Consider the following 230,686-nt stretch of genomic DNA (forward strand, 5'->3'; position numbering starts at 1 on the left):
TAGCTTTAGCCAAAGTGAGAGTAGTGACACCAGTCCAGATTGCGCCAGTATAGCCATTAATACTGCCTTCTTGTTGCATAAACCAATTAAAAAGGCCAATGCCATCCTTTTTCATATCTGGGCCAATAATAGAGTTTCGGAAAGTTAAATGTTTATTATCGTTTACTTCGCCTAATGCCTTTGTTCGATCATAAAAGGTCTCGCCATCAGGGAAACTATTTTCATGGTATGGAGCGGAATGCCCTGAGAAAACACAATCGGTACTCATATGGATTAGTTTAGTAGGAGTGTTGTTTAATCGATCTGCTATAGCGTGAGGTAAGTAGCTATTGAGATAAGCAGCCCTGGAAGGTTCCTTATCACAGGCTTGGTTTAACAGACCAATACAATTGATGACAACATCGTAATTTCTTTGGAGCAGAATCCAGTCTATTGTGTTATTTTCTGAGATTTCACCAGTTATATTGTAACCATAGGGAAATGGTGATCTTGTAAAAGTTGTAACGTCGTGGCCCTGCTCTTGTAAATAGATAGCTATCGTATGGCCAGCCATACCAGCAGCACCAAGAATTAAAAATTTCACTTTACGCCTCCATTCCACTTGAGAAGTTCTTCTTGTATATAGGTAAGCTTTAGAAGCCTCGCTTTGATTTCAGGGACAGAAAGAATTTTAGTATTATTGGAGTTGTATTCATCAGTTAAAGAAATCTTTGGAGAACCCTCTTCGAGGTATTTCCCATAGTTCAAGTCACGATTATCGGCGGGGATTTTATAAAAGTTGCCCATATCAACGGCCTTCGCCGCTTCTTCCTTCGTAAGAAGAACCTCATACACTTTTTCCCCATGGCGCGTACCGATCACATCAATTTCGTTGTTCGATTCAAATAATTCGATGAGTGCTTGTGCTAAATCAGATAAATAAGCGGAAGGTGATTTCTGTACGACGATGTCTCCATTGGTGGCGTTGTTGAATGCATATAATACGAGCTCTACCGCCTCTTCAAGGCTCATAATAAAACGTGTCATTTCTGGATCAGTGATGGTCAATCGTTTACCAGCTTTAATTTGTTCGACGAATAAAGGGATAACAGAGCCTCGGGATGCCATTACATTGCCGTACCTTGTTCCGCATATGACTGTTTTGTCTTGAGTGACAATTCTGGATTTGGCGATAAATATTTTTTCCATCATCGCTTTGGAGATGCCCATTGCATTGACGGGGTACGCGGCTTTATCTGTAGAGAGGCAAATGACCTTTTTTACTCCTGCATTTATTGCTGCTGTTAGCATGTTTTCCGTGCCTAGTACATTTGTTTTTACGGCTTCTAATGGATAAAATTCGCAAGAAGGAACTTGTTTGAGAGCAGCGGCATGGAATATAAGATCCACACCAACCATTGCATTGTTTAAGCTGTTAATATCCCGTACATCGCCAATAACAAATTTGATTTTATTGTTGTTGTACAGAAGGCGCATATCATCTTGTTTCTTTTCATCTCTTGAGAAGATACGAATCTCCTTAATATCTGTATTCAAAAAACGTTGTAAAACGACATTTCCGAACGATCCAGTGCCTCCTGTTATGAGTAACGTTTTATCTTTAAACACAGACGTCTATCACCATCCTCATCATGCCATAAGTTGTTATTTCAGGCCTCTTAGATGCAAATTAGACTCGGAATCTTCCCGATAGTAGTTATACCAATAGGCAAATAAACCAGTATATTTAGATGTAGGCCGCTTATCCATTAATGCTCGATTAAAGTCCCAGTCACCAGCAATGTCCTTTCTCGTTGTAAATCTCGCATCGCCTATAAAACTTCTTCTTACAATTTTGAATTGTCCGCACCACGAATAGATATTAGAAGGGTCTTTCGTAAATCGATGGCCGTCCTTCGTGACCATATTGTAATAGTAGACATCATACTCGCCATCAATTTGTGCCAAAACCTCATGAATAGCAGGCATATAGTGATCATCGCTGTCGATGATCGCGACATAATCGCCCGTTGCTGCTTCAATACAACGATTATAAGAGTAGCTGGCACCGCTATTCTTTTCGTTTATCAATATCTTTAATTGCGGGCAACTCTTCCTATACTCTTCTAAAATGGCTAATGTGTTATCCGTAGAGCCATCTTCGCATACCAATATTTCATAGGCATATTGTTTCGGAATGCTTTCTAACATCGTCATAATCCACCGGGCACTATTATAGGCCGGAGTTATAAAACTGATCTTCATCACACACCTCTTTCAAGAAGCTATATCTTTATTAACTATATGTTTATATTGGTTTAATCGTTACAATTGAGGGCTATTGTACGCTCCGCTAATGCCATCATTTTGCTAGATAATAGAAATGGATAACTCGGACATATTCAGTATTCAAGCGTAGATGCCAAAACAGCCGACCTCTGCGATTTGCAGATGTCGGCTGTTTTATTCAAATTAACTATTCCCAGTAAGGTATCCCGCTAAAGAGAAACGTCTCTTTATTTACATAAGACTTAAATTCCCTACTAGCTAACTTATGAACATGATAAGGCAGCCACTCATTAAAATCTGGAAATCCAAGCCAAAAGTAGATCGTATCAAGTTGACCTGCAACAAAAAATCCTTCTAGACGTTCAACGTAGTTATGAGGCAGATTGAAGTGTTTTATGTATGAATCAAGCAACTGACTTAACGCTCCATAGAATCACTTTTGGATAGGTGTAGTCGGAGACTATATAATTTTTTTGTTGTATAAAGGTAGTGTGTCCACTCTACTTCAATCCATAGGTTCCTTCGGATGTAAAACGGCCGACACCCTTTAGTGTATAGTCAAAAAACTCAACAATAATTTTGTTTTGGGTTTCAATTACGTAATATTCATCAGCAGTCGCTTTTCCACCTTGTAGTATGGTAGCAAGTATAGGGGAGTAAAGTGGTAAATCCGTCAGGCTTAAATGTTTTGAACCTTGAAAATAAACAGTATACACCTCTCTGAAGTTTTCACTAGCAGCTTTGTTTGGTGAATAAACGGAAATGGTTTCTAGCTGTTTCCAAACATCGTCAGAGTAGATATTAAGAAGAGTGGTCGTGTAGGGTTTATTTGTTGCTTCAAAGTCTAGGGTCTCTTTATTGTAAGTAAGCTCGCTAAACATAGGACCATCAATATTTATGACCGCACTAATATCGTTACGCTCTCTACCTAGCGAAACACTTGCCGCGCCCCCCATGGAGTGCCCAAACACACCTATTTTATTCCTATTAATAAGCTGATATATAACGTCACTATCACTTTTGGATTTATTAAGTATCGTATCAATAACAAAATTCATGTCATCAGTACGTACTTTCATCCACTTTTGCTTTAGTCCGTAGATTTCTTCTTTCGTGTAAATGTTATTTTTGTTGGTATTATTGAATTGCTGAAAATAGTCATTATTGACCATAGTTACCGTTCCATCATCTGAAGCAGTATAAAAGGAATGATAGGGATGGTCGATTGAAACGACTATATAACCATGGCTAGCAAGTTCAGTAAAGGTAGACGTATTACTTTCCTTAATGCCGTATGCTCCGTGTGAGAATACCAGTAGTGGATAGGTCTCATCGACATTATCGGGATACCAAAATTGTACGTTAACAAATCTGTTTTCAGCTTTTTTGGAATACTCCTCGATACGATTTTTATCTGTGTAGGTGTAAGTAGCTGTTGCAACCTCATGCTTGCCAGTCTCTTTTGGCAGTGTATATTGAGGGAAAATAAGTGCAGGAGCTAGGGCAAGTACAAACACAACGGTCATAATAAATGCTTTTCTGACGATACGAGAAGTTTTGTATTTTTCAACATTTACTTTGTTTCGAATAAGCGAAACCGCTCCGACTGCCGCTAGTATGAAAAGCAGTATAGCTATCAATACCCAGCGTAAACTCCACTCGATAGCAGACGAAAATGTAAACATTATAAAAACGATAAATACAATAATTCTAATCCAATTTCTCATTTTTTTCTGGACATTTTTAGTCATAATACAGTATGTTGCGATGGTGATCTCAACAATTAAAGCGATAAAGAAGATTAGTATTGCCATAGCGTTTACTCCCTTTCTTTTTTTACAGTTTTTTATGGTTACATCATAAAAAACTGCCGAAAGGAAGTATATAGAAATACAATAAGCTGTATCTACAGACAACTAAGTTGCGAATTTTTATTATTTTATGGGCAATTTTCAAAGATTTTTTTGAAAATCCTTCAGTTTTTCGTTGATGCTATTGGCTATTTGTTTATCGTTTTGCCATGACAGCAGACGAACAATGATATAGATAATCGCAATTTGAATCGCACAAGTGACCATACTGAGCACACTATTTAAAATTCCAATGATACTTCCTAGGGAAATGATTATCACTTCTAAGGCAATAAAGTGAATGACAATTCGTTTGCGCATATTGTTTTCACTTATATCATTAGGAGAATATAAAATAAATCCTGTTATTGCACTTATGAGTGAAAAGGTCATAAGGATATAAATCGAATGTAAATCAAAGGCTAATTCGGGATAGAAGATTTGCCGCAGAAGAGTAATGATAAGGATGAGAGATGCAAAGATGATAAAAAAATCATTAATAATCTTCCATACATATTGGGATAGTTTCATATTGTTCCTCCTTCTACAATCCAAGCATCGTTTTAAGCACAGGCACATATTGCCTTGATATAACAACACGTTCCCCGTTATTCAGCACCGCTTCAAATCTGCCGCTTATTGAAGGATGTATAGAAGAAATTTTAGCTATGTTCAAAATAGTTGATTTGGATGCACGAAAATAGTTGTTTCTTTTACATAGTTCCTCTAATTCATAAAGCTTATGTTTCACCTCAAAAACGTTGTCCTGACAGTACATAAAAACCTTTCCATCAACAGCCTCGAAATAGAAAATATCACTTAGTTTTATACGATGAACAATTTCATTGTGATACCCGATCATAATGAGGTTTTTTGTGTTCAACTTGTCTACTATTTCGTGTATTTCGTCATCCACCTCATGGCACTTGATGAGGATTTCCTCTTCCTGTTCTTTGGTTATTTCTTCTATTGAAACTTTCATGCCGCACCTGCCTAAGAGAGATGGTTACAATAATGGGTATTCAACCCATACATATTAAACTACACGAAGTTTTTCATCAATCTTTAAATGGGGGTCAATTACTGAGCAGATAACATGCAACTTCCCATTCTACCTTTTCGTATAGAAAAAGATTAGAAAAAATGGGGAGGATTGTAGCTTGGGAGAACATATGAATGAACTTCACATACAAGGTAATAAGATAGATTTACGTTATGCACAAGAGTCAGATTTAGAGGACTATTTTGCTTTCTTGCAAGATTCGGAGATGAACACGCTGACAGGTTCACAGTCAGAATTCACTCGTGACCAGATCGCAACATGGATTCGCAAGATTAGCGTTGTAAGTGAAGAACGAGCTGATTTTATTATTTTCGAAAAGGGAACGAATGTGTTATTAGGGGAAGTTGTATTAAATGAAATAGATCCTATCAACCGCAGTGCTAATATTCGTATCGGCATTCAAGGAAACGAACATCGAGGAAAAGGCTATGGAACAGAAGCGATGATACTTATGCTCCAATATGGATTTGAGACGCTTAAGCTGCATCGCATTCACCTAGGCGTATATGCTTTTAACCCCCGCGCTATCCATGTTTATGAGAAAATAGGGTTCAAGCGTGAAGGAATAGAGCGTGATGCTCTTTATTTGGATGATACATTCCATGATATGATCAAGATGGCCATGTTAGAGGATGAGTTCAGGAGAAGGTATGGGGCGCAGGGGGAAGATCACCATCACCAATAGTAAGATTAGAAAACCTCCCTGGCTCATAATGAGCTGGGAGGTTGTTTGTGCTCGCTTTAGCTAGACGTTTGTTTCATTTACAGCTTGATGTCATGATAAAATCCGCGGATATCTGTGGCCGTCACCTCAGGGTACTCCAATGCGGGGAAATGCCCACCCTTATCTAACTCGGTCCAACGGATAATATTTTGGATATGAAGGTCACCCCATGCTCGTGGAGCTGGCACATCAGCAGGGCCTGGCAGCAATACACCTTGTGGGACATGATGTTTTGGAACCGGAGATAACAATTCATTATCGGCAAAAGCTTCTTTGTAAAGCCTAACGGACGAGCCGATCGTTTCCGTCACCCAGTAAATCGTGAGGATGGAGCACAGTGTATCCAGTGGAAAAATGCTTTCTACATTTCCTTGTGTATCGCCCCAAAAGTGATATTTTTCAACAATCCATGCTGCCAAACCAGCCGGAGAATCGTTTAGACCGACAGCAAGAGAAGTTGGTTTTGTACCTTGCAACATGGCGTAAGCACCTTCTGTAAAGTTCAAATAGTCTACTTTCGCAAAGTAGGCTTTTTCTTCTTCTGTAGGTTCTTGCGGCCGTTCAAATCCAGAATAGACATTGATCCAATGTGCGCCGATTATACGATCAGCATAATTTCGAACTAAACCGAGTTCAACCCCGGCGCCCATATCCGATCCACTTATCATAAATGTTTCATAACCAAGTTTAGTCATCAAATGTGCCCATAGGTCAGCTGTTCTAGACATATTCATACCACGCTCACTTGGCTTGCCTGAAAATCCGAAGCCAGGTAATGAAGGGATGACGATATCAAATGAAATGCCATCTAGTTCACGTGTTAGCAAAGGAATAAGGGGCAATAGCTCTACAAAATTGCTTGGCCAGCCGTTAGCGAGTAGAAGAGGTATTGGATTCGATCCTTCGCCCCGAACATGTACGAAATGAATAAGTTCGCCTTCAATAGTCGTTGTATATTGAGGAAAGCTATTGAGCCTAGCCTCCTCTGCCCTCCAATCGAACTCATGAGCCCAATAGTTCACAAGTTTCCGCAAGAAGGTAAGATTAGTACCATAGTCCCAGCCAGCATCAACAATCTCATCTGTCCAACGCGTACGAATTAATCTTTCTTTTAAATAGTTAAGATCAACCTGCGGAATATCGATGTTGAATGGTTGAATATCAGTGTCCAATGTCGGTAGTTTGCTGTTTGGAGAAGTCATTTTCAAAACCTCCTTGAAATTTGTATTTCTCAAATCCTTTCTATATTTTTATTATGGGTTACGAACACTGACAGCTGTTTGTCAGTGTTTGAGTGCCATTGTATTTTTTATTTATTAACAATTCGGTTGTAAGAATTGATCGTTAACACATAATAACCGAGATAGATCACTCCATAAGCGGCAATAGCGTATAGGAACGAGACAATATTGTCGCTAAGATCAGCATCGTATTGAATAGTAACGGATAAGGTCAACATCGCCGCATTTAGTACGCCAATAAACAGTGGAAGTATGAATACGAATAGGTTCTGTTTCGATATCGTAGAGCGAACTTCCCGTCTGCTCACCCCTATCTTCCGCAAAATGTCATATCGACCTTTATCCGAATGTGCTTCAGTTAGTTGTTTGAAATAAATAACACTTCCTGACGCCGCAAGTAGTACTAAGGCTAACGAGCTTACGACAAACATTTTCATGCCTGTAAACTTTTGCAGATGTTTATATCGCTCGTAAAATGTGCGCATCTCTGTCTCTTTTGCGGCTAGTGTCATTAGTACGTCGGATGTTTCTTTTGTTGTTTTTTCATCCTCTACTTTATAGGCTTTATAAATGAGGGGGCTTAATTGCCCAGCGATACCGTTAAATGTGGTGTCATCTATAACTAGGTACAGCAGCTCTGCTCCAGATGTAAGCCGCACCTCTTTTTCTTCCAATTTGTTAATCGTTAGTGAATAAGTTCCTTGAGGCAATTGTACATCCACTTCTTTTCCAGCAAAATCCGAAGCAGGCTGATCGATGTATTTCTTAATCGCAATGGCTTCGTTGTCGGATAGATCGGGTATATCGCCTAAACGAAGCACCTGTTTCATGGAATGAAAAGTTTGTTCTGAAATTAGGTTAACCGGTAGTTCATCTCGATCTCGAAATGGAGCGGAAGTCTTACCTTTCACTTGAATAACCGGTATAGAAAGCTGATCTGTTATTGGATGATCTTTATCTTTTACGATTAAACTCCTGATTTGATCGTCCGACGCTTCACCTTTGGAAAGGTGCAGATAGGAAAATGGAGCGGCGTTATGAGCCTCTTTTTCCGTAGTTGCATATTCGGAAAATGCTGCGTGAAGGTACGGCACTGCTGCAGTAATAATTAACGCAATTACGGTAAGCATAAGAGCATTTCCTTTGACGCGGTACAACAAATGTGATGTTCCAATAATATTGATTCCTCTGTAGTACTTTGCCTTATTTTTCTGAGCACGAGTGAGTGAGTAAACGGTAAAAGAACGGAAAAGTAAATACGTGCCAACTAGAACAAGCGGCATAGCAAGCATAGCCATAGCGTTAAACATGAGCCAGTAGCAGCCCGCGAGTAAAAAGATTGAAACAGCCGCCGAAATGAATGAAGCTTTCGGTACTTTCTCTCCTTTGCTATCAGCTTGGAACAATTCAATTAACTTAAATCGATAAATTAAAAGATACGACTGAGCAGAGGTAAACAACGTAATGGCTGTAAATACAACTGCGGTAGTGATAATAGCTTCGATGGGAATACTAAAGCTCACAACGATAGGAGCACCAAGCAGCTTAAGGAGCAACATCATAAACAATCGGGATAGAAGGACGCCGAGTAAAAGCCCAGCCAATAAAGTAATCGTTCCAATAATGACATTTTCAAAAAATAGCATTCGTGCAATAACCTTCTTCTTTACACCAAGCAGGGAGTACAAAGCGACTTCTTTTTTTCTTTTTCTTGTAAAAAACGCGTTCGAATAACCAATAAATATGGTCAAAAAACCAATCAACATATAGGATGTTTGTGTCATGGTGCTAGCCATGTTACTAACTGCATCTTTAATTTCCGGAATATACATTAAGGAACTGAACGTATAGAAAATAACTACACTAATGACCATGGAGAAAAAGTAAAGCAGGTAGTTTTTTAAATTCCCCTTTATATTTTTTTTCGCCAAATTAAATAACGTCACTTGCACCACCTCCAAGAACGGCTAATACATCTAATATTTTTTTGAAAAACTCTTTACGGGTCGAAGTCCCTTTTACTAGTTCAGTGAACATACTGCCGTCTTTAATAAAGAGCACTCGTGTGCAATAGCTGGCTGCGAATGCATCGTGTGTAACCATTAAGATTGTTGCTTTATCTTCTTTACTCAAGTTTTGCAAGCTCTCCAATAGGTCGGTTGCCGATTTCGAATCCAATGCGCCAGTCGGCTCATCAGCCAATATTAGTTTGGGTTTCGACACGATTGCACGAGATGCTGCTGTACGCTGTTTTTGCCCGCCAGAAATTTGGTAGGGGTATTTGTCTAAAATCGAACGTATGCCAAAACGGTCTGCTATTTCATAAACCCGTTGTTCCATTTCTTGCACATTCACTTTAGCTAAAGCTAACGGCAGCAAGATATTATCTTTCACGGATAACGTATCTAATAAATTGTAATCTTGAAAAATAAATCCGAGTTTATCACGGCGGAACGCCGATAACTGCTCTTCTTTCATATTTAGAATGCTTGTCCCATCTATCAAAATCTCCCCTGTTGTAGGCTGATCTATCGTCGCCAAAATGTTCAGAAGTGTGGATTTACCAGCTCCAGATGGCCCCATTATGCCAACAAACTCTCCCTCTCGTACGGTCAAGTCGATACCAGTTAGCGCTGTAAATGTGTTTCCCCGTGCCCCATACACTTTATCAATTTGTTGTGCGTCTACTATTGTTTTCATCTATTTTTCCTCCACTCATGAAGTTCATTTCTTTTCTACAGGCTTAATTGTATAGGATGCAATCTTTCAGTGACCTTACAGTTTGCACAGTTAACCTTACAATGGTATCGTCGGCATAAGCATAGTTTGAGAAGGGTATACTTGTTGCTAAAAAAGGGGTGTATCTTTTAGTATTGTCATCTGTTTGTTTTCGTAACGATTGGGGGAAGATTGTGAAAATAATGATCGTAGAAGATGAAAAAACGATTAGAGATATGGTAGGAGAGATCATAGAAAGATGGGGTTTTGAAGTAGTAAAAGTAGAAGATTTCGACGGGGTCATGCACGTTTTTTTAACAGAAAATCCGCATCTAGTTTTATTGGATATTAATTTGCCTTCCTTTGACGGGTTTTATTGGTGCAACAAAATTAGAGAAGTATCCAAAGCACCTATCGTCTTTCTTTCGTCTCGTGATACGCCAATGGATACGATTATGGCGATGAATATGGGCGGGGACGATTTTATTAATAAACCTTTCCATACAGATGTTCTGATGGCCAAGATTAATGCACTTTTGCGGAGGACCTACGCTTATATAGAAGACATCGAGCTAAATGTTGTAGAGCATGACGGTGTTGTGCTCAATCTTAAGACATATGATATTTCTTATCATAACCAAACGACCCAATTATCCAAAAATGAATTTATTATAGTAAATCTCCTCATGCAAAATAAAGGATCAACGGTTACTCGAAGAAACATTATGCGCAGTTTGTGGGCAGATGAAAGATTTGTAGATGAAAATGCGCTGTCCGTTAACATGACTCGTATTCGCAAAAAAATTGCAGATCTAGGCAAAGACGACTTCATTACTACGAAGAAAGGGTACGGGTATAGCATCCTATGAGCTTTCAGCAATATGTAAAGGATAAGCGATATTTTTTCATTCTTTATGCGATATTGATGTTATTTGTCTCATTGATTATGACCATAAATACGAGCTGGGATCTTGCAGCACCAAATCTGCTTTATACACATTTTATAGGATTCTTTCTCGTTGGATTGTATATTACGATTGGCTATTATTATCGGAGGTCGTTTTATGTGGGTTTGCTTGAAGCGATAGAAAGCGTGAGCGAAAATGTTGTTGCCGCAATGCCTGAATCACAAAATGATGAACAGGCTTTATACGTTACAATGATTAAGAAGATGCAGGGCAGCCACACAAAACAGCTGCAAAAGTTAATTCGGGAAAAACGTGAACATCAAGATTTTATTATGTCATGGATTCATGAAGTAAAGCTTCCGATTGCTGCTAGCAGTCTGCTAATGGAGAACAGCGCTGGGAAGACGGTAGATTTTCTCGTGGATAAGTTAGAAGATGAGCTGAACAAAATTGATAACTACGTAGAACAGGCGCTGTATTATTCACGAATAGATTCCTTTTCTAAAGACTATTTCATTACGGATGTACCGCTCAATAGGGCGATAAGAAATAGTGTAAAAAAGTATGCCAAACTTTTTATTACGAAACGGATTCGGGTTCAGATAGCAGAAGTAGAGCAGTATGTATCAAGTGATAGTAAGTGGCTTGCTTTTATATTAGATCAGATTATATCGAACGCACTCAAGTATACATATGAAGCGGGTGAAATCTCGTTCATCGTTGAAGAAGATAACAAAGAAAAGCGACTGCGGATTCACGATTCAGGCATTGGCATTAAGGAAGAAGATATTCATCGCGTATTCGAGAGAGGATTCACGGGGGCTACAGGTAGAACCTATTCGAAATCTACAGGAATGGGGCTGTATCTTGCGAAACAAATGGCACTTAAATTAGGACATGACCTTACCATTACGTCACAAGAAGGGGAGTATACTGCGGTCACCATTCATTTTCCGAAAATGAGAGATTATTATGAGCTCTCGTAAGAAACTACACGATAATGGATATGAAATGCTGAACAGCAGGGGGGAAATCGTATGTGCTAGTATTTCCTCCATAAGAAGAACTTCCCTTATTAGAAAGCCTTAAGAATCCACGATACTGATATACCAGATGATATACTCCTAATACATCAGAGACAAACACCAGGAGGTATATCATGCAATACAATTGGATCAAAAAGACGGTAATCGCAACAACGTGCTGCGTGGCATTAATGTCCACTCATTCGCTAGTAGGTACTTCTCATATTGGACAAGCCCAAGCGGCTCCACAGGTGAAGGCACCTGCTAAAGCTCAAAGCATTATCGCAACTGCAAAATCTTTGCAAGGCAAAGTGAAATATAAGTTCGGCGTTAACAACCCAAGCAAACTAATCTTTGATTGCTCTTCATTTACGAAGTATGTATTCGGCAAACATGGCGTGAGCCTGAAATGGGGTACTGCTTCTCAGAAAAATCAAGGGAAGTATGTATCTAAGAGCAATCTTCAAGCTGGCGATTTGATTTTCTTTAATAACGGTAGAACGTCTAAAGTTAGTCATGTAGGTATTTACATGGGTAATGGCCAGTTTATTCATAACACGACTGGCAGCAAAGTAAACGGTGTCGTAATCAACAAATTGAGCGACTACACGAAACGTTATTCGACAGCTAGAAGAGTACTGTAATAATACGAAGTAATCGTTAAATAAAGATAGGCTATGGCTTGAGGATAATCAAGCCGTAGCCTATTTGTGTATTCAACTGCTAATATAAGCTTAGTATAGCAATGAGGGAAGGAAGGTCAGAGCGAGTGCAACCATTTACGAGAAAAGTGATCGATATTATAAAGAGCATTCCAGAAGGTTATGTCATGACATACGGTCAAATTGCCGCGCTAGCCGGAAGTGCAAGAGGAGCGAGGCAAGTCGTACGCATCCTCCATTCGATGAGTGCTGCATATGAACTTCCGTGGCACAGAGTCGTTAATGTTAAAGGAGAGATAGCGATTCAAGATGATGAAGCTCGTTTCAAGCAGAACCTCTACTTGAGTGGTGAAGGTGTAGTAGTAGATGAGACAGGTCGGATCAACTTGGAGCAATATCGCTATTGTCCAGGGAGTGCGGACTGAGTGAACAAGTGGATCCCAGTACAGGGATCTACTTGTGCTCAATCAAACGGTCTGAAGGTTGTTTGTGAGTTTGGATTATTTGAAAAACTTACTTAGTGAGATGATGAGTAATGCAGATGAACCGATGCAAGCTAGTGTACGAACATGATTCCATTTTGTCCACGTAGGAATGAAATGTGCCCATAGCTCTGCACCAACGCTACTGCTAGGCTGTACGGATGCTAGTTCATTATTAAGAGGTACATTAAATGCCCCTGTAATTAGGATAGCTACGACATATAACAAACTGCCAGCAAGAAGATAGATTGAGCCAGGATCACTGAAGCGGGTGAGGGAGACGATGATGAGGAAGACGCTAGTAAGTGCAGTTCCCAGAAACAGAATGCCGCTTAACGGATTAATGACGGTGATGTTAATAGACTGCATAGCAGCAATACCTTGCTCGGGTGTGAGACGGGCGAGAGCTCTCATAATAAAAGATGAGAAGGCGAACAGTACTCCTCCAACTACTCCAGAACCGACTGCTGTAAGTGCGGTTAAAAAATAGAGGGCATTATTCATTCGATTGCACCTGATCCCATATGCCAGTTTTAGCAACCTCTTGCGCGTAATCACTGAAATCTCGGGGCTCACGACCGAGTGCACGTTGTACACCGTCCGTTAGGTATGAATTACGGCCATCCAGTACGTGAGTGAATAGCTGAATTAATAAGTTTGTAAAATCAACCGGTAAGTTCTGCTCTTCTAATCCACCTACGAATTGCTCCTTAGTGATCGGCACATAAGCAATATCTCGCTTACTTGCTAGTGCAATTTCTTCAGTGACCTGAGCAAAAGTAAGCAAACGCGGGCCAGTCAACTCATAGAGCTGTTCAGTATGTCCCTCTTCCGTCAGTGCAGCAACAGCTACATCCGCAATATCCTCTGCATCTATAAACGGTTCTGTTACATCTCCAATTGGAAGAGCAATTGTGCCGCTAAGCACGGAATCCAGCAAGAAGCTTTCACTGAAGTTTTGACTGAACCAGCTAGCTCTAACAATCGTCCAGTCAGCGCCTGAGTTTTGCAGAGCTTGCTCGCTCGCAAGTGCACCTGCTTCACCGCGACCTGACAATAATACGAGGCGACGAATCCCTTTAGCAAGCGCTAGCTTCGCAAGTGTACGAATATCATCGGCTGCCCCTGGCATAGCTAGATCGGGATAGTAACTGATAAATACGGCCTCTACGTTTTCAAGTATAGGTGCCCATGTAGATCTATTTTGCCAATCGAAGGGCAGTTCACTAGAACGTGATCCGATTCGTGAGGGAATGCCTCGCTCCGCAAGACGCTCTACCACCCTGCGTCCTGTCTTACCCATACCTCCAATAACTAAAATAGGTTTTTTCATCGATTGTTTTTCGCTCATATTAATCCTCCTCATTATTGTTTTTGTTACTCATTTAACGACCAAACAGGGTTGCATCACCACCTTTCAGATTTTGTTTTCTAAACCTCAAATGCTGTATTCAGAACCGTTCAGACGCGGTGGCTTAAACATCAAGAGCTTCATAAACATCAAAACAAAAGCATTAACTATAAAGTTGTTTGCACAAGCAAATGTTTTTATAGAAATAATGGAGTATCAGCAAATCGGGTTACAAAGTAAGAAATCGAACAGCTAATTCTATCTAACGAACTGTAACGAGCTTATTATGCTAAAAAGTGCCCCTCATTAATTCTAACGAATCATAATAGCGCTATTGAACAATACAAGGCGACAAAGGAGCATTTTATCTCAATATAACGTGTCTAGGATTCGTAAAAATAAAAATCAGCGTCATTTTGGTCAAATAAGCGTTACTGAGTTCGTTAGATATATATACAAGAAAGCCAAACGGAGGGTGGAGTGAAAAAGAAAGTAATTAGTTGATCTGTTCCAGCTGATCGCTCACTTTAAACAAATCTAAGGACAGTTTGTCGCCTTCACCATCACCTAATATGTCATTTAATCGTATGCGAAGGTTGTTCCAACATTCATGAATAATACTTTCCAAAGCTTTACCTTTATCCGTTGTATAGATGAGTGACATCCGACCATCAACGCGATTATAGATAAGCCCCTTCACGACAAGCTTCTCAATAAGGCGTGTTACGGTTGAAGGTTGTAAGTAAAGAATTTCACCTAACTTCTTCTGGGATATTCCTTCTTCTTCAATAACGGCTAATATCAAATAAGCACTCGAAGCATTTAAGCCGGATTTGGCAAACTCGTCTTCAACGATTCGGGTCACAACTCTATTTAGTCGTGTTGCTGTGAAGTACAAACATTCTTTTAAATAAGTCTGGAGCACGATGATTACCTCATTTCGGCTGTGGTAAATATAAACATATTTGTTTGCACATACAAATGTTAATTCACTTTACAAATAAAGTAAACTATTAAATGTGTTGTGCGCAAAAAGAACCCTTATCCAGCTATTGCAATAGGATTAAAGGTTCTTTTAATATTTTTATGGAATCTGATTAATTTAGCGTTATTATTTAAACGAAGCATACCCGTCATCAACTTTGATGGTGCTGCCGTTAATACCGCTTGCCGCATCTGATGCGAGGAACAAAACGGTGTCGGCTATTTGATTAGGATTTAGAAATTCGCCATGCATATGTTTTTTGGCAATAGGATCCTCCATGCCTTTTTCTTTCAAGGTATTAACGATATTGGTGTGTACAAAGCCGGGTGCAACTCCAACAACACGAATGTTATGAGGTGCAAGCTCAAGTGCTGCAACTTGTGACATCATGACGACTGCTGCTTTTGCTACGTTGTAGCTAAATCCATTTGGCATTGCGAGAAATCCCATAACTGAGGCAGTGTTAATAATGACGCCGCCGTTACCAAGCTCCTGCATTTTACGAGCGGCAGCATAAATACCGTAATATACTCCGTCTTGATTGATTCTCGTTACTTTATGATAGATTTCTGGCGTGTGCTCAAGAAGCGGAGCAGGTGATGCAATACCCGCATTATTAAACATGATGTCAAGGCGGCCAAACGTATTAACCGCAAATTGGACCATTGCTTCAACCTGATCAAAGTCACCAACATCTACTTTTGTAAACGCTGCCTCTTTGCCTAGTGCTTTGATCAAATCTACTGTTTCTTGCCCTGTTATCTCGTTGTAATCGGCAACGACTACTTTTGCACCTTCTTGTGCGAACTTCAAGCATGATTCTCTGCCAATGCCACTACCGCCGCCAGTAATAACAGCTACTTTATTTGCAAATTTCATCTGTCATAACCTCCGTGTAATTTCATAGTACCGAGCTCATTTTGATGCTGTAAATTTGTGTTTATCCCGGATAGGATACCCGAAAAACATACTATTCAAGCGGATTACATTTAAAGTATACTTCACGAATAATGTATCAAAATAATTAATGTTAGTAATCATAGTATTAGTTGAACTAATGAAGGGGCGTTATAGCAATGAATCTTGAGCAGTTTCACTATATTATCGAAGTAGCAAAAACGCATTCACTCTCAAAGGCAGCGAGTAATCTATTTGTTACTCAGTCAGCAGTCAGTCAGTCGATTGCAAATTTGGAATCTGAATTAGGTGTTCGAATATTTACTAGGACGAGGCTCGGAGCAGTGCCGACAAAAGAAGGTATGGACATTATTCAGAAAGCAATAGAAGTAGTGAATAAACTGCAAGAAATAAAAGATGGAGCAATGCGGCTATCAGAAGTGATGCATGCCGAATTGCGAGTGGCTTCGATACCTGGCGCAATGAGCGCTCTTGTAAAAACGGTGGCTAGCTTCAAAAATGATTATCCCAACGTTTCTTTTCGCATTATTGAAGGGATGTCCGATGAAATTTTGGATGAAATTAAACATAACAAGGTAGATATCGGGCTTATTGGAATTAGAGACGATACTTCAATAGTCGGGACAGGGATGTTGTTTGAACCCATTTGGGAAAGTAATATCGTCATAGGCGTATGGAAGAACTCACCGCTCGCCATCCGAAACAAAGTAACACCAGAGGATATGAGACATCAATCCTTTGCATTGTACGACGAACCATTCATTCATGAATTTGAGCGTGGTTTTTCTGAAGCACACGGTCAACTCCCTATATTTTTTACGAGTAATAACCCAAACGCGATAGCTACTGCAATGAAGGAAAACCTAGCTGCCACTTTAGGCTATGATTTTTCTTTTTTTGATAGCCCACACACGTTGAATGGCGATATTGTTACGCGCGAAATAGATGGCGTGAGGCAGCTTCCCATTCATCTTGGATGGGTGCGTTCTGAAAGAAATAAAAGCGCTCAAATCAGTAACCTATTTATTCAACGATTTCTGAATCATTTTCAAATTAGGAGTATATAAGTCAGATTTCTGATCCTCGTTAGTGACAAAAACGTCACATTGATTCATGCTACTTCTATGGTTGCAATTCCGAATCCTGACTATAGTAAATAACAGGAGAGGGAGGAGGAATACGATGAACACGGTCATTCAAAGTATTAACTTATCTAAAAAATATGGTTCAACTGAAGTTTTAAGAGGTATTGATTTAACGATTATTTCGGGGGAACTTACGGCGATTATGGGGCCATCAGGCTCGGGGAAATCCACACTTATGAACGTGTTATCCACGATTGACCAATTTACCGGCGGTGATGTTTGGCTGGAGGGAAAGTCGCTACTTGAATTTAAAAAGAGTTCTTTGCGACAATTTCGGCAGGAGCGTATGGGATTTATTTTTCAAGATTACAACTTGCTGGATACGCTAACGGTAAAAGAAAACATATTGTTGCCGCTATCCCTTCGTAAGGTCAAGGCAACAGAAATGGAACAAAGATTGCTACCCATCTCGCAGGCACTAAATATCGAGGGCATTCTTCATAAATACCCGAATGAAATATCGGGCGGTCAGAAACAACGAGCGGCATCGGCAAGGGCGATGATAACTAACCCAGCAATTGTATTTGCTGATGAGCCGACAGGAGCGCTTGATTCACGATCGGCAACGCAGTTATTGGAGCAGTTGGTTGGCTTAAATGAATCATTCGGGACGACAATTATGATGGTTACTCATGATAGTTATGCAGCGAGTTATTGCAAAAGAGTCATTTTTCTACGTGATGGAGCGATTGTGAACGAAATTTACGCTGGCGATCAAACACAGAAAGCGTTCTATGATCGGATTATGGAAATCCAGAGCTTGATAGGAGGCAAGCTGCGATGAGCTTATTGGATTTAACGATTAGAAACGTTAAGCGTAATTTTCGTCTCTACTCGATTTATTTGTTTTCGATGATTATCGGTGTCATCATTCAATTTACGTTCTCTTCGCTTATGTTTAATGAGGACCTTAAAGGTGCGCTGCAAAATCGCGAAAACTTCCAAACTGGTGTAGCTCTTGCTTCAATCGCGATCTTTTTGTTTATCATCTTTTTTATCCTATATGCGAACTCATTTTTTATGAGACAACGGAAAAAAGAGTTTGGTATGTATTTGTTGTACGGATTAAGTGAAAAACAAATTACGCGAATGGTATTTTACGAGACGCTTTTTATAAGTGCAGTATCTCTTATTACGGGTGTACTGCTAGGAGGGCTACTGTCCAAGCTTTTTGGAATGCTGCTCATGAAATTGATGCAATATGATCAGCCTATTTCTCTCAACTTTCCTATTGAAGCGATATCTCTGACGACAGGTGTATTCTTTTTATTAGCTATCATTATTAGTATACAAAGCTATATTACGATTAACCGTGTACAGTTAACTGAGTTGTTTCATGCCAAACAAAAGATGGAGAAGCCGATTCGAACGTCAGCATTCATGGCTATTTTGGCTCTGTTATTGCTTGGTATGGCTTTTACTTTAATTAGCAGCGGAAAAGGTTCTGTCGTATGGCAAGACTATCCGAAAATAAGTTTAATAGCTGTCGCTATCGGTATTATAGGAGGCACCTATTTATTTTTTCGCCAATTCGTCGGATGGTTGCTTCAAAGGATAAGCCGTCGCAAAACCTATCATGAAGGAAATACGGTGCTGTGGACTTCTTCACTTCGATTCCAAATTCGGGGAAACACGCTGAATCTAACTTTTATCTCATTGTTCAGTGCTGCCATTATGATGTTGCTTTGTTTTGTAACGATAAACTATAAAGTGCAATTCGAAGCAGTAGAGCGAAATTTGCCTAATGATATGGCTTTCCAATCGTTAGACAGCGCAACAACTAATAAAATTGATGAATTGATTAAGCGTTCTAAACATGAGATTAACTATCATCTTAAGCACGAGGGAATAGTCTCAACTCCAATAACGGATATGAATGTAGCCTTTGATAATCCTGAATATTATTGGTCAGATGTTTTACTTGTATCTGAGAAAACCTATAACGAGATGATTGAACTACGGGGACATGATGAGCATGTGCAGCTACAAGGAGATGAAGCAGTTTCTTTATCCCAAGGTTCAGACTTCCCAACTGCTTTTGCAGCAGGTGAGCAACCGATATTTACAGTTAAGACGAATGTAGAGACAACGTTTAAGCTCACCCAGAAAAAGGACTATGCATACCTCGGATGGGCATCAGATCCGATAACGTCCATGGTCATTAAACCAGCGGTGATTGTTATTTCTGAAGAAAAGTACGATAGTTTGATGGGTCATGCAAATAAACAAAGCTTTGAAATCTATGGGCTTCAAGACGCCCAAAATGCGCAGGAGCTATCTGTACAAGTACACGCAATTGTCACTAAGACGCCAGATGCCTATTACTCCTCATTTTCCGATGTATACTCTAAGCAAATCGAAGGTTCGTCACTGATGTTGTTTTCTAGCGGGTTTCTCGCTTTGATTGCAATCTTTGCACTTGCGAGCATCATTTATTTCAAGCAATTGCGAGAGGCAACAGATGAAAGAATACAATATGCCATTTTACGCAAAATCGGTGTCGATAATCGAGAGATGAAAAGTGTAATACGTAAGCAGTTACTGTTTGTATTTTTGCCGCCGCTTGTGCTGGGAGTTCTGCATAGCTGGTTTATTATTAAGTATTACATTCTCGATTCCGTAAAAGATTTCCCTGAGCTTACAGGCATAGTATGGACGATTATGGGCGTGTATTTCCTGATCTACTTATTGTTCTACGCTTCTTCTACAACTTTTTATTACAAAATCGTTAATGACAATCATTAGATCTATAAAACGCAATGACCATTCTAGGTTATTGCGTTTTTTGATGACTTTGCAGCACGCTCAGATGCGGATCATAGTTTTTGGGGAAATGGATAGTGAACGCTGTAAAGCTGCCGAGCGTCGATTCGCATGTAATGTAATGCCCCAGTTTTTTGGAAAGCTCTTGAGCTAGATACAAGCCCATACCAGTTGATTTCGTATATGTACGTCCATTGGAACCTGTAAAACCTCGATAGAAAATTCGCGGTAAATCTTTAGGCTCAATACCGATGCCATTATCGCGTATAATGAGCAATTTTTCTTGCTGAGTAACTTGTGTTGCTATCGAAATTTCACCAAAGTCATTCGAATATTTTAAACTATTCGATACGATTTGGTTGACGATAAAAGATAGCCATTTGGAATCACTTTGTACAACGGTAGATGGAGTATCCAATCGGATTTTAATTTTTTTGGAAATGAACGTTTTGGAATGGGATTTGACGACCCCCTTGACCAGCAGATCTAAATTGCAATTGACGATTTCATAATCTTGGCTAAAACTATCGAGCTTAGCATAATAGAGAGCTTGATCCACATAGTGTTCAATGCGAGATATTTCTTCCTCTAAGCTTTTTGGATCGACTTCTGTTTGCTGCATTAATCGCAAGACTGCAATAGGCGTCTTAATCTCATGAAACCAAGATACGATGAAATCATAATGTTCTTTTTGCTTCGCTTGAACGTCATTTAATGCTCGGATATGTTGATAATGCTGCTGTTCCATAGTCTCGTGATAAGCTTCGGATTCTAGCGAAAGTGGTTCAGCATCTTCGTTATGCATACCGCGGATGGCTCGCACCGTCTTTAAATAACGATGAACGAAAAAGAAGATTAGCCATAATAGAACGAGAGTCAGCGCATAGAAAAAAGTTTGCCACCGCCAAGTTAGCTCGGGATCGATAGCAAACACCATAATCGTTAGAAAGAATGTAACAGCATAGAAGTAGAGGTAGGACCTTTCATACGTGAGAAATCGCCAAAATTTCATTCGATGATATACCCCATTCCTTTGCGAGTAACGATGAAATCTTCGAGTCCTAACATGGCTATTTTGCGGCGAAGTCGATTGACGTTAACGGTCAGTGTATTGTCATCAATGAACTGCTCATCATTCCACAGTACTTGCATTAAATCGTCTCGCGAGACGATTTTTCCGATATTCCGCATCATCGTTTGTAAAATAATAAATTCATTTCGTGTTAACTCCGATGTCTGTTCACCATATTGAATAGAGGAATTGGATAAGTGAAAGTTGAGGTGACGATGAGTTAGATGAAGACTCTCGTCTTGGTACGTATAGTTACGACGTAATAATGCACTTACTTTGGCTACGAGAACACCGAGGTCGAAGGGCTTTTGAACGAAATCGTCGCCACCCATATTAATAGCCATAATAACATCCATATTTTGATTGCGTGAAGATATGAAAATAATCGGTACTTTTGAGACCGATCGAATTTGCTGGCACCAATAGAAACCATCAAATAACGGTAAGTTTATGTCTAACAAGACTAAGTGCGGCTGGGCAACTGTGAATTCATCCATTATTTTTTCAAAAGATGATACTACCACGACGTCATACTGCCATTTACTCAGCGTGTCAGCTACGATTGTTCTAATCTTTTCGTCGTCTTCTACAATCATGATACGAAACAAGTAAGCTCCTCCAATTTAGGTGGACTGGGTATAGTTCGATTATATCATTTCTGTACCAATAAACTCCAAGCTGATTATGATATGATCGCTGTAGCCGATGGCTAAAAGTTAGATATGAGAAGTACGTATACGTACACTAATATACAAGGGAATTATGCCAATGATTGGGGTTGTTAATATCTCGAAAAGTCGCACAGAGGTGAACATCAAATAAGCAACAAGGAGATTTTTTATGACACTAACACCAAACAAAAAAAGTTTATTTCATGGAGAAAAGCTTAGATTTACAGTTAAAAGGAAAAAAGTATAGCCGAATTATCATGGGAATATTGAAGGAAGAGTGGGAAGCGGAGCGCTCTGAATAGACGATAAAGGAGAACAAGCAACATCCTTTAAGAGGGTGGTGCTTTTTTTCTTGAATGGAAGGAAACAAGCTAATATAAGACGAATAGTTACTCAATCTTACATTTCGGTACAGTTAATGAAGGAAGTGGGACTGAATATGCAGAGCGACCGTTATTATCTTGAATTAGCTTTTGAAGAAGCAGAGAAAGCGTCATGTGAAGGCAGTATACCAATTGGCGCCGTATTAGTGGCCCCGAATGGAGATGTAATCAGTCGTGGAAGAAATCAAGTATTTACTGCGTGGGACCCGACCTGTCATGCAGAGATTGACGCTATTAGAGGGGCTGGAAAGCTGTTGTTCCAACCCGAATATAAAAATAAGTGTACATTGTATTCAACAGTAGAGCCTTGCCCAATGTGTACAGGAGCACTAATTTTAGCAGATATAAACCGTGCTGTATGGGCGCTCAGTGACAATTATTTGGGAGCATTAAGAATCGCCAAAGAGGGAAATCATTTTAGACATAAATACGACAAGATCAATATTACAGTACAACCCTACGTAGATTTGGCTGAAAAATCGGAATCTTTACACAAGGAGTTTGACACTAAACGTGGTGTTACTTATGCGGTGAGCAATGTGAGCATCGATAAATCATTCAACTAGATTAACTTGCAACCGTTTGGTAAGGATTGAATAACAATGCCAAACAAGGTATGGCTGTTCATTACGGACCTGAAGCGATGGAGCAAGTCGAAGCGGAGGAAAAAACTTGCTGAATCCGATAGCGTAACGTAGGAATGGTTGGACAATGAAATTGATCGTATAGCAACGGCGTTTAACAACAGAAACGGCAATGAATATATGAATCAGTATATTGCAAATAAAGTAGCAGATCAGCGCCGATTAATTAAAGCTTATTGCAACGAAAGGCAATGAGGGAACGTTATATAGGATGATACGTTGGCATCTTCATTTAAGAGGATGCTTTTTTATTTCAATGTAGTATAATGTTTTTGTAATAAAAAATAATACAATATTTTCTTTTTAGTATTTTTATATTATGGTTATTGAAGGGTAAATAATTATGAGGTGAAATGATGTATATTAATTTCGCAATACTTGGGATATTAAGCAGTCAATCTTTAACGGGATATGATCTGAAAAAAATCATTCAAGAGTCACCTTTTATGTATTGGTCCGGCAACAATAATCAAATTTATAAAGCATTAGGCGAGTTGCTTGAAGCGGATTTCGTAACTAACGAAGAACAACATCCAGGGGGCTCACCGGCCAAAAAGATCTATACGATTACCGAAGCAGGGAAGGCGGAGCTTAAGCGGAGCTTGCAATTTGCTCCTGAACCTCCAGAGTTTAAGAAAACGTTTCTCATTCAACTTGCATGGTCAGATCAGCTTAATACAAACGAATTTAATGCACAGTTATTTGGATATGAAAGAGAGATAAAGCAACAAATCTTACTTCAACAGGAAAAAAGGATGAGGGAAACCAATTGCCCAAATCGAAGTCCACGAGAGATTTATATATGGGAAATGATTCATGAAAATATAATTTCTTTTTACAATAATGAACTAATGTGGGTGAAAAAGTTAAGACAAGGACTTTGTTTCTGTAATGAGAAAGTGAGGGCGGAGTGAGCAAAAGCCGTGGATAAAGTCGTAGTCCTAGAACATTACAATAGCGATTGGGCTCTGAAATATGATCAAGAAAAAGAATTGATGTTGATGTTATTAGGTAAGACAGTGATAGCAATTGAGCATATTGGCAGCACGGCTATTAATGGATTAAGTGCAAAACCGATCATTGATTTTATGATTGGAGTAAATGACTTAGCTGATGTGAAATTATTTATAGAGCCATTAGCGGCTGTAGGGTACGAGCATGTTTATCATCCCCAATTTCCGAATAGAAGATTTTTTAGAAAAGGCGAGCGGAATGCTGGAACCTATCATTTGCACGTGTATCAATACGGTAGGGAGAAATGGGAAGATCTTATCTTGTTTAGAGATTATTTAATAACCCACTCCGATGTGCGTGAACAATATTCGCAGCTTAAGAAAGAGTTAGCAGAGAAATATTATAATGATCGATCAGCGTACACCACTGCTAAAACGCCTTTCATTATTAGAGTCGTTGAGATAGCTAGGAAAGAACTAACGGAGAAGTGAGTTAGTCGGAGCATAGTTGAATTATGTTATTTAATAGCATAGGTATAATTTCTATTGACAGAAAATAATGGTAATTATATACTAGCTCCAATTCTATAAAACGAAACGCAATGATTGGGGCTAGTAAGGAAAAGCGATTGTTCAGAGAGCTGTCGGAGGGTGCGAGGCAGTCGGTCGATTCTTGAACTCACCCATGAGTGGTAAGGTCGAATTTCAGTAGATCTTAACGGGTAACTCCGTAATCGGTTTTCAAGACTCGTTGTTTGTTTAATAAGGCAACGTTTAAGAAGAGTGGTACCGCGAGGGTTAAACCTATCGCCTCTTTGTAGGCGATAGGTTTTTTCTGTTTTCCCAAAAAATTAGAGGCAGGTGTTATGGCAGATGAAAAATGTTATTGATTATTACTCCCAGTTTGATGAGTGGGGAAGGCTGGATCGAGAACCGCTTGAGTTTACGATTAATCTCCACTATATGAAGCAATATTTACCGAAGTGGGGCTCCGTACTCGATAATGGTGCAGGCCCAGGTAAATATGCGATGGAGCTAGCAAAGCTAGGGTATAACGTTACGTTATCTGACTTAACACCTAAACTAGTTGAAATAGCCGAGCAGAAAGCATCCGAGTTAGAACTAACAGAACGATTTGATGGATTTCATGTGTTAAATGCAACACAGTTAGATGGGATTGGTGATGAAAGTTATGATGCGTCTCTAATGCTCGGTCCTTTGTATCACCTGCAACAAGAAGCGGAACGAATTGCTGCAGTAAGAGAGCTGCATCGTGTAACGAAGCGGAATGGAATTGTATTTGTTGCTGTCCAAAGCAGAATAAGAATGACCATTACATCGCTTCAATATCCGCAGTATTGGCAACCTAATAATAATTTGGATGTAATAAACGAGTTTTACGAAGAAGGGAAGTTTAATCATACCGATAAAGGCCGATTTACGGGTGCTTATTATTTTCATACGGATGAAGTAAAGCCTTTTATGGAGCAGAATGGCTTTGAGACAATTGATCTGATCGGTTCCTCAAGTATCTCAGGTATATTATCCCAGGAGCAAAAGCAGCATTGGACTGAACAAGCTGGGTCAGAAAAGTTGACTAATTTCCTCATAGCTATTGCAAGAGATTCATCTGTTCTAGGTATTTCATCGCATCTGCTTTATATAGGGAGAAGGAAGTAAGCTTATCGTTTTTTTTGAAAAGGCGCTTTTTGACATTACCGTTATGGAAGGCAATAGGATCTCCTTATCAATTGTTCAGGGGAAAAGTTGCAATCGAGAGGATAATGGTTTGGTTTACTGGCTTGTTATCTAGAGGGTGATGCTAATTTTTATATAGATTAAACACATCTAACGCCCTTTGCCTGACGGCAGAAGCGATATGAAGAGGTTCAATAATCGTTACGTTTGAGTGAAAACTGAGCAGAAACCCAATTAATGAATCTTCATTCGTATAATGATAACAAGTCCGCACAAGCATTGAACCGTCTGCCTGCTTTTCTGTATCGACTGATTCAAAGTGGTCCATTGCAGTAACAACGGTACTACCCTTGAAGTGAAGAACTAGATCAACCGAATGCTGATGCCATAGGTTTCCCCATTGCTCATTTACTTCAGTAATTGTCAGGGAACGTCGTCTGAATGTCTTGGAGAGGATCATTAAATCTCGAATTCGTGAAAGTCTAAATAACCGGTAATCATCACGGTTCAAACAATAACCATGTAAATACCATGTGTAGCCTTTGAGGACAAGCATATGTGGTTCGATACAGCGTTCGGATTCCGCTCCTTTGCTGTCTGTATAAGTAAAGTCAACTAGCTTTTTCTCTTGAACGGCAGAGTGTAACGATTCGTATAGAGCACGAGCCGCTTCACCGCTTTTCCAAGGGGTTAAATCAATAGCGATCTGATCGGAATCTGTACGTTGTTCAAGCTCTGTACGCGAGACGAGTGCTCCTACTTTGTCCAAAAGCCGATCTATTGTTTGTTGCTTCATCGCTTTTGTCGTATTCAGTCCTTGCAAAGCAGTGTAGAGGGCATGAAGCTCATTGAGCGATAACATTTGGCGATCGAGCCGAAAGTTTTCCATGATTTCATAACCACCATCGTTCCCTGGATAGGAAACAATCGGAATGCCGGATTGACTTAATGTATCTAGATCTCGGTAAATAGTACGTAAGGATACTTCCAGATGATCGGCAAGCTCTTGTGCTTGCACCCGTTTTCGATTGAGTAACAACATTGTAATCGTCATTAAACGTTCCAGTTTCACGATTACCACCTCCGTTGTTAATAGGATAAAACATTCAGTGGAAAGAGTCACCTTAATGACTCTTTCCAAGAAGTTAGATTATTGAAGCTTCAAGGTTTGAACAAGACGATGCATATAAGCCTAACTCATCCCTGTAGCTTCCGGAAAAACTCGCGAACATCTTGGACAAGGAGTTTCGGTTGCTCCATAGCGAAGAAGTGTCCGCCTTGTTCGAACTCCGTCCAATGTACAATATTGTGTTCTCGTTCAGCGAAAGGGCGAATAGTGACATCTTTGGAGCGTGCGAGCAACACGCCAGTTGGAACTGTCCCACGTTCTTTCGGTGCCCAAGCTGCAACGTCATGTCTTGCTTCATAATAAATTTGGGCTGAAGAACCAGCTGTTCCTGTAAACCAGTACAAGCTAATATTCGTAAGAATGAGATCGCGATCAATAGAGTCCTCGGGCAAACCTTCATCTGGATCGGTTAATTCCTTAAACTTCTCGACAATCCAAGCGAGTTGTCCTACTGGTGAATCATGCAGACCGTAGGCAAGCGTTTGTGGACGCTGTGATTGAATTTGCAAGTAACCGTCATTAAAACTTTCCATTGCCGCATAACGATTCTGATCAGCTTCCGATAACCCCTCCATCTCGCCTTCAACACCTATAGGGAATGTTAACAAAGCGTTTACATGTATACCAATAATGTGATTAGCATCTAGTTGACCCATTTCTGGTGCAATGAATGATCCTGTATCGCCGCCTTGAACACCGTATCTGTCGTAGCCAAGTCGAGCCATTAACGTAGTAAATGCTCGGGCAACACGACCTGTTGTCCATCCTGGTTCACTTAGCGGCATAGAAAAGCCAAAGCCAGGTACCGATGGAATGACCAAGTGGAACGCTTCAGCGGGGTCACCACCATGCGCACGCGGATTAGTCAGCGGTTCAATGGTGTCCAAAAATTCCACAATTGATCCAGGCCATCCATGAATGAGCATAAGTGGGGTTGCGTCAGGCTCTGGTGATTTTACATGTAGGAAATGAATGTTTTGCCCCTCAATTGTTGTGGTGAACTGTGGATACTCGTTAAGCTTCGTCTCGAATTTACGCCAATCGTAGCTAGTCCTCCAGTACTCGGCAAGCTCCTTTAAATAGTTGGCGGGAACGCCGCGGTCCCAACCTACACCAGGTAAATCATCTGACCAGCGTGTGCGAGACAAACGGTAATGCAAATCATCAATGTCGGCTTGCGTAATGTTGATCTGGAAAGGTTTAATCTCTGCAGAAGTATGAATACTAGCTTGGGAATTAACATGTGAATGAGTTGTCGACATAATGGGATAGCCTCCTTAAGTTCTTAGATGAAGTATAAGGAGTAAACACTGACAACTGTGTGTCAACTTTGGAGAAGGTCATATTATTTGTTTAGGTAAAAAAACTGCCAGCACATAGCTGGCAGTTTGATTTTCTAAATACTCGATATGTTTAACCTGTTTCCATCTGGATCGTAGAAATGAAATACGACCAGCCCTTTATCCGTGAATCCGCCGATTTTAGAAACTTCAATGCCGCATGATTGGAGGTATTGGTGATAAGTGAAAAATTGTTGGCGTGATCGGATAAAGCAATAAGGTCTAATGGGAGCATCAACTTTCCCAATCGGCGTACCACTTGGCAATTGCTCTAGAATCCAAAGGGAAAGCTCACCAGGCTTATGATTGAGCCTCAAGCTCATTACAACATAATCCTTATTATTAATCTGATCAACGATGTGCATTCCCATAAATTTCTTATACCAGTCTATAGAAGATGCAAAATTGCTAACTCCAATTCTTATCCAAGAGGGTACAAGGGCAGATGAAGAAACCTTTTTATCCTCTTGAATGGTCAAGCGTATGCCCTCGGCAGTAGCCCAAAAGTCAAAATAGCGAATTCCGCCAGTTTCTTCATATAAGTCGGTTGTCCGTATGTTTAATTGCTGTAACTCAGTATGCTTTTGTTCCAAATCGTACGTTCTCCAGCACCATCGAACATTACCGTCAATGGTACCGCGATCGGCGTAATGATGCGACAATCTAGTTGACGTTAGAGCCGATACTAGCCAAGTCCCCCAGTCTAATTGGGTCATGCGGCCGTGAGTAGCAAGAGGATCAGGCTTCCAATGTTCCTTCCTCTTAACCGACCAACCTAGCTTGTCCACAAACCATTTGATCGCATCGTCGTGATAATCGTACAAAATATCAATTGCTGCTCCATCATAGAAGAGAGCAGGAACAACGGGTTGTTTTGGCGTTGTAAGGATACTGCTGCTTTGGTGTTGCTCTATGTTGCGGTCGGTCTCTTCGTGAAACATAATCTTGTTGCCGTCAGGATCACTTACGATAAAAGAAATGGAGTTAGATGCGTCATCTGCATCAGAAGAGGAAATCAGAACTTCCTTAGCCTTCAAGTTATTGAGCGTTACTTGGATATTTGGTGTTTTTAAATAAAATAAAGGGTTTGGGTTACTAATCGGTACAGCACCGTAATTGTCTAATAATAGATCAACACCATTAACCTGCATGTGATAAATAGTTTTTTCGTTTCGATGGACATCGAGCCGAGGGTCTATCGCGATGTCTAATACATTGCTATACCACTTTACAGCTTGTGGCATGTCGGTCACTGGAATAAATACGGCACCAAATTTGAACGTAGAGCTGTTTTTTGTAGGGATATGAGAGGCAAGTGATCTTATCGGAAAATAGACTTCCACAATCGACTCAGAATCGGACGGTCCTCTATAGTGTTCACCATATAGTTGAAAGGAGAAGGGTGCCGAGCTTTCATAACCTGACTCTGGTATCCATGACTTGTACATGTAATCAAATAGATGTGGAATTTGATCTGCTGTTCCTCGGAGTGTAACGACAGCATAGAGGAGCGTGGGATAACTTTTGCCGATCAATCCCTCAGGAATCTCACTTAACGTGCTTACTTCAACTGCCGCCATCCATGTGAAGGTACCGCTATGAGGCTCCTCATTAGTAAAATCCATAATCCCATAACGATGGGATGTATGTATTCGCTCGCGAATTTTATGAGCTTGTGTATTAAAAAACTCGTCCATTAGCTTTGAAATAACGCCATTAAGTTGTTTATCATGTTGGGATAACGTTTGAGTACGGCCGACAAGGTGAATAGGAGGTCTCATTTCCAAACGAACCGTATGAGGCTTGATAGATGCATCCACTGACTTCACTCCCCTTAAAGATTGAGTAACATGAATCTATTTTATATAGCTTTATCAAAAATTGTTTTGCATAGATTGCTAAATTAGTCGGTTCTTATTAGGACGAATGGGTACACAAAAATCCATCATAACTCGTTGATAAGGATCGTGAAGAGGGTTGTTGGTGTACTTTTCGAGAAATGGTCGCATATCTAGCTGGTAGCCGCTTGAAGGAAGCCAATCCTGTACGAGTAAATCACCAAGAAGCGTGCTCATATAAACGGTATCGGATATAGATAAAACGGCGTATTTACCACCAGGCAGCGTTTGCGTATCTATCCCTTTGACCGAATTATTAGTCGTATCTACGGTGATACACGCGTCGTAGCGACATTTGTCTAGTGGCGTTAAATAGGGATCATCATAAGAAACTCGCATTGCTTGGGCGCTTTTAGATAGAAGTCTATGATGACGAAGGGATTGAGTAAGGGTAGTGAAGGTTTGTGAGAACTCAGGATCAATACCTTGTTTAAGACCATAAAGTCGTTTATAGGCAACACTCTGAGTAGGAAGGTGTTGGATGGATACGTTTTGTAATTGGGTAAATGCATAAGAAATTGTACGTTCCAGACCACTAATATGCTCAAAAGGGGCTAATGCAGATATATTCTGACGAAAGCGCTGTTCGGCAAATGTAGTATCTCGATCAACAAATATAGCGTATCGTTTCCTAAAATCTGTTGGGGTAATTCCCCTCATAAGTTTGAATGCTCTCGAAAAGGTTGCGAGTGACTGAAAGCCGCATTCGAGCGCTATATCGCTTAACTTTATCTCCTTGTGGCAGATGAGCCGCTTTGCTGCTCTTTCGATACGGGCTCTACGAACATAATCATGTACGTTTTCCTGAACGATAGCTTTAAAAATGCGGTGAAAATGATAGGGGGAAAACGCTGCTTTGCTCGCTACTTGCTCTAAAGTGAGTGGATCATCCAAATGCTGATGAATGAAGTCAATGGCGATATTAATGGCATGATTATAGTCATTTGTTTTATTGACACCCATAATTTTCATTGTATAGGAACCCCGCATGGATTAGATTACATCATTTATTCCATACATTGTCTATCATTTCCTGCTCCTAGGGCGATTACCCTTCATGGGTTGTACATATTAAGCGGTTATGTTTAAATATGGAAGGTGAAATATCTTTTTACAAGAAAATTACCTATTCATTTGTGATGAACAACCTTTACTCTTAGACGAATGAGTAATATATAGAAGCTTATGTGGAAGGAGATTCATTCATTTTGGAAAATTATGATTATATAAATGCTGATTCAGGGATGAGCAGACAACATCTACGAGCAGATTGCGAGAACTGCTTTGGCTTATGTTGTGTGGCATTGCCCTTCGCGGCTTCGGTAGACTTTGCAGTAGATAAAGATGCTGGACAACCATGTTCGAACTTGAAATCCGACTCCCGGTGCAGCATTCACACTAGTCTTAGGGAGACCGGATATCGAGGATGTACGGTGTACGACTGCTTTGGTGCAGGACAGAAGGTTTCTCAGGTAACATTCCAAGGATACGACTGGAGGGAAGTGCCTGGTTCTGCTAAGCAAATGTATGAGGTATTTCCGATTATGTGGAAGCTTCATGAGCTGCTTTGGTATTTATCTGAAGCGCTAATGTTAAAAGCTGCTTATCCCATACAGAATGAGCTTCAATTGTGTATCGATGAAACAGAGCGGCTCACTAATCTCAGTGCGAATGAAATCATTAATGTGGACTTTGCGGCGCATCGAGAGGAAGTTAAAGTTTTGCTCCAAAGAACGAGCAAACTAGTACGAGGAGAAGGCCGCCCTGGGCAGAAGGTTTCACAAGGTCGGCAGAAACGTTTAGAGCCAGGGGCAATGCTATTTGGGGCGAAGCTTAAAGGCGCAGATCTTAAGTATGCCAACTTGAGAGGGGCATATCTTATTGCCGCAGATCTTCGGGGAGCAGATTTGAGAGGTGCTGACCTCATTGGGGCAGACTTCCGAGATACTGATATTAGAGGGGCTAACCTTAGCGAAAGTATGTTTCTGACTCAAGTTCAAATCAATGCGGCGAAGGGTGATGCTGCTACGAAGTTACCAGCGTCTCTTACACGCCCGGAGCATTGGTTAACATAGATATGAATGGCAAAGTACTTTCAGTGATATAAAAGATAAGGAAGCTCTGTTCACATTGCAAAGATTGTCTTTTACAATCGCAAGGCCAACTTCATAAGTTAATTTTATTCATTACGACATGATGAAATTCTAAAATTACTATGTGAGCATTAGGTGAGAGAAGCGGTCTTTAACCCGAAAAAATCGGGTTAAAAGCATCGGAACAAGCTAGCGGTGGGCTCTAACCCGAAAAAATCGGGTTGGCTACACTAATAAAAAGGCGTTGCCCCACAGTAGACTACTCTACTAGTAAGACTTCGCCATTATGCGAGTATACTTTAAAAACTACTTAGATGTTCGTGTATTAATTTCCAATCATTCTCGTTATCTTTTATAAATACATTTGTTGCTCGTCCGCTACCAGATATATAATCGCCATTATAATAACCTGTATAGTGGTAAGTATAAATACAAGTTGCCGTGTTCTTATCAACTGCTATCCAATTTACATCAGAGATAGAATAGACTTCATCTTTAATCGTGTCCCAAGCATTTTCGAAATACTGTTGAATGTCACTTAATGAAGTGCAGGTTTTATCTGAGAACCAGTAGACAGCGCTTGGGTGCAACAACTGTTTCACATGTTCAAATTGATGTGTATTTGTAGCTGTAATATATTGTTCCAAAGCATAGTGATGACTCATAATTAATTCCAACCTCCCTCTACACTGACTTCGGGTCCTGCCACACGTTAAACTTGTTACCGTCAGGGTCCTTGAATTTAAACTGTAACCCACAGCCGTCATGATCCACTAATGGCTGAGCCTCGGCTCCCGTATCTCGAAGCTTCTTGTGAAGATCTACAATGTTATCAACCTCAAATGTTAAAGAGAACATTTCATAGCCTTCGCCATCCCATTGATTCGTAATGAAGTTTGCGCTACTGTGACTCGTTGATTCCAGAAGGAAAATCCACTGTCCATCACCTAAGACAAGGATGGCACCTTCTGGTTCACGCTTTTTGACTGTTAATCCGAAAGTATCCGCGTACCATTTCGCAGCTTGATCTACATTTGAAACAGGCAAGTAGTTGCAGAGAACCCGCTTAAGCATCGGTGTTGTTGCAGTCTTTTGTTTCTCCAATTGATATATTTCCTTTTCTGTCATTGTTCGTGACACCTCCAATTTAATTGATTTCAGTATATGGACGCATGGTAACGCTCAAATCCGTCGCAAGGGGATCAATTATTTTCAATAGCAGTATATTGATTGTGGTCGGGATCGTAAAAAGTGAAATAGCGGATTTGTTTTTTTCATCGAGAGTATGTAAGGCTGTCCAAATCGACTCATGAACAACGTGCCCATCGAGCCATGTTTGAACGTTGTCTGAGTGCTGAATAATGTCATCGCTAAAAGGGAGGTTCGTCTTTTTTCTTCTAATAAAGTCATGACTTGTACGAGAAGTGATGGAATATAGCCAACTGCCGAGCTTGCTCGGTTCGTTTAATGTGTGCAATTGATTATAGCTTTTCATAAAAGCTTCTTGCGTTATATCTTGAGCGTTATGATAGTTTCGGGCTACATGAAATGCAACAGACAGCAATGCATTAGAATAGCGAAGGACAATACTGCGGAAAGCATCAAAGTTGCCGCTCAAAGCTTCTATTACAAGTTGCTCATCCGATTTGCCGCGATCAATATTCATGTTTAGCCACTCCTCATGGATAGGAAGTATTCACCTTACAAGTAGTATAGTACAATATCCAGTAAGTTTAATATTGTTTACCAGATTAAGGAGTGTGAACGATGATTACGTCCAAACCTAAAGAAGGCGAATGTAACCCTCAATGGGGAGTATACATGGAGCATGTTGAAGAAGGGAATTTACTGCAACTGCTTAAGGAGCAAGAGGCGGATATTCTCGCGGTTTATAAATCTCTTAGTGAAGAGCAAAGTTTATATCGGTATGCTGAGGGAAAATGGAGCCTCAAAGAAGTACTTGGACATATCATGGACGTAGAGCGGATAGCGAGTTATCGTCTCCTTATCGCGGGAAGAGATGATACTACTCCATTACCAAGACATCAAGATGTTCATGTTCATGCAACAAACTTCGATCGCCGTTCTCTTGAGGAACTGCTAGCCGAGTTTATTGCTGTTAGAACAGCAACCATTGCTCTAGTGCGGGGACTAACTTCAGATTCTCCTTCGTGTTGGAGTGGTCAACAATTTCACAACAATTGCAGCAGCTAATGCCTATTTTATAGTTGGACATGCCAAGCATCATATGAACACCGTCCGTGAAAGATACTTGCCTCATTTAAAATAATTACTTACTAATAAAAGAAGATAATTAGAGCGGCCACCTTAGGGTGGTCTATTTGTTGTGCCGCGAAAAGGGGTATTTGATAAGGGTCAGGCTCTACATGGTCTGAATATTCTAGAGAGATGATAGATATTCCATAGTTAGGGAAGGTGCCGTGTGTATGCCACAGTCGTGCAAATCCGTCGTGTATGCGTTAAGCATCCGAAACGAATGAGGAGGGAAATCCAAAATGTCGCAAGCGAATATACCGAATATTACACCTACCATTACAGTAACTCGTGATGAAGCTATAACTCTACTACTCGCTTCTATAGCTCTAGAAGAGATAGGACTAAGTCACGTTATCAATGCGGAAGCTGAGAAACTTCAATATGTCCTCGGCACGCTACCGGGACTCAGTACTCCTGCTACTATTAGTGACGTTCTTGCAGTTAATGAGAGTGTCAGAGATTTGCTCAAGGTTATCACTAAAAAAGAATGGTTGCTCGAAAATAAGCTTTGTACAGTTATTAATTCTGAAGTGACTGTCGGAGCGACTGGTGCGACAGGAGCAACTGGCGCGACTGGTCCGTCCCCAACTGGTCCGCAAGGTCCAACTGGAGGAACCGGAGCAACTGGTGCAACTGGTGCGACAGGCAGTACTGGAGCGACTGGTAGTATAGGGCCGACAGGGGATATTGGGCCAGCAGGAGCAACCGGGGTAGATGGAGATCCGGGAGCAACGGGGGCAACAGGAGCGACGGGAGCGACCGGAGACCCAGGTCAGACAGGACCGACAGGTTTAACAGGAGTGACGGGTAATCAAGGAGCAATTGGCGGCACTGGTGCCACAGGAGCAACTGGAGCGACTGGTGCAACGGGTGCAACTGGAATCACAGGTTCAACAGGAGTGACGGGTATTACTGGACCATGTCCAGATTGTCCGCCAGGACCAACTGGACCTACAGGTCCTGATGGAATAGGGGCGACAGGAGCAACAGGAGCGACGGGAATAACTGGGGCAACAGGGGCATTTGGAGCAACAGGAGCTACAGGAGCAGTTGGAGCGACTGGTCCAACAATAACGAATGATAACGCAAACTTTGTTACCGACGGCAGTCAAGTTGTAGCGGATGGAGTAGCACTTATCTTTCTAACAAACCAAACCGTCAATGGAACGTTAATTACGCATATTCCGGGAACGGATACGATTACGCTCGCAGCGAACCATTCGTATTATGTCGAATATGAGACACAGGCGCTAACCGGGGGTACAGCTGCAACTTCAACAGCATCGGTGGAGCTACTGTTTGATGGTATTCCAGTACCGGTAACGGAAGCATCTATGGTGACGGTTCCGGGTGTATTGGCGGAATTAACGAATCACACCATTATTCAAACGGGAGGCACGCCGGGTTCATTGCAGCTTTTTAATACCTCTGGTGTTACAACGACTTTCAGCAATTCATCATTATCTGTTATTGCACTTCAGTAGGTAAGAAAGGAGGGGTTTCAAGTGTCACAAGCAAATTTACCGAATATTACCCCAACAGTACTAATTACTCGAGACCAAGTTGTTTCATTATTACTCTCTTCTATTGCTTTAGAGGAGATTGGGATGAGTCATATTCTTAACAGCGAAGGCGAAAAAATTCAATATTTGGTTGGTACGCTACCGGGGTTAACTGTTACAGCTACATTAAGTGATTTATTGCTCGTTAACGACAGTGTTCAAGATACAATTCAAGCACTGGTCAAAAAAACATTTCTCCTAGAATCGAAGCTATCCAGCATATTGAGCAATGATGTTTCAACAGGAGCTACAGGTGCAACGGGAGCAACGGGTGCAGCGGGCCCGACTGGTCCAACAGGTCCAACTGGCGCTACAGGATTAACAGGTGTGACGGGTGCGACAGGTGCGACAGGAGCTACTGGCAATTCTGGACCAACAGGTGCAAGTGGTGTGACGGGACCAACTGGAGTGACAGGAGCAACAGGAGCAACGGGAGCGACTGGTGCAACGGGAGCAACAGGGCTAGCTGGAGCTGCCGGGGTATCAGGAGTGACGGGAGCAACAGGAGCAACGGGTGTGACAGGAGCAACAGGTGCGACTGGATTAACAGGAGTGACAGGTGCAACAGGAGCAACAGGTGATCCTGGGGGGACAGGACCCGATGGTCCAATCGGTCCAACGGGAGTATGTCCTGATCCCGCAGACTGTCCAACGGGACCTACTGGTGCAACGGGTACTCCGGGTGCAACCGGAGCGACGGGGGCAACGGGAGCAACTGGAGCAGTAGGAGTAACAGGGGCAACGGGGGCGACAGGGGCAACAGGAGAGACAGGTATTGCAGCTCTTGCAACAGCCAACTTCGCGAGTATTATCTCTCCAGGACCGCTGGTAACACCAGCGAACTTACCTTTTAATACGGTTAGGCTAATAAGCGGGTCATTAATTTCGGTTACACCGGGCGATATTACAATATTTTTGCAACCCGTTCACACGTATATGATCACAGTTAAACTAGACCTTTCAACGAATGCTACTTCACAAAATTTCGTCGTGCTCTTTGACGGTGCATCCATTGTGCTTCAGCCATTTATGAATACGTCAGTTGGCGGATTAATATCGATGATGGGAAGTGTTATCGTCAATGCCGTAGGACCAGCCCCTTCTACGATTAATGTCCAAGTGGTAGGTCCGAATGGTACAGCTAGCAACCTTAACGTCAGCATATTTGCACTCAGCTAGAAAAGTCGAAAAGGTAAGGAAGTGATAACTGTGTCACAGGCTAACATTCCGAATATTACACCAGATATAACTGTCACATTAGACGATGCACTCAATCTATTGTTAGTATCTGTAGCTCTAGAAGAACTAGGAATCAGTCATATTATTAATGCAGAAGCTGAGAAGATTCAATATATGCTCGGAACAATCCCTGGACTTGAAACACCAGCTACCGTTAGCGATTTGCTGGCGATCAATAGCAGTGTTAGAGATACGATTGCACAAGCCATTAAGTATGAAAGTTTATTAAATGAGAAGTTAGTTGCGGTCATTAATACACCGATTAGGGGAGCAACGGGTGCCACGGGTGTTACCGGTCCAGATGGGCTTACAGGTGCTACCGGCCCGACTGGCCCTACAGGAGATGCAGGAGTGGCTGGAGCAACGGGTGCCACGGGTCCAACTGGAGCAACAGGAGACCCAGGGGTTACAGGTCTTACTGGTTTAACAGGTGCTACGGGACTTACGGGCATAACTGGAGCAACAGGAGCAACGGGAGCAACAGGAGGCAATGGAACGACTGGTGCAACAGGAGCAACGGGTGCAACAGGAGCAACAGGAGCAACTGGTATTACAGGACCTGATGGAGTATTAGGAGCAATAGGAACAACAGGCGTAACGGGGAGCAACGGAGCGCTTGGGCCTACTGGAGTAACTGGTGCGACAGGAGATTGTGGATGCGAGACTGGTCCTACTGGTGCAACAGGCGGAAGTGCGACGGGAGCGACAGGAGCAACAGGAGCAACGGGTGCAACAGGAGATCCAGGAGGCATTGGTCCAACTGGTCCGACAGGAATAACAGGTGTTACAGGTGTACAGATAACAACAAATAATGCCTTTTTCCTAGATGATGGATTTACGCCAATTGTCGCACCTGGAGATCCTATTCCAATCGACCAAAACTTTACCTTAAATGGCGGTGCTATTACTCATACAGCAGGGTCTACAGACATCTTTCTTGCCCCTAGTCAGACGTATTATATTTCATATCGGACAAAAGCAGAGCTTGCTACTCCGGGCACGATTACGGGCAATGTTGGATTAGTTCTGAATGGTACAACAATTCCGGGAGCAAGCTCATCTATGCAGTCCTTCCCTGGTGCGGGTCAAGCGATAACTACGTTAATCTCAAATACGATTATTAATACACCAGCAGGTGCACCAAGCTTATTAACGTTAAACAATTTTGAGGCCGTTCCAAGAGCGTTTGATTTAACAACGATGACGATTATTAAATTGCAGTAGAAACCGAATGTGCAAATGAAGGTGAACAGGGAAGGAGGAGGTTTATGGCGAGCAGTGCCGATTTTGCCTGTTCGGGAGGATGCGGCTCAATTTCTGTAACAGGTTCTCCTGCATTATTGTCAACGATTGTACAGAACGGAACGAGTATTCAATTACAGGGGATGTCAAACATTTTACTTGCTCCGAGCAAAACTTATCTAGTCGAATATAATGCTCAGTTCAGTACACCAAATGTTAACTATGTAGCATCCTCGCAGCTTACGCTTAATGGTTTACTTGTACCGGGTTCGCAGACGTTATCCTTCCCATCCACGATTCCAGTTGGACTTAACACACCCGTTTCAAGTGTATCGGGAGGTGTTGTACTCAATACCCCAGCGCTCCCGAACCCAAGTATATTAAGGCTAATAGGCTTCTCACCAGCAGGCCAACTGGGGACAAATTTCAGCACAGTAAATATTAGGATTGTAGAGATTGAAAGTAATAGTGATGAATCGGTAACAAGTAACAATGCAGCCATCTATGGTTATGGATATGTAGATGTTGCAGGGGGAGCTGCTGTTCCATTTCTGGAAGCAGAGGTTGTGAACGGTGCAGGAATTGTGTTTTCTGATGCTACACCAACAATCGTATCTTTAGCACCGAATAAGACCTATTTTGTATCTTATAATTTTATTGAATGTCCGCTTATAGCAAACTTTCCTGTTTTGGTACAGCTTACGCTTAACGACCAACCGATCGATTCGAGTCTTTCCGTAGCTCCTCCAATCGAAGACCCTAATTCCAGATCAGGTGGAGCGGGCTCGGCTGTGTTCAATACTGGACCAGGACCTCTCAATGAGTTGAAGTTGATCAACCAAACGATACAAAGTATTAAATTTGTTGCCGGAAACATTAGTATTGTGCAGATAGGGTAAATAATCAATGGGTTCTTCATCGTTGGGGGAGTTGCTACAAATAAAAAAGAGTGTCATCTACGATGGATGGCACTCTTTATTTGTTAAGGAGGACGAACGAAAATGGGTCTTACGAAAGCTTAATCGATAATGACTTCTTTAGCTGGATCTTTCAGAAATTCAAACATCATTTTCACTTGCTCCACTGTATTTCTTTCAAGAGACAGTGGAGGTAAGTCATCGTATGCAAAAAACTCAACCGCGCTAGTTTCTACGCCAGTCTCCGCTCTGCCGCCAACAACTTCGCATTGAATAAAAAACTTGTACACATGATAAGGTTCAGGAGGATGATTATGAAACTTTTTGTCTAGCACAGCCAGCAGACGAAGTGGCTCAACGACATATCCTGCTTCTTCTTTAATCTCTTTCACGGCTATCTCTGAGGGTGAATAACCAATATCACCCCAGCCACCTGGCAATGCCCATGCTCCGTCTAACTTTTCACGAACGAGAAGTATTTTGCCGTCTTTAAAGACAACACCACGTATATCTACTTTAGGAGTGGCATAGCCGAGCTCACTAGCGAAAGAAAGTGTAATTTGTTCCGTACTGACAGTAGTATAGTTGGTTAATATATCTACACTGATCCGTCTTAACTCTTCATACCGTTCGACGTCATATACATCCTTCGTATACGTTAACCCTGTTTGTGCAATAGCTTGAATCTGTTTAGCCCAATCGAGCCACTTAGTTTCCATGCTGTACACCCTCTTTGTCAAGAAGTTCGCGAAGCTCTACCACACTAGTAAAGATGGCATCTGGATTAAGGTCATAGACTAAACTTTGGCTAGTAGATAACCATTGAACGCCGTATGTGCGTACACCAGCAGCTTTGCCTGCAACAATGTCAGCGTTGCTATCCCCAATGAAAATAGCATTCGATTTATTTATACCCAATGTGCTCAGTGCGTTGTTAATCCCTTCAGGATCTGGCTTAGGCTTTTCAACATCGTTACCTGTAATCGCAATATCAAAATAAGAATGTAACGATAATGCTTCAGTCGATAGCGTATAGGCTCGTCTGCTTTTTCCTGTAATGACTCCGAGTTTAATGCCGTTCTCCTTTAAATCATGAAGTAAATCTATAATGTTTTGATCATTTTGGAATGTATCGAGATGTCCCTTTTCATAGATTGAATAATAATCTTCAATCGCTTGTTGCACCGAAGTTTGGTCGCTGAAATTACCGCCAATAATATCCTCCTCTGTCGGACCAAGCATCGAAATAAGTTCATCAATCGTAACGTCTCTATTGTCGTATTGTTTGAAAACGGTTTGAAATGCATGAAATGAAAGGGGCAAGGTGTCTGCGAGCGTTCCGTCAAAATCGAATAAGATAGCTTTAATTGACATAATACGTTCACTTCCTCTAATAATTATGGGCTACAATTATTAGTATAGCAGACAGCACTACAATATTAACTTTTAAAACAAAATTATCATAATAAGTATATCTGTTTCCATATTAAAAGGGAGAAACATTCATTTACAAAATAGAGGGTCAAATAGTATTTTTCTTCGCTGCGGCATCTATTTAAATTAGTAGTGCCTTTTTGGTGGGATTTTCCTTATAATTGAACGTAGATAGTGTTTTAAATCGATTAAATTTATCTTGAAAGCAAGCTTAATTAGGTGCATAAGAGAAAAGGAATGGAAACATGATATTTACGAGGTTAAGTGAGCATAAAAGAATGGTGTTTTTTATTATTGTTTCATCTTCTGTACTGGGTATACTTACGATTTCGAGATTAGTTGTATCCTACTACTCTACTGACAAATCAGCACAAATCGCTCTTGCGAATCAATATATAGCCATTGCGGACGATATTGCCGTTGGAATCGATAAAGAGGTCTACCGAAACTATTTGATAACAAAAGAGCGGGATGAAAATTGGAGGATAATAAAGAACTACTTAGAGGAATACCGATCTAAAATCAATGCAGTTTATGTATACACGTTAATGCTAGATGAAAGCAATGTTTCCAAAAATACAGTAGTAGCAATGGCTCCGAGCTCAAAAGAATTTTTATTTGGTTCAGCTTGTACAGTCCCGCCTGACCAAGTAAAGCGGGCTAAGAGTGGTCATAGTTATTTCACTGGAATTATTGGTGACATGTATAGTGGTTATTATTTGTCCGTTGGGGTGCCCTTTTACGGAGATGATGGCAAGATATTAGGTGTTGTCGGGATAGATATTGATGCTGAAGCGTTAAAATTAGTAAGTGGTCAAGTTGTAAAAAGTAATATGTTTATCTTTGTCATCGATATATTATTTGCGATAGCGCTGTTAATCGTTGTGTTTGTCTTAAATAAATGGTACAAAAACCGTATGAAGGATGACTTGAAAGAAACAGAAAAAATGTATTTATCAGAGTTCGGGAAATTAATCGACACTATTAAATCAAGTCGACATGATCTAAAAAATCATCTTCAAGTATTATATGCTTTAATGAATATTAACTCATATGATCGGGTGAGAGATTATTTAAGAGGTATGGCATCAGAATCTAAAGTATTAGATCTATCGATGCAGATTAAAAATCCTGTTTTAATGGTATTGTTTCAAAGTAAATGGGAGCTTGCTCAGTCTAAAAATATAAATATACACTTTGACACAGATCTTAATGATTTCGAGCGGGTTGAATCTATGGACTTGGTTAGAATTTTTGCTAATCTTATCGATAACGCCATTGAAGCGATGGAAACAAATCCACAAGAGTACGCCGAACCTATTCAGATTGTTTGTAAATCGTTTGGCTCTAACTATGTATTTTCTGTAGAGAATAGTGCGGAGATTTCAAGCATGGATGAAAAAAGGTTATTCCAATCTGGTTTTACTACGCAAAATAATAAGAATGGCCTAAGAGGTAATGGATTAACAATTATTAAAAGAACAGTAGAGAAATATCAAGGTCATATATATGTACACTACGAACAAGGGAAGATCTTGATCAAAATTACGTTATAAACACGGCATAACGGTATAGAATGATTCTCAGAAGCTTGAGGATCTTTTTTTGTGTAGTAAATTGACTATTGACGTAAGTTAATAAATGGAATAATATGATGTCAGTAAGTACTGACATGCGACTTGGAAGGCGGAACGTGGATGAGCGATAACACAAACTTGAGTAGCGATGAGCGACTAATGATGGCAGCGATCAATCTCATTTCAGAAAAAGGTTATAATGGCGCGACCACGATAGAAATTGCAGCAGCTGCAGGTTTGAGTGAAAAGACATTGTTCCGACGTTTCGCAAGCAAACAAAACTTAATCGAATCAGCCTTTGATCGCTATCATTACGCGGAAGAGATGAGAAAGTTATTTAGCGAAAAGATCGTTTGGGATTTGTATACAGATCTACTTTTGATTAGCCGAACCTATCATGACATTATGAACCGTAATCGGAAGATGATTCAGATCAGCATGAAAGAAGAAATGAACTTACCCGGATTTAAAGAACGCACACAAAAACATCCACAACAGCTTCTAGCCTTTCTGACGAAGTATCTCGAAGAGATGGCGGATAAAGAGAAGGTGCTTAGCAAGAACCCAGAGTTGCAGGCATTTTCATTTATGATGGCGAATTTCGGGGCATTTGTAAACGATCTAGAAGGGCAAGTGAAGTATCCAACGATCAAGCTGGATGACTTTATTTCTGAAAATGTGGAACTATTCACTAGGGCATTAACCCCCTAGTTTTTTTAAAAGAATTATGACAGTAAGTACTGACTATCAACTATGGAGAGTGGTTATGATGGACACGCAAGCTCTAGAGCGAACAGGACAGAAGTTAATGACTGTAATGGTATTTACATTAATTTTGTCGATGATGAGTGCATTAATGTTTACTGTTGTGCTACCTGATATTAGTAAAGAATTTAATTTATCTATTGCACAGGTAAGTTGGTTTTCTTCGGCGTATTCTTTAATTTATGCTATTGGAACAGTTACTTATGGGAAGCTGGCTGATCGATTCAAGCTCAAAAATTTGCTAACATTCGGTCTATTAATGTTTGCACTAGGTTCGATCGTAGGCCTCGTTTCCCAAACGTTCGAGCTAGCGCTACTTGGAAGATGCTTGCAATCACTAGGAGCAGCTGCAATTCCAGCAACTGCGATGTTAATTCCGATTCGATTCTTTACACCAGAGCGCCGCGGTTCTGCACTCGGAATGTCGGCAGTTGGATTAGCACTAGGAAGTGCATTAGGACCGGTTATGTCTTTCTTCATTCTCAGCTTTGCCCATTGGCGTTGGCTATTCGCTGTTCCAGTGTTGATCGTACTTACTATACCTTTTTACCGTAAATATTTGGGTGACGATGGAGAAAAGACGACTGGTAAGTTCGATTGGATTGGCGGAGGTTTGTTAGGTGCGGCGATAGCATTGCTATTGATGTCTGTTACAAACTTATCGTGGTCGTTTATGATCGGCGGAATACTTTCACTTTTGTTGTTTATTGTGCGAATTCGGCTTGCGGCAGATCCTTTCGTGCAGCCTGCTCTCTTTCGAAATAGTAAATATACGCTTGCTCTCCCGATAACCTTCATACTCAATGGAATGGGCATAGCTTTATCTTTTGTAACACCGCTACTCCTCTCTAGCGTTCAGAAGCTGCCCGCCAGCTGGATAGGCTTTGTCTTAGTTCCAGCAGCAGTTGCTACTGCTTTTCTGGGTAGAAAAGGTGGGAAGATAGCTGATTCCAAAGGGAACTCCTTTTTATTTTACATGTCATCGGGACTGTTAGTCCTATCATTTATATTGCTTTCAACGTTTACAGGAAGCTCGCCTTTATTTATTGCCCTCTTCTTAATTTTCGGTAATGTGGGGCAATCTTTTATACACATTTCCTTATCAAACGCAGTCTCAAGGACATTGTCGAAGGAGCAGGCTGGAGTCGGGATGGGACTATTTTTCATGTTAAATTTCATTTCACACAGCATAGCAACTGGCATATTTAGCAAAGTTGTAGCTATGGGCTCAAATACGTCTTGGAACCCAGTAAATAGTCAATCAAGCGGCTTCGTATTCAGCAATATTTTCTTCATTATAGCAGGGCTTCAGATCGTGACTTTGGTGTTCTACTACTACCAGTTCGGTAGAGCGAAAAGTAAAGAGGTTCAATTACAGGAGCTTAAGACAGCTTAATAAGTAATCAAAAGATATAAGTGATACCGCAGTGTTGATAAATTTCATTCGTATTGAAGAATGTCTTTCGTTATACTAAAAGACAAATCAAGGAAATAAATATTCAACTTGAAGGGGGTGCGGTAATCATAAAAAAAGCGCGGGTTTTAGATTTTTACATGTTGTGTTTCATCATATTGGTAATGCTTTGTCTTATAGCAGGAGCTGTTTTTTTCTTAATGCTATCGAGTAATCCAACACATAAATTTTTATTGCCAAATGGGTTTACGGGAACGATTGAAGTTACGTTTGAACAATCTGAATTTCCCGCTTTAAAAAAAGAAGGACGTTCTATTATAATCTATGAGGTTCCGCCTTCTGGGAAAATATCGACTTCAAGCAAAAATATTTCGGGACAAGTGGTTCTTACATATGTTAAGCAAGATGGTAACTTAGTTGAATTTCCAACAAATATCCCAATGATCCATGGTCTTCATACATCATCGGGGGAGAAAGGCGGAGCTAATGGTGTAATTGAAAAGTTGCCTGAAAAACTAACCTTTTTTGTAGGAACAGAGAAACAATGGCTTGAGGCGGGGAAGAAACAATTATCCCCATAAATGAACTAGATGCGATAAAAGCCGTTAAGGGTGACATTATGAAAATTGATCGATTGTTAGCGATGACAGTTCTACTGCTCAATCGTGGACGAGTAAGTGCAAAAGAATTAGCCGAGCGATTTGAGGTTTCTACAAAAACAATTTATCGAGATATGGATACGTTAGGTCAATCCGGTATCCCGATTATAGCCCATCAAGGAACAGCGGGCGGGTTTGAAATTATGGAGCAATATACGATGTCCCGTCAATATTTAACACTTCATGAAATAGAGGCAGTTGTTGCAGCTGTTAAAGGTATCAATACAGTGATGGATGATGGGGTGTTCGCTTCACTTCTTGAAAAGGTGAAAGCACAACTGAATAAAGTTGATCAAACGACGATGGAGCAACAAGGGACGGGGATTGTGTTTGACTTTAACCCTTGGGGGCAAGGATCTACTGCAAGAGATAAAGTGAATAGGCTCAGAGGGGCTGTAGAAAACGCGAGCTTAGTGACGATTGAATACTTAAACATGAACGGTACAGAAAGCAAAAGAGTAGTTGAACCAGTCGTCTTAATTTTGAAAGCAAACGTATGGTATCTACATGCGTACTGTACGCTTCGAGAAGATTTCCGAGTTTTCCGATTATCACGTATTCAAAATTTGCACGTCATGGAGCAATCCTTTGTCCGTCGAGAGGTACCATCCTTAGACAGTTATGTGTGGGATCCGATGTGGGCGCAACATACGAAGCATGAGATTGTACTTACTTTTCATTCGAGCGTTCGGTATCGAATCGGGGATTCCTTTCATCCAGATTGGGTTACTGTTCTACGGGATGGTTCTATCCAAGTGAGTGGAACGTTTATTCTTGATGAATGGTTCTATGGAATGCTACTTAGTTATGGCGATCATGTAAAAGTGGAAAAACCAGCGTATGTGGCTGATGAAGTGGTTAGCAGGGCGAAAAAAATAATCAACCGATATTAGAAAGTGGACAGATAGCTGTCTACTTTCTTTCGTTATACTGGGCTCAACTATAACGAAATGAGGGATTTACATGAACACTTTTATTGTAGAAATGTCCAAATTAACGTTAGCTGGAGTCAGCATTCGTACCTCGAATGCTGATGAGGCAGGTCCGAGTCGGAAGCTTCCGCAGTTATGGGGAACCTATTTTAGCAGTGGAGTAGCAGCGAAACCTTACAACGTTAATCCCCATTTCATCTATGGGCTGTATACGGATTATGAGAGTGATGCGAGCGGAGCATATACGACGCTGATTGGGCATGAAGTAGGAGAAGGTACTGCTGAGCAAGAAATTGATGGGACGATTGCAATTGTGCCAGAGAGTAAGTATCTTGTATTTACGACGAAGAAGGGGCCAGTTCAAGAGGTAGTTGCTGAGATGTGGGGCGTCATTTGGGCATACTTTAAGGACGCAGTGGAAGTAAGAGCGTTCACAGGTGACTTTGAACGTTATGATGGGCGAAATTTTGACCCTGCCAATACAGAAGTAGAGATTTATATTGCGATTAAATAAAGGAAGTAAGAAAAAGGCTGATCGTAGTACGTCACAATGGAGCATCCTCATGAGGGTGTTTCATTGTGAGACGTAACTAGGTCGGTCTTTTCTGTATATGGTAGTAAATACTGAAAAAGGAGAAGATGATTGGAATATATTAACCGATAGTATAGTATGGGGTTGGTATTACGATAATGTTAGCCATTAAATGATTGTAATCTAGAGGGGAAAGGTTTGAATTGAATAGAAGATGGTTGTTTTTATTATATATTTGTCTAGTATTTGTCCTAAGTGCATGTGGTAAGTACACCAACAATCCACTTCCCAAATCGAGTGCATATGTGGGAGAAACAGATATTACAGTACCAGTAGAGATATTCAGCTCATATTGGGCTGGGCAATATGATTATGGAGATACCAATGCTTATGAGCATTTCAAAACACACACGATTGTCCCACCTAATTCAAAAATCAGAATCTCATTTGATCGTGAGCCAGAAAAAATAGTTAAGGTTAGCGAAGTCATAAATCTAGAAGAATCGAAAGAAGTAGAAAGTATCGGTAATGAAATCAACATACCTTATATTAGCGGAATTCATACCTATACGTATAGCGCTGAATGGCCTGAAGGCATTGTTACGTTTGTTTTCAGTGTTGAAGTGAAATAAAAAAGCTGACTCTAATGCTCTGCCAGTAACATTCCTATTCGAATGTTACTGGCAGATGCAAATAGGTCAGCTTTTTCTTCATATTTACTACATGCTTAGAATGGGCTCATACCAATCGTGTTCACTTTTTCACCTGTAATGCTTACACCCATTTTGGTAGTAATATCACGGTAATGTCCAACACGGCGACCAACACGGTAGTCAGTCTCGTCTTTATTTCCTTCAAAGTTGCCGTTAATGATCATAATCGTAACACCAAAGCCAGGAGGCGTTAATCCTTTAGTAATTTCTGTTGCATTAGGCGTCCAGTTGCCTACCATTACATCATGAGCAGATGGTTTAGGTGGTTGTGGTGTCATCCAGAATAGGATTGCTGTCATAAATCCGAGCTTGCCATCGTTAACGATAAGTTCCGGATTGTTAAGCAATGTGTTTTTTGTACCGTAGATGATTCCGCTAATTAGTCCGTAGTTGTAGTTCCAGCTAAGCTGGATCGGCCCGCGACCATGATATGATTTGCCTGCTACTGCCGGGAAGTCGGTATTTGATGCAACATATCCGATTTGAGTGGAGTTGATATAGGAAATTTCCTCATTCCAGAATAGTCCCCAGCTCAGCTCGCCACCTGGTGCAGTAGCCCAGCCGCCGCCTGTTTCATGAGAAATGTTCGCAAGGAACGCAGCTAGCTCGCGTTTACGATTAACAGCTGTACCCTCTTTAATAAAAGAACCAAAATCTACTGTTTTTGAGATGATAGGCACGGATAGGTTCCAAGAAGCATTGAAGTCAGCATTTTGATAGACTAGCGTTTCTGTTTTTGTTGTTTTGTTTAGTCTGAATACTCGGTGGTTCCAAGTTGCACCTTGGCGATATTCAAGTTTGTATTTAATGTTCGCAACTTCGGTTACTGCTGCGATTAGGTTGCTGTATGAATAGTAGTCTGTTTGCCCTGGCTTATAGTACGTTTTGCTAGCGGCAAATGTATGCCATGCTTGAGTACCGATACGCATAGGAAACAACTGTTCATATTGTGTTTGTGGCAATGCCGCTTGTACGGCAGCAGCTGCATTAGATGGAGAGAATTGCGGATCAATGCCGCCCCATGATGCCGTAATTTGAGCATCGGTTAGGACACGGCTTTCGCCAACAGCTAAATCAGTTGGATTAGTGCCGCCATTACCACCACCGCTAGCTGTACCTGGACCTAGCAACAACCATGGTGAGCTAGAAGGAGCGCCTACACCGGGAGTATCTCCTTGTGTCCACCATTTCGCGCGATATACATTACCACCGTAGAATGCTTCATGATTTGTTAAATATACCTGGGTTGAAACCCAGGCGGGTGCGGTTAATGGGGTATTTGCCTCTACTTTATTTCTAATTGTAACCGCTTCCAAAGATGTTAAAACTAAAATGGATGTTAGAACTATGATGCAAAAACGGATGATGCCCTTGCTGAATAGCGTAGCTTTCATACTTATCCTCCTCATAGTGTATAAATATAATTTCATCCATATTATAGTAAACTCGAATTCTGTTATCTATAGGCATAATTGACTATATTTATAGATTTATTGACAGATTTCGAGAAAGTAAGGTTGCTAGAGAGAGGATGCGAGTGAGGCGAAGTAGACCGAGAGAGCTGGGAGAGTAGAGTGCTCATTACTCCCCCACACCTGAAACTATAGTGAATTACTGAAGCTAAGTTGCGGAACAGATATTGCTTAAACGTAGTCCTCGGTGTCACAGCATGTGTCCGTAGAGGCTATTTTCCCATCTGGCTTGGTTCCTTGAACGAAGTGTTCTCCCCACACGCACATTTGATCGATAATTGGTTTGAGCGTGAGCCCTAATTCACTTATTTCATAGACGACTTTTGGCGGAACTTGATTGTAAATCGTTCGAATAATAACCCCGTCTACTTCTAGTTCTCGCAGTTGTTGCGTTAGCATCTTTTGCGTAATGCCAGGTATTTTCTTCTTAAGTTCACTCGTTCTTTTTGCTCCGTAAAATAGATGCCAAAGTATTAGCGTTTTCCACTTCCCGCCAATAACATCTAGTGTAGCTTCGATCGTCGTGTTGTACGTGGTCTTTTCTTTAGGATTCATCATATAACCTCCAATGTTTTGTAGGTTTTCAAAGGTACTTTAAAGTACCTACAGTACTTTTTGGTATCAATAGAACAAAAAGGTGCGTACTTCTCACAATCCATTATATGCCACATAATGGGATTAAACCAATACAGATTAGTGAATGGATGGAGGTAATATGGTGGGAACAACTGTTTATATTGCAGGTGGGTACGGAGTAGTGGGAAGTAACATAGCGAGGCATATTAGAGGGATCGATCAAGAGATCAGAATCATTGTAGCAGGACGTAATCCGGCTAAAGGTGAGGTGCTTGCTGGGCAACTTGGAAATGCAGAAACGGCTTACCTTGATCTAAGCCAGCCCGATGAGTCAATTGACTTAGATGGTGTTGATCTCATTGTTGCTGCTCTGCAAGATCCGATGGATAAGTTATTGCATTTAGCTGTAGAAAAAGGAATCGCTCATATTGGCATTACTAAGCTAGCAGATGAGATTACACCTCTTATGGTGGCGGTGTTGAAATCACCTCCGAAAAGGCCAATTGTTCCGCTCGGTCATTCACAAGCAGGGGTAATGATGGTAGTTGCACAGAAGGTTGCGGAGCAGTTCAGCCGAATTGACTCGATAGAGCTCGCAGGATTATTTGACGAAAATGACCCTATGGGGCCAATGACACTTAACGATGCAGAAGGGTTCATTAATCGTGCGCTTATTCGAGAAAGTGGAAGATGGTTATGGGTGGATGCTACAAAGAACACAAGAAGTATTCGTTTATCTGATGGAACAGTACTAGAAGGTGGGCCAATGTCTTTGCTAGATGTTCCGGGTCTCGCTTCTGCTACCGGTGCTCCCAATATTCGCTTTGACTTTATTGTAGGCCCATCGCTTGGCTTGAAAAGTAACCAACAACCTTCCCAAGACCTCTATATCGATATAGAAGGTATTTTGAAATCGGGCTCAAAAGAGAAGCTTCGGACAGTTGTATCCGACCCTAAAGGTCAAGCACATCTTACGGCACTAGGTGTACTCCTCTCCATTGAACGGATATTAGGAACCGACGGACTACCTGCCGCATCTGGAGGTATACACTTACCTGAAACACTATTAATCGTTGATAAAGCTATTGCAAGGCTGGAGCAATTCGGTGTTGGCATCTCGACTTATGCTTACCAGGAACAAACAATCCAATAAGAGAAAGAGGGAATAGATGATGAAAGTATTAACGATCGTTTCTCATCCAAGAACACAATCTTTAACGTTTGAGGCGGTACGCAGATTTACTCAAGGTCTTGAGGAAGCAGGACATGAAACAGATGTGCTCGACTTGCATCGCATCGGATTTGACCCTGTACTGTGGGAAGCGGATGAGCCTGATTATTCAGGCCCGCCTAAACAATATTCTCCTGAGGTGCAGGCCGAGATGGAGCGGTTGCTGAAGTACGACGCCCTTGCATTTGTATTCCCCGTGTATTGGTACAGCATTCCTGCTATGTTGAAAGGATATATCGACAGAGTATGGAATTATGGTTTTGCATATGGATCAAATCATTTGCCTCACAAAAAAACGCTGTGGCTTGGTCTCGCAGGAGCATCGCTTGAACATTTTCAAAAAAGAGATTATGACAAAATGATTGCACTTCAACTGAATATAGGTATGTCCGATTATGTGGGAATCAAGGATTCATCGGTCGAACTGTTATATGACACAGGCGGTGACCAGGCCCACATCGAACAACTATTGCAACGTGCTTACCAGCTGGGGCTAGACTATGCGACTACGGAACAAGCCACGCCTACTCTTTAACAATAAGTCCAAACAAAGTAGCGAATATATAAGCTTGCTCACGTGAGATAATGCAGCCTTTCAGTTGTTCCACACTAACACCAAGACCATTAAATTCACAGTCGCTTAAATCGATTCCTTTTAACTCTGTAGAAGACAGTTGGGCTTGGTTAATGTTGGTGCGATGTAGCTCAAGCTTGATCAATTTCGACTGACTAAGATCAGCATTGCCAAGTGAACTATCTTGAATGATGACCTGTTTACTATTTGAATAGCGGAAATTCGAATAGTCGGCCAAGCAATGATCGATTAAAACATTTCGCAGAGTAACGCCGCCTAAGTTAATACCAACCATCTTGCAGTCGACAAATTCCGTTCGATGTATGATAGCATCACTGATGTCGAGATTAGACAAATCACACTTTTCAAATCTGACGTCTGTAAGCTCAATTCCAGCTAACGTTGTTTCGGTAAAGTTCACATTTCGGAAAATGAATTTCTCAAAGGTAAGTTTAGAAGGTCTGCGCTTTTCAAACTGACAATCTTGCATCAGTCCCATTTCGAAAAAGTCATTTCTATGTATGTCATGTGGTTCAAATGCAAATAATTGGTCTGCCGATAGTTTAGGCTGCTCTATTTTCATAACTTTCCTTGCCTTGCTCATGGGGTCACTCTCCTTGGGCTTCCTTTTTTGTAAAGTGGTTCGTAAACATACAGTCTTTAAAGCTTAAAGTAGTGACTCGCATTTTTCAACTTTGAACAAATGGCCTATAATAAAGGATTAGTCCCAGTAGCAAGGAAAGCGGGTTGGAATAATGAGTTTACATCTAGAAGAAGTAACAGCAGCCAATTGGCGCGAAGTCGCGGCGTTACAGGTGGCAGAGGAACAAGGACAGTTTATCGAAAGCAATTCGTTTTCTATGGCGGAGTCACTCTTCGAAGGAAATGGCATTTCATTGGCGCTATACGATGGAGAGATGTTAGTTGGTTACGCCATGTACGGGTGGTATTCTGAAGAAAAGCAAAGCATATGGCTGGATCGCTTTATGATCGATCAACAATATCAAGGCAGAGGTTATGCGAAGCGGTTTATCGCGTTGCTCCTTGATTATATGAGTAAAAAGGTTGTTGTGAAAAAGGTGAATTTGAGTCTTCATCCAGATAACCAGCTCGCTATGAAGCTGTATGAATCATTTGGATTCCGCTTAACAGGAGCTATCGATGATGATGGACCAGTTGTAGGTGTAGTAATGGAACGGATAAATGAAAAATAAAGGGAAATCCGTCGTTGACATTACTACGATGTCGTAATAATATGAATGTATACAAAATACTACGAAAACGTACTAAAGGGAGCTTCCGGTATGCAGCAACTATATGATCTCTTCCTCAAGACCGGCTTGCGCCCGTTTGCATTTTTGACTGATACATTGCAACTCGAACAAAAAGTGACTCGTTCTGATTTATCGACTCTGCTTATTTTGCAATTTCGTGGTGATCTGACGATGTCGGATTTGGCTGCTGAGATGGGAGCGCCACTTAGCTCCATGACTAGCATTGCGAAGCGGCTAGAACGCAAGGGCTATATCGCAAGGGCAACATCCCCGCAGGATCAGCGTGTGAAGCTTGTTACTCTGACACAAGAGGGTAAGGAGCTTGCGAAAGAATGGGAGCGTGTTATGCTCTCGCTATTAGGCAAGCTGGAGACAGCATTTACAACTGATGAATTAGAACAATTTATTAGCCTTCTGCTTAAGGCATCTAAAGTATTCCAAGAAGAAGGACCGATTAAGGAAATTGCAGCTAGCAATGGGCCGATAAAAATTAGGATCGACGAGTAAGCGAGTCAAATCGCTTTCTTTTTTTAAATAATTACTACGAAATCGTACTAAAAAGGAGCTGAAACGTATGAGGATCATTATCTACACAGGTAAAGGTGGCGTCGGCAAAACGAGTATAGCAGCGGCTACTGCTGTAAAGCTGGCACGACAAGGGAAAAGGACACTTATTCTGAGCACGGATGCAGCACATAGTTTGGCTGATTCAATGGGTATATCCATTGGCGCAGACCCGATCCAAATTAGCGAGAACTTATGGGGCAAGAAGTGAACAGTCTTCGTGAAACGGAGAAGAATTGGGGATTTGTCCAAGGTTGGCTGACAGCTATGCTGGATAAAGCAAATCTAAAAGATATAACGACGGAAGAAATGATCGTATTCCCGGGGATGGAGGAGCTGTTCAGCTTGCTTCAAATTAAGGAACATGCCCAAAGCGGAAAGTTTGATGTCCTTATTGTTGATTGCGCCCCGACAGGAGAAACGTTAAGGCTTCTTAGTTATCCTAACGTATTAAACTGGTGGCTCGAAAAAATATTTCCGAATGAACGTCGGCTCATCAAACTCGTTCGCCCTGTCGCTAAGTTTATAAACAATGTGGAGCTTCCATCTGAAGATGTGCTGAATAGTGTTGAACGGTTCGCGCGTTCTTTGGAGGAAATGCAGAATATCGTACTGAATCCAGAAATCACTTCGGTGAGGATTGTGCTGAATCCTGAGAAAATGGTGCTTGCCGAAGCGAAACGTTCCTTTACCTATTTGAATCTGTTTGGCTTTAATACAGACGCGATAATTGTAAATCGGATATTACCAGAAGAAGCGGGTGAGGGGTTCTTCGCCCATTGGAAACAGCTTCAGAATAAGTACGAGGAAGAGATCGTCATGAACTTCCAGCCGCTTCCGATACTCAGAGCGCCTATGATGGGAAAGGAAGTGATCGGACTGCCCGTACTTGAGGAACTAGCAGATATCGTATATGGGGACCAAGATGTTGCGGAGATGTTATACCGCGGACGTACGGAGACGATTCGGGAGGAAGATGGGGAGTTGTTGTTAGAGCTTGCCATTCCTTTTGTCGACAAAGCCGATCTAGATTTAACACAAACGGGTGACGAATTAACAGTGCATGCAGGCAGCTACAAACGTAAAGTCATATTGCCAAGACCGCTTATGGGTAGGCAGGTTGTTGGAGCGAAATTTACAGAGGATCGGCTAATCATCCGTTTCGGTAAGCGGGAATGATTTTACGAGGAAGGGACTGTGGTCAGTGAGAGGTACGGGGACTGGGATTGAACGTATGGTGGAAGGATTGTTGCAGGTGGAGCGATTGTTAGGGCATATGGAGCAGCGTCAGACCGAGCAGCATTTCCGAAATGGGGTGAAGGAACTGCTTCTCGCTTCGAGGTCTGTCATTGATAGCGTCATCGATACGTTAGATGAGAAGGAGAGCACGACGACTGCACGAAAAATAACGATTTCCAAGGACTAATGTACATGCCGAGCAAGCCTTAAGAGAGGTGGAATAGCTGTGGTAATAGGGATTAAGCGTCACGTAGGAGTTATGTTGATGCTGACGGGGTTGCTTCATACAGTTGTCGTACTTATCTTCGGTGCGACGCAGCTTCAGATAATTGTCGCAGAAGGATTTTGGAATACGGTAGGATCAGGTCAAGGGGATCGTGATGCTGTATTCTGGTCACTTTTATTTGGCTTTATGATCATCGTTACTGGTTACATGGTTAATTGGATACTAAAGCACAAAGGGATAGTTCCCCCTGCCGGATTTGGATGGATTCTACTTGCTGTGGGACTGATAGGTGTAATTATGATGCCTGTTTCGGGGTTTTGGCTCGTGCTTCCTCAAGCAGTTATTTTAATACGAAATCAGCCTAGGAAAGTGTATAGACTGGATTAAAGTTGGGTTATAGCACTAGGCTTATCAAAAAATGGATAGAGCGTTCAGATCGTATCTGAACACCCTATCCATTTCGCTTGTATAAGATTTATTTAACTTACTATTTATAGAGCGGTATCATCGACGCTGTCCAGCCAGCCGTCGATTGATCCAATGACGGAAGTTACGCAGCCGTCTTGGAACGGCGAGATCAAGTCAACAGCGCTAACAAGTTCCGTGAACGAAAGACTTCCGCCAAGGCGACATAATTTCACGTAGTCAATCCACGCAGCGGAATGATCTTCGTGCATCTTCTTCCAGAACTGAAACGCACAAATTTGTGCTAATGTGTAATCGATATAGTAAAATGGCGAGTTGAATATGTGGCCTTGTTTATGCCAGAAGCCGCCTTGTGCAAGGTATTCATTATCACCGTAATTACGATGCGGTAAATACTTTTTCTCGATTTCGAGCCAAGCTTGCTTACGCTCAGCTGGAGTGGCATCCGGATTTTCATAGATGAAGTGTTGGAATTCATCGACGGTTACACCATAAGGAATAAAGTTAAGTCCGCTTGCTAAATGGTTAAAGCGATATTTGTCAGCATCCTCTTCGAAAAATAAGTCCATCCACTTCCATGTGAAAAATTCCATACTCATCGAATGAATTTCGCAAGCTTCATACGTAGGCCAGTTGTATTCCGGCACATTGAAGCCTCGGCTTTCATACACTTGGAAAGCATGACCGGCCTCATGGGTCAACACATCAATATCGCCCGAAGTACCGTTGAAGTTGGAGAAAATATATGGTGCTCCATGCTCACTAATGTATGTACAATAGCCACCGCTTTGCTTGCCTTTCTTGGCTACCAAGTCCATCAATCCATTATTTTGCATGAACGTAAAGAACTCATCCGTCTCTGGAGATAGCTCAGCGTACATTTTTGCCCCGTTTGCAACGATCCAATCAGGATCACCTTTTGGTGTTGCGTTGCCTGTTAAGAATGAGAGCTGTTCATCATAGTGGAACAATTGCTCTACGCCGATACGATTCTGTTGACGTTTCTTAAGCTTCGATGCAACAGGCACAATATGCTCAAGAACTTGATTACGGAAGTTTGCTACCATCTCTGCATTGTAGTCGGTACGATTCATTCGCGCGTAACCTAACTCAACGTAGTTATTAAAGCCCAGCTTCTTCGCCATTTTTGTTCTTGTCTTAACCAAATCATCGTAGATGCGGTCGAAAGTTGCTTCATTTTCTGCCATAAAGCCAGAGGAAGCTTCTGATGCACGTTTACGCATATCACGATCTGTAGATTGAAGGAAAGGTCCAAGCTGCGATAGCGTACGCTCTTCACCTTCAAATTGGATTTTGGCAGAAGCAATCAATTTCGTATATTCAGACGTTAGTTTATTTTCTTGTTGTAGGTCTTCAATGATTTCAGGGCTAAACGTTTTGAGCGATAGTTCGGCTAGTTGGAACAATTGGCGACTCCATTTATTCTCTAGCTCAGCGCGGAACGTCGAGTTAACGAGTGCACGGAAATAGTCGGTAATGTACTCTTGAGCGACTGGCCCCTTCTCGTCAAAAAAGTCTTGTTCTGCCCTGTAAAACTCATCATTTGTATCAACAGAATGACGGATGTACACAATTTGCTGCATCGTATCGAATTCACTTCTGAGCTTATTAATAGCGGTCATCGCAATGTCTTGTTCTTCGAAACTACTTGCTGAAGTGAATTTGGCTAGTTGTTCTTTAAACTTTTGTTCAAATGCAGACAAATCAGGGCGCTCATATGGATATTCATTAAACTTCATTTGTGTACCCACCTTTATCGTTATTTACAAGTTCCATTATACTCCATTTTGTTAATTACCAACAGAAAACCGCCAGGAAATTGTCTCCCTGACGGTACAATATTTTACGGTAGATGGATGATTGTTAGTGATTGAAATCATTTGCAGAAGTTTGGATATGCGCGGCATACTTTTTAGCTTCCTCTGCAAAATAGGATACATCGCTATTTGTTACATTATAGGTTGCGAATGCAGGCAGGAATGTACCGTTGCACTTGAAGATAGTCGTTTGAATGGGTCGTAACAATTCACTTAGGGTAAATAAATTATTCCCTCCAGAGCGATAAGAACCTTCTGTTCCACCCACTGTTGTAGCAACAATAAACTCTTTATCCTTTAAGTGGTCGCCCCCTGGACCGAAAGCCCAGCCATACGTAAGGACATCATCGAACCATTTCTTGAGAAGGGGAGGGGTACTATACCAGTAAAAAGGAAACTGAAATACGATTCGATCATAGGCGAGTAATAATTGCTGCTCCCTCGTCACATCAATGTTCCAATCGGGGTATTCATGGTAGAGATCACGGAAAGTGATAGTTGCTTTATTTTGCAACTCTAGGGCAAATGCCGAATTCACACGGGATGTGTCTAAGCTCGGATGTGCTGAAATGACCAAAATGTTCAAGCCAATCATCCTTTCAAGGGTTATTCGTAAAATCGCGATTTACACCCTCATTATTAGGGAAAAGATCATTGTTGAAAAGTACGCAGTTTTTACATACTAGGTTCTATAAAACATACTATTTGTGCGACATGGATTTTTGAGATAGTACGTTAAATCATACTAAGTACGATTTAACATCGTACTATTACTAAAAGGGATACTTTGATAAAGTAAGACTAAAATAAAGATCGATAATGAGCAGGAGGCGATCATATGCTAGAGGGAGATCGTGCACCGAAAACGACAGAAGGCATTTTGGCTACTCTTCAAGTAATCGGCGGCAAGTGGAAACCGCTCATTTTGTTTATATTGCTGCATTATGGAACGAAACGTTTCGGGGAGTTAAGACGAATGCTTCCGAATGTGACACAAGGCATGTTAACGAACCAACTTCGCGAGATGGAGAGAGACGGACTTGTTGTTCGCCAAGTGTATCAAGAGATTCCGCCTAAAGTAGAATATTATTTATCTGAACATGGGAAGTCATTAAGTTCGGTTCTAGGCGATATGTGCGGCTGGGGATTCAAACATTTGGAGCATATGAATAATACTTATAGCGGGACGAATGTCAGCGAGCGAAGCGCAGATAGCTCGATTCGTTGAGTTATTCATTTTGCCTCATACTGGGTGACTATATATATTATGAATGCTTTCCTATATACTTAGATGAAGAATAGGAGCCCGGATGATGTCCATCAACAAAATTACGTCACATCATGTTGTTTGGAAAATAGGTGCGGATTTTAGGTTACAATAGTACGAAGATAGAGAAATGGGAGCTGACATAGTGGCTAAAGAGGAATTGATTTTGACGCAAGAAGGTTTGGATAAGATTGAGCAGGAATTGCAGGAATTGAAGACGGTTAAGCGTAAGGAGCTTGCACAACGTCTAAAAGTTGCAATAAGCTACGGCGATTTGAAGGAAAACAGCGAATATCATTCTGCTAAGGATGATCAAGCGTTTATGGAAACAAGAATTTTGTCATTAGAGCGCATGCTTAAAGTTGCTCGTGTAGTTGATGTAAAAAGCATTAACGTAAACGAAGTAACAGTTGGCTGCAGCGTTATTCTAAATGATATCGAATTTAACGAAAAGATCGAATATCGTATCGTTGGTCCAGCAGAAGCAGATGCAGCGGACTTTAAAATTTCGTACGAGAGTCCTCTAGGAAAAGAGCTAATCGGCAAAAAGGTCGGAAGCAAAATTAATGTGACTGCTCCGATTGGAATCATACAATACGAATTGCTTGAAATTAAAGCAGTTTAATAGCGCTAAATGCACTTAAAAAAGCAGCTTGCTGAGTAATTACTCAGGGAGCTGTTTTTTTATGCAATTTCGCGTACTAAAGCGTGATGGGGTAAGGCTTCGGGGCGATTTGAGTGACAGTAATTTCTTATTCAAATTGCTTCACCTTTTGATCGTTTTGACCGATGATTATGAGACAGTTTAAATGTAGCTTGTCATAGGCATTGTGGTGAAGACTAGAGGGGAAAGAAAAAGAATGAAAAAGTTCAAAAAAAGTTCCAAACGGATCGTGTCTTTAATGTTGATTACGATTGTTATCACATTTCTTCTAACAGGGTATACGGTATTATCCCAAACGAATAAAATTATCAAAAATGAAATAGAGAGTAAGCTAATGTTACAAAGTGAAATGTTGGCAAGCCAGATGGAAGTGTTTTTTAAACAGAAGGGGCTTCTCATTCAGGAGATTAGTACAAACCAAGCGATTCTTCGTTACTTAAAGACGACTACCTCAAGAGCAGAGGCTAGTACGAATCCTGATTTCGATGATGTAGCGAAGGCATTGGACGCGATTAAAGCGTTGGATGAAGAACTCGGTCTAGTCTGGATTGGGAGCAGTACGGGCAATTTTATTGTAGGAAACGGGAAAGTTTTTACGCAATCTGATTTTATCTTTAAGGAGCGTCCGTGGTATAAGGATGCAATACAAGCGGATGAGGTACTATTTACTGAGCCATATATAGATTATTTCACAGGAGAAATGGTTATTAGCGGCACGCTCAAAATAGAGGAAAATGGTGTTGTACTAGGTTTTGCGGCAATCGATATATCATTAGAAAATATTCCGCACATTATGGAATCTTATGAAATCGGCCAAATGGGTTATCCTATCTTACTTTCTGCAGCGGGAACGATTATGTATGACTATCGTAAAGAGATGGTGGCTGCGCAAAACTTAAAAGATCAAGTTGGTGAAATGGGTCAAATAGGTAAACGAATGGTTGCTGGTGAAAGAGGGCTTCAAGTTGTTACGACAAACGATCGTAAGGAATATGTAGGCTATGCTCCGATTCCTTATTCAGGATGGTCGGTTGCGGCTGTCTCTCCTGCTGAGGAAGCATTAGAACAATTAACATGGATTGAAAGAATATCAATTGTAATCTATGTATCCGCTATATGTGTTCTTGTAAGTTTGCTTTATTTACTGTTGCAGTATTTGCTGAAAGAGCAGGAACGTATACAACGGGCATTGAGGCAAGCAAAGGAAGAAGCGGAAGAAGCGAGTAAAGCGAAGACGCTATTTCTGGCAAGGATGAGTCATGAGATTCGGACGCCATTAAACGGTATTATCGGGTTATCACAATTAATGCAGAAGACAAAACTTAGCGGTAGGCAACAAGATTTTCAAGAGAAAATCATTTCATCATCAAACGTATTATTACGTTTAATTAATGAGGTGCTCGATTTTTCGAAGATTGAAGCGGGTAAATTGGAGATCGAACATGTTAGCTTCTATTTAGATGAGGTCGTACGACGAGTATCAGATATGTTAGGCGTTTATCTTGGAGGCAATCAAATCGAAATTATTTTGGAAACTTCGCCCGAAATTAACGTTGAGCTTTTAGGTGATCCTCATCGTCTTGAACAAATTCTTTTGAATTTATGCAGCAACGCCATTAAGTTTACAGAACGTGGATATGTCGCACTTACTATCACATTTATGAGCAAGAATCAGAATGAGATGAGGGTTCGATTTGAAGTTGAAGATACCGGAATTGGTATGTCGGCTGAGCAAATTGATCATTTGTTCGTGCCATTTACGCAAGGGGATGGTTCAACGAGCAGGAGGTTTGGCGGGACTGGTTTAGGCCTTGTTATTTCTCAAAATTTGATAGAGATGATGGGCGGGAAACTGGAGTTATGCAGCGAGCCTGGAAAAGGGAGTACGTTTTCGTTTGAGCTTTCTTTTGAAATGTGTGATAAGAAAAATAGTCTTACCTTTAAATTGCCTAAAGAGTATGAGAATCTTCCTGTTTTAGTAGTAGAGGATCACACGAGGATGCGAAATAATGTGGTGAATGTACTGCGATCATTTAAGTTAGCTCCTACCAGTGTATCTACTTGGGGTGAGTTGTTTTATCATTTGGAACAGCAATCACTAACAGGATGGAGCAAGTATAGGCTCATTATTGTAGATATGGAAGCAGAGGATATGTACGGCGCTGAAGCGCTTGGAAGGTTACAATCGCTCGCTGGAAATGATGGTGTAACGATAGCGTTGACAACGGAGTATGGAAGGGATGAATTAGCGACCATTGAGGCGGATGACCAGCCGTACGCTGTACTTACGAAACCTATGAATCGAATTAATTTATTTAAAGTTGTTCAGTCTGCACTAGAACAAGGTGAAATCAAGCATCTTGTAACTCCCGAAACATCACATAAGGAAGAGTTTATCATTAGCGGTGCTAAAGGCAAAATACTTCTTGCAGAGGATAATGAGATTAACCAGCAAGTAGCGATGGAATTGTTACTCGGATTAGGCTACTCTGTCACTGTCGCGAGAAATGGTCTGGAAGTGCTGGAAAGATTACATGCTGACCGGTGGGATCTTATATTGATGGATGTTCATATGCCAGAGATGGATGGATGTGAAGCGACACGTCGTATCAGGCAGTATAAGCAGTTCGATAAGGTACCCATTCTAGCGATGACTGCAAGTATTATTGCGGAAGAGCATGACCATTGTTATCGTTGCGGAATGAATGGTGTAATGACCAAACCTATAGATATAAATGAAGTTATGGATATGCTGGAACAATATATTTCAGTACCCTATTTGGACATTAATAGTGCGTTGGATAGGCTCGCTGGAAAACGTAACATTTATGAGTATATACTTGTTTCATTTGAGAGAGAATACGCTAATTTCTGTGGGCAGCTAGACGAGGCTCTAAAGGATTATGACTATGATCTAGCTGCAAGAATTTTACATACGTTAAGCGGGGTTGCAGGTAATCTATCTGCTGAACGTCTGCTTATCGCGACGAGAAAGTTGGAGTTTATTATTCATCTTGCTCCAGATGCAATAGAATATCAGCATAGTGTGAGCAATTTGGAACAACAAATAGAGGATGTGTTAATACTTATCCGAAGGTGGAAAGGTACGGGAGTTTCTTAGGGGCTACTACGTTATGTTTTATTATGAACAGTCCATGATTTACGAGAAAATAACGGTGAAAGTGTTAGGAAAGATCAGGGGGCTTGAGGATCTGGTGTATAGAGTATTAATAATAGAAGATGATCAGATTATGGGCGAGATGTTAGCGATGTATTTGAGTGAAGAAGGATTTAATGTCGTGCGAGCTGAAGAGGGATGGGCTGGTCTGGAGCTGGCGCAGCAGTTTTCTCCCCACGTTATTATTTTGGACATGGTCCTTCCAGATACGACGGGTATTCAATTATGTAAAGAACTACGCATGTTCACTATTGCACCAATCCTTGTCATATCAATGAGGACGGGTGTTATGGAGCGGATGGGCGCTTTACATGCTGGGGCGGACGATTATGTATGTAAACCATTTAGTATGAGAGAAGTGACAGCGAAGATTGGAGCAATGATTAGGCGAACTGAATTTTACCAGCCCAAGATAGAGGTGAGGATACAACCTGAGAAGGTCTTGTCGATTTCAGGAAATACGATTCAATTAGATTTGGAGAAGAGGGTCATTCGCGTAAACAATGCCTATGTAGAGGCAACATTTTCTGAATTTGAAATTATGCGACTGTTTATAACCAATGTAGAGAGAGTGTACAGCAGAGAAGATTTGCTAAATGAGCTGAGAGGCATTGATTCCTTTGTGACAGAGAGGGCGATAGATGTTCATATTGCGAATCTTAGGAAAAAAATTGAGGAAAAGCCGAAGGAGCCGAAGCATATAAAAACGGTTTGGGGAATTGGCTATAAGTTTGTTACGAAATAATAGAGTGTACATGTCATAATCGGTCCAAAGAACTTTTACTTCCGCAGGTAATGTGGAGATAGAAGTTTTTTGTTTGGTTTTTATCAGAAAACTCACATTATTTTAACGATTAATCGATAACTTTTTTAATTTGTTATTTCTATAATCGATCTTATACTGCCTTGAAAGCCATTCGAAAAAATGGGATCGGCACCAATGCGGCAATCGACAATATAGAGGGGTAATACAAGTTATGAAGGAACGGTTCAACATAACGTTAAAGATGAAATTGATTGGTTCGTTTGTCCTCTTACTTTTGGTTCCAAGTTTAACGATAGGAATCACTTCGTATCAAAATGCGAAGCAAAAGATGACAAAAGAAATTCTTGTTAATGCGGAAGATACGATTACTTTTTTAAACAACACAATCGATCTGCTAATGGCTCCCAAAATTCATCAACTCACCTATTTCGCAAATACAATACAAGCTGGGGAAGATGGTATGAGTGGAGGGGTGCCGATAGATAAGCAGCTCAAAAGCTATCATGAGATGAGTAACGATGTGTCGCTAGCTTATGTGGGTACAGAAAAAGGCTCATTCCTTATGTCAGCAAACAAATCAATGGCGGACGACTATGACCCTAGAAAACGGGGATGGTATAAAGGTGCTATGAGTAAGAAGGAGTCATTTTTTATTTCGGATCCTTATATAGACGCTGTCACTGGGAAAATGGTTGTTACGATGTCCAAACGTTTAGCGGATGGAACAGGTGTAATCGGAATAGATTTAGATTTAGATAAGTTACGTTCAATAGCCGAGCGGTTTAAAGTTGGTGATCAAGGGTTCGTTTTTATCGTAGATAAAAGGGGTAAAATGATTACTCACCCGACATTAAAAAATGGTGCGGAAGCTAAGGGTAGCCAGTATGATTCACTTTATGAAAAGGAAAGCGGAGCCTACGATTATATAGAGAATAGTGCGATAAAACATACGATGTATGAAACAAATGAGCTAACAAGCTGGAAGCTCGCAGGTACGATGATGTATGAAGAAATCGATCAGGAAGTGCAACCGATTTTTCAAACGACGTTGCTTGTAGTAACGATATCTTTGCTTGTGGGCGGCGTGCTTATCGTTCTAATTATTATATCCATTATGAAACCACTTCGCAGTTTGATGAACGCAGTAGAGAAAATTAGTAAGGGTGATTTGACGGAACGTATTAACATCCATTCGAATGATGAGATCGGTCAGTTAGGCGTTAGATTTAATCAGATGGTAGATTCTCTTGCTGAATTGGTCATTGGCATTCGTCAGATGGTAGAACATCTGGCTTCATCATCTGAGGAGTTGTCAGCAAGTTCATTACAAACTAGCCAAGCTGCTGACCATGTTGCGAGTTCAGTTCAAGATGTAGCAAGCAGTACAGAATTACAAGTGAAAAACATTATGGAGAGTGAGCAGGCAATCGGTGACTTCTCTATTGCTGTACAACAAATATCGAATAACTCACAACAAGTTGCAACTGCTGCAACGGTGTCATCAGAGCTTGCTGAACAAGGTAGTGAAGCTTTAGGAACAGCAGTTATGCAGATGAACAAAATTCACCAAACGATATCGCAAGTGTCTAGTGTGATTACGGATTTGGGAACTAGCTCGCAGCAAATTAGTGGCATTGTTGAAGATATTACGACGATTGCTTCACAAACGAATTTGCTTTCACTGAATGCGGCTATTGAAGCTGCGAGGGCGGGAGAGAATGGTCGCGGATTCGCTGTCGTGGCAGCTGAAGTACGTAAGCTCGCGGAACAATCGGCTGGATCTGCAGCCAAAATTACAGCATTAATTGCAACGATTCAAGGCGAGACAAGCCAAGCTGTAAGCTCGATAGAGCTTGGAGCAAAGGAAGTTGCGACGGGGATGGATGTTGTACAATTCGCAGAAATATCCTTCGATAAGATTAAATATTCAATCCAAGATGTAACGAGTCAAATCCAAGAAGTATCGGCTGCATCACAGCAGATGTCTGTGAGTACAGAGCAATTACAAAACAATTCCTTACAGATTAAAGAAGCTTCCGTGGAAACAGCTGCTAGTGCTGAAAGTATATCTGGTGCAAGTGAACAACAAATGGCGGCCATGCAAGAGATTACGGCAGCAGCAGGGGTACTTGCTTCAATGGCTGAAGAGCTACAAGGGATGGTCAATAAGTTCCGGTTGTAAGTCAACGTTAAGGGACTTTACATGGAAGTCGAAGCCTCCAGAGCCACTTAATAGTGGTTCTGGAGGCTATTTTGCTAACGTTTTAGTAATAAGTGGAGTTTTACACTTAATCTCGACTGAAAATCGATAATGATAGGAAATAAGTACATTTATACACTTAATCTCGACGAATACTAAAAAATGTCGGAAAATAAGTGGAATTATACAACTAATCGCATTGAATCTAAATAAGCTTCAGCCATATTCATTGTCTCTCAGTCATTTGCAGGAACATGAAAACCATTTAGAGCTTTATAATTGTTAAAAGGGGTTGTTCCACAAGTGAGCGAATTCACTTGTAGAACAGCCCCCTTATTTCTGTTAACGATAAACTCGTGGTACACGTTTTCCAATTAAGCAAACAACTTCATAGTTGAGGGTGCCCATTAAAGCGGCTATTTCATCGATAGAGAGAAAATGTTCATCTGCCCAGCCAAACATCGTAACAACATCCCCAGCCTCGATCTTACGAAGAGCAGTGACATCAAGCATCGTTTGATCCATGCAGACTCGCCCAGCAATAGGAACTCGCTCACCTTGCAACAAAGCATAACCTTTGTTCGATAGTTGACGTGATAAACCGTCTGCATACCCAATAGGAATGGTAGCAATGACACTCTCTTTATTCGGTATAAAGGTACAGCCATAACTGACAGGCTGCTTACTAGAAATAACTCTTACAGCTGCAATGCGGGTTTTAAGACTCATTGCTTGCCTGAGAGGAAAACGTCCATCGTTCATCCACTTCGCAGGAAACAAGCCATACAATGCGATACCGATCCTTACCATATCCAGATGCATATGTGGAGAACGTATAGCTGCTGCACTATTACAGCAATGTTTAAGCGGAATCGTGATGCCTTGTTCCTTAAAGGTATAAATATAATTCATAAAGGTATTGAACTGTTCAGTAATATAGAAGTCATCTTCATTATCAGCATCTGCCAAATGCGTAAATAAGCCTTCGAGAATGATATGCTCGGAAGCAAGTGCAATTGTAGCAAGAGCTAGTGCTTCTTCGATGGTTTGAACCCCTAAGCGAGACATACCCGTATCAACTTTGATATGGATACGGGCAGTATGCTCCAAACGTTTAGTGCACGTTATTATTTCCTCTAACACATCGTTTGTATATACAGTCAACGTAATGTCATTGCGAATTGCCATCTCAACGGAGCGTGGCGGCGTGTACCCGAGTATAAGAATCGGAGCACGGATACCCGCCTCTCGCAAATGAATTGCCTCATCTAGAAATGCTACGCTCAAATAATCAGCTCCAGCACCTAGTGCAGCCCTAGCTATTTGGGCTGCACCATGCCCATAACCGTCAGCTTTTACGACAGCCATAAGTTTGCATTCGCTGGACAGACGAGCTTTGAATAGTGCGGTATTATGCCCAATTGCGTTAAGTGAAACCTCCGCCCAAGTGTCTCGAAAGCTCGTGTTCATCATAGGTTGCGCCGATTAATTAATTAGAGCGGGTTGGTTCAAGGCTTTCTCAACAGGAACGAAGGTGTAGCCTAGATCTTTAGCAACGGCTTCATAAGTTACAGCTCCCGAAGCTGTGTTAACGCCGAGTTTCAAGGAATGATTGTCTTGAGTTGCCTTCAATACACCTTTATTTGCTAGTTGCAGAGCATAAGGCAAAGTCGCGTTTGTTAAGGCGATAGTAGATGTTCTCGGTACTGCACCAGGCATGTTTGCAACCGCATAGTGAACGACACCATGCTTTACATAGGTAGGATTGTCATGAGTCGTAATGTGATCAACGGTTTCGAAAATACCGCCTTGGTCAATAGCGACGTCTACGACAACAGATCCTGGTTTCATCGTTTTGATCATAGCTTCAGTTACGAGTTTAGGAGCTTTCGCACCTGGTATAAGCACAGCGCCAATGACTAGATCGGATTCAGCAACGGCTTCTGCGATATTTAATGGATTCGAAATGAGTGTACTGATTTGCGATCCGAATATATCTTCTAATTGACGAAGACGATCTCCGCTGAGATCGATAAGTGTTACTTCGGCGCCAAGTCCTATTGCGATCTTAGCAGCATTTGTACCAACTACTCCACCGCCAATGATGGTAACTTTACCGCGTTTAACGCCAGGGACACCGCCTAATAGAATTCCTCTGCCTCCGTGGTTTTTCTCTAGAAACTGAGCACCGATTTGTGAGGACATTCTTCCGGCAACTTCACTCATTGGTGTTAGTAAAGGCAATGTACGGTTTACTTCAACCGTTTCGTAAGCAATTGCGGTTACACCTGATTCTGTAAGAGCTTTTGCAAGCTCTGGTTCAGCCGCAAGATGCAAGTAGGTAAACAATATGAGATCTTTCCTAAAATAGTTATATTCAGAAGGCAACGGTTCTTTTACTTTCATGATCATATCTGACTTCGCCCATACATCACTAGCTTCATCTAATAGAACAGCTCCAGCACCCTCGTAGTCATCATTTGTAAATCCGCTGCCAACACCCGCATGACGTTCAATATAAACAGTGTGACCTGCTTTAATAAATGAAACGACACCTGCTGGCGTAATAGCGATACGATTTTCATTGTTTTTGATTTCTTTAGGAATACCGATGATCATGTCATTTCCCCCTATTTGCTTGGACTATGTGCCAAGTATAAAGGTGAAAACGCTTTATTGCTTTGTTTAAAATTAACAAAATTATCTCGATTGATTGTGCGGATCTACAAAAGCTGTTGAAGTTCCAGTTAATTTACTTAGTTTTAAATCTAAATAAGTCGTTACTTTCTGATCCATACTTCCAAGATCAATACCGCCAATTTCCGAAATCCGCTTTAATCGATAGCTCAGTGTATTAAAATGAACATGCAGCTCCTTAGCTGCTTCCTTCACATTGCTGTCAAACGATAGGAAAACTTCTAATGTATGTAGTAAATCGCTGTTATGCTCTTCATCGTATTGTTTTAACCGCGTCAAACACTGATTCTCGACATGGTGAGCGCTGCTCTCTGCGAGCATAGCGGGGAGCAAACGATAATAACCAAGATCGGGGTAGTGATAGATATTTCCTACTTCAGTAGAGAATCTTTGCCTAATATGAATCGCCATTAAAGCTTCTCGGTAACTTCTTTCAACCATGACATAATCATCGTAAAAGGAGCCGCTCCCGCCATCTACAGGTGAAAACCCGAAACGAAGCTGCATTTGTTCAAATACATACTCAAAAAAGATCGCATGCTCATCTACTTGCCCATGTTTTCGCCCCAGACCATACAAGAGAATGAGTTGATTGTGATGAATCGTATGGAAGAGAACTCTAATACGTTGTGTAGTCGTTAACATATATTCGATTTGCTGCCCTTTTTCATTAATATCGATATCGAACTCTAATACAATAATTTGGTACCGCTGGGGCAAATCAATGCCTAATAGAGCAGCCTTCTCCATAATTCCAGCTCTTGTTGATAAATGCCCAGTGAGCAATTGCCAGAAAAAATCTTCGTGCCCCTTTTCTTCCTTGCGTTTCTTCACTTGCAGCTGAAGCAACTTCGTCGTAGCTGCGTGTGCCGCTTTCTTTAGGTTGTCTGATGAATCCTCGTCGAATGGTTTATCCGCTTCAAGCACCCATATATATCCGAGTATAGTATGTTGTTTTCTTATAGCAATGGCTAGTCGATTCCCTAAACCAATAGATTGTACAGCAGCAATTGAAATAGGTTCCTCGCTCTCATGAATACGCTGCATAATTCCATCACGCCATAATGTACTGATTACTTTCTCGGGTACACGGCGACCAATAATAGTTGCTACCCGGGCAGCATCAGTTTGCGAATCATGAGAACTATAGGCGATAAGACGATGATTGTCGTCTTCAATCGTAACAGGATTATGCAACACGTCGCTTATCATATCTGCTAGCGCTTCTAAACTTTCGAAGCTGCGGTCAAACGGATCTTTTGTGGTAATCATTATGAAATACTCCTTCACCAATCCATCTTATTTGTCTATTATCACAAAAGAATCGCTTTTTTTTCAAACGTTTGAACAAAAAAAGGGAGAGAAGATTGTGATACTATGACGTCATAAGTTATCCGATTGTTTGATTAGGTTATACTGCGATCGGAAGTTTATGCGCTAATATAAATGCCTTCTTCATTAAAATACACTATTTTAACGGTATTTTGATAGCGCTTTCAAGTAAAAAATATGGATGCAGGGGGACTAATCATGAAGAAACAAGAGGCAGGACAGCTACATCGCGGTCTCGAACAAAGACACATTACACTAATGTCTCTCGGTGCCGCCATAGGAGTTGGTTTATTTCTAGGTTCCGCAACAGCTATTCGATTAGCAGGCCCAGCGATACTAATTGCGTATGCGCTCGGCGGACTTGCAATGTTCTTTATTATGAGAGCGCTTGGAGAAATGGCAATCAAAAACCCGATAGCAGGCTCATTTAGCAGCTATGCGAGGGAATATATAAGCCCGGTCTTCGGTTATTTAACGGGATGGAATTATTGGTTTCTTTGGATCGTGACTTGTATGGCGGAGGTTACCGCAGTTGGTATCTATATGGAATTGTGGTTTCCTGATACGCCTCGATGGATTTGGGCATTAGCTGCATTACTTATCATGACAGCTGTCAATTTGATTGCAGTTAAAGCGTACGGTGAACTTGAATTTTGGTTCGCATTCATTAAAATTGTAACGATTGTATTGATGATTGGTATGGGAGCAGCAATGATTATTTTCGGTTTAGGAAATGGGGGAGTGGCGCTAGGTATAAGTAATTTATGGAGTCATGGCGGATTTTTCCCTAATGGATTTAGCGGAGTACTGATGTCATTGCAGATGGTTATGTTCGCGTATCTTGGTGTTGAGATGATCGGTATAACTGCTGGGGAAGTAAAAAATCCTGAGAAATCAATTGCACGGTCGATAAACACCGTATTCTGGCGTATTCTTATCTTCTACGTTGGGGCGTTGTTCGTCATTATGTCGATCTATCCATGGAATGAAATTGGCAGTGCGGGTAGCCCGTTTGTTATGACATTTGAGAAAATGGGTATTCCATATGCGGCTGGAATTATTAACTTCGTCGTTATTACAGCAGCTCTTTCATCCTGTAACAGCGGTATTTTCAGTACTGCACGCATGTTGTTCAATCTTGGACAACATGGGGAAGCACCGGCTCGTTTCAACAAAGTGACGAAAAGGGGTGTACCAGGTCTTGCTACATTGGCGTCAGGAGCAGCGCTTTTAATCGGAGTTGCGCTTAACTATTTGGTACCAGATAAAGTATTTACATGGGTAACAAGCATTGCAACGTTCGGAGCAGTATGGACGTGGGCAATTATTCTAATCGCTCAATTAAGATCACGTAAACGAATGACTTCTGAAGAAAGAGCACAGTTAACATATAAGATGCCGTGGGCACCTTATAGTTCGTATGTTACGCTAGCATTCCTGTTGCTCGTCATTGCTTTGATGGCGTACTTCCCAGACACGCGGGTTTCGTTAATTGTTGGCCCAATCTGGTTTGTTATCCTTATCGCTTTCTATTATGGTAAGGGCTTTCATAAACGCAAATAAGGTGTAAGGAAAAGGACAGCCCAGAGTGGCTGTCCTTTTAATTGTCACTACCAATCATTACATTGTGAGTGTCATTCAAGCATTTCGTAAGATAGCTTCAGCTAGTGATGGGAAGATACGGTTTATAATTTTGAGTAGTTTAACTTTTCCTATCGGAACTTCAAGCTGATTCCGGCGGAAATAAGGGAAAAATTGATCGGCAAGCTGCTTGGGCGAAATTTTATCGCGCCCTCTGCCTCTAGTCATATTTGTATCGACAACTGGTGGAATGATTTCGAATACACGAATTTGCGTCGTTGCTAATTGATCGCGAAGTGATTTCGTGAAGATGTGTAGACCAGCTTTAGTCCCGCAATAGACAGGTGCTGATTTTTTCGGAACAAGGCCAAGACCAGAAGAAACGTTAATGATGGCAGCTTGGGATTGGCGAGATAACAATGGCATAAGTTTGGAGGTTAGAATAATAGGAGCAGTTAGATTAATATAAATTTCATCTTCAATGCACTTAGGGTCAATATGGTCTAGAAAAGAGTAATTGTGCTGAATGCCAGCGTTATTGATGAGCACATTTAACGTTGGATGATGAATCATTATAGCTTCGACTAGCTTATCGATCTGCGCTTCGATCCGAAGATTGCAAGTATACGTTGTCACAGTAGGGTGTTTTAGTTTCATCTGTTCTAGTTTCTGTTCATTCTGTCCGATTACGATGACATGGTTACTCCTCTCCAGAAATCCTTCTGCAAGAGCAAGTCCGATGCCGGATGCTCCACCTGTTATGAGTACAGTTTGGCCGCTTATTTCCATAATGTTCTCCCCTTTCTGCCTCTACTATAGACCGGAAAGAGTAGCATTTCATTAACCTATGTTAATACGTTTACGAATTCGGCTAAGTGCAACAGGCGTAATGCCTAGATAGGAGGCAATGTGATATTGGGGTATCTCGGCTGCCAATTGTCCGTATTGTTCTAGGAAATTAAAGTATCTTTCTTCAGCAGTTAAGAGCAATAGCTCGCGTTCCCTCGTTTCCTTCTTTATAAACAACTGTTCAGCGATAATTCGCCCGAATCGATCCCAACTAGCGTTCCGTTCATAAAGAGAAATAAAATCTTCATACCGCATGACCAGTATTTCACTGTCTACAAGAGCCTGAATAGAAAAATAAGAAGGGACCCTCTGTAGGATAGAGCTATAAGGGGCAATGAAATCATGTCTTTTGCAAAAACTTTTATTAAACTCTTTGCCATCTGGCGTCGTATAGAACAATCGAAATAACCCGTTCACACATAATGCTATAGAGTCGACCTCATCGCCTGCACGCACCCAATAGTCGCCTTTGGCTACTCGTTTATGTGTCATTAATTGCCCAAGAGTATGCCATTCATCGATTGAGATTGTGGTTTGAAGTGATAACGCTGTATATAGTGATACCCAATCGGACTTTTGCTTATTGTTCATCCTCTTCAGCTCCCTCAGATGAATGGCTTCCTATAGTTTGTTACAACTACTCCTGAGTGTGTTTATCCATGAATGAATGACATTCGAGCTGAAATTCACGAGGTTTATCCAAAAAAAGATAGATGTTATCGACGATTTGTCGTTTGCCAAACATACGTATAACAGTGACGCTGTTTTTAAGCTGTATGTGTACGTTAGGTTCTGTCGCTATAGGCGTAAATGATGTTTTTAATTGTTCTTTCGTGAGTGTCTTATTTGAAATGAGGGAGACAGACTCCACATTATGACTATCTACATATGCTATCATTTGCAAGCCGTATTGTACTCTCATCTCATTTTCAGAAAGTAAAATAGGATTTAAACGCGTAGCACGGTAGTCAGCGATCATTGTGATGATGATATACACATTTCCAAAGGTCAGTACCCATGCAGCGATGTGTGACCATTGCATAAGAAGAATATGGGCAACCGCGCCTTCTATTAGTAGTATCTTCGACAATAACAGTATCGTTATAAGCCAGTTTGATTCGGTATGGTAACTAAATGACGTAAACCCTGTTCGTAAATAAGGCTTTTTACGCCAAGAGAGTACTGCATAATAAAAGACGGATAGTTCGTGTGCAATGAGTGATGCGAATGTAGAATGCTTGAAGGAGGTTCCAAGACTTTCTCGAAGTGTTTCGATTGGGTGAGCATTCGTCAAACGACTGCGTCTAGATGTCAGTACGGCTTGGAATATTTTACGTAGCTGATACAGTACGAGCATAATCTCTAATGGTATAAGAATGTACTTTATCACTTCAAGTGTTTCTTGACCTGTAGCTGGTATGATGAGGACTAAGCCTAAGTAGCCAACGAGAGCGAAGGGAAGGGCAGAGATGATTGTGATGTTTTGTTTACGAAAAAAAAAGAAGTATAGCAACAACGGCAATACAACAACGAAGTCTAACGATATTCCAATGGTGAGAAGCTGATCATTTTCTATGAACAATGGAGAGTTAATTATTAAAAGATCGAATAAAATAATAAATAAGCTCGCTACAATAAAATAATTTATATTCTTTTTGTAATGGTTTATGATGAGGAACATCTCCTTTCAGTACTGTATATAAATAGATAGTAAGGTAAATTGGGTATATTTTCAATTAAAAGTCAGGAATCGGCTATGAAAGTGGTCTAGTTGTTGCAATATTGGATTGTATTTGAATTGACCCCTGAAATATGCATCTGTTATAATCGTTGAGGGCATAATGAGTACACGCAAAGCAAGACAGATCGATAATCTGGCGGATACCTTACGGTGTACGTTTTTTTTATGTTTTGAGTGCTTAAATCAGGAAGGAAATCTCATGATGAAAAAACGACTAATTGACATTCTTATGATTTTGATTGGATCATTTATTTTTGCTTTTGCCATTAACGTGTTTGTTATTCCGAATCATTTCGGTGAGGGTGGAGTAACAGGTATTACAATTATTCTTTATTACTTGTTCCAATGGTCACCTGGACTTGTCAGCATTATTATCAACGCGTTATTGTTAGTCGTCGGGTATAAGTTTTTGGATCGAACAGCGATGATATATACGATTATTGCAGTTACATTCTACTCATTAATTTTGCATTTCACATCAGGTTGGAGTGCACTATCTGATAATTTAATCATTAATGCAATATTCGGCGGCGTATTTACCGGTGTTGGTATTGGACTTATTATACGAGTTGGCGGAACGACTGCAGGAACTACGATTCTGGCACGTATCATGAATAAACATTTGGATTGGAATGTTAGTTACGCACTACTATTCTTTGACTTAATCGTTGCTTTCTCTTCTTACTTCATTATTGGTGCAGAAGCACTTATGTTTACGATTGTAATGCTTTATATCGGTACTAAAGTAATGGACTTCATCATCGAAGGTCTTAACTCTCAGAAAGCTGTTATGATCGTATCTAATGAACAGGCGCTTATTGCAGAGCGAGTGAATACGTTGATGGATCGAGGTGTTACCGTCTTCTACGGACGTGGAAACTACACGAATACGCCAAAAGATATTCTGTATATTGTTATAACGAAACAAGAGGTAAGTGCACTTAAGAAGATCGTCAAATCAATCGACAAAAATGCGTTCATTACGATCCATGATGTACGGAATGTGTTCGGTGAAGGATTTGTAGATATTTCGAAATAGATGGTTTAGAAGAACACGTAATAAAAACGGAATATAAAAAGGGTTTCTCCGGTAAGATGCTGCTCAAGCATCTTGTGGAGGAACCCTTTTTGTTTAGTAGTGGTAATTAAATTAAATCTGACTTTTGTAGAAGCTTATAAATCATTGACGCAACTTCAGCTCGTGTAATATTAGTCTGTGGTGCAAGCTCATTACCGTTTTTACCTGAAATGATGCCTGTTAACAAGCAATCAGCAATGCTGTTTTTTGCCCAAGCAGAAACATTCCCGATATCAGTAAATGATTGTAGTAATTGTTCAGTAGAGATAGATGAACTATTTGTACGAAGGTCAGTAATTTTCATTGCTTTTGCAATAATGACCATTGCTTGTTCCCTCGTAATCATATCCATAGGACGGAAGGTACCATCTTCAAAGCCGCTAATCAGCTTGTAAGCATAAGCCGTTTGAATTTCTTCATTGTACCAGTCATTAGCGTCAATATCAGAGAACGGAGATGCCCCTTGTACAGGTTTCAACCCTAATGCTCTTACGATAATTGCTGCAAATTCTGCACGGGTGATTTCTTGATCAGGGTAAAAAGAAGCATTTCCTTTCCCGCTGATAATCATCCGAGAACCCATGTCTTGAATCGCTGTATTAGCCCAATGATCCGTTGTATCTTTGAATGTGACAGGGTTCCAAATGATGGAATACGTACTATTCGTTAAGCTATTTACTTTCGCATAGTACTTACCATCGATAAGAACTATTTTTGTAGGCACATGTCGGACAGTTCCATCTGGATCTATTACAACGCCGGTCGTGATACGTTTGTGATCAACATCATTTGGAATCGCGATTAGTCGCTCCACATAACTGTTGAAATCAGCTACTTGAATCGTTGAATCTTTGTAAGTGGCACGTACGTTAAAATTGATTGGTGGAACAACAATCGTAAAGTTGCCTTTTATTGCAGCATTTTGGGCGAGCTTCAACGTATCTGCACTTGGTGCCGCGATTTCAATATGGATAGTAACATCCTGCAATGATATGGAGGTACCAAGTTGTTTCGATATGGCATCGATGCCCAATTGCTCCGCAGATAAAGTATAGGTTGCTTTCTCGGATTTGAATGCAATGGAAGCTTCTTTTTCTTCCATAAACTTAACGAGTTCTCCGTTCAATTGGCCAATAATAATATCGGATGTTGCTGTAACAGGAACTGTAATGATGACGTTTTGACCTGCATCCGCGAGATTTTCTTCGAGCTTCTTTGTATCGATTGTTATTGTTGTAGTTTCTTGATTATTTACAGTAGTCGTTGTTGATGTACCAGATTTTTCCAACGATCCATCTACGATCACTTCAACCTCGGTTGATGGTTGTGGTGTTGGAGTCGGTGTTGGAGTTGTCGGTGTAGTTGGCGGAACATATGGCTCGATATAAGTCCAACTTGCATATAACGTCGTGTCGCTTAGTACCTTATCCGTTGTGAAATTCCAAACATTAATATATCCAGATTCCTTGTACCATCCGTTAAAGGTATAGCCACTTTTAGTTGGTACAGCAGGTGCTGTAATTGTAGTATCATAATTAGCGGCTAAATTTGCAACGGAAGATCCGCCGTCTGTATTAAAGCTGACTGTGTAGCTAATTGGTGTCCACTTTGCATAGATCGTCGTATCGGCTGAGATCGGTGCAGCAAAGTTATATAGTGTTGTGAAGCTGCTATCTGTATACCAATTCTCGAAAGTATATCCTGTACGAGATGGGTCAGTAGGTTTAGATGCCAAGCTGCCGTGATCGATGTGTTGTTCGGTGATAGAACTGCCACCGTTAACGTCGAAGTTAACGTCATATTGATTAATCGTCCATTTCGCAAATAAAGTTGTATCGCCTACAATTTTGTCTGTAGCGAAATTCCACTTCGTCGTTAGTCCAGATTCTTTGTACCAACCTTCCAAGGTGTGGTGATCTTTTGTTGGTGGGACTGGCGCTGCAATTGTCGTGTCATAATTAGCATTTACATCTGCTACGGCTGTACCGCCGTCAGCATTGAAGCTGATCGTATGGCTATTTGGCGTCCAATTCGCGTAGATGGTTGTGTTTCCTGAGATTGGAGCAGCAAAATTAAATAGTGTTGTGAAGCTACTATCTGCATACCAGTTCTCGAAAGTATAGCCTGTACGAGATGGGTCAGCAGGTTTAGTTGGGAGACTGCCATATTCGATGTGTTGCGCGGTGATAGAGTTGCCACCATTAACATCGAAGTTAACGTCGTATTGATTAACTTTCCACTTTGCAAATAGAGTTGTATTCCCTAGAACCTTATCTGTCTCGAAATTCCACTTCGTTGAAAGTCCAGATTCCTTGTACCAGCCTTCCAGGGTGTAGTGATCTTTTGTTGGTGCGACAGGTGCTGTAATTGCAGTGTCATAGTGAGCAGTTACATCTGCTATTGTTGAACCGCCGTCAACATTGAAGCTAATTGTGTAATTAATCGGCGTCCACTTTGCATAGATCGTCGTATCGGCTGAGATCGGTGCAGCAAAGTTATATAGTGTTGTGAAGCTGCTATCTGTATACCAATTCTCGAAAGTATATCCTGTACGACTTGGGTCAGCAGGTTTAGTTGGCAAACTGCCATATTCGATGTGTTGTGCGGTGATAGAGTTGCCACCATTAACATCGAAGTTAACGTCGTATTGATTAACGGTCCACTTCGCAAATAAAGTTGTATTCCCTAGAATCTTATCTGTGGCGAAATTCCACTTCGTTGAAAGTCCAGATTCCTTGTACCAGCCTTCGAAAGTGTAATGAGCTTTTGTTGGTTCAACAGGTGCTGTAATTGTAGTGTCATAATTAGCAGTTACATTTGCAATTACTGAGCCACCGTCGGTATTAAAGCTGACCGTGTAGCTAATGGGTGTCCACTTTGCGTAGATGGTTGTGTTTCCTGAAATTGGAGAAGCAAAGTCAAACAATGTTGTATAGTTGCTATCCGTATACCAATTTTCAAAGGCATAGCCTGTACGAGCCGGGTCGGTAGGTTTGCTTGCTAGGCTACCATAGTCTATATTTTGCAAGGCGATTGAGCTGCCACCATTAACATCGAAGTTAACGTCGTACGTTTTAATCGTCCATTTCGCAAATAAAGTTGTATCGCCTAAAATCTTGTCTGTAGCGAAATTCCACTTCGTTGCAAGTCCAGCTTCTTTATACCAGCCTTCAAAAGTATAGTGAGCTTTTGTTGGTGTGGCAGGTGCAGTAATTGCAGTGTTATAATCAGCATTCACAGCCGAAACGGAAGTGCCGCCGTTTGTGTTAAAGCTGACTGTGTAGCTATTTGGAGTCCACTTCGCGTATAACGTCGTGTTAGTTGTTCCCATCGTAAAGGTATCGTTTGCTGCATAGTTTATTCCGTTTCCATCCGCTGCAGTGTTCCAGCCAGCAAATGTATGACCTGTTTTCGTCAATGATCCTGTATTATCAAGGATGCTCGTTTGTGCCCCTGTTGTATATGGACTGTTATTGTCCACTGGAACGTTACCACTTGAGCTTCCATTGTCAGAATAGGTTAATGTGTAAGTTGGAAGGACTGGTGCTTCAAGCACAAGGTTATCAAAAATGCCATATATGTAATCATGAGCTACGTTGTCAACATCTGTAAATCTAATTTGATCTACATTACCCCAACCACTGCCTGTAAATGTTAATACACCGCCAGTATAGTCACCAGGAGTACCGTTGTGTCTAGTCCAAGATACTGCGTCTTTGCCTGATCCGAATGTAGTTGGTACTCCTTGCGGGGATTTAAAATGAATGGTAGTACTTGCGATTGGCTGTTCTTCATCATAACCTGTTACGTTATATACCTGCGAAAATCCAGTGAGGTTATCATAGACATCTAGCTCTAACGATTTGATTTTGAAGTTATTAGTGGGGTTCTCTGATTCGAATTGAAAGTAAGAACCAGAAGTATTACCTGCATATTTAAAAAATAGTACATTCCCGGAACCTATTGTAGAACCATTCGTCCAGGAGTCTACCGCTACCTGATCAGCGACAGAGTCTGTTGAATAGACGATGCCATCCAACGTTAAATTGCCCCCTATTGTACTTGTTGCTCCTGTTGCCAAATCAAAATTTTGACTTGCAGGCGTCTGTGTCTGTGCATAGCCTACTGCGCTGACTATGATAAATACCATTATGAAAACCGTAAACAAGACGATTCTCTTATATTGCCTAATCATAATGCTCCTCCTTGTAAACAATAATTTTCTACACAAAGAGTCATAATTCGACATGTGAAGTGAATTTCCTGCCCGATTTAGATGATTATAGAAATTATTTACATAACACTAACCTAGTCTTCAAATAAAAAACACCCTCCAGCTCCATCGGTAGACGGCGTGAAGGGTGCAGAGGTTAATTAGTTTGTTCCTTCTATTCGAGCAATTTCTTTGCGTACAAATGGAGCAACGCGAGTGCCAAGCAATTCGATTGCGCGTAATACATCCTTATGCGGCATCGTTCCAACATTAAGGTGAAGGAAGAAGCGAGTGACGCCCAAGTTTTTGCGTAGCAAAATGATCTTCTCCGCCACATAGTCAGCGTCTCCGACATAAAGTGCTCCTTGCAGGCTGCGCATGGCATCATAAGTTGCTCGGTCATAATGATTGCCCCAACCACGCTCGCGGCCAATCACATTCATCTGTGCTTGCGTTGAAGGGTAGAACATTTCTGCAGCAGCGTCGGTTGTGTCAGCTACAAACCCATGTGAATGCGTCGCAATCATTAACTTCTCAGGATCATGTCCTGCTTGAGCTGCGGCTTTCTTATAAAGTGCAACTAAAGGAGCAAACTTCTCAGGCATACCACCGATAATGGCAAAGGCGATAGGCAATCCCAATATTCCAGCTCGAACAGCCGATTGTGGGCTTCCGCCGCTTGCGATCCAGACTGGAAGCGGGCTTTGAACGGAACGTGGGTACACGCCAAGGTTATCGATAGCTGGGCGATGTCCGCCACGCCATGTTACTTTCTCTGAATCTCTAATCGCAAGTAACAACTCCAAGTTTTCTTCAAATAGTTCATCATAATCATCCAAGCTGTAACCGAACAGTGGAAATGACTCCGTGAATGAACCTCGACCTGCCATTATTTCAGCTCGTCCATTAGAAATACCATCTAAAGTGGCGAAGTCCTGATAGACACGAACAGGATCATCCGATGATAGGACGGTAACAGCACTTGTAAGACGAATTCGTTTCGTCATTGCGGCAGCAGCTGCAAGCACAACGGCTGGTGCTGATCCGGCGTAATCAGGTCGATGATGCTCACCGATTCCATATACATCAAGGCCAACTTGATCGGCCAATACGATTTCTTCAACAGATTGACGTATACGCTCGGCGTGACTAATCGTTTTTCCTGTTACTAGGTCTGGTGTCGTTTCCAAAAAGGTGCTAATTCCAATTTCCATGTTTACTGTAGATTCGGCCATTTCATTCGCCTCCTTAAGTAGTTATTATATACTATATATTATAATGTTACGAAAGTATAGTAAGTGAAATGTTGCGAAATGAAGTGATGGTAAAAGGAGGAAGTTATTGTAGGTTGTCGAATGGATATGGATGTGTCGAATAGAGAGTAACCGGTGTAGTGGAATTATTTCTTTTCAATTAGGGAGGTAGGTAAGTTGAGTAAAATACTTGTGCTCGGTGGAACTAGATTTTTCGGCAAACGATTAGTTGAAGGGCTCGTACAGAATGGACATGATGTAACGATTGTAACACGGGGGAATATGGCAGATTCATTTGGTCATTCGGTTAAGCGTCTACAGGTGGATCGTACCGATTCGACTGCTCTAGAACAAGCTCTTGGTTCAACATCGTTTGATATTGTATACGACAACATTTGCTACACCCCGCAAGTTGCGGAAGATGCGCTGAAGCTGTTCGCTGGACGAACGGGGCGATATATTTTAACATCCTCAGGGAGTGTGTACAATTTCGGAGAACAGCGTCTTTCCGAAAAGGATTTTGATCCATATGTATACCCTGTGCCGGATTCTTATGAACAGAATATAGACTATGCGGAAGGTAAAAGACTTGTTGAAGCAGTATTTCTCCAAAAAGCCTCCTTCCCAGTAGCCGCAGTACGTTTTCCTATCGTTCTCGGCCATGACGATTATACAAGACGACTTCACTTCCATGTTGAGCGTGTTCAGCAAGAGCTACCTATCGGCATACCAAATCTAGATGCAAAGATGACATACATTCGTGCGGATGAAGCCGCCTCTTTCCTTGCATGGATTGGTCAAATGGACTTAGAAGGCCCGTTTAATGCAGCTTCTTACGGCGAAGTGTCACTAAGAGAAATATTGGCGATTATTGAGCAAGAGACAGGTAAACGAGGGCAGGTAGTAAACGAAGTAGATGAAACAAACGGCTCACCATTCGGTATTACGAAGCCGTTTGTTGTAGATAATGCAAAAGCAGTTGCCGCAGGTGCGTCGTTCCATCAGCTTCGGGATTGGCTTCCAGAGCTTATAAGTGAAATCGCTGATCCTTCATAGAGATACAGATATAGGTTACCGTTCTCAGTAGATGAGGACGGTATTTTTTTATCACTATATTCCAATATTTTACTGTGAAATATCTTAAACGGAATGGGAAAATGAAGCAATACCGGTATTTTAATCGTTCTATAGTGATACACCAGATAACTGCGATGCAATTAACTTGGGTGCTGATTTGATAGATTTGTTACTTTTCATTCGTATTAACTAATAGATTCGAGCGAGTAGCATGAGGGAGGGTAGTAGTTGTGAAAATTACAGAAGACAACGTTGTACAACAAATGATTAATCGTAACGAGAAAGCTATCTCATTTGTTATTGGAACGTACGGAGGATTACTTTCATCGATCATTAAACATCATGTGCATTACAATCAGCAAGAATATGAAGAATGTTTGGATGATGTGCTGCTAGCTGTTTGGCAACATATCGGAGCATTTGATGTACGGAAAAATACATTTAAGCAGTGGATAGCTGCTATTGCCAAAAATCGTGCAATTGACTATCAGCGAAAAATGATCAGAAGCGGACAGAAATATGTGAGCGCAGAAATAACCGATGATCTGTATAACAAGCATAACGAGCATAACGAGCAGTCTAAGTCACCAGATCAAGATATAGAGAAAGTATTAGATCATCTATCGGAAACCGAACGGACTATATTCGAAAAATATTACTTAGAAGGTGTGTCATCTCGCGATATGGCCCAGCAAATGAATGTAAAGGAATCTTGGATTTATAACAAGCTTTCAAGAGGACGTAAAAAAATTAAACAAGCGTTCATCCCAAAAAATGAGGTGTGAATTCATGTCCATGTATAAAGAACTAAACGATGTAAAACTAGACTTATCCGTTTATGAAGAAGTGACTTTAACTGAAGTAGAACAAAAAAAATGGGAAAAACGAGTGCGTTCAAAGCTTGCCAAACGTAAAACACATTCTAAAAAGTGGTTAGGATTAGCTGCTGCTGTAGTGCTCACCATGGGTGTTATGAGCCCGATTGGAAAAGTGGCACTTGCACAGGTAACTGCTGTGGCTGGACTTATCGAGCATTTTATAGATAACGAGAAGCAGCTCGATTATTCCGCTTACAAAACAGCAGTTGGGGAGACGGCCGAAAATAAATATGGAAAACTCACATTAAACGAAGTACTTGTTGATGCGGACTCTTTGCTTATAAGCTCAACCTTTGAACCCAAACAAGGCATTGCATTTGATACATTTACAACTTTATCTCCCCATATTTATATTCAAGGGAAAAATGTTGAAGTTACAAGGGGAACAAAGACAATTAAAGTAAGCGATGACATGTATATCATCTATGGAACGATTAAGCTGAGCGAGCTGCCGCAAGAGGAGCAATTTCAATTAACGATTTCATATGAAGAGTTCAGAATGCCGCGTTTAGAAAATAAGTCACATGTCATTGAGGAACCTTGGGTATTCGATGTACAGGTATCTCCAACCGAGCTTAGAAAGAACACTGAAACTGTTCAATTGGACAAAACGATTACTCTTTATAACGGGGAAAAAGTAAAACTAGAAAAACTAATGGCTTCACCTGTTTCTACTATGCTTTATTATCAGTTGAATGCTGGTTTGGAAAAAACATACTTTAAACTTGTTTCGACTAACGGTGAAGAAATAGGATTTAGAATAAGATATGGCCACGATATAACAGAGGCATCCTACATTCAATATGATCCAATAGATGTAGACAAAGAAGAGTATTTCCTTGTACCAGTTGATGAGAACGGAAATAAATTAGGGGAATCCATTAAATTGTAACATCGAGAGAGGAATGGGAGAATGAAGCATTATCATTATGACGACCCACTATGAAATCGAGATTGCTTTTTTACGTAAAAATGAAAACGGAGCTGTCCAGAGGGTCAAAAATGACCTTTTGGAAAAGCTCCTTTTTTCGTAATGACGGATGATTTCATAACGTTTCTCTTACATGGAGTCTTTTTTGTAATGGAAAATGTCTTCTTACTGCTTCACTTGTATGGACTTACTTGGAGCACAGGTGGTCTCCCTAACCAAAAGTTCTGGTTGAAGCTGCAAAGGTATTCTAGACATTTGCTCATTTGGATCTTCGATGCAGCGAAGCAACAAGTCGATAGCGTGACGACCAATTTCCTCAACTGGTTGTCGTATTGTAGTTAACTGTGGACGAAGCTGAGTGGCGAATAATTGATCATCGTAGCCGACGATGGATACATCACGAGGGATTTGTAATCCATGATTTTTGAATGCGTCCATTACACCAAATGCCATCATATCATCCGCAGCAAATACAGCAGTAGGTAATGTCCCCGACTTTGCCCAATGATCCCCAATTTCATAACCCGATTCAATAGTGAATTTACCTGGTTCTATTCGAGGTTCAAGTTTCGCTTCAGCGATAGCCTTCAAGTAACCCAATACTCGTTCCTTACTGCTAAGGTAGGGCTCTGGTCCACTTATATGAGCGATATCTGTATGTCCGAGATCTATTAAATGTTTTGTAGCCAAGTAGCCGCCGCGAAAATTATCCACCCTAATAGAAGGTGCTGGTGTATTTTCCTGCTGATTGTCTATCATAATGAATGGGATTCGTTTGCGCGTCAGTGCATCAACATATCGAACTTCACTCAGTGGAGACAACATAATCATGCCATCGACCCGATCCTCTTGAAAGATCGCATGATGAAGATCCGACTCATCATCATCGGAAATAAATAAGGCCAGCAAATATTGGTGGGCCTTCAATCCGTCGTTGATTTCTTTTACAACGGTGTCTAGGAAGGAGTCGTTTAATGTGGCAATGGTAATGCCAATTACTCCCGTTTTTCCTCTTGCAAGACTTCTTGCAGCCGCATTAGGATGATAGTTCAGTGCTTGCATTGCCTGCAGCACCTTTTCTCGGTTTTTCTCTCGTACCGTTCCCGCATTGTTAATAACTCTAGATACCGTAACAACGGATAGTCCGGACTTGCGTGCAACATCAAAGATACTTACTTTCATCTACACTACTCTCCTCAAGAAATAACCGCTTCTAGTACTAACATATCATATTGGCCAATAAGTTGGCAGTCCACGGTAATCAAGAAGAAAGCTTGTGTTCAATTATTTGTTATCTAAACCTGCCAATAGGGTAACAGCTTCCGCTCTAGTGAGGCTAGATTCTGGATTAAATGTTTCCAAAGCCGCTTCGCCCCACGTATGGCCAGCTGCTTTTAATATAGTTGCAACTTCACCTTGCGTAATTTCTTTTGCAGGATGAAAGAGGTCTACGGCTACATTTTTTAGTAAACCTGCTTCAACAACTTGTGCTGCTGATTGCTTCGCCCATGCTGGAATATTTCGTGTATCCATAAACGTAAGTGTTGCACCTTCTCCTTCGAGCTTCATTGCTTTGGCAACCATAACCGTGAACTCAGCACGAGTAACAAGCTCATCAGGTTTAACTGTACCATTAGGATAGCCGTTAATTATTCCTTCGGACAAGGCTGTAATCATTTCTTTCTGAGCTGAGTGTCCAGCAATATCTGTGGATGCAACGCCAGTTGGCGACCACCAGTTGCCTGATACGACGATCATGCTAAGCAAACGGATGGAGTTCCCGTAATAGTATCTCCATTCCACAGCTGTCGGGTTGACTGCATCTGTATGATAGTCCCACAGATCGTTTAACCATTGTTGGTTACTAGAATCGATTGTAGCACTAACCATGAATGGTGCAGTAAAGTCTAACCCACCGTCCCACTCGCTTAGTTTCGTCTTGCCATCTAACGAGTAACCCGACCATATTTCAGCAGGGGTTTTGTGTTTGCCCTTCAAAAATGTATTTAGCGCAGTTAGTTGGTCATGTGCCCTGCTATCACCAGTTACTAAGTAGTCGGTGGCAATACGCCATGGTGTACGGCAAGAATTGTAATTGTGCGCACCATCAAGTTCTGACTCTAGGAAAAACCCGTCTTCTGTCGGCCATTTGAATTGATCAACTGGCTTGTACTTGCCATCTTTAGGATCTTTGTAAACGAAGTCGGGTAGTAGGCCGGTTTTTGGGCTGTAGTTTTTATGAATGTCTGTAATGATGCCGTAAGTATTATCTATAACCTTATCCCATCGAGTATCACCTGTAGCTTTACTAAATTCCTTCATATGTTGAAGCATGAAATCAGAAGGACGTGACGCAGGTGCAAAACTCGGTACGCTATCAGATACTTTTACCCAGTCGCCTAACTGAAGATGGAAGTCCGTAGGGTGAACTTCATTTTCCATAATGGCGTTGATGACTTTGATTGCTTCTGCTTTATAGTTGATTGCTCCATTACTTCCCCACTGTTTATCAGCCAGTAATAAGGAGTAAGCAATGTCCATGTCTCCGTCGGTTGCGGAATCGGTACCGTTAACATCAATAATCTTGCCACCTCTGTCGGCTTGCTGCCATGCCATCAGATCGGGATCAAGTTCGCTTGGGTGAGCACGGAAAAATCGGTACATACCATCGAAAATCGATTTCGCTTTTTTGTCATGTCCAGCCATAATTGCCGTTACGATCATGCCGTATCCATGTGCTTCGGAGACTGTAATTGCATCACCATTCCAGCCCCCATCGTTGTACCACACATAATATTGGTTAGCGTCGTATGGATTTGCCCGTACATATTTTTTCTTCCATTCATTGTAGAGAAGTGTTACTTCTTTATCCATTTGTTGTTGCGATACATGATTTGGTTTAATCGTTCCTTTCACAGAAGCCATATGCTGAGGGAACGGTCTTAATGCTTTCTCTGAACTGTTTGTTTTGCCTGACTGAGCATGAATGGGCTGCAACGTAATAAGCATCAAAATAAGTGCCGTAATAACTGTCATAACAATCGTTAACTTAACGATTGAATATGCTCCGCTGGTAGAATGGTGTTTCATTCTGCATCACTGCCCTTCTTTTTTTAAAAGTTTAATCGCTTTAACTTTTGATGAGAGTAGGTAGGCAAAGGTGTATAGCAGTATTGTAGTTTGACTATATTTGGATGTCAATATAAAAGTGTAAGCGCTTTAACTTTTGTCGAAATTAGGCCATTGCTGCAATCTGTTGACAAAATATTCAAAGTAAATTATTGTTAGTAACAAATAGATAATAACAAAATGTTACGAACAGGTGATGAGCGAATGGAACAAAGAGATAGGAATGGGCTTACCGAGCAGGAGTACCTTAAGCAATATAAGGTCGAAGATTTTGAACGGCCATCGGTAGCAACAGATATGGTCATTTTTACAGTAGGACATACAGAGGAAGACAACTACCGCAAGCTGCCAGTAAAGGAACTGCGATTATTGTTAATAAAGCGGGGGGCTCATCCGTATTTAGGAAAGTGGGCGTTACCAGGTGGATTTGTCCGTCCTACAGAAACATCTGAACAGGCAGCACAGCGAGAGCTTCGAGAGGAGACGGGCGTAGACAATGTTTATTTAGAGCAACTGTATACATTTAGTGATCCAGGACGTGATCCGAGGACATGGGTTATGAGTTGTTCCTATATGGCACTCATCGACAGTGCGAAAGTACAGTTAGAAGCTGGTGATGACGCGGACAAAGCTACATGGTTTAGTGTCTCTTATCAACTTATTAAGGAACAGAAAGAATTATTTGAAGATGGCTATATTCAGTCTAAACACTATGAGTTGAAACTAAGTGGTGAGCTTACTACACTTGCGTCTGTTGTGGAATATCAAGAAACAGTAACACAGTCGATATCAAAGAGGGAATATAGCGTTATTTCAAATGATGGTTTAGCGTTTGACCATGCAAAGATTATTGTATTTGCGATAGAGCGTCTTAAAGGTAAGGTGGAATACACCGATATCGCGTTGCATCTAATGCCGAAGTTATTCACGTTGACGGAGTTGCAGCAAGTGTATGAAGTTATTTTGAATAAAGAATTATTGAAAGCAGCCTTCCGTCGTAAAGTTGTCCATCTCGTTGAAGAAACAGATCATTACACAGAAAATGCAGGACATCGTCCGTCACGACTATACCGAAAACATAGAGGAAGCAGGGGTTAATATGAATCGCAAAAAAATTGCAGAAGATACTCTTCGATATATCCATCAAGGATATTATGAGCATAACGGGAAGTGTGTGGATTTTTCGGGTTTGCAACGAAATACAGAGGAACACAGCATTACGATAACACCACAACAAGGGGCGCTATTGGTAGAGCAATTGAAACTGCCGACCGGGTTACCTCAAGCCAAACGAAGTGTTACTAATGAAGCTACCGTGCAAGCGATTTTAAATATGGATAAAGCAGGGCTTAAGAACGTAGGCGTACTCAACTTTGCCAGTGCAAAAAATGCCGGAGGCGGATTTCTAAACGGTGCGATGGCACAGGAGGAAAGCTTAGCGGCATCGAGAGGTCTGTACGAAACTCAATTGCGAAATGAAGAATATTACAGAGTTAACCGTGCTACTAAATCTATGATGTATACCAACTATGCTATTTATTCACCGGATGTACCATTTATTCGTGATGCTCGCTTTGAACTTATGGAGGAAGTAGTGACTGCTTCTGTACTTACATTACCAGCAGTTAACTATGGACAGGTTGTTTTGAAAGGTGAAGATACCCGGCTAGCAAAACGTGTGATGAAAGATCGCATGCGTCTAGCTTTAGCGATATTCGCTTCTAGAGGGGACAAAAATCTTATTCTCGGAGCATATGGTTGTGGGGTATTCCGTAACGATCCAATAGAAGTAGCAGGTTGGTGGAAGGAACTGCTTGAGGTCGAGGAATATGGCGTCTTGTTCGACGAAATCGTATTTGCCGTGTTGGATAGCTCTAAGGGTGGGTTATGTATTGGTTCATTTCTTGAGCTGGGGAGAAAGTAATTTTGCAGAATAATGAAAAAGAATTAGGGCTTTTTAAGATGAAAATGTTAGAGGGTTCGAAGTTGTTTTAGTGTTTGTGAATACAAATAAGTTTATTTATTTTGGTAGGTGATAGTAATGAAATATGAAAGTGAATTAGAAACGATTTCGAAGTATATTAACGAATGGGACCCGATAGGTTTATTAGCAGGTGGGGCCCCGCCAAATGAATATAGTATAGAAATAAGAGAACTTGCGGCTATGAATATTAGCTTACTAGATGAGGTTGAATTGGCAAAACTAATTCAGGATGTGTTTCTGGATTTCATGGGGATAAAACTCAGAACTTTGAATTGTTTAGATTGCGCAATGAAAATTAAGGGGAGTTTAAAATAGTAATTACTAAGGAGACTATTTTTGAGAAAAAGAATGAGAAAAAAGACACATAAAAAATTTCTCGAAGAAATTTTATACGAAGTGAGTGTTTCTTCGACTTGGAGAAAGAAGATATTTGATTCGAAAGATAGAGTAATGATTAACGTAAATAATGCCAATTACTTTTCAAAATCGTTAGCAAGTGCAATTCGTCAGACTCTTACTTAGAAAACCGCAAGGAGTGAAGATATGCCGTATCACCAATTCATAATTGAAAAGTATGTTCCTGAAAATCTATCATGAGATAATAATAGAGTTTCCGCAGGCAGTAATGGATGATGATCTTATTCATTATTTCACAAGGGTGAATATGAAAACCTCTGTTCAATCGTGATGAACTCATTAGGACGCTAGATAGTTTGATAGCATTAATAGATAAAGTTTTAGAGAAAGATCAGGGTGTTATTCATTTTGTGATTTGATTAATAAATATAAAGATAGGAGCCTGAAATCAAATGAACATTAGACCAGCAATTGTTGAAGATATGGAAGGTATTGCAAAGGTTCATTTGGAGAGCTGGCGGACGACGTATGCGGGTATTATTTCTGATCAGTTTTTAGCTAGTTTGACGCTAGAGGGGCGAATGTAGCTTTGGGAGAGACGATTTATTAGCCCGAATAAAGATGAATTTATATTTGTGTTAGTGGATGAGGATGAACATATTGTTGGATTCATTAATGGTGGAATAAGTCGAGAGGCAGAATTAGAGTATGATGCGGAAGTATATGCGCTCTATTTATTGAAAGAGGCTCAAGGGAATGGATATGGGAGATTGCTGTTTAATGCGTTAGCTGAGGCATTGCGAGCTGAAAATTACAACTCTATTATGACTTGGGTATTGGAAGATAATCCATCACTAGGTTTCTATAAGCGGATTGGTGCTAAGGAAATTATGAGTAAGTCTATTCAAATCGGCAGCAAGGATTTAGTTGAAATAGCAGTTGGATGGAAGCAACTTTAAGGACGGTTATTCAGTTTATATAGGAAAGAAGGTGAAAGCAGAGAAGAAGAGGAGGCGAGATCGTTGAGTAAATTTTTTATGAGGATGATTGTTACTTTAGTTATTTCACTTGGTTTATTAACTAGTTGCAGTGAATCTATCCCACAACCCAGAGAAAATATGTTTGAGGTTGGAATCGAAGAACTAGTAGATGTTCATGTGGATCGACCGTTTAAAGTACATGGGTATCTAATGAATCATGCCAAAAACAAGTGGGCTATAACTCATGGAGTGGATATGTTCACTTATCAGATTGTTGATGAAAAAGGAGATAGCGTACCCCATAGTGGCGATTTTCTTTTTAGAAACGATACTGGAATGATCACAGAAATTAAGCCTAATCAAGTTTACACACATAATGGGGAAGAACAACGAAGTAAAGAGTATTATGAATTCACTATTCATAAAGCAGGAAAGTATAAGGTTAAGGCGATAGTTAAATTTAGAATTACGTATGAAAAGATAGAGTATGATTTTCAAAAGACATCAGATTTTTATGAGTTTATTGTGAAGTAAGGGTAGTGAAGTGAATTTATCAATATTTAAAGAGTTAAATGCGACAGTATTGGTGTGTATGTTCATGTGTTAACACGCGGGAAAGTATATGAAATAATTGTAGTAGGAGGATGTAATGGATAGTTCTATACTAAAGGATTGGATACAGAAACATGATATACATAGAAGAACGATAGAAGCGTTTTGGTTAAACTTTAATAGTTATAGAGAAGAATATCCGGAGGAGTTTGAAGATGTATTTTTTCAATATTCAAGTGATAAGCTCAAGATATTTGTCGAAAATATCTCTTTGAATTTAAAGGATTTCGCGTATTTGGGTCCCGAAAATGGTGTGATGGAGTACATAGAGGCTAAAGTAAGAATAGAATATCGATCAGTAGAAGTAGCCTATTATCGATTAATCTTTTCACATGATGGTGAGGTTGAGGACGATTATTTTTTTACGGATTGGAAAGGCGAAAGGCCTTATTTACTAATGAGCGCATTGGATGATTTAGTTAAGGAAATGGATAAAAAGGCACGCACTGGGGAAATTACTCCTGAGGAATCAGAGAGACTAAAGGGAATCCTTAGCGACAAGAAAAGACAGACGAAGGAAAGTTATTTCGAACAATTTTCAATAAGTTAGTTCCTTAAGATAATCTGTTTCATTGTTTTGGAAGTCGTGTTGTTTTGGTGTATATATCGAGTATAGCGTAGATTATTCATTTCATGATACTTAGGAGAGTCAAATGTGATGATAACCATTAAACTACCCAAAGAAGAAAAGGAAGTACTCATCAGCAATGTAAAAACCTACTTTGAGTTAGAAAGATCGGAGACGATCGGCGATTTAGGTGCGGAGCAGATGATCGACTTTATGATAAAAGAGCTTGGACCATACATATATAACAAAGGAATAGCAGATGCACGTACGCTAATGAATGAAAAGATGGCTCAAATAGAAGATGAACTGTATACGCTAGAACAACCTACTCATAATCGGCAGAGATGAATTTGTTTGAAAGGCACAAATTCTTCTCAATTATAGCTGTAAGGGTGGAAATTACTCTTGCAGTGTGCAGATGAGCGACTGTGACATCTGCAACCCGAAAAAGTCGGGTTAGCCGCTGTCCGTCGCGCGAAAAGGCCCTGCTAACCCGAAAAAATCGGGTTAGCCGCCGCCCGCCATGCCGCCTACCGAGTTATTGGCTCGATGCCGCCCTCTTACTTCCCTGCCAAAACACCTCTAGAAAGTTTAACCGCAGCTACAATACCTACAATAACTAGCAACAACTGCATTGCTAGAGAGACAGTAATGCCTAACTCCGTCGAGAAACCCGTTGTTTCGGTTATCGTAATAAGTGCTCCTGCTACGCCGATGCTAATTGCTGGTGTGAATGTATCTGCGACTGCTAGATCGGCAGACACTTTGCCCTCTTCGCCTGACTTCGAGTAGGAGAAGGCGATTGCCGCACTTGTTGGATGGGCTAGTCCAATGCCGAAGCCGACAATGATTTGGCTCGCGATAGCAACGACTAACGCTGTCCCACTATCTTGGATGAAAGCAAGCGGTGCTGCAGCGCTGACACCAATGATCATAAAGGATAAGCCGACTAATATACGACGTTTCCGACCAGCGCCGTTATCCCGTTTGTCACGCTGTGCTTGCAGATTCGCTGCGATAGACCAGCTAATAGCTGCCGAAGCAACGGCGAGTCCAGCCGTATCCGCTGTAAAACCTAATACCGATGTAAGAGCAAGTACAAGATATGTTTGTGTCCCCGAATATGCCGCAACGAACAATCCACGTGATGCAACAATAGCAGGTATTCCCGACCGAGCAGTAAAGGTTCCTTCAGGAATGAGTTGGCGTAGTGGAATGACCAAAGTTATGAGACCTACAACTGCTAACAGAATGCCATAGAGATGCGGCATCATGCCAAGTCCAGTAATCATGATTCCCGTACCAACGGCTAATAACACCGGTGGAACGACACGTAGTTTTTGAGCCGATTTTAATGCTGTGTTCATCCCTCGGAAGGATGGAGTCGTTAGCAGTGCGGATATGAAAACGAACGGCAATATGAGCCAAAATACGTAACGCCAATCCAATTGCTCTGTAATAACGCCAGCGACATAAGGGCCGATTAAACCAGGCAAGATGTACGCACTAGAAAATACGGCTAAAATTTGTGGACGAAGGGAATCGCTATATCGCAGCGTAATAGCTGTATACACACAATTGACCAAGGCGCCTGCACCGTAACCTTGCAGAAAACGGCTAATAATAAACACGATCATATTGGGGGATAGCGCTGCAAGAACAATCCCTATACCAAAGATAATTAAAGAAAATACAAAAGGTTTGGCTGCGCCGCTGCGATCAACCAGCTGTCCAGTAATGACCGTACCGATCAACTGTGCCAACAAATACGTACTAAATACCCATCCATACAGACTCTCGCCATTCAATTCCTTAGCAAGAGCAGGGGCTATCGTTGTAACAGCAAGTCCTTCAAATGCGGCTGCTGTCACGACAAGAATAATACCAATCGTTAATGCTCGATAGTTGGGACCCCAGATGCTTTCCCTTTTCATGTTGCTCTTCTCCTTTAAACTAGTTGCTGAAATCGTGATGATTAAGAGCTTGCACTGCTCTACTTACTTCGATGATTATAACGCTAAAATAACAATTGAGGTAGCGATTTGAAGTAAACTTCAAGTAATCGCAATAGGGCTGTCTCAGCTGAGTTTATAATAAACCCATTGAGACAGCCCCTTTTGTGACCTATGTTTGATTAAATTGAGGTTTACCAACAACTGACGTTTTTCCAATTGAGCCCCGTTGATAGGCGTTGTTACGCAACAGTGCAAAGATAACAAGAAGTGTTCCAGCTAGCTCATAAACACTGATTTGGTACCCTTGGAAGGCCATAACGATAAATGTCGTAATAGGTACAAAGTTTATGAAGAGTATGCCGTTCAGTGGAGTTAACATTTTGATTCCTGCATTCCAGCATAACAAGGCAGCGAGGCCAGGCAACAATACCATAAAGGACATTTCATATTTAATCGAGAACACCGTTTCAAGTGAAGGGACAGGTACTAATCCTGTTATAGATAGCGTAGCAACGATAACAAATGATACGGCGCTTCCAAGCAAACAAGTTAATGTTGAATAGCGCAAGATCGACCATTCTTTAAATTGTGCACCGCCCATTGAGTAAACAACCCAACCTACGACACCTACGAATAACAAGAACAACGGGAATAGATGTTGACTTGCTGTTGTAAAGAATGAAAGGTTTCCGTTCGTAATAACAAGAAGTGCACCAAACAGTGCGATGACTATACTTGTAAGCATATATTTTTTTGGCATCGATTTTTTCGTAATCCACAAGATCATAATGGATATCATCGGCATCATCACTTCCATAATAGAAGCAGCGACTGTTCCAGGTGCGCCCATCATATCTTGCCCGAGGAAGATGCACATATTATAAACGGTGAAGGCCATCGTGCCAAAAAGCGTAAGCGCTATACCGCGTCCCTCAAGCTTAAACGCCGCTTTCCCTTCTTTTATAAGCAACATCACAACAAGAATAATGCCTACGAGAAAATAGCGGATAAAGGAGAAGTAAAACGGATCAATCTTCTGTAGAGCGATATGTGCAACTGGAAACATTGCACCCCATGACATACTTGCAATAAGACATAAAATTGAACCTAATAATAGTTGCTTCTTAGCCATGATGACTCTCCTTACACTGGAATCTGCCGTTTAAATGATCTTCATTTATAGTAAGGTGTTATTTTCGCGCAGTAAAATGATTGAAAATAGAGTTTATCATCATTTAAAATGATACCTAAAGCAATCTGATTTCGTTCAGCAACTGGAGGAGAGTTGGCAGTGGAGTTAAACGATTTAAACATATTTAGAGCGGTAGCTCAGCATGGAAGTATTAGCAAGGCAGCTTCAGAGCTAAATTATGTACAATCGAATGTAACGGCAAGAATTAAGCTGCTGGAGAAAGAGCTTGAGACGGAGTTGTTTGTTAGACATAAGCGCGGCATGATTTTGAACTCGGAAGGTAAACGTTTTTTGGAATATTCGGGGGAAATTTTATCGAAGGTAAAAGAAATGAAGCGTGCTTTTCAAGATAAGTCCAATCCTTCCGGTGTTCTCGATATCGGTATTGTGGAGACGGTTATTTCATTACCGGAGATTTTATCCGCTTATTATAATAAGTATCCGAATGTGGAGCTGTCTTTAAAGTCGGGTGTTACGGAATATTTACTGAATGAAGTGATAGAAATGAGATTGGATGGGGCATTCGTAACTGGTCCTATCGTACATCCTTTAATTGAAGAGATTGAAGTTATTCAAGAGAAGCTGGTGCTCGTGTCAAAAACGAAGGAATTCAATCTGCGTGATCTCTCCACAAAACCGCTTCTTCTTTATAACAAAGGGTGTGGTTACCGCCAAAGGCTTGAAGGATTAATGAAGGCGGAAGGGATTATTCCTAAACAAGTGATGGAGTTCGGAACATTCGGAACGATCATCGGCAGTGTATCCGCTGGACTTGGTCTAACGATAATTCCCGAGTCTGCCGTGACGGATTGGGTCGCTAACGGTTCGATATACGCACATGATATTCCGAAGCCTTATCGAGAAATTTCGACGATATTCATTAGGAGGAAAGAGTCATATTTGACGAGCACGTTGCAATGTTTTATGGATGAAATAATTGCTCGAAGAGCTACTCCACTCATGTAGAGAAAGCCCAGAAAGTATTTCGCTATGGATATGTTTGTAAGATTAAAAAAACATTGACAATTCCTTAATATTTCCTTAAACTGTTCATGCGGATGTTCTTTATTAAGAACAGATACAAGAGCAGTTTTTTTGTTTCATTCTCTTGTTCCTTACGAAGACATTACGTCAAAGGGAGGTGTACTATTTTGAAAAAAGAATGGAAAGTACCTCAGTTAGAAGTGCTCAACATTAACATGACGATGAAATCAAAACCAGGTAGAAGCGGATCTGGTTCCGGTTCAGGATCAGGTAGCGGCGGATTTGGTAGTTAATCAGATGCATCATTGATTCCGTAAATGATTAGCCCTCATTCCAGTGCCGTTGGGATTAGGGCTTATTACTTTTAATGAAGGGAAGCGGCTATGATCAGTACGGAACAAAAATACTTGTACACGGCTTTCGGATTGCGAATATTGAGCGATATCCCACTGCCTGGTTCAGCGGTAATTGCATGGCAGGACCCATCTGTCGATGTAAGAGTAGAGATGGGTGATTTATTAGCTTTGTGGTCCCAGTTATCTACAGAGGATGATATTTTTGTCGTGAGAGATAACTTTGTTATGTTTCAAATAACGAACGTTGCCATTTATCTCGTCAAAGACGGAAATACAATTATTGTTTCACCAATTGGGGAACAAAGTGCGGAGAAGTTAAGGCTATATCTAGATGGATACGGCATGTCTACTCTCTTATTGCAACGAAAGTCGCTGCCTCTACATGGAAGTGCTATCGTCATTGACGGACGGGCGTATGCGATTGTTGGGCAATCTGGAGCTGGTAAATCAACGCTAACGAAAGCGTTTTTGGATAGAGGATATTCTTTCTTGAGTGATGATATTATTCCGGTTTCTTTCTCCGAGGATGGCAAACAAGTTATGGTTGAGCCAGCTATTCCAGAGCAGAAGTTGTGGCAGGAATGTCTGGATGAATTCGGTATGGACAGAAGCAACTATCACACGATTTATGAAAGAGTTGCGCGCGTTGATGATCAAGTCGAGACAAAAACAAAGTTTGCTATCCCCGTTACACGCTTCTTTGATCGTCCATTGCCGCTTGCAGGTATATTCGAGCTCGTTAAGTCAGAGGCAGTAGACGAAGTAGCGGTCGATTCGATCGAAAAGGCAGATAAGTTTCGTGCCATTATGCAGCATACATTTAACCGCGCCCTCATCCCTCCCATGGGACTTATGGCGTGGAGTTTCACTTTGACAACGAACCTAACGAAACAAATTCCGATATATACACTTACTCGTCCCACAACCCGTTTCACTGCTTCAGAACTGGTTTCACTAATGATTGATACGATTGAAAAGGAGTATGGATATGGTCAAAACCATCACACTGGATAGCAAAGTTAAACAAACGGCTGGACACATCGTATCTGATATAGACGGTGAGAAGGTCGTTTTACATATTGTGAGTTGTAAATATTATAATCTCGGAGATATCGGGGGCGACATTTGGTCCCTTGTCGAAGAGGCATCATCGATAAATCAAATTGTACAATCCTTGCTGGAACAATATAACGTTGAGCAGTCGGAATGTGAGAGAACCGTTCTTTCATTTGTTGAGCATCTTCATACGGAAGGGCTTGTCGAAATCGCAGATGAATGACTGTAAGCGGAAGTTAGTGCCACAGAATAAGGAGGCGTAAGTATGAAGCCGATCTTCTATTTTTTAAAAAGGATTCATCGCTACGCAGGGAATGTTCTTATTTTGAACTTTATAGGCATGTTACTCGTAGGTTTGCTGCAATCAGTCGGTATTCTTCTTATTATCCCATTGCTGAGTATTGTCGGTTTAGTCGAAATGGACGCAAGTGGGATAGCTTATTTGTCATCGTTTATGGTATGGTTCGATGGAATTCCGATTACGCGAAGTTTAGCAGTCATATTAGCCATTTATGTTTGTATTATAATTGGGCAGAGCTGGTTCAATCGGCATCAGACGATATTAAATAAAAAGATTCAACAAGGTTTTCTGCGCCAGCTTCGAGAAGATACCTACAGGAATGTATTGAAAGCAAACTGGGAATTTTTCCTCCGCACTCGCAAATCGGATATCGTGAAGATGATGACAACGGAAATAGGACATGTGAAAAAAGGGATGAACTTATCTCTTCAGTTTGTATCTGCGCTTATTTTAGCTGCTGTAAAGATAGTCCTCGCCTTCGTGTTAGCCCCGAAAATAACGACTGCTGTTCTTCTAATCGGGGGTTTACTGCTCCTGTGCTCGCGATATTTTTTGAAAAAATCAAAACAATTTGGACAAGATAATATAGCGCTTTCGAAAGTATATATGGCGGGTATAACAGATCATTTAAACGGGATTAAAGATATTAAGAGTAATACGCTTGAAGCATCACATATGGATTGGATGAGTTCACTTTGTGAGCAGGTTGAAAGTAATTCTGTAGCTTTTACGAAGTTAAAATCGAATTCACAATTTCTGTACAGTGTTGTATCGGCCATTATGTTAGCAGCATTTATCTTCGTTCTTGTTAGTATGTTTCATTCCCAGCCAGCTCAGCTTCTACTAATCGTCCTTATTTTCTCTAGGCTCTGGCCCGTTATTACTCGTATACAAACTAATCTTGAAATGCTCGCAACGATGGTTCCTTCCTTTGAAGCTTTGATCAAGTTGCAAGATGATTGTTTGCAGTCACAGGAACATAAAGATGATTCTTTTCAGGTTGTGGAAGGGATTAAGCTTAAGCAAGGATTGGAATGTGAAGGCGTCTACTTTAGCTATCATCAGAAGAAGGACCATTACGCGTTGAAAAATATAAATCTACATATCCCTGTTAATGATATGACAGCAATTGTCGGGTCATCTGGGGCCGGCAAAAGCACACTGGTTGACTTGCTGATGGGACTAAACAAACCAGATCAAGGCAAAGTGCTCATAGACGGTCAACCGCTAACGAATAAAAATGTACTGCCTCTTAGGCGTTCAATTAGTTATGTTTCGCAAGACCCTTTCCTATTTAATGCGACGATTAGAGAGAATCTGTTGCTCATGGACGCTAAAGCGACCGAAGAGCAAATGTGGAGCGCGCTAGAGATGGCTTCAGCATCCAACCTTGTTAAAGATCAAAAGGATGGACTCGACACGTTTATCGGTGATCGTGGCATTCGATTATCGGGTGGAGAGCGTCAACGACTCGTTCTTGCTAGAGCGATATTGCGGAAACCTTCCATTCTTATTCTCGACGAAGCGACAAGTGCGCTGGATACAGATACGGAGTCACAGGTGACAGAAGCGCTCGAAGGACTAAAAGGGAAAATGACGATTATCGTTATCGCACATCGCCTATCGACTATTCGTCATGCAGATCAAGTTATTGTGCTAGAAAAAGGAGAGATCGCAGAGAGGGGTGGCTTCCAAGAGCTTTCTCATCATAAGAAAAACTCGTTTGGCCTTCTACTAGGCGGTCAGTTAGAAGTTTCATCCTAAGTTTGGAATGGTGCTAAAGAGGAAATTATGATAGGATGTAGAGCTATACGAATAGAGGAAGTGAACATTCATGATACTGATCACGATACCCGCACCGGATGTAACGATAACGAAGCAAGAAAACCCGCAACTAAGCCATATTTATGGCTTTACAGACTTCCACCTCATTACGAGGGAGCACGGCGGATTTTTTATGTTTTACAATGATAAGGACGAACTTTTGTTTGTCGGCAAAGCAAGAAAGCTAAGACCTCGTATTAAGAAACACTTTGAAGATTCGGTATCTGTCATGAAAAACCACCGTGAAGAAGTGACGAAGATCGAAGTTTATGTCAATGAAAACGCCGTAGATCGCGAGATTTATGAGACGTATTTGATTAACAAATTTAGAGCTAAGTATAACGTAGAAAAAGTATTGTACAAATAAATGATAGCATAGCCAATTAAAGCAATGAGTGGAGTCGCATTTGTGACTTTGCTTGTTGCTTTTTTTGTTGTTCTTTATTGCTTCGAGGGCCATAAATCGTTGTGAAACGTACATGTTATGAGTTAGATCAGGGAATGATTGGGGAATAAGGGGGCAACGAGATGATGACATACGTTTTTCCAATTAAGATAGCCGTTTTCGTATTTTTAGCTGCAAGTTTTATGTTGGTTGTGCCGTGGCTCTTTTATAGCTATCGAAAATATGGTTTCTTTAGTGTGTGGCATTCCATCGTATCGTTTTCGTTTATTTTTTATATGTTGTCGGCACTGTTTTTAGTGCTGTTGCCACTTCCGACAACTCGTGATACATGTTCCTTTCAATCAGCGGATACGATTTATTATTCACTCGTACCATTTACATTTGTATCGGATATTTTAAGAAAAAGCACAGTGGTATGGTCGCAGCCTGGGACGTATGTTTCAATATTTAAACAGATTGCATTTTGGCAAGTCGCTTTTAACTTCTTGCTGCTTTTACCTTTAGGTGTTTACATTAGATACTTTTTTCGGGACAAAAGGTACTGGAAACATGCGCTTGGCGTTGGTTTCGGGTTATCGCTGTTTTACGAAGTAACACAAGTTACAGGTATTTATGGTCTTTATAATTGCCCTTATCGTTTATTCGATGTGGATGACTTGATAATAAACAGTGCTGGTGCATTAGTCGGCTTTGCTGTTGCACCTATCTTGCTTGCGCTTTTCCCTTCCAATGAAAACATAAAAGCTAAACGAACGCACATGATTCAAAAAGATATTGTATCTCCGATCGCACAACTGTTAGCAATATGGATCGATATCATTATTGTGAACGTGAGCTATGCGCTTATTTTCGGGTTGTTTACGACAAACAAAATATATGAATATGTGTTTTATTCACTCTGTTATTTCATTGTCTTTTTTGTTATTCCGCTGATTCGGGATGGTAAGACGATTGGAACAGGCTTTATGCGATATAGGCTTGTGAGTAGCGGGTCGAATAAACCATTTTGGAAACAGATGTGGATGAGATTTATTGCCTTGTATCTCACATGGTTGACATTGTCGTTACTCGGAGAGTTCAATCAAGTGGACATTCCGATGAGCTCATCCTTCTACATTGCTCATGTGTGGGTGAACTTAGCTATGGTTTTGTTGAGAGTCGTTATTTGGATCACGTTATTAGTACATGTATCGTTAGTTATTTTCAAAAAAGACAGAAGACTGTTTTATTTCGACTCGGTTGCTGATTTGAATCCTACGAGGAAGTCGGATCAGTCCATCGCCAAGGATGATAATCAAAGCTAAATGAGTGAAGGGCTGTCGCCAGACTGAATTCCACCCCAAAGGTTAGGCACTACTAACAATCCGGGTTGCAATTGACGTGAAACGACAGCCCTTCTTTACTCTCAACATTACTCTCATATTGCCAAAGGAATAAACAATTATTTTAACAAAGAAAGTGTGACGGCTAACGTATTATCAACAAATGATCGCTCTGGACGAGATTTCAACATGACAGTTAGTCCGATCAAAGACACGATGAGTGCCTGTGATAACGCCTTCGGGTTTATATCACTACTCAGCTCACCTGACTGTATACCTCGTTCAATCGCTTCTTGAAAAATAACCGATAAGTACATTTGATGTTCCCGTGTAAGAATTTCAAATTTCTCATCATGTGGTGCAAGTTCGACCATCGTATTGATGCAAAAACAACCTCTGCTAATGCTTCCTATAGATTCCTCGGCAACGACACCTTCAAAAAAATCGCGAAATGCTTCTTTTACAGATGGATTGTTTTGAAGCCTAGTGCGGACAAGTGAAGCACGAGACATCGTATATTTGCGCAGCGCAGCTTCGAATAGTTCCTTCTTATCGCCGAACGTGGCGTATATGCTAGGTTTTTGAATGCCCATTTTTGAAGTCAAATCGCTTAACGAGGTAGCTTCATAACCTTTCTCCCAAAACAATTGCATAGCTGTATCTAATACTTTTTCTTCGTCAAATTCGCGATTTCGCCCCATTATTAAACCCTCACTTTATTTACCGAACAGTATGTTATTATTTTATATTTGGTCAATTATATTGTCAAATCAAACATGACGGATTCCAGGTTGAAAAAATTATTGAAGCTGAAATTTACTGCAATATATCTAATTTTAGTCATTGACATTGGCAGATTTTATGCGTTATAGTAACTGGGCAATATAACATACCGTTCGGTACAATAAATTATCGGTACTAAAAAGAACGGGGGAAAGGTGTGGATTATGGAGGAGGTTATAGAAAAAGGTACACGCAACGCCAATGTAGGGGTCACTTTATTGCCTCGTTACGTGACTTTATTGTTTGCTGTTGTTTGTGGCATGTCGGTGGCTAATATCTACTTTGCACAGCCGATATTAGATAATCTGTCGAGTGAGTTTGGTATTGATCATTCAACCATCGGCATCCTTATTACGATTACGCAGATTTTCTACGCAGTGGGACTATTGCTGCTCGTACCGCTTGGAGATTTGCTAAATCAGCGTCGATTAATTATCGGACAGATGTCGTTATCTGTAATAGCACTCATTATTGTTGGAACTGCGACTTCAAGCACTGTGCTCTTTGCAGGTATGGCGTTAGTTGGCTTGCTTGCCGTTGTAACACAGACTGTTGTTGCTTTTGCGGCAACGATGGCTGCATCTGACGAGCGTGGACGTATCGTTGGCACGATAACAAGCGGAATTGTAATTGGGATACTTCTTGCAAGATCTATTTCTGGCGTATTAACGGATTTTGCAGGTTGGCGTTCTGTGTATTTGGTCTCTGCTGCACTTCTGCTTCTTATGGTTTGGGCATTAGTTAAAGTGCTGCCGAATGTTGAGCGTGGGGTGACATCACTATCTTACTTTCAGTTGCTAAGGTCAGTCATGCAGTTGCTAGCACAAGAACGATTACTACGTATCCGTGCAGTTCTCGCAATGCTTATTTTTACTTCTTTCAGTATTTTGTGGACGCCTTTAGTACTGCCGCTAAGTAGCCCGCCGATTTCTCTATCTCATACCGCCATAGGTGCATTTGGTTTCGTGGGAGTTGTTGGAGCGTTAGCTGCAGCAAGGGCGGGTAAGTTAGCTGACAGAGGGTATGGACAGAAAACGACAGGTGTATCCTTGGTCCTTTTAGTACTCTCTTGGTGGCTAATCAGCTATACAGAACAGTCGTTATTCGCATTGGTCATCGGTATAATTCTGCTGGATCTAGCGGTTCAAGCTGTACATGTCATCAATCAAAGCATGATCTATACGCTCCGTGCTGATGCACGAAGTCGGATTGCTGCTGGATATATGGTTTTTTATTCGATAGGAAGTGCTATAGGATCCATCGCATCTACTCAAATCTATGCACAATATGGCTGGAATGGAGTCTGCTTACTCGGAGCCTCAGTTAGTACGTTAGCTCTTCTGTTTTGGGCATTGACCAGGCATGTTACGGTCATCCATTTAAAGTAAAGATACACAATATTAAGATTTTGAATAGGAGAGATTAGTCGTGGAAATAGGGATTACTTCGTTTGTTGATACAAAGCCGGATGTTCATACGGGTGAGGTGATTAGTCATGCCGAGCGATTGCGTGAAGTTGTCGAGGAAATTGTTCTTGCGGATCAGGTTGGACTTGATGTGTTTGGAGTAGGAGAGCATCATCGGGAAGATTATGCTGCTTCTTCTCCTGCAATGGTGTTGTCTGCGGCTGCATCACTGACTAAGCGGATACAACTAACGAGTGCGGTGACGGTACTTTCATCAGCTGACCCGGTACGTGTATTTCAAGATTTCGCTACACTTGATGGTCTTTCGAATGGGCGTGCGGAAATTATGGCAGGTCGGGGCTCGTTTGTTGAATCGTTCCCATTGTTTGGTTATGACTTGAATGATTATGATGAGTTGTTTGAAGAACATTTGGAATTGCTTTTAAAAATTCGTGGTTCTGAAAAAGTAACATGGAAGGGTGGGCATCGTCCAGCGATTAATAACTTGGGCGTGTATCCACGTCCCGTGAACGAGGCTTTACCCATATGGGTTGGTAGCGGGGGGAATCAAAATTCAGCAATCCGTGCCGGTTTGCTAGGACTGCCGCTCATGCTTGCGATCATTGGCGGAAGTCCAATGCAATTTGAACCTCTTGTACAGCTTTATAAGAAAGCGGCGGCACATGCTGGTCATGATGAATCGAAGCTAAAGGTTGGTTCGCATTCAATAGGATTTATTGGCGAGGATACAGAGCGGGCAGCGGATACCTTTTTCCCATCTACTCAGCAAGGTATGAATAAACTGGGCAAGGAGCGGGGGTGGGCACATTATGATCGTGCCAGCTTCGATGCAGCACGCAGCTTTGACGGAGCTCTGTATGTAGGTGACCCAGAAACGGTTGCCCAGAAGATTATTCATCTTCGCAAACATGTAGGGGTTACACGTTTTATGATGTATGTGCCGCTGAGCACAATGCCGCATGACCAAGTGATGAAAGCGATTGAGTTGTTAGGAACAAAGGTAGCTCCAATCGTTCGGGAGGAAGTAGCCAAGTGGGAAGCTGAGATGGAGCTTGGTACATAGATCGCTTTAACTTTTAGTGAAAAAAATAGGATCAACCATACATGCAATTATAGGAGGAATTTATATGAATTTTGAAAGTCGCGTATCACCGCAATTACGGTCAATTATAGAACAATTTCCTGGTTTTCAATTAGAGGATAATCTAGAAATGGGCAGGAGCATGTTGTCGAGTCCCCCAATTGAACAGTCCGAACACGTAAGTACGACAAGCCGAATGATTCAAGGTGCTGGGGGCGAAATGCTAATCAAATTATATGAACCGGCCTTGCGAACTAGCGATAAGCTTCCGGCCATGCTTTGGATCCATGGGGGAGGTTATGTAATGGGTCACCCTAATATGGATGACGCTTTATGCGAGCGCTTCGTGCAAGAGGCTAAATGTGTCGTTGTTTCTGTCGATTATCGATTGGCTCCCGAACATCCCTATCCTGCCGCAATCAACGACTGTTATGCCGCATTGACATGGATGGCAAACGAAGCGGATTCGCTCGGCATTGATGTGAATCGCCTCGCTATTGCTGGTGCAAGCGGTGGCGGCGGTTTGACTGCTGCGCTTGCCTTAATGGCTCGTGATAAGGGTGGACCAGCCCTCATCTTCCAAATGCCGCTGTATCCGATGATCGACAACCGTAATGATACAGCTTCAAGTCATGAGATTACTGCTGTTAATGCGACATGGAATCGGGCAAACAATGTGCATGCATGGGGTATGTACTTAGGCGAGCATTACGGTGATAACGAAGTATCGCCATATGCCGTTCCAGCGAAAGCGGAAAGTTTAGCGGGGCTACCTCCGACCTATACATGCATCGGTCAGCTAGATCTGTTTAGAGATGAGACGATTGACTACGTGACACGCCTTGCGCAAGCGGGCGTAGACGTTGAATTCCATCTTTATCCCGGCGGCTTCCACAGCTTTGAGATGATCGTTCCTCTAGCAGAAGTCAGTAAGCGTGCAAGTAAAAGCTATGTGGAGGCAATGGCGAGAGCGCTTAATCCTTAAACAGATAAAACAAGCTATCTTCAAAGGTTAGAAATGACCTGTGAGATAGCTTTTTTTGTATGATCAGCAACACTTATTTGATGAGATAACAGGAAATGCACACATTGCTGATTACTACTACTCAAAGCGAAACCAAAAATGTCTCTAGTTCGCGTCTTAGCCCGTTAGGATCGCTAAGCATCGGCAAATGTCCAGTCTTTAACTCCACCACTTTTTGAGGGCTCAAATTAGCGATCATTTTATTTTGTAAGGGCAGACCAAACTCTTGGTCTTTCGTCAGCTTAACATATAATTTCGGAACGGATGGTACTGCCGCATTTGTACGTTCAATATATACATGCTTGGACTCTGGAACGAAGCCATTAACGATCATCGTTGATTGTTCTGTAGACAGATCGTTGCATAAACCTGTGCGGATCGCAGACTCCGGCGGTTTCGTTCCCGCAAGACGTAAGATGACTGACATCAATAAATTTTTGGGGAAGGGAAGAGAGGACAAGAATGAACCACCTTTACTAGGGATTGCCGCGCCAACGGCTACGAATCCGACTATGCGTTCTCTTAACTCATCGGCAAGTCTAAGTGCAAGTGCACCGCTAAGAGAATGGGCCACAATTACAAACTTCTGTACGTTCCACTTTTCTATTTGATCCCTCATGTCTTTCGTATAATCATCCATCTTAAGCGCCGATCTATCCTTATCTAATCCTTTCCTGAGTGGCGAGTCCACAAGTAAAAACGGTGCCGTTAGCTCCTTCGTTACCCCATGCCAAATGCTGCTCTCTAGACCAGCCCCATGTAGAAATACAAATCCGATCTTCTCTTGTACTGTTTCGTTCATTATGATCATCCTTTTCACATTAGTTGATGTTCCTTATGTTAGAAGCATATCAGTTAAACAAGACAAATATTGTCTTATTTAGATGTTATAATAAACAAAAAGATGAGATGAGGGATGTTTGTGCAAAAGTCGCAGCGCCTTATTCAAATGATAATGATCATAAACGCCAGACGGTCCTTCACTGTTCAAGATTTAGCCGATGAGTTCGGACTTTCTACTCGTACAATAACGAGAGATTTGCAAGAGCTCAGTGAACTCGGCATACCGATATACTCGATTCAAGGAAGAGGCGGTGGGTATAAGCTGCTTCGGGAGCGGCTGTTGCCGCCAATCAGTTTTACGGAAGGGGAAGCAATTGCATTGTTTTTCGCCTGTCACTCATTGGGGTACTTTGGATCACTTCCATTCGGGGAAGACTCAGAGTCGGCGCTACATAAGTTCTATCACTATTTGCCGAGTGATGTTAAAGATAAAATTGACGAGATGAAGGAACGAGTCATGATTTGGAGTCCATATAGGCATATGTCGGCTGATGTTCTACAGACGTTGTTGCAAGCCATTATGGGTAAATCGGTAGTTACCATTACGTACAATACAGCGAGTGGCCTATCAACACGAGATGTACAGCCTATCGGACTTTATACTAGCTCAGGATTTTGGTATTGTCCTGCTTTCTGCATGCAGAAGCAAGAGATGAGACAATTTCGTACTGACCGAATCGTTGAAGTTCAAATAAATGAGTCGGTTCCTTACCGAGAAGATATAGCGAAGATGACGTTAGCAGATAAGCCTGATAAGGAACATTTGGAGCAAAATATTTTTTATGTGGAGTTAACGAAAAAGGGTGTCTGGCAACTGGAGTCGAATCCACGATTCGCCCCTTTTATTGCCCGTAAGGACGATGGAAGTGGAATAGCTGAGGTGACAATTGCGAAGGAAGATATTTCTTTTTATGTTGATCTAATTTGGCCGCTCGCGGGGGACGCAAAGGTAGTTGGACCAATAGAAGCGATAGCATATGTGAAGCGAAAGATTGCGGAGATGAAGTCTATATACGGTTTGAGTGATTAGTATCGAATATTGACGGATATTCATATAGGAAAATATTACATTCGTGTTAGACTATTAGTGAAGAGGACAGGAGGTTTTTTTTGAAAAAGAATGTCTTTGAAAAATTAATTATCGTTGTTATATGTATTAACATTATTAACGTACCCTACTCGTTAATCTTTTCAAAAGTGATTCCGTACTTCTCTATAGCTATATTGATTGTATTTGCACTATTGTTTCTTATCCAAAGAAAAAAAGTATAATGGCGTACGAATAAAAGGATCGATTAACTCGAATAGAGCTAGCCGATCCTTTCTATTTACTCACTAGGAGACACACATGGATAAGTCATTGCCAAACAAAGAAATCCACGTCTCTCTAATATTGGACGACTCATCGGACTGGCATCAACGGTTAGCAAAGTAAATCCACGTTTCCATGCCTCTTGTGCACGAACAGCAATTAGAGCCTGATAGATACCTTTTCCCCGATACTCGGGTAAGGTTGAGCCTCCCCATAGACTGCCAAAAGACGTTCCCTCTTGCAAATGCATCCATGCTGCACTTACGACTTGTCCATTATCATCATAGGCAGCGTATATCTTCATACTATCGGGATCATTTTTTATATCTTGTTTCAATTGTGTCCCTAATTCAGCATGAGGTTCATTCCAAATCGTTTCTTCTAATTTCATAACAAGATCAATTCCAGCATCGTCCGTAATAGGACGTATATAATCTGGAATTTCTAATGCAAGCAATGGATGTTCCGCGCCAACTTCCAAAATCATAAGTGCTTCGGCTTCCCCTATTTCAAACCCCTTTGCCTGGAGTCTATCTCGCAAATTAGCAGGTTGATCATAGTCATATAACTTCCACTCAAATTGTTGACCGTGAGCTTTGAAATAGGCCATTTGTTCCTCGATAATATCGTCTGCGTTGTCTTCACTTAAGTTAGAGTAAGTGATATAACTTCCCGTCGTCGTATCTATTACTTGTCGAACAATGTGACCAACTACTTCCCGCTTTGCACCTGGGTAATGAATACCGATTCGTTGCTCCTTATTAAATATTTCTAGTAGCGCATCTTTATTCAATGGAAATCCCCTCCTAGCACTAGCATATCACGAATTTGGATGAAATGGGTATGTTGTCCATTCGGGCATTCGTTATTGGAATAGGATATATAGATGACACTGAAACAATAGACAGGAGGGATAAGATGCCCAAAACAAATGATGGAAGAGTAGAAAACCAAGTGTACTCCAATCGTGTTGCGAGATCGGAATTCGATAGTCATTGGAGAACACAAATAACGAGAAGCGGATATGTGATCTATACTGCAACATCGAATCATGCGAAAGTAACAGTACTGCTAACGAATGGTTCAAGCAAGTTGCTCACTTTCAATAGAGGAGGAAGAGTTATTGTAGGTTCTGGCGGTGTGAGTCATTACAGTAAGCCGCATATTGCAAAAGATATTTAGTTGAGAGAGGTTCAGCCTTGATTCGCTTCGAAGAGTAATGAATAAATTAACTAATCTTTTCCTCCCACTCTCACAAGGAAAGAGCTAGTCTTTGTCGAAGGTAAATACAAGTGGAAATAGATTGTACTATCCGTCTTTGTGAGAAAGTGGGAGAGAGTTGAAACGTATAGTATCTGTGACTAAATGCCTTTTATTTATCCTCTGCTTAGGAGTACTCAGTGCATGCTCTCTATCGGAGTTTATGAGTGGTTTTAATGAGGGGTTAGATGTACAAACGACTGAGCAGATGAAGCAGGAGAAACGTATTGATACGTTAAACGAGTCGGGCATGAGTTCAATGGATGCAGGCAACTATGAGGAAGCTATTATTCATTTTGAACGTGCGATTGCGTTGGTATATGAACAGGAACCTAGCTTCAAGGAGCTTAATAAAGAGGTAGAAGCTAACGAAACAATGGACGCTCCATTCAATAATTTAAGTTGGGCGCATAATGAGCTAGGAGAATATGAAAAAAGTTTGCTTAACATAGAAAAATCACTTCTTATTTTACCTAACTCAGATATAGAGTTCGTGAATAAGGGCAATGCTTTGTATGGATTAAATAGAAGTGAAGAAGCAATGGTCGAATACGAAAAAGCGATAAAAGAAAATGAAGATAGCAAAAGTGCTTATTACGGTAGAGGCAACATCCATTACGATAACGGTAACTATATAGAGGCAATTGAAAACTTTACAGCTTATTTAAACCTAGATCCACACGATATGGAAGCAGTCGAGCTAAGGTTCTATTCTCATATTTATGGAGAAGACTATGATGGAGCACTGGCATTTGCAGAACGTGTTATCTCTCGCAATAAGAATTCAATTGAAGCATATAAGTACAAAGGGATTGCTCTTGGTTATACGGATGAATATGAGCAGGTTGAAGCTTTTTACTCCTTTGTTAAGGATAAATTTCCTCACAAAATAGAAGCTCATGAGCTGCTTGGAGAGTTATATTACGATTATGAGCATTACAACTTGGCGGAGGAGTACTTCACTGAGCTAATTGAGATGAACCCTGAAGAAGCGACAGGTTACATATGGATGATAAAAATTCATAACACACAAAAGGAGTTTGAAAGTGCCAGGCAATGGTACAAAAATACACGGTTAATCGATTCATTGGATGATAATCCAGAGATTCATTCGGCAATGGGCCTAAATGAGATGGAGAACGGACTTTATCGAGATGCCATTCAGTATTTAAAACGAGCGGTCGAATTGCAGCCCGATAGCGAAACGTACACTACAGATTTGCTTGAGGCTTTATTGTCCAGTAACAGAAACTCGGAATGTATTCGTGTAGGACTAGAAGCTAAAGATATACCGGCGATCTATACGGACATCGCCTTTTATACGGGTATGTGTTATTTAGAGAGCGGTTATTATAAGGACGCCATTATTTATTTTGAACGAGCTCTTGAAATTGAAGCAGAAGATAGTGAAGTATTGGCGGAATTAGCTTATACACATTTGATGATGGGAAATGTTAAGGAAGCTGAGGCGTTTAGCGACAAATCATTACAACTCTATGATGGCAACTCAACAGCATCTTATGTCAAAACGGAAGTAGAGAACTATAAGAAGCCGCTTGGCGAACGTGTTAAACACTTTTTCCTCGATAACTATTTGTATTTGGATGAAGTTAAGGATGCTGAGAAAAAGCTGTCTAAGCTAGATTCACCGGATATTACGGGGCAGGAAATTGCAGGATTAATCGACCAAGTGAGGCTTAAAGACGATTACTTTACTTTTGCAATAACGAGCGATGAATATGATCTTCTGACAGAGGAGCTACCAGAAGACATTCACTTTTCGGAAGAGAATGGTATTGCTTATTTTAGAATCAATTCGTTTGAAGTGGGGACGGACGACAGTTTCATAGAGAGTTTAGATACGATAAAAGACAAGGAAAAGAAGGTGCTAGTTCTCGATGTAAGAGGTAATCCTGGAGGGCTCGCAGACACTGCAAACAATATGTTAAATACGCTTCTTCCGAATTACGTAACGAGCATGATGATTTATAGAGATGGGCTCACAGAAAGTTATACCTCTGATCCAGATCAAGTGAAATTTAAGTCAATCTACGTTCTTATCGATGAGAATTCTGCCAGTGCATCGGAATTGTTAGCGTTAGGATTAAAATCCTATTTGAATAATGTAACGATTGTTGGTCGCAGTACGTTCGGCAAAGGTGTCGGTCAAAGTGTGCTTGAAGATAAAGAGAAAAAGTTTATGTTGTTCCTCGTTAGTCATTATTGGAATGTAAAGCAGACGAATATATCAAATGGTGGCGTTAAGCCTGATATTGGGATCGAAGGCGATCATTTAGATAGTTTCATGAAGGTAGTGAAAAGATAGAAAGCGTTTAGGCTGATTACGCTTAGAGCAAGAAATGGCTGCACAGTTCTCGAAACTGTGCGGCTAATTTTTTATCTCTAAAAAGAGCGACTGAGGCAACTTAGTGTATTTTTGTACTTAAATTCTGGAATAGTTGAGAAATCGAAGCGATTAAGCGTACTTTTGTGCTTAATTCAAGGGAATATGATATTACCATAGCAATTAGACGCATGTATACACTTAAATCAGTCATCGAGTGGACCTTGTCGAACTTCCCCCACTGTGCTTCAACGCTTTTTTGAATAATGAACAGCCGAACCAATGGTGAAACATTTCGACTAACAACTTGTGTCCATCGATTGATGAATATGTTGTTAAGTATTTGTTACAGTTTTCAGCATTTGTATCTCAATCACTTATATATCTGTATACTAAAAATATACTAATTTCACTAGTATATGACTTTAGATCGGGGTACATAAATTGAATAATAAAAAAATGATTATGATGATGTGCATGATTATGTTGTTAATCGTGGGCATTAATTTATTATTTTTTACTGATAAGAAACAACTAGCTACTGCTACGCAAGGAGTAATAGATGTTAGTGAATCGGCTGGGCTGACTATTGAAACAATTAAGCTAGATGGAGAATGGGAGTTTTATCCGGAGAAACTAATAACTCATATACAGGATAACGAACGGCAAGAAGATCCCGTTTATGTACAAGTTCCCGGTAATTGGGGGAGCGCCATAGAGGATCATTTTGATAACGGAATGTTAGGGTACGGTACGTATCGTCTTCAAATAAAAATAAATGCTGATCAGGTCAAGAATCAAGTGTTTTATGTGCCGCTAATTCGCAGTGCTCATCGACTTTATATTAATGGTGAGCTTGCCGGGGGAAGTGGCGTAGTATCTGAGCATGCAGAGCAATATAAAGGGCAAGTTTTGCCCTATATGGCGTATCACGAAGTGAAACAAGATACAATAGAATTGCTCGTTCAAGTCACTAACTTCGATCATTTTACTAGTGGAGGAATTATACAATCGATCAGAATGGGACAGCCCAATTTGATTCACTTAGAGCAGCAGAGGCTTGCGGCATATGAGTTTGGCGTTTTTGTTGCGTTCATTTTGTTCTCTATTCTATTTAGTGTTATACATAGGCAAACAAGAGTTAAAGGTTGGTTATTTCTAACTCTGTTTTTCCTGTGCAATATTGTCGTAACGGCTGTACAAGGGTTTAGATGGGTCGCCGTAGTATGGCCAACTATTTCTATTGAAGAGACGATTACGGTGCATTGGTTCGCTTCCATCGGTATTATAACGTCGTTGTTTCTATATGTGTGTAATCGAAATAAGAAACATGTAAACAAAACGATCAAAAATACGTTTTTAGTATCAATGGCTGTATTCACATTAATAGTGTTTATTTTTCCTATGACTGCTGTAACAAACCTACTCTCTTTTTGGCTTGTGCTTACGATTTTGAACTATTTGTACATACTCTATTTACTCCTGCGAGGTTTGCAGAATGGAGAAAGGCAATCCAAATTTGAGTTTTTGGCGTTCTGTTTATTTATGGCGCTAGCACTTCTGAACGTGCTTAGGTTAATGGGGTATGGGCCGTCAGATAGTTTGTATTTTTATCAAATTTTTGGCTTCGACGTTATCATTTTGATGCTTATTGCTCTTCAATTTTTTAAAGCCTATAAGCGAACAAAAGGGATATCGTTAGAGTTAAAGAAGGTTGATCGGTTCAAAAATGAGCTAATGGCGGGAATATCCGAGCAGATGATGGCGCCAATACAGTCGATTATTAGTATTGCTAATGCCCGTTTAAATAGAGATAAACAATTAACTGACGAGCAGCAGTACGAGCTCCGTCTTATTACTTCTGTAGGTTGGTTAACGGGAGAGATGATTAGAGATTTACACGATTTTAGCAAAATAAGAGAACGTGATATGGTACTTCATATTAAAGCGGTTGATCTGCATTCCGTAATGGATGAAGCGCTAGAGAGATTCAAGTATTTGCCCTTTAATGAGAACATTACTTTGAACAATCATATTGTGCCTGGGATGCGGCCTATATTAGCGGATGAATTACGAATTGGCCAAATAGTAGGAACGATGCTACGATACGCTATTCAGATATTAACGAAAGGCCATATAGAAGTTCAAGCCGTTGTGAAAGGCGAGCAGATGGCCATTATTTTATCTTTGTCTGGTGACGAGGTGTCGGATCAATGTCGTGTTTCTTTAATGAAAGCACTACGCTACGATCGAATCGAAACATCGGAACTGAAAAGTGGCTCACAACTGGGATTATATTTAGTGAAAGAATTAGTAGCTTTGCAACAAGGCGAGATTAATATTCGGATGGAGTCTTCTCACCAAATATCTGTAGAGTTACAGTTTCCTATCGCCTGGGAAGAACAGGTTTACGATCAGAACAACGAAAAGTCCGAAGAGGAAACAGAAACGGAAGTTAAACAAAATAACTTTATACAGTTGAGCTATGGTGTAAGCAACGAATATGTACCGAAAGAGTGTGCTACCACATCCAAGCAGCAAGAACAAAGCCATATTCTACTTATAGATAACGATAAGATTAACGCTCAAGTGATGCTGAGGCTTCTTAAGCTCGATAACAGCCGAGTGACGATCTGGCACAATGGGAATGAAGCGCTGCATAGACTCCATACGATGTCGGAAATCGATCTTGTCATCGTGAATAGGACATTGCCGGGCAACACTGGTGTTGAAGTCTGCCAAGCGATTCGTGAACAATACACGTTATTGGAGTTGCCAATACTATTGCTTACATCAAGAGGTTACCCAGATCAAGCTTTTGCAGCACGTGCGGCAGGGGCAAATGATTTTCTAGCGAAGCCAGTTGAACCATCCGAGCTAAGAGTAAGAGTTCAAACATTGCTTCAACTCAAGCGCACGGTCAAGGATCGTATTCGTATGGAAATGGCTTTTTTACAAGCACAAATTAAACCGCATTTTCTGTTTAATACGTTAAATTCAATTGCTGCACTTAGCAAAAGTGAGCCCGAGAAGATGACAAATTTAATGACGGAACTTGGTCATTATTTACGTGAAAGTTTCCGATTTGATAACTCGGAACCACTCATCCCGTTTGAACGAGAGTTGCGGCTCGTGAAGTCTTATCTTCATATTGAAGAGGTCAGATTTCAAGATTGTCTTACCTATGAGATCAATGTCGCTTTCGAACCATTTTATATACCGTCTCTATCTATTCAGCCACTGGTAGAAAACGCTGTACGACATGGCATTATGCGTAGAGCAGAAGGTGGTCATATCAAGTTGTCCGTTTATGAAGAGGATGGACATGTTCATGTCGTCGTTTCGGATGATGGTATAGGCATGACGCCAGACGAACTTCGTTCACTTCATCACTCTGAATCATCTGGTGTAGGGCTTCGGAATATTGAACGACGTTTGAAGCAATTGTTCGGACATGGCCTTAGCATACAGAGCTCACAAGGAAAAGGAACAGAGATTCGAATGCGATTACCAATGGATAAGGTGGCCTATTATGAAAACAATTCTAGTAGATAATGAGCCGCTCGCTTTGCAACATCTTGCAGAGGAGCTGAATGAGATCGGCGGCTGGGAAATTATCGGGAAGTTCCGTAATGCGAAGCTCGCGCTTGAACATATTTATGAAAGTCGCCCTGAGGCCATTTTTCTCGATATAGATATGCCTGAGATGAATGGAATAGAGCTAGCGGAATGTGTGCTTGAGAAGTTACCTATGACACATGTCGTGTTCGTAACCGCATATGAAGAATATGCTGTGAAAGCCTTTGATATTAATGCGCAGGATTATATTCTTAAGCCGATTCAGAGAGATCGCTTGAAGAAGATGACAACGCGTATACAACAACAATTGCCTGTTAGGAGCGCTGATACAAAAGAAGCTATCGGTAATACGATTGTTCATTGTTTTCGCTCCTTGCAATTTCAACGTTTTGGACAAGAACCACTTACATTACGTTGGAAGACGATAAAAGCGCAAGAGTTATTTCTTTTCCTGATGCACAATCGTGGTAAATCGGTTCATAAGGAAGCTATCTTGGAACAGCTTTGGCCGGATATCGAATGGAAAAAAGGGACGATCCAGTTATATACAGCGATCTACCAGATTCGAAGATTACTTCAAGACGAGAGAATCGATATTCAAGTTGATAGCTGCGAGGGGGGCTATCGGCTAGATGTGGGAAATATTATCCTTGATATCGAGTTATGGGAAAGTCGATTAAAAGATGCACCGAAGCTTGCTTCAGACACTGTGGATGTACATGTGCAATTGTGCTCGCAATATAGCGGCGATTATTTGGCGGAGTATAGCTACAATTGGGCTGAAACCGAGAAACAGAGACTTAGGTCGAAATGGTTGCAGCATGTTCATCTTGTGGCGAGCTACTATATAGAACAGGGTGCATATGCAGATGCGGCGGAACATTATTTGGGTGTGCAATCGATTTTGCCGGAAGAAGAGAGTTTATACTTTGAACTTATGAAAATAAATGAAAAGCTAGAGGATCGTTTCTCTGTCGAGAAACAATATGAGTTACTTATCCATATGCTCCATCAACATTTCGATGCAACACCTAGAGGTAATGTGAAAGCCTGGTACGAAACTTGGTCGAATAGGGAGTTACATAATAACCAGTTAAAATAGTGGGTGATGATGCTTGCCTAGGTACAATAACTTGTACACTGGGGAGCTTTTTTGTTTGTTTCAAAAATGTTTCAAGTTAATGATATAAACTAAATAGGATAATAATTCAATAGGTGTTTTAGACTGTTTTGAGAAGGAGTTTTTTTGAGATGATCGACAGAAAAAATAGACTAATGGTGAAGATTTCGACAGCAGCAGCATGTTTGAACGTAATTATTTACACGTTAACTATGCTATTTGACCCATTCCGGCATGAAGAAGGTGGGCATGGTACAAAAGTAGAGCTAACTGAGTCTATATATTGGTCACAGGGAGTTATTTTTGTGATTTCGCTAATGGTATGGGCAGTAGGCGTTTATTTGTTTTATTTCAAGGACAAGGCGCATACGATGTTGCCACTAATAAATACACTTGCATTGACTTTTGCAAGCTTTTCAATGATTAGCGGTAGCGGAGGGAGTGTTGAGTTTCACTTCTCCATATTTATGGTTATAGCAGCTGTAGCTTATTATGAAGACGTTCGCTTAATTACAATCATGACGTTATTGTTCACCGTTCAACATCTAGTAGGATTCTTTTTTACTCCTGAACTTGTGTTTGGGTCAAGCTCCTATCCTTTTCTTATGCTAGTACTGCACGCTACATTTTTATTGTTAACTTCTAGCGCAACGATTCTTCAAATCATATCAAAACAGAAAATAACGCGCCAGCTCGAATCTGAAAAGGCTGAGAAGGAACAACGGTTGGCTGAGCTAGTTCAGCAGGTACAACAAATGTCCAAAAACATGGATTCTGGGCTGAATGTTGTGTCAGGGAAGTCTAGCATTAACGTAGCTGTTAATGGAGAGATGCGGCTCGCATTCGGCGAGGTTGCAGCTGGACTTGGAGAACAAGCAGCAACGATTGAGCAGATTGAACGGAACTTGAGTGCTATTAATCTCTCTATTCAAAGCGCGCTTGCAGCGTCAGAGGAAACAAAAAACAATGTTGCTAGTACAGAGGAAGAACTGTCGCATAGCAATCAAATGCTGCTTTCTCTGAAGGATCAAAATAAGCAAGTGAAAGCTGCAATTGATAATGTTGTTACAACGTTGCATGTGTTAAAACAATCAGCTACTGAAGCAGAAAACATCGGTGGAATGATTCAGGACATTGCTGATCAAACAAATTTGCTTGCCTTAAATGCATCGATCGAAGCAGCGAGAGCTGGTGAGCATGGTGCGGGATTTGCCGTTGTTGCAAGCGAAGTTAGAAAGTTATCCGTTCAAAGTCGTAGTGCCGCTGAAGATATTCGAGCGATCATGTCGGCCATTCATCGTGAGACGAATGAAACAGCGACTCAAGTAGAACATGGCCAGCATATGGTTGAGCAATCGAGCTACAATTTTAATAAATTCAGCAAAGACTTTGAAGAAGTAGAAGTAATGATGGGCGGACTTATTTCGTATATCCACTCTATGAATGATCAGATGCACCTCATTAAAAACGAGGCGTCTGAGGTTGCGATCGATATGAATCAAATATCTGCTGTTATTGAGGAAGGTCTGGCATCAATGGGAGAATTAACGACTAAGTGTGAAAGCCAAATCGAGTCAGCGGATCAGGTGGATAACGAACTTATGAAATTAAATCAATTGAGTCAGCAACTACAAGAACGATTCACAATTACCGATAAACATAGGTAAAGCTAATAGAGAAGAGGAAGTCAGATGGATCATCACATGGAGCATATATACGGTACATACGATCTGACCTTAGTTATTTTTTCTTATATCGTTGCAGTAGTAGCTTCATATACGGTACTAGATTTAGTAAGTAGAATCAGTACGACAGAAGGCAAACGTCGCTGGATTTGGCTGCTCTTTGGTGCCATTGCGATGGGTATGGGAGTATGGTCCATGCACTTTGTCGGTATGCTCGCATTTACACCATCTGTTCCTGTTGCATATGATCTTATTACCGTTGGACTATCAATGGTTGTTGTTATCATTGCTTCATTCATTGCATTATCAATCGTTGGGCGAAGACAAGTGGGCTTGAAGCAATTATTGAGCGGAGGTCTACTGCTTGCGACTGGCATTTCAGCTATGCATTATATTGGAATGGCTGCGATGCAAATTGCGATAACGTATAAACCGTTTTATTTTGTACTGTCCATCATTATAGCTATCGTGGCTTCTATTACCGCCCTATGGTTATCCTTCTATTTCCGTACTGGTAATACGAATGGCAAGAAGCTGAAAAAAGTGATAAGTGGATTTATTATGGGGGCGGCAGTTGCGGGTATGCACTATACGGGTATGCTGGCTACTGTGTTCCATACTGGTGACAAAGAAGATCATTTGTCTGGCGTATTATTAGACCAAACGTTTCTTGCCTACTTTATAGCGGTCATAACGTTAGTAACGTTAGGCTTTTCGTTATTTGGTATTTACCTGTCCAATCGTATGGCGAGTAAGGATTCGGAAATGTTAGCAAGCGAGAAGTGGTATAAATCATTATTCGAAAATAATAATGATGGCATTATTACCGTTGATCTTCAATCGCAAATTATAGGATTTAATGAAGCGATGTCCAAGCTTACTGGACTTCCTGGAGAATGGTTTCAAAATCAGACGATTGATGCAATTGCTCCTTTTATTGTAGAGGAAGAACGGAAGAGATCGGGTGAGATGTTTCGGAAGTCTCTAGGCGGAGAAATGCAAAGTTATGAAACGGCAATCATTCATCGTGAGGGTCATCGAGTCGATCTTAGCGTTATGAATGTACCGGTTGAAGTAAATGGAGAAGTAGTTGGCAATTATATTATCGCTAGAGATATAACAGAAGAGAAGCATAGTAAGGACAAGATTCAACATTTAGCCTTTCATGATGAATTAACAGGAATGCCGAATCGCCGAATGTTCAATCAAGTGCTTGCTCAGAAAATAGCGAGTCGATCGGGTAAGTTTGCAGTGCTTGTCATCGATATTGACCGATTCAAGATGATTAATGATTCATTGGGACATACGTACGGTGATTTATTTCTACAGGAAGTTAGTAGAAGACTAGGACAACTGTTGGCGGGAACGAATGTTATGATATCCCGAATGGGCGGCGATGAATTTACGATCGTTTGTGATAGCGGTGATGAGCATAGAGATGTTGCTGCTTTGGCTGAACAAATGATCAAAGTGATTAGTCATCCGTATCGTTTGAAAGAAAGTGATTTTTTCGTTACAGCGAGTATCGGAATTGCCATATATCCTGATGACGGGGAAGACGGCGTTCAATTACTAAAAAATGCGGATACTGCTATGTACGAAGTAAAGAAAAATGGGAAAAACGGATACCATTTTTATTCGAGTGAGCTAAATGAGCAATTGCGAGAAAGAATAGAACTGGAAGCAGATCTACGAAGAGCTATTGCAGGAGATCAGATGTATCTTTATTATCAGCCGCAAATTCGCGCTGGAGATAGTCAAATGATCGGTATTGAAGCATTAGTCCGCTGGAAACATCCGACTAAAGGTGTTGTATCGCCAGGTGCTTTTATTCCTATAGCTGAAGAGACAGGCATGATCTTTGAGCTAGGAGGCTGGGTACTGCGTGAAGCTTGCCGCCAGATGAAAGAGTGGCATAAATCTGGAGGGCCACTCATTCCGATCTCGGTCAACTTGTCATCGCAGCAGTTCCACCAATCTAATCTCATTGCGTTTATTAAAGAAATATTAGATGAGACAGGACTAGAACCACAATATTTAGAACTCGAAATAACAGAAAGCATGATGATGGATGCGACTGTTTCTACCAGCATCTTAAACGAATTAACCGATTTCGGCATACGGATTAGTTTGGATGACTTCGGTACAGGTTACAGCTCTCTGAGCTATTTAAAGCTGCTCCCGATTCATAAGCTCAAGATAGATCGTTCATTCGTTCGTGACATTGCCGAAAATACGAACGACAGAGCTATTGTGGCAACGATCATCTCTATGGCTCAACATCTAAGTATGGATGTTGTTGCGGAAGGGATTGAAACAAAGGAGCAGCTAGATATTCTTACAGATTATGATTGCAAAAAGATACAGGGCTATTATTACAGCAAGCCGCTACCTGCTATAGAGGTTGAGGAAGCGTTTTTTGTACCGCTGCGAGCTCTTCCGGATAATAAGGATAGTTAAGTTAGCGAAGGCAGAATTTATGGGAATGAAAAGCACCTATAGAACCACAAAGAAAGTGTGGTTCTATAGGTGCTTTTTTTCGTCTAATGAGATATGGGCTAAGGAGTATTAATAAAAGACTTTCGTTTTAAGGAGATCAATAGCTTTGTTAATTTGTTCAATTTCTTCATCTGTTGAGCCTTTGATCCGTTCGAGAAAACTAACTTCAACACGTCCGAAGGCATTATCCATCATTGCTTGTCCTTGATCGGATAACCGAATATATTGCTTTCGTTTATCTTCAGCGACATCAAACTTTTCACAAAGCTGCTTTTCTGTAAGTTTTTTTAACTCACGACTAGTGTTAGGCATAGACATATGCATGCAGTCGCTAATTTGGCTAAGTGTTACGGGCTGACTTACTGCTATATATTCAAGAATATTATATTGAAGGGGCGTAATATCATCAGATTTAATGCCTTTTGTGAATTCATGCGTCACCTCATGGACGGATGTCGTAAAGGCTACAAATTTTTGGAATAGTGTTTTTTTGTCGTCCATAACAATCACCTCTTATAGCAACAATAACAAATTAATTATCATAAAACAATTATCATAGAATAATTATCATTTGACAACTAAAAAGAGCTGTGATAGCATTTGGTTATCAAAAGATAACTAAAGAGGTGGAGAAATGAAAACACTAATTATTTATACGCATCCAAATCATAAGAGTTTAAGTTATTCCTTTTTGGAGAAAGTGGTTCAAGGAAGCAACGAAAATACTCACATTAGCGAGATAAAGGTGCTTGATCTGTACGAGGATGGGTTTGACCCGGTTCTGGTTTTCAATAAGGAAAAACGTAGAAGAGATATGTACAAAGAACCAAAGCTAGAGAAATATCGTGAGCTATTACTATGGGCAGACAAGTGGGTGTTTATTTATCCAATCTGGTGGGGAAGACCACCGGCCATGTTGCTCGGATTTATTGATCAACTGTTTGCTTCCAACTTCGCCTATCGTGACAATGGTAAGTTACTGCCTGAAGGACTTTTGAAAGGAAGATCTGTTGTTTGTATATCTTTAATGAAAGGACCAACTTTTTATCCTTTATTTTTGCTCAACAATGCGCATAAAGCTCTTATGAAAAAGGCGTTATTTTCTTATGTCGGGATTAAGAAAGTGAAGTTTTTTGAATTTGGCTATATGGAAAGTCCTAAGGGTAAGCAGGAGAAGAAGCTAGAGCTCATTTATCGTTATTTCAAATCGATAAGTTAAACATTGTATACATTAGTAATCCCCAATCAGAGCAGACTATGGGAAAATAGTTAAGGGGAGCACGTTATGAATCAGCTTTTGAAGGCAATCTTCTGCTTGACGAGTTTTGTACTTGTGACTGGATTTGCCGCACAGCCAGAAAAGCATGACCGGAAGTATTATGAAGAACGTAAAGAAATCGTATGGGAAGTACCGATGGATGAGAAGTTGATTGCATTAACGTTCGATGATGGGCCGAATGCAAATACGACACCGCAAATATTGGATTTGTTAAAGCAATATAATGCGAAAGCGACTTTTTTTGTAATAGGGAATCGCCTTGATAAATATGCAGAAGTCATTAAACGTGAAGCATTCGAAGGACATGAAGTAGCGAACCATACGTATAATCATATTTTTTTCACAAGAAGAGTAGGCAGTTCAGTTATTTCTAACGAAATTATTGATACTCAGAAAAAAATTACGGAGCTGACAGGGCAAAATACAAAGTGGTTCCGCCCCCCTGGTGGTTACTATAATGACAGGGTCATTGATGTTGCACGGGCAAATGGTTACACGGTCATATTGTGGTCTTGGCATCAAGATACACAGGATTGGAATACACCCGGTGTCGATCGCATTGTAAATAAAGTGCTAAAGAACGCCCGTAATGGGGACATTGTGCTGATGCATGATCATGTTAATGGCTCTACACAAACGGTAAGAGCGCTGGAAAGAATATTGCCTGCTCTACAGGAGCAGGGTTATCGTATGGTAACGATTTCAGAGTTAATGGAGCATAAAACGAAAGTGGATAATCCGTTTGTTCCAGAATAGTAGGGCATAAGACAAAATTTAATGTCCGCAAGCAAAGTTAGTTCAATCGGAAGTTGACCATATTGATCTCATTCTGAAACCGCCAGCATTTAGCTTGGCGGTTTCTTAACGTTTCGTTACGCAAATTGAGCGTAAGATTAGTTGTTTTTATTTACATTTAATGGGTATATTATTGATTTATTTTAATTAGTTGATATTATGTCGGCGTGATTGGTGAAAAATGATATCCTTTCCATTTTCCATTGTGTATACTCGTTGTAACAGGAAGATAAAGGAGGGATCATGTTGTCAAAATGGTTGATTGCACTCATCATTGTGACAGGTTCAATTCATCTAGCAACGTTATCAATCGACAGTGAGCTGCTACACTGGATTTTCAAGTTAGTCCCAATGATATTAATTATTGTATTTGCTGTTGTTTCACCTACAACAGGTTCTTCAAAGGTTTATAAGCGTCTAATTATTGCTGGATTGATATTTAGCATCGGTGGAGATGCATTTCTTTTACTTCCAGAAGAGAAGTGGTTCACATTCGGACTAGCGTCATTCCTCATTGGTCATATATGCTATACGATCGCGATGATATCACGGATAAAAAGGTCTTTTCTTACCGTTCTCGCTGTGTTGCCTATCGCTACATATTCATTCGTACTAGCTAGCCAGCTGCATACACAAATTTTTGAAAAGCGTGCTGATACCGATATATGGCTCCCTGTGCTAATTTATATTATTGTCATTGCATCTATGTGCTGGACAGCGATTTTGAGTAAAAACGTGTTTGCGGGAATCGGAGCCATATTGTTCGTTGCTTCAGATTCAATACTGGCATGGAATAAGTTTGGTGATCCTATTCCGTCTTCTGGTTTTCTAATTATGTCTACTTATTTCAGTGCTCAATTACTAATAGCAGCTAGTATCGCTGGCTACAGCCATATCACTCGTGAAATTTCACATCCGAAAAACACATCGGCGTAGCACTTCTATACATTATAATTAGTGTAAGCAACATAAAAGAGCTCCAGGCGAACGAAGTTCGTCAGGAGCTCTTATTAAAAGGTAGTAATTTAATTGTTTATTCGTTGTGCAGAACAACTTGTAGATTATGTTTCTCAAACACTTCAAGCAATGCTACCTTAGCTTCAGCCTCATCAGGGCCATGAACGTAAAGGCGATAAACTTGGTTTTGGTACAATGTCATACTTAGACCAAGGATACTTTTGGCATCGATGAAATGGTCTGGACCAATAACGAGAACGATGCTAGACGAAAATTCATTCGCTTTCATATTAATATCCACGATAGCTCGAATTGCGCTTCCCATCAAATCATCCTCCGTTTCAGGTGTGGAATACTGCTATTGTCTGTACTCTCTTGGAATTCTACGTGCAACCCCGGTCCGTATTGCTGCTTTGATAACAAGATCTCTAATGCCAGACACAACCTGCTGATTGAACACACTAGGAATAATATAATGTTTGCTTCTTTCATCATCGGAGATCGCTGACGCAATCGCTTCCGCTGCTGCTAGCTTCATCTCTTCATTAATGGTTGTAGCTCTGCAATCTAAAGCACCGCGGAAGATACCTGGGAAACATAATACGTTGTTAATCTGATTCGGATAATCCGATCGGCCAGTTGCGATAAGACCAACAATGTCCTCAACTTCATCAGGTTGAATCTCTGGAGTTGGATTAGCCATTGCAAATACGATTGGGCGTTCAGCCATAGACTCAACGTCTTTACGTTTGAGCAAACCGCCAGCAGAGAGTCCTATGAATACATCCGCACCCTTAATGACTTCTTGCAATGAACCCTGAACGCGATCAGGATTCGTATTTTGAGAATACCACTGCCACATTGGATTATCGTAAGTGTTATCTGCAGAGAGAGCGCCATGACGATCAACGCCAATAATGTTCTTCACTCCAGCAGATAGCAGAATTCTGCTGCATGCGATGCCCGCTGCTCCAATTCCACAGAAAACGACTTTTATGTCTGCAAGCGATTTTTCTACTACTTTCAATGCATTAATTAAAGCAGCATATACAACAACGGCTGTACCATGCTGATCATCATGGAATACAGGAATATCAAGCTCTTCACGAAGCCGCTCTTCAATTTCAAAGCAACGCGGTGAGGAAATATCCTCAAGATTGATTCCACCGAATGCAGGAGCAATCGCTTTGATCGTAGCGATGATACTTTCTGTATCCTGCGTATCTAGACAGATCGGGAAGGAGTCCACATCAGCCAATTGCTTGAACAACATCGATTTACCTTCCATAACAGGCATCGCAGCATAGGGTCCAATATTGCCTAGACCAAGCACAGCGCTTCCGTCAGATATAACAGCGACCGTATTACGCTTAACGGTTAATGTAAAAGCTTTACGAGGTTCTTCATGAATTGCCATACATACACGTGCAACATCTGGTGTGTATACACGAGACAGGTCATCACGGTTTAGTATAGGCGATTTTAACTTCGTTTCGATCTTGCCGCCCAAATGCAATAAGAAGGTGCGGTCAGATAAATTGACCAACCGGATGCCTGACATGCTGCGGATTCTCTCTGTAATGATATCGATATCAACGGTATCAACCACGGTGATCGTAACGTCACGGATAGTTGAATGTTTGCTTGTTTGAATGACGTCAATAGCCACAATATCTCCACCAGCTTCGAAGATAGCTGCTGCAACTTGGCCGAAATTAGCTTCATTCGTATTCATTTCGATCCTTGCGATAATACTTTTACCGCCTAGTTTGTTAGAATTCATGGCTGCCTCCATCACATGTAGGATATACGTATCTACTAACCCTCTTCGTTAATAACAACTTCTTTTCCTCTACGTTTAAGTAGAATTGGAACCATAATCCATAGAACAGCGATAATCAAGAATGCAAGTGACATTGGCTTCTGAAGGAAAATCATAAAGTCGCCGTTAGATGTCGTAAGCGCTCTGCGCATATTGTTTTCAATCATTGGTCCAAGTACAAGACCAAGTACAAGTGGAGCAAGCGGATAGTCGTTACGAGCTAGCAAGAAGCCGAAGACACCGCAACCGAGCATGAGCATCAAGTCAAAAACTTGTGCTTGAACGGCGTATACACCAAAGATAGAGATGGCAACAATAATCGGGATCAAATATTTCGCTGGTGTTTGAATAACTTTAGCAAATACTTTTACAAGCGGCATGTTCAGAACGAGCAGTAGCAGGTTTCCGATTAGCATACTTGCAATTAATCCCCACGCTACTTGCGGATGTTCTTCGAATAACAAGGGACCCGGCTGAACGTTGTACATAATTAGCGCACCCATTAGGATTGCTGTTGTACCAGAACCAGGAATACCAAGCGTCAATAGTGGAATCATTGCACCGCCAGATGCAGCGTTGTTTGCTGATTCTGGTGCAGCAACACCAGCGATGTTGCCTTTACCGAACGATTCAGGTTTTTTGCTAATCTTTTTCTCCAAAATATAACTGAAGAAGGAAGCTAGCGTTGCGCCTGCACCTGGCAGGATACCGATAAAGAAACCAACAACGGATCCGCGAGCAATTGGTGCTGCACTATCTTTAAGATCTTGTTTAGTTGGGGTAATACGTCCGATCTTAGCGATGGCACTACTTCCGTAGTCTTTCTCAAGAATAGTCTTGAACACTTCACCAAGAGCGAATAAACCAACCGCAACTGTTAGAAATTCTAGACCGGAATAGAGTATAGGAATATCGAATGTAAATCTGGCTACACCCGATACAGTATCCATGCCAATAGTAGCAAGAAGAAGTCCAAGAACAGTCATCATTAACGCTTTTGTAATGGACTTGCCTGCGAGTCCGCTGACAGCACATAGTCCTAGTAACATAAGCGAGAAATAGTCTGCCGGTCCAAACTTGATCGCAATATTTGATAACGGCTCAGCAAGCGCGATAAGTGCAACAAGGGCAAATAATCCTGCTGCAAATGAACCGATAGCGGCAATGGACAACGCTGCTCCAGCACGGCCTTGTTTCGCCATTTGATAACCATCGAGGGTGGTCACGACTGAGGACGACTCCCCCGGGGTGTTGAGTAAGATCGAGGTCGTTGAACCTCCGTACATTGCGCCATAATATACACCAGCAAGCAAAATAATGGAGCTAGTTGCAGCTGCTTCTGCTGATAAACCACCAGTCATGGAAGCAGTAACCGGAATTAATAAGGCAACGCCGCTCATAGGGCCGATACCTGGTAATACGCCAACCGCAGTACCGATGATTACGCCAACTAATGCAAATAGTAGGTTATGCCATTGAAAGGCTGTGGCGAAACCGTCTGCTAAATAATCCAAGGTGCTCATTCAAGTTCCTCCCACACTCATGATAGCCAAGACGGGAAGCCTGGCATTGTGCCTTCAAGTATTACAACAAAGATAACGTAAACACTTACTGCAAATACGGCAGAAATGATAATGGATTTGATCCATTTCCCTTTTTCCATCGTTTGAAATCCGATTAAGAGGAATAAGAAAGTACCGATCACATAACCGATTTCTTCAATAAAGAATGCGTAAAGAAAAGCAGCTCCGAAAATAATACCAAAACGTTTGTAATCCAGTTTTTCTTTTTGCTTATTAGCCGCTTTTGATTTCAACACTTCAAAAAACAACCGAATGCTAAGCAATACTAGCGCAAGCCCAAGTCCAAAAGGAAAAATGTTTGGACCAACTGTGCTTCCGTAGGCGGAGGAACTGATCCCCGCACTCTGCCACATGAATCCGATTCCGAGAAGTAAGAAGACGAAGCTAGCATATCGATCGAAAGTCTTGTTCATTATGACACCTCCTTAAGGATGAAGAAGAGGAGAGAACATGCACTCTCCTCAAGGTATTATCATTTTTTACTTTTGCATGCCTAGTGCTGTAAGCAATTCTTGAACCGTTTTTTCTTGCTCAGCTAGGTAAGCTGTAAAGTCAGCTGAATTTTTGTACTCACTTGCCCAGTCATTTGCTTTAAGTTCTGCTGCCCAAGCATCATTTTCGGAAAGAGACTTCAGAGCCTTATCCCAGTAAGCAAGTTCATCTTTTGACATTTCTTTTGGTCCAAATACTCCGCGCCAGATTAGGAATTCAGCATCCAAACCTAGTTCTTTCAACGTAGGAACATCTGCGAAATCTCCACCTAGACGTTCAGGGGATGTAACTGCAAGAATTTTGATCTTGCCAGCTTTCAAGTAGCTTCCAAGAGAGGAAACGTCAGTTCCAATTGCATCAGCATTGTTACCAAGCAGGGCCGCAATTGCTTCGCCGCCGCCATCATAGGACAAGTACTTAACTACTTTAGGATCAATGCCATGTTTGAATGCTGGCAATACGCTGATTAAGTGATCCATAGAACCAGGAGCAGAACCGCCAGCTAGTGTAATAGATGTAGGATCAGCTTTTAATGCATCGAGAAGTGATTTCAAATCAGTAAATTTGGAATCAGCTGAAACTGCAATTGCACCGAAGTCTTTTGTCATTTGTGCAAGAGGAGTTACATCCTTGTAACCGTAAGGGCTGTTTCCTTCTGCTTTTAGATTATTGATCAAGATTGGAGGTGAGCTAACGAACAGTTTGTATGGGTCTTTGCTGTCTTTTGCTACGTATTCTGCTAGGAATACGGTACCGCCGCCGCCTGGTTTGTTTTCTACTGTGATCGTTTGATCAACAAGCTTCGTTTCAGTTAATACTTTTGATAGGGATCTTGCAGTTTTGTCCCATCCACCGCCAGCGCCTGAAGGTGCTGTTACGATAAATGGCTTGTTAGGGTAACTTCCGCCGCCACCTGATGAACTACACGCGGTTAAGCTTACAACTAGAACAACCGCAGCAGCTATCATTTTGAAACCGTTCATCTTTTTCATAGATAAATGCCCCCTTTGGAGTCAATACTGTGTCGCTATTGAAAGCGCTTACGTATCGATTACATTTATACTATCACTGGTAAAAATTATTGAAAAGAATACCCGCATAAGTTGAAAATTAATCATTTTGCTAATTTTGTTCATAATATTTACGGAAATATTTTGTCGAATGACTTTGTTCGGAGTAGCATGTAGAATACAATAAGGGAAGTTGAGCTTTGCATATTGAATACGGAGGCCAATGAATGCGGTTACAAACCAGATTAATTCTATTAATTGGAAGTCTGCTTTTTGTGGTTATAATCGCTCTAACTTTTAGCTTTGAACGGTTGCTAGTAAATACGCTCGAGAAGAACATTGGCACTTCAGCGCTGAAGTTAGCGAAGACGGTTGCTTTAATGGATGTGATCCGAGACGCATTTGAGGATAAAGATCCATCGATTACGATTCAACCTATCGTTGAGAAGATTCGTATGGAGACGGATGCAGAATATATCGTTATTGGTAATAAGGATGGTATCCGTTATGCACATCCACTGTCAGATCGAATTGGTCAGAAGATGGTCGGTGGTGACAACGGGCCGGTGCTCAAAGGAATGTCGATCATTTCCGAGGCAGTTGGTTCAATGGGACCTTCTCTGCGGGGGAAGACGCCCATCTATAATGATAAAAATGAAATTATCGGTATTGTTTCTGTCGGTATACTAAAAGAAGATATTGAAGCATCAGCTTACAAATATCGAAACAGGGTCATTTTATTTGCGGGAATCGCATTGTTAATGGGCTCCTTGGGCGCGATTTGGATATCAAGCAGAGTAAAACGATCCATTCATGGTCTAGAACCGAAAGAGATCGGATTATTGTATCAAGAGAAAAAAGCGATATTGGAAACGATCCATGAAGGCATTATTGCGATTAACTTGGATGGAATCGTTACACAAGCGAATCATACGGCAAAAAAATTAATTGATCCTATGGAGAGTGTGGAAGTTACAGGACAGCATATTAGAGATGTTGTTCCAGATTCGAGGTTGCTCGAGGTTATCCAGACCGGCAGAGCTGAAAAGGATCAGGAGATGATGATTAACGAAAGTGTCGTTGTCGTAAACCGTCTTCCCATTTATGATCATCAGCATCGTGTAGTTGGAGCTGTGTCCAGCTTCCGTAACAAGTCGGAACTGCTTCGACTGACGGAGGAGCTGACACAGGTTAAGCGATATACAGAAGCACTGCGAGCTCAGACACATGAATATTCGAATAAGTTATATACCATATATGGGCTCATTCAGCTTGAATCTTATCAGGAGGCAATGGATCTCATAACGCATGAATCGAATGTGCATCAGAATCTGATTCATTTCCTAATGAGCGAAATTCCGGACCCAATTGTGGGGGGCATACTGATCGGTAAATTTAATCGTGCCAATGAGCTTAAGGTACGGCTTGATATTGATGAAAGCAGTACGTTTAAGGAATTACCAAGTATGATTAGTAGAAATCATCTTGTTACAATTATAGGTAATTTAATTGATAATGCGTTAGATGCTTCTCTTGCTGGAAGCTCCAAAGACAAGTGGGTAAAAACGTTGTTCAGTGATAAAGGAGATACACTCCTTATCGAAGTGGCCGATAGTGGTGAAGGGATTTCCGATGAAGTAGCTAGTAATGTGTTCGAACTAGGGTTTTCCACGAAAAAAGAGAGTAATAGAGGTTTCGGACTAGCGATTGTCAGCGGAGCTGTGCAACAACTTGGGGGAACGATCCGCTTTAGAAATGCCAAGCGCGGAGGCGCCATATTTACGGTTGTCATTCCAAAGGTAAGGGGAGATTACCATGATACGAGTCGTCATCATTGAAGATGATATACGTATTGCAGAGATAAATCGTCGGTTTGTTGAAAAGGTTGAAAGCTTTGAAGTTGTAGGTATTGCAACAGACAAACAGCAGGCGTACGAGCATTTGGAAATACTCGTTCCAGATTTGGTGCTTCTGGATATATTTTTCCCTGATATGAACGGTCTCGATTTACTCCAGCACATTCAGCGGAACTATCCGCGTACAGAAGTAATGATCATAACTGCTGCGAAGGAATTTGAAACGGTCCGAGAGGCCATTCGTGGCGGTGTCTATGATTTTATGATTAAACCAGTTGTATTTGATAGATTCCAAGAGAAGCTTAAAACCTATCAAAAATACCACGAGCAGATGACTCTGCTCGGAGGTGCTAACAAACATGTAGATCAACAAGGTATTGATCAGCTGCTTTGGGGCGCTGGTGAGCGAGCGGACAAAGAGGCGTATTTACCTAAAGGTATCGATAAAATAACGAGCGAAAAAATTCTCACTTATATAGAGGGAAAAGGAGAAGTTTGGACGGCAGAGGAGCTTGGCAGGAAAGGCGGCTTCAGCCGGACAACCGCTCGCAGATACTTGGAGTATTTCGTGGACAAAGGTGTGCTTATAGCTGATATTTCGTACGGTACAGTAGGTAGACCAGAGCGCGTTTACCGTAGAAATGAAGAGTAACAGTGTGGGCGTCTTCTCCAAAGTAGTTTATTCTGCTTTGGAGAGGACGCCTTAGTTAGTTTAACCCGAGAAAATCAGGTTAGAGGTGCATGAGCGAGCGAGTAGTGAGGCTTAACCCTGGAAAATCAGGTTAGCGGTGCAAAAGTGATCGAGTAGTGAGGTTTAACCCGATATAATCGGGTTAGCGGTGCATAAGTGATCGAGTAGCGAGGTTTAACCCGATATAATCGGGTTAGCGATGTAAGAGTGATCGAGTAGTGAGGTTTAACCCGATATAATCGGGTTAGCGATGCAAGAGTGAGCGAGCAGAGAGGATTAACCCGATATAATCGGGTTAGCGGTGTAAGAGTGAGCGAGTAGTGAGGTTTAACCCGATATAATCGGGTTAGCGGTATATGAGTGAGCGAGTAGTGAGGTTTAACCCGATATAATCGGGTTAGCGGTATATGAGTGAGCGAGTAGTGAGGTTTAACCCGATTATATCGGGTTAATGGTGTATGAGTGAGCCAGTAGCGAGGTTTAACCCGGGAAAATCGGGTTAGCGGTGCGCTTTAAAGCGACGGAATCACAATTGCACGTTGTATGAAAGATGCATAAGTGAAAAAGGAGCTATCCCATATAGATCGCTCTACTTGGAGACAGCTCCTTGTGCGTTGTAATTTCTTTAGCGCTCTTGCCTTAGCTTTCTTGCCTTAGCGCTCTTGCCTTAGCTTTCTTGCCTTAGCGCTCTTGCCTTAGCTTTCTTGCCTTAGCGCTCTTGCCTTAGCTTTCTTGCCTTAGCGCTCTTGCCTTAGCTTTCTTGCCTTAGCGCTCTTGCCTTAGCGCTCTTACCCTAGCTTTCATACATCAGCTTTACGCTTTCTCCTCATACAGCTTAACGATCTCAACAATCGTGTTAACGGCTAGTTCCATATGGTCAACCGATACGTATTCGTAGCGGCCATGATAGTTCATTCCACCAGTGAAAATATTCGGTGTTGGAAGCCCTTTGTAAGAAAGCTGTGAGCCGTCCGTACCGCCACGGATAGGTTGTACAATTGGCGTGATGCCTAAGTTCACCATAGCTTGATGTGCAATGTCCACAATTTCGATAACTGGCTCAATACGCTCACGCATATTGAAATATTGATCCTTCATCTCAAGCTCGATGCGGTTTTCTCCGTATTTCGTCTTAAGGTCAGCTACAATTCCGCTCATTTCTGCTTTTCTCTCTTCAAAGCGAGTACGGTCGAAGTCACGGATGATATACTTCAGCACTGCTTGTTCAACATCACCTTCTATTGAAGATAGATGATAGAAGCCTTCATAACCTTCCGTATGCTCGGGTGCTTCATCTACTGGAAGTTTGCCGTTTAGCTCCATAGCGATTTTAGTAGCGTTCACCATCTTGCCCTTAGCTGTACCTGGATGAACGTTAACACCTTTAACAGTAATGACTGCACCAGCAGCATTAAAGCTTTCGTATTGTAGTTCGCCAAGCGGACCGCCATCCATTGTATATGCATATTTAGCGCCGAAAGCTTCCACATCAAATCGATGCGCGCCTCTGCCAATTTCTTCATCAGGAGTGAAGGCTACTCTAATTGTTCCATGCTTAATTTCGGGATTAGCGATCAAATAAACCATGGCCGTCATAATTTCTGTTAAGCCAGCTTTATCATCTGCACCGAGTAGAGTAGTACCATCAGTCGTAACAAGTGTATGACCCTTATAGCCAGTTAGCTCTGGGAAGTCACGTGGTGACAATACGATCTGTTGCTCTTTGTTCAAAATGATGTCTTGTCCATCGTAATCTTCAACAATTTGCGGATTAATATTCGTTCCAGTAAAATCAGTAGCTGTGTCCAAATGTGCGAGAAACCCGATAGTCGGAACATCCTTGTCCGTATTGGAAGGTAGTGTAGCCATAACATAACCGTTTTCATCAACGGTAACGTCGCTCATGCCGATAGCTTTTAGCTCATCAACAAGCAAAAGACCAAAAGTTAGCTGGCCCGGTGTAGAGGGGCAGTTAACACTGCTTTCGTCTGATTGTGTATCAACCTTTACATATGTAGTGAATCGATTTATAAGCTCTTGTTTCATTGACATGAATGATTCAGCTCCTGTTCTTTTCATACTGAAAATTATAATACAAACGGGCAAATAATAGAAATGTATGTTGTGAAGGGGAGAGATAGGGCTATGCAGGAAGAAGATTTAATAGCTTATGAAAAGATCGTAACTAAGATAGACCCACGTGGTAACTTACTCCGATTCTGGCATATGAGCGGAGGTGTGTCTGCGCAAGTGACAGCGATTGAGATGACAACTTCGGAGAATCAACGACGTAAACTAATTGTGCGTAGGCATGGTGAAGTAGATCGCAAGAGAGACCCTCATATAGCAAACAATGAATATCAGTTGCTTAGACTACTGAGTGCGCAAGGAATTGCGCTAGCTGAGCCTTATTTTGTAGATGATTCTGGAGAAATATTCACTGACCCCTACATCGTAATGGCTTTTGTCGATGGCGAAACGGACTTCAATCCTCAGCAGGTTAACGATTATATGGAGCAACTAGCAACGGGATTAGCGAGTATTCATAATACTCGTTGCTCAAGGGAAGAGGTAGCTTTTCTTTATTGCCACCAATCGGCGATAACGGACAAGCTGAATACGCCATCTGTAATTCTTGATGAATCTTTAGACGAAGGCATCATACGAGATACATTAAAGTCGGTCTGGCCGCTACCAAAAACAAATAAAGAATCAATCCTACATGGTGACTTTTGGCCAGGCAACATCCTATGGCGAAATGGTCAACTAGTCGCGGTCATTGACTGGGAAGATGCAGCATGGGGAGATCCACTCTCTGATGTCGGGAATGCTAGATTGGAAGTGCTTTGGACGTTCGGAGAAGAGGCGATGACGGCATTTACAGAAACCTATGCTCGAATGATGCCTGCAATTGACATGAAGCAACTACCTTATTGGGATTTGTGTGCGGCGCTTCGACCGGCCTCACAGTTGTCTAATTGGGGATTAGACGAAGAAACGGAAACAAAAATGAGGGAGAGACATCGTTGGTTCGTGCAAGAGGCACGAACAAGATCTCTTTAGTATGGATTAAAATAATTCGTACATCGAACAGTGCCATCATAAAGCAATTCACCCCCTATTTATCTAATAGGGGGGAACCGTTTTCTCTACCCCAACACACGCTCACGCTTATTATTTTCATAAATCATCCCGATCGTTTTCTCTAATTCAGGTTCTTTCAGACGCAGGTCACGTATGTCATGTTTCCGAGTGATAAGGCTTATCGCTTCACCTACAGCAATCTCGGCTCTATGAAACTTAAAAGTGACTGTCGTATCGGTTTGCCCAGTAACTTGAATGCGACTATCATCAAGGTTAAAACTCTCCAAATCAAAGGCCCCCTGCACCACTTCTCCCTGTGCAAAATCCACTTCAAGTATCGTCCCACCACTGAACGTATCTCTAAACTCCGGTAGTCCGCCATCATAAATAATACGGCCATCGTCAATCATCATCAGTCGATTACATACCTCTTCAATATCATCCATGTCATGTGTGGTAAGGATAACAGTTGTTTTTTTCTCCTCATTTAATTCGCGCAGAAAACGTCTTATCTTCGTTTTTGCAATAACATCTAAACCAATCGTAGGTTCGTCCAAATACAAAATCTTTGGATCGTGCAGCAGTGCAGCAGCGAGGTTTGCGCGCATCTTCTGCCCTAAGCTGAGTTGTCTGACAGGAGTACGGTAGAAGCTCTGCATCTCAAGCAATTCCACAAAAAACGCCGTGTTTCTGCGGAAGTCGTGCGCTGGAATGCGGTACATACGTTGAAAGAGCTGGAAAGTATCCTCCATCGGCAAGTCCCAATAAAGCTGCGACCTTTGCCCGAATACGACACCGATATGCATCGCATTCGTCTTGCGGTCATTGCTCGGTGTAATCCCATTCACAAGGATGGAGCCAGCCGTAGGTGTTAACACGCCAGACAACATCTTCACTGTTGTCGATTTACCAGCACCATTTGGCCCAATGAAGCCTACTAATTCGCCTTCGCGGACATGAAAATTCAAATCAGACACAGCTTTTTTCCAATAATGGGTTCTTGAAAATAAAGACTTAACGGAATCTAGCCAGCCATTGTTGCTGTGATACATTTTGTAGTCTTTTGAAACGCCGTTCACTTCAATCATCGCTGCAAACCCTCCTATGATCCTGTACTGTGATAGTGTTTGATACCAAATTTCCATAACAGACATGCCCCAGTGAACATAATTCCGCCAACTACAATCGTCAAATATTGGAAGGAGGGATGGAACAAGAGAAAGTCACTTTTGTTCAGGAAATATTGTGCTGGGTAAAAGTTAATGAACGCATAAGGAACGATTAGCGTTAGCATAACTTGAATGGAAGCAGGATAGATGGAGATTGGGTAACGGATGAAACTTTTAAAATCGTTCATAAACAAATTGATTAAGCTGTTGTTGCGAACCATCCAGAAAGACGGCACCGCAGTATAGATAAAAGCCGAAGCTTGAATTAAGGTTCCACCAATTAGCACGACAGCGAGCAATAAATAATCCCATACACTAAGAGCAAGCTGTAGTTTATACATGCAGACACCCATAAACAATAGCCCAAACGTAACATTTGAAAAATAAGAAGCGGTAAACTCTCTGCTCATTAAATACAGCATCGGATTAAGCGGCTTTGTTAACAGTTCATCGAACTCGCCGGATTGAATTTTGGCAGGAAGCTTCGTGAACGGGTGGAAACAGAAAAAGGCAGCGAGCGAATAAGACGTCAAATTTAAAGAGTACAAAAACATAACTTCGTATTGGCCCCATCCAGCTATCGATTTGAATTGATAGAGCAGTACCCAAAGCAGAGCAAACTCTGTACTCCAAAGTACCCCACGAGAGAGGAAAGTTAGCAGGAAAGCGGCTCGATATTCTGTTTTTGCCTTAATATTAATTCGAATAAACCGCCAGTAAAGGGGCAGGTGCTCCATAACTAACCTCCTTGTATAAACACTTTATTTTGTGCTCTGTTCCAAACCAATCTCTCGACTAGTAGTAGAACAACAATCCATCCCCATTGCAGAGCGATAATGCCAATTGCGCCTGAAATACTTGTTTTTCCAACGAATATAGCAATGGGCTCGAATGTTACAAGGCGGAATGGAAGATAGGTGCCAATCTGTAAGAGCAACTGTGGATAGAACCATAAAGGAACGAAAGTACCTGCAAATAGTTCGAAAAATGCTCGCATGAACCAGTCGATATAGTAAGAGTTGCCTGTCCAGAAGCTTGTCAGTCCGAGCAAATAGTGGATGTGATAAATAATCATAATGCCACTCGTCACACTAACCAGAAAGAGCAGTATTCTTAAAGGTTCGGTCGGAATCGATGGCATACTCATAAATATAAAGTAGATGATACAAGCAGGCACAGCGCTGAACAGAAAGCGGAACAAATTTTCTCCCCATTGATCCGCAATGATATATGTCTTGAAAGCGATTGGTCTGAGGAGATCGGTGCTAATGTTGCCACTTATGACCTTTTCCCCCATCTTATCTCCGATATTGGAATACGTAAGTGTCCCGACTAAGAGATTAATAAGAACGAACAAAATCATATTGTCATAGGTGATCCCGTTAATTTCGTCCCGACCAGCAAATAACCCCCTCCAAACGCTAATGAGCACAAACAGTTTAAGAAATGAGCCCAGCATAAGAATGAGCGTATTTGCCCGATAAACAAAATGTTGCTGGAACGACTTCGTCATAAACATGACATACAAAGATAATTGCATCATCACGCGAATGTACTCCCTTCTATTTATCTCTCAAATGCTTTTGTCTATGATAGCGCAGCGTTATGATATAGTAATAATTGTTATTTCATATAGCCGCTATATGGGAGGAGTATAACGATGATTAATTTGGAGCTGTATCGTATCTTCTATTTTGCCGCTCAAGCAGGGAGCATCTCCAAAGCCGCTCAGCAATTGCATATCACACAGCCAAGTGCAAGTTTGGCTATTAAGCAATTGGAGGAATCAATGAGCACAGTTCTCTTTAAGCGGACAACACGAGGTGTATCGCTCACGAATGAAGGAGAGACGCTTTTTGCTTATGTAGAGCAAGCCTATGAACTATTAATGTCTGGCGAAAGTAAGATGAGCGATGTCGCGAGTCTAAACGGCGGGGAAGTCAGAATTGCATCTTATACATCGGTCATTCGCAATGTGCTTTTGCCCTATGTGAAATCTTTTCATCAACAATATCCCACTATCAAAATAAATATATTAGACCACTCAACAGCACCCTGCCTCAAGCTATTGAAGGAAGGTAAAATCGACTTCTGTGTCGTGAGGCTTCCTATTCATGATGAAACCTTGCAGTCGACCAAATTGTTGTCGATCCAAGATCGTTTTGTCGTGGGAGAAAAGTACAAGCATCTTGCGGATGGACCTGGTGTTTCACTACGGGAGTTAGCCCATTATCCGCATATCCTTTTCCCTCCTCATATGCCCTCACGTAAAGCGCTGGACCATTTTTTGGCTTCCCATGGGCTAGTTATACAGCCTGCATTCGAAATCGGAACCCTTCAGTTATTGACAGGGTTCGCTGAAGCGGGATTGGGCGTTGCTTATGTTATAAGGGAATTTGTCCAGAGAGAGATTTCAGAAGGGGCATTGTTCGAGGTGAAGGTGAAAGAAGAAATTCCACCGATTGATTTAGGTATTGTGCAAGTGAAGCAGTTGCCTCTATCCGTAGCAGCAGAACAGTTTATTGAATTGATGTTGAAGGTTGGGGAGAAATAAGCAGTATGACAAAAAGAAAAATTACGTTAATTTTCGTTATATTCATGTTCGTTTTGACGGGTATTCGGTTAGTGTGGTTACAACTACAACATTCACCTGCACACGCAAACGCAGTGAATGGTCAATTGGATTTGCGAAGCTGGGATTGGGCGCAGTCTCCAAGGCTGACATTAAACGGAGAATGGGTGTTCCACCCGTATCAGCTTATAGAGCCAAAAGCTAACGTGGCCTTAGAAGCGGGTGACGCTGTGTTCAACAGTAAACTAATAAAGCTCCCATCTGACTGGAAGGGCGAATTGAGCGAGGATAACAACTCGGCATATGGCTATGCTTCTTATCACCTCCGTATTGCAGTCGAGCCGAATAAAGAGCGATTGTACAAAGTCCGAATTCCTGCAATTCCGGCTGCTTCCTCATTATTTATAAACGGTGAGTTGCTCGCTAGGTCAGGCCAGCCTGCGGAGAGTGCTGAGCATTATGAGACGGGCAATGTGCCTTATTCAGCTACATTCTCAAGCAAGGATGGAGTCGTTGATATCGTCATTCATGTTGCTAATTATGATGATCGCATTATGAGTGGAATTATGCAGCCTGTTAAATTGGGTACGAAAGAAGCAATGGATATTTCTTATTTTATTTCCGCAGGGGCACAACTCGCGGTTTGTTTGCTTTTGTTTATGCACTTTATTTACGCGGTTATTCTCTATTTCATTGGCGCTAGACAGAGAGCATTTATCTCCTTTTCTTTAATGATCCTTAGTGCCATCATTACTATTCTTATAGATGACGAACGCATTTTATCCGATTGGTTTTCTGTTAACTACGAATGGACGTGGAAGCTGTATTACCTCTCTTTTTTAGGTGTTGCAGTTTTTGTTCTTCACTATACGATTAATCTACTCGAAAAAGTTGCTTTGCGTCGTTTTGTACGCTGGTATACGGTCATCTGTGCGATCTACGCATTGGTTGTCCTATTGCTGCCAGCTAGAATACTGGGCTATTTTGAATTGTTGCACGCATTGCTCGTCATTTTGCCGTTCTTCATTGTTCCGATCTTGTCGGTACTAGCGATTAGAAAAGGAAATAGCGATATGATCTTTATTTTGCTTGGGGTATCGGCTATAACTGTCAATGTCATATGGGGTGTCATCAAAAATAGTGGTGTCATTGAAAGTGGATATTACCCAATTGATACTACGGCTGCATTCGTGTGTTTTGCATTGTATTGGTTCAAACGTTACTTCCGCTCTTCGGATGTGACCGCCAAACTGACGGAACGGCTTAAGGCAGAAGACAAGCGCAAGGATGAGTTTCTCGTTAATACGTCACATGAGCTCCGCAATCCGCTCCACGGAATGTTAAGTATTGCACAATCTGTTATGGAAAGTGGAACACGTTATGATGAAGAAGGGAACCAGGCTCGAATGAAGCTCCTTGTATTAGTTGGGAAGCGCATGTCGTATATGCTGAACGATCTAATGGATCTCACCAGGTTCAAAGAAAATCGTATTAGACTGCAACAAACTAGTGTACAGCTCCAAACGGTAAGTGCAGGAGTGCTTGATATGTTGCGTTATATGACTGAGGGGAAGCCGATTCGACTAATCAATCATGTTCCCGGAGATTTGCCAGCTATATTTGCGGATGAAAATAGGCTTATTCAAATATTGCTGAATCTCCTTCATAATGCCGTTAAATTTACGCGTGAAGGTGAGATTAGCATACATGCTGCGAGTAGGGACGGCGATATCCATATCTCCATTTCTGATACAGGCATAGGGATGGATGAAGAGACAATTAAAAAAATATTCGAACCTTACGAGCAAGGTGACGTCGAGATGACGGGCAGCGTTACTGGACTCGGGCTTGGTCTTGCGATCAGCAAACAGCTTGTAGACATGCATCAAGGTACACTAATTGTGCAATCTACTATAGGTGTAGGTTCGACGTTTAGCTTCAACCTACCAATAGCAGACCACGTTTCATCGGAGCATGTTGTACGAGCAGACAACGATTCAGTTGTTCCAATTGTACTTTCTGAGTTGCATGAGTCTTTGGGAAGTGTCGCAGCTGGATCGTTATCCTCAGAGTTAAATTCCTTTTCGAGTGAAGGAGAAGGGTTCGAGATAGGGCCATTATCTATGGTCAGCCAAAACCGCCCGCGTATTCTTGCGATAGACGATGATCCTGTTAATTTAACAGTATTGAAGAGTATCCTCAATGAAGTAAAGTATGACATCGTGACCGCTACGAGCGGCGAAGAAGCCATCCCACTTCTTGAGTCTGGAATATGGGATCTCATTATTACAGATGTAATGATGCCTCAGATGTCAGGATACGAAGTAACACATGCTGTAAGGGAACAGTATTCTCGTTCGGAGCTGCCGATTCTGCTTCTGACTGCTAGAAGTCGGATGGAAGATATCGAAGCGGGCTTCCGCTTCGGGGCCAATGATTATATTTCGAAGCCAGTGGATGCAATGGAGCTGCGCTCAAGGGTGCGAGCATTAACGGAGATTACGAAAGCGGCAAGGGAACAAGCAAGAATGGAAGCGGCGTGGCTTCAAGCGCAGATCGAGCCACATTTCTTATTCAATACCCTTGGTGCAATTGCTGCACTTAGTGAGATTGATATCGATCGAATGCGCAATTTGTTAACGGTATTTGGAGATTACCTCCGAGCCAGCTTCGACTTTCATAATGCCGATCAGCTCATACCAATTACTAAGGAGTTAGAACTTGTTCGAGCTTATCTGACGATTGAAAGGGAGCGATTCGAGGAACGGGTTCGGGTCGAATGGGAAGTGGACGAAGATTCACTGCTGCTAATTCCTCCTCTATCGATCCAACCGCTTGTAGAAAATGCAGTCAGACATGGACTGTTGCAACGTTCTAAGGGAGGAACGGTTTGGATTAGCGTCGTACATTTCGGAAACTATGCGAAAATATCTGTACGGGATGATGGGATCGGCATGGACGAGAAGTCGCTTAGCGGGCTGCTTACACATCGCAAATCTAATGGCAGTAAGCGCCGAGGTGTCGGAGTAGCCAACACAGACTATCGTTTGAAGCAACTATTCGGATCGGGTCTTTGTATTGAAAGTACCATTGGCGAAGGAACTACAGTTTCGTTTGTTGTAACGAAGTGAAGCAAGCCTACTTTAATAGGTTGAGGAATAATGGAGTTATGGAGTTAATTACGATCTCGCCACCAGGGGCTACGATAGGTCATGATTATTCGTTTAATGGACAATCTGTCGTTATGAATAGAGATATTGTTCCGCTTGAGCTTGCCAATTATACGCAGCAGCAAGTATCTTTCGGCTGGCTTAGATCGGACAAACCGAATGCTTTGCTTCTGCAGCAATTTATCATTCATTTCCAAAATGACCTAAAATCTATTTATCGTATCAATTGAGACTATTGGTGATTTGTTATATGATAAGGAAGGTCTAATTGGACTGTTTTCTTAATAGATAGCGATGTGGGGGAACTAAGTATGAATCCAAAAGAATTGAACTATACAATGCCTGCTGAATGGGCGCCACATGAACGAACTTTTATTTCCTGGCCAGTACAGGATTCTATGGTATATCCAGAACATTATGAGCAAGTAACAAGCGGTTATGCAGAGATCATTACTGCAATGTCGGAGTTTGAACCGGTAACAGTAGTAGTTAACCCGGACGACTTAGAAAAGGTTAGCGCGTTGTTCGCCAGCAACGATGCTGTTGATTGTTTGCCAATTGAACATAACGATGCATGGCTTCGTGATAACGGGCCGACGTTCCTTTTGAATGAAAATAACGAGCTTGCAGGTGTGAATTGGGGCTTTAACGCATGGGGCGGCAAATATTCCCCGTGGGATCTTGATGATGCGGTAGCTCCGCAAATCTTGAAACATGTAGGCGTCAAGCAATTCGATGCTCCACTTGTGATGGAGGGCGGTTCGATTCATTCTGATGGAGAAGGAACTTTGCTTACGACGGAAGAATGTTTGCTGAATACAAATCGTAACCCAGAGCTTACGCGTGAGCAAATCGAAGCATATGTAAAAAGTTTCGTAAATGTTGAAGAGATCATTTGGCTCAATCGTGGACTTAGCGGAGATGAGACGGATGGACATGTCGATAACATCGCATGTTTTGCAGCACCGGGCAAAGTTATTCTTCAAGTATGCAACGATCCAGCAGATGAGAACTACGAGATTACTCAAGAGAACTTGCGCATTTTGGAAAATGCAACTGATGCAAAAGGTCGCAAACTTGAGATTATTGCTATCGACCAACCGCCATATAGAGAGTTTGATGGTCAAAGACTAACACTTAGCTACTTGAACTTCTACTTTGTAAACGGTGGAATTATATTGCCAGTGTTCGGCGGAGCGGCTGAAGAAACAGACCGTAAAGCTGAGCAAGTTCTTAGCGCTGCATTCCCAGATCGCAAAATCCGCAAAGTAAACGGTATGGCGATTATTAGCGAAGGCGGCAACGTCCACTGCACAACACAACAGATGCCTTTGGGGCGTGTTTAATAGAAACGGAGGTATGACAATATGACTAGAACGGTAAAGGTAGCAGCTACACAGATGAGCTGTTCCAACGATAGAGAAGACAACATTCGCAAAGCGGATGCGCTAGTACGCGAAGCAGCGAAACAAGGTGCACAAATTATTTTGCTGCAAGAGCTGTTCGAAACACCTTACTTCTGCCAAAAGGAAAAGTCGGACTATTATGTTCACGCTTCTGAATTGGAAGAAAACGAGGCGATCAACCATTTCCGCAAAGTGGCTAAGGAATTGCAAGTTGTTCTTCCGATCAGCTTCTACGAAAAGAAAAACAATGCCCGCTACAACTCGTTGGCTGTTATTGACGCTGATGGTACTGTACTTGGCAAATATCGCAAAAGTCATATTCCAGACGGCCCTGGGTATGAGGAGAAGTTTTATTTCAACCCAGGAGACACTGGCTTCAAAGTATGGAAGACACGTTACGCGAAGATCGGAATCGGCGTATGTTGGGATCAATGGTACCCTGAAGCAGCGCGTTGTATGGCTTTGATGGGTGCAGAAATTTTGTTCTACCCAACAGCGATTGGTTCAGAGCCGCAAGATGGTTCTATCGATTCCAAGGATCATTGGCAGACATGTATGCTTGGGCATGCAGCTTGCAATCTTGTTCCAGTTATCGCATCCAACCGTGTTGGGCTTGAATCCGATGAAGATTCCAGCATTACGTTCTATGGTTCTTCCTTCATTGCTGGTCCGCAAGGCAATAAGGTTGCGGAAGCGGGACGTGAAGAAGAAACTGTGCTAGTTGCAGAATTCGACCTTAATGCGCTTGAGACACAACGTATTGAGTGGGGCATCTTCCGTGATCGTAGACCGGATCTATATGGCATTATCGCTTCTTATGATGGGGAGCTTCGGATTAAAGATTAAATAAATTAGTTGTGTTCGAAAAGGGGCGTTCCCTAAGTCATAATGACTTAGGGAACGCCCCTATTTTAATACAATGAGGCATTTTCAAACGTATAAAGATCACCTATAATAAAAGGATATGAATGGTACAAGTCCAACTTATTAGTAATCATTCATAAAATTAACATTCAAAGGAGCCTAATGATGAAAAAGAAGTTTTTATCTTTACTTTTGGCTATTGCAATGGTCTTATCAGTCAGCCAATCCGTGTATGCTGAAGAAACATCACCGCCAGCTACTAGAGGAGACATCGTTGATACTTTGTTGTCGGCTGCCGATGCTTATAACGCTGGTATTAAGAAAGAAGCTATTATACAAGGTGATACAGAAGGCGACTTAAGAGAGAATGAACCAGCGAAGAAGATTGAGGCTTTAGTTATGTTAAGCAGGGCATTCGGCAAACTTCCGGAACCTGTTGGACATGATTTGCGAATCGGAACTTTTGGCGTTAAATTCACTGACGTACCGACTTGGGCAAAAGGAGATATCGATAAATTGGCAAAAGCCGGTGTATTGACGGGTAAAGCAGACGGTACGTTAGGCGTTAAGGATACGATTACGATCACTGAGCTTCAAACGATTATCGCTAGAGTGTGGGCGCTTGAAGGTTCCCATTTAAATGACGATTTTTATGGAGCAATCAACAAACAATGGTTAGATAAATCAACGATTGCAGCAGGAGAATTCACTTCTGACGGGTTCGCCGAGCTACAAAAACAGAATAACGATAACATAGAAAAAATGATAAATGAATTGGCTGGTAAACAAGCGGCGAAGGGTACAAAAGAACAGAAACTTTCGGACTTTTATGCAACGGCTTTAGATACGAAAAATAGAAATGAACAAGGCATTGAACCTATTCAAAAATATGTAACGGCAATTGATGGAGCAAAAACGCTTAACGAGCTTGTTCAAGCAGATCTTTCTATAGAGAAAGAAATAGGACTTAGCACGTTATTCCAATTTACAATTATAGGCGATGCAAAAAATAGTAGCCAAAATGCGTTGTATTACAACGGTTTAAGTACAGGCTTAGACAGAAGCAGCCTTGTACAGAAAGACGCAAAAGCGAAAGAAGCCTATATCAACTATCTGACCAAAATTCTCGTTTTGACAGGAGAAAAAGAGTCAGAAGCAAAAGCACGCGTCGAGAAGGTTTACGACATGGAGCATAACTTAGCTTCCGTGTCACTTGAACCTCATGAACAAATGGACGTCAGTAAAATCTACAACCCCTATACGATGGAACAATTCGATGACCTTTTTAAAGATGTAGACATGAAAAAAACGTTGGAATTGATGAAAATCAACAAAGCCGATAAAGTGATTGTTATGGATTTGAAGCTAGCGCAAAAAGGTGCGGAGCTTATGACTGAAACTAATCTTGAAGTGCTTAAAGCTTACTCTAAAGTACAATTGCTTTCTTCAACTGGTAGATTGTTATCCGACGGATTTAGAGACGCGTCAAATGAGTTTGCTACAGCATTATACGGGGTTTCAGGTGAAAAAACAGATCAGGAAATTGCAGTATCCAATACAACGAACACGATGAGTGGATATCTGGAGCAAATGTATATTGAAAAATATTTTTCACCGGAAGCTAAAAAAGATGTTGAACAGATGGTAGAGAAATTAATTGCTACGTATGAGAAAAGAATTAAAGCGCTTGATTGGATGTCTGAAAATACAAAAACGAAAGCAATTAAAAAACTGGAAACAATGATCGTAAAAATCGGGTATCCAGATCAGTGGGATACGACTTTAGACGCCGTAGCTATCAAAACATACAACGACGGAGGTTCGCTGTTCTCCAATACCTTTGCAGTAACCAATGCCTATTTGAATAACGTGAAGGCAGAACTAGGAAAACCAGTTGATAGAACGACATGGTCGACGAGAGCATTTACTGTAAATGCATTTTACAATCCGCTTAATAACGAAATTATGTTTCCAGCAGGTATTCTACAAGCTCCTTTCTACGACGTTAGCGCTAAACCTGAACAAAATTTGGGTGCAATCGGCATGATCATTGGGCATGAGATTAGCCATGCATTTGATAACAATGGATCAGCATTTGATGAACATGGGAATGCAACAAACTGGTGGACAGATGAGGACTTCAAGAAATTCAAAGAGAAAAACCAGAATGTAATTGATTTTTATAATGGGATTGAGATCATTCCAAATATATTAAATGATGGTCTACTTACACAGAGCGAAAATGTCGCTGATTTAGGCGGAATGGCCGCTTCACTTCAAGTTGTATCTGAACTCAGCACTCCCGATTATAAAGCGTATTTCGAAAGTAATGCGAAAACATGGAGATTTACAACTACGAAAGAAATTACAGCGTACCTAAGTACAATCGATGTACATTCGGCTAATAAAGTTCGAGCGAACCGCACAATTATGAACTTCGAACAATTCTATGAGACTTACGGAATTAAGGCCGGCGATGGTATGTATGTTGCTCCAGAGGATCGAGTTTCGATCTGGTAAAATAAATGGAGGTGTTCCAAAAGGTCTAAATTGACCTGAGGGACACCTCCATTTTTCTGTTGTACATCTACTTCAGTTTTTGACAGTCATACGTCATTTCTTAATGATCGGTACCCAAATCTCTGTTTTATAGTCATCAGCCATAATGTTACCGGCATCATAGACCTCCATATCAGGTCCACCAGAATGTTCGAATCCGGTCGCTGGGAACCATTCTTGGTATACTCGAGCGATCGTTTTTTGTAGCGTAGTTGGCACTGGTCCAATGTTCGTGAATATGGCCCATGTCAATGCCGGAATCTCACGAACGGTATACGTTGATGACGTAGTACCCGCTTTTGCTCTAGAGGCAATCATATAAGAAAATTGCTCCGTTTCAAAGTTCATATCTAAGCAAATGCCAAGCGTTTTATCATCTTCTGCCAAACTTATTAACTCGTCCACGGTTCCATCTTGGTTAGATTGCTGCCAGAAAAGTGGAATCTCTCGTAAGTTCTCACCATTCTTGCAATGCGTCTGCAACGTCTTTCCAACAACTGTAAAAGATTCCTTTTCTTCAATACGATAATCCATTTCCTTATCCCCCTTTAATGATATCTGAAAGGAGATACGGGGAAAGGCTTTTAGACTAACGCCTTCGCTTCGAGCCTCTGATGGAGAGAGGCCATGAATTTTGCGAAACGCTTTCGAGAAGGACTCAGGAGTGTCGTAGCCATATTTCAGCGCTACGTCGATTACTTTAATTGAAGTCGATGCCAGCTCCTGCGCCGCTAATGTAAGTTTGCGCTTCCTTACATACTCAGCTACTGTAAGTCCAGTCAGCATGTGGAACATGCGCTGAAAGTGGAAAGTAGACATACATGCGATCCGACTCAACTCTTCAATGTTTAGTCGCTCCTCCATCTGTTTCTCCATATGTTCGATTGCGTTGCTTAGTCTAATTAGTGCTTCCAACCGTATCACCTCCCTATGCCATTAATCGTATCATTTGCATTTTGGATGAACCTGTCATTCTGTGCTTTTATCGAACAGATTTCTTATGAGAGTTTAAAGAGAAGTTATGAGTGGGGATTTGTAATGTGTAGATATTATTCTCTTTGGAGTTTGAAAATAGTTTAGCTTGTAATGTAAAAACAAACAATCATAAAGTCATACTGTTAGTTACATAACGAGACTTTCCTATCGGGAGCTGCAAACGACATCGGAGTACGTTTCTATTGAAGCCGCAAAAGAGAAGCGTGTATTAAGACATTGCTACATGCTATACTCAAGACATGAATATACAACATTCGGAAATGAAAGAACAACCTAATGGAGAGGTTAAGCGTTGCTCAGCTTGTGGAGCAATGAAACCACTTGGCGATTTCCTAAGAAGGACAGGCAGGAGATCTGGAAGACAGAGTAGGCGTGGTACTTGCCGGGCTTGTAGGCGACCAGCGCATGCTACTTCTCCAGCATCGAAAGAATTGCATATCCAATCATCGGAAGCGCCATCGATAGCAGAGGAAACTGTTGTCGCATCTGCAGCCGCCCCCCGAAAGAAGCCTGCACGCAAGCGCAGAAGAGGAAACGGCGCTCATGGAAGGCAAGCGCCCGCAGAAGCTACTGCACAGCCGCCAAGGAGAGAGAAGGAAAGTCCATCCGACGTGTCGTTTCTTAAACCGACCGGAGGGGGCTTTATTCGAATGCGCGGCAAGACGGATAACGGACGTCGCTGGTATCAGGAGATTGAACCGGAGCTTGCTTATGTCTTGGTCAGAGAAGGAGCAGCTGTCGTCGTCAATCGCCACACCATTCGCCGTTTATATAGTAATAAGGAATTTAGGTTGTTAATTCTGACACGGGACAATTACACATGCCGCTTCTGCGGTAAATATGGCGATACAATTGACCATGAACTACCGCGGGCAAAAGGTGGACACACGACGCCAGTTAACTGCATCTGCGCCTGTTATGAATGTAATCAGTTAAAGGCGAACCGTGATGTGGACGAGTTCATTAGGGCGATGGACTAGCGTTGCTGTTGATAAGTTTACACGTGTATTGGACTAATGGAATGCAGTATGCTGGCTGGAAAACGGAAGCGGACGATTTGTTCGTACTCCACGCCGTATGCTGCTTTTTTGTTTGCCAACATAATCTGATCGTATGGTTATAAATGTAAGGGTGCTTACTATTGAAATTATTCGACAAGAGAGTGAAAATAGAGATGAGGTTATAACGTCATCCAAAGGATTACAAACTAACCCTGGACGAGGAGACTCAACTGCGGTTTTTCATATAAGGTGAGATGTAAGCCTGTATTTTCAGTGAGACAGCATCTATTCAAATGATAGCGCTACCATTGGTCGTGGTGTTAATGAGAGAAGCTTGATTAGCCGATTACTTAAGAAGAATAGCTATGTTAAAATACAGAATCAATGACGATCTAATCGTATTTTAGTAAATAGATAAAGGTGAGGTTGACGAGCGTAAGTGGAGTAAATAATGGCTTACGAACCGAGTAAGTCTTATTTGACCAAATTGTGCTGTTCAAAACTTTTAAGGAACTCCAAAATTCTTATTTTGAGCAAATTGGCTGTATTTCTGCCCGAATCTACGCAATAACGACGCTGGAGTTCGTTCAAACAAAGGGCAAGTCATGTTCATCAAAATAAACACAATACGGTTCGTTAGCGTTTTGGAGCCTATGATCTCGAATATGCATGTGGCTACGAGCCACAGATGAGATTTCGTATAAACGATAAACAGGGAAGGGGGACAATAATGAAACTGCTGATCATAGACGATGAGGTCATCATTCGATCAGGCTTAAGCACCGTCATTCAGTGGGAAGAGAATGGTTTTACGCTTCTAGAACCTGCGGCATCTGCTGAGGAGGCACTAATGCGTATTCCGGTGGAGAAGCCGGACATTATATTGACTGATATTCAGATGACTGGCAAAACTGGACTTGAACTTGCAAGTGAAGTAAAGCGGGAATATCCAGATACCGAAATCTTCATATTATCGGGTTACGAAGAATTTGCGTATGCTCAGCAAGCAATGCGCGAAGGAATTAGTGACTACTTGCTGAAGACAAGCCGCCCCGGAGATATTATGGCTGCTGCGTTGAGGGCGAAGAAAAGAATAGAGGAAAAACGTGCTGCTACGCTTGAAGGAAAAGCCCACCAGACTGCATTCCGTTGGAAATTACTTAAACGATTGCTTCATAGTGATAGTCCAATTACAGAGCGTGAAGCAGAAGAAGTGTTGGTTCACTATCCAGAGCTGCGTATCGCTTCCGATTGGGAATCGTTAGAGTTATGGCTTATCAGCTCTGCGGGTACATTAAACATCCTTAATGAGCCTAGTGTTGCAGTTGAAGATGCGGAAGATGTCCTTCGTGTTACAGGTGACTGTGCCGTTCTAGATTGGGATAATGGTTGGCTACTCATCTTTCGTGAAGGACAACCTGGTGCAACACGGAGGGTTCGCTCAGCAATTCAGCGTGCAGAGCGTGCTACGGGCAATCGTTATTTCGCAGCCTCAGGCACGCCTGTTAAAAGTGTGTTGAAGCTAAGAGAAGCATTAAAGTCGGCAGAGCAGGCTGCAGCATTTCACTGGATTGCGAGTGATTCCGGTATTATTGCTTATGAGGAAATTAAACATCGTAAAGGTATGCGAACGGTATGTTCACAGGAAGAGGAGCAAGTGCTTGTTTCCGTATTGCGAAGCAGTGACAGTGATCGGTTGCAAACGTGGATTACGAACACACTAGCGTTTATACGACATGATTTAGAAGCAACACCGGGTTCGATGATTTCATATCTGCATTCTTTCCTTGTAGCGGGATTTCGCTGGCTTGAGCGGGCAGCAGAGTCTGTTGGGCAATCGGCGCAAAAGCTACCTCAGCTTGAAGGGCTTAACATGAAGAAACTTTCTATTGAACCAGAAGAAGTTATGGTCGAAATCATGTCGGCTATTATCGCACAATATGAACGTTTGGCTGGTGGATCTGGTAGTCGAAATACGACGATAGAACGTACGTTAACTTATATACGAGAACATTTGGACCAAAGCTTAACCCTCTCACAAGTAGCGGCAACCGTTCATATGAATCCTAATTATTTCAGTGAACTGTTTAAGAAGGAAACAGGCAAAAACTATATTGAGTTTGTTACTGAAGCGCGTATCGAGTGGGCAATTCGTTTACTAAGAGAGACACCTGCGAAAGTTAGTGAAATTGCCAAAAGAGTGGGCTATGAGGATATGAAACATTTCAACAAACTTTTTAAACGATATACAGGTGAAACGCCCTCCTATTTCCGCAGTGAAGCAAATCGGTGAATTTCCCCCCCCTAACATCTGAATTATCCCCCCTACTTCATACTCAGTTCAAAATCTATACTGAGTATATATTATCGAGGGGGGACTTACTTATGAAGAAAAGACTTACATTAGTCGTAACGCTTATTACATTAATATCCCTACTAGTCGCAGCATGCGGCGACAACAAACCAAACTCAGGTACAAACAAGCCAGCTGAAGGCGGCAAAGAAGAAAAAGTTAAACTTACAGTATGGCATAACTTTGCAGGCGATGACTTGCGCGCACAAGCAGTTAGAAGTCTAATTGACGAATACGAAAAGGCTAATCCTAACATTGAGCTAGATGCACAAGCGATTCCAGTTGATGGTTACCGCCAGCGTCTAAGCACAGTTGCAGCAGCTAACGAAATGCCAGACGTATTTTTTGTATATGCAGGCAGCCACTCACAAGAATTTTTTGACGCTGGATTGTTGCAACCGATTACATCTCTAGCTGATAAGAACCCTGATTGGAAAAACAACTTCATGGAGGGTGCATTTGATCGCTTCACTTTTGAACCGAACCAAATCTATTCTGCTCCAATCGGATTGTCCGCTACATCGTTCCTATACTACAACAAAGATCTATTTGAGCAAAATGGTGTTAAAGTTCCAACAACATGGGCTGAAATGATGACAGCTGTAAAAACATTTAACGAAAAAGGCATTACGCCAATTGCACTAGGAAATAAAGCCCCATGGGTAGCTCAATCCACTATTTTGGGATCGCTGGCTGACCGTGTAACAGGAACTGACTGGTTCTTGAAAGCAGCTAAAGGCGAAGCTTCCTTTAAAGATCAAGTGTTCGTTGACGCACTTAGCAAGTTCAAAGAATTGAATGACAACAAAGCATTCCAAGAAGGTGCGAACAGCATCGATAATACACAAGCTGAGCAATATTTCGTTCAAGGTAAAGCAGCTATGATGGTTAGCGGCGCATGGACACTTACGAACTTGGCAGCTTCTGCAACTCCTGAGCAAGTAGCACCAATCGAAGTAACGACAATTCCAGCAATCGAAGGCGGAGCAGGTGAAGCTGGTACGATCTCCGGTGGTCCTGGTGCAGGTTTTGCACTTAGCAAGAAGACAGAAGGCGCTACAAAAGACGCAGCTCTTGATCTAATCTACGCAATCAGCGGCCCAGACGGACAGAAGAAAATTGCTGAGAGCAACTCTATGGTTATGTACAAAATGGATCTAACGAACTCCAAAGTTAGCCCGCTTTACTTGAAAGCTTTCAACGTAGTTATGAATGCAAAGATTACACCTGTATATGATGCTTACCTATCTGCTGAAGGTGGAGAAACAATCAATAATGGTTTGCAAGAGCTTATGATGGGCGGCAAACCGGAAGAAGTAGCGAAGAAACTTCAAGAAGCTCAAGAGCGTTCGGTTAAAAAATAAAGGTTTACTAGCAACATTCACGCTGTCTGCCTTAGGTGTCAGGCAGCGTGAACTATGAATTAGAGGAGGTTGTCGCCATGCCGTCATCATTGCGTTCACGAAGCTTCGTCACTCTGGCGCTGCTGCCTGCACTCGTCATCTTCATCGTGTTTGCGATTGTTCCGATTATTTGGTCGGCATACTACGGCTTCTTTAGCTGGAGCGGTTTTGGATCACTTAAGTTTATCGGTTTAGACAACTATGAAATGATGCTACAGGACCCAATATTTTGGAGAGCACTAAAAAACAACTTAATTTTAGTTGCTTCTGCAATCATCGGCCAAGTGCCAATCGCGCTTTTACTAGCACTGCTATTACTTAAGAATAACATGTTCAATCGTATTATCCGTTCTGCTGTATTTATGCCTATGGTGCTGTCGACTGTCGTAGTTGGCCTTATCTGGGGTTATATCTACCAGCCACAATTCGGTTTGGTAAATACGATACTCGAAGCTGTTGGACTTGATTCATGGACTAGAGCATGGTTGTCAGACCCTAAAATTAATATGTTCGCCGTTTCAATTCCGATTAACTGGGCTAACATTGGTCCTTACTTGATCATCTTTATCGCAGCGTTGCAAAACATTTCCTCTGAAGTAAATGATGCAGCTAAAATTGATGGAGCGGTCGGTTACCGCAAACTCGTTTTTGTAACTTTGCCTATTATGTGGGAAACCATTGTTGTGACAATTGTTCTATGTATTTCAGGCAGTTTGAAAGCTTTCGACCATGTCATCGTTATGACTGGCGGAGGACCTGCTCAATCTACAGAACTACTTGCCACTTATATGTACAATAACAGCTTCACCGTTTATCGTTACGGCTACGGCTCCGCCGTATCTACAATGATCATTCTGATCAGTGCCTTGCTCATAGGTCTGAACTACATCATCACGAAAAGACGAAGCTGAGCAGGTTTGTTAACGAGACCGATGAAGGAGTGAATGTTATGCAAGTTACGACTAAAGTTCAGACGAAACAATCGAAGACGAGTCTATGGAAGAAGCCAGTTGGTTTCATCTCGAAGATCATGCTACTTTTGTACGCCCTGGCTACACTATATCCGTTATATTGGCTTGCCATCAGTGCTTTTAAATCGAACCAAGAGTTTTTCAACCGTCCATACGCATGGCCGCTGAAATGGCAGGTTGATAATATAACCCGCGCTTGGGATCTAGGTGAAATGGGTAGAGCGATGCTCAACTCCACATTCGTGACGGTTACTTCCGTTATTCTCACAGTAGTGTTGGGTACGCTCGCTGCTTATGCACTGTCTAGGTTCAACTTTAAATTCAGTGGTGCGATTAAAGGACTATTCTTGCTCGGAATGTTGATTCCGATTCATAGTACACTCGTTCCGCTCTTTATGTTCATGAACAAAATCAATATTTTGGATACGTATTGGGCGCTTATTTTACCGTACACGGCGTTCGAGCTTTCGATTGCGATTTTCCTTAGTATGGCCTATATGGCATCTATACCAAAAGAAGTAGAAGAAGCAGCGATGATTGACGGCAACGGCTGGTGGGGCGTGTTTGGACGTATTATATTCCCGCTATGTTTACCTGTCATTGCAACGGTTACGATTCTAGCTTTCCTTCGTTTCTGGAATGACTTCTCCTTTGCACTCGTCTTTATGAACTCGCAAGCGATGAAGACGTTGCCGCTTAGTTTGTCTCTATTCTCCGATGGATTTGGTACAGACTATGCGCTTACAATGGGTGCGATGTTTATCGCGGTTATTCCGACGATTGTTATTTATTTGATCTTCCAAGAGCAAATTATGAAGGGTATGGTTGCGGGCTCGGTTAAAGGCTAATTGCCTTTACCGAGGCCCTTTTTTTTGTTACTATTCCTTTTTAAAAAACATGCAGTAGATAGGCAGCTGCTCAAGAAGCTTCTCTGCTGTAAGTCTAAAGCCGAACCGTTCATATAACGCTTTGTTGTGCGCGTTCTCTGTATCGAGTGCAACACCTTGTGAATGTGGATCTTTATCGACACGATATAGCAAGTGGTCCAATAGACTCCTCCCTACACCTTTTCCTTGAATGTCAGGCGACACTCCAATCATTACGAGGTAATCATGTTGCAAGGTTGGTGCGACTGCCCTTGTGATCTGCATGTAGCTATTCAGATGTGTGATGACTCTGAAAGGTAATTGAAACAGTAACGGAATAAACCTCCCGATTTGAAGCATTCCCCCAATTATATGTCTTAATTTACCGACATCCGATCTCTCCAAAATATAAGCACCTTGCATCACACCATCGTCGAATGAACCCCAAATCTCGTCACGGGATAGGAACCCTTTATCAAACATAAAGGCTGTGAAAACATTTGCTCGAGCTACTGCTTTTCGATCTGATTCGGGATCACCAAACAAATGAACGAACAAAGGATCATGTGCAAACGCACTACTCATAACGGAAATAAAGGATGATTTATCGGATTTAACTAGTTTTCTAATTGTACGTGTACTCATCTTGTTAATCCTTTTGTAGGTGTTGCTCTAGCGAAATGGTCAACGGTGAAGCTATACAGTACTTTGAGCAAGAACAGCAAGCAAGGGGCGAACATGTAGGGGTGAACTAGAGGAAGAAGAGATACGCCGCAAATGCCTACGGACAGCAATAAACCACCGATAAAACGTTGAGCTGAACGGCCAATTAGCCCATTAACGATAAAAGCTCCAACAATCGTGTAGGCCCACACACCGACCGTATACCAAATGTCTGCGTCTAATAAAAGTGCAACAGCGATAATATGGACATGTATGGCGATGAATACAATGCGGTTGATGGGTCTCGTTGCATAAAAGTTGCTTGTTGATTCGGAGAAATTAGCAATACATCCAGCTGCGATATCAAAAATAAAAATAATGGCTAAGATACTTCGCCAAAGGGGGAGATTGTCGATCATTTCAGGGAATACGGCATACAGAACGCCTGTGATACATCCCCCTATGACCAATATCGTTAAAATGTTTATCCAAGGTTGCTCTTCTCCCAAAATGTCATGAAGAAATACGGGGATCTTTATTTTTTTCATTTTAAAATCCTCCTGATTGTTGAGTTTTGTAGTTGAATATCGATTCGACTACAAAACAAGTATATCCACATCGACCAGAAGTTACAAGTGTTTTGTAGTTAACGTATTGTAGTACTATAAAACTTGAGCTACACTAACGATGAGGTGACAATCATGAATGGATACGAAAGACGAAAACAAGGTAAGATGGAGCAAATATTTCATGCGGCGTTTGAGCTTTTTAACAACTATGGTTTTCAGAAGGTTAGTGTCAATGAGATCGCTCAAGAAGCACGCGTTTCGCCGATGACTATTTATAATTATTTTGGAACGAAGGAACAACTTTATATAGAGATGTTAATCAACTGGATGGACAAGCAACTGGAACAGTATGAAACGATTCTTCAATCAGATCAGCCTTTTCCAGATAAGACGAAAGAAATTATGCTTGGGGAAATTAGAAGTTTGAACATTATGGCAGACGAATTTCTAAGGTCTTCAGCTACGGAACTAAGCGAACTAATGGTAACGATGGAACGTTATAGTGAGGACAAGGTGATGCCGTTTTTTATGAGGTTTGTTGCGCTTGGCAAGCAAGAGGGGTATATCCATGCGCATTTGACAGATGAGATGGCGATTATATACTTTACGATGTTCAAAAATGAGCTGAGCCGCAACTGGGAAGCTTCACAAACGGAAGCTTCAACTCATCATGTTGATCAATGGATTGATCTCTTCTTTAACGGGTTAAGCAGGAGTACAGTTTCTAAGCAGTAACGATTTAGTTGTTGCTAGATGGGAAAACATGAAATATTTGCTCTTGTAACTGTTGTAGGTAGTGTGTACTATTACAAGATACAATTAAATAGAACTCATATAATTTTGGGGTTATGGCCCATAAGTTTCTACCGGACGACCATTAATTTGTCCGACTATGAGTGAGTGCGAATGTATTGTGGCATCGATTCTGTTCGATGTATCACAAATTCGCTGTGCATGTGCATTCAGGATACCATTCCAGAGGACAGGCTTCACTTGAGAGATAGAAACAGCTCAAGTGCGGGACTGTCCTTTTTCATATGGAGAGAAAAGGAGCGATAAGCAGACATGAAAGTACTAGAAGATCGCATACGGCAAGACGGAATGATTCTATCGAATACGGTACTAAAGGTGGATTCATTCCTGAATCATCAGGTGGATACGGAACTCGCGCTTGCGATTGGGAAAGAACTGGCATCTATTTATGCCGATCAGCCTATCACCAAAGTACTTACGATTGAAGCGAGCGGCATTCAGTTCGCTATGGCGACAGGAATTGCGCTGGGTGTACCGTTCGTATACGCGAAGAAGAAAAAAGCTGTGACGCAGTCCGATAAAGTATACACAGCACCCGTACACTCCTTCACACGTGGAGAGACCTATCAAGTGAGTGTCGATCAGCGCTATTTGGGTCCAAATGATCGGGTACTTATTGTTGATGACTTTCTTGCTACAGGAGCCGCTTTAGTAGGCCTGGTCGATATTGTACGGGAATCAGGAGCTCAGCTAGTTGGCGTGGGCTGTGTCATCGAAAAGAGCTTCCAAGAAGGCAGAGGCTTGCTTGAGGATAAGGGTGTGCGTGTCCATTCCCTTGCGCGAATTGCATCGATGAAGCCGGGTGAGGTTCATTTTGTACATGAGGAAAATGTAGTGAATGAGCCTCAGAAGGAGACGGTGTAACAGCATGTTGAGCAAAAAGAGAGCTGTAACGTTAGGATTCCAACATGTGCTAGCTATGTATGCTGGTGCTGTCATTGTTCCTCTCATCATTGGGGGAGCACTTGGGCTGAATGAGACGCAGATGGCTTATTTGATAGCAGCTGACTTATTCACTTGCGGTATTGCAACAATGTTGCAAGTATGGGGTGGCAAATATTTCGGAAGCAAGCTGCCGGTCGTGCTAGGCTGTACATTCACAGCGGTGGGTCCGATTATCGCAATAGGGCTGTCGTCTAATATGGCAACAGTATACGGCGCCATTATTATATCCGGTATATTCGTTATTCTAGCTGCACCTCTCTATGGAAAAATTCTTAGGTTTTTCCCAACAATCGTAACAGGCTCAGTCGTAACCATCATTGGCTTATCACTTATTCCTGTCGCGATGAACAACGTTGCAGGTGGACAAGGCTCGCCAGATTTCGGAGCTCCAAGCAATCTGTTGCTGGCGCTGCTTACATTGGTCATTATTTTAGTAGTAAACCGGTTTACAAAAGGATTCCTCCGTGCCATATCCGTTCTTGTCGGCCTTGTGGTAGGTACAGTTGTGGCCTATTTCATCGGTATTGTAGACTTTTCGGCAGTTGCTAAAGCTTCTTGGTTTAGTGTGGCACAGCCCTTTTACTTCGGTACACCGCAGATTAGTTTGACGGCAATCATAACGATGATTCTTGTTAATATTGTAAGTATGGTAGAGTCGACAGGTGTATACTTCGCAGTTGGTAAAGCGACCGACCAGAAGGTAGAACAAAAGCAGATTGTGAACGGCCTTCGTGCGGAAGGAGCAGCTATTACACTTGGTGGTATTTTTAATGCATTCCCGTACACTGCTTTCTCGCAAAATGTTGGACTGATTACGCTGACGAAAGTGAAGTCTCGCGACGTTATATTCGCCGCTGGCGGTATTATGGTCATACTTGGACTATTGCCCAAGCTTGCGGCCATTACGACAGTGATTCCTAGTGCAGTGCTTGGCGGTGCGATGATTGTGATGTTCGGTTCCGTTGCGGTTTCTGGCATGACGATTTTATCCGAAGTTGATCTACGTAAGGAGCGTAATCTTCTTATCGTTGCAAGCAGTATCGCGATCGGTTTGGGATCGGCTACTGTGCCGCATATGTTCAACGAATTGCCCGAGTTCGCTAAGATGATGTTGCAGAACGGTATCGTTACGGGCTCTCTTACAGCGATTTTGCTAAATGTGTTGTTGTCGGAGAAAAAGGTAGTTGCAGAGCCTATTCAGAGGGCGGCATAAAATATCATTTAGAATACGGCGTAAGACAATGTAATAATGTAGATCAGAGACACCTTTGCGGGTGTCTTTTTTTGTGGTGATCATACGCTATTTCCTTTACTGATCAGACAATTCAATTTGTATGATTTTCATTGCTACATTGTATTTGAAGCTCACGAATCGTTACATTTGAACACTGACATACAGCTGTCAGGTATGGTGTTCTAAACTACACGTAGTGGTTCAAATACAGAAATGAGAGGTAGAGTGTACATGACATTATCTAAAGGGAAATCGGGTTGGGTAGTAGCGGGGTTGCTGCTATCGATTCTTATGGCTTCTATGGACAACACTATTGTAGCTACTGCAATGGGAACGATCGTTGGGGAGCTTGGCGGATTAAATCAATTTGTTTGGGTAACTTCAGCCTATATGGTTGCAGAGATGGCTGGTATGCCGATCTTCGGGAAGTTGTCTGATATGTATGGTCGCAAAAGATTTTTTGTGTTCGGGATCATCGTGTTTATGATCGGTTCTGCCTTATGCGGAACAGCTAGCTCAATAATAGAATTAAGCATCTTCCGTGCTATTCAAGGAATTGGTGCAGGGGCATTGGTACCAATTACGTTTACCATTCTTCTGGATGCTGTTTCACCAGAAAATCGCGGTAAACTTATGGGCTTATTCGGGGCAGTATTCGGATTGTCTAGCATATTCGGCCCACTTCTCGGAGCATTTATTACTGACACGATTAGCTGGGAATGGATCTTCTATATTAATATGCCAATCGGCATTGTTGCACTTTTCCTCGTAGCAAAAGGTTACAAAGAATCTCCTACTCATGCCAAACAAAAAATTGATTGGCTTGGTGCTAGTACATTAGTTGGCGCAGTTATTAGTTTGCTCTTCGCACTTGAGCTTGGCGGAAAGGTATATGCTTGGGATTCCTGGCAGATTATCGGGATGTTAACAGGATTTGTTGGTCTCGGAATACTATTTGTAATCGCAGAGAAGCGGGCAATAGAACCAATCATTTCATTCGCTATGTTCAAAATTCGATTGTTCGCAGCCAGCACAATGATTGCCGTTCTTAGCGGTGCAGCTTTTATAGCGGCGTCGGTATATTTACCGATCTTTATTCAAGGGGTATTGGGCGGAACAGCTACAAATTCAGGGTTAATGTTATTGCCGATGATGGTTGGAACAGTAGTGACCGCTACTTTAGGCGGGGTTGTAATGACTAAATTATCGTATCGTACGATTATGTTCTCCACACTATTTTTACTTGTCGCTGGTCTAGGACTGCTCACGACAATTACAGCTGATACTTCTCGACTCGTTATTACAATTTATATGGTTATTGTTGGCCTTGGAATAGGCGCTTCTTTCTCAGTACTTACGAATTCTGCTATTCATAGTATCCCGACGGCTAATCGGGGAGCAGCAACAGCAACGCTTAATTTTCTTCGTTCTTTTGGTATGATGCTTGGTATTACGATATTTGGCATCCTGCAGAGTCATTTGATGACGCGGAAGCTGACGGAAACGTTCCAAGGTGGAGAAACAGTAGCGTTGCCGCAAGGTATCGACTTGAAGGACCCGTATGTATTGATGGATGCTTCAATAAGGGAATCGATACCGGAAGGTATTCTGGGTCGACTGTTGTCAGGAGTATCGTTATCGATAACAGAAGTGTTTCTATGGAGCCTCATTCCAGCAGTATTAGCTCTCCTAGTGGCTTGCATCATGGGGAGAGAGAAGTACGATACGAAAGCAGAGATGGAAGCATACGGATCAGCTCATTAATTTTGATTGTTGGTTTAATTAAGAACAAAACTCCCTTGTGTTGCTCCGGGGGCTCTAACCCAAGAAAATCGGGTTAGAGCCCCCCTTTTAACTTTATAGCTGTCATCCCCGAATGAGATTTTTTACAGGTCACCTAAAAGTGCCTACTTGTTTACTTATATGGATTTTTTTATAATTACAGCAAGTCGACGACTATATACCATTTTGTGGGAGGTGATACAATTTTGTTTCCTATATATAAGGGAAATCAAGAAAACTGACGTTTTTTTATCTGATGAACTAATCGAATCAACAACTCTGGCTTAATACTTGTTGCAAGTCAAATAAAAATAATTTTTATTATTGGAGGTATTATGAAAAAGATCAAATATATATTTATGACGTTAGCGCTTGCTACTCTGTTGCTTCCTAGTGGATCTTTTGCGGCTTCGCCAATCGGCACTTCCCTTCCACAGCCAACTGGCGCTACTAAATTAGTAACAACAGCAGACGGATTAAACAGTGTATCATTTCAACAAACAGGTACTCCTGTATTTGCTTCAAACGCACCAGAAACAATATGGAATGGACCACGCTCAGCTGATGGTAAAGTTATGAATCAAGTTAATAAAACGTTATATCGCGATAATATGACGGGTAACTTTAGGTTTTGGTCAGTTCATTCAAACATGACGAATTCTAGCGTAAACTTTTATATGCATGTCAAAAATCCTTCAGCAACAAGCGCAGTTAAGCTCTATATTAAGAGAAAAGGATATGCTGTTAGTCATGCTGCAGCAGCTGCGGCAACTGCAACTCAACAATTTATGAGTCAAGATGGTGTAAACGCAGGAACTCTACTTGCCACTATTCCTGCTGGTGGAACATATGTATATCAATACGCTTCTTCTGTCGCACATGAACGGACAATGGACTTCGTGGCAGATTTCAGGGCTGTAAGTGTAGCTACAGACGGAGATGCTATGGTTGTAATATCGAATATAGTAACAAATAACGGTACAACAAATATAGAAAATATAGCGATTCAAAATGTTGTTGAAACTAATCATGGCTATAAAAATTCAAATGATGATTATCGCGGAGTTCTACAATATTCTGGAAGAGTTGTAAATCTAAAAATCAATTTAACTCCTAGTAATTATAAGAAGTTTATAAAAATTGCAGACGGTAAACCAGAGGCTTATTTGAACGAACAAGAACCTTTAAAGACAAGGTGGACTGTCGGGGGAACCCCACTAACCGCGCCAACGGTAGTTGCTTATAATGGTAAAGAGAGAGGCGCATATTGGCTCACAGATCTCACTTATAACATTAATATTACTAATTCCTCAGGGTATTCAACGGTATCCACCTACTATGGAGCGGCACCTAATTTGAAACCAGCAGGATTTATAAATTATAAAATAGGTTCATTAACACAATATAAATATGAATCAGGTCAAGCAATCGTAATCAATAATAATTTGAACTACACACTGAAAACGGTAGTCCAACCTTCTCTTACTTTACCGTTAGGACTTTATTTTGTAGCAACTAATTAGTAAGACAAAGCCATTAAACCGATAGAATAAAACCTTAGCAGTTAATTCAAATTTTGAGAGAGAGGTTTCAAAATGAAAAAAAATTATTTTTCGTTTACTAAAGGAATTCTAATTTCTGCAGCACTTTCACTTTCTCTAAGTGCAACTGTTGTATCTGCTTCCGGTACTAATGAACCAGAACCTTTACAAGGCATCTTGAGCAATGTCCAAGTTGTTGAAACGAAAAGTAATATTATATTGGCTGGCCCGACACAGAGACAGCAAACTGTAACAAAAGATATTGCAAAGAATGCTGATATTCCTGGTACAATTACTTATAGTGACAACAATGGCTGGTATGGCACATTATCACGAGACGGAATAGAAGACAAAGGCACATACTTTCGAGTTACTTACAAAGGCACTGTATATAAAGACTCTAATTAAAAATTAGCTAATAGTTAATTCAGGTGTTTTTAATCTATTTGTTAACTTTAAATGAAGCCAGCCCTCACTGTGTGAAGAGATAGGGGCTGGTTTTTGTCTTTTTCTTTTTACTTGCATTCGCCCCATGAAATGTATAATCATGATGATAGTTATAATAGAATATGATAAAATGATGACAAACTATCAGAAGAGGTGATTTTTGCGTGTTGTTTGGACGCAGTGGTAACCCAACCTTAAAGGACGATACGTTCCAAGGTTCAGGGCATTATTCTACAGGTGAACGTATGACGATTGAAGGTACAGTGAACAAAACGTTCATTATGCTTGCAATTTTGCTAGGCGCAGCAGTTGTAACCTGGTCGATGCACATGAAAGGCGATGCTAATACACTCGGCTTCATGATTGGCGGCGCAATAGCTGGTATTGTATTAGCACTTATTATTAGTTTCGTTCCGAAGACAGCTCCATTCCTAGTTCCAATCTATGCAGCATGTGAAGGATTATTTCTTGGTGCATTGTCAGCTAGATACGAAACGAAATTTGATGGTATTACGTTGCAAGCGGCATTACTTACAATGTGCGTATTTCTAGCACTGCTTGTAGCTTATAAATTCCGTCTAATTCAAGCAACTAGAAACTTTAGACTTGGTGTATTTGCTGCAACAGCAGGTATTGCACTTATGTATCTGGCAAGCTTCGGACTAGGATTCTTTGGTATTACAGTTCCTTTCTTGCATGAAAGCAACTGGATCGGCATTGGAATCTCACTTGTAATTGTTGTAGTTGCTGCACTAAATCTAGTGATGGACTTCGACTTTATCGAGCAAGGTGCTGAGCATGGCGCTCCGAAATACATGGAGTGGTACGGTGCATTTGGTCTTATGGTTACATTAGTGTGGCTGTACATTGAAATGCTTCGTCTTCTTTCCAAAATTGCAAGCCGCGACTAATAAATGTAACAACGTGGTTAATAGAAAATCAATGTAATCCTTATTTGAGAGTATCTGGGCGAAGTCTAGATACTCTCTTTTTTTACCATAAAATAATTTAACAGTACCTATTGATAATAATAATCATTGTCTATATAATGAGAATCGATATCACTAATAGGTACGTACACATAGGGGGAAACAACATGAAGGCAGCAGCATTAAAAACAGGAATCGTCGCACTTATGCTTGCATTAACAGTAGCATGCGGTAACAATACAGCAACAAACGGAGGAACAGCTTCACCTGAACCTACGAAAGAAACAACTGAGAACAATGTTGCAAAAGAAGCAACACTAGCTAGCGTAGTAGATGAGAAGCAAGTAGAAGAGTTACTTAAACAATTCGAAAATAAAACACCTTCCAAAGCGATAACGATGTCAGTTTCACTTACAGAGCTATTCGATGCGCTAGGTGTTGCTCCAGCAGGTGTTCCAACGACAAAAAGCACATTGCCAGCATCTTTCGATGCGATTCCTCGTGTAGGATCAACACATCAGCCTGATATTGAAGCAATTGCAGGTTTGCAGCCAGATGTAATTATTGGACCAGCGTCCATCAAAGATAACTTGGAAAAACAATTTACAGCAGCTAATCTACCAACAGCATACCTACCGTCCGATTCATTGGACGAACTGAAATTGTCTACTGCAGTTCTTGGACGTTTGCTAGGCAAAGAGAAAGAAGCAGTTGCTGTAATCGAGAAATTTAATGCAGATGAAAAAGCAGCTATTGAATCTGTAAAAGGCAAAACAGCTCCTAGCGTAATGGTACTATTCGGATCTGCTGAGTCCTTAATGTTTATGAACGAAAACACGTTTGTTGGCAGCTTGGTGAAAAATCTAGGTGGTGTCAATGTTGCGTCCGACGTTCTTAAACTAACTGAAACATACACACCACTAGACATGGAAAGTGTAGTTGAAGCTAACCCTGATATTATTCTATTAGTTGCTCATGGTGATCCAGCTGCAGTAGCTAAACAATTTGAAGCAGATGTTAAAAAGAACGGTGCTTGGGATAAACTAAACGCATTCAAAAACGGCAAACTACAAGCACTAGACTACGGCATTTTCGGAATCGCGTCCTTGCCAAAAGCAACTTCCGCGTACACTGAGCTATCTGGAATCATGTATAAATAATGAATAATAGAGTAGAGACTACAGGCGGCAAAGGAAGAAGCAAAGTCATACTCGCTATAATCGTTGCCGCTATTCTCGCTCTGTCTGCTTTAATCGCGATCGGTATCGGAAGTGTTCGTTTCATGCCAACAGAAACATTCATGACGATTATCGGACAGGGGAGTGAGAGAGCGACGACGATTCTATGGGATATTCGTATTCCACGAGTACTGCTCGCGCTCATTATCGGAGCAAACCTCGCTGCATCTGGAGCATTGCTTCAAGCAGTGATGCAGAACCCGCTCGCTGATCCGGGCTTGACTGGTGTATCGAGCGGCGCGGCAGTCGCGGTATTGTTTATTATGTTGGTTATGCCAGGTTATTCTTCATTCATCCCGCTTGCAGCAATTGTTGGAGGCGGGCTTGCAGCAGCTATGGTGTTTGCGATGGCGTGGAAAAAGGTTGGAGGTTTCACGCCAATCCGCATTATTTTGTCCGGTGTGGCGATTAATGCCGTGTTTGGTGGAATCATCGGACTATTGTCTATTTTATACAGTGATCAATTGCCTTCAGCGCTTCAATGGTTAAACGGCAGTCTGAACGGTAAAGGAATGGATGCGGTATATACGATTCTTCCGTACTCCATCGTTGGTTGGATCGCTGCGATTCTGTGTATTCGCAAAGCGAATATATTACGACTAGGCGAACAAAATGCCCATAACCTGGGGCAAAATTTAAATCAAGTTCGTTTTCTGCTATCATTAGTTGCTGTTTATATGGCAGCTATTTCAGTTTCAACAGTAGGCCTAGTTGGCTTTGTCGGATTGGTAGTACCGCATATTGCCCGTATGCTTATCGGATCAAACTACAAATATAGTTTGCCTCTCGGACTATTGCTTGGTGCTCTTATTTTATTAGTTGCTGATACGGCTGGGCGTACATTATTTAGTCCGCTTCAAATTCCGTCTGGCATTGTAATGGCAATGATCGGCGGACCGTATTTCTTGTACCTGATGCGAAAGGGAGGGGCTTAACTTGTTACAAGTGCAATCCTTACGAATCAGCTACGCTGATCGTACGATAGTGAAGGACTTCTCACTGGAAGTAAACGAAGGCGAGATTGTTTCGATCGTCGGCCCGAACGGTTCAGGAAAATCAACGATTTTGAAAGCTATGTCAAGATTAATTCCTTGCGAAAGCGGCAAGGTATGTATTGCTAACCAGGAGCTGGGGTCACTGAATGCAAGGCAGCGATCCCAGCTTATGTGCATGCTTTGCCAATCTAACAGCAGTCCCGCTGATATGACGGTTGAGGAGCTTGTCGGTTATGGCCGTATGCCTCATAAGAAATGGTATGAGCGATTAACGAATGATGATCGGGAAATTGTAGACTGGGCGCTGCATCATACAAAGATGGAAGAATACAGAGATCGTTTAGTCGTCTCTTTATCCGGTGGAGAAGCGCAGCGTGCTTGGCTTGCGATGGCGCTCGCACAACGTCCGAAAGTGCTACTACTCGATGAACCAACAACGTTTCTTGATATTGGTCATCAGCTTGAAGTATTAGAGTTAGTTCGAGAGCTTAACCGCGAGCTTAACCTAACAGTCGTTATGGTGCTACACGATCTTAATCATGCCAGTCTATATAGTGATAAGGTGTGCGTCATTAAGGATGGCTCCATGCATGTGTATGGGAAGCCGCAAGAAGTATTTACGATGGATCTCATTCGTAATGTCTATGGCGTTGAAACTGAAATTCAGTATGATGAATATGATCAGGCACCGCGCATTCATATTTTACGGAAAATAAAAGAAGAAAGAAGGGGTAACTTTGAAAGCATTGGATTTTGATGCATTAAAAGAACAGTATTTGACGTTCACAGAGAGTCTGAAATCAGTTATGCTCAGTACGCTGACAAGCGAAGGGAAACCGTTTATTTCGAATGCTCCTTACGTTATGCACGAAGGTAAAGTTTATATTTATATTAGTACAATTGCTCATCACTTCCGCTACCTTGAAGAAAATCCTGAAGTTGATGTGATGCTTATTGCTGATGAAGCCAATACACAAAATCTGTTCGCTCGCCAGCGCGCGCGTTTCGTAGGTCAAGCAGTTAATCTTGGTAACGAAGGTTACTCGGAAGTGTTCGAAAAGTTTGAAGATCGGTTTGGCAAGCCCATGATCGGCATGCTTCGTGGTCTTGATTTCTCACTGTTCGAGCTAACACTGTCAGAAGGTCGTTACGTTGCAGGCTTCGGCTTAGCATTTGATATTGATCTGTCCGGCGAGCGTTTCGAGCACGTTGCAAGAGATGGACATTCTTCTTCAGCTAAAAAGTAAAGGATAAAGGAGAGAATATAATATGTCGTTTGCTACTGTATTGCCGATATGGGAATCGATTCAAAGTCGTTTTCATAAGATGGTAAAAGCATTGCCTGAGCAAGATTTGGTCTTGCAAATCGGTCCTGCATCTATCGGTTATATGTTGCGCCATAATGCAGAAGTAGAGTATATGTTTGCAGACTGGTTCTTCGGCGCTCCGATGCCAGCTGATCTTGAGGTTGTTACAAACCGCGGCCCTGGAGGCGGTAAGAACAAGCCTACCTTTACAAATTTGGAGGAGCTTGTTGCTTTGCTTGAGCAATCCAACAACTATTTAATAGAAGCGATGAAAAACTTGCCGGATGAGAAGTGGCATCAGCCAGTTGAATCTCCAATGGGGCCATCAACACCGATAGAAGCTATTGGCCGCTTGATGTATCATACGGGCATTCATGCCGGTCAAATTTCATTGATTCAAAAAAATGCACCTGCGGTAAAAGCTGAGTAGTTGCGATTAAGCACATAATCGTGTACAAAGAAGAGTAGAGACTCCTATGATTTTGGGGTTCTACTCTCTTTTTTTGATGGGATAGAAAGGGGACTATTGCGAATGCAGACAAGGCAAGCATTATTGGAGCATTGCATGACATATAATGGAGCGTTCGATGATTATCCGTTCGGGCCCGAACCGCTTGTAATGAAGGTTAGCGGGAAGATGTTTGCGATTATTGGAGTTAATGGCAGTGTGGCGAATATTTCATTGAAATGCGAACCGCATATGGCTGAGTTACTACGAATGGAGCATGAGGCGGTTAAGCCTGGGTATCATTTGAACAAAAAGCATTGGAACACTGTCACGATGGACGGAACTGTACCGGATGCTGAGCTAAAATCGATGATTGATCATTCTTACGATTTAGTAGTTAAAAGCTTGACGAAGGCACAGCGTGAAGCGCTAATTGGCTAGGTCATCACTTGTATATGGACACGCTTATTGAACGCCCTTTTGGGGCGTTTTTTTGTGTAAGCGATGTTGTAAATCGGCAGTTAGCCCAGTCAGACAATATTTTAGTTTGGAAAATAGAACCTTTTTCCCATATCGAGCCAATATATGAGGAATGGCCATAAAGAGATATTTGGGAGGGTGAGGAAGTAATGAAAAAAATAGTCCTTATCGTAGTTATTGGAATGGTGTTGCTTTTAAGTGCTTGTTCAGGGGATAAGATGATTTCGCTTGATCATTACAACGACCTAGAGAGTACCGATCTTAGCATGGAGAAAGGCGGGCTCAGTAAACTAGATATTACAGAGGCTGAGGTTAAGGAACAGAAGGGTGAGTCAAAAGTTACAGGTACAAATAATCGAGAAGGAACGGTAGTTGAATATGATGATTATCAGTACACATTTGTAGAGGATAAGTTAATTGGTTTTACTTTTAAAGAGGGAACAATGACGGGTCAAGGTGTGAAGATCGGTGATCCGGAAAGCCGTATTGCTGAGCTTTATGGTAATAGTTTTGCTCAAAGTAAATTGGAGGGTACCGTTGTAATCGGCTATAGAGATAAGCAGCTAGGAATGATTTTGGAATTTTTTATTACGGATGGAAAAGTATCTTTTATAAGTGGATTATTAAATGGGACAAATAAATAGTATGGGGATGCATAAGGATACCTCACAACTTTTAATTGCAACGAAACAAGCAACGCTTATTCAACATTATGTAACGATATTGCTTGGTATGTGGTTAGTTATTGCTATTTTTATTGATGGATACGCGCATCGTCATAATGCAATTGAAACCTTTTTTACTCCTTGGCACGCTAATTTGTACGCTGCATTTCTGACCGCGGCTGTTTGGATGGTTTATTTGGTTATTCGCAATTGGCGGAATGGTAACACCTCTTGGAAACATTCCATACCGAGAGGATATACCCCTGGCTTATGGGGTGTGTTGCTTTTCTTGTTAGGCGGGCTTGGTGATATGACATGGCATACTATCTTCGGAATCGAAAAGGATACGGCTGCACTCCTTAGCCCATCGCATCTCATCCTTCTAGTTGGCTCGCTGCTTCTGTTGTCGAGTCCGTATAATGCGGCGAAGTTCAATGGAGGAAGGGGGAAGCTTGGATGGGGGGCTTTCCTTCCTGTCTTCTTATCTATTACGCTGGCTGCAGCAGCTTCAAGCTTTTTTCTAATGTATTCATGGATGTTTAACTTCAATCTGCCTTCTAAAGCAAGTATTGATTGGTTGAATAATGAATATGGTCTTAGCCTTATTGTGACTAATAACGAATATCGAGGGCTAAGTTATATTCTCATTAATACGATGTTGCTTATGATCCCCTTGTTTCTTCTAATGAAGCGTTGGACTGTCCCTTTAGGAACGATAACGGTATACCTAGGTATGATTACTGCGCTAAATGGTTCTCTTGATGGATTTCGTCATTATACAGTTATCGTAATTGCTTTGACGGCAGGTTTAGTAGGAGATGTGTTATATGTCTTGTTGCGTCCATATGACGGGCGGATATGGGCCTATCGCATAGTAGCGGCGGTAGTACCCATCATACTGTGGAGTCTTTACTTTGGATGGCTCCATCTGACATCGGGCATCGGCTGGGAGGTTGAGTTATGGACAGGTTCTATCGTTCAATCTGCACTTGCTTCCATCGCGGTTAGCTTGCTGGCATTTTCGCCTAAGCGAGGTGGGGTAAGTGGGGGCTAAATGGAGAAAAGCATATATCATTTTGATCATATGGCTCGTCGTTATTTCGATGTTGCTTCGATCGCTACCGCCAGTCTTTAATACAGAGATTGATCCGCCTACAAGCGGTGTATTACCCTACTTGCAACAAGGTGGAGAGCTGGCTGTTTCTGATCAAGGGTATAAGGTGCGTCTAGAGATGGGTCAGGCGAATATGCCGCTTACCTTACATGTGCTTAACCCGTCTGATAAGCTGGTAAATGTATTTTCAGAAGATATGACGAAGCTTATGCATCTGATTGTTGTAGATAGGAGTCTTCAATTTTTTGACCATTTGCACCCTGTTTACGAGGGAGATGGAGCGTTCCGTACCGAGCTTAATCTCCCCTATGGAGGAGATTATTTGCTCGTTACCGAATTTATTCCAGACAACAAAGGTGTAACTGTCTACAAACAATGGTTGGAGGCACCGGGAGTTGAACGCGATCCTATAGATGTGAAGATAGATGAAATATATACGAAAATAGTAGATGGTATTTCGTTTACTTTATCCGCCATGCCAAGCTTCAAAGAAATTCGGGCAAAGCAGATGGTTATGCTTAACTTTCAATATGAGGATTCGTTAACGGGGGAACCTGTTCAGTTGGAGCGGTTTCTTGGAACGGGTGGTCATTGCGTTATTTTGGATGAAAAGGCCGAAGAGTATGTGCATGTTCATGCAATGGATGACATGAGCGCAGAGGGGAATGTCATGTTTCATGCGGAGTTTCCTAAGGCCGGTATATATAAAATATGGGGTCAATTTCAATACAAAGGTAACGTTATTACCGTTCCTTTTACAGTGATGGTGAAGTGATGTTTCCTTTAGTAGTTGTCGTATAACTGACAGGACAGGCATACAGAAAGGGGGTTGAATAGGTGGATGAACAACATTTGCTGTTTTTGGTTGCTCGGATAAGGGATGGAGACGAGGAGGCGTTCAGCGCTTTCTTTGAATCTACACGTGCACATACATATAGTATGGTCTACTTTTTGATCGGAAACGAGCGGGATGTGGAAGATATTTCGAGTGAAGTGTACATTGCTCTGTTTCGTTCACTTAGCAGTTACAGCTTGGACAAACCATTTTTACCATGGTTTAATGGCTTAATCATTCGACAATCTCGTAGTTGGAAGAGGCGAATATGGCGGAGCTTTCGATTGATGGACAAAGTGAAATCTCTAGGATCGCCGCAACAGTCATTAATAGATACTGGTATTGATGCGATTGGTAATAGTGAGGAAGTTCTACCACATGTAAATCGATTGTCTCGTAATCTTCGGGAAGTTATCGTATTAAGATATTACCAAGATTATTCGCTCGAAACGATTGCGGAAGTGCTCTCTATACCTATTGGCACAGTAAAATCTAGAAATCATGCGGCACTTAAGAAGTTAAGGTATTGTTTGGAAGATAGAGGTGAAGAGAAGGAGGTGTCTACCTATGTCCATTGAGGAAAAACTGAAAACGGAGTATGCAAGGAAGTCACGAGCAATTAATGGGGCAAGTGAAATGAATCCAAAGGTTATGGCTTCGTTTCGGAAAAACAGTGTGGCAGGGCGGACACGTTCCTATCGAAAACAAACGAAGACAACGAGATGGACGATAGGTGTTGTGCTTGCTGTCATTGTTCTATCAGGATTTGCTTATGGAAGCAGTAAGCTATTGGCCGACGATAAGTTTGGTCGGTGGTCATTTCAGCTCCGCACCGCAAGCGAGGATATGACGTTGGATAAGGCGGTTTTAAACGAAATTAGTACAAAGAGAGAAGAGATTAGAAGTCATCTTGAGCCGGGGGAATCAGCCTACCTGTATGTATCGGCGTTAGCAGAATCTTCTCACTCTCTTTATAGATCGATGCCGATGATTGGCGTGTTTCAGCCGATCTTAATTGACGAATTTGAAGGGGCAGAACAATTACTCACCCAGAGTGGAATAGGAGTAATTATACCGATGGAACTGCCCAATCAGTTCCGCTTTAAGCACGCTTATCAGGGAGAAGCGGACATTTCCTTTTCATTTACTAAGGATGCTCCACAGATTCAACAAGTGCTGAAGAAGGAAAGCAAGGACACTGGAAAAGGTATTACTTGGATGAAGATTGAGGATGAGCGGAAACTATTGAATAAGGTTACGTTGATTTATTCCAATGCTGTAGGGGAGCAACTTTCAATAATGGTTGAAGTGATTTCGTCTGATGAACACAATATGAATTTGATTGCTCCTAAATCTGTTCAATACGAGGAGTTAAAGGTAAAAGGTTTAAATGCTCACTACACGAGCAGTGATAGCGTTCCTTTTAGTAAAAGTCATTTTTATCAAAATGTGATGTGGACAGAAACGGCTGGGAATTCTCAATATGTGATTAATATCGGGACGGAATCTTCAAATGTTCCGAAGGGGATACTTGTGCGAGCAGCGGAGCAACTAAAGTAGAAGCCATGATATAATAGCTGTACGAGACGATGAGCGGAATATATTCTCATTAATCCTTCGTAGAAGGTCAGGCGATGAACATGATGACAAATATTCAAATCGGGTCGCTAGTTCTGAATACAGAGCTACTGATCTATTTGGCTGCAGGTATTGTTGCTGTATTTGCCCTCCGGCTACGGAGCAGGAAGAACCCTAACAAAGAAAAGATTGTATCCATAGGTTGGAGTGCTATTATTCTGTGGATTGCGGTCTGGAAGGGTAGTTTGCTTCTAATTGATCCAATGAGCGTTATTCGAGAGCCTCTTTCTCTACTGTTCTTTAGCGGTGGAGTTTGGGGTTTTTGGCTTGCCACAGTGACGGCAGTAGGTTGGTGTTGGTATAAGTATAAGAGAATAGTTGGACAACTAGAGTCGTTACAATGGACAGGGGTACTGCTGTCATGGTGGGTGACGGCTTATTTGCTTGCTGTTATTGTAATAGGGGAGTCGGTACAACTTCTGCAATGTGTTGGATTACTGCTCTCGCTTGGAGTGGGTATAGTACTACTTCATCCATCATTGTGGTCTAGGATGAAGGGCAAATTTGGCGATGGAGGCTTACGTAGTCCCCGGGTACTTACGCAGGGAGCGGTCTTCCTGCTCGTTTTAGTGTTACTAAGTTACACATTTTACGACCAGTTGCAGAACGGCGTATTATCTAAACAAAGGCTAGGGTCTGCAGAGGGGTCATCGATTGTTGGCCCTCGTGAAGGAAATATAGCACCGGGCTTTGAGCTTGTTGATTGGAAGGGTGAACGAGTATCGCTTAAAGATTATCGTGGACAGACGGTAATGATCAACTTTTGGACGACATGGTGCAAAGTTTGTAAGACAGAGATGCCACATGTGCAGAAGTTATATGAGCATTATCAAGCAACCGAAAGTGATGTTGCCATATTAACTTTGAACGTTACGAGTCAAGAACTTAATGCAACTCATGTGAAGCAATATATAGAGAAACAGGGCTTTGAGTTCCCAGTCGTATTAGATGCTCGTGGTGATGCTGAGTCTGAATACGATGTGAGGGCGTACCCGACTACATTTATTGTGGGCGATGAAGGGGTCATTCGTGAACGTTTTCTTGGTGCAATCAGTTATAATGACATGAAGAAGCGGATTGAGCGTGTTCGTAAAAGTGAAGCTGAATAAAGGTGACTCTCCCCTTGTGTTCAGCCATTATTTTTGGGACAATAAGAGACAGACTGCAAGCCCATACGGGACATAAGCGGAGCGCACTTTAATCATAGAGGCTTGAAAGAAGGATCATGAGATGAATAAACCATCCATATATGGATTAACATTAGATCAATTAACGGTTTGGCTGCAAGAACGAGGATTTCGGAAGTTTCAAGCTACTCAAGTGTGGGAGCTGTTATATCGGAAAAGAGTTACATCCTTTGATGAGATGACTGAAGTTAGAGCGGAATGTATCACATTATTGCAAGAGAACTTTTCCATTAGTACAATGGCAGAACATGTGAAGCAAGAGTCTAGAGATGGCACAGTTAAATTTCTATTTAAGCTATATGACGGAAATCTGATCGAAACGGTACTTATGCGCCACAAGTTCGGCTTATCAGTATGCGTAACGACGCAAGTTGGCTGTAATATCGGATGTAGCTTCTGCGCTAGTGGATTAATTGCGAAAAGCCGTGATTTGTCGAGCGGGGAAATCGTCGAACAAATTATGCGTGTACAATTGCATCTTGATACGACGGGTGAAGGAGAACGAGTCAGTCATATCGTTGTCATGGGCATTGGCGAGCCGTTCGATAACTTTACGAATATGACCGACTTTATCCGTGTTGTGAAGGATCATAAAGGGTTAGCTATTGGAGCGAGGCATATTACTGTATCGACGAGTGGACTTGCTGGAAAGATCAGAGAGTTTGCTGACAGTGATCTGAATGTTAATCTCGCTGTATCACTACATGCCCCGAACAATGAACTTCGTACTCGAATTATGAAGATCAACAAAGCGATTCCAATTGAGAAGCTGATGGAAGCGATCGATTATTATTTGGCGACGACAAGACGCAGAATGACGATGGAATATATTTTGCTGAAGGACGTTAACGACGGTGTCGAACAAGCGTTGGAACTTGCCGAGCTAATGCGCAGTCGCAGCAAGCTGGTTAACGTCAATCTTATACCGTATAATCCGGTTGATGAGCATAGTCAATATCAGCGAAGCGAACAAGAGTCTATTCGCGCGTTCTATGACGTTATGAAGAAGCAAGGTATTAGTGTTAGCGTAAGGCTTGAGCATGGTGCAGATATTGATGCAGCTTGTGGGCAATTGCGGAGTAAGCAAATGCGAGCGGGGAACGAATAATAGACATGAAAAAAAGCAGGTTCACTAGTAGTTTAAATCTACTTGTGGACCTGCTTTTTATTAATGAATGAAACTTATTGAAGCTGAAGTAGCTTTTTAATCAAAACAGCTGATTCTGCTCGGGTTGCGTAATTAGTAGGGTCGAATTGCTGGTCACCTTTCCCTTGCATTAAACCCGTGTCCACCATAAGTTTTACAGCGTCTTTTGCCCATGAAGAGATAAGGTTAGCATCTTTAAATTGTCCTTGAGAATCTGTTTCTTTAGCAGGTACATCTTTACCAAGGTACTTTAGAGCTTTACTAATCATGACAGCCATTTCTTCGCGTGTAATTGATTTGTTTGGTGCATATTGATCTTTATCGACGCCAGATACTAGTCCTAATTTCAATGCGGTGTTAATATCATCGAAATACCATGCTTTTGTATCAACATCTTTAAATGTACTAGTCGATTGCTTAGTATCTTCTTCAATGCCAAGAATACGAATAAGCAATGATGTAAACTCGGCTCTCGAAATGTCATTTTGCGGATTAAACGATCCTTTGCTATTTCCTTTAACGATATAACGAGAAGCAAGCCAAGAAATGTCCTTGTCTGCCCAATGTCCTTTCATGTCACTGAAAGATATCTGCTGATTGATTAGATATAAAACATCACTTGTTAGATTTGTAGCTTCTACAATTTGACTAGTGCCTTGTTGAATAGTACGTGACGGTACATACACCCATTCATTTGTACGAGCATTCTTTTTCACTAGTATAACGTCACCTGAATAGTTAGTTGGCAAAAGAACCTGCGATGAAAGCCAGTCTACTTCGACCTTTTTATCACCACTCTGTACATACATCTTTACTGGTAGAGACGTAGCAACAATTTTGCTATTAGTGTCTGTAGGGCTGGATTGTTGTGTTTCTACCACTAGTTGTAATGACTTATCTTTATCGCCAAACTGTTCGGCAATCCAGTTCTCATCGATTTGTTTTAAGTTAAACTTAGCGATGCCAGCTGTTGACTTAAACTGCATGTATCCGCTTGGCAAGTCTGCTTTTCCTTTAAGTATTGCATCAAGCGGGATGCTGATTGTGCCAGCTAACTCTAGCTCGATTTGATTCTTTTTGCTCTTGGTGAGCGTTGAGATGACGTTTTTCCAGTCTACTTGCTTCATGTCACCTTTAATTTGTAGACCTTCACTCGTTTCTACTAGCTCAGATGATGAAGGCATACCGCCGCCACCGCCTCCACCTGGCGGACGTGTTCCTCCAGTACCACCACTCGAAATGAAGTTTAGGTTTGTTAGCTTCTCTGGCAATATAACATCGTCCACTGCTACTTGAATATCAATTTTTTCGGGTGCGGAGTAGGTTGCGGTTATAAAGTGGATGGATTCCTCTTTTGTATCAAATGATCCATCACCATTTAGGTCTTCCCCTACCTGTATATCTTTAATTACTAGATTTCCGCTTGCTAGCTCATTCGTACCAGCTTTTAGTGGCAGTAGTTTAAAATTATCTCGTGTTACATTTCCGTAACCGGATCCATGTTCATTATCTAATATAACTTTAAAAGTAAAATCTTTATTAACAGAAGGTGTACTAGGTGTTGTATGTTGTAGTACTTTACTTTTATTTAGTGTACTTGTCCAGCGCAAAGTAGTATTAATGCCTTCTTTAGTTTGCAGAGGCGCTACAGTTTCGACAAAGAAGTCAGTGTTCATTTTTGCAGCAGTTAAAACAAGATATGGATGATAGGAAGACATTCCAACCATTATAGTAAAATCTACGTACTTTTTAATGCCTTGATCTAAGTAATAGACTTTTAAACCTTGTTTAATTTCCTCATCACTTACACCGGCCAAATCAAGATAGAACCCCCCTAAAACATTGGAGTACTGCTCCATTCCTGTTACTACTTTATCCGGTCCTGGAGTCTTATAGTCATAAGTTCCACCATTAGTTGTCCATAAACCTTGTGCATTACCAGCTTCAACAGAAATGCTGTACAACGTATCTAGAGATAAATTAGTAATTTTGTACGAGTGAAAATCAGCGGGTACAGTATCAATGACTTCCCCATTTGCTATAATCCGATATTGCGTTATTCCTGTTACATCATGTGCTGTACCCCAATTAATCAAAACGCTTGAAGAACTAAGAGTATGTAAATCTATGATCCCTGAGTCGAGCCACCAAATCGGATTATTATTAGTAGAATCGTTTTTAGTAGCTATCAATACATTATTCTTTTTTCCGAGTAGTAATGCATCGTAGTAGAAATAAATATCAACAAGTTCGACGGAACTTGACGAAAAAGTGAATGTAAACTGTTTTTTTGTATTCCCCATCTTAATTTCTTTCAAGACGAAGGTTTCATCCATCAATTGATCTGTGCCTGCCTTGTAGGCTTTCGCAGACAGTTTCGACGTTTCAAATCCTGTATAAGGCATAATCAAAGCCGCCATAAAATCATTATTTATAGAAGGCTTAAGAGGGAATGTAGTATATACTACTTCGGTATTATTTTCACTGAGTGACCAACTTACTGTACGATCTAACGTTTCGGGCAGCTTAAATTTGTCGGAAAAACTAACGTTATATTGTTGTCCAACAATAGGGTTTTTAATTTGTAAAACTATTTTTCCGAAAATAAAGTCAGAACTGACTACAGTAAAGTCCACTGCTTCTTTGCTGTTTTCAGATGTTATCGTAATTTCTTTTTTCATATCGAAAGGGGTTAATCCGCTTGTAAAAGTAACTTCGAGTTCACCAAATTTAATGTACTCATAAATTTGAAATACTTTTGCTGGAAATTGAGCGTGGCCTCCTTTTACAACGATAGTCGTTGCTTCACTTGAATTACCATATCTATCAGTCACAAATGCTTTAAGTACTGCTCCTGCTGGTGAAGGGGATTTTAGATACACTTGAAACGTTCCTTCTTCTCCTACAGGATGAGCTGTCCATAATCCATTCTCTAATTCAATCGATATGATTGAGTTTGGCTCAGCTGTGCCAGAAACAAGGTTATCATGATAGTAAACATCATCAACGATAGGTTTATTAGGAGGAGTCACATCACTATTTTCTGGAACAGCAACACGAATGTCGAGCGCCTTTCCTTTATTCAGTTTTTGCCTAGAGATTGCTGTACTGTTTTGTACGTTATCGTATACGATAACACCGTTCAAGATCCAATAACCTTTATAATGCGAATCTGAAACCGATAATCGACTGGTATATTTTTTATGAGCATAGTCGTAGTATAATCTTACATTATGTGAAATTGGATATTCGTTAATTGTAATGAAATAATTTAAATCAATATGTTTTATACCTGAGAGATTATCACTAGCTGTTGCTTCGAAGTTAATGGTTCCACCAGCATCAATAGAGTTTTGACTTATTTTAATATCTAATAATGTTGGTGGAACAGTATCTTCATTTTCATTAATAACATTTATATCCAACTTATAAGATTCCGTCAACATTAGTCTATTATGAGTAGTACTATTCCCGATGGCATCTTTTATATAAATTCGATCTATGGTCCAAAGCCCTTTTTGATCATATGCACTGAAATTTAGTTGGGCATGCCATTTTCCAGTGTGAGAATTATAAAGTGCTTTTGCATATTTATTATTGTCGTTTTTCAGGTTTGGAGATGAATAATAAATTTCTATAGAATCAACACCTGACTTATTATCTTTAGCAGAAATAGTAAGTTGAACAGTACCGGGAGCATTTATTTCATTTGTACTGATATCAATATTTTGTAGAATTGGATCTTCAATATCACCACCAGTAGGGTTTATTACCATAAAATCATACTTTCCGTTATCATCGAGCTGATATCTAAGTAGAGAAGTGACATTAAATGATTGATCATACATCATCATGTGTTGAAATTCTACTGTCCCATTGCCAGTATATTTATTAAATGTATGTTCAGCCTCCCACAAGTCATTTTTTGAGTTATATATTAATTCAAGTCTTATTGTTTCTGCATAGGCATTATTACTTGCAAAATAATTGTAGAGTAAAGAAAAACTTCTAATTCCGGAAAGGTCATCAGTAGCTTTAGCCTTAAAGTATACTGTTTCCCCTACAGTAGCTTTTTTTGGAGTTACATCGAGACTCACGAGCTCAGGAGGTGTAGTGTCCCTCGCCACTGTTGGTGCAGAAGATTCCAATGTCTCTGCAATCTTAGATGGTGTGGAAGGCTCCACATTCTCTACAGTTATTGGACTTGCACTGACTGTACCCGTTTCCTTATAAGGGAAAAAGGTGGAAGTAAACAAAACTAAAAACGCTAATAATGAAATTGTAATTCGTTTCAATCGATTCATCTCCTATTCTGAATAAAAAACATGTGTGTGACAGAGATACTACTTAATAACTAAATAGTATGGGAAAATATCGCAATTCCCTAGGACATTATATCTAAACGCAGACGGATAAGATATCGTTTTTTTATCTCTGACATTCATTTCAATAAGATCATCACAATTTATGGTTTTAATAGAAAAAAGAGCAGTGCTTGAGCTATAAAAATAGCAAATTATTGCTCTTTTTATATGGACATATGCCATGAGTTTAGATAGCTCAAAATAATGCATCTATCCAGCGAAACCTTTAGATGAATAGATGCATCTATATGAATAAGTAATATTATTACAGGAGGAATCGACAGTGAGAAAATATCTATTTGGATTTGTATGCGGGATCGTGTTCGCAAGTGCTTCGGCTGTTTATGCTAATGATGGAATTAGAGCTATTCTATTTCCAGTGAAGTACGAGTTTAACGGGGTAGAAAGAGAACTTGAACCAGGGTACCATACTTTGAAACACGATGGTCGTACATATGTGCCAGTACGCTATATGGCAGAGAGCTTGGATGCAGTGGTTATTTATGATGAAGCCAAAAAGACGATTCGAGTGGATGACCGTTTTGATGCAATTAGTTTTGTTGGCGGGGTGAAGGCGGGTCACCTGAAAGTGGTGAAGGATGGAAATAAGAGTAAAGTTACAGGGGAGTTGTATGCGGGTCAACGTTATTTTGACTCTTTGTATGAAAGAATGATGGCGGCAGAAGATCCTAATAAGGTAGAGCTTAATGCTCATCTTGCGTTTTATGATGATTCTAGTAAGTTGCTTGGAAAAGTAGCGATAAAAGTGCCCTTCACTACAAAGGGCGATCAGCTAAAGGAGATTGAAGCGATAACGGAGCAGGATGTAACGGGTTATTCTTTCGCTACTTTAGAAAATGTGTGGCCTGTACCGCACGATAGTTTTCTACCACCCGACCTACATGTGAAGGATAAGTCTGGCCTTCTAGGTGTTGGATATATGGAAACGATAAAGAGCGGGGAATATACGAAGGTAAGATTTCCAATGGGAGTGTTTAAGGAAGGTAACTATCGAATTGAAGCAGTTGTGACGTACTATGACGAACAAGGAAAGGTGCTCGGAACGGCAGAGATCAACACGTTGAGTGAAGGTCCGGTAGATGTGCCATCAGGAGAACAAATTAATATCGTTGACTATGAAACCGCTGGCAAAGGTGATTTTACTAAAGCAGCTCGTTATACGCTTGATGTCATTTCCTCAAAACTAGTAGCAGAAAAATAGGCTTAATTACAACAATAGTGTTTGACGTAACGCAACTGATTAGGGTGCACAATTGGCAAGCGGGTAAGCATAGTAGTTGTTATTAATGTTAGCGCACATTTCCGAACGTATGGCTAACGAACCCAGTACCTCTTAGTTGACCAAATTGTACCGTTCGAAACGTTTAACGAACTCCGGAAAGCTTATTCCGAGTAGAGTGGCTATATTTCGCTCAAAAACAACGCGCTAACGACACTGGAGTTCGTTAGACGAATTTACACGTTATTTTCTTCCATATAAGCACAATACGATTCGTTAGCGGATCAGTATAATAGCTATTAGTAGAGTGCGTATTACAGAACTGCGTTTATCAAACGAATACGTATATCGTCTACTCCAAAATGAAAAAATCGTTGCTCCCTAAGGAAGCAACGATTTTATTTGTTCTTGTACATCAGGGCGTGAAAGTTCTCGGCCCATAATGGAAACTTTACCGCTATCCTCGCGTGAGCGGATTAGTCGGCCAATGCCTTGTCGTAAACGAAGCATCATATATGGCATATCGACTTCCTCGAATGGATTTGCAGAGTCATTACGTCTAGCTGTAAACACTGGATCATTCGAAGGGAATGGCAAGTCCCAAATAATAACGTGGGACAGCGATGGACCTGGAATATCAAGTCCTTCCCATAACGTGACTGCACAAAGAACGCTTGTCTCATCGTTTTGGAACATAGAGATCAGGTGGCTAATTTCGGCACTTCCTTCATAGAAGAAACGATAACCACTAACCGCTGACTCCCCAAGCTCGTCCATCTTCCCTTTGAATGCATTCAATTCCTCTTGGGAAGGGAACAAAATGAGCGAGCGACCACCTGTTTGCGCAATCAGATCAACGGTTTGCTCAAACTTATTCGTTTCGTCATTGTCAGGCAACAGTGCCACTTCCATTTGCTCCGAATAATCGTACGGAGATGGGACGGAGAACGACAAGTACGTCTCAATGCCTAAATTACCCGAAATATAATCAAAGCTATCGTTGACCGATAATGTAGCGGAAGAGAATACAACCGGCATTTGTTGTCCGAATACTCTTTCCTTGAGCACTTCTTTAACTTTTTTCGGCATAAGCACTAAAGTAAGTTCATTCCGATCTTCAGTTACCCACGAAATAAGGTCTTTCGGCTTTTCAAACAGAGCAAGCGCAATGCCGATCATCTCGATATGTTCTTCTACGATTTTCATTTGATAAGAATCAAGCGTGTGCATACCGCTTTCGAATACTAGCTCTTCCTCAATCTGAGCTAATCGATCGCGAAGGCGCGAAACGGACCGTAACATGACGTCATCAAGAACAACTTCTTTCCGATCAGAGGCAGACACTTTACGACTTGTCCGCTCTAAGAGGCGGAACAACGATTCGCTAGCTTCAATGGCGTCTTCAATAGCGACTGCGAACACCTCGCGAACTTCACCTTGCAATAGTCTTGTAACGATAGCCTCGAACACAGAATGTTTAAGCTTATACGTTAATGCATTTTGTGTAGCCGTTTCTAACAAATGTCCTTCATCGAATACGACGGAACTATGCTCAGGAAGTAACGGAAGTTGACCTTCACGTTTTCTAGCATCATACGTCCACACATGCTCCATATAAAAATCATGGGAGCAGATGATGAGATCAGGCGCTTTCCGATAGTGGTCGCGAGAGATCGTCTGACCGCAGCGATGACGTTGACTACAGACAAGACAATCTTGGAACACGTCCCACCCAAGCTTATCCCATTGCTCATCCGTTAGATCTGGATAGTCTTTACGATTGCCATACGGATAAAAAGCTTGCATCGTACTAGGTGTGTGAACAAAGTCAGGTAGACTGCGGTATATGTCACGATACATGCCATCTTCCAGCTCGAACGTTCTTACTTCATCTAGCTTGTTCAAACAAATATATTGGTCTGGAGATTTGCCAAGTCTAGCATCGATCGTTAAACCAAGATGTTTAGCAAGCTTAGCGATATCGCCTTCCGGCTTCACTAATTGCTCAATAAGTGATTCGTCCGCACAAGTAATAATCGCTGGTTTTCTTGTATATCGTGCATAACATAGCGCATAGAGCAGATAGACGATAGTCTTACCTGTACCTACGCCAGCTTCAGCAAAAATAGTGCCTTTGGTGCTATATGCTCGTTCCAACTGAAAAGCCATATAGATTTGCTCATCACGGGTTTCGAAACCTGCGTCAGGCAATACTTCATAAAACACGTCAGCAATCCAGTCGCTAGCCTGCTGTATAAAAGGGATTTTAGGATCTACAACAAAAGGGTAATTGCTCAATTACAGGGAGCCTCCAACTTTTTGATAAATACGATCCCTCCATTATACCTTAAATCCGCACGAGATGTGAGCCAAGCTGTTTACAGTCTAGAAATTACCACAGGTCTACAGGTCTTTTTAAAAAATTATTCCGTTTCTTCTTAGTGATCACAATATAAAACATTAGCAAAATATTAAACAAATTGACGTTATGCTTCATTGACATCCAGCAATAACGCAGAGCCTTCTTTTGTTCTGTTCGATTGATATAACTCAGTGTGTAAAATTGTCTGGCCAAGGCATAGTCCGACAGAAGCAGCAGTTTCTTTCTTTGCGAAGGCTCAAAGCCTTCGATCTTTCTTCTGAGATGCATCTTAAAGGTCACGGTGCGTAAACCTATCAATTCAAGCTTGTTTAGTACATCTTTATTTTCAAAGAGTGTGTCAGGATCTAGTGTTTTCCTATCACAGAAGAAATAAACGCTGTCTTGCGATAAATTGTATACAAAGTGAGGTTTACAATGTAGGGCAATACGACAATGATCAAAGAAGTTAATGATAAAGGCAGCATCTTCGCCGGCCTCAAATCCTTCGCCAAACAGTTCAAACGTATCTAGCAATGACCTCTTAAATACCATTGTAATAATGTTAAATATACTAAGTGTATCGGTAATATATTTTTCTAACAGTCCTGATTGGGCAGGAAAAACAATGACATCATCCTGCACTTCAAAGTTATTCCGCACGCTTTCCAGCCGTTTTTGATAACTACTATCGTCGAATACATCCTTTACTTTACCGTTGACTTGTTCCTTCCAAAAGGCGAAGCAAATATCAACCTTGTTATCCTGTATAACTCGAATACTATCTGTCAAATGATTATCAAACCATTGATCATCAGAGTCAAGAAAGGCGATATATTCACCTTTGGCCTGGAGCATCCCACAGTTTTTTGGCCCTGGAACTCCTTTTGTGCGATCGTTCACGGCATATCTAATTCGGGCATCTTTACGTATATATTGTTCGATAAGTTCCTTCGTATTGTCTGTACTCCTATCATCCACTATAATAAGCTCCCAATTCGTATAGGTCTGTTTTATTACAGACTCAATTGAGCTAGATATTATTGATGCACGGTTGTATGTTGCCAATATGACACTTACTAACGGTTGCTGCTGATTCATATAAATGATCCCTCACTTTTCAATAATATAGATCATAGAATTACCATAAATTTAAAGGTCTTTTTAGAAACTCTCCTCCGCTCTTTTTTGTAAAAATAATATGAAAAAGTAGTGCTACATTGTATGAATTTATATTGTGTTTAAGCGACATAAAGCAATAGTGCAGCGCTTTTCGCTTATTTGGCTTACTGATGTAACTTAACGTATAGTACTGCCGTGCGAGCATTAAGCTTGCAATGAGATTAAGTTTCTTCTTATTTTGGAGCGACGTATCGTTTTGAACCCATTTTTTTAAAAAGAGCTTGTACTTGATCGATTGCAAAGCAATGGATTCAATTTTATTGAATACTTCCTTGTTTTTGTACAGCGTATCTGGGTCCAAATGTCGTCTGTTGCAAAATAAATAAACGCTGTCTGGCGACTGATTGTATACAAAATGTGATTTCGTAATTAAGGCAATCCGACATCGGTCGAAAAAGGGAATCATAAAAGCGATGTCTTCTGCAATTCCAAATTGTTCATTGAACAGGTCAAACTTTTGCAGCAAATCGCGTCTAAAAACCATCGTAGTAATGCAATGGAAATGTCGATCTATCGTTAGGAAACGTTCTAGTAAGCCCTTTTCAAATACGATCGCATTCCCATTGACCTCGAAATCTTGCCGCATCTCCTGCAACAGCTGCTTCTCGATTTCATTTTCGAAACTATGATAGACGGTTTCACCGTGGCGTTCATCCCATAACGAGTAGCAAACATCGCTGTTCACTCTTTTGATCGTGTCCATACTATCTCTCAAATGAAAGTTATACCATTGGTCGTCGGAGTCCAAAAAGGTAATATAATCACCTCGCGCCAGTAGCATGCCACAGTTTCTAGCTCCACTGACTCCTTTTCGTCTATCATTTACGGCATATTTAATTCGGTGATCGTTTTCGCTAAAAGAGGCAATGACCGTTTGTGTGTCATCCGTACATTTATCACTGACGATAATTAATTCCCAATTCGTATAGGTTTGTTCTATAACGGATTTAATGGAAGATGAGATAATATGTGCGCGGTTATAGGTAGGTATGATAATGCTAACTAGTGGTTCTTCATTCATAACTTCATTCCTTTCATTACTGTATAGAGGTATTGTAAAAGTATAATATTTACATAATTTCTAATCAAGAGACCTAAAGGGTGTTTTAGGTAATTACTTCAAGTGGTTCGATGGTTGGATTACTTGGAAAATGAGGATGTTATGGGAATTGTGAGCCGTAGCGGCTCAGGAGGAATTCAGTAGATTTTGAAGGTGAGAAGGCAGGATTCAAGCGTAATGTAGACCGAATTCCGCATTGAAAGTATCCTGCCTTTATATCTCACACTAAACTTTGGAGCGAGTTTACCATAAATCCACAGGTCTTTTCAGGAAGGAGCTTCCTTTTTCGCTGAACAATAGAATATGAAAAACGAGTAATATGTTAAATAGGTTAATGTTATGCCCCATCGACTTCAAGCAATAACGAAGCGCTTTTTTCTTATTCATTCGATTAATATAACTGAGTGAATAATACTGACGAGCGAGTGTGTAGTTGGATAACAAAAGCAGTCTTTTTTTCTTCTTCCTATCGAAGGTATGAATCTTTGATCGTAAATGGTTTTTGAATGCGAGAGATTCTACACCAATCGATTCTATTTTTTGAAGCATCTCTTTATTTTGATATAACGTATCGGGGTCGAGTTGTCGTCTGTCGCAGAAGAAATACATACTGTCTTGTGATTGGTTGTAGATGACGTGAGGTTTCATATGGTAAGCGATACGACAATGGTCAAAGAAGTTAATAATGAAAGCAGTGTCTTCTCCTAATGCAAAATCTTCATAAAACATGCCGAAGTACTCTAAAAGTTCCCGTTTAAATACCATCGTATTGATGTTGAAAATACATAAGGTATCCTCGATATAGCGCTCAAGTAAATTGTTTTCTAATATAATGACATCATCACGCACTTCGAAAGTGCGTTTTAAGTTCTCTATTCGCTGTTTTTGGAAGTACTCATTAAATATTTCAAACATAAGTTCTCCAGATCGCTCAATCCATTGTCCAAAGAAGGCTTGAGATTCTGTTTGCTGCATCATTCGAATGCTGTCTGCAAGGTGATAGTCATACCATTGATCGTCAGAATCAAGAAAAGCGATATACTCTCCTTGTGCGAGCAGCATCCCGCAATTTCGTGCTCCGCTTACTCCTTTTGCACGATTATTAAGCACATATTTTATTCTACTGTCTATATTTACAAACTGATCTATGACCCCCTTCGTTCCATCTGTGCTTCCGTCATCAATAATAATAAGTTCCCAGTTCTTATAAGTTTGCCGAATGATCGACTCGATCCCGGGAACAATCAAGTTTGCTCTGTTATACGATGGCATAATGATACTAATGAGTGGCAATATTCCGCTATTCATCATCCTAAACCTCTCTTCTTTTCGATTTTATTATTTGCTGGAACTACCAAAGATTTAATGGTTTTTTTAGAAAGGGGCTTGTTTCCTTGCGAGGAAACAGAATGTGTAGAATAAGAAGGAGGTTAAAGGCATTCACGTTATGCCTCATAGACTGTAGGCAGTATTTAAGCGCTTTCAAACGATCGTGTTTATTAATGTAGCTTAATGTGTAATATTGTCTAGCTAGTGCGTAACGAGAAATTAACTGCAGCTTTCGCTTGTTCTTTAATATTCGGTTATTCTTGATCATTTTTTTTAGAAACATTTTATAGTGTAGAGATTGCAAGCCAGCCTGTTCGATTTTTTTATGAACTTCTTTATCTAAGTAGAGTGTATCGGGGTTCAACTGTCGTCTATCACAAAACATATAGACACTGTCCGGGGACTGATTATAAACAAAATGTGATTTCGTTATTAACGCAATACGGCATCGATCGAAGAAAGAGATCATGAAGGCGATATCTTCAGCAATTCCGAATTGTTCGTTGAAAAGGTTGGAGTTTTGTAATAGATCTTTGCGAAAAACCATTGTAGTAATGCAATGAAAGTGTCTCTCTGCGGCAAGGAAACGTTCTAATAGACCCGATTCAAATACGATAACATCTCCATGTACCTCAAAATCTCGCCGCAATTCTTTTAATATGTTCTGCTCGGTATCATTTTCGTAATTGTGATAGACAGTATCACCATGACGCTCGTCCCATAATGCGTAACTAACATCGCTATTCACTAGTTTGATCGTATCGATACTATCTCTCAAATGGTAGTTATACCACTGGTCGTCAGAGTCTAGAAAGGATAGGTATTCCCCTTGTGCCACTAACATGCCACAGTTTCTAGCTCCGCTTGTCCCTTTTCCTCTATTATTTACCGCAAATTTAATTCTGTGATCCTTGATGCTGTAAGAGTCGATGATTTTTTGTGTGTGATCTGTGCATCGATCACTAACGATAATTAATTCCCAATTGGTATACGTTTGTGCGATGACAGATTCGATGGAGGATGAGATGACATGTGCGCGGTTGTAAGTAGGTATGATGATACTAATTAAGGGGTCTTCATCTTCGATCATAAATTCATTCCTTTCATATGTGTAATTCCACAGTTAGTTTAATCGTTAGAAAAATATAGTTCAAGATCATTTACGGATATTTTGAACATTTTTTTTGGACGGGCTCAGAGGTTGGGTGGGAGAATCCAATTATTATTAGAATCTATAGCTTAATTTAAGGTTTTCTTTAATTCACCTTAGAAATTGGCTGTTATTGTTGAGGAACTAAGAAATGAAAGGCGGAGATAACATGATTGAGTTGTCCGGTATTAATCATCAATTTAAGATTGGGACAAGGGGAAAAGAACGGACGATACCTGTTCTTCATGATATTGATTTGAAGGTGAAAAAGGGAGAGATTATTGCGATTGTGGGTCGTAGTGGTTCGGGAAAGTCTACTCTTCTTAATCTAATGTCAGGTTATATTCGTCCATCATCTGGTGAGATAACGGTGCAGGGACAAGCTGTAACTAAGTTGGATGAGGGGCAATGGGCAGATTTTCGACTAGCGAATTACGGATTTATCTTTCAAAGCTTCCAACTGATCCCAAGCATGACAGCTTATCAAAATGTGGAGCTGCCACTAGTCCTCAAAGGTGTTTCAGACGCGGATCGGAAAAAACGTGTTAGTGAGTTAATGAACAATTTAGGGCTAGCCGAATATGCCAGTCATTATCCAGGGGAGTTGTCAGGGGGACAGCAGCAAAGAGTGTCTGTTGCTCGATCTCTTATACTGAATCCGCCAATCGTACTTGCAGATGAGCCATCAGGTAGTTTGGATAGTGAAAATGAAAAGGCATTGCTCATGATGATTCAGCAGTTAAACCATGAGCTCGGCATAACCTTCGTCATTATTACTCATGATGAACAGGTCGCATCGATTGCTCATCGCACGATAAGACTACAAGATGGACGAATAGTGAAGTCAGAGAGTGGGAGGGATAGCGATGAAGTTTAACGATCAGCTCCGATTCGTTCGGCAAAATATGAAGAAAAACAAGATGAGATTATTTATGACCGTACTCGCCACTGCAATGGGCTGTTCTTTTCTTATCGTATTAGCTTCAGTTGGGTTCGGTTTGCAGAAAAGTATTGTAGATGGGATGGTTGGCGATCGTTTAGTAACGGCAATTGATGTTAACAGTAAAGATTCGAATAAACATAAAAACAGTGATATCAATGATGAAGATATCGACTTTTTCCACACCATCCCCCATGTAAAGGCGGTAACTTATCGTAACTTTATTCAACAGGGGCTAAATCCGCAGGTGGATGGTATGATAGTCAATCGAGAAGGGACATTACAGGTAGATTTTGAAGCAGAGAAGCAGGCAGGATTTAAACTTAGTGAGGGCCGGGTTCCGCAAAATGGTGATGAAGTTGTCGTCGGTTATCATATTCGACTACCCATTGAGAGCAGTGAAGGAAATACAGTAGAAAAGATGCCGGATGCGTCGGAATGGCTCAATAAGAAGTTGAATGTTGATGTGGAGTTTTATGTGAATGGTAAGAAACTGATAGAGAAAATGGAACTGACAATTGTTGGTGTAGCGGAGCGACCTGCGAAGGAATGGCTACAGGATCGAACGATCTATATAGGTAAAGAAACGTTGAAAAAGATTGAAGCGATCACAGGAACACAAAATGGGGAAGTGCCTTATTTTGAAGAGGAACCTACCCGTAAAGAGTTGGATAAGCGGTTGAGTGAAATCGCTAAGCCAACCGATAATAGAACATATCATCAGGTTGAAGTTATTGCGAATAATGCTGCTAATGTAAAGGAGATATCTGAGCTTATTCGTGAAAAACATTATTTTGTTCATTCCATTGCAGATGAACTCAAGCAAGTTAATGTTATGTTTTTAATTATGAAGATTGGATTAGTATTTATTGGTACGATTGCTGTACTTATCGCTTCGATTGGTATATTCAATACGATGACTATGGCGGTCACTGAGAGGGCACAAGATATTGGAATAATGAAGGCTATAGGTGCGCATCCATCTATTATTAAGAAAATATTTTTACTGGAGAGTGCTATAATCGGTTTGCTGGGTGCCGTCATAGGGACGATCGTTTCCTATCTCATATCATTTGGGGTTAACGCAGGTTTGCCGATGCTTATCAGATCGTTTATGGATGAAGAAGTTCCGCAAGGGTTCTTATTTTCAATCATTCCTCCTTATCTGGCGATTCTTGCTTGCTTCATTGCACTTGGTGTTGCGATGTTGTCAGGTTATCGCCCAGCTAAGCGAGCGACTCGTATCGATGTGCTGCGGGCACTTCGGAGAGATGTGTAAAAAGAGTGTGGTGGGCTGTCTCTAAGGTTGAACCTTATGAGGCAGCTTTTTTGTGCGTCAAGGCGATTGGGAGGATGTAAAAATGTATATTGACCACTATGGTCAATAGGGATATAATGGTATTGACCGATGTGGTCAATGGGGTTTTGGATCGCAATATGTAAAGAGATTAAGTTGTTAAAGTCGCTATTTATCTAGGAGGAATATGAGTGTTTACTAAGTTTCAAGCTACTGATGAAGAGAAACAGCTGCGTGTCATAGGGGCAGCGCTAAAGCAATTTTCTGAAAAAAACTATAGCACGGCTTCGACTAACGAGATCGCGAAGGAGGCGGGCATTTCTAAAGGATTGTTGTTTCATTATTTTATGAATAAGAAGACACTTTACCTCTTTATGTACGATTATGCCATTCGTGTCATTAGTGAAGAAGTAGTACGAAAGGTTAACTTTAACGAAAAAGACTTGTTTGTCAGAATGAGCCAAGTTGCAGAACTTAAACTAACTACTTTTCAAACCAACCCCTATTTATTGAAGTTTATAGAGCGGGTGTTTTTTGAAGAGGATGTAGAGGTTAAGCTCGAAATAGAAGACAGGAAAAAGCAGATTGCGACAAGTGAATATTATAAATTATTTTCAGAAATAGATACTTCGAAATTCAAAGAAGGTATTGATGCTGCGCGGGCAGTTAACGTCATTTTGTGGACGCTCGAAGGTTTAGGTGAATCAGTAAAGGCGCAACACAAACTTGATGGCAAAGATCTTGATATGAATGAGATTATGGAAGAGTTTAATCGTTATATGGAGCTATTGCGGATAAACTTTTGCAAGTAATAGGCTTAAGCGAAAGATGGCAGTGGAGCTAAGGAGGCGCTAAGAATGCAAATCATTGAACTGAATCAACTGACCAAGACGTATGGTGGAGCGAGAGGGATTACTGATCTTAGCTTTACGGTGGAGCATGGGGAGATATTCGGATTTATTGGCCCTAATGGGGCTGGGAAGTCGACAACGATTCGTACGATGCTAGGACTAATCTATCCAACTAGCGGAAGTGCTAAAATCTTTGGCAAAGATTGTATTGCGCATGGACCAGAGATCAAGATGGAAATTGGTTATCTGCCCTCTGAGGTGTTCTATTATGACAATATGAGAGTAAAGGATTTGCTTCATTACTCGGCAAGCTTTTATAAGAAGGATTGTAGTAAACGGATTAAAGAGCTTGCAGAAATAATGGAGCTGGATCTTAGCAAAAAAATGGATGATTTGTCGCTTGGCAACAAGAAAAAGGTGGGCATTGTGCAAGGTCTTCTGCATAAGCCGAAGCTCATTATTTTGGATGAGCCGACAAGTGGTCTTGATCCGCTGATGCAGCAAAGGTTCTTTGAGTTGCTGGAGGAAGAAAACCGGAAAGGTGCTACGATTTTATTTTCCTCTCACATTCTTAGTGAAGTGCAGCGACTTTGCAACAGGGTAGCTATTATTAAAGAGGGCAGATTAATGGCCCTAGAGAAGATTAGTGCATTGAAGGAAAACACGTATAAGAAGTTTAAGTTGGAGACCTTAACAAAGGTAGATGCGTCGTCGTTTGCCATTCCGGGAGTGACAGAGTGGACTGCGGATGAACGTACAATTAGCTTTCTCTTTAAAGGCAATATCAATGATGTAATGAAGAAGATAGCTGAGATGGAGCTTATTAATATATGGGTGGAGGAGCCAGACTTAGAAGAGATCTTTATGCATTATTACGTGAAGGAGGACGGATCGCGCCATGAACATGTATCGGCATGAGTTATGGGCACATCGGAAATCGACGTTGCTTTGGTCGATATCTCTTGCAGGTGTCGTCTGCTTAATGTTAGCTATGTTCCCGACGATCTCGAAGGACGCAGAGACATTTAAAGAAATGCTTACAACGATGCCGGAAGCAGCGTTGAAGGCTATGGGACTACAGATAGACAGCATAACGTCATTACTCGGGTATTACTCTTACGTATTTATGTATATTGCGTTATGCGGCGCCATTCAAGCGATGCATCTGGGTGCGTCTATCGTTTCTAAGGAGACTAGAGAGAAGACAGCGGACTTTCTGCTCAGCAAGCCTGTGGATAGAGGGGCGATATTGACTTCGAAGACGCTTGCTGCACTTACTTTGTTACTTATCACCAATGTTATTTATTTCGGAATCGCTAGTGTAATAGCGACTATCGTTCAAACTACCTCATACAACTTCGGCACGTTTACTCTCTTGTCACTTACATTACTATTTACTCAACTCATCTTTTTAGCTCTAGGTATTGCCGCCGCGTTACTTTTTCCAAAGTTGAAAACAGTGTTACCACTATCTCTTGGTACAGTGTTTGCCTTTTTTATGATTTCAGCAATCGGCGCTTCAAGCGGTGACAGCAAGCTTAAATATTTGTCGCCGTTCCAATATTTTGACCGTACCTACATTATCGAGCATAGTGGTTACGAAGCTACATTTTTAATCGTTAGTGCAGGTGTCATTATTAGTTGTATCACGTTTAGCTACTTTCGTTATCTAAGGCGGGATGTTCATGTTAGTTAAGAGAAGAGGGAACCTGCTATGAATCTATTTTGGCGAGAAATGAAGGCGAGCAGGAAGTCGCTTATTCTCTGGATAATCGGTATTGTGGTCATGGTGGGTGGCGGCATGAGCAAATTTGCCGGACTATCCGAATCCGGAGATGCGATGAATGATCTAATGGCTGATATGCCTAAAGCACTTCAAGCTATATTTGGAATAAACGGATTGAATATTTCATCGCCGACCGGCTACTTTGGTATCCTCTTTCTCTATTTGATCATGATGGCTGCTGTTCATGCATCTATGTTAGGTGCGAACATCATCGCTAAAGAGGAGCGGGATAAGACATCAGAATTTCTGCTCGTTAAGCCAATCTCCAGAAGCAGGATGCTGGCATTTAAACTGCTGGCGACTGTTGTTAACGTAATCCTTTTTAACTTGACCATGTTAGTCAGTGCGATTGCTGTCGTAGGATCGTTTGCTGAGGGTGGAGCAGGATCGGTAGTAGCAGATATTGTTCCACTCATTTTGGGTATGCTGCTCGTGCAGTTGATGTTTGTAAGCATCGGTGTGGCGCTTGCTTCGTCAAGCCGTAAGCCTAAGAGGGCGGTTGCACTCTCAGCAGGCATAATGATGCTCACTTTTCTGCTATCCATCATCATTGAAACGAGTGGTGGACTGGTGTATTTACGTTACTTGACTCCCTTTCAATATTTCGAGGCATCCAATATTATAAATGATGGAATTGATCCAGTCTTTGTTGCATTGTCTATTTTAATAGTTGTGTTAGCGTTAATCTTTGGATGGAAGAGTTACAATCGTAGAGATCTTCTTGTTTAGTGAATGACAAGTATAAAGTCGAAAGAAAAGGACCTCGTTTATGCAATTCGCTGATGTTGCGAAGGGTGCATGAACGAGGTTACTTAATGACTTACTGAGTAACCTCGTGGACATTTTATTTAGAGTAAAGGATCTGCGACCAGTTCTACCTTTATTCGATCAGGGTCTTCAAAGTAGACGGCGTAGTGATCCGTTCCTCCAGCAAATGGATGTCTATCTGTATAAAGAAGCTGAATTCCCTTGTCTACTAGCTTGATTGTTAGATCATCGAGCTGTTGACGTGAGCCTGCGTGAAAGGCGAGATGGTTAAGACCTACTCGACATCTATGATAGGTAACATCAAGAAATCTCTCTTCAGTCTGAACGAATACGATGTAGGTTTCGGCTAACTTCCAACTTTCTCCGCACTCCCATTGCTGATACTTACAGTAACCCAACTCTTCCAGTAGCCATTCCCAGAAGTGCAGTGTCTTTTTTAAATCAGAAACGTATATTTCTATATGATGAATCATTCCTTTAGTCAACAGATGGTCACCCTCTCATCTTTCACCGACTGATAAACCTCCCCGATTATACCTTCTAGCTGATGAACACCCGAATCCGTATTCGTCATAATGACTGCGCCTCTGCCAAGATGAGGGTATGCCACCAGCATACATTGGAACCCAACTCCCCAACCAAGTGAAGAAATTTCAAATGTTTGATCAGAGCCATCAAGGAAAATACCTAACCCCGTCCACTCTTTATCGTATTGTGGGCTCATCCACTCTTTCACTGTAGCTTCTGAAATTCCAAGTTTACTTCTGCCATGAAGAGCATTCATTACTTCAATAACTAACAAAGCTATATCCGTTGGAGTTGTCCAAAGTCCACAGGCAGCTGCATATGGATAGTGAGGATATCTATCCTCTACAACACTACCATCGTTCGAATGACCGCATGCGAACTCCCCACCGTTTTTTATTGAAAAGGACGGTTGATAGGTACTGTTTGTTAATTCCAGTGGTTCAAAGATTAACTCGTACATGAGGAGTTCGAACGGTTTGCCAGTAACATCTTCAATTACTTGTTGTATGATACAAAAGCCTGCGTCAGAGTAATTAAATGTGCTCATAGGTTCGTATGCAACCGTAATAGGATCTTTGCAATAGGGAGTTGATCCTGCTAACAGCTCCGCCATTGTCGGATCTCCCTTAGTATCATCGAACACGCTAAAGCTTCCTTCTGGATCAACAACACCAGACTGATGGCTTAGTAATGTCCGAAGTGTAACAGGTTTACTAGGATAGAATAGACCAGTAGGAACTTTCCAAGAAGTAAGTCGGACATTAACGTCTTCATCTAATTCTAAGATGCTGCTTTCGGTAAGCCTCATTACTAGCAATGAAGTTACAAACTTACTTATTGAGCAAGCATTGAAAATAGCATGTGTACTTACCTCTGTAGTAGTCGCTGCCTCCAGAAACCCAAAACCTTCTGCCTTGCTGACTTCGTTATTTTGAATAAGAGCTAAACTTAATCCAGCGACATTATAATGTTGTAGTCGTTCAACGATATCAAACGTTAACTTCATATTCGAACAAGCCCCCTATGCATGGTAATGGGACCGAGCCCCATAAATCACAATCTTTCTCACATAGATTATAGAACGTATGTTCCTATTTTGCAATGAAGAATTATGATGATAGGAACAATTACTATTTTCGACTTATTTATATGATGTTTAGTGAGATTATGCGTAATTTTTGATGGATTCAATCATTAGATATAATGTAAAATACATATATATGAACGAATCAATCACTCTTAGGAGGAACCTTAGATGAAAGTGAAGTTTCAAGGCAATATTTCAGAGCTTACGCAAGGCATCACGTTATTGCTGGAGGATCTTGGAGTGACCGAAGCTGAAGGCGGAATCGTTGTAACGGTAGAGCCGTCTGAGAGCAATCTTGAAGTGGGTTTGCAGGGCAATGAGGCTTACATTCGTTACGCTGCGAAACATCAATTTTTCCGTGGACTAAGTCTTCTTATTCAAAAGGGGCAAGGCGGATCAAACTTTCAATTAAGCGAAAAGCAGCAGTTTGACGCGATTGGTCCGATGTTCGACCTTTCACGTAATGGTGTATTAACTGTTGATGCTTTTAAATTTTTACTTCGCAAAATGGCGCTTATGGGTATGAATAGCGTTATGCTATATATGGAAGATACGTATGAAATCGAAGGAGAACCTTACTTCGGTTATATGCGCGGACGTTATTCACAAGCTGAACTAAAAGAAATTGACGATTACGCACATCAATTTGGTATAGAAGCTTTCCCAAGCATACAAACGCTCGCTCACTTAGAGGAGTTTTTGAAATGGGAGCCAGTGAAAGCATACAAGGATACAAAAGGTGCACTTCTTGTAGGTGACGAAAAGACAGAACGACTTGTTGAAAATATGATTGTCAGCATTACGAAGCCATTCCGCAGTAAAAAGATCCATATCGGTATGGACGAGGCAGAAGAGCTTGGACGCGGTAAATACTTAGACCACAATGGACATGTTAGTCGTTTTGACATTATGACAGGTCATTTAGAAAGAGTACTCGAAATTACACGTCGTCTTGGACTGAAACCGATGATGTGGAGCGATATGTTCCTAAAGCTAGCTTCGGACAACGGCGAAGAATATTACGGACATGAAACACAAATTCCAGAAGAGATGGCAAAACGTATTCCGAAAGACGTTGATATGGTCTACTGGGATTATAACCATGTTGAGAGCGAAGATTACGAGAAGTTGATCGCTAAGCATCGTCCGATCGGCAACAATTTAATATTCGCTGGAGCAGTATGGGTGTTTAACACATTTGGCGTTAACTACGGCCTTTCTTTACCTGCAACGGATACAGCGCTTCAAGTATGTAAGAAAGAAGGTATCCGTGAAGTTTACGCTACGATGTGGGGCGATGATGGAATGGAGAGTAATCCGTACATCGCTTTGCTAGGATTACAACTATATGCGGAGCATGCGTATACAGAAGGTTCGCCGGATGATGCTGTAGTGGCTGAGCGAGTTAAGTTCTGTACAGGCATTGATGCAGATACGTATTTGCAGCTGAAATATTTGGACGAGACGCCAGGAGCTGAACCGAACAATCAGAAGCAAAGTAATCCTTGTAAGTTTTTACTTTATCAAGATGTGTTGTTAGGGTTGTTCGATAAGCAAATTGAAGGGCTAGAGATGTCTGCTCACTATGCGTGGCTGGAAGGTGAGTTTGCAGCACGTCGTGATTCGTCTCTTGAGCTGGATTATTTGTTCGAAGTACCGCAGAAGCTCTGCGGTGTACTGAAACGGAAGAGTGAGATTGGCATTGAACTTAAAAGTGCATATGATACTGGCGACAAAGCGACTTTGAAGCGTATTGCAAACGAGGTTCTACCGGAAATTGCTACAGCGGTATCCGAACTGCGCATCGCACATCGCAAGCAGTGGCTAACGATGTTTAAAGTGTTCGGCTGGGAAGTTATTGATATTCGCTATGGCGGTGTAATTAACCGTCTCGATACTGCGAGTATGCGATTAAATGATTATGTCGATGGTCGTATTGAACGTATCGAAGAGTTGGAGCAGGAACGTTTGCTATACAGCACTACGAACCGTTTCACGAATAAAGGCGCTGGCTGGTGCAGTTACTACTACCGTATGGCATCACCGAACGTATTTTTCCATGTCATTAATCCATTCTAAATTTCCGTAAACGAAAGGGACTGTTTCTTGAAGTCATATCGACTTCAGGAACAGTCCCTTTTTGCTCTAGCGGTGAACCGAGCAGCTTTTAGCTATTATTTTAATAGATTGCCGATTAACATTGCGGCTTCTGCTCTAGTTGAGATACCGTGAGGAACGAATGTATTTACATTCCGGCCTTTGACGAACTGCAAAGCTGCTGCTGCTCTAACATCATCCAGCGCCCATGCTGCAATGTCTTGTTCGTCGATAAAGGCAGTAACCGGCGACTCCTCTAACGGTTTGCCAATTAGAAGTTTATATGCTCGCATCGTCATAACGACCATTTCTTCTCTCGTAATCTTGCCATTCGGATCAAAGGAGGATTCGCTTTTTCCGAATACAAGTCCCGATTTCAAAGCAATAGCAATCGTATCTGCATACCATGCGTCTGATGCAACATCGTCGAACGAAATGTGAGCTTTCTCCGTTAGCATCAATGTCCTTACGAGCATGGATGCATATTCCGCTCTCGTTACGGAACGATCAGGCTCGAATGCCGTCTCACTAACGCCTTGTACGATTTGTTTAGCCGCAAGGCTTTGAATCGCATCATAAGCCCAATGCGAGGCTGGCACATCTTCAAAATTCTGTTGTAGACTGAGTACCGCATAATTGCTGAAATGATGAATTTCCGCACTCATATAACCATCCTTGTATTCACTACCTACATATTCAAGTTTTCCATTGTCTGCGATGTAATAAATACCGGACAATGCAGGATTAACACCTTCTACTAGTTTCATTCGAATGATGATAGGCTGCTCGAATGTGCTTATTTTTGTCGTTTGGCCATTTGCAGCTGCGACGATCAATGAGAAATCATATACTTCGCCTGCTAAGCTAACTCCTGATTGACCAGTTGAGGTGATTGCTTTGTTCATTAAGACGTCCGCTTCGGTTTTCGTAAGCAGAGCCATATCTAGCACTAGCTTGACGTCTTTATTGTCACCTGCCGAAAGAAGAGCTTGGCTAATGACCTTGGCCGGAACATCAATCAACAGATTGTCCTTTTTAACCGTCAAACCCTTCTCTTCGAGCAGGGTAGCAATTTGCATCGGAACCACCAGTTGTTTTGTATCGGCTGCAACCGGAATCGTCACTAAACCTTGCCCCGCGGACTGGTTTACTTCTGTGATGTCCACTGTGTGCACGCCGGGTTGTTCAGGGGACGATCCGTCGTTACCATTTCCGCCACCGGTATTGTTACCACCGTTACCACCACCGCCGCCGTTGCCTCCGCTGCCACCAGTACCGCCATTACCTCCATTAGAATCAATTTGTCCAGTAATGGTAATGATTACGGAAGCTGTAATGCTCTCGTTACTATTCCATGTTGCAATGACTTTGACCTTGCCGTCTTTGACTGCAGTCAGAAGACCGGACTCGTTAATGGACGCTTTATCGGTAGCCGTTCCGTCTTCGTTCACAACGGACCAAGTGAATGTTGCTTCCGGTTCACTAGCTGGGATCAACTTAGCTTGCAGTTGCAGCTTGCCGCCTTTCGTTCCAATAGAAGTAGCATCATTTTCTCCTTTTACTTCAACGGTGTGAATAACTTCGTCCTCTTTTGCAATCGTAAATGTGACGCGTCCAAGTTCGATGTTATCGTTTGATGTCGTGTAATCTGCTTCACCGACATATACGACGTCATAGCGGCCCGGTTCAAGACTCAGTCCTTCAAATATGAGCGATCCGTTAGGTTGAACGGAGCTATTCGTGTTCTTTTTGGCAATCGCTGTTGTTGTTTTGTTAAGCTTCGTGCCTTCCGGGAAAATTCCGATCCAGTCTTTGGCGACGGAACCTGTGTAGTCAACCTTTAGAGAAGCGCCCGGTGCATGCGTATTATCCGTCATGGAAAGCGTAGGATGGCCCAAATTCAGATCGGGATCCGTTGAAGGATCAACAACAGGTATACTAACAGGCAACTTTACTTCGAACTGTGCGTTCGCGATCCATTTATCGTTCATGAAATCACGACCTTTAACCAGTACCTTATTATCGTATACCTCAACGAAATAACCTTGATTCCCTACTTTGCTGGCATTGCTGTCCGTCCAAAGATAAGATGTTGCCGCTGTGTTGAACATGGTTGAGTATTTGGCATTGTACATCGTATCCATCGAGCCTAGCTCCCAGTGTGTATGGCCGCTGAACAAGATAGCTTGAGGGTGCTTGCTTAAAATCGTTTTGAATTCTTTGTCCTGTCTCACACCATACCAGTAGAAAGATGGATTTTTAGATACTTGGGTGCCAGACACTGTATTTTTCAAAGGTTGATGATGGAAGACGAAAACAGGCTTGTTTGCCGCTGCATCTTCTGATAGCTTTTCATCGAGCCACTTCAACTGTTCATCTGTCAAATAAGAATAATCCTTTAATCCCTTTTCAGTTCCAAGGAAAATGAAGTGAACACCTTTAATCCATACATCGTAATATTTCGAAGTCATATTCGTGTATTTCTTAAATAGCTCGGTTTGATTGTCCCAATCAGCCCAGCGGACATCGTGATTGCCCTCTATGAAGAAGCTTTCTGGCAACTGGTCCTTATATAGGTCGAATATTCTCGCTAACTCTTTGTATTGGGCTTCGGTTCCGTTTTCTGTGTTGTCGCCGACCGTCATAATTCCGTCACTATCAGGTGACAATGCGGCAATATCTTTAAGTGTGTCATCCAAATGTTTATTATGGATATGGTTCGGGTCGCCCATAATGTGCATATCCGACAACACTTGGAATTTAGCGATCGGCTTTTCCAAAACGATGCCTGGAATGGATGTTTCTACTCCAGAATCCGTTTCTCCAGCATCCGAGCCCGAATAAGCGATAAGCTTAGTAGCTCCAATAGGAATAGCTGTATTATCGGAGAAAGTATGCACCGCATAAGTTAGCCCACCAAGGTCTGGCGATAAAGAAGCGATGGGAGGTTGTCCCGGAAGCTTGCCAATATCGTTGCCCCAGTACAGGGTGTAGCTCGTAACATTAGCAGCATTGGCAGGAGGAGAGATGTGTACTTCCCCTGCTACTTCGCTAGCATCGGAATCCGTATCCGTAAATGTGACCCCAGACGGAGGATTTAGAGTGATGACGGAGAACGGAACACGCTGAAAGATGTTGTATCCGTCATTTTCCATATATAGTGCTTCGTATTCCCCTGGTGCGAGCACCTTCGAGAAGCTAATCTTTCCATTAGGATTGTTTTTAGGATAAGCCCATGTTAAGGAAGGGTTGCTGCCTTTTGGTTCGGCGCCTTTTGGGTATAGCCCAATCCAATCGTTCAGCGTACCTCCTGTAAATGATAACGTGATTGGTTTTCCTTGGATGAATGCAGGCTTGTCCATAGTAACTGTCTGAGTGGCAGCATAGGTTACTGGGGCTGGCAATATCTGAACCACCATCATCCATGCGATGACAAAACAAAGCGAGAGGGACATTTTTCTTTTAACGGATTTAAACATTAGCTTCACGCACCTCTATTCAATAGTTGGAATGAATAATCTTGTTGACGTGGCGAGAATAAGCAATTTTCATCTCCAAGCCGCTTTCAGCTTTCCTTGTCAGAAGCCTCTAAGCGAAGCTGGGCATACGAACTGACGACTTCATCCGCATCGATTAGTTTGTGAGCACTTTTCATGGTAATATCCGATAATCCAACGGTTACGGCAACTTTTGCGGAATTGCCCATCTGCATATCACCGTTCGTATCGCCGATAACGGCTACTTCAGCGGGATGCAACCCGAGCTGGAAGCAAGCCAGCTCAACCATATCGGGATAAGGTTTGCCCCTTTTGACCATGTCATGCCCAATGACCGCCTTGAAGTGGGAACGAATACCGAGCCATGTCAAATGGTTCTCCGCTTCACGCGTTTCATCCGCCGTCACGACACCTAGAGCCAAGCCTTGAGTGCTGCAAAGTTTAACGAAATCCAGCATGCCGGGCAATGGAACCGCAGGACGGGTAGTCTCCATCTCAACGTATGCCGCATTCATGCTTTCCCGGGCCAGCTTCATAGCGTCGCCCCAAGGGGTTCCAAGCCGGTAAGCCTGCCATGCCAATATAGCCTGCAAGTCTCCGGTTGATCCCATCGCAAGCGGCCCTTCTATGCTGTAATCATTGACACGCCCATCGTCGTCGTGAATGGTTCCCCAAAGCTCTGATAACGGAGCAACGGCAGATGGTACTAGACTTGAGAAGTGTCGGTGCACGGACTCGCTCCAATAACCCCACAGCCTAATGAAGTCAAGCAGAGTCCCGTCTTTGTCGAATAATATTCCTTTTACGGGATAACGATTATCGTTGATTACTAAGTCCGGCATGTTCATCACTCCTGCAGTTTGCAAAATAGGACTAATCATCTTGTCTCTTCAGGTAGCCTTCTGTTTTCCTACGCCACTTGCGAGATACCCACATGACGCCGGTACGAAGAAGCAAATTAGCAATAATAATTAATGTAGACATCGCCGCGGCTGGGGCAATATCGCCTGAATCCTCCATGCTGACAATAGCAACAGCAGCAGGCTTTAAGTCCGGTGCATACAAGAAAATAATTGCCGACACGGTTACCATGCTGTTAATGAAGTAATAAATAAATACTTCCAATATCGCGGGAAGCGACAGTGGCACGGTTACCCGAAACAATGTCTTATACCAAGGCACGTTCATGGATTCGGAGGCCGCTTCGAACTCGCTGTCGAGCTTCTTGAGCGACGAAGTCATCGTCAGGAAGGACACAGAATAGAAGTGAACGATATTGCATAGGATCAAGATCCAGATTGTGCCGTATAAGCTATGCAGAGGCTGATTTGGATTGTTGAAGAAAAAAACATAGATCAAACCAAGCACCAAACCAGGCAATGCCATCGGCAGCATGGATAGAAAGTATCCTGCTTGACGAAGCGCGGGATAACCGCGTGTCTTCTCAATTAAATAAGCGAAAATAAAGGTAAGGAACGTTCCGATAGCTGCGGAACCGAAAGCAATGAGCAGACTGTTCGTGAAAGGTCCTGCACCTTCGAAGAACCCTTTATAATGAGCAAACGAAATGGATAAATCATACGGCCATACGTTAACTAATGAACCGTATATCGCAACAAGAATAATGCCAAGTATGACGGCCGATATCGTTAGGCAGAGCATATAAAACAAGGTGTCGCGCGATTTGTTTCGAGCGATGCGGTAAGGTGTAGACTTGGCGCTAATCCATCCGCTCTGCTTGCGCTGGAATACACGGTCAACAACAAATGAAATAACGGCTGGTATAAGCAACAGTACGCCTACTGCAGAACCCATTTGCATGTTTTGCTGACCAATAACTTGCTTGTACAAATCTGTGGCAAGCACGTTAAATTGCCCTCCGACAACTTTAGGCGCCCCGAAATCGGTAAATGTCAGTACGAAACAGACGAAGATGGCACCGATCAAACCAAATTTGACGCTCGGAACCGTAACGGTCAAAAATGTGCGCCACTTGGAAGCGCCAAGCGTATCGGCAGCTTCGTATAAGCGGAAGTCTGAGCTTGAGAGAGCGATAGACATCATCAAGAAAGCTTGAGGGAAAGTGTATAGCACTTCCGCCATTATGATTCCGACAGGGCCGTATAATGGGATCCGAAATTCAGGCAATAGTCCAAAAAGTCCTGTTGATAGTAAGCCTTGATTGCCGAATAAATAGATGAGTGACAAGCCGTGAAGCATGGACGGTGCGAATAATGGGAGCAATGCAATCGCCCGAAAAAACCATTTCCCACGGATATTGCTTCTCTCCAGCGCATAGGCGAAGCCGAATCCAAGCGTAACCGCAATAAGTGTCGTGGCGGTAGAAACTTGGATCGAATTCCATAATGACGCGACTAGTGCAGGTGTTGTGAAGTACTGAACAAAGTGAGCTAATCCGATGAAGCTTCCGTCCGTATCTGTAACAGCCCTCCATAACAGCTCACCTAGAGGCAGCAGTATGGAAATCACAAGAGCAAGAGTCATCATTAAAATGAGGACATTTTGACTCCATCCATTTGTAGTTCGTTTTAGTTGTTTCAACAAGCTGTCCATAACGTATCCGCGCTCCTTATACAACTGCGTACTCTGCCGATGATTGGAAGGTAATGATATGCTCCTCGGGCAGGACGAAGCGAACTAATCCATCAAGGCGAACATGGAATGTATCCATCTCCTTGGCGGCGACATCGATTGTTATGAATTGGCGAAGCTTGTTCACAACTTCCAGAACTAAGCGATAATGTGTTCCACGATATTCGAGCTCTCGTACAAATGCTTGCATGCTCGGCTTGCTGTTCTCGCCGACTAATTGAACATGCTCAGGACGAATAGCGAGCAAGCCTCTCCACATCCCTCCAGGAGGCTGTTCAATGAAACTGATGGCGCCGATAAAGTCGGCTACGAACGGAGTAGCCGGCTTTTCGTATATTTCCATTGGCGTTCCTACTTGAATAATGCGCGCATGGTTCATGACCACAATGCGGTCGGCCATCGTAAGCGCCTCTTCTTGGTCATGCGTCACCATGACGGTCGTCATGCCGAACTTTTGATGCAAACGTTTAATTTCATTACGCAGCTTGACCCGAACTTTAGCATCTAGAGCAGATAGAGGCTCATCAAGCAAAAGGCAGTCTGGTGAGAAAGCTAAAGCTCTTGCCAAAGCGACGCGTTGCTGCTGGCCGCCGGATAATTGAGAGGGCACTTTGTTTCTTTGCTCGTTTAGCTCAACTAGGTCCAGCATTTCGTCGACGCGGTCAATGATTTGTGGCTTCGTCATTCGGCCTGATAGCCCGTACGCAATGTTCTGGCTGACCGTAAGATTTGGGAACAGCGCGTAGGATTGGAACATCATGCCGAAATTCCGCTTGCCTGCCGGAAGGGAAGAAATATCCCTGCCAGCGATAACAAGTTTACCGGTATCCGATTTCTCCAGCCCTGCTATAATACGAAGCAACGTCGTTTTGCCACAGCCGCTTGGACCGAGTAAGCATATAAATTCATGTTTGTTAATGTCCAATTGAATGTCCAGAAGCGCGGTTTGTTTACCGAATTGCTTGGACAGATCACGCAGTGACAAATAGCCTTTATTCAAGGTGCATTCTCCTAATAACAAATTTATTGTTTCGGTTCAGCCTTGGAACCGTACTTTTTCTCCCAATCTGCCAGAACCGACTCACGATCCCTTGCGGCTTGATATAGATCCAGCTTAGCTAATTGTGATACTGGATCTTTTGCATAACCTTCAGGGATAGCAGCACCTTCTTGCTTAATGCTCAATATCGCATAGTTTTTGTTATATTCCTTCATCGGCTCGTCGCTGATTGCCCAATCAAGGAACAGCTTCGCTTCTGGTTTAATATCTTTTTTCTTAACAAGCGCGTTTGCTTCCAGTTCCCAACCGGAGCCTTCTTTCGGGAAAATGACTTCAACTGGCGCACCTTTCTGTTTCTGTTGAATGCCGCTAAATCCGTATGAGATACCGATCGGAACTTCGCCGGATGCAGCCATCTTTGCAGGCTTAGATCCTGAGTGCGTGTAGATCATCATGTTGTCATGGAGCTTGTCCATGTAGGACCAGGCCTGATCTTTATAAAGTTGGATCAGCGCATTGACCGTCAAGTAGCCAGTGCCGGATGAAGCAGGATGAGGCATAGCAATTAAACCTTTGTACTCTGGCTTTGCCAAATCTTCGAATGATTGCGGTACAGGCAACTTGCGTTTCTCAAGTTCAACTGTATTAGCGATAATTGCTGTTTCCCAAATATCGATGCCTACCCACTTCGGAGGGTTAGCAGTGTCTTTGAACTCTGGCAGCACTCGGTCTGTGCCGACTGGCTCATAACCTTCGAGCATTTGCATGTCATCCATGACGAGCAAACTTGTTGCAGCCAATCCCCATACGACGTCAGCTTGCGGGTTATCCTTTTCGGCTATCAGCTTCGCAGTCATAATGCCAGTTGCATCACGAACGATGTTTACTTTTACATCTGGGTATTTAGCATGAAAGGAGGCGAGGTACGTTTTGACATGCTCTTCTTCAATGGAGGTATATACATTGATTTCACCGGAAGCCTCGGTATTCTCTGCTTTCGAACTTGAATTACCATTTGTAGATGTTGCTTTATTTTGCGTGTTGCCACCGCAGCCTGCAAGCAAGATTGCAATAGCCGCCAATGTGAGCATCGTTTTCCATTTCCAATTGTTTTTCATTCGTTTCTCTCCTGTTCTTGGTGGCTTTCATAGTTGGTTTGTACAAAAGTAATTGTATACGCGTTTTTATTTTTAAGTGTAAAGTCACGGTTATCCCCACGTTAAGATATTATGAAGGTGCTCTGAATCTAGTGAAATGGATGGATGACAATCTTTGAGTACGCATAAGTTGGCAAGACATTCAACTATTTTTATAAAGATAAGCCTCCGATTCTGGAATCCAGAAAGTGTCACTTGCGTCCAAGCTGTTCCGCTCTAATCCAAAAACTCCACTCTTATACATATCCATGTCCGTCTATTAAGCATATAAATAATAGGAGTTTATAACGCTTCAAAGAAGTGGAGGGAGCTTAGTTGGATCAATATCAGATTGTACCGTGGGATAACATGTTGGAAGAAGAAGCAGCCGGAATTAATTTGGAGCAATATGTCCCACCTGAGCTAGAGCAACTCGCACATTTGGTAAGCAAGTCATATAACATGGATGTTAAAGGAATGACACTCATTACTTCAAAGCCCGATAAGGGTGGAGCCATTTGGCGCATTGAAACAAATCATGGTCCACGCAGTCTAAAAGTACTTCATCGAACACCGCAGCGGAGCTTATTTAGTGTTGGAGCTCAGGAATACGTAGTGAAGAATGGTGCAAGGGTGCCGGGGATTATCTTAACGAAAGATGGTAAAAACTCTGTCGTTGCAGGTGGAAAGCTGTGGATCGTGACGGATTGGATCGACACATTGACACCGGTCGCAAAGATTGATCTCGATGGAGCGATGACACTTTGTCATGGCCTTGGCGAGTTCCATCAATGGTCGAAAGGGTACGTAGCTCCGCCGGAGGCGGGTAAGTCTTCGAGGATTTTCAAATGGGAAGGCCAATATCAGAAGATAATGGCGAAGATTGGTTGGTTTCGTCATATTGCCACTGCCTACCCAGAAACAACTGCAAGCTCGCATCTATTGTCTGTATTAGATATGTTTGAAGGCCAGGCTCGGGATATATTTAAGAGATTCCAAGAATCCGCCTATCAAAAAATGATTCGAAAAGGAGAGGCACATTGGGGGCTTGCTCATCAAGACTACGGTTGGTCTAATGGGCAGATGGGGCCTGACGGCATATGGGTCATCGATTTGGACGGGGTTGCTTACGATTTACCAATTCGTGACCTTCGAAAAATTATAACGAGTACGATGGTTGATATGGGAACATGGGATCTTGCATGGATTAGAGGAGTCATAGATGCCTATCATCGGGCGAATCCACTAGATCAAGAGACTTTTGAGCTGCTCTGGATTGATATGGCGTTCCCGAATGAGTTTTATAAACACGTGAAAGAAGTTGTCTTTGAACCGGTCACATTTATGAACACAGAGTTAGATACCATATTGGATAGTGTCGTTGCGACAGAAGCGAACAAGTGGGAAGTACTAAGAGAGCTTGAGAAGGATAAATCGAAATATGCTGCCGGAGATTATCAGGAAATTGAGGAAGCACCAAGTCTACCATATGCCTATAGAGACTATGCAAGGGGTGGAGGTTTGCTTGCCCCTGGTCAGGAACTAGAGGAAGAGGTAGAGCAAGAACAAGAGCAAGAGGACAAAAAAGGCAAAAAGGATAAGAAAGACAAAAAAGATAAGAAGAATAAGAAAGAGATTCAAGTAGTTGTTAATCCAGATGGAAAAGCGACTATTTTGCCTGGTAAAGATGAGGATGATGATAAGAAATCGAAGCGGAAATCAGATAAAAAATCTAAGAAGAAGGAGCTTCAAGAACAGTTCCTAATAGAGGAGATCTTGCGAGAAGGACTATCAAAGGGGAAAAAAGGTGTAAAAGGGAAAAAGAAACTGAAAAAACTGCGTAAGTTAGTTCAGAAAGTGAAAAAGCTGCAGCCGAAGTCGAAACTGAATCCGAAGAAGTCTAAGAAGTTGAAGAAGTCGAAAAAGTCTGCGGTCGTTACACCTATTGTTAGGAAGAAGAAAAAAACGGAAGTGAAAACCCCTGCCGCTACTAATATACCGACGGCTATAAAAAATCCTGTTACAGTAAAGAGACCAACTGTCGGGCAACTGTTCGGTAACAATGCTAAAAAAACATCATCGATCCCAGTAAAGGATCAAAGGGACAATAAAAGCAAAAGAAAAAGGAAGAAGAAATCTAAAATTAAAGCCTATATCTTTAACTATACGAATAGAATTCCTGCAAGAAGGAGAGCTCTATGAATATACTCATGATTTGTACGGAAAAGCTGCCTGTTCCTAATATTAGAGGTGGAGCTATTCAAACGTATATCGGGGGAATAGTGGGTCTACTGAGCAGAAATCATACGATAACGATATTTGGTAGAAGCGATCCTGAGCTGCCAAACGAAGAAACAGTAAATGGCGTGAGATTTGTTCGGTTTGAGTCTCATGGCATGCTTGATATTTATATGCAAAATGTCATTTCCTACTTGGCTTCAAGCAGTGAACAATATGAGGTTATTCATATTTTCAATCGACCGAAGATGGTTCTTCCTGTAGACTCCGTAAGGCCTGATGCTAGAATCGTGCTTAGTATGCACAATGATATGTTCAACACGCTTAAGATTAGCAAACAAGAAGGCAATGCCGTCATCGAACGAGTGGAGAAAATTGTTACGATAAGCAATTATATTGGAGCAGCGATTTGTAGAGATTATCCTCAAGCTGAAGAGAAGATTAGAACGGTTTACTCTGGAGTAGATTTATCTAAATTCGCTCCATGGAAAGACTCTGCCTCAGCTCAAAAGGATCGAAATGCGATACGCACTGAGCACAACTTGGGTAACAAAAAGATTATTTTGTTTGTAGGACGATTATCTCGAAATAAAGGACCTCACGTACTTGTTAGAGCGATGTCGCAGCTCAAACATTCTGATGCTGTGCTCGTCATAGTGGGAGCAGCTTGGTATAGCGATGATCGAGTGAGTGATTATATTGCCTACCTTCGTGCACTTGCAGAGAAATCGCCGATACCTGTTTTAACAACTGGGTATGTTCAGGCCAGCGAAGTGCATAAGTGGTTTTGTGCGGCAGATGTGTTTGTCTGTACGTCGATTTGGGAGGAGCCGCTTGCAAGGGTCCATTATGAAGCGATGGCAGCAGGACTGCCGCTCATTACAACGGCTAGAGGCGGCAATCCAGAAATTATAAGAAACAATAATGGTGTCATTATTCAAAATCCTGAAGACCCTGGGGAATATTCTTCGATTCTAAATAGTATGCTTTCTGGCATTAGCAATGCTCGTCAGATGGGGCTGAATGGTCGTAAGCTAGTAGAGGATAATTTCACATGGAATCATGTAGCGGGTCAAGTGTTGGAAGTTTGGGGCTAATATAAGCTCTTTAAGGAAAAACCTAGGCTGCGCCGTGAAGGCAGCAATCTAGGTTTTTTTGCTTAGGTTAGTTTGCGAACAGCAATGGCTGTTTTGATTGTCCCAACGACTAGCAATACGAAAGGAAGTATAAGCAAGGTGTGTCCGATACCCGGTAAAAATAATAATACTACTGGCCAAGGGACTAAAAACTTGGGCAATAACAGTAATAGAGTACTGGGCAACAGCAGATAGAACACAAAGATAAACAGGCCGTTCATTACAGAACGTAGCTTCGATACTTTTTTGCTATTTTTTTTGTTAAAGAGACTATAGATCGAATATAGAGTAAATAAAACGGCAGTGAGCACAAATAGATCGAGAACGATATATTTTTTAGTGTATTCCTTTGTTACTGCTATCGGCTCTTGATTATGTAAGATGAGGTTTATGTTAGACATGATGGTGTTGTAGTCGTCGATATGGAAATTATCCATAGCATTAATGAGAATGACAATGCCATATTCACCGTCTATTTGCATCTTAGAATATGTATTTTCTGTAGAACCATCATGGGAGATCGTGTTGTTGTGGACGGCCCAACCCATTGCATAATAGTGGTCACCCCACATCTTTGAAGCAGGTTCGTGCATGAGACGGACGCTGTTTTCAGAGAAAACGTTGTTTGCTTTGAAAGTCCCTTTATTCATATGAGCAATGAGGTAATTGGACATGTCTTCGGCACTGGAAATCAAATAACCTGATGGTATAGTTCCTTCATGGCGCATTTGTTTAGTCGGGAGCATGAATCCGAATACGGAATTATAACCAGTTGCCAAGCCATTTTTAGTTGCTTCTTCAGGTGAGCCATAGCTATGATTCATTTCTAGAGGTTTGAAAATGTTCTGTTGCACATAGTTGGTAAAAGTCATACCCGAGACGGCCTGTACGATACCGCCTAAAGTATCGTAGTTTACATTTGAATAGTGGAAACTGGCACCAACAGAACTTATAAGCTGAACCTTGTTTAAACCTTTCAAATGTTCTTCAAGGGACTTGTCACCTTCTGTTAAAGGGGCTTGTCCATCATAAGTGGAAATTCCGCTCGTTTGATGCAATAGATGCTTAACCGTTATTTTTTTGGAGGCATCTGGATCGGACAAACGGAACCAAGGCAAGTATCGTTGCACGGGCGAGTCTAGGTCGATGTTACCTTTGTCCACGAGTAGCATGATTGCTGCTGCTGTAATGGATTTGGATGTGGAGCCTAGTACAAACGGAGTTTGTGGAGTAACAGCTGTTTTGTCAGGCCCGGAAATACCGAACCCTTTCATATAGATGGTCTGGTCATTCTTCACGATGCCGACCGAGGCGCCTGGGATGCGATACTCTGCCATAGCGGATTCAATGAGATTATCGATTTTTTCGAATTTTGAAGGTACTGCTTTTGATTCTGCTGTTACTTCTGCTGTTACTTCTGCTGTTACTTCTGTTAGCGTGAGTAGGCTGGTTGTAGTCATAATGATTGCGGCCATAAAAATACGGAGTGTGATGTTAAACAAGAGTGTATTCCCCTTCCAGCATTTTTGATTTGTAATAAATTGATTATGTCAGTTTGAGGGAAATATTAACAATCGATTCACCTTACAAATTCGTCATATACATGTAACCTTTTGATTGTTGTAAGTGAACAGTTGGAAAGGAAGGCGTAATAACCCGAGAAAATCGGGTTAGCCGCCAGTGGGAGCGTGCACCGCGGCGCAGCCTCGCAAAAGCAAAAAGGCCCATGCTTAATGGCATGAGCTATTTTCTCATTTGCTTTCTTGTACACAACTGCAAAATAGGTGGAACGGCTTAAGCTTCCTCACTATTAAGATCAACAGGAGTTGCAAATTTCACCTCAACAACTCGTTTCCAATCGATGGACTGAAGTAGCTGCAAAATAACTGTTCTTCCACCATCATCCCCTTGAATGACATACTCTTCTGCTTCACCGCTATCGTATACAAACACGATATTCGTGGGTTCATTTGAACTCAGTATACTTTTCAACTTTTCTTGAATGGACAATGAAAGATCCCTCCGCCTATATATTTTTTTCGAGATGTTATATTGTATAAAAAGAATCAACAATTGGCGTGGGCGCATGCATCAAGGCAATTGTATATTGTTTGGCTTCCAATATCTTATTAGCTAATTAAAGAAATCAAAAAAAATTAACTAACCTATTGACTCTCACGTTGCGTGATATTTTAAAGTGAATAACAGAGGGAGGCGGGAACGCTATGAAGGTAAAGGAAGTTGCAGATTTAGTAGGGATCAGTGTGCGCACACTGCATCATTACGATGAAATTGGTTTACTTATTCCTGACCAATTGACGGAAGCTGGGTATCGCTTGTACTCAGAGCGGAATCTGGAGTTGCTGCAGCAAATTTTATTTTTCCGCGAGCTCGATTTTCCTTTGAAAAAAATAAAAGAAATCGTCTTAAGTCCATCCTTTGATCGACTGGAAGCGTTGACTATGCACGAAAAAATGCTTCAAGAAAAACGAAATCAGCTGGACCAGCTATTAAAGACGGTAGCAAAGACGATTGAACATGCTAAAGGAGGCATTACAATGTCTAATAACGAAAAATTTCAAGGGTTTGATTTCAGTAACAATCCGTATGAGCAAGAAGCAAGAGAACGGTGGGGCGATAAGGCAGTTGACGATTCCAACGCTACACTAGAAGAAAAGAAAAAAACCGGGTCAACTCAACAATTTCAAGAGTCGTTCAACGAGCTATATCGAAAGCTTGCAGCGCTTCGCCACGACGATCCAGCATCTGATGCAGCACAATCGGCGATTGGAGAATGGTATGTTCTGCTGAGTGAAATGGGGACCTATTCGTTGGATGCATTCAAGGGACTCGGTCAAATGTATGTAGACGATGTGCGATTTACGAAAAATATCGATAAGTTCGGTGAAGGTTTAGCACTCTTCATGCGTGATGCGATGGCGGTTTACGCAGATAGTCGGCAAGCGTAGTCACTCTTTCCATAAAGCCCCTCGATCATCGGAAGATCGAGGGGCTTTACTTTTTAATCCGATAACCATACGATTTAGGTGAGTTCGTGTCCGTATTATTTTAGAAGAATAAGTTGCAGGAGGCTGCATGAGAATAACGAGAAAGATTGCTGATCTTATCGTCAAAAAGACGAAAGAACTGACTGAACTAAATATGAACGTGATGGACAAGCACGGCATTATTATTAGTTCGAGTGATCCTGAGCGGATCGGAATGCTTCATGAAGGAGCGGCAGAGGTCGTTCGTCGGGGCGAAGAAATGACGATTACTGAGGAGCAAGCTGGACGCTGGGCGGGAAGTAAGCCGGGAATTAATATGCCGATATACTTCCATACGGAAGTAGTCGGTGTAATTGGCATTACGGGCCATGAGAGGGAGGTTGTACCTTTCGGACGTGCTGTTCGTATGATGACGGAGCTGCTATTGCAACAATCCTATTTGTCCGAGCAAGTGGAGATGAAAGAACGCTCCAAGATGTATTTGGTGCAGGAACTCATTATGAACGCTAAGGCGGATCAAACGATGAAGGACAGCCTTTATACGAGAGGCGAGCTTCTTGGTGTGAATCTGCGATTGCCACGGGTCATTCTTCTCGTTCAAATGAATGTGCTTGATGATACGAAGGAATACATTGTGAGATTTAAAGAAATTGCAGCGTTGTTCCCAAGTCCGAAAGAGACGTTAGTTGCTCAAATTGGGCGCGGTAGGTGGATGATTCTTGCGGATGCATCGGTTTACAAAACGAATCGGCATGCCAAAAAAGCGCTCCTTGATATTGCAGAGAAAATTAACACGCTTGTTACAGAATGGTTTCAAGCGGCTGTGTATGTTGCAGTTGGCAGACTATGTGCAGATATCGGCGATGTTGGAGAATCATTTTATGAAACGGTCAAAATGTTAGATATATCAGGGAAGGAATCACGGACGGGAGCTGTTTTTCACATAGAGGATTCTGCGCTCCAGCTCGTCCTTTCAGAAATAACAGATGGTTCTGCGAAGCAGCTTATTTCGCAAGTGCTTGGGGAACTTGTTCAGCATCCCAATCTGCTTGAAACAGTACAAGCTTTCTATGACTATAATATGAATGTTAACACAGCAGCAAATGTTATAGGGATTCATCGAAATACGTTACTCTATCGACTTGATCGTGTTGCAACTTTTATCGGGGAGGACCCAAGACAGTTCCGGCAAGCGATGCGTATTCAATTAGCGCTAATGTTGTACAGAATTCAAGAAACGAAGGAATAAGCACAAAGTGGAGTCTTGCGAATTGTATTAAACGCACAAGAAAGCGCTTTATATAAAGCGCTTTCTTGTGCGTTTTGTACATTGTTGAGATTCGGCATGCGCTCCTATAATGGGAAGTATTAAGAAGAAGGTTGCTGCAAGAGGAGGTTGTAAAGGATGAAAATTGTAATCGCACCAGATTCGTTCAAAGGGAGTTTATCTGCACAAGAGGCGGGTGCTGCTATAGAAAAAGGAATAAAAAGAGCCAAACCTGAAAGCATTGTCAAAGTTATTCCGATGGCTGATGGCGGCGAAGGAACGATGGACTGCTTAATAAGTACGACAAAAGGTAAATTCGTTAGCGAAGTCGTGTTTAACCCTTTGGGACGACAAATCGATTCCGGATACGGCATATTAGGAAATGGCACGACTTGCATCATCGAGATGGCAATGTCATCGGGATTGTATCTCATCGAAAGTCATGAACGTAATCCCCTTCTGACAACAACATTCGGCTTCGGGCAATTAATTGTAGCAGCGCTAGATCAAGGTTGCCGTCAGTTCATTCTGGCATTGGGGGGAAGCGCAACAAATGATGGTGGAGCCGGCATGCTGCAAGCACTTGGTGCTGGACTACTAGATAAGGAAGGTTTACAAATCGGGTTTGGCGGTGGAGAGCTCGAACGTCTCGAAACGATTTGTACCAATGAAATGGATTCACGTTTAAGCGAATGTGAGTTTATTATCGCATGTGATGTGGATAATCCATTCATCGGTGAGAAGGGGGCCTCAGCTGTATTTGGCCCGCAAAAAGGTGCAACAACGGATATGGTGAAGCAGCTTGATGACAACTTGGAGCATTTTGCTAATGTTATCGAGCAAACGCGAGGCATCGCGATTCATACGATTCCGGGAACTGGTGCTGCTGGGGGGCTTGCAGGTGGAATATTAGCTTTCCTAAATGGCAAGTTGGAGTCTGGCGTTTCGATCGTTGCTAGAGTTTCAGCGTTAGCGGAGGAAATTCAGGATGCTGATCTTGTTATTACAGGTGAGGGCCGAGTAGATGCTCAGACCGTTAGAGGGAAAACACCATACGGAGTCGCTAAGATCGCTCAATCTCACAATGTACCAGTCGTCATATTGGCAGGTTCGATTGGAGATGGGATTGATGTTCTCTACGAACATGGCGTATCAGCAGTATTCAGCATAGTAAATCGTCCAATGTCGCTAGAACAAGCGATGGCAGAGACAACACCGCTTCTAGAAGCGGCAGCGGAACAAGTCATTCGTATCATTCAAACTAATCATTAGGGGGTTTGTGTATGACGACGGAAATTAGCCCAGAAATTATTCAGCTAGGCCCAATTATTCTCGGTTTGTTATTCGCTTGTATTCTCTTTATTGTATTTGCTACTGCGAAATGGAAACTTCATCCGTTCCTGTCCATCGTAGCTTCGACGTATATCTTTGCATTAGGTACGAACCTTATCGGTAAGATGTCTGGGCAAGAGCTTCCGATTATTGCGGATATAGGAGCGACAATCACTTCAGGTTTTGGTGGTATTATAACTAGTATCGGTCTTGTCATCATCTTCGGTACAATTATTGGAAAAGTGCTTGAGAAGACAGGTGCAGCTATCAAAATGGCAGAAGTTGTTCTCCGCTTATTGGGTGATCGCCATCCTGCAATCGCTATGTCGATTATCGGCTGGATCGTCTCCATTCCTGTATTCTGCGATTCAGGTTACGTTATCTTATCTTCGCTTAAGAAATCACTTGCTAAACGTTCTGGTGTTAGCGTCGTTACCCTTTCCGTTGCACTATCAACAGGCTTGTATGCAACACATACACTTGTTCCACCAACTCCAGGTCCGATTGCGGCTGCAACGAATGTAGGTATTGGACCATCAGGCCTTTTCTGGGTCATCATTATCGGTATGATCGTCTCTATTCCAGTAGCACTTGCAGGACATATTTGGGCTCGAAGAGTAGCAAGCAAACTTCCTTCGACGATGGAAGAAGCAACAGAAACATTTGAACAATACAAAGAAAGATTCGGCAAGTTGCCTTCTACTTGGGCTGCATTTGGTCCAATTGCCTTACCACTTCTATTGCTGGCACTTGGCTCCGTTGCTAACTTCCCTGTAGGTACAGATGTAGATGGAAACAAAGAAATGTTGATGACTGGCTTCGCACACACACTATTTACTTTCTTAGGGGCTCCAGTTAATGCATTATTCGCGGGCGTATTGCTCGCAATCTTCACTCTGCTACCTAAACGTGACGAGGAGAACTTGACTAAGCTAATGGGCGAAGGTTTACTGGATGCAGCTATCATCATTATGATTACTGGTGCAGGTGGGGCGCTCGGAGCTGTTATTAAGGCGACTCCAATTGCGGATTACGTGAAATCATTAGTTGCTGACAATGCAGCTATGGTCGGCGTAGGCGCTTTGATTCTTGCGTTCATCATTGCAGCAGTGCTGAAAACCGCTCAAGGAAGCTCGACTGCGGCACTAATTATTACATCGACAATTATGATGCCATTAATGCCTTCGCTTGGATTAATGGAGATGATGGGGACTATTCCGCTCGGACAAATTTTGACGGTTATGGCGATTGGTTCTGGTGCGATGGCGGTCAGTCATGTGAACGATTCCTACTTCTGGGTTGTATCACAGTTCTCTGGCATGAACTTAAAAACCGCCTACAAAGCGCAAACGATGGCTACTTTAGTACAGGGCATAACGGGTATCGTGGTCGTGTGTATTCTAGGTGCGATTTTCCTATAAAATAGTGCGGACGCATGAACCGAGGGGGAATTCCCCTCGGTTTTTTTTGCTTGGCATAGCTCATCTGTTATGAATACGAAAGACGCTTTAAGATCGCCCCTTCGGGAGAAGGTGCGCCAATCGCTTTTAAAGCTAACAAAACAGATCCTACAACAGGAGGTAGTTCAGGCGACTTAACGACATAACGTCTATTCTTTCCATTCTGAAGTAAATCACCCAGTAACCCAGTCATGTAGGGGCTAGATATTACACCGCCAATAAAGGCTATATCTACTTTTTCGCTTGAGAAAGCTGTCCCCATCACTTCGATGCCCGTCTTTAGCTGCTCAGCAGCTCGCTTACAGATTAGTTGTGCAACTGAACTGCCATTCTCCGCTGCAACGGTTACGTAAGGAGCAAATTGCCCAAATGTTTTGTTCCGTGCTCTCTTATCTGAATTGAAGCCTTCGAACGCAAGCTCAGCCATCGTATGTAAACTATCAACTTCAAAGTGGAGGAGCATTTGCTTAATTAAAGGCTCATCCGAAGCATCCCAATTACCAGCTAATATCTCGTAGACTGTCTCATATGCGATCGACCTTGCAGCACTCAAAGCATAATGATGAAAGTCATAATTACTAATTTTCCTTCCGGATTCCGTAAAGCCAACAATAATAGATCCAGTGCCTGATATGACGATAATGCCAGGTTTTGCGAGTAGGGCGCCAGCATGTGCGGAAACGGCGTCATTTACATGTGTTTTGGAGCAATCCAAGCCCGGGAGCTTTGTAAGTTCAGTGACCCAAGATAGTGCTTCCGGCGTATCGAATCCTGCAATGCCAGCAACTAGATGGCAGACATCACTCGTTGTACGATTAGCTGAAGATAGCGCATCAGCAATAGCCGTTTGCACGTTGTGAACTGCATGTTTATCTTTAATAATAGATGCTGCACCTTTTCCTTCAACATAAGCAAGTTCGTTTCCTTCAAGATCGCATACCATAACGCGCGTATGCGTACCGCCTCCATCAATGCCAATTACAACAGATGAGTTCATCATGCGGACTTGATCCTCCTAGTTATGTGAGCGATAATTATAACGAAGACTTAGAAAGATATGGGTATATTATACAAAAATAGACGGAGGGAAAGCCATGGTTGTTGCATTAACAATTGTTGCGATTATCTTTTTTATACTAATTGCTATTCCTCTTGTTCAGATGGTCATGCCTGCTTTTGGTGGAAGGGTATCTTCGGAGCAGCGAATACAGTTTGCACAATTGCCTCATTATGATGGTAAAAGATTCAACTATCCCATTACTACAAAGATGACTACCAATATAAAAGATATGTTACCTGTCGCTTGGGAGTTTGTTAAAGGTAGTCCAAGCAGAAAGCCGAATGCTCAGCTACCAACTGTATATTTAAAAAAGGAAGATTTACAGCGCCCATTCCATCCAAGATTAATTTGGTTTGGTCATTCTGCTGCATTGCTGCAAATGGATGAGCTTACTATTCTGATTGATCCGATGTTTGGCAACGCACCATCACCTGTACCTTTTATCGGAGGCAAACGATTTGGTCGCAAGCTTCCGATGGAGCCAGCAGATTTTCCGCACATTGATTACGTATTGATCTCACATGATCATTACGATCATCTGGATTATAATTCGATTCGAGCGTTGAAGACGAAAGTAGGGCATTTTATCGTACCGTTAGGGGTAGGGCAACATCTACGGCGTTGGGGAGTTAAGCCAGAGCTTATTACTGAACTTAACTGGTGGGATGAAATAGAGTTGCAAGGCGTTAAACTTGCTTGTACACCTGCCCGCCATTTCTCTGGACGGAGCATGATGGATAGAGACCACACATTGTGGTGTTCTTGGACTATTCATGGCAAGGATGCTCGGATATTTTTTTGTGGGGATAGCGGCTATGGGCCTCACTTTAAGGAGATTGGCGAGCGTTATGGTCCCTTTGATCTTACGATGATGGAATGCGGACAATACGATGAGAAATGGGCAGCCATACATATGTTGCCGGAGCAGACGGTACTAGCGCATGAGGATGTACGCGGTGATGTACTTCTGCCAATTCACTGGGGTAGCTTCACTTTAGCACTCCACGATTGGGATGATCCAGCGAAGCGAGTGACTAAGGAAGCTGAGCGCCGAGGGGTTCGTATCACTACGCCACTAATCGGAGAAAGTATTGCAATTGGACAAGGCAATTATCCAAGGAGAAGATGGTGGGAAATAGGTTAATCTTATAAAGATAGATCAGAAATGCATCGTCAGTTAAAAATATTGTTCACACCCGTAGCAACCATAATCTGTTAAATTTCGTTATATAAGAAAATGGTCTGTGGGGGCTTGGTGGTGGTGGCGATAGGTGAACTTAGGGATGGAAAGTATACAAAAATGGTTGGTTCAGTAACGATTGTTGTGATGGTTACATTATTGCTTGTGGGATGCAATAAGGATGCTAAGAACGATCAAGAAAACGCCACGCAAGGTGAGAAATTACCAGTCACCACAAGATCACCAGAAATCGTAACACCAAAGCCAATCGCTTTGGTGGATGAACCAGTCACTGACTCTCAACTTCCTACTATGAGAGTATTGGAAGGTATAGAGCATGCAGTTGATACAACTTTGAATGAGTGGTAGAGCCTGCGGAACCTCAATAAATTAAACAAAAAAGCGTGACTTCCTTCTCACAAGGGAATCACGCTATTTGCTGTTGCAATGGATTAGTAAGTTAGTAGCCCCATCGCTTTTTTAGCTGCATCAAGCGTCTTATGTGCTTCCTGCGAAGCTTTACGAGCGCCCTCTTGCAAAATTCGATCAAGCTCTTCGGATTGAATCAATTCATTATATTTCTCCTGCAACGGAGTTAGCTTCGTAATGACGACCTCTGCCAAGTCCTTTTTGAAGGTGCCATAACCTTGCCCCTCATAACGTTTCTCGATAACAGGAATAGCCTCATCCGAAAACACGGAATAGATCTCGATCAAATTGCTCACCGCAGGTTTAGCTTCCCAGTCGTAACGTACACTCATATCGGAGTCGGTAACGGCTCTTGCAAACTTCTTACGAATGTCTGCCGGAGCATCAAGAAGAAGTACATAGCTGCTCTTGTTCGGATTGCTTTTGCTCATTTTGCTAGATGGATCATCTAACCCCATTACCCGCGCGCCAATCTCTTGAATGACTGGTTCAGGAATAGTAAACGTCTTGCCGAAGCGATTGTTAAAGCGATTCGCGAGATCACGTGTCAGCTCCAAATGTTGCTTCTGGTCTTCTCCGACTGGGACATGGGTCGATTGATAAAGGAGAATGTCCGCTGCCATTAGAGCAGGGTAAGTAAATAAGGCAGAGCTGACAGCATCTTTGCCATCTGATTTTTCTTTGAATTGTGTCATACGGCTCATCTCGCCGAAATGAGCTTGTGTTTCCATAATCCAACCAAGTTCAGCGTGGGCTGGTACTTGTGATTGCATGAAGATGGTGTTTCTTTCAGGATCTACTCCAGCTGCAATGTAAAGGGCAGCAATTTGGCGTGAACGTTCTCTTAACTCTTTAGGATCTTGAGGTACAGTGATCGCATGCAAATCAGGTACAAAGAAGAACCCTTCGTACTCTTCTTGCAGCTTAACGAACTGGCGAAGTGCACCGACGTAGCCGCCGATATTGAGATCACCGCTTGGTTTGATGCCGGATAATAGTCTTTTCATGTTCAAAACCTCACTTTTCATGTGTATTGGGCTGGATTAGATTAAAGCTGAGAATCGTTCCGGGCAACAAAAAAACGCCACGTCCCCTTGAAAGGGACGAAGCGTTAGCTCCGCGATACCACCCGAATTCGGCCATTAGACCGCTCTTTGCCATAAACGGAGCAAAACAGCTACAGCTGCTTGCATACTTTCGTTCATGTCTCCCATAGATAACGGAGGAGATTCCGTCAAAGCCTACTACTCTGCGCAAGCAAAGGTTCGGTTTGAAGCGAGGGGACCCATTCACAAATTGCGATGCGCCGGACCTCTCACCAATCGCCGACTCGCTTTAAACATTCGCATATAAGCTACTATTTCCCATCATGGCTTTGAATATATACCATTTGTTGTTAATCATAATACTCGCGTATTGAAGCGTAGTCAAGTGAGAAATTCAGTAAAGAAAATTGTGATAAGGAGCATACGAGGACAGCCGCGATACAGCGCATGTAATGTCTAATTTCAACTTGTCAGGGGAATAATGGATTAGTAGCGAAGACCAGCTAAGGGAGACTTCATCAATGAGAATAAAAAGTACCGAAAAAAACTCCTCATCCGCACATAGAAGCAATATAAAAGAGAATGGTGATACCGTCCCGCTCTTTGCAAACCTGGATGAAAATATAGGGAAGATCAAACGTGATCTAGGAAACAGTACCGATATTGTTTTTCGGGTCATCGGAGTAGGCCAAGATGGTAATCAAGCAATAGCGATTATATATACGGACGGTTTGGCGGACAAAAAAATTATTGATGAGTTCATCATGGGTGCGTTGCTAAAAGATCTTCGAATGTCTGATACGGAGGAGACACACTTCCCCACTGATAATGTCATCACTATATTAGAGAAATACGCTTTGACTACGGGAGAAATTTTAGAATTAAGTGATTTCAAAAAGTTGTTCCATGCTTTATTGTCAGGCGAAACGATTATACTAGTCGACGGTTACAATAAGGGGATTTCAGCTAGTACACAAGGATGGAAAGACCGTGGTGTAACGGAGCCTTCGGCTGAATCGGTCATTCGAGGGCCAAGGGAAGCTTTTTCGGAAAGTATTCGGACGAATACTGCTCTAGTACGCCGGAAGATTAAGGACCCTAATTTATGGATGGAAACGAAACATATTGGTCGTGTTACTCAGACGGATGTGGCGATCATGTATATAAAAGGGATCGTAAGTGACGAGATTGTAGAGGAAGTTCGTATACGGCTAAATCGGATCGATATTGACGCTATATTGGAGAGCGGATATATCGAGGAATTGATTGAAGATGAAGCGTACACACCGTTTCCAACGGTTTATAACTCGGAACGTCCTGATGTAATTGCAGCTGAACTTCTGGAAGGGAAAGTTGCTATTTTTGTTGACGGAACACCGTTTGTCCTCGTTGTTCCAGCACTATTCGTTTCTTTTATGCATTCAGCCGAAGATTATTACCATCGCGCAGATGTAAGCACGCTCATTCGACTTTTACGGTATTTGGGTGTTTTTATTGCCTTATTCGGACCATCCTTATATGTAGCTATTACAACATATCATCAAGAGATGTTGCCGACGCAATTGCTCATAAGCCTTGTTGCGCAGCGTGAGGGAATTCCGTTTCCAGCTTTTATTGAAGCACTTATGATGGAGGTAGCTTTTGAGATTTTGCGTGAGGCAGGTCTCCGTATGCCAAGAACAATCGGACCTGCAGTATCTATCGTAGGAACACTAGTTATCGGTCAAGCTGCAGTAGAAGCAGGAATTGTATCGGCTGCCATGGTTATCGTTGTATCGACGACAGCGATTGCGAGCTTCGTATTTCCATCTTACAACTTGGCAAATACGATTCGAATGTTGCGATTCCCGTTAATGGGTCTTGCAGCTTCGTTCGGAATATTTGGAATTGCGGTAGGTGTCATAGCGCTCGTACTACATCTGTGCAGCTTACGCACATTCGGGGTGCCTTATATGAGTCCATTTGCACCGCTCGTTCTTTCTGATCAGAAGGATGCCATCTTTAGGTTACCGCAATGGCTAATGACGACACGTCCTCGATTAATGAGCCAGAAAAATATAACACGGGATAGTAGTCCGTCATCGAAAAAGCCAAATGCTAGATAATTATTACGAAGTAGAAGTATAGGAGGATACAACATCGTGATGCGCAACATGCTCCTAATCATATGTATTTGTGCCGTAATGGTGTTCACGACAGGCTGTTGGAATCGTCGTGAACTCAATGATCTTGCTATTGTGGCAGCGATTGGTATTGATAAGCAAGGTGAAAAGTATCTTGTATCCGTTCAGGTTGTAGATCCTGCCGAGGTGTCCGCTAACAAGGGGACTAGTGGAAGCTCACCGGTAACAACGTACCATGAGACAGGAGATACCATCTTTGAGGCGATAAGAAAGATGACTACGGTGACGCCTAGAAAGCTGTATTTTGCCCATCTTCGTATGTTTATCATAAGTGAAGAATTAGCGAAGGAAGGGATAGCTGAAGCACTAGATCTCTTTTCTCGAGATCCAGAGGCCCGTACAGACTTTTATTTAGTGATAGCTAAGGATGCTAGGGCAATTGAAGTGTTGGACATTTTGACACCTATGGAAAAGATTCCAGCGAGCAAAATGTTCTCGTCTCTAGAAGTATCGGAGAAGGCATGGGCACCAACGGTTTCTGTCCATATGGACCAACTTATCACCGATATCGTGAACAAAGGTAAAGAGGTGGCTCTGACAGGTATACAAATAGATGGCAGCTCGAAAGCAGGCACCAGCAGAAAAAATTTGGAGAAGCCGGATACTCCTGTGAACTTGAAATACCAGGGAGTTGCAGTCTTTAAAGGGGATAAGTTGGTTGGCTGGCTGAACGAAAATGAAAGCAAGGGATACAGCAATATTACAGACAAGCTAAAGAGTACAATTGTGGAAATCAAATGTCCAAACGGCGGTTTATTAGGTGTGGAGGTTATTCGATCTAAGACAAACGTTAAAGGTAAAGTAAAAGGGGGAAAACCTGAAATTGAGGTATTCATGCGTACGGAGGCGAATGTTGGGGAAGTAGAGTGCAAGATCGATTTCTCCAAAGTAGAAACGATTAAGGAGCTTGAGAAGATCGTAGAGGGAGTAATTATTAAAAATACAGAACGCACATTTCTAAAAGCAAAAAAGTTGAATAGTGATATTTTCGGCTTTGGGGAAGCTATTCATCGTGCTGACCCTAAATACTGGGCAAAGGTAGAAGAGAACTGGGATGAACACTTTTTGGATTTGCCTATGAAGGTTACTGTGGATGTTAGGATAAGGCGTATAGGAACGGTTGGTAATTCTTTTCTTAACGAAATGAAGGAGTAGTATAGGTATGTTATCTGTCATCGGATTAATCGTTTTAGCTCTGTGTATCGCTTTCTACGAGATGCCTACTCTTATTAAGAAGCGGAAAGTGAAGGAGCTATGGGTTTTCTCAAGTCTACTTCTAATTGGGACGAGTATGGGCATTGCTGAAAGCTTGCATGTTTTAATACCGAACCCTATTGATTGGATTATTAAAATATACACGCCTATAAGCGAGATGTTAAATGGTGTGCTGATATAAAGCAGCGAGGAGGTAACAGCTCATGGCAGGTGCAGAGAAAGTAAGCGGTAGACAGTTTGGGATACTAGTGGCATTGTTTTCTATAGGCACAACTATACTCATTGTACCATCTGGACTTGCAGAAGAAGTTAGCCAAGATTCTTGGCTTGCAGCGATCTTAGGTGTAGGGCTCGGACTGTTGCTTGTTATGTTATTTAATGCGGTTGGCAGCTTGTACCCAAACAAGAGTTTGGTTGAAATGATGGAGACATTGTTTGGATTATGGATTGGTAAAGCGGCGGGTTTAATATTTGTGTTCTTCACTATTGTAACAGCTTCAGAGCTTATCTATTTTACAGGAAATTTTCTGACCACAATGATTATGCCAGAAACACCAGTCGAAGCTATTAATATCGTATTAGCAAGTGTCGTTGTTATGGGGGCGCGGCTTGGTATTGAAACACTTACTCGTGCAGCGGAGATGTTATTTCCACTGTTCGTTGTGTTGTTTCTAGTATTAGTTATTTTCGTGTCGCCGCAAATTGACTTAGATAATATAAAGCCTATTATGGAGACTAGTACAACGTCATTGATAAAAGCAAGTCTATTTTTTGCAAGTACGTTTGCGTTTACACCTATTGTACTTTTGATGATATTTCCTGTTTCTGTGAACCGATTGAAGGAAGGTCGAGTGGCATTTTATACAGGTCTTCTCACCGCAGGGATCGTCTTAATTATTATTATAGCTTTGTGTATACTAGTTCTTGATGCTGATACAACCGCAAGACAAACGTACCCGAGCTATTCATTGGCCAAAAAAATAAATGTAGGCAACTTCCTGCAACGTATTGAAATTGTAATGGCAGGCTTGTGGTTTATTTCGATGTATTTCAAAATGTCATGTTATTTCTATGCTTCTAGTAGAGGTTTTGCACAAGTAATGAAGATGAAGGACCATCGTATCCTCGTATTTCCGTTTGGTATCATCTTAGTTGTTCTTTCCTTGATCGTGCATCCTAATATTCTTCATTCTAACGCTTATAATAAGGATATCTGGTTGCCCTATGTGGCTACGTATGGACTAATTCTTCCGCTAGTATTATTAGCCATACACGCAATTCGCAAGTTTTTTAAAAAGCAAAAGTCGAATAAGAGCACGTAAATATGTAGGATTAGATTCGAAATGTACAGGGTTGACTTATTGGTTTGTGTTTGATATCTTTAATTTAAGATATCGCAATTGTAGAGATAAGAGGTGGCTAATATGGCGGAACAAACATCAAATGAATCATTGGAATTGTTCATCGCGCTATCCAGAGCAAGTCAATGGGTCAATGCACACGCGGATCGGGATATTCGCCAGCATGGACTGAATAGAACAGAATTTGGTGTTCTTGAACTGCTCTATCATAAAGGTTATCAGCCGTTGCAACAAATTGGCGGCAAGGTGCTAATGAGCAGTGGCAATATTACTTATGTGATAGATAAGCTGGAGAAGAAGGGCCTCTGTCGTAGACGTGCTTCTACGGAAGACCGCAGATTGATCTATGCTGAAATTACGGATGAAGGAAGTCGATTTATAGAAGATATCTTTCCTGGTCATACTACTGTAATTGAGCAAGCGGCCGGAGGACTTACACCGGAAGAAAAGAAACTCGCAAGCGACCTACTTAAGAAACTTGGTAAATTCGCACAGCAGTCGTTCAAATAGCACATTAGTGAAGCTGGTTGAACGCACTGTATGTGCAGACTATATATCTTAATATTAAGATTAAAAATAATGAGGAGTGATTGATTATGTCAACGAATACAACAACAAAGACGGCGGGAATTCATCATATTACAGCTTTTGTACGCAACCCGCAACAAACGACGGATTTTTACGCAGGTGTATTAGGACTACGGTTAGTGAAAAAAACGATTAACTTTGATGCGCCAGAAGTGTACCACCTGTACTTCGGTGATGATGTTGGAAGTCCAGGCACGATCATTACTTTCTTCCCATGGGCAGAGTCTCGTAAAGGTCGCGTAGGCGGTGGGCAGGTTGGTATTACAAGTTATGTTGTACCAGCGGGTGCTTACTCATTTTGGAGAGAGCGTTTAACGAAACTTGGTGTAGAAGCGCAAGAAACAGAGCGCTTTGGTGAGCAATATTTACAGTTTACTGATCCAGATGGTCTCAGAGGGGAAATCGTTGCGAGAGAAGAGGGTCAGCTTAGCAAGTGGTCTTTTGGAGGTATTCCGGCGGATATGGCGATTAAAGGATTTGGTGGAGCTGTATTGTTCAGTACTGCTCCTTCTTCCACAGGTAAGTTGCTCGAAAATGTGATGGGACTTGAAAAAGTGGGAGAAGACGCAGGGTTCGTACGTTACAAAGCGTTCGGTGATCTAGGCAATATTATTGATGTGAATGTGGAAGTAATGGCGCCGGGTTCTGGTGGTAGCGGCACTGTTCACCATATTGCATGGAGAGCAAAAGATGATGTGGAACATGAAGCGTGGAGACAACATGTAGCAGCAAGCGGGTTTCAGCCTACTCCGATTGTGGATAGACAATACTTTAATGCGATCTACTTCCGTGAGGAAGGTGGAATCCTGTTTGAAATCGCGACAGATCCACCAGGATTTGCAAAAGATGAAGAAGCCCTGCACCTTGGTGAGAAACTAATGTTGCCTGCATGGTATGAAAAACATCGTTCGGAAATTGAGAAGTTGCTATTGCCATTTGAAGTAAGAGAATTGGAGATGAAATAAGTATGAAACATTTATTTACTAAGGGTACAGATGAATCGGCGCCAGTATTGCTATTGTTGCATGGAACGGGTGGTACGGAGCGGGATTTGCTTCCGCTTGCTAATATGATTTCGCCTGCTTCTTCTGTACTTAGCGTTCGGGGTAACGTGCTAGAAAATGGTATGCCGAGATTTTTCCGACGGTTAGCGGAAGGTGTATTTGATATTGAAGATTTAATCTTCCGTACAGGGGAGCTTAACGATTTTCTTAATCAAGCCGCGGTTGATTACGGATTCGATCGGAGTAATGTTGTAGCAGTCGGCTATTCTAACGGAGCAAATATTGCGGGAAGTTTGTTATTCCAGTATAAAGATGCTTTGAAAGGCGCGATTTTGCATCATCCGATGGTTCCGATTAGAGATGTCGTTATCCCTGATATGACGGGATTGCCTTGTTTTATTGGGGCAGGAGAAAATGATCCGATCTGTACTCCGCAAGAGACGAGGGAGCTTGAGAGCTTGCTAGCTGGAGCGGGAGCAGAAGTTGAAGTGCATTGGGAACGGTTCGGTCATCAATTAACTAGCTCAGAAGCTGCTGCGGCAACCGAATGGTTTGGGCGGACATTTGGAAATAAATAAGTAGCGGCTGAGGGAGCGATTCAATGATGATTTCTATTGATCCAAAGGACCAGAGCGTGCAGGACAACTATAAGTTGTTGATTGGCAGTATCATCCCGCGTCCAATCGCATTTGTATCAACGCTCTCCGAGGAAGGGGTGCTGAATGCGGCACCTTTTAGCTTCTTTAACATTGTGACAGCTGATCCTCCGATGATAGCTGTGTCCGTGCAACGGAGGAATGGTGAGCAGAAGGATACGGCGCGCAATGCTATAAGTCGTGGGCAGTTCGTTGCTCATATAGCGGATGAGCTTTACATTGAAGCCATTAATGAGACGGCGGCAAATCTGCCTCCGAATGTGAGTGAAGTTGAAGTAGCTGGGCTGAAGGCTATTGCTAGTACAGTCATCGATGTGCCAGGGATAGCTGAAGCTAAAATTCGTATGGAATGTGTGCTGGAGCAAGCTTTGCCGCTAGGCGGTTCCGAAGGATCACCTTCATGTGATTTACTGATTGGCCGCGTCGTCCATTTCCACATTGATGATGCACTATACGAGAAAGGGCGTATAGATGCGATTGGCCTGCGGCCTGTCAGCCGCTTGGCGGGAAATGACTACTCGAAGCTTGGCGATATATTTACGGTTGTGCGGCCTAGTTAATTGAAATGCGATAACTACTCTGCTAGAGTCGGATTGTTAATTGAATAGTATTAGATATGAAAACATCGCTTCAAGAGTAGTATAACTTGGGCGATGTTTTTGTGTGTTTTATGCAACTTTATTTTTACTTTTTGTATCTATAAAGTGTAGATACAGTTCTGTACAATAATGAGGTGATAAGATGAGAAAAGTAATACTTAGGTCTTTTTTAGTTATCTTATCTCTCAGTAATGTATTTTGGCTTATAGGATATTTGTTTAACTTTGACAACATCCATACGAAGCAAACTCTTGCTGAATTTATGATAGTATTTACACCTCTTTGTCTATTGAACTTATTATTCCTATTTCGAATTAAGACAATAAAATGATATTTACCAGTTCTTATTGTTGTATTCCGATTCTCTTACGATGTAATTGAGTTCTTAAATGGAGTAGGAGGGAACGGCATCGAAGTGAGAAGATTTTTGAATACAGAGGATTGTAACATAGAATCTAGTTTGATCTCTGTAAGTTTTAAACAATTTCATTTATTCCCAATCACCTAAAAATTGCTATAATAATCGGATGGATTGTTAAGAAATGAATGGGGAGAGAGGGAGAACATTATGTTAGCAGCAATACTTCATGGAATCGTATTAGCTTTCGGGCTAATTCTTCCCCTTGGAGCGCAAAACGTATTTGTATTTAATCAAGGGGTTTCTCAGCCAAAGTTTAGAAAAGCACTCCCAGTCGTCATTACAGCATCACTTTGTGACACTATACTTATTTTGCTAGCGACGCTTGGGGTTTCGGTTATCGTATTATCTGTACCCGCGCTGCAAACTGTCATCTTTACTGTAGGACTTTTATTTCTTCTATATATGGGGTGGTCGATTTGGAGAAGTGATCCCGTAGCTCTTAATCAAAAGGAAGGAGCCATGTCGCCTAAGAAACAGATAATGATAGCTATTTCAGTGTCTCTTCTTAATCCCCACGCTATCATTGATACTGTGGGTGTAATTGGAACAAGTTCATTGAACTATTCAGGATCAGAAAAGATAGCTTTCACTACAGCTTGTATTATTATTTCTTGGTTATGGTTTCTAAGTCTTGCGATAGCAGGAAAAGTAGTTGGTAACTTTGATACTAAGGGTACTCTCCTAAAAGTAATCAATAAAATATCGGCTATCATTATTTGGATTGTAGCGATTTACATAGCTGTTGAGCTGTTTAAGATGTTTTAGATGATTGTCTTCGAGCTGTATCGTAACTAAAAAGGAGTTAGCTCAAGTAGATAGTTGAGCTGACTCCTTTTTTACATCGTAAGCATGACTATCCAAACCAAACGATATAAATAAAGGGTATACATTCTATAATCGTTATTGTTGGAATTAGGGTTTGAAGGGAGGAACCGAAATGATTGTAGATTGTGCTATTGTAGGTGGTGGCCCAGCTGGCTTGAACGCAGCTTTGTTGCTGGGAAGAGCGAGAAGGAGTGTTATTCTGTTCGATGATAACAAGCCACGAAATGCAGTGACAAGACATATGCACGGATTTCTAACGCGGGATGGCGTAAGTCCAGACCACTTTCGCGCTCTTGCTTGGCAAGATATTGTTCAATATCCAGGAGTGAAGATAGATCGGAATAGAGTAATTAGTATTTGGAGAGTAAACGGAGGTTTTCAACTACAGACAGCTGGTGGGGATGGAGGTGTCTTCTACGCTCGTAAACTAATATTGGCGACAGGTTTAAAAGAATCTTTGCCTGAAATACCTTATATCCATAGCTTTTATGGCAGAAGTTTATTTAGTTGTCCTTATTGCGATGGATGGGAGTTGCGAGATAAACCATTAGTCATTATCGCAGAGGGAGAAAATGCTTTTACATTAACAAGATTAGCATATCAGTGGAGTAAGGATATTCTTTTGTGTACGAATGGCAGTAATGAGTTAAGGGATAATGAGTTGTCTGGGCTTCGCCACAAAGGAATCGTAGTCTCGCATGAACGAATCGCTTCTTTGGTAGGTGAAGATGGCATACTACGTGGCTTGCGATTTGTTGGTGGTAGAGAAGTTCAACGTACGGGAGGTTTTGTTTCACCTTATTGGAAGCAAGCCTCTCACTTTGCCGAAAGTCTAGGTTGCTTAATGAATGAAAACGGCGGTATACATACAGATGGGCTTGGGCGAACGAGTGTATTTGGGGTTTATGCTGCAGGGGACAATTCAATTATAGCTCCAGCTCAAGCGAGTATTGCTGCTGGTGAAGGTAGTAAAGCCGCGATTGGCGTTAATGCAGATTTAGTAAAAGAAGATTTTGTGTAAAGTGGTTGGTGAAGTGTTCGTCTCACTGATGTAACCGAGAAAATCAGGTTAGCGGTACGGAGACAAACCTTCGGCGAGTTTGATTTGTTGATGAAAAAGCAGCCGATCGTTATGGTCGACCGCAATTGCATCTCTAGTGCCAACTTTATTTGTTGTTCTTCTTTTCTTTTACAAGTGGTTTAGTAATCGACACGCATACAATTCCGACTACCTAGGCTAGTTATAAGCAGGAATAGGCTATCTTCAAGTTAGTGAATCTGCTTGAAAATAGCCCATTAACTTTATGAGTGATGAAACTAGCTAACCGCTACTATTACCTTTTCCCGTATTTCCGGTTCAACTGCTCCACCATTTGTTAACTCCAACGCCCACAAAACAGCCCCTGCCGCGGGAGGAACTTCTAATAAAATATAGCGGCATTCGCGTCCAGCAAGTTCATTGACATATCGTTTATAGAGATCGCGCATCACTGGTGATTTTGCCTTTACCCAGACGGAGCCAGCCATAATAATGTCTGCGGATTCTGTGCCGAAGTCGAGTTGACGCAAACAGCCTGCTGTAGAGTAAGCCATCTGCAATGCTGATTGACTTACGATGTTCATCGCGACAGCATCGCCATTCTCCGCGGCCGAGAATAGGATCGTCACGATTTCAGTATTAGGTAGCGTTCTAGCAACCATACCTTCCAAAGCTCGCTCCATAAAACGATCCTTGCCTGGTACTCCGAGCAGTTTCATTACTGGTGCTGCCATCGTTGTCTTCGGGCCTAAGCGATAGAATGAGTCGTAGATTGTACGAAGCACCCTCCTCGCTAAGAAGAATCCGCCGCCTTCGTCACCAGCGAGCTCGCTACCAACGCCGCCAACTTGCAGTCGCTCACCACTAGGCGAAATGCCGCCTGTGCAAGCACCAGAACCATTTATCGAGCAGATGCCATATCCCTTGTCGCTACCCGCTTTGATACCAAGGAAAGAGTCGTTGTCCATAGCGTAGTTGGTAAATCCGATTCGCTCAATGACTTCGTTAAGCTTCTCTTTCTGCGATGGAATATCTGCTCCTGCAAGTCCGAAAGCTCCCGAAGCGATGTCCTCCATCGATAGCCCATTACGCGAGAGCAACAGTCCGATTTGTTCATTCATCTCTTTCCATGCACTTTCATAGCCGCCCGGGAACCGCTCATGGCTACAAGTTCCCGCACGAATATGATCCTTGAAATCACCATTTACATGGAACAGGTAATAGTCTGTTTTGCTATTTCCTCCATCGACGCCGATTACATACTGCTTAGCCATAACAGTCCTAGTCCCCTTGAGAAAATTGCGGTAGATAGTTACGATGAGCTTCCTTTAGCTCTTGGAAACAATCATGTGCAGTCTGGTAGTCAGCAACAAGTGGATTCATCATTAATGCCCGCATAGCCGCTTCTTCACTACCTTCTACCGCTGCTACGACCGTTTCTCTCTCGTAAGCTTTTATCATGCGCATATAATCAATAATATGGCGGTTGTTGAACTCTGGCAGACGAACCGGTTTGGCGCCGTCTTTCCCAATAATAGCCCCAACCTCAATCGCATCGGTATCTTCCATAAAAGGAAGTGCTCCATTGTTTAGTAGATTGACGACGTGCAATTCTTGCTTATCGTTAAAGATCGCATCTACTAGACTGATCGCTACTTCGGAGTAATTGGCTCCACCACGGGAAGCGAGCAGTTCCGGTTTCGAGTGAAGCTCAGCATTGGAGTAAATCTCTAGAAGCTCTTCCTCGATAGCCATACATTTCTCACCACGAGTTTGTTCGCTTTCTTTCAACAAATTAAGTTTTTTATCTTTAAAATAGTAATATTCCATATACGATGATGGGATTGCGCCTACTAATTGAACGAGCTCCTTACTAAATCCACTAGACGGAATGTTTTTCATCGTCTCGCTGTTTAGTCCCATTTCGAGCGCATTTTTTAAATAGTCTTTACCTTCATGTTCGATAGCTGTAATCCAGCTCAGATGGTTGAGACCAACATAAGTCAGATTAGCATCTGGAAGTTCAAGCGTTTCGCGGATACTTTTGAACATATTGTACGGTACATTGCATAGACCTAACATTTTCACATTTGTATGATTAAGAACGGCTTCTGTAATGATGCCCGCAGGGTTGGAGAAGTTGATGAGCCAAGCATCTGGACAAAGAATTTCCATTCGTTTCGCAATATCTAGTACGACCGGAATGGTACGCATCGCTTTAAAAAATCCGCCAATGCCACATGTTTCTTGGCCAATCAAGCCATATTTTAGAGGGATTAGTTCGTCTTGAACGCGTGCTGGCAGCTTGCCTACACGAATTTGTCCAAGGACGAAGTCAGCACCACGAAGTGCATCGTCTAAGATTTGTGTTTTAACCACTTTGCAGTCCATGCCAGCGGCTTCCACCATCCGTTCACATAAACCGCCAACGATATCTAGTTTTCTTTCGTCAATATCCATAAGGGCAAGTTCTTGGAGAGGTAAAACATCTTTGCGTTTAATAATGCCTTCCATAAGCTCAGGTGTATATGTGCTTCCTGCTCCGATAATTGCGATTTTCAACGTGTTGTTCATCATTTTCACTCATCCTTTGCCGCAATAGTTAGAGATCTATGAACCGAATTATGATGACATTGTAGCACGCACCTTACGTTCAGACAATTAAAATTGCAACAAAACAATCATTTTGATAAAAAGTTTTGAAATAATATTTCGTTAATGTAAAATAGATATTACATATTCGCTAGGAATAATACTTGTAATTTGTTAGTAATACGTATACTATTTAGTTGCGAAAATATGAAGCGGCAGGGAGCGGCACATGGCGATAAACGATAACGTGTTGATCAAGATTCGGGACCGCAAAGACAGTCTTACACCTGTTGAACGGTTAGTGGCCGAATATATTTTAAACAACAAAGAAGAGATTCCACACCTCTCGATTAAAAACCTGGCTCAAGGTAGCAAGACAAGTGATGCATCTGTACTTCGCTTCTGCAAAACGATGGGCTACAATGGCTATCGAAGTTTTATCGTCAGCATCTCTGCATCATTAGGCTCCATGGACGAAGAATCAGGCGACCAGTACACGGATATCCAGCCAGGCGACGAATTGCAAACGATTATATCTAACATAAGCAGAAATAATATTCGTTCAATCGAAGATACGCTTAGTGTCCTCGATCGTTCGGCGGTAGCGCGGGCTGTTGAGGCGCTTCGTACGAGCAAACGGATTATCTTTTTCGGCATAGGCGCATCGGGTTTAGTTGCCCAAGATGCAGAGCAGAAGTTTACGCGTATTAATAAAATTTGTCATGCCTTCACAGACGGACATAGTCAGCTTACAGCTGCTGCGCTACTGTCGAAGGACGATGTTGCTATTTTTATATCTAATTCAGGTGATACGATTGAAATATTGGACTCGCTCGAAATCGCACAAAAAAACAATGCACATATTGTTGCGATTACGAAGTACAGCAAGAGTGAATTGTCTGATCGTGCAGATACGTTGTTAAGCATCTCTACACCAGAGATATCTATTCGCAGCGGAGCGATGGGTTCGCGTATCGCAATGTTGACGATTATCGACATGTTATTTGCAGGTGTAGCAAGTGCTGACTATCAGCAAGTAAAAAAATATTTGTCCAAGAGCCATACTATTATTTCTAACAAGCGTAGAAGATAGTGACGATAACAGTAAGATAAAGGAAGAAGACATTCAAGCCTTTTTGTTCGGGGCTTTGGATGTCTTTTTGTTGTTGTGCTTGGGGTGGGGCGGTGATTTGTAGTGCGATGAGGTAAGGTGATAGAAGGTGCTGTATTGGTGAGAGGGTGCGGTATTGTTGACACGGCAATGTATCTTCGAGGACACCAGATCCGTTATTTGCTGTAAAACTGTCTGTTTTCGGTTTTCGAGGACAGAGGATCTCTTATTGCATAATTATTGGGTTGTTGTGACTCTATTTCGAGCAAATAGCGGATCGTATGTCCCCCAAAATGAAAAATGTGCCTAGTATATGCAAATAGCGGAACGTGTGTCCTCGAAAATAGCATATGAGCTGTAGTGGCGCCAAAAAGCGGAACGTGTGTCATCGAAAGCAACATTCGAGCTGTAATAGCGAGATATCTCATCTAAACAGCACCCGTGCTGATTTAAATTGCGACAAGCTTCAATACTAGCTACCTAGTCAATATAGTCTCTAGCGCAGATAGCGCACGTTATGAAAAAATGGGAATTCATCCACACAAAATGATGAATGCGCTTACATATCAAGTCGCCCAAAATACGCACTATAGCTGCATTAACAGCACCTTCGACCTCCAACAAATTCCGATTTAAAATTCCAACGAATTATTCCACAGTAAAAATTTATTTCAAAATGTATTGACGCATTTCAAATAAATTGCTTAATATAGAACTATGTTCAACCAAAGAATCGAATCGATCAGATGGGTAATCGAAACCTAAACATGATCACGTAAGGGGAATCACTATGACTGACTATCTTGCAAGTTTAACGACGGAGGGGATAAATTCCGAAACGAGCATGATCGATGAGCTCACAACGGAAGGAATGCTGAAGCTGATTAATCAGCAAGATGCATTAGTACCGGGGGCAGTTGCGGCAGAAATGAGTAACATCGCCCGTGCTGTGGAAGCGCTTCATCGAGTGTTATCGAATGGCGGAAAGATGTATTACATCGGCGCAGGAACATCGGGAAGACTTGGTGTACTTGATGCTTCGGAATGTCCCCCTACCTTCGGAACTGATCCCGCGCTGATACAGGGACATATTGCTGGTGGAGATATCGCACTGCGAGTTGCTGTTGAAGGTTGCGAGGATGATGGTGAGGAAGGTAGAGCACTTATTGACCGTATCGAAGTGACGAGCAAAGATGCCGTCATTGGAATTTCAGCAAGTGGAAGCGCAGCTTTCGTTATTGAGGGATTGCGAAGAGCTGGTGAGATTGGTGCAGTTACGATCTGCGTGGTTAACAATAAAGGTACAACTCTTGAAGAAGTAAGCCATATTTGTATTGCTCCAGTCGTTGGACCAGAGGTTATCTCAGGTTCGACAAGAATGAAAGCGGGTACAGCACAGAAGCTAGTGCTTAACATGCTTA

212 protein-coding genes, 1 pseudogene, 1 riboswitch and 2 other annotated features (2 of these 216 running past the window's edge) are annotated in these 230,686 nt (G+C 41.7%); of the genes and pseudogenes, 136 read left to right on the forward strand and 77 right to left on the reverse strand.

Going from position 1 to position 230,686, the window contains the following annotated elements:
• The 7 genes from I6N90_RS17320 to I6N90_RS17350 all read right to left on the reverse strand — a co-directional run.
• Window positions 1-583, reverse strand: the 5' portion of a protein-coding gene (locus tag I6N90_RS17320; RefSeq protein ID WP_197936880.1) for an SDR family oxidoreductase. Its footprint begins 275 nt before the window's first position; the window shows 583 of its 858 coding nt (coding positions 1-583); its start codon is at window positions 581-583; its stop codon lies beyond the left edge, outside the window.
• Entirely contained in the window at window positions 580-1,608 is a 1,029-nt protein-coding gene (locus tag I6N90_RS17325; RefSeq protein WP_197936881.1) for a polysaccharide biosynthesis protein, read from the reverse strand. The genes I6N90_RS17320 and I6N90_RS17325 overlap by 4 nt, the downstream gene beginning before the upstream one ends.
• A 36-nt stretch (window positions 1,609-1,644) precedes the next feature.
• The gene (locus tag I6N90_RS17330) at window positions 1,645-2,244 is read right to left on the reverse strand and encodes a glycosyltransferase family 2 protein (RefSeq protein ID WP_197936882.1); all 600 of its coding nucleotides are present in this window, start codon (window positions 2,242-2,244) and stop codon (window positions 1,645-1,647) included.
• A 211-nt stretch (window positions 2,245-2,455) separates the two neighbouring features.
• Window positions 2,456-2,680 carry a hypothetical protein gene (locus I6N90_RS17335; RefSeq protein WP_197936883.1) on the reverse strand — a complete coding sequence of 75 codons (225 nt, stop codon included), beginning with the start codon at window positions 2,678-2,680 and terminating at the stop codon, window positions 2,456-2,458.
• A gap of 88 nt (window positions 2,681-2,768) precedes the next feature.
• Entirely contained in the window at window positions 2,769-4,082 is a 1,314-nt protein-coding gene (locus I6N90_RS17340) for an alpha/beta hydrolase family protein (protein ID WP_197936884.1), read from the reverse strand.
• 138 nt (window positions 4,083-4,220) lie between these two features.
• Window positions 4,221-4,649 carry a DUF3021 family protein gene (locus tag I6N90_RS17345; protein WP_197936885.1) on the reverse strand — a complete coding sequence of 143 codons (429 nt, stop codon included), beginning with the start codon at window positions 4,647-4,649 and terminating at the stop codon, window positions 4,221-4,223.
• Between the two features lie 13 nt (window positions 4,650-4,662).
• Window positions 4,663-5,100, reverse strand: a complete 438-nt coding sequence (locus I6N90_RS17350) for a LytTR family DNA-binding domain-containing protein (RefSeq protein ID WP_197936886.1) — start codon at window positions 5,098-5,100, stop codon at window positions 4,663-4,665.
• Window positions 5,101-5,278: 178 nt separating this feature from the next.
• On the opposite strand from I6N90_RS17350, the gene I6N90_RS17355 reads away from it, so the two are divergent.
• Window positions 5,279-5,866 (forward strand): GNAT family N-acetyltransferase, encoded by a 588-nt coding sequence (locus I6N90_RS17355; protein WP_232243075.1) that lies wholly within the window; start codon window positions 5,279-5,281, stop codon window positions 5,864-5,866.
• Between the two features lie 77 nt (window positions 5,867-5,943).
• Here I6N90_RS17355 and I6N90_RS17360 read toward each other — a convergent pair whose 3' ends face one another.
• The 3 genes from I6N90_RS17360 to I6N90_RS17370 form a co-directional block, all read right to left on the reverse strand.
• Window positions 5,944-7,107, reverse strand: coding sequence for an epoxide hydrolase family protein (locus I6N90_RS17360; RefSeq protein ID WP_197936887.1), 1,164 nt, complete (start codon window positions 7,105-7,107; stop codon window positions 5,944-5,946).
• Between the two features lie 107 nt (window positions 7,108-7,214).
• A complete protein-coding gene (locus I6N90_RS17365; RefSeq protein ID WP_197936888.1) occupies window positions 7,215-9,092 on the reverse strand; it encodes an FtsX-like permease family protein in 1,878 nt (625 codons plus the stop codon).
• The gene (locus I6N90_RS17370; RefSeq protein ID WP_197936889.1) at window positions 9,079-9,846 is read right to left on the reverse strand and encodes an ABC transporter ATP-binding protein; all 768 of its coding nucleotides are present in this window, start codon (window positions 9,844-9,846) and stop codon (window positions 9,079-9,081) included. Before I6N90_RS17370 ends, I6N90_RS17365 begins: the two co-directional genes overlap by 14 nt.
• A 212-nt stretch (window positions 9,847-10,058) precedes the next feature.
• Between I6N90_RS17370 and I6N90_RS17375 the strand changes: the two genes are divergently transcribed.
• From I6N90_RS17375 to I6N90_RS17390, 4 genes are all read left to right on the forward strand, one after another.
• Entirely contained in the window at window positions 10,059-10,733 is a 675-nt protein-coding gene (locus tag I6N90_RS17375; protein WP_197936890.1) for a response regulator transcription factor, read from the forward strand.
• Window positions 10,730-11,758: a sensor histidine kinase gene (locus I6N90_RS17380; RefSeq protein ID WP_197936891.1), complete on the forward strand. Its 1,029-nt coding sequence runs from the start codon at window positions 10,730-10,732 to the stop codon at window positions 11,756-11,758. Before I6N90_RS17375 ends, I6N90_RS17380 begins: the two co-directional genes overlap by 4 nt.
• Window positions 11,759-11,931: 173 nt before the next feature.
• A complete protein-coding gene (locus tag I6N90_RS17385) occupies window positions 11,932-12,441 on the forward strand; it encodes a C40 family peptidase (protein WP_197936892.1) in 510 nt (169 codons plus the stop codon).
• A 125-nt stretch (window positions 12,442-12,566) separates the two neighbouring features.
• Entirely contained in the window at window positions 12,567-12,884 is a 318-nt protein-coding gene (locus tag I6N90_RS17390) for an MGMT family protein (protein ID WP_197936893.1), read from the forward strand.
• A gap of 75 nt (window positions 12,885-12,959) precedes the next feature.
• On the opposite strand, the gene I6N90_RS17395 is transcribed toward I6N90_RS17390, so the two are convergent.
• Window positions 12,960-13,445 carry an anthrone oxygenase family protein gene (locus tag I6N90_RS17395; RefSeq protein ID WP_197936894.1) on the reverse strand — a complete coding sequence of 162 codons (486 nt, stop codon included), beginning with the start codon at window positions 13,443-13,445 and terminating at the stop codon, window positions 12,960-12,962.
• Complete coding sequence (locus I6N90_RS17400) at window positions 13,438-14,292, reverse strand: NAD(P)H-binding protein (RefSeq protein ID WP_197936895.1); 855 nt, start codon at window positions 14,290-14,292, stop codon at window positions 13,438-13,440. The genes I6N90_RS17395 and I6N90_RS17400 overlap by 8 nt, the downstream gene beginning before the upstream one ends.
• A 91-nt stretch (window positions 14,293-14,383) precedes the next feature.
• Here I6N90_RS17400 and I6N90_RS24860 point away from each other — a divergent pair, with 91 nt between their 5' ends.
• On the forward strand, window positions 14,384-14,548 hold the full coding sequence (locus I6N90_RS24860; protein ID WP_232243076.1) for a hypothetical protein: 165 nt from the start codon (window positions 14,384-14,386) through the stop codon (window positions 14,546-14,548).
• A gap of 240 nt (window positions 14,549-14,788) precedes the next feature.
• On the opposite strand, the gene I6N90_RS17405 is transcribed toward I6N90_RS24860, so the two are convergent.
• Together I6N90_RS17405 and I6N90_RS17410 are read right to left on the reverse strand one after the other, a co-directional pair.
• Window positions 14,789-15,217 (reverse strand): MarR family winged helix-turn-helix transcriptional regulator, encoded by a 429-nt coding sequence (locus I6N90_RS17405; protein WP_197936896.1) that lies wholly within the window; start codon window positions 15,215-15,217, stop codon window positions 14,789-14,791.
• A gap of 186 nt (window positions 15,218-15,403) precedes the next feature.
• A complete protein-coding gene (locus I6N90_RS17410) occupies window positions 15,404-16,156 on the reverse strand; it encodes an SDR family NAD(P)-dependent oxidoreductase (RefSeq protein WP_197936897.1) in 753 nt (250 codons plus the stop codon).
• 197 nt (window positions 16,157-16,353) lie between these two features.
• Here I6N90_RS17410 and I6N90_RS17415 point away from each other — a divergent pair, with 197 nt between their 5' ends.
• The 3 genes from I6N90_RS17415 to I6N90_RS17425 all read left to right on the forward strand — a co-directional run bounded on the left by I6N90_RS17415 (window position 16,354) and on the right by I6N90_RS17425 (window position 20,085).
• Entirely contained in the window at window positions 16,354-17,262 is a 909-nt protein-coding gene (locus I6N90_RS17415; protein ID WP_197936898.1) for a LysR family transcriptional regulator, read from the forward strand.
• A 115-nt stretch (window positions 17,263-17,377) separates the two neighbouring features.
• On the forward strand, window positions 17,378-18,124 hold the full coding sequence (locus tag I6N90_RS17420) for an ABC transporter ATP-binding protein (RefSeq protein ID WP_197936899.1): 747 nt from the start codon (window positions 17,378-17,380) through the stop codon (window positions 18,122-18,124).
• Window positions 18,121-20,085: an ABC transporter permease gene (locus I6N90_RS17425; protein WP_197936900.1), complete on the forward strand. Its 1,965-nt coding sequence runs from the start codon at window positions 18,121-18,123 to the stop codon at window positions 20,083-20,085. The genes I6N90_RS17420 and I6N90_RS17425 overlap by 4 nt, the downstream gene beginning before the upstream one ends.
• Window positions 20,086-20,113: 28 nt before the next feature.
• On the opposite strand, the gene I6N90_RS17430 is transcribed toward I6N90_RS17425, so the two are convergent.
• Window positions 20,114-21,040, reverse strand: a complete 927-nt coding sequence (locus tag I6N90_RS17430) for a sensor histidine kinase (protein ID WP_232243077.1) — start codon at window positions 21,038-21,040, stop codon at window positions 20,114-20,116.
• Window positions 21,041-21,111: 71 nt separating this feature from the next.
• Window positions 21,112-21,783 (reverse strand): response regulator transcription factor, encoded by a 672-nt coding sequence (locus I6N90_RS17435; protein WP_232243078.1) that lies wholly within the window; start codon window positions 21,781-21,783, stop codon window positions 21,112-21,114.
• 415 nt (window positions 21,784-22,198) lie between these two features.
• On the opposite strand from I6N90_RS17435, the gene I6N90_RS17440 reads away from it, so the two are divergent.
• The 5 genes from I6N90_RS17440 to I6N90_RS17455 all read left to right on the forward strand — a co-directional run bounded on the left by I6N90_RS17440 (window position 22,199) and on the right by I6N90_RS17455 (window position 25,506).
• A complete protein-coding gene (locus I6N90_RS17440) occupies window positions 22,199-22,795 on the forward strand; it encodes a nucleoside deaminase (RefSeq protein WP_197936902.1) in 597 nt (198 codons plus the stop codon).
• Window positions 22,796-22,933: 138 nt separating this feature from the next.
• Complete coding sequence (locus I6N90_RS25120) at window positions 22,934-23,068, forward strand: hypothetical protein (RefSeq protein ID WP_269669519.1); 135 nt, start codon at window positions 22,934-22,936, stop codon at window positions 23,066-23,068.
• Window positions 23,069-23,226: 158 nt separating this feature from the next.
• Window positions 23,227-23,787: a PadR family transcriptional regulator gene (locus I6N90_RS17445; protein WP_232243079.1), complete on the forward strand. Its 561-nt coding sequence runs from the start codon at window positions 23,227-23,229 to the stop codon at window positions 23,785-23,787.
• Between the two features lie 9 nt (window positions 23,788-23,796).
• Window positions 23,797-24,318 (forward strand): GrpB family protein, encoded by a 522-nt coding sequence (locus tag I6N90_RS17450; protein WP_197936904.1) that lies wholly within the window; start codon window positions 23,797-23,799, stop codon window positions 24,316-24,318.
• A 101-nt stretch (window positions 24,319-24,419) separates the two neighbouring features.
• Window positions 24,420-24,644 (forward strand) — a binding site (T-box leader).
• A 55-nt stretch (window positions 24,645-24,699) separates the two neighbouring features.
• Window positions 24,700-25,506, forward strand: coding sequence for a class I SAM-dependent methyltransferase (locus I6N90_RS17455; protein WP_197936905.1), 807 nt, complete (start codon window positions 24,700-24,702; stop codon window positions 25,504-25,506).
• A 142-nt stretch (window positions 25,507-25,648) separates the two neighbouring features.
• Here the strand turns inward: I6N90_RS17455 and I6N90_RS17460 are convergent, their stop codons facing one another.
• The 4 genes from I6N90_RS17460 to I6N90_RS17475 form a co-directional block, all read right to left on the reverse strand.
• Window positions 25,649-26,596: a helix-turn-helix transcriptional regulator gene (locus I6N90_RS17460; protein ID WP_197936906.1), complete on the reverse strand. Its 948-nt coding sequence runs from the start codon at window positions 26,594-26,596 to the stop codon at window positions 25,649-25,651.
• Window positions 26,597-26,721: 125 nt separating this feature from the next.
• On the reverse strand, window positions 26,722-27,915 hold the full coding sequence (locus tag I6N90_RS17465; RefSeq protein ID WP_197936907.1) for an epoxide hydrolase family protein: 1,194 nt from the start codon (window positions 27,913-27,915) through the stop codon (window positions 26,722-26,724).
• 134 nt (window positions 27,916-28,049) lie between these two features.
• A complete protein-coding gene (locus I6N90_RS17470; RefSeq protein ID WP_197936908.1) occupies window positions 28,050-29,813 on the reverse strand; it encodes a VOC family protein in 1,764 nt (587 codons plus the stop codon).
• Window positions 29,814-29,891: 78 nt separating this feature from the next.
• Entirely contained in the window at window positions 29,892-30,863 is a 972-nt protein-coding gene (locus tag I6N90_RS17475) for an AraC family transcriptional regulator (RefSeq protein ID WP_197936909.1), read from the reverse strand.
• 233 nt (window positions 30,864-31,096) lie between these two features.
• On the opposite strand from I6N90_RS17475, the gene I6N90_RS17480 reads away from it, so the two are divergent.
• On the forward strand, window positions 31,097-31,966 hold the full coding sequence (locus tag I6N90_RS17480) for a pentapeptide repeat-containing protein (RefSeq protein WP_197937194.1): 870 nt from the start codon (window positions 31,097-31,099) through the stop codon (window positions 31,964-31,966).
• 317 nt (window positions 31,967-32,283) lie between these two features.
• Here the strand turns inward: I6N90_RS17480 and I6N90_RS17485 are convergent, their stop codons facing one another.
• The 3 genes from I6N90_RS17485 to I6N90_RS17495 are packed head-to-tail and all read right to left on the reverse strand — an operon-like array spanning window position 32,284 to window position 33,650.
• Window positions 32,284-32,649 (reverse strand): YybH family protein, encoded by a 366-nt coding sequence (locus I6N90_RS17485; RefSeq protein ID WP_197936910.1) that lies wholly within the window; start codon window positions 32,647-32,649, stop codon window positions 32,284-32,286.
• Between the two features lie 19 nt (window positions 32,650-32,668).
• Window positions 32,669-33,112 (reverse strand): VOC family protein, encoded by a 444-nt coding sequence (locus I6N90_RS17490; RefSeq protein ID WP_197936911.1) that lies wholly within the window; start codon window positions 33,110-33,112, stop codon window positions 32,669-32,671.
• A 19-nt stretch (window positions 33,113-33,131) separates the two neighbouring features.
• Entirely contained in the window at window positions 33,132-33,650 is a 519-nt protein-coding gene (locus I6N90_RS17495) for an RNA polymerase sigma factor (RefSeq protein WP_197936912.1), read from the reverse strand.
• Window positions 33,651-33,751: 101 nt separating this feature from the next.
• On the opposite strand from I6N90_RS17495, the gene I6N90_RS17500 reads away from it, so the two are divergent.
• The 5 genes from I6N90_RS17500 to I6N90_RS17520 all read left to right on the forward strand — a co-directional run bounded on the left by I6N90_RS17500 (window position 33,752) and on the right by I6N90_RS17520 (window position 39,203).
• Window positions 33,752-34,198, forward strand: a complete 447-nt coding sequence (locus I6N90_RS17500) for a DinB family protein (RefSeq protein ID WP_232243080.1) — start codon at window positions 33,752-33,754, stop codon at window positions 34,196-34,198.
• Window positions 34,199-34,500: 302 nt separating this feature from the next.
• Window positions 34,501-35,745 (forward strand): hypothetical protein, encoded by a 1,245-nt coding sequence (locus I6N90_RS17505; RefSeq protein WP_232243081.1) that lies wholly within the window; start codon window positions 34,501-34,503, stop codon window positions 35,743-35,745.
• 21 nt (window positions 35,746-35,766) lie between these two features.
• Complete coding sequence (locus tag I6N90_RS25125; protein ID WP_332262469.1) at window positions 35,767-37,002, forward strand: collagen-like protein; 1,236 nt, start codon at window positions 35,767-35,769, stop codon at window positions 37,000-37,002.
• Between the two features lie 21 nt (window positions 37,003-37,023).
• Window positions 37,024-38,286, forward strand: a complete 1,263-nt coding sequence (locus I6N90_RS17515) for a hypothetical protein (RefSeq protein WP_442950966.1) — start codon at window positions 37,024-37,026, stop codon at window positions 38,284-38,286.
• Between the two features lie 44 nt (window positions 38,287-38,330).
• The gene (locus I6N90_RS17520; protein WP_197936913.1) at window positions 38,331-39,203 is read left to right on the forward strand and encodes a hypothetical protein; all 873 of its coding nucleotides are present in this window, start codon (window positions 38,331-38,333) and stop codon (window positions 39,201-39,203) included.
• Between the two features lie 119 nt (window positions 39,204-39,322).
• Here the strand turns inward: I6N90_RS17520 and I6N90_RS17525 are convergent, their stop codons facing one another.
• Together I6N90_RS17525 and I6N90_RS17530 are read right to left on the reverse strand one after the other, a co-directional pair.
• Window positions 39,323-39,940 carry an NUDIX hydrolase gene (locus tag I6N90_RS17525; protein ID WP_197936914.1) on the reverse strand — a complete coding sequence of 206 codons (618 nt, stop codon included), beginning with the start codon at window positions 39,938-39,940 and terminating at the stop codon, window positions 39,323-39,325.
• On the reverse strand, window positions 39,930-40,595 hold the full coding sequence (locus I6N90_RS17530; RefSeq protein ID WP_232243082.1) for an HAD family hydrolase: 666 nt from the start codon (window positions 40,593-40,595) through the stop codon (window positions 39,930-39,932). Before I6N90_RS17530 ends, I6N90_RS17525 begins: the two co-directional genes overlap by 11 nt.
• Window positions 40,596-40,900: 305 nt before the next feature.
• On the opposite strand from I6N90_RS17530, the gene I6N90_RS17535 reads away from it, so the two are divergent.
• The 7 genes from I6N90_RS17535 (at window position 40,901) to I6N90_RS17565 (ending at window position 47,166) form a co-directional block, all read left to right on the forward strand.
• Window positions 40,901-42,211 (forward strand): GHKL domain-containing protein, encoded by a 1,311-nt coding sequence (locus tag I6N90_RS17535; RefSeq protein WP_197936915.1) that lies wholly within the window; start codon window positions 40,901-40,903, stop codon window positions 42,209-42,211.
• A 141-nt stretch (window positions 42,212-42,352) separates the two neighbouring features.
• Window positions 42,353-42,943 (forward strand): TetR/AcrR family transcriptional regulator, encoded by a 591-nt coding sequence (locus I6N90_RS17540; protein WP_197936916.1) that lies wholly within the window; start codon window positions 42,353-42,355, stop codon window positions 42,941-42,943.
• Between the two features lie 58 nt (window positions 42,944-43,001).
• Window positions 43,002-44,393, forward strand: coding sequence for an MFS transporter (locus I6N90_RS17545; RefSeq protein ID WP_197936917.1), 1,392 nt, complete (start codon window positions 43,002-43,004; stop codon window positions 44,391-44,393).
• 53 nt (window positions 44,394-44,446) lie between these two features.
• Window positions 44,447-44,992, forward strand: a complete 546-nt coding sequence (locus I6N90_RS17550; RefSeq protein WP_197936918.1) for a DUF6843 domain-containing protein — start codon at window positions 44,447-44,449, stop codon at window positions 44,990-44,992.
• Between the two features lie 38 nt (window positions 44,993-45,030).
• Window positions 45,031-45,963 carry a helix-turn-helix transcriptional regulator gene (locus tag I6N90_RS17555; protein ID WP_197936919.1) on the forward strand — a complete coding sequence of 311 codons (933 nt, stop codon included), beginning with the start codon at window positions 45,031-45,033 and terminating at the stop codon, window positions 45,961-45,963.
• A 70-nt stretch (window positions 45,964-46,033) separates the two neighbouring features.
• Window positions 46,034-46,516 (forward strand): GyrI-like domain-containing protein, encoded by a 483-nt coding sequence (locus tag I6N90_RS17560; RefSeq protein ID WP_197936920.1) that lies wholly within the window; start codon window positions 46,034-46,036, stop codon window positions 46,514-46,516.
• A gap of 221 nt (window positions 46,517-46,737) precedes the next feature.
• Window positions 46,738-47,166, forward strand: coding sequence for a hypothetical protein (locus I6N90_RS17565; protein ID WP_197936921.1), 429 nt, complete (start codon window positions 46,738-46,740; stop codon window positions 47,164-47,166).
• A gap of 95 nt (window positions 47,167-47,261) precedes the next feature.
• On the opposite strand, the gene I6N90_RS17570 is transcribed toward I6N90_RS17565, so the two are convergent.
• Complete coding sequence (locus tag I6N90_RS17570; RefSeq protein WP_197936922.1) at window positions 47,262-48,641, reverse strand: glycoside hydrolase family 19 protein; 1,380 nt, start codon at window positions 48,639-48,641, stop codon at window positions 47,262-47,264.
• Window positions 48,642-48,890: 249 nt separating this feature from the next.
• Window positions 48,891-49,274, reverse strand: coding sequence for a winged helix-turn-helix transcriptional regulator (locus I6N90_RS17575; protein WP_197936923.1), 384 nt, complete (start codon window positions 49,272-49,274; stop codon window positions 48,891-48,893).
• A gap of 145 nt (window positions 49,275-49,419) precedes the next feature.
• On the opposite strand from I6N90_RS17575, the gene I6N90_RS17580 reads away from it, so the two are divergent.
• Both I6N90_RS17580 and I6N90_RS17585 read left to right on the forward strand, forming a co-directional pair.
• The gene (locus tag I6N90_RS17580; protein ID WP_232243083.1) at window positions 49,420-50,448 is read left to right on the forward strand and encodes a hypothetical protein; all 1,029 of its coding nucleotides are present in this window, start codon (window positions 49,420-49,422) and stop codon (window positions 50,446-50,448) included.
• Between the two features lie 19 nt (window positions 50,449-50,467).
• Window positions 50,468-51,061 (forward strand): NAD(P)H oxidoreductase, encoded by a 594-nt coding sequence (locus I6N90_RS17585; RefSeq protein ID WP_197937199.1) that lies wholly within the window; start codon window positions 50,468-50,470, stop codon window positions 51,059-51,061.
• Here I6N90_RS17585 and I6N90_RS17590 read toward each other — a convergent pair.
• Complete coding sequence (locus tag I6N90_RS17590) at window positions 51,051-51,704, reverse strand: pentapeptide repeat-containing protein (RefSeq protein ID WP_197936925.1); 654 nt, start codon at window positions 51,702-51,704, stop codon at window positions 51,051-51,053. The genes I6N90_RS17585 and I6N90_RS17590 overlap by 11 nt on opposite strands.
• 151 nt (window positions 51,705-51,855) lie before the next feature.
• Here I6N90_RS17590 and I6N90_RS17595 point away from each other — a divergent pair, with 151 nt between their 5' ends.
• From I6N90_RS17595 to I6N90_RS17615, 5 genes and pseudogenes are all read left to right on the forward strand, one after another.
• Entirely contained in the window at window positions 51,856-52,314 is a 459-nt protein-coding gene (locus tag I6N90_RS17595; RefSeq protein ID WP_197936926.1) for a GNAT family N-acetyltransferase, read from the forward strand.
• 90 nt (window positions 52,315-52,404) lie between these two features.
• The gene (locus tag I6N90_RS17600; RefSeq protein WP_197936927.1) at window positions 52,405-52,881 is read left to right on the forward strand and encodes a MarR family winged helix-turn-helix transcriptional regulator; all 477 of its coding nucleotides are present in this window, start codon (window positions 52,405-52,407) and stop codon (window positions 52,879-52,881) included.
• A 67-nt stretch (window positions 52,882-52,948) separates the two neighbouring features.
• Window positions 52,949-54,117: pseudogene (locus I6N90_RS17605) on the forward strand (ArsA family ATPase).
• A gap of 25 nt (window positions 54,118-54,142) precedes the next feature.
• Window positions 54,143-54,364: a hypothetical protein gene (locus tag I6N90_RS17610; RefSeq protein WP_232243156.1), complete on the forward strand. Its 222-nt coding sequence runs from the start codon at window positions 54,143-54,145 to the stop codon at window positions 54,362-54,364.
• 39 nt (window positions 54,365-54,403) lie between these two features.
• Window positions 54,404-54,790, forward strand: a complete 387-nt coding sequence (locus I6N90_RS17615; protein WP_197936928.1) for a DUF6463 family protein — start codon at window positions 54,404-54,406, stop codon at window positions 54,788-54,790.
• A 104-nt stretch (window positions 54,791-54,894) separates the two neighbouring features.
• On the opposite strand, the gene I6N90_RS17620 is transcribed toward I6N90_RS17615, so the two are convergent.
• Both I6N90_RS17620 and I6N90_RS17625 read right to left on the reverse strand, forming a co-directional pair.
• Entirely contained in the window at window positions 54,895-56,589 is a 1,695-nt protein-coding gene (locus I6N90_RS17620; RefSeq protein ID WP_197936929.1) for a M3 family oligoendopeptidase, read from the reverse strand.
• A 124-nt stretch (window positions 56,590-56,713) separates the two neighbouring features.
• The gene (locus I6N90_RS17625) at window positions 56,714-57,253 is read right to left on the reverse strand and encodes an NAD(P)H-dependent oxidoreductase (protein WP_197936930.1); all 540 of its coding nucleotides are present in this window, start codon (window positions 57,251-57,253) and stop codon (window positions 56,714-56,716) included.
• 252 nt (window positions 57,254-57,505) lie between these two features.
• Here I6N90_RS17625 and I6N90_RS17630 point away from each other — a divergent pair, with 252 nt between their 5' ends.
• From I6N90_RS17630 to I6N90_RS17650, 6 genes are all read left to right on the forward strand, one after another.
• Window positions 57,506-57,895 (forward strand): winged helix-turn-helix transcriptional regulator, encoded by a 390-nt coding sequence (locus I6N90_RS17630; RefSeq protein WP_197936931.1) that lies wholly within the window; start codon window positions 57,506-57,508, stop codon window positions 57,893-57,895.
• A 169-nt stretch (window positions 57,896-58,064) separates the two neighbouring features.
• On the forward strand, window positions 58,065-58,559 hold the full coding sequence (gene greA / locus I6N90_RS17635; protein ID WP_232243084.1) for a transcription elongation factor GreA: 495 nt from the start codon (window positions 58,065-58,067) through the stop codon (window positions 58,557-58,559).
• Between the two features lie 61 nt (window positions 58,560-58,620).
• Window positions 58,621-58,743: a hypothetical protein gene (locus I6N90_RS25130; RefSeq protein ID WP_269669520.1), complete on the forward strand. Its 123-nt coding sequence runs from the start codon at window positions 58,621-58,623 to the stop codon at window positions 58,741-58,743.
• Window positions 58,744-58,794: 51 nt separating this feature from the next.
• Window positions 58,795-61,719 (forward strand): response regulator, encoded by a 2,925-nt coding sequence (locus I6N90_RS17640; protein ID WP_197936932.1) that lies wholly within the window; start codon window positions 58,795-58,797, stop codon window positions 61,717-61,719.
• Window positions 61,720-61,732: 13 nt separating this feature from the next.
• Window positions 61,733-62,521 (forward strand): response regulator transcription factor, encoded by a 789-nt coding sequence (locus tag I6N90_RS17645; RefSeq protein WP_269669521.1) that lies wholly within the window; start codon window positions 61,733-61,735, stop codon window positions 62,519-62,521.
• A 232-nt stretch (window positions 62,522-62,753) separates the two neighbouring features.
• A complete protein-coding gene (locus I6N90_RS17650; protein ID WP_197936933.1) occupies window positions 62,754-64,724 on the forward strand; it encodes a methyl-accepting chemotaxis protein in 1,971 nt (656 codons plus the stop codon).
• Between the two features lie 360 nt (window positions 64,725-65,084).
• Here I6N90_RS17650 and alr read toward each other — a convergent pair whose 3' ends face one another.
• The 3 genes from alr to I6N90_RS17665 form a co-directional block, all read right to left on the reverse strand.
• A complete protein-coding gene (gene alr / locus I6N90_RS17655) occupies window positions 65,085-66,215 on the reverse strand; it encodes an alanine racemase (RefSeq protein ID WP_197936934.1) in 1,131 nt (376 codons plus the stop codon).
• A 12-nt stretch (window positions 66,216-66,227) separates the two neighbouring features.
• Window positions 66,228-67,361, reverse strand: a complete 1,134-nt coding sequence (gene ald / locus I6N90_RS17660) for an alanine dehydrogenase (protein WP_197936935.1) — start codon at window positions 67,359-67,361, stop codon at window positions 66,228-66,230.
• Between the two features lie 81 nt (window positions 67,362-67,442).
• The gene (locus tag I6N90_RS17665; protein WP_197936936.1) at window positions 67,443-68,711 is read right to left on the reverse strand and encodes a PucR family transcriptional regulator; all 1,269 of its coding nucleotides are present in this window, start codon (window positions 68,709-68,711) and stop codon (window positions 67,443-67,445) included.
• Between the two features lie 258 nt (window positions 68,712-68,969).
• Between I6N90_RS17665 and I6N90_RS17670 the strand changes: the two genes are divergently transcribed.
• Entirely contained in the window at window positions 68,970-70,334 is a 1,365-nt protein-coding gene (locus I6N90_RS17670; RefSeq protein ID WP_197936937.1) for an amino acid permease, read from the forward strand.
• A 75-nt stretch (window positions 70,335-70,409) separates the two neighbouring features.
• On the opposite strand, the gene I6N90_RS17675 is transcribed toward I6N90_RS17670, so the two are convergent.
• The 3 genes from I6N90_RS17675 to I6N90_RS17685 are packed head-to-tail and all read right to left on the reverse strand — an operon-like array spanning window position 70,410 to window position 72,783.
• On the reverse strand, window positions 70,410-71,141 hold the full coding sequence (locus tag I6N90_RS17675) for an SDR family oxidoreductase (RefSeq protein ID WP_197936938.1): 732 nt from the start codon (window positions 71,139-71,141) through the stop codon (window positions 70,410-70,412).
• 51 nt (window positions 71,142-71,192) lie between these two features.
• Window positions 71,193-71,792 carry a Crp/Fnr family transcriptional regulator gene (locus I6N90_RS17680; RefSeq protein WP_197936939.1) on the reverse strand — a complete coding sequence of 200 codons (600 nt, stop codon included), beginning with the start codon at window positions 71,790-71,792 and terminating at the stop codon, window positions 71,193-71,195.
• A 46-nt stretch (window positions 71,793-71,838) separates the two neighbouring features.
• Entirely contained in the window at window positions 71,839-72,783 is a 945-nt protein-coding gene (locus tag I6N90_RS17685; protein ID WP_197936940.1) for a hypothetical protein, read from the reverse strand.
• 361 nt (window positions 72,784-73,144) lie between these two features.
• On the opposite strand from I6N90_RS17685, the gene I6N90_RS17690 reads away from it, so the two are divergent.
• Window positions 73,145-73,981 (forward strand): YitT family protein, encoded by an 837-nt coding sequence (locus I6N90_RS17690; protein ID WP_197937203.1) that lies wholly within the window; start codon window positions 73,145-73,147, stop codon window positions 73,979-73,981.
• A gap of 106 nt (window positions 73,982-74,087) precedes the next feature.
• Here I6N90_RS17690 and I6N90_RS17695 read toward each other — a convergent pair whose 3' ends face one another.
• A complete protein-coding gene (locus I6N90_RS17695; protein WP_197936941.1) occupies window positions 74,088-78,215 on the reverse strand; it encodes an InlB B-repeat-containing protein in 4,128 nt (1,375 codons plus the stop codon).
• 179 nt (window positions 78,216-78,394) lie between these two features.
• Window positions 78,395-79,468 carry an LLM class flavin-dependent oxidoreductase gene (locus I6N90_RS17700; protein WP_232243085.1) on the reverse strand — a complete coding sequence of 358 codons (1,074 nt, stop codon included), beginning with the start codon at window positions 79,466-79,468 and terminating at the stop codon, window positions 78,395-78,397.
• 195 nt (window positions 79,469-79,663) lie between these two features.
• Between I6N90_RS17700 and I6N90_RS17705 the strand changes: the two genes are divergently transcribed.
• The 3 genes from I6N90_RS17705 (at window position 79,664) to I6N90_RS17715 (ending at window position 82,333) form a co-directional block, all read left to right on the forward strand.
• Entirely contained in the window at window positions 79,664-80,542 is an 879-nt protein-coding gene (locus I6N90_RS17705; protein ID WP_197936942.1) for an NAD-dependent epimerase/dehydratase family protein, read from the forward strand.
• A gap of 251 nt (window positions 80,543-80,793) precedes the next feature.
• The gene (locus tag I6N90_RS17710; RefSeq protein WP_197936943.1) at window positions 80,794-81,348 is read left to right on the forward strand and encodes a sigma-70 family RNA polymerase sigma factor; all 555 of its coding nucleotides are present in this window, start codon (window positions 80,794-80,796) and stop codon (window positions 81,346-81,348) included.
• Between the two features lie 4 nt (window positions 81,349-81,352).
• On the forward strand, window positions 81,353-82,333 hold the full coding sequence (locus I6N90_RS17715; RefSeq protein WP_197936944.1) for a DUF4179 domain-containing protein: 981 nt from the start codon (window positions 81,353-81,355) through the stop codon (window positions 82,331-82,333).
• Between the two features lie 204 nt (window positions 82,334-82,537).
• Here I6N90_RS17715 and I6N90_RS17720 read toward each other — a convergent pair whose 3' ends face one another.
• Both I6N90_RS17720 and I6N90_RS17725 read right to left on the reverse strand, forming a co-directional pair.
• Window positions 82,538-83,554 carry a LacI family DNA-binding transcriptional regulator gene (locus I6N90_RS17720; RefSeq protein WP_197936945.1) on the reverse strand — a complete coding sequence of 339 codons (1,017 nt, stop codon included), beginning with the start codon at window positions 83,552-83,554 and terminating at the stop codon, window positions 82,538-82,540.
• Window positions 83,555-83,656: 102 nt separating this feature from the next.
• The gene (locus I6N90_RS17725; RefSeq protein ID WP_197936946.1) at window positions 83,657-85,462 is read right to left on the reverse strand and encodes a glycosyl hydrolase family 8; all 1,806 of its coding nucleotides are present in this window, start codon (window positions 85,460-85,462) and stop codon (window positions 83,657-83,659) included.
• 243 nt (window positions 85,463-85,705) lie between these two features.
• Here I6N90_RS17725 and I6N90_RS17730 point away from each other — a divergent pair, with 243 nt between their 5' ends.
• The 8 genes from I6N90_RS17730 to I6N90_RS17760 all read left to right on the forward strand — a co-directional run bounded on the left by I6N90_RS17730 (window position 85,706) and on the right by I6N90_RS17760 (window position 90,350).
• A complete protein-coding gene (locus I6N90_RS17730) occupies window positions 85,706-86,599 on the forward strand; it encodes an NUDIX hydrolase (RefSeq protein WP_197936947.1) in 894 nt (297 codons plus the stop codon).
• A gap of 1 nt (window position 86,600) precedes the next feature.
• Window positions 86,601-87,425, forward strand: coding sequence for a TIGR02452 family protein (locus I6N90_RS17735; RefSeq protein WP_197936948.1), 825 nt, complete (start codon window positions 86,601-86,603; stop codon window positions 87,423-87,425).
• A 117-nt stretch (window positions 87,426-87,542) separates the two neighbouring features.
• The gene (locus I6N90_RS17740; protein WP_197936949.1) at window positions 87,543-87,800 is read left to right on the forward strand and encodes a hypothetical protein; all 258 of its coding nucleotides are present in this window, start codon (window positions 87,543-87,545) and stop codon (window positions 87,798-87,800) included.
• A 494-nt stretch (window positions 87,801-88,294) separates the two neighbouring features.
• A complete protein-coding gene (locus I6N90_RS25135; protein ID WP_269669522.1) occupies window positions 88,295-88,429 on the forward strand; it encodes a hypothetical protein in 135 nt (44 codons plus the stop codon).
• Window positions 88,430-88,471: 42 nt separating this feature from the next.
• Window positions 88,472-88,801, forward strand: a complete 330-nt coding sequence (locus I6N90_RS24875; RefSeq protein WP_332262475.1) for a GNAT family N-acetyltransferase — start codon at window positions 88,472-88,474, stop codon at window positions 88,799-88,801.
• A gap of 63 nt (window positions 88,802-88,864) precedes the next feature.
• The gene (locus I6N90_RS17750; protein WP_197936950.1) at window positions 88,865-89,356 is read left to right on the forward strand and encodes a hypothetical protein; all 492 of its coding nucleotides are present in this window, start codon (window positions 88,865-88,867) and stop codon (window positions 89,354-89,356) included.
• Between the two features lie 115 nt (window positions 89,357-89,471).
• On the forward strand, window positions 89,472-89,984 hold the full coding sequence (locus I6N90_RS17755) for a hypothetical protein (RefSeq protein ID WP_197936951.1): 513 nt from the start codon (window positions 89,472-89,474) through the stop codon (window positions 89,982-89,984).
• A 108-nt stretch (window positions 89,985-90,092) separates the two neighbouring features.
• Window positions 90,093-90,350 (forward strand): DUF2164 domain-containing protein, encoded by a 258-nt coding sequence (locus I6N90_RS17760; protein ID WP_197936952.1) that lies wholly within the window; start codon window positions 90,093-90,095, stop codon window positions 90,348-90,350.
• Between the two features lie 212 nt (window positions 90,351-90,562).
• Here I6N90_RS17760 and I6N90_RS17765 read toward each other — a convergent pair whose 3' ends face one another.
• Window positions 90,563-91,936, reverse strand: coding sequence for an MFS transporter (locus I6N90_RS17765; RefSeq protein WP_197936953.1), 1,374 nt, complete (start codon window positions 91,934-91,936; stop codon window positions 90,563-90,565).
• Between the two features lie 190 nt (window positions 91,937-92,126).
• Complete coding sequence (locus I6N90_RS17770) at window positions 92,127-93,089, reverse strand: DMT family transporter (protein ID WP_197936954.1); 963 nt, start codon at window positions 93,087-93,089, stop codon at window positions 92,127-92,129.
• A gap of 159 nt (window positions 93,090-93,248) precedes the next feature.
• Here I6N90_RS17770 and I6N90_RS17775 point away from each other — a divergent pair, with 159 nt between their 5' ends.
• From I6N90_RS17775 to I6N90_RS17805, 7 genes are all read left to right on the forward strand, one after another.
• Window positions 93,249-94,115 (forward strand): LysR family transcriptional regulator, encoded by an 867-nt coding sequence (locus I6N90_RS17775; RefSeq protein WP_197936955.1) that lies wholly within the window; start codon window positions 93,249-93,251, stop codon window positions 94,113-94,115.
• A gap of 185 nt (window positions 94,116-94,300) precedes the next feature.
• Window positions 94,301-94,426 carry a paeninodin family lasso peptide gene (locus I6N90_RS17780; protein WP_197936956.1) on the forward strand — a complete coding sequence of 42 codons (126 nt, stop codon included), beginning with the start codon at window positions 94,301-94,303 and terminating at the stop codon, window positions 94,424-94,426.
• Window positions 94,427-94,516: 90 nt separating this feature from the next.
• Entirely contained in the window at window positions 94,517-95,503 is a 987-nt protein-coding gene (locus tag I6N90_RS17785) for an aldolase (protein WP_197936957.1), read from the forward strand.
• A complete protein-coding gene (locus I6N90_RS17790; protein ID WP_197936958.1) occupies window positions 95,478-95,768 on the forward strand; it encodes a lasso peptide biosynthesis PqqD family chaperone in 291 nt (96 codons plus the stop codon). The genes I6N90_RS17785 and I6N90_RS17790 overlap by 26 nt, the downstream gene beginning before the upstream one ends.
• Before the next feature lie 42 nt (window positions 95,769-95,810).
• Entirely contained in the window at window positions 95,811-97,610 is a 1,800-nt protein-coding gene (locus tag I6N90_RS17795) for an ABC transporter ATP-binding protein (RefSeq protein WP_197936959.1), read from the forward strand.
• A gap of 70 nt (window positions 97,611-97,680) precedes the next feature.
• Complete coding sequence (locus I6N90_RS17800) at window positions 97,681-98,037, forward strand: nucleotide excision repair endonuclease (protein WP_197936960.1); 357 nt, start codon at window positions 97,681-97,683, stop codon at window positions 98,035-98,037.
• A gap of 161 nt (window positions 98,038-98,198) precedes the next feature.
• Entirely contained in the window at window positions 98,199-99,380 is a 1,182-nt protein-coding gene (locus tag I6N90_RS17805; RefSeq protein WP_197936961.1) for a VanZ family protein, read from the forward strand.
• Window positions 99,381-99,517: 137 nt separating this feature from the next.
• On the opposite strand, the gene I6N90_RS17810 is transcribed toward I6N90_RS17805, so the two are convergent.
• Window positions 99,518-100,099, reverse strand: a complete 582-nt coding sequence (locus I6N90_RS17810) for a TetR/AcrR family transcriptional regulator (RefSeq protein ID WP_197936962.1) — start codon at window positions 100,097-100,099, stop codon at window positions 99,518-99,520.
• Between the two features lie 246 nt (window positions 100,100-100,345).
• Here I6N90_RS17810 and I6N90_RS17815 point away from each other — a divergent pair, with 246 nt between their 5' ends.
• From I6N90_RS17815 to I6N90_RS17825, 3 genes are all read left to right on the forward strand, one after another.
• Window positions 100,346-101,569 carry an MFS transporter gene (locus I6N90_RS17815; protein WP_197936963.1) on the forward strand — a complete coding sequence of 408 codons (1,224 nt, stop codon included), beginning with the start codon at window positions 100,346-100,348 and terminating at the stop codon, window positions 101,567-101,569.
• A gap of 40 nt (window positions 101,570-101,609) precedes the next feature.
• Window positions 101,610-102,671 (forward strand): LLM class flavin-dependent oxidoreductase, encoded by a 1,062-nt coding sequence (locus I6N90_RS17820; protein ID WP_197936964.1) that lies wholly within the window; start codon window positions 101,610-101,612, stop codon window positions 102,669-102,671.
• 64 nt (window positions 102,672-102,735) lie between these two features.
• The gene (locus I6N90_RS17825; protein WP_197936965.1) at window positions 102,736-103,674 is read left to right on the forward strand and encodes an alpha/beta hydrolase; all 939 of its coding nucleotides are present in this window, start codon (window positions 102,736-102,738) and stop codon (window positions 103,672-103,674) included.
• A gap of 121 nt (window positions 103,675-103,795) precedes the next feature.
• On the opposite strand, the gene I6N90_RS17830 is transcribed toward I6N90_RS17825, so the two are convergent.
• The gene (locus tag I6N90_RS17830; RefSeq protein ID WP_197936966.1) at window positions 103,796-104,515 is read right to left on the reverse strand and encodes an alpha/beta fold hydrolase; all 720 of its coding nucleotides are present in this window, start codon (window positions 104,513-104,515) and stop codon (window positions 103,796-103,798) included.
• A gap of 120 nt (window positions 104,516-104,635) precedes the next feature.
• On the opposite strand from I6N90_RS17830, the gene I6N90_RS17835 reads away from it, so the two are divergent.
• Together I6N90_RS17835 and I6N90_RS17840 are read left to right on the forward strand one after the other, a co-directional pair.
• On the forward strand, window positions 104,636-105,586 hold the full coding sequence (locus tag I6N90_RS17835) for a helix-turn-helix transcriptional regulator (RefSeq protein ID WP_197936967.1): 951 nt from the start codon (window positions 104,636-104,638) through the stop codon (window positions 105,584-105,586).
• 80 nt (window positions 105,587-105,666) lie between these two features.
• A complete protein-coding gene (locus tag I6N90_RS17840) occupies window positions 105,667-105,828 on the forward strand; it encodes a hypothetical protein (protein WP_197936968.1) in 162 nt (53 codons plus the stop codon).
• A gap of 56 nt (window positions 105,829-105,884) precedes the next feature.
• Here the strand turns inward: I6N90_RS17840 and I6N90_RS17845 are convergent, their stop codons facing one another.
• Window positions 105,885-106,661 carry a GNAT family N-acetyltransferase gene (locus tag I6N90_RS17845; protein ID WP_197936969.1) on the reverse strand — a complete coding sequence of 259 codons (777 nt, stop codon included), beginning with the start codon at window positions 106,659-106,661 and terminating at the stop codon, window positions 105,885-105,887.
• 125 nt (window positions 106,662-106,786) lie between these two features.
• Between I6N90_RS17845 and I6N90_RS17850 the strand changes: the two genes are divergently transcribed.
• The 6 genes from I6N90_RS17850 to I6N90_RS17875 all read left to right on the forward strand — a co-directional run bounded on the left by I6N90_RS17850 (window position 106,787) and on the right by I6N90_RS17875 (window position 118,316).
• Window positions 106,787-107,050 carry a hypothetical protein gene (locus tag I6N90_RS17850; protein ID WP_197936970.1) on the forward strand — a complete coding sequence of 88 codons (264 nt, stop codon included), beginning with the start codon at window positions 106,787-106,789 and terminating at the stop codon, window positions 107,048-107,050.
• A gap of 241 nt (window positions 107,051-107,291) precedes the next feature.
• Window positions 107,292-109,454: a tetratricopeptide repeat protein gene (locus tag I6N90_RS17855; protein WP_197936971.1), complete on the forward strand. Its 2,163-nt coding sequence runs from the start codon at window positions 107,292-107,294 to the stop codon at window positions 109,452-109,454.
• Window positions 109,455-109,916: 462 nt separating this feature from the next.
• Complete coding sequence (locus tag I6N90_RS17860) at window positions 109,917-113,027, forward strand: ATP-binding protein (protein ID WP_197936972.1); 3,111 nt, start codon at window positions 109,917-109,919, stop codon at window positions 113,025-113,027.
• A complete protein-coding gene (locus I6N90_RS17865; protein WP_197936973.1) occupies window positions 113,005-114,153 on the forward strand; it encodes a response regulator in 1,149 nt (382 codons plus the stop codon). Before I6N90_RS17860 ends, I6N90_RS17865 begins: the two co-directional genes overlap by 23 nt.
• 149 nt (window positions 114,154-114,302) lie before the next feature.
• Window positions 114,303-115,838 (forward strand): methyl-accepting chemotaxis protein, encoded by a 1,536-nt coding sequence (locus I6N90_RS17870; protein ID WP_197936974.1) that lies wholly within the window; start codon window positions 114,303-114,305, stop codon window positions 115,836-115,838.
• A gap of 24 nt (window positions 115,839-115,862) precedes the next feature.
• Window positions 115,863-118,316, forward strand: a complete 2,454-nt coding sequence (locus tag I6N90_RS17875) for an EAL domain-containing protein (RefSeq protein WP_197936975.1) — start codon at window positions 115,863-115,865, stop codon at window positions 118,314-118,316.
• Window positions 118,317-118,424: 108 nt separating this feature from the next.
• Here the strand turns inward: I6N90_RS17875 and I6N90_RS17880 are convergent, their stop codons facing one another.
• Entirely contained in the window at window positions 118,425-118,856 is a 432-nt protein-coding gene (locus I6N90_RS17880; RefSeq protein WP_197936976.1) for a MarR family winged helix-turn-helix transcriptional regulator, read from the reverse strand.
• A gap of 133 nt (window positions 118,857-118,989) precedes the next feature.
• Between I6N90_RS17880 and I6N90_RS17885 the strand changes: the two genes are divergently transcribed.
• From I6N90_RS17885 to I6N90_RS17895, 3 genes are all read left to right on the forward strand, one after another.
• The gene (locus tag I6N90_RS17885) at window positions 118,990-119,574 is read left to right on the forward strand and encodes an NAD(P)H-dependent oxidoreductase (RefSeq protein WP_197936977.1); all 585 of its coding nucleotides are present in this window, start codon (window positions 118,990-118,992) and stop codon (window positions 119,572-119,574) included.
• Between the two features lie 66 nt (window positions 119,575-119,640).
• Window positions 119,641-120,390 carry a polysaccharide deacetylase family protein gene (locus tag I6N90_RS17890; RefSeq protein ID WP_197936978.1) on the forward strand — a complete coding sequence of 250 codons (750 nt, stop codon included), beginning with the start codon at window positions 119,641-119,643 and terminating at the stop codon, window positions 120,388-120,390.
• A gap of 282 nt (window positions 120,391-120,672) precedes the next feature.
• Window positions 120,673-121,365 (forward strand): lysoplasmalogenase, encoded by a 693-nt coding sequence (locus I6N90_RS17895; protein WP_232243087.1) that lies wholly within the window; start codon window positions 120,673-120,675, stop codon window positions 121,363-121,365.
• A gap of 97 nt (window positions 121,366-121,462) precedes the next feature.
• Here I6N90_RS17895 and I6N90_RS17900 read toward each other — a convergent pair whose 3' ends face one another.
• The 5 genes from I6N90_RS17900 to I6N90_RS17920 all read right to left on the reverse strand — a co-directional run bounded on the left by I6N90_RS17900 (window position 121,463) and on the right by I6N90_RS17920 (window position 126,275).
• Window positions 121,463-121,711: an HPr family phosphocarrier protein gene (locus I6N90_RS17900; protein ID WP_197936980.1), complete on the reverse strand. Its 249-nt coding sequence runs from the start codon at window positions 121,709-121,711 to the stop codon at window positions 121,463-121,465.
• A 33-nt stretch (window positions 121,712-121,744) separates the two neighbouring features.
• Window positions 121,745-123,169, reverse strand: coding sequence for an NAD-dependent malic enzyme (locus I6N90_RS17905; protein ID WP_197936981.1), 1,425 nt, complete (start codon window positions 123,167-123,169; stop codon window positions 121,745-121,747).
• A gap of 35 nt (window positions 123,170-123,204) precedes the next feature.
• The gene (locus I6N90_RS17910) at window positions 123,205-124,731 is read right to left on the reverse strand and encodes a tripartite tricarboxylate transporter permease (protein WP_197936982.1); all 1,527 of its coding nucleotides are present in this window, start codon (window positions 124,729-124,731) and stop codon (window positions 123,205-123,207) included.
• Between the two features lie 17 nt (window positions 124,732-124,748).
• Window positions 124,749-125,204, reverse strand: a complete 456-nt coding sequence (locus I6N90_RS17915) for a tripartite tricarboxylate transporter TctB family protein (protein ID WP_197936983.1) — start codon at window positions 125,202-125,204, stop codon at window positions 124,749-124,751.
• 66 nt (window positions 125,205-125,270) lie between these two features.
• Window positions 125,271-126,275 carry a Bug family tripartite tricarboxylate transporter substrate binding protein gene (locus tag I6N90_RS17920; RefSeq protein ID WP_197936984.1) on the reverse strand — a complete coding sequence of 335 codons (1,005 nt, stop codon included), beginning with the start codon at window positions 126,273-126,275 and terminating at the stop codon, window positions 125,271-125,273.
• A 245-nt stretch (window positions 126,276-126,520) separates the two neighbouring features.
• Between I6N90_RS17920 and I6N90_RS17925 the strand changes: the two genes are divergently transcribed.
• Both I6N90_RS17925 and I6N90_RS17930 read left to right on the forward strand, forming a co-directional pair.
• A complete protein-coding gene (locus I6N90_RS17925; protein WP_197936985.1) occupies window positions 126,521-128,131 on the forward strand; it encodes an ATP-binding protein in 1,611 nt (536 codons plus the stop codon).
• Window positions 128,109-128,801: a response regulator gene (locus I6N90_RS17930; protein WP_197936986.1), complete on the forward strand. Its 693-nt coding sequence runs from the start codon at window positions 128,109-128,111 to the stop codon at window positions 128,799-128,801. The genes I6N90_RS17925 and I6N90_RS17930 overlap by 23 nt, the downstream gene beginning before the upstream one ends.
• Before the next feature lie 852 nt (window positions 128,802-129,653).
• Here I6N90_RS17930 and pepT read toward each other — a convergent pair.
• Complete coding sequence (gene pepT / locus I6N90_RS17935; RefSeq protein ID WP_197937205.1) at window positions 129,654-130,886, reverse strand: peptidase T; 1,233 nt, start codon at window positions 130,884-130,886, stop codon at window positions 129,654-129,656.
• A 99-nt stretch (window positions 130,887-130,985) separates the two neighbouring features.
• On the opposite strand from pepT, the gene I6N90_RS17940 reads away from it, so the two are divergent.
• The gene (locus tag I6N90_RS17940) at window positions 130,986-131,903 is read left to right on the forward strand and encodes a phosphotransferase family protein (RefSeq protein WP_197936987.1); all 918 of its coding nucleotides are present in this window, start codon (window positions 130,986-130,988) and stop codon (window positions 131,901-131,903) included.
• An 86-nt stretch (window positions 131,904-131,989) separates the two neighbouring features.
• Here I6N90_RS17940 and I6N90_RS17945 read toward each other — a convergent pair whose 3' ends face one another.
• Genes I6N90_RS17945 through I6N90_RS17955 form a run of 3 tightly spaced genes read right to left on the reverse strand, consistent with a single transcriptional unit; the run spans window position 131,990 to window position 134,636 of the window.
• Entirely contained in the window at window positions 131,990-133,012 is a 1,023-nt protein-coding gene (locus I6N90_RS17945) for an ABC transporter ATP-binding protein (protein ID WP_197936988.1), read from the reverse strand.
• A gap of 14 nt (window positions 133,013-133,026) precedes the next feature.
• Window positions 133,027-133,830, reverse strand: a complete 804-nt coding sequence (locus I6N90_RS17950; protein ID WP_197936989.1) for an ABC transporter permease — start codon at window positions 133,828-133,830, stop codon at window positions 133,027-133,029.
• 2 nt (window positions 133,831-133,832) lie between these two features.
• Window positions 133,833-134,636, reverse strand: coding sequence for an ABC transporter permease (locus I6N90_RS17955; protein WP_197936990.1), 804 nt, complete (start codon window positions 134,634-134,636; stop codon window positions 133,833-133,835).
• A 117-nt stretch (window positions 134,637-134,753) separates the two neighbouring features.
• Between I6N90_RS17955 and I6N90_RS17960 the strand changes: the two genes are divergently transcribed.
• The 6 genes from I6N90_RS17960 (at window position 134,754) to I6N90_RS17985 (ending at window position 143,625) form a co-directional block, all read left to right on the forward strand.
• On the forward strand, window positions 134,754-135,647 hold the full coding sequence (locus I6N90_RS17960; protein WP_197936991.1) for a LysR family transcriptional regulator: 894 nt from the start codon (window positions 134,754-134,756) through the stop codon (window positions 135,645-135,647).
• 5 nt (window positions 135,648-135,652) lie between these two features.
• Window positions 135,653-138,796, forward strand: a complete 3,144-nt coding sequence (locus tag I6N90_RS17965; protein ID WP_197936992.1) for a hybrid sensor histidine kinase/response regulator — start codon at window positions 135,653-135,655, stop codon at window positions 138,794-138,796.
• Window positions 138,797-138,834: 38 nt separating this feature from the next.
• Window positions 138,835-139,065 (forward strand): hypothetical protein, encoded by a 231-nt coding sequence (locus tag I6N90_RS17970; protein WP_197936993.1) that lies wholly within the window; start codon window positions 138,835-138,837, stop codon window positions 139,063-139,065.
• 81 nt (window positions 139,066-139,146) lie between these two features.
• A complete protein-coding gene (locus I6N90_RS17975) occupies window positions 139,147-140,181 on the forward strand; it encodes an agmatine deiminase family protein (protein ID WP_197936994.1) in 1,035 nt (344 codons plus the stop codon).
• 21 nt (window positions 140,182-140,202) lie between these two features.
• The gene (aguB, locus tag I6N90_RS17980; protein WP_197936995.1) at window positions 140,203-141,087 is read left to right on the forward strand and encodes an N-carbamoylputrescine amidase; all 885 of its coding nucleotides are present in this window, start codon (window positions 140,203-140,205) and stop codon (window positions 141,085-141,087) included.
• A gap of 180 nt (window positions 141,088-141,267) precedes the next feature.
• Entirely contained in the window at window positions 141,268-143,625 is a 2,358-nt protein-coding gene (locus I6N90_RS17985) for a M13-type metalloendopeptidase (RefSeq protein WP_232243088.1), read from the forward strand.
• A gap of 93 nt (window positions 143,626-143,718) precedes the next feature.
• Here I6N90_RS17985 and I6N90_RS17990 read toward each other — a convergent pair whose 3' ends face one another.
• Entirely contained in the window at window positions 143,719-144,585 is an 867-nt protein-coding gene (locus I6N90_RS17990; protein ID WP_197937206.1) for an AraC family transcriptional regulator, read from the reverse strand.
• Between the two features lie 335 nt (window positions 144,586-144,920).
• On the opposite strand from I6N90_RS17990, the gene I6N90_RS17995 reads away from it, so the two are divergent.
• The 5 genes from I6N90_RS17995 (at window position 144,921) to I6N90_RS18015 (ending at window position 151,236) form a co-directional block, all read left to right on the forward strand.
• Window positions 144,921-145,640 (forward strand): HNH endonuclease, encoded by a 720-nt coding sequence (locus I6N90_RS17995; protein WP_442950969.1) that lies wholly within the window; start codon window positions 144,921-144,923, stop codon window positions 145,638-145,640.
• Window positions 145,641-146,391: 751 nt separating this feature from the next.
• The gene (locus I6N90_RS18000) at window positions 146,392-147,954 is read left to right on the forward strand and encodes a response regulator transcription factor (protein ID WP_197936998.1); all 1,563 of its coding nucleotides are present in this window, start codon (window positions 146,392-146,394) and stop codon (window positions 147,952-147,954) included.
• 92 nt (window positions 147,955-148,046) lie between these two features.
• On the forward strand, window positions 148,047-149,378 hold the full coding sequence (locus I6N90_RS18005) for an extracellular solute-binding protein (RefSeq protein WP_197936999.1): 1,332 nt from the start codon (window positions 148,047-148,049) through the stop codon (window positions 149,376-149,378).
• A gap of 77 nt (window positions 149,379-149,455) precedes the next feature.
• Complete coding sequence (locus tag I6N90_RS18010; protein ID WP_197937000.1) at window positions 149,456-150,328, forward strand: carbohydrate ABC transporter permease; 873 nt, start codon at window positions 149,456-149,458, stop codon at window positions 150,326-150,328.
• A 38-nt stretch (window positions 150,329-150,366) separates the two neighbouring features.
• Window positions 150,367-151,236: a carbohydrate ABC transporter permease gene (locus tag I6N90_RS18015; RefSeq protein ID WP_197937001.1), complete on the forward strand. Its 870-nt coding sequence runs from the start codon at window positions 150,367-150,369 to the stop codon at window positions 151,234-151,236.
• Between the two features lie 30 nt (window positions 151,237-151,266).
• On the opposite strand, the gene I6N90_RS18020 is transcribed toward I6N90_RS18015, so the two are convergent.
• Window positions 151,267-151,899 carry a GNAT family N-acetyltransferase gene (locus tag I6N90_RS18020; RefSeq protein WP_197937002.1) on the reverse strand — a complete coding sequence of 211 codons (633 nt, stop codon included), beginning with the start codon at window positions 151,897-151,899 and terminating at the stop codon, window positions 151,267-151,269.
• The gene (locus I6N90_RS18025; protein ID WP_197937003.1) at window positions 151,896-152,465 is read right to left on the reverse strand and encodes a hypothetical protein; all 570 of its coding nucleotides are present in this window, start codon (window positions 152,463-152,465) and stop codon (window positions 151,896-151,898) included. The genes I6N90_RS18020 and I6N90_RS18025 overlap by 4 nt, the downstream gene beginning before the upstream one ends.
• A gap of 153 nt (window positions 152,466-152,618) precedes the next feature.
• On the opposite strand from I6N90_RS18025, the gene I6N90_RS18030 reads away from it, so the two are divergent.
• From I6N90_RS18030 to rlmN, 20 genes are all read left to right on the forward strand, one after another.
• Window positions 152,619-153,221 carry a TetR/AcrR family transcriptional regulator gene (locus tag I6N90_RS18030; RefSeq protein ID WP_197937004.1) on the forward strand — a complete coding sequence of 201 codons (603 nt, stop codon included), beginning with the start codon at window positions 152,619-152,621 and terminating at the stop codon, window positions 153,219-153,221.
• Between the two features lie 75 nt (window positions 153,222-153,296).
• A riboswitch (purine riboswitch) is annotated at window positions 153,297-153,399 on the forward strand.
• Window positions 153,400-153,551: 152 nt separating this feature from the next.
• The gene (locus I6N90_RS18035) at window positions 153,552-154,163 is read left to right on the forward strand and encodes a xanthine phosphoribosyltransferase (RefSeq protein WP_197937005.1); all 612 of its coding nucleotides are present in this window, start codon (window positions 153,552-153,554) and stop codon (window positions 154,161-154,163) included.
• A gap of 4 nt (window positions 154,164-154,167) precedes the next feature.
• Window positions 154,168-155,457 (forward strand): nucleobase:cation symporter-2 family protein, encoded by a 1,290-nt coding sequence (locus tag I6N90_RS18040; protein WP_197937006.1) that lies wholly within the window; start codon window positions 154,168-154,170, stop codon window positions 155,455-155,457.
• Between the two features lie 252 nt (window positions 155,458-155,709).
• Window positions 155,710-157,242, forward strand: a complete 1,533-nt coding sequence (locus tag I6N90_RS18045) for an MDR family MFS transporter (protein WP_197937007.1) — start codon at window positions 155,710-155,712, stop codon at window positions 157,240-157,242.
• Window positions 157,243-157,595: 353 nt separating this feature from the next.
• Window positions 157,596-158,783 (forward strand): hypothetical protein, encoded by a 1,188-nt coding sequence (locus I6N90_RS18050; protein WP_197937008.1) that lies wholly within the window; start codon window positions 157,596-157,598, stop codon window positions 158,781-158,783.
• A 72-nt stretch (window positions 158,784-158,855) separates the two neighbouring features.
• Window positions 158,856-159,209: a hypothetical protein gene (locus I6N90_RS18055; protein ID WP_197937009.1), complete on the forward strand. Its 354-nt coding sequence runs from the start codon at window positions 158,856-158,858 to the stop codon at window positions 159,207-159,209.
• A gap of 206 nt (window positions 159,210-159,415) precedes the next feature.
• Window positions 159,416-160,159, forward strand: coding sequence for a Bax inhibitor-1/YccA family protein (locus I6N90_RS18060; protein ID WP_197937207.1), 744 nt, complete (start codon window positions 159,416-159,418; stop codon window positions 160,157-160,159).
• Between the two features lie 185 nt (window positions 160,160-160,344).
• On the forward strand, window positions 160,345-161,337 hold the full coding sequence (locus tag I6N90_RS18065; RefSeq protein ID WP_197937010.1) for a helical backbone metal receptor: 993 nt from the start codon (window positions 160,345-160,347) through the stop codon (window positions 161,335-161,337).
• The gene (locus I6N90_RS18070) at window positions 161,337-162,350 is read left to right on the forward strand and encodes a FecCD family ABC transporter permease (protein ID WP_197937011.1); all 1,014 of its coding nucleotides are present in this window, start codon (window positions 161,337-161,339) and stop codon (window positions 162,348-162,350) included. Before I6N90_RS18065 ends, I6N90_RS18070 begins: the two co-directional genes overlap by 1 nt.
• Window position 162,351: 1 nt before the next feature.
• Complete coding sequence (locus tag I6N90_RS18075; protein ID WP_197937012.1) at window positions 162,352-163,167, forward strand: ABC transporter ATP-binding protein; 816 nt, start codon at window positions 162,352-162,354, stop codon at window positions 163,165-163,167.
• On the forward strand, window positions 163,148-163,657 hold the full coding sequence (locus I6N90_RS18080) for a HugZ family pyridoxamine 5'-phosphate oxidase (protein WP_197937013.1): 510 nt from the start codon (window positions 163,148-163,150) through the stop codon (window positions 163,655-163,657). Before I6N90_RS18075 ends, I6N90_RS18080 begins: the two co-directional genes overlap by 20 nt.
• Before the next feature lie 22 nt (window positions 163,658-163,679).
• On the forward strand, window positions 163,680-164,147 hold the full coding sequence (locus I6N90_RS18085; RefSeq protein WP_197937014.1) for a DinB family protein: 468 nt from the start codon (window positions 163,680-163,682) through the stop codon (window positions 164,145-164,147).
• A 102-nt stretch (window positions 164,148-164,249) separates the two neighbouring features.
• Window positions 164,250-164,606 (forward strand): MmcQ/YjbR family DNA-binding protein, encoded by a 357-nt coding sequence (locus I6N90_RS18090; protein WP_232243090.1) that lies wholly within the window; start codon window positions 164,250-164,252, stop codon window positions 164,604-164,606.
• Between the two features lie 188 nt (window positions 164,607-164,794).
• Window positions 164,795-165,289 carry a lipoprotein gene (locus tag I6N90_RS18095; protein WP_197937015.1) on the forward strand — a complete coding sequence of 165 codons (495 nt, stop codon included), beginning with the start codon at window positions 164,795-164,797 and terminating at the stop codon, window positions 165,287-165,289.
• On the forward strand, window positions 165,273-166,364 hold the full coding sequence (locus I6N90_RS18100) for a hypothetical protein (RefSeq protein WP_197937016.1): 1,092 nt from the start codon (window positions 165,273-165,275) through the stop codon (window positions 166,362-166,364). The genes I6N90_RS18095 and I6N90_RS18100 overlap by 17 nt, the downstream gene beginning before the upstream one ends.
• Window positions 166,354-167,199: a hypothetical protein gene (locus I6N90_RS18105; protein WP_197937017.1), complete on the forward strand. Its 846-nt coding sequence runs from the start codon at window positions 166,354-166,356 to the stop codon at window positions 167,197-167,199. The genes I6N90_RS18100 and I6N90_RS18105 overlap by 11 nt, the downstream gene beginning before the upstream one ends.
• A gap of 62 nt (window positions 167,200-167,261) precedes the next feature.
• On the forward strand, window positions 167,262-167,837 hold the full coding sequence (locus I6N90_RS18110) for a sigma-70 family RNA polymerase sigma factor (protein ID WP_197937018.1): 576 nt from the start codon (window positions 167,262-167,264) through the stop codon (window positions 167,835-167,837).
• Entirely contained in the window at window positions 167,827-168,819 is a 993-nt protein-coding gene (locus I6N90_RS18115) for a hypothetical protein (RefSeq protein WP_197937019.1), read from the forward strand. Before I6N90_RS18110 ends, I6N90_RS18115 begins: the two co-directional genes overlap by 11 nt.
• Before the next feature lie 74 nt (window positions 168,820-168,893).
• Window positions 168,894-170,006 carry a TlpA family protein disulfide reductase gene (locus I6N90_RS18120; RefSeq protein WP_197937020.1) on the forward strand — a complete coding sequence of 371 codons (1,113 nt, stop codon included), beginning with the start codon at window positions 168,894-168,896 and terminating at the stop codon, window positions 170,004-170,006.
• Between the two features lie 121 nt (window positions 170,007-170,127).
• On the forward strand, window positions 170,128-171,192 hold the full coding sequence (gene rlmN, locus I6N90_RS18125) for a 23S rRNA (adenine(2503)-C(2))-methyltransferase RlmN (protein WP_197937021.1): 1,065 nt from the start codon (window positions 170,128-170,130) through the stop codon (window positions 171,190-171,192).
• A 74-nt stretch (window positions 171,193-171,266) separates the two neighbouring features.
• Here rlmN and I6N90_RS18130 read toward each other — a convergent pair whose 3' ends face one another.
• Window positions 171,267-175,526: an S-layer homology domain-containing protein gene (locus I6N90_RS18130; protein WP_197937022.1), complete on the reverse strand. Its 4,260-nt coding sequence runs from the start codon at window positions 175,524-175,526 to the stop codon at window positions 171,267-171,269.
• A 352-nt stretch (window positions 175,527-175,878) separates the two neighbouring features.
• Here I6N90_RS18130 and I6N90_RS18135 point away from each other — a divergent pair, with 352 nt between their 5' ends.
• A complete protein-coding gene (locus I6N90_RS18135; protein ID WP_197937023.1) occupies window positions 175,879-176,817 on the forward strand; it encodes a stalk domain-containing protein in 939 nt (312 codons plus the stop codon).
• A gap of 399 nt (window positions 176,818-177,216) precedes the next feature.
• Here I6N90_RS18135 and I6N90_RS18140 read toward each other — a convergent pair whose 3' ends face one another.
• The 5 genes from I6N90_RS18140 to I6N90_RS18160 all read right to left on the reverse strand — a co-directional run bounded on the left by I6N90_RS18140 (window position 177,217) and on the right by I6N90_RS18160 (window position 183,855).
• Window positions 177,217-179,133 carry an ATP-dependent DNA helicase gene (locus I6N90_RS18140; RefSeq protein WP_197937024.1) on the reverse strand — a complete coding sequence of 639 codons (1,917 nt, stop codon included), beginning with the start codon at window positions 179,131-179,133 and terminating at the stop codon, window positions 177,217-177,219.
• Between the two features lie 94 nt (window positions 179,134-179,227).
• Window positions 179,228-180,295 (reverse strand): glycosyltransferase family 2 protein, encoded by a 1,068-nt coding sequence (locus I6N90_RS18145; protein ID WP_197937025.1) that lies wholly within the window; start codon window positions 180,293-180,295, stop codon window positions 179,228-179,230.
• A gap of 40 nt (window positions 180,296-180,335) precedes the next feature.
• Window positions 180,336-181,397, reverse strand: coding sequence for a glycosyltransferase family 2 protein (locus I6N90_RS18150; protein WP_197937026.1), 1,062 nt, complete (start codon window positions 181,395-181,397; stop codon window positions 180,336-180,338).
• Between the two features lie 282 nt (window positions 181,398-181,679).
• Window positions 181,680-182,747 carry a glycosyltransferase family 2 protein gene (locus tag I6N90_RS18155; RefSeq protein ID WP_197937027.1) on the reverse strand — a complete coding sequence of 356 codons (1,068 nt, stop codon included), beginning with the start codon at window positions 182,745-182,747 and terminating at the stop codon, window positions 181,680-181,682.
• A gap of 40 nt (window positions 182,748-182,787) precedes the next feature.
• The gene (locus I6N90_RS18160; RefSeq protein WP_197937028.1) at window positions 182,788-183,855 is read right to left on the reverse strand and encodes a glycosyltransferase family 2 protein; all 1,068 of its coding nucleotides are present in this window, start codon (window positions 183,853-183,855) and stop codon (window positions 182,788-182,790) included.
• 229 nt (window positions 183,856-184,084) lie between these two features.
• Between I6N90_RS18160 and I6N90_RS18165 the strand changes: the two genes are divergently transcribed.
• The 6 genes from I6N90_RS18165 (at window position 184,085) to I6N90_RS18190 (ending at window position 189,518) form a co-directional block, all read left to right on the forward strand.
• Window positions 184,085-184,792, forward strand: a complete 708-nt coding sequence (locus I6N90_RS18165; RefSeq protein ID WP_197937209.1) for an ABC transporter ATP-binding protein — start codon at window positions 184,085-184,087, stop codon at window positions 184,790-184,792.
• Window positions 184,782-186,134, forward strand: a complete 1,353-nt coding sequence (locus tag I6N90_RS18170) for an ABC transporter permease (RefSeq protein ID WP_197937029.1) — start codon at window positions 184,782-184,784, stop codon at window positions 186,132-186,134. Before I6N90_RS18165 ends, I6N90_RS18170 begins: the two co-directional genes overlap by 11 nt.
• A gap of 209 nt (window positions 186,135-186,343) precedes the next feature.
• A complete protein-coding gene (locus I6N90_RS18175) occupies window positions 186,344-186,964 on the forward strand; it encodes a TetR/AcrR family transcriptional regulator (protein ID WP_197937030.1) in 621 nt (206 codons plus the stop codon).
• Window positions 186,965-187,009: 45 nt separating this feature from the next.
• Window positions 187,010-187,921, forward strand: a complete 912-nt coding sequence (locus I6N90_RS18180; RefSeq protein WP_197937031.1) for an ABC transporter ATP-binding protein — start codon at window positions 187,010-187,012, stop codon at window positions 187,919-187,921.
• Window positions 187,902-188,699, forward strand: coding sequence for an ABC transporter permease subunit (locus I6N90_RS18185; RefSeq protein WP_197937032.1), 798 nt, complete (start codon window positions 187,902-187,904; stop codon window positions 188,697-188,699). The genes I6N90_RS18180 and I6N90_RS18185 overlap by 20 nt, the downstream gene beginning before the upstream one ends.
• Window positions 188,700-188,717: 18 nt before the next feature.
• Window positions 188,718-189,518 carry an ABC transporter permease subunit gene (locus I6N90_RS18190; protein ID WP_197937033.1) on the forward strand — a complete coding sequence of 267 codons (801 nt, stop codon included), beginning with the start codon at window positions 188,718-188,720 and terminating at the stop codon, window positions 189,516-189,518.
• A 119-nt stretch (window positions 189,519-189,637) separates the two neighbouring features.
• Here the strand turns inward: I6N90_RS18190 and I6N90_RS18195 are convergent, their stop codons facing one another.
• Complete coding sequence (locus tag I6N90_RS18195) at window positions 189,638-190,042, reverse strand: VOC family protein (RefSeq protein WP_197937034.1); 405 nt, start codon at window positions 190,040-190,042, stop codon at window positions 189,638-189,640.
• Window positions 190,039-191,091: a serine hydrolase domain-containing protein gene (locus tag I6N90_RS18200; RefSeq protein WP_197937035.1), complete on the reverse strand. Its 1,053-nt coding sequence runs from the start codon at window positions 191,089-191,091 to the stop codon at window positions 190,039-190,041. The genes I6N90_RS18195 and I6N90_RS18200 overlap by 4 nt, the downstream gene beginning before the upstream one ends.
• A gap of 249 nt (window positions 191,092-191,340) precedes the next feature.
• On the opposite strand from I6N90_RS18200, the gene I6N90_RS18205 reads away from it, so the two are divergent.
• On the forward strand, window positions 191,341-193,251 hold the full coding sequence (locus I6N90_RS18205; protein WP_197937036.1) for a beta-N-acetylhexosaminidase: 1,911 nt from the start codon (window positions 191,341-191,343) through the stop codon (window positions 193,249-193,251).
• Between the two features lie 95 nt (window positions 193,252-193,346).
• Here the strand turns inward: I6N90_RS18205 and I6N90_RS18210 are convergent, their stop codons facing one another.
• From I6N90_RS18210 to I6N90_RS18230, 5 genes are all read right to left on the reverse strand, one after another.
• Window positions 193,347-196,691 (reverse strand): S-layer homology domain-containing protein, encoded by a 3,345-nt coding sequence (locus tag I6N90_RS18210; RefSeq protein WP_232243091.1) that lies wholly within the window; start codon window positions 196,689-196,691, stop codon window positions 193,347-193,349.
• A 143-nt stretch (window positions 196,692-196,834) separates the two neighbouring features.
• Window positions 196,835-197,608, reverse strand: coding sequence for an HAD family hydrolase (locus I6N90_RS18215; protein WP_197937038.1), 774 nt, complete (start codon window positions 197,606-197,608; stop codon window positions 196,835-196,837).
• 31 nt (window positions 197,609-197,639) lie between these two features.
• Window positions 197,640-199,340 carry a putative 2-aminoethylphosphonate ABC transporter permease subunit gene (locus tag I6N90_RS18220; protein ID WP_197937039.1) on the reverse strand — a complete coding sequence of 567 codons (1,701 nt, stop codon included), beginning with the start codon at window positions 199,338-199,340 and terminating at the stop codon, window positions 197,640-197,642.
• A 16-nt stretch (window positions 199,341-199,356) separates the two neighbouring features.
• Entirely contained in the window at window positions 199,357-200,379 is a 1,023-nt protein-coding gene (locus I6N90_RS18225) for an ABC transporter ATP-binding protein (protein WP_197937040.1), read from the reverse strand.
• A gap of 23 nt (window positions 200,380-200,402) precedes the next feature.
• Window positions 200,403-201,497 (reverse strand): putative 2-aminoethylphosphonate ABC transporter substrate-binding protein, encoded by a 1,095-nt coding sequence (locus I6N90_RS18230; protein WP_197937041.1) that lies wholly within the window; start codon window positions 201,495-201,497, stop codon window positions 200,403-200,405.
• 354 nt (window positions 201,498-201,851) lie between these two features.
• Here I6N90_RS18230 and I6N90_RS18235 point away from each other — a divergent pair, with 354 nt between their 5' ends.
• Window positions 201,852-203,717, forward strand: coding sequence for a CotS family spore coat protein (locus I6N90_RS18235; protein ID WP_197937042.1), 1,866 nt, complete (start codon window positions 201,852-201,854; stop codon window positions 203,715-203,717).
• A complete protein-coding gene (locus I6N90_RS18240) occupies window positions 203,714-204,850 on the forward strand; it encodes a glycosyltransferase family 4 protein (RefSeq protein WP_197937043.1) in 1,137 nt (378 codons plus the stop codon). The genes I6N90_RS18235 and I6N90_RS18240 overlap by 4 nt, the downstream gene beginning before the upstream one ends.
• A 62-nt stretch (window positions 204,851-204,912) precedes the next feature.
• On the opposite strand, the gene I6N90_RS18245 is transcribed toward I6N90_RS18240, so the two are convergent.
• Both I6N90_RS18245 and I6N90_RS18250 read right to left on the reverse strand, forming a co-directional pair.
• A complete protein-coding gene (locus I6N90_RS18245) occupies window positions 204,913-206,391 on the reverse strand; it encodes a serine hydrolase domain-containing protein (RefSeq protein WP_197937044.1) in 1,479 nt (492 codons plus the stop codon).
• A gap of 292 nt (window positions 206,392-206,683) precedes the next feature.
• A complete protein-coding gene (locus I6N90_RS18250; RefSeq protein WP_197937045.1) occupies window positions 206,684-206,899 on the reverse strand; it encodes a hypothetical protein in 216 nt (71 codons plus the stop codon).
• 215 nt (window positions 206,900-207,114) lie between these two features.
• Here I6N90_RS18250 and I6N90_RS18255 point away from each other — a divergent pair, with 215 nt between their 5' ends.
• The 4 genes from I6N90_RS18255 to I6N90_RS18270 all read left to right on the forward strand — a co-directional run bounded on the left by I6N90_RS18255 (window position 207,115) and on the right by I6N90_RS18270 (window position 211,917).
• Window positions 207,115-207,858, forward strand: a complete 744-nt coding sequence (locus tag I6N90_RS18255) for a MerR family transcriptional regulator (protein ID WP_197937046.1) — start codon at window positions 207,115-207,117, stop codon at window positions 207,856-207,858.
• A 127-nt stretch (window positions 207,859-207,985) separates the two neighbouring features.
• A complete protein-coding gene (locus tag I6N90_RS18260; RefSeq protein WP_197937047.1) occupies window positions 207,986-209,146 on the forward strand; it encodes a CdaR family transcriptional regulator in 1,161 nt (386 codons plus the stop codon).
• Window positions 209,147-209,302: 156 nt separating this feature from the next.
• A complete protein-coding gene (locus I6N90_RS18265; protein WP_197937048.1) occupies window positions 209,303-210,436 on the forward strand; it encodes a glycerate kinase family protein in 1,134 nt (377 codons plus the stop codon).
• A 53-nt stretch (window positions 210,437-210,489) separates the two neighbouring features.
• On the forward strand, window positions 210,490-211,917 hold the full coding sequence (locus I6N90_RS18270) for a GntP family permease (RefSeq protein WP_442950970.1): 1,428 nt from the start codon (window positions 210,490-210,492) through the stop codon (window positions 211,915-211,917).
• 67 nt (window positions 211,918-211,984) lie between these two features.
• On the opposite strand, the gene I6N90_RS18275 is transcribed toward I6N90_RS18270, so the two are convergent.
• Complete coding sequence (locus I6N90_RS18275; protein WP_197937050.1) at window positions 211,985-212,956, reverse strand: BadF/BadG/BcrA/BcrD ATPase family protein; 972 nt, start codon at window positions 212,954-212,956, stop codon at window positions 211,985-211,987.
• Window positions 212,957-213,224: 268 nt separating this feature from the next.
• On the opposite strand from I6N90_RS18275, the gene I6N90_RS18280 reads away from it, so the two are divergent.
• Together I6N90_RS18280 and I6N90_RS18285 are read left to right on the forward strand one after the other, a co-directional pair.
• The gene (locus I6N90_RS18280; RefSeq protein ID WP_442950971.1) at window positions 213,225-214,160 is read left to right on the forward strand and encodes an MBL fold metallo-hydrolase; all 936 of its coding nucleotides are present in this window, start codon (window positions 213,225-213,227) and stop codon (window positions 214,158-214,160) included.
• 114 nt (window positions 214,161-214,274) lie between these two features.
• Window positions 214,275-214,565 carry a hypothetical protein gene (locus tag I6N90_RS18285; protein ID WP_197937052.1) on the forward strand — a complete coding sequence of 97 codons (291 nt, stop codon included), beginning with the start codon at window positions 214,275-214,277 and terminating at the stop codon, window positions 214,563-214,565.
• A gap of 83 nt (window positions 214,566-214,648) precedes the next feature.
• Here I6N90_RS18285 and trpS read toward each other — a convergent pair whose 3' ends face one another.
• The gene (trpS, locus tag I6N90_RS18290) at window positions 214,649-215,632 is read right to left on the reverse strand and encodes a tryptophan--tRNA ligase (protein ID WP_197937053.1); all 984 of its coding nucleotides are present in this window, start codon (window positions 215,630-215,632) and stop codon (window positions 214,649-214,651) included.
• An 89-nt stretch (window positions 215,633-215,721) separates the two neighbouring features.
• Window positions 215,722-216,005, reverse strand: a binding site (T-box leader).
• Window positions 216,006-216,192: 187 nt separating this feature from the next.
• On the opposite strand from trpS, the gene I6N90_RS18295 reads away from it, so the two are divergent.
• From I6N90_RS18295 to I6N90_RS18340, 10 genes are all read left to right on the forward strand, one after another.
• The gene (locus tag I6N90_RS18295; RefSeq protein WP_197937054.1) at window positions 216,193-217,776 is read left to right on the forward strand and encodes a spore germination protein; all 1,584 of its coding nucleotides are present in this window, start codon (window positions 216,193-216,195) and stop codon (window positions 217,774-217,776) included.
• Window positions 217,777-217,815: 39 nt separating this feature from the next.
• Window positions 217,816-219,009: a Ger(x)C family spore germination protein gene (locus tag I6N90_RS18300; RefSeq protein ID WP_197937210.1), complete on the forward strand. Its 1,194-nt coding sequence runs from the start codon at window positions 217,816-217,818 to the stop codon at window positions 219,007-219,009.
• A gap of 7 nt (window positions 219,010-219,016) precedes the next feature.
• A complete protein-coding gene (locus I6N90_RS18305) occupies window positions 219,017-219,250 on the forward strand; it encodes a hypothetical protein (RefSeq protein ID WP_197937055.1) in 234 nt (77 codons plus the stop codon).
• 22 nt (window positions 219,251-219,272) lie between these two features.
• Window positions 219,273-220,391, forward strand: coding sequence for a GerAB/ArcD/ProY family transporter (locus I6N90_RS18310; RefSeq protein WP_197937056.1), 1,119 nt, complete (start codon window positions 219,273-219,275; stop codon window positions 220,389-220,391).
• Between the two features lie 102 nt (window positions 220,392-220,493).
• On the forward strand, window positions 220,494-220,940 hold the full coding sequence (locus tag I6N90_RS18315) for a MarR family winged helix-turn-helix transcriptional regulator (RefSeq protein WP_197937057.1): 447 nt from the start codon (window positions 220,494-220,496) through the stop codon (window positions 220,938-220,940).
• An 86-nt stretch (window positions 220,941-221,026) separates the two neighbouring features.
• Entirely contained in the window at window positions 221,027-221,983 is a 957-nt protein-coding gene (locus I6N90_RS18320) for a ring-cleaving dioxygenase (protein ID WP_197937058.1), read from the forward strand.
• 2 nt (window positions 221,984-221,985) lie between these two features.
• The gene (locus I6N90_RS18325; protein WP_197937059.1) at window positions 221,986-222,600 is read left to right on the forward strand and encodes an alpha/beta hydrolase; all 615 of its coding nucleotides are present in this window, start codon (window positions 221,986-221,988) and stop codon (window positions 222,598-222,600) included.
• 26 nt (window positions 222,601-222,626) lie between these two features.
• Window positions 222,627-223,238, forward strand: a complete 612-nt coding sequence (locus I6N90_RS18330) for a flavin reductase family protein (RefSeq protein ID WP_197937211.1) — start codon at window positions 222,627-222,629, stop codon at window positions 223,236-223,238.
• Window positions 223,239-223,845: 607 nt separating this feature from the next.
• Window positions 223,846-224,463: a LysE/ArgO family amino acid transporter gene (locus tag I6N90_RS18335; RefSeq protein WP_197937060.1), complete on the forward strand. Its 618-nt coding sequence runs from the start codon at window positions 223,846-223,848 to the stop codon at window positions 224,461-224,463.
• Between the two features lie 172 nt (window positions 224,464-224,635).
• Complete coding sequence (locus I6N90_RS18340; protein ID WP_197937061.1) at window positions 224,636-225,544, forward strand: NAD(P)/FAD-dependent oxidoreductase; 909 nt, start codon at window positions 224,636-224,638, stop codon at window positions 225,542-225,544.
• A gap of 296 nt (window positions 225,545-225,840) precedes the next feature.
• Here I6N90_RS18340 and I6N90_RS18345 read toward each other — a convergent pair whose 3' ends face one another.
• Window positions 225,841-226,836 carry an N-acetylglucosamine kinase gene (locus tag I6N90_RS18345; protein ID WP_197937062.1) on the reverse strand — a complete coding sequence of 332 codons (996 nt, stop codon included), beginning with the start codon at window positions 226,834-226,836 and terminating at the stop codon, window positions 225,841-225,843.
• Between the two features lie 7 nt (window positions 226,837-226,843).
• Window positions 226,844-228,139 (reverse strand): 6-phospho-beta-glucosidase, encoded by a 1,296-nt coding sequence (locus I6N90_RS18350; protein ID WP_232243092.1) that lies wholly within the window; start codon window positions 228,137-228,139, stop codon window positions 226,844-226,846.
• A 244-nt stretch (window positions 228,140-228,383) separates the two neighbouring features.
• On the opposite strand from I6N90_RS18350, the gene I6N90_RS18355 reads away from it, so the two are divergent.
• Window positions 228,384-229,247 (forward strand): MurR/RpiR family transcriptional regulator, encoded by an 864-nt coding sequence (locus tag I6N90_RS18355; RefSeq protein WP_197937063.1) that lies wholly within the window; start codon window positions 228,384-228,386, stop codon window positions 229,245-229,247.
• Window positions 229,248-230,055: 808 nt separating this feature from the next.
• Window positions 230,056-230,686 carry the 5' portion of an N-acetylmuramic acid 6-phosphate etherase gene (gene murQ, locus I6N90_RS18360; RefSeq protein WP_197937064.1) on the forward strand. It continues 284 nt past the right edge of the window, so only the first 631 of its 915 coding nucleotides appear in the window; the start codon lies at window positions 230,056-230,058; its stop codon lies beyond the right edge, outside the window.

It is taken from the genome of Paenibacillus sp. GSMTC-2017 (assembly GCF_016019935.1).
Lineage (GTDB): Bacteria > Bacillota > Bacilli > Paenibacillales > Paenibacillaceae > Pristimantibacillus.

What these genes read in the sequence shown, in the direction of transcription:
- I6N90_RS17770 (WP_197936954.1), bottom strand. Translation starts at nt 93,089, where the DNA reads ATGGCTAAGAAGCAACTATTATTAGGTTCAATTTTATGTCTTATTGCA.
- I6N90_RS18310 (WP_197937056.1), top strand. Translation starts at nt 219,273, where the DNA reads ATGGCAGGTGCAGAGAAAGTAAGCGGTAGACAGTTTGGGATACTAGTG.
- I6N90_RS25130 (WP_269669520.1), top strand. Translation starts at nt 58,621, where the DNA reads ATGCAATTTCGCGTACTAAAGCGTGATGGGGTAAGGCTTCGGGGCGAT.
- I6N90_RS17855 (WP_197936971.1), top strand. Translation starts at nt 107,292, where the DNA reads ATGAGTGGTTTTAATGAGGGGTTAGATGTACAAACGACTGAGCAGATG.
- I6N90_RS18000 (WP_197936998.1), top strand. Translation starts at nt 146,392, where the DNA reads ATGAAACTGCTGATCATAGACGATGAGGTCATCATTCGATCAGGCTTA.
- I6N90_RS18185 (WP_197937032.1), top strand. Translation starts at nt 187,902, where the DNA reads ATGAACATGTATCGGCATGAGTTATGGGCACATCGGAAATCGACGTTG.
- I6N90_RS17975 (WP_197936994.1), top strand. Translation starts at nt 139,147, where the DNA reads ATGAATCCAAAAGAATTGAACTATACAATGCCTGCTGAATGGGCGCCA.
- I6N90_RS17345 (WP_197936885.1), bottom strand. Translation starts at nt 4,649, where the DNA reads ATGAAACTATCCCAATATGTATGGAAGATTATTAATGATTTTTTTATC.
- I6N90_RS18230 (WP_197937041.1), bottom strand. Translation starts at nt 201,497, where the DNA reads ATGAAAAACAATTGGAAATGGAAAACGATGCTCACATTGGCGGCTATT.
- I6N90_RS17995 (WP_442950969.1), top strand. Translation starts at nt 144,921, where the DNA reads ATGAAAGAACAACCTAATGGAGAGGTTAAGCGTTGCTCAGCTTGTGGA.
- I6N90_RS17815 (WP_197936963.1), top strand. Translation starts at nt 100,346, where the DNA reads ATGGAGGAGGTTATAGAAAAAGGTACACGCAACGCCAATGTAGGGGTC.
- I6N90_RS18025 (WP_197937003.1), bottom strand. Translation starts at nt 152,465, where the DNA reads ATGAAAAAAATAAAGATCCCCGTATTTCTTCATGACATTTTGGGAGAA.
- I6N90_RS17720 (WP_197936945.1), bottom strand. Translation starts at nt 83,554, where the DNA reads ATGAAAGTAAGTATCTTTGATGTTGCACGCAAGTCCGGACTATCCGTT.
- I6N90_RS18160 (WP_197937028.1), bottom strand. Translation starts at nt 183,855, where the DNA reads ATGATCGAAGATGAAGACCCCTTAATTAGTATCATCATACCTACTTAC.
- I6N90_RS18180 (WP_197937031.1), top strand. Translation starts at nt 187,010, where the DNA reads ATGCAAATCATTGAACTGAATCAACTGACCAAGACGTATGGTGGAGCG.
- I6N90_RS17965 (WP_197936992.1), top strand. Translation starts at nt 135,653, where the DNA reads ATGACAAAAAGAAAAATTACGTTAATTTTCGTTATATTCATGTTCGTT.
- I6N90_RS17675 (WP_197936938.1), bottom strand. Translation starts at nt 71,141, where the DNA reads ATGGAAATAAGCGGCCAAACTGTACTCATAACAGGTGGAGCATCCGGC.
- I6N90_RS17880 (WP_197936976.1), bottom strand. Translation starts at nt 118,856, where the DNA reads ATGGACGACAAAAAAACACTATTCCAAAAATTTGTAGCCTTTACGACA.
- I6N90_RS18050 (WP_197937008.1), top strand. Translation starts at nt 157,596, where the DNA reads ATGAAAAAGATCAAATATATATTTATGACGTTAGCGCTTGCTACTCTG.
- I6N90_RS17545 (WP_197936917.1), top strand. Translation starts at nt 43,002, where the DNA reads ATGGACACGCAAGCTCTAGAGCGAACAGGACAGAAGTTAATGACTGTA.
- I6N90_RS18040 (WP_197937006.1), top strand. Translation starts at nt 154,168, where the DNA reads ATGTTGAGCAAAAAGAGAGCTGTAACGTTAGGATTCCAACATGTGCTA.
- I6N90_RS17765 (WP_197936953.1), bottom strand. Translation starts at nt 91,936, where the DNA reads ATGAAAAGGGAAAGCATCTGGGGTCCCAACTATCGAGCATTAACGATT.
- I6N90_RS17330 (WP_197936882.1), bottom strand. Translation starts at nt 2,244, where the DNA reads ATGAAGATCAGTTTTATAACTCCGGCCTATAATAGTGCCCGGTGGATT.
- I6N90_RS17495 (WP_197936912.1), bottom strand. Translation starts at nt 33,650, where the DNA reads ATGAATATTGATCGCGGCAAATCGGATGAGCAACTTGTAATAGAAGCT.
- I6N90_RS17485 (WP_197936910.1), bottom strand. Translation starts at nt 32,649, where the DNA reads ATGAGTCATCACTATGCTTTGGAACAATATATTACAGCTACAAATACA.
- aguB (WP_197936995.1), top strand. Translation starts at nt 140,203, where the DNA reads ATGACTAGAACGGTAAAGGTAGCAGCTACACAGATGAGCTGTTCCAAC.
- I6N90_RS18005 (WP_197936999.1), top strand. Translation starts at nt 148,047, where the DNA reads ATGAAGAAAAGACTTACATTAGTCGTAACGCTTATTACATTAATATCC.
- I6N90_RS17740 (WP_197936949.1), top strand. Translation starts at nt 87,543, where the DNA reads ATGAAATATGAAAGTGAATTAGAAACGATTTCGAAGTATATTAACGAA.
- I6N90_RS18055 (WP_197937009.1), top strand. Translation starts at nt 158,856, where the DNA reads ATGAAAAAAAATTATTTTTCGTTTACTAAAGGAATTCTAATTTCTGCA.
- I6N90_RS18045 (WP_197937007.1), top strand. Translation starts at nt 155,710, where the DNA reads ATGACATTATCTAAAGGGAAATCGGGTTGGGTAGTAGCGGGGTTGCTG.
- I6N90_RS18030 (WP_197937004.1), top strand. Translation starts at nt 152,619, where the DNA reads ATGAATGGATACGAAAGACGAAAACAAGGTAAGATGGAGCAAATATTT.
- I6N90_RS18255 (WP_197937046.1), top strand. Translation starts at nt 207,115, where the DNA reads ATGAAGGTAAAGGAAGTTGCAGATTTAGTAGGGATCAGTGTGCGCACA.
- I6N90_RS17560 (WP_197936920.1), top strand. Translation starts at nt 46,034, where the DNA reads ATGAACACTTTTATTGTAGAAATGTCCAAATTAACGTTAGCTGGAGTC.
- I6N90_RS17650 (WP_197936933.1), top strand. Translation starts at nt 62,754, where the DNA reads ATGAAGGAACGGTTCAACATAACGTTAAAGATGAAATTGATTGGTTCG.
- I6N90_RS17950 (WP_197936989.1), bottom strand. Translation starts at nt 133,830, where the DNA reads ATGGAGCACCTGCCCCTTTACTGGCGGTTTATTCGAATTAATATTAAG.
- I6N90_RS18320 (WP_197937058.1), top strand. Translation starts at nt 221,027, where the DNA reads ATGTCAACGAATACAACAACAAAGACGGCGGGAATTCATCATATTACA.
- I6N90_RS17785 (WP_197936957.1), top strand. Translation starts at nt 94,517, where the DNA reads ATGATCAGTACGGAACAAAAATACTTGTACACGGCTTTCGGATTGCGA.
- alr (WP_197936934.1), bottom strand. Translation starts at nt 66,215, where the DNA reads ATGATGAACACGAGCTTTCGAGACACTTGGGCGGAGGTTTCACTTAAC.
- I6N90_RS17910 (WP_197936982.1), bottom strand. Translation starts at nt 124,731, where the DNA reads ATGAGCACCTTGGATTATTTAGCAGACGGTTTCGCCACAGCCTTTCAA.
- I6N90_RS18085 (WP_197937014.1), top strand. Translation starts at nt 163,680, where the DNA reads ATGTCGTTTGCTACTGTATTGCCGATATGGGAATCGATTCAAAGTCGT.
- I6N90_RS17590 (WP_197936925.1), bottom strand. Translation starts at nt 51,704, where the DNA reads ATGAGCAAGGCAAGGAAAGTTATGAAAATAGAGCAGCCTAAACTATCG.
- I6N90_RS17580 (WP_232243083.1), top strand. Translation starts at nt 49,420, where the DNA reads ATGGATGGAGGTAATATGGTGGGAACAACTGTTTATATTGCAGGTGGG.
- I6N90_RS17630 (WP_197936931.1), top strand. Translation starts at nt 57,506, where the DNA reads ATGCTAGAGGGAGATCGTGCACCGAAAACGACAGAAGGCATTTTGGCT.
- I6N90_RS17595 (WP_197936926.1), top strand. Translation starts at nt 51,856, where the DNA reads ATGAGTTTACATCTAGAAGAAGTAACAGCAGCCAATTGGCGCGAAGTC.
- I6N90_RS17925 (WP_197936985.1), top strand. Translation starts at nt 126,521, where the DNA reads ATGCGGTTACAAACCAGATTAATTCTATTAATTGGAAGTCTGCTTTTT.
- I6N90_RS17640 (WP_197936932.1), top strand. Translation starts at nt 58,795, where the DNA reads ATGAAAAAGTTCAAAAAAAGTTCCAAACGGATCGTGTCTTTAATGTTG.
- I6N90_RS17465 (WP_197936907.1), bottom strand. Translation starts at nt 27,915, where the DNA reads ATGTCGACAACTCATTCACATGTTAATTCCCAAGCTAGTATTCATACT.
- I6N90_RS17350 (WP_197936886.1), bottom strand. Translation starts at nt 5,100, where the DNA reads ATGAAAGTTTCAATAGAAGAAATAACCAAAGAACAGGAAGAGGAAATC.
- I6N90_RS17715 (WP_197936944.1), top strand. Translation starts at nt 81,353, where the DNA reads ATGTCCATGTATAAAGAACTAAACGATGTAAAACTAGACTTATCCGTT.
- I6N90_RS18190 (WP_197937033.1), top strand. Translation starts at nt 188,718, where the DNA reads ATGAATCTATTTTGGCGAGAAATGAAGGCGAGCAGGAAGTCGCTTATT.
- I6N90_RS18210 (WP_232243091.1), bottom strand. Translation starts at nt 196,691, where the DNA reads ATGATGGTGGTTCAGATATTGCCAGCCCCAGTAACCTATGCTGCCACT.
- I6N90_RS17505 (WP_232243081.1), top strand. Translation starts at nt 34,501, where the DNA reads ATGTCGCAAGCGAATATACCGAATATTACACCTACCATTACAGTAACT.
- I6N90_RS17795 (WP_197936959.1), top strand. Translation starts at nt 95,811, where the DNA reads ATGAAGCCGATCTTCTATTTTTTAAAAAGGATTCATCGCTACGCAGGG.
- I6N90_RS17670 (WP_197936937.1), top strand. Translation starts at nt 68,970, where the DNA reads ATGAAGAAACAAGAGGCAGGACAGCTACATCGCGGTCTCGAACAAAGA.
- I6N90_RS17960 (WP_197936991.1), top strand. Translation starts at nt 134,754, where the DNA reads ATGATTAATTTGGAGCTGTATCGTATCTTCTATTTTGCCGCTCAAGCA.
- I6N90_RS18355 (WP_197937063.1), top strand. Translation starts at nt 228,384, where the DNA reads ATGGCGATAAACGATAACGTGTTGATCAAGATTCGGGACCGCAAAGAC.
- I6N90_RS17340 (WP_197936884.1), bottom strand. Translation starts at nt 4,082, where the DNA reads ATGGCAATACTAATCTTCTTTATCGCTTTAATTGTTGAGATCACCATC.
- I6N90_RS17585 (WP_197937199.1), top strand. Translation starts at nt 50,468, where the DNA reads ATGAAAGTATTAACGATCGTTTCTCATCCAAGAACACAATCTTTAACG.
- I6N90_RS17445 (WP_232243079.1), top strand. Translation starts at nt 23,227, where the DNA reads ATGATGTATATTAATTTCGCAATACTTGGGATATTAAGCAGTCAATCT.
- I6N90_RS17645 (WP_269669521.1), top strand. Translation starts at nt 61,733, where the DNA reads ATGTTTTATTATGAACAGTCCATGATTTACGAGAAAATAACGGTGAAA.
- I6N90_RS17920 (WP_197936984.1), bottom strand. Translation starts at nt 126,275, where the DNA reads ATGAAAAAGATGAACGGTTTCAAAATGATAGCTGCTGCGGTTGTTCTA.
- I6N90_RS18010 (WP_197937000.1), top strand. Translation starts at nt 149,456, where the DNA reads ATGCCGTCATCATTGCGTTCACGAAGCTTCGTCACTCTGGCGCTGCTG.
- I6N90_RS17755 (WP_197936951.1), top strand. Translation starts at nt 89,472, where the DNA reads ATGGATAGTTCTATACTAAAGGATTGGATACAGAAACATGATATACAT.
- I6N90_RS17455 (WP_197936905.1), top strand. Translation starts at nt 24,700, where the DNA reads ATGAAAAATGTTATTGATTATTACTCCCAGTTTGATGAGTGGGGAAGG.
- I6N90_RS17985 (WP_232243088.1), top strand. Translation starts at nt 141,268, where the DNA reads ATGATGAAAAAGAAGTTTTTATCTTTACTTTTGGCTATTGCAATGGTC.
- I6N90_RS17905 (WP_197936981.1), bottom strand. Translation starts at nt 123,169, where the DNA reads ATGAATTCTAACAAACTAGGCGGTAAAAGTATTATCGCAAGGATCGAA.
- I6N90_RS18295 (WP_197937054.1), top strand. Translation starts at nt 216,193, where the DNA reads ATGAGAATAAAAAGTACCGAAAAAAACTCCTCATCCGCACATAGAAGC.
- I6N90_RS17930 (WP_197936986.1), top strand. Translation starts at nt 128,109, where the DNA reads ATGATACGAGTCGTCATCATTGAAGATGATATACGTATTGCAGAGATA.
- I6N90_RS18170 (WP_197937029.1), top strand. Translation starts at nt 184,782, where the DNA reads ATGAAGTTTAACGATCAGCTCCGATTCGTTCGGCAAAATATGAAGAAA.
- I6N90_RS18165 (WP_197937209.1), top strand. Translation starts at nt 184,085, where the DNA reads ATGATTGAGTTGTCCGGTATTAATCATCAATTTAAGATTGGGACAAGG.
- I6N90_RS18120 (WP_197937020.1), top strand. Translation starts at nt 168,894, where the DNA reads ATGAACATGATGACAAATATTCAAATCGGGTCGCTAGTTCTGAATACA.
- I6N90_RS17915 (WP_197936983.1), bottom strand. Translation starts at nt 125,204, where the DNA reads ATGAACAAGACTTTCGATCGATATGCTAGCTTCGTCTTCTTACTTCTC.
- I6N90_RS18215 (WP_197937038.1), bottom strand. Translation starts at nt 197,608, where the DNA reads ATGCCGGACTTAGTAATCAACGATAATCGTTATCCCGTAAAAGGAATA.
- I6N90_RS17555 (WP_197936919.1), top strand. Translation starts at nt 45,031, where the DNA reads ATGAAAATTGATCGATTGTTAGCGATGACAGTTCTACTGCTCAATCGT.
- I6N90_RS17725 (WP_197936946.1), bottom strand. Translation starts at nt 85,462, where the DNA reads ATGAAACACCATTCTACCAGCGGAGCATATTCAATCGTTAAGTTAACG.
- I6N90_RS18155 (WP_197937027.1), bottom strand. Translation starts at nt 182,747, where the DNA reads ATGATGAATAGCGGAATATTGCCACTCATTAGTATCATTATGCCATCG.
- I6N90_RS18350 (WP_232243092.1), bottom strand. Translation starts at nt 228,139, where the DNA reads ATGATGAACAACACGTTGAAAATCGCAATTATCGGAGCAGGAAGCACA.
- I6N90_RS18280 (WP_442950971.1), top strand. Translation starts at nt 213,225, where the DNA reads ATGACTACCAATATAAAAGATATGTTACCTGTCGCTTGGGAGTTTGTT.
- I6N90_RS17695 (WP_197936941.1), bottom strand. Translation starts at nt 78,215, where the DNA reads ATGATTAGGCAATATAAGAGAATCGTCTTGTTTACGGTTTTCATAATG.
- I6N90_RS17570 (WP_197936922.1), bottom strand. Translation starts at nt 48,641, where the DNA reads ATGAAAGCTACGCTATTCAGCAAGGGCATCATCCGTTTTTGCATCATA.
- I6N90_RS17540 (WP_197936916.1), top strand. Translation starts at nt 42,353, where the DNA reads ATGAGCGATAACACAAACTTGAGTAGCGATGAGCGACTAATGATGGCA.
- I6N90_RS17385 (WP_197936892.1), top strand. Translation starts at nt 11,932, where the DNA reads ATGCAATACAATTGGATCAAAAAGACGGTAATCGCAACAACGTGCTGC.
- I6N90_RS17420 (WP_197936899.1), top strand. Translation starts at nt 17,378, where the DNA reads ATGAACACGGTCATTCAAAGTATTAACTTATCTAAAAAATATGGTTCA.
- I6N90_RS18205 (WP_197937036.1), top strand. Translation starts at nt 191,341, where the DNA reads ATGAAAGTGAAGTTTCAAGGCAATATTTCAGAGCTTACGCAAGGCATC.
- I6N90_RS17490 (WP_197936911.1), bottom strand. Translation starts at nt 33,112, where the DNA reads ATGACAGAAAAGGAAATATATCAATTGGAGAAACAAAAGACTGCAACA.
- I6N90_RS17900 (WP_197936980.1), bottom strand. Translation starts at nt 121,711, where the DNA reads ATGGGAAGCGCAATTCGAGCTATCGTGGATATTAATATGAAAGCGAAT.
- I6N90_RS17760 (WP_197936952.1), top strand. Translation starts at nt 90,093, where the DNA reads ATGATAACCATTAAACTACCCAAAGAAGAAAAGGAAGTACTCATCAGC.
- I6N90_RS18020 (WP_197937002.1), bottom strand. Translation starts at nt 151,899, where the DNA reads ATGAGTACACGTACAATTAGAAAACTAGTTAAATCCGATAAATCATCC.
- I6N90_RS17500 (WP_232243080.1), top strand. Translation starts at nt 33,752, where the DNA reads ATGATTACGTCCAAACCTAAAGAAGGCGAATGTAACCCTCAATGGGGA.
- trpS (WP_197937053.1), bottom strand. Translation starts at nt 215,632, where the DNA reads ATGAAAAGACTATTATCCGGCATCAAACCAAGCGGTGATCTCAATATC.
- I6N90_RS18035 (WP_197937005.1), top strand. Translation starts at nt 153,552, where the DNA reads ATGAAAGTACTAGAAGATCGCATACGGCAAGACGGAATGATTCTATCG.
- I6N90_RS17430 (WP_232243077.1), bottom strand. Translation starts at nt 21,040, where the DNA reads ATGGTGTTTGCTATCGATCCCGAGCTAACTTGGCGGTGGCAAACTTTT.
- I6N90_RS17970 (WP_197936993.1), top strand. Translation starts at nt 138,835, where the DNA reads ATGGAGTTAATTACGATCTCGCCACCAGGGGCTACGATAGGTCATGAT.
- I6N90_RS17875 (WP_197936975.1), top strand. Translation starts at nt 115,863, where the DNA reads ATGGATCATCACATGGAGCATATATACGGTACATACGATCTGACCTTA.
- I6N90_RS17620 (WP_197936929.1), bottom strand. Translation starts at nt 56,589, where the DNA reads ATGAAGTTTAATGAATATCCATATGAGCGCCCTGATTTGTCTGCATTT.
- I6N90_RS18065 (WP_197937010.1), top strand. Translation starts at nt 160,345, where the DNA reads ATGAAGGCAGCAGCATTAAAAACAGGAATCGTCGCACTTATGCTTGCA.
- I6N90_RS17885 (WP_197936977.1), top strand. Translation starts at nt 118,990, where the DNA reads ATGAAAACACTAATTATTTATACGCATCCAAATCATAAGAGTTTAAGT.
- I6N90_RS17700 (WP_232243085.1), bottom strand. Translation starts at nt 79,468, where the DNA reads ATGGCCGAATCTACAGTAAACATGGAAATTGGAATTAGCACCTTTTTG.
- I6N90_RS18095 (WP_197937015.1), top strand. Translation starts at nt 164,795, where the DNA reads ATGAAAAAAATAGTCCTTATCGTAGTTATTGGAATGGTGTTGCTTTTA.
- I6N90_RS17410 (WP_197936897.1), bottom strand. Translation starts at nt 16,156, where the DNA reads ATGAAATTTGCAAATAAAGTAGCTGTTATTACTGGCGGCGGTAGTGGC.
- I6N90_RS17535 (WP_197936915.1), top strand. Translation starts at nt 40,901, where the DNA reads ATGATATTTACGAGGTTAAGTGAGCATAAAAGAATGGTGTTTTTTATT.
- I6N90_RS17680 (WP_197936939.1), bottom strand. Translation starts at nt 71,792, where the DNA reads ATGAACAATAAGCAAAAGTCCGATTGGGTATCACTATATACAGCGTTA.
- I6N90_RS18115 (WP_197937019.1), top strand. Translation starts at nt 167,827, where the DNA reads ATGTCCATTGAGGAAAAACTGAAAACGGAGTATGCAAGGAAGTCACGA.
- rlmN (WP_197937021.1), top strand. Translation starts at nt 170,128, where the DNA reads ATGAATAAACCATCCATATATGGATTAACATTAGATCAATTAACGGTT.
- I6N90_RS18300 (WP_197937210.1), top strand. Translation starts at nt 217,816, where the DNA reads ATGCGCAACATGCTCCTAATCATATGTATTTGTGCCGTAATGGTGTTC.
- I6N90_RS17415 (WP_197936898.1), top strand. Translation starts at nt 16,354, where the DNA reads ATGAATCTTGAGCAGTTTCACTATATTATCGAAGTAGCAAAAACGCAT.
- I6N90_RS18090 (WP_232243090.1), top strand. Translation starts at nt 164,250, where the DNA reads ATGCAGACAAGGCAAGCATTATTGGAGCATTGCATGACATATAATGGA.
- I6N90_RS18265 (WP_197937048.1), top strand. Translation starts at nt 209,303, where the DNA reads ATGAAAATTGTAATCGCACCAGATTCGTTCAAAGGGAGTTTATCTGCA.
- I6N90_RS17425 (WP_197936900.1), top strand. Translation starts at nt 18,121, where the DNA reads ATGAGCTTATTGGATTTAACGATTAGAAACGTTAAGCGTAATTTTCGT.
- I6N90_RS18220 (WP_197937039.1), bottom strand. Translation starts at nt 199,340, where the DNA reads ATGGACAGCTTGTTGAAACAACTAAAACGAACTACAAATGGATGGAGT.
- I6N90_RS17530 (WP_232243082.1), bottom strand. Translation starts at nt 40,595, where the DNA reads ATGTCAATTAAAGCTATCTTATTCGATTTTGACGGAACGCTCGCAGAC.
- I6N90_RS18145 (WP_197937025.1), bottom strand. Translation starts at nt 180,295, where the DNA reads ATGAATCAGCAGCAACCGTTAGTAAGTGTCATATTGGCAACATACAAC.
- I6N90_RS18315 (WP_197937057.1), top strand. Translation starts at nt 220,494, where the DNA reads ATGGCGGAACAAACATCAAATGAATCATTGGAATTGTTCATCGCGCTA.
- I6N90_RS17520 (WP_197936913.1), top strand. Translation starts at nt 38,331, where the DNA reads ATGGCGAGCAGTGCCGATTTTGCCTGTTCGGGAGGATGCGGCTCAATT.
- I6N90_RS17575 (WP_197936923.1), bottom strand. Translation starts at nt 49,274, where the DNA reads ATGAATCCTAAAGAAAAGACCACGTACAACACGACGATCGAAGCTACA.
- I6N90_RS17735 (WP_197936948.1), top strand. Translation starts at nt 86,601, where the DNA reads ATGAATCGCAAAAAAATTGCAGAAGATACTCTTCGATATATCCATCAA.
- I6N90_RS17830 (WP_197936966.1), bottom strand. Translation starts at nt 104,515, where the DNA reads ATGAACGAAACAGTACAAGAGAAGATCGGATTTGTATTTCTACATGGG.
- I6N90_RS17360 (WP_197936887.1), bottom strand. Translation starts at nt 7,107, where the DNA reads ATGACTTCTCCAAACAGCAAACTACCGACATTGGACACTGATATTCAA.
- I6N90_RS18260 (WP_197937047.1), top strand. Translation starts at nt 207,986, where the DNA reads ATGAGAATAACGAGAAAGATTGCTGATCTTATCGTCAAAAAGACGAAA.
- I6N90_RS18070 (WP_197937011.1), top strand. Translation starts at nt 161,337, where the DNA reads ATGAATAATAGAGTAGAGACTACAGGCGGCAAAGGAAGAAGCAAAGTC.
- I6N90_RS18100 (WP_197937016.1), top strand. Translation starts at nt 165,273, where the DNA reads ATGGGACAAATAAATAGTATGGGGATGCATAAGGATACCTCACAACTT.
- I6N90_RS18200 (WP_197937035.1), bottom strand. Translation starts at nt 191,091, where the DNA reads ATGAAGTTAACGTTTGATATCGTTGAACGACTACAACATTATAATGTC.
- pepT (WP_197937205.1), bottom strand. Translation starts at nt 130,886, where the DNA reads ATGAAACAAGAGCTTATAAATCGATTCACTACATATGTAAAGGTTGAT.
- I6N90_RS17890 (WP_197936978.1), top strand. Translation starts at nt 119,641, where the DNA reads ATGAATCAGCTTTTGAAGGCAATCTTCTGCTTGACGAGTTTTGTACTT.
- I6N90_RS18305 (WP_197937055.1), top strand. Translation starts at nt 219,017, where the DNA reads ATGTTATCTGTCATCGGATTAATCGTTTTAGCTCTGTGTATCGCTTTC.
- I6N90_RS17370 (WP_197936889.1), bottom strand. Translation starts at nt 9,846, where the DNA reads ATGAAAACAATAGTAGACGCACAACAAATTGATAAAGTGTATGGGGCA.
- I6N90_RS17790 (WP_197936958.1), top strand. Translation starts at nt 95,478, where the DNA reads ATGGTCAAAACCATCACACTGGATAGCAAAGTTAAACAAACGGCTGGA.
- I6N90_RS17600 (WP_197936927.1), top strand. Translation starts at nt 52,405, where the DNA reads ATGCAGCAACTATATGATCTCTTCCTCAAGACCGGCTTGCGCCCGTTT.
- I6N90_RS17945 (WP_197936988.1), bottom strand. Translation starts at nt 133,012, where the DNA reads ATGATTGAAGTGAACGGCGTTTCAAAAGACTACAAAATGTATCACAGC.
- I6N90_RS17895 (WP_232243087.1), top strand. Translation starts at nt 120,673, where the DNA reads ATGTTGTCAAAATGGTTGATTGCACTCATCATTGTGACAGGTTCAATT.
- I6N90_RS17870 (WP_197936974.1), top strand. Translation starts at nt 114,303, where the DNA reads ATGATCGACAGAAAAAATAGACTAATGGTGAAGATTTCGACAGCAGCA.
- I6N90_RS17395 (WP_197936894.1), bottom strand. Translation starts at nt 13,445, where the DNA reads ATGAATAATGCCCTCTATTTTTTAACCGCACTTACAGCAGTCGGTTCT.
- I6N90_RS17400 (WP_197936895.1), bottom strand. Translation starts at nt 14,292, where the DNA reads ATGAGCGAAAAACAATCGATGAAAAAACCTATTTTAGTTATTGGAGGT.
- I6N90_RS17805 (WP_197936961.1), top strand. Translation starts at nt 98,199, where the DNA reads ATGATGACATACGTTTTTCCAATTAAGATAGCCGTTTTCGTATTTTTA.
- I6N90_RS17525 (WP_197936914.1), bottom strand. Translation starts at nt 39,940, where the DNA reads ATGGAAACTAAGTGGCTCGATTGGGCTAAACAGATTCAAGCTATTGCA.
- I6N90_RS18325 (WP_197937059.1), top strand. Translation starts at nt 221,986, where the DNA reads ATGAAACATTTATTTACTAAGGGTACAGATGAATCGGCGCCAGTATTG.
- I6N90_RS17810 (WP_197936962.1), bottom strand. Translation starts at nt 100,099, where the DNA reads ATGGGGCGAAATCGCGAATTTGACGAAGAAAAAGTATTAGATACAGCT.
- I6N90_RS18275 (WP_197937050.1), bottom strand. Translation starts at nt 212,956, where the DNA reads ATGATGAACTCATCTGTTGTAATTGGCATTGATGGAGGCGGTACGCAT.
- I6N90_RS25135 (WP_269669522.1), top strand. Translation starts at nt 88,295, where the DNA reads ATGAACATTAGACCAGCAATTGTTGAAGATATGGAAGGTATTGCAAAG.
- I6N90_RS17850 (WP_197936970.1), top strand. Translation starts at nt 106,787, where the DNA reads ATGCCCAAAACAAATGATGGAAGAGTAGAAAACCAAGTGTACTCCAAT.
- greA (WP_232243084.1), top strand. Translation starts at nt 58,065, where the DNA reads ATGGGAGCTGACATAGTGGCTAAAGAGGAATTGATTTTGACGCAAGAA.
- I6N90_RS17800 (WP_197936960.1), top strand. Translation starts at nt 97,681, where the DNA reads ATGATACTGATCACGATACCCGCACCGGATGTAACGATAACGAAGCAA.
- I6N90_RS18340 (WP_197937061.1), top strand. Translation starts at nt 224,636, where the DNA reads ATGATTGTAGATTGTGCTATTGTAGGTGGTGGCCCAGCTGGCTTGAAC.
- I6N90_RS17940 (WP_197936987.1), top strand. Translation starts at nt 130,986, where the DNA reads ATGCAGGAAGAAGATTTAATAGCTTATGAAAAGATCGTAACTAAGATA.
- I6N90_RS18345 (WP_197937062.1), bottom strand. Translation starts at nt 226,836, where the DNA reads ATGGCTAAGCAGTATGTAATCGGCGTCGATGGAGGAAATAGCAAAACA.
- I6N90_RS17865 (WP_197936973.1), top strand. Translation starts at nt 113,005, where the DNA reads ATGAAAACAATTCTAGTAGATAATGAGCCGCTCGCTTTGCAACATCTT.
- I6N90_RS17730 (WP_197936947.1), top strand. Translation starts at nt 85,706, where the DNA reads ATGGAACAAAGAGATAGGAATGGGCTTACCGAGCAGGAGTACCTTAAG.
- I6N90_RS24860 (WP_232243076.1), top strand. Translation starts at nt 14,384, where the DNA reads ATGCTGTATTCAGAACCGTTCAGACGCGGTGGCTTAAACATCAAGAGC.
- I6N90_RS18150 (WP_197937026.1), bottom strand. Translation starts at nt 181,397, where the DNA reads ATGAATGAAGAACCACTAGTTAGCATTATCATACCTACCTATAACCGC.
- I6N90_RS17380 (WP_197936891.1), top strand. Translation starts at nt 10,730, where the DNA reads ATGAGCTTTCAGCAATATGTAAAGGATAAGCGATATTTTTTCATTCTT.
- I6N90_RS18335 (WP_197937060.1), top strand. Translation starts at nt 223,846, where the DNA reads ATGTTAGCAGCAATACTTCATGGAATCGTATTAGCTTTCGGGCTAATT.
- I6N90_RS18240 (WP_197937043.1), top strand. Translation starts at nt 203,714, where the DNA reads ATGAATATACTCATGATTTGTACGGAAAAGCTGCCTGTTCCTAATATT.
- I6N90_RS17825 (WP_197936965.1), top strand. Translation starts at nt 102,736, where the DNA reads ATGAATTTTGAAAGTCGCGTATCACCGCAATTACGGTCAATTATAGAA.
- I6N90_RS17690 (WP_197937203.1), top strand. Translation starts at nt 73,145, where the DNA reads ATGAAAAAACGACTAATTGACATTCTTATGATTTTGATTGGATCATTT.
- I6N90_RS17955 (WP_197936990.1), bottom strand. Translation starts at nt 134,636, where the DNA reads ATGATGCAATTATCTTTGTATGTCATGTTTATGACGAAGTCGTTCCAG.
- I6N90_RS17665 (WP_197936936.1), bottom strand. Translation starts at nt 68,711, where the DNA reads ATGATTACCACAAAAGATCCGTTTGACCGCAGCTTCGAAAGTTTAGAA.
- I6N90_RS18330 (WP_197937211.1), top strand. Translation starts at nt 222,627, where the DNA reads ATGATTTCTATTGATCCAAAGGACCAGAGCGTGCAGGACAACTATAAG.
- I6N90_RS17475 (WP_197936909.1), bottom strand. Translation starts at nt 30,863, where the DNA reads ATGAAAATTATGGGTGTCAATAAAACAAATGACTATAATCATGCCATT.
- I6N90_RS18015 (WP_197937001.1), top strand. Translation starts at nt 150,367, where the DNA reads ATGCAAGTTACGACTAAAGTTCAGACGAAACAATCGAAGACGAGTCTA.
- ald (WP_197936935.1), bottom strand. Translation starts at nt 67,361, where the DNA reads ATGATCATCGGTATTCCTAAAGAAATCAAAAACAATGAAAATCGTATC.